Raw genomic sequence first — 228,755 nt, 5'->3', positions numbered from 1 at the left:
GAGTGACCCGGCCGGCCGGGAACTTTCGCCAGCGTTGGGAAAGGTTGCTGCGGGTGCGATGGCCCCGACAGACCTGCATGACGAGTTCAACGAGCGCGCCTGCGGTGTCACACGCGGTGAACCCCGGTTACAGGCGATGCAGCCGCGTCCACGGCAGGTCGAGTGGGCCGTGAACCAGCTCGTGCAGGGAACGCTGGACGAGGCGTACTACCCCGAGGGGCGTGGCGGATGGCGGACGCGTGTCGAGAAGTCGGACGTTGCTCCCGGTGTCCTGCTTGATCTGCCCCCGCTGGCCGGGCCGAAGACCGTCGCGGATATTCCGCCGCAAGTGATTCTCGGCATCGCAATGAGCGAGTCGAACATGCAGCAGGCTGCAAAATCGGTTGTACCAGGCGTGACGGGTAACCCCCTGATCGGAAATTATTGGGGCGTCAACGACGGCTGGGACATCGACTTCACCGAGGCGGACTGTGGATACGGTGTCATGCAAGTGACCGACGGCATGGTGGTCAACGGGCGCCCTTATGACGAGCAGAACGCGATCGCAGTGGATTACGTGTACAACATCCAAGCGGGTGTGCAGATCCTCGTGGAGAAGTGGAACCAGACGTATAATGCGGGGGCTCGGATTCACGATGGTGACGCGACGCGTGTGGAGGACTGGTTCTACGCTCTCTGGGCGTATAACAGCGGTTGGTATCCAGAGTCGGATGCTGACATCAACAATGGAGCCTGGGGGCTCGGTTGGCACAACAACCCGGCTAACCCGAAGTACCCGCCGTACCGCCTTCCATTTTTGAACAACAACAACTTCGACGACGGCAGGAGCCCCAACCTCTGGACATACCCCGAGAGGACGCTGGGTTTCGCAGCATGGTCGAGCGAACTCATCGATGGTGTAGGCAAGACCGCAATCGGTTTTCGGCCCGCCCGGTGGACTCTGAATGAGTACAGGGAGACCATCAAGCCTCCGATCGAGACCTTCTGCGATGAGACCAACCGTTGTGACAAGGACCGAGTGGGCGACGTGTACACCGGGCCTGACGGACCTGAGGTCCCAGGGCCGTGCTATAGCCAGTCCCAGACCCCGAGCTACGATTTCCGGTGCTGGTATCACGAGCCTGCCTCCTGGAAGGAGTACTGCTCGCCCGGAACTGGAACCCCATCGCCCACTTGTGGGGAGGGCTTCATCCGGTTTCCGGGTGAATGGGATGGTGACGAAGACCCCTACCAGGACGGTGTACAGCCGAACCCCCACAGCGATGCCTACGACGAGGAAGACAACCAGCGTTCCTATCCGCCGAATTGCTCGACCAACGCGACAGCCGGTACGAACAGTGCACCACCAGGCTCGTGGATCGTGGACGATGTTCCGGCGGGAACTGCTTCCGTAAGGACTTGTGGCAGATCGGCTAGCGACGGGACGTTCGCGTGGGCCATGCAACAAGCGGACGACGGAACATTCCCGCCGAAGAAAGACATCCACCAGATCGGAGCCGGCTGGCAGGGACACTTCTTCTTCAGCCACACCCGGACCGGAGGGGCCGGCGGCGTCGGTGCGATGCTCCGTGCGGAGGGGACCTGGACGCTCGACCGTTCGTACTCTGGATGGATGCGGATCGCCGTTCACCTACCGGATCATGGCGCGCACACTCAACAAGCGCGCTACGAGATTCACCTCGGTGATGGTCGTTATGAAACCCGCTATATCAATCAGCGGCGCATGGCTAATAACTGGGTATCGCTCGGCGCATACCGTGTCGACGGCATTCCGAGCGTCATGCTGAGTAATGTATCGGAGGATGGAGAGGGTACGCAGGACGTGGCTTGGGACGCTGTCGCTTTCCAGGCGCTGGACCAGGAGCCGGTCAAGGTAGCGGTGCTCGGTGACTCATTCAGTGCAGGTGAAGGAACGGGGTACTCTGCCTCGTCGGGCGCGGCAGGGTATTACCCTGAGACGAATGTCGGCGGCGACCTTCAAGGCACTGAAGACAGCGACTGGCAGAACTCATGTCGGCGGAGCCCCGACGCCTGGGCGCGTAAGATCACCGTTCCTGGAACCTCGGAGAATGTAGGCGCATTGACCGACGCCTGGAGCTCGGATGTCGAACTCGGTTTCGTCGCTTGCTCTGGTGCGCAGACCAAGGACCTGCTCGACGTGCCGTGGAACGACGGGGTTGGTTCGCAGTACGGAGAAGTGCGACAGGCTCGCGCTGGAATTCTCGGCGATGAGACAGATTTTGTCCTCCTCACAATCGGTGGAAACGATGGCGATCTGTTCACTGGTATAGTGGAGAATTGCATCCAGTTGCCTGCCTGTCAGACTCGCCCGCCGCTCGACACTGCTTACGATCAGGTGGACGACAATACCCTTCCGGCGATGGAGAGTGTTCTTGGTGTCATTCGAGAAAAGGCGCCGAATGCCAAGATCGTGATCGGCACGTATCCTGAGCTCTTCAGCTATGACCCGGACGTCATCGAGCTCTGTTGGGTCGAACCCGGCGAGGCTTCGCACATTCTGGCGCTTCAGGCATACTTCAGCAGTCGGCTCGAAGAACTGCTCACTCGGCTCTATTACGACGGATTCGATGTATCGATCGCCTACGCTGAACCCGAGTTCAGAGGACATGACACCTGTGTCCTTGATGCTGGTGGGGACAACTGGATCAATCCTCCGCTCCTCACGGCGACGCATCGGCAGGGCTCCGGAGACAGCGCAGGTACCGTGAGCCGGGCATCCATCCATCCCAACGATCGGGGCACAGACGCTTATGCACGAGCATTTGATCGAGCGCTACGGGAGGAATGGCCTCCGAACCCGCCTCTGGGGCGGCAGTGATCGGCGATCAAGAATCCGGGTCCTGTAGTGCAGCGTCGTCCAGCTGTAACTCTCGCGGTGGGCGTGTCTTGCCTGGTGGTGGGGTGGGTTGTCTGGTCGGCGTTCTCCGAAGATCTGGGGGACGCGCTCCGGGGATCATCCACAGATCCGGAAGAACTGCAAGCAACCACGTTGTCACGGTACGAGGCTGGCCTCGAAGCGGCTGGCGCCGACCGATCCTTCACGGAGCCCGAGGTGACTGCGAGCGTCGGCGAGTACTGGGGAGGTGACGTGGCGGCTGATGCAGTGACGATCGTCGTTCACATCCCTGGCTCCTCAACGTCAGCACAATGTTTTGAGCTCCGAGCGAGGGTCGTACCGGATGGCGTAGAAGTGACCAGCTCGCCGGTCGACGACGGTTGCATCGCTGACCTCCAGAAGCACTGATCTAGCACGAAACAACTGAAGGAGGGCTCAGGCTTAGCGCCCGGCCCTCCTTCAGTAGTTTGGTTGGTTGCAGCCTCAGCGCGCCCGGCGCTCCAGGCGGTCGAGGTCCAGCAGCACGACGGCGCGGCCCTCGCGGCGTACCCAGCCGCGGGTCGCGAAGTCGGCCAGGGCCTTGTTCACGGTCTCGCGGGAGGCGCCGACGAGCTGCGCCAGCTCCTCCTGCGTGAGGTCGTGCGCCACGCGGATGCCGTCGTCGTTGGGCTCGCCGAACCGGGTCGACAGGTCCAGCAGCGCCTTGGCCACGCGACCGGGGACGTCGGAGAACACGAGGTCCGCCAGCGTCTCGTTGGTGCGGCGCAGACGGCGCGCCAGCGCACCGAGAAGCTGCGTGGCGACTCCCGGGTGGTCGGCGATCCACTTCACGAGCGAGTCGTGACGCAGCTCGTAGACCACGGAGTCGGACACGGACGACGCCGAGGCCGTGCGGGGGCCCGGGTCGAACAGGGACAGCTCGCCGAACATCTCGCCCGGGCCCAGGATCGACAGCAGGTTCTCGCGGCCGTCGCTCGACCGGCGACCCAGCTTGATCTTGCCCTGCGCGATGACATAGAGCCGGTCGCCCGGTTCGCCCTCGCGGAAGAGCACGTCACCCCGGACCAGCTCCACGGGCACCATGGACTCGAAGAGTGCGTGCGTCTCCTCGCCTTCCATGTCCGCGAAGAGGGGGGCAGAGAGTACGACTTCGTCGTCCACCAGTGGTGTCCTCACGTGTCGGGGACTTTCGTCCATCAGTCTTTTCCACCTCTCAGTCTGCCTCAATGTCACGAGATTGCCGGATCATCGGCCCCTCTCGCGGCGTCCGCGTGGCGTGCAGCCCGACGCGATCGTCCGCCTCATGCGGGATGTCGGCTTTGCCCAGCACGAAGTAGGACGCCCGTCCATAAATCCTAGGGGTGGTACCTGGGAGTTCGGAACGGGCGTCCAGGGAACCCGTCAGGGAACCTCGCGCTGCTCCGGGCCCACGTACTCGCACACCGGCCGGATCAGCGAGTTGGCGGCCCGCTGCTCCATGATGTGCGCCGTCCACCCGGTGATCCGGGAGGCCACGAACAGCGGCGTGAAGATGTTCGTGTCGAACCCGATCAGGTGGTAGGCCGGCCCGGCGGGGTAGTCCAGGTTGGGCTTGATGTTCTTCCGGCTGCCCATGGCGTTCTCGAGGGTGTCGTACAGGTCGAGCACCTCGGTCTGGCCGTAGTGCTCGGCGAGGTCGCCGAGCACGGCACGCATGGTCGGTACGCGCGAGTCGCCGTTCTTGTAGACCCGGTGGCCGAACCCCATGATCTTCTTCTTCTGCGCGAGCGCGTCCTCGAGCCAGGCCTCGGCCCGGTCGGCCGAGCCGATCTCCTCGAACGTGGCCTGCACGGCCTCGTTCGCGCCGCCGTGCAGCGGGCCCTTGAGGGCGCCGATGGCGCCCGTGACGGCCGAGTGCAGGTCGGCGAGCGTCGAGGTGATGACGCGCGCGGTGAACGTGGACGCGTTGAACGAGTGCTCGGCGTACAGCACCATCGAGGCCTCGAACGCCTGAACGACGGCGGGCTCGGCCTCCTCCCCGAACGTCATCCACAGGAAGTTGGCGGAGTAGCCGAGGTCCTCGCGGGGGTGCACGATCTCCTGGCCCCGGCGACGGCGCTGGTCGAGCGCGACGACGGCGGGCAGGACCGCCCACAGCCGCAGCGCCTTGGCGAGCTCCGCCTCGGGCGAGGAGTCCTCGGCCTGCGGGTCGTGCGCGCCCAGGATCGACACCGCGGTGCGGCACACGTCCATCGGGTGGCAGTCGGTGGGCAGCTCGAGGATCGCGTCCCTGATGTTGTCCGGCAGCTCGCGGTGCACCCGCTCGGCCGCCGTCTGCTCGCCGAGCTGCGCGGGCGTGGGGAGCTCGCCGTGCCACAGCAGGTAGGCGACCTCCTCGAAGGACTTCTTCGCCGCCAGCTCCTGCACCGGGTAGCCCCGGTACAGCAGCGAGTTCGTGTCGGGGTTGACCTTCGAGATCGCCGACGTGTCGGCGACGACTCCGGCCAGACCCTTGCGGATCTCCGTGGTCTCGGTCATGCGCACTCCTTCGTGTCGAGACTAAGTCAGGGCTTGTAGGTGAAGACGTTCGAGTCGAAGTGGTTGTAGGCCGCGTAGTCGGTCAGCTCGTAGAGCCGGGCCCGGGTCTGCATCTGCGGCACCAGGCCCGCCTGCGTGCCCGACGCCGAGATCTGGTCCAGCGCCCGTTCGGCGGCGCCCATCGCGATGCGCAGCAGGGTGACGGGGTAGATCACGAGCCGCGCACCGGCGTCGTGCAGCTGCTCGGCGGTGAAGAGCTCGGACTTGCCGAACTCCGTCATGTTCGCAAGCACCGGCACGTCGAGGGCCGAGGCCACGGCCTCGAACTCGGCGAGGTCCTTCATCGCCTCGGGGAAGATGGCGTCCGCCCCGGCGTCGGCCAGGGCCTTGGCGCGATCGATCGCGAGCTTGAGCCCGCGCTCGCCCGGCTCCGTGCCGCGCACGTCGGTGCGCGCCATGATCAGGAAGTCGGGGTCGCGCCGGCCGTCGGCGGCGGCCCGGATGCGCCGGACGGCGTCGCCGAGCCCGACCACCTCCTTGCCGTCGAGGTGGCCGCACCGCTTGGGGTTGACCTGGTCCTCGATGTGGATGCCGGCCACGCCGGCGTCCTCCATGGTCTGGACCGTGCGGGCCACGTTCATGGGCTCGCCGAACCCGGTGTCGGCGTCCGCGAGGACGGGCAGGTCGGTGACCCGGGCGATCTGACCGGCCCGGCCGGCCACCTCGGTCAGCGTGGTCAGGCCGATGTCGGGCAGGCCGAGGTCGGCCGACAGCACGGCGCCCGAGACGTAGACGCCGTCGAACCCCTTGTCCTGGATGAGCTTGGCGCTCAGCGGGTTGAAGGCGCCCGGGAGCCGCAGGATGTCCGGCCCGGCGAGGGCCTCGCGGAAGGCCCGGCGCTTGGCCGCGGGGGTGAGGTGGGAGTAGAGCATCAGGCGCGCCCCAGCTCGAACAGCCCCGTCGGGGCGGGGACGGCGTCCAGCACCCCGGGCGCCGCGACGATCGTGAGCTCGCGGACCTCGGCGGGCGTGAGCTCGGGCAGGTGCTCGGCCAGGTCGAGGAACCGGTCGATCTCGGCGCCGGACAGGATGTCCGCGGCCAGCGTGCGGAACTTCGCGACGTAGTTCGCGCGGGCGAACGGGCGGGCACCCAGCGGGTGGGCGTCGGCCACGGCGATCTCCCGCGTGACGACCTCGCCGGAGGTGAGCGTGATCTCGACGCGGCCGCCGAACGCCTTCTCGGCCGGGTCGGTCGAGTGGTAGCGGCGCGTCCACCCCGCGTCCTCGGCGGTGGTCACCTTGCGCCACAGCTCGACCGTGTCGGGCCGCTGCGCGCGCTCGGGGGCGTAGGAGCCCACGTGGTGCCAGCCGCCGTCCTGCAGCGCCACCGTGAAGATGTAGGGCACCGAGTGGTCCAGGGTCTCGCGCGACGCCGTCGGGTCGTACTTCTGCGGGTCGTTCGCGCCGGAGCCGATGACGTAGTGCGTGTGGTGGCTGGTGTGCAACACGATCGACGCGACGTTCGCCGGGTCCCGCAGCTCCGGGCGCTCGTTGCCCAGCGCACGGGCCATGTCGATGATCGCCTGCGCCTGGTACTCCGCGGAGTGCTCCTTGGTGTACGTGTCGAGGATGCCGGTCCGGGCCTCGCCGGCCGCGGGCAGCACGACGTCGTAGGCGGCGTCGGGCCCGTCCAGGAGCCAGGCGACCACGCCGTCCTCGCCCTCGTAGATGGGCTCGGGGGAGGTCTGGCCGCGCATCGCGCGGTCCACGGCCTCGATCGCGAGCTTGCCCGCGAAGGCCGGCGCGTGCGCCTTCCAGGTCGAGATCTGGCCCTTGCGGCTCTGCCGCGTGGCGGTCGTGGTGTGCAGGGCCTGGCCGATCGCCTGGAACACCGTCTCGGTGTCCAGCCCGAGCAGCGTGCCGATGCCGGCCGCCGCCGACGGGCCGAGGTGCGCCACGTGGTCGATCTTGTGCTTGTGCAGGCTGATCGAGCGGACCAGGTCCACCTGGATCTCGTAGCCCGTCACGATGCCGCGCACCAGGTCCCGGCCCGAACGGCCGGCGTGCTGCGCCACGGCCAGGATCGGCGGGATGTTGTCGCCCGGGTGGGAGTACTCGGCCGCGAGGAAGGTGTCGTGGAAGTCGAGCTCGCGCACGGCGACGCCGTTGGCCCAGGCCGCCCACTCGGGGCTGCTCGTCGCGTCGGGCGCGAGGCCGAAGACCGTGGAGCCGGGCGAGTACGGGTGCGCCTGGGCCTGCGACCGGGCGGCGACGGCGGGGCTACGGGTCAGGCTGGCCGCCGCGACCGAGGCGTTGTCGATCACGCGGTTGATCACCATGTCGGTGACCTCGGCCGTGGGCTCGACGGTGTCGGTGGCGAGCTCCGCGAGCTTCCAGGCGAGCTGGTCGGTGCGCTTGAGCGGCTCGGCGGACGGGTAGACGCGCAGGTGGTGCGTGTACGGCATGGTGACTCTTCCTCGATTCACGTGGACCGTCGTGGGGTCCGGGGTGCTGCCCGGACCGTCGGGCGGGCATCGGGTCGCGACCGCTCGGCTGGTGGACGGCGGATGCGCCCTTGACCTTCTCATACTCCGCGTCCTAGGTACACGAGCCAACCCGGCGCCAGGTTCCCGTTCCCGGAGATCCGGTTCGGACGGCGTTCCCGGGCCGGATGTCGGTGGTGATCGTTAGTGTGGCGACGTGACCGTCAGCGAGCACGAGCCCGAGAGTCAGCCCAAGGACGCGCCGGAGAGCAGGCTGGCGCTCGTGCGCCGGGCGCGGCGCATCAACCGCCTGCTCGGCGAGACCTATCCGGACGCGCGGGCCGAGCTCGACTTCCGCACGCCCCTGGAGCTGCTGGTCGCGACCGTGCTCAGCGCGCAGACCACCGACGTCCGGGTCAACCAGACCACGCCTGAGCTGTTCGTGATGTACCCGGACGCGCAGGCGTACGCGGAGGCGAACCCCGAGGAGCTCGAGGAGATCCTGCGGCCCCTCGGGTTCTTCCGCGCCAAGTCCCGGGCCGTGATCGGCCTGGGCAAGGCCCTGGTCGAGCGGTTCGACGGCGAGGTCCCGGGGCGGCTGAAGGACCTGGTGACGCTGCCCGGCGTCGGCCGCAAGACGGCGAACGTGGTGCTCGGCAACGCGTTCGGCGTGCCGGGCATCACCGTGGACACGCACTTCGGGCGGCTGTCCCGGCGGCTGGGCCTGACCACCGAGGAGGACCCGGTCAAGGTCGAGGCCGAGGTCGGCGGGCTCTACCCGAAGAAGGAGTGGACGATGCTCAGCCACCACCTCGTGTGGCACGGGCGGCGCGTGTGCCTCGCGCGCACCCCGGCGTGCGGGGCGTGCAGCATCAAGCACCTGTGCCCGTCGTACGGGGCGGGCGAGACCGACCCGGAGAAGGCCGCGAAGCTGGTGCGGCCCGCGCCGGAGCGCTCCGCGCTGGCGGGCCTGCCGCTGGTCGCGCCGAAGCAGCCGACTGCGCCGAAGTAGCGGGCCGCGCCGAAGTAGTCAGGCCACGCGGGCGAGCCAGCCCAGCAGGATCTCGTTCACCCGGTCGGGCGCCTCCTCGGGGAGGAAGTGCCCGGCCCCGGGGATCAGCTCGTACCGCAGGTCCGAGGCGAGCCCGACGGCGTCGACGTCGGCCCGCTCGTAGCGCAGGAACCCGTCGCGGGCGCCCTGGAGCTGCAGCACCGGCACCTCCAGCGGACGGCGCAGCGCGGTGGCGAACCGCCGGCCGTCCATCCGGGGCGTCGACCGCACGAACCAGCGCAGCGCCTCGACGGCGGAGTGCGCGGCGAACGGGATGCGCATGACGGTCCGGTACAGGTCCACGACGTCGTCGGGCAACGGGGACGCGGTGCCGAGGTCCAGGGTGCGCCGTACCCGGTCACCCTGGGTCAGGGCGCGCTCCGGGAACGTCGGGACCTGCAGATAGGCCAGCTCACGCAGGGCCCCCGGCGTGAAGGCGGCCCCGCTCCGCAGCCGCACCCGGGCGGGGTGCGGGCTGGCCAGGACGGCCACGGCCGCCGTCGTGCCCGGGTGGAGGGCCGCGACCGCCCAGGCGAGCGTGCCGCCCGTGCCGTGCCCCACGACCACCGCGGTCTCCCGGCCCAGGGAACGCACGACCCCGGCGACGTCCGCCGCCCGGGCGGGCAGTGCGTAGCCCGACGGCGGCTTGTCCGAGCCGCCCACCCCGCGGACGTCCATGGCGGCGACGCGGTAGCCCGCGGCGGCCAGGGCCGGGATCTGCGCGCGCCACGCCCACCAGAACTGCGGGTACCCGTGCAGCAGGAGCACCAGGGGCGCGGAGCGGCTCTCCGGGCCCGCGACCGCCACGTGGAAGCGCGAACCGCCGGACGAGACGAACTCGTGCCGCCACGGCCCTTCGACGAGGGCTAACGTGTAGTCGCTGGTGGCTGCCGAGCGGACGGCCGGTCTGGCCGAGAGTGCGGTCACATAACCGAACCTACGCGCTCGGTGCGCGGTCTGCGCGTCGCCCGTTCTGGTCGTCGGTGGCCGGGGTGTCGGACGAGGCCGCCGGGGCCGAGGGGGCCGGAGGCTCCTCGACCGGGCGCTCCTTCGGCGGGTCGAACCGGTAGCCGACGTTGCGCACCGTGCCGATGAGCTGCTCGTGCTCCGGGCCGAGCTTGGCCCGCAGGCGCCGCACGTGGACGTCCACCGTGCGCGTGCCCCCGTAGTAGTCGTAGCCCCAGACCTCCTGCAGCAGCTGGGCGCGGGTGAACACGCGGCCCGGGTGCTGCACCAGGTACTTGAGGAGCTCGAACTCCTTGTAGGTCAGGTCGATGGGCCGGCCGCGGAGCCGGGCGGTGTACCCGCCGGCGTCGATCGCGAGCTCGCCGGCGGAGATCTCCTGCTGCGACTCCTCGGCCGGGCCGCGCGCCGAGCGCTCGACCACGAGCCGCAGCCGGGCCTCGACCTCGGCGGGCGAGGCGGACTCCAGCAGAAGGTCATCGGCACCCCACTCGTGGGTCACGACCGTCAGGCCGCCCTCGGTGAGGATCAGCACGAGCGGCACCGTCAGGCCGGTGGCGTGCAGCAGCCGGCAGGTGGTGCGGGCCGCGACGAGGTCGCGGCGGGCATCCAGCAGCACGACGTCCGCGTCGGGCGCGTCCACGAGCGCGGAGGGCTCCATCGGGAGCACCCGCACCCGGTGGGACAGCAGTCCCAGCGCGGGCAGTACCTCGGCCGACCCGCCGGTGGCGGGCGTGAGGATCAACAGCTCTGCCATTGACGCACCTCCTCTCGGAACCGGCGTGCTGCTACCGTCCCTGGCTCGGGTCTCGCTGACGCGAGACGTCCCGTCGCGTCCAACTGGCTCTGCGGAAGTCTGCCCTGTTGCTTGTTGCGTGCATGTTACACGCCCTTTTCCTGGACACCACCATGCTGGTCAGGGCCCGTGACGTTCGCATGACGCGGGTGTTGCTCGTCTCGTTCCGGCGCTGGAACAGGCCCGGGATCTGGCCGGTACGGGGTCTCGATGGGGGAACACGGGGCTGCGATTGAAGGAACTGCGGAACTCTCTGGAAAACTCTGAGCCGTGTCCGTCTCCACCCGCGCCGTGACGACCGCCGCGCTCGCGGCCCTCGTCGCCGCCGCGTCCTACGTCCAGCCCCGGCCCCTGCCCCTCGTGGCCGCGGTGGTGGTCCTGGTGGTCCTCGTCGCGCTGGGCTGGCCGTCGCTCCTGCGGCTGCCCGCCTCGGGCAGCACGCGGGTGGTCGTGGCGCTCTGCGGGCTCGGGGGAGCGGCCACCGTGTACTTCACCCAGGGCGAGCCCGTGCTCCGGAACCTGCCGATCGTGCTGGCCGGCGCCGTGGTGCTGGCGTTCATCGCGCAGATGCTGCGCCGGGACGGACGCCCGCAGCTCACGGAGTCCGTGTCGGGCACCGTGGCGGGCGTCGTCGTGGCCGTCGCCGCCTCCGGCTGGGTCGCCGCCGCACGGTCCGACGCCGGTGCCGCGCTCGTCGTCACGAGCGCGGTGGCGCTCGCCGTGGCCGCCGCCGTGTCGGCGCTGCCGGTACGTGGCTGGGTGGCGCTCGGGATCTCCGCCGTCGCCGCCGTGGTGGTGGGCGGTGGCGCCGCGACCCTGCTGCCGAACATCGACACGGTGAGCGGGCTGTGGTGCGGCCTGGTGGCGGGTGTGGTCGTGGGAGCCCTGCACCTGCTCCTGGAGCGGCTGCCCGCCCGCGGCGCACGTCTGGCCGGGCTCGCGGCCAGCGCGCTGCCCGTCGCGGTGGGCGGCATCTTCGTGTTCGTCGTGGGCCGGATGGTCATCCTCTGAGGTGACGCCGGCGGGGCCGTGCGGTCCCGTCAAGACTGGCGGATCATCTCGCCGGCGATCTCGATGCGGACCTTCTTGGCGACCAGCACGCCGCCCGCCTCCAGCGCGACGTTCCACAGCAGGCCCCAGTCCTCGCGCAGGATCTCGCAGCTGCCGTGGAAGCCGAAGATGTCCTGGCCGTAGGGGTCGTGCCCCACGCCGCCGAACTCGCACTCCAGCGTCACCGGACGGGTCACGCCGCGCACCGTCAGCTCGCCGTCCATCACGAACTTGGTGAACGAGCCGTCGGCCTGGGCGGGGTCGTGCGGTGCCCGTCCGGCGGTGCCCGCCTTGAGCCGGGCCCACGAGAAGATCGGGTCCACCTCGGTCCGCATCCGGAACCCGGTGCTGCGGAACTCGATGATGGGGTGGTTCTCCACGTCCAGGAAGTCCGCGCTGCGCAGGTGGGTGTCGCGCTCGTCCACGTGCGTGTCGACCGACGCCGCCTGGATGGTGCAGGTGACCTGCGAGGCGAGCGGGTCCTCCCCGACGGTGACCGTCGCCTCGCCCTCGGCGAACTCGCCTCGGACCGGGCTGACCATCATGTGCATGGCGAGGAAGCCGAGCCGCTTGTGATTCTGGTCGATCTGGTACACCCCGGCCGCCGGGATGGTCAGACCATTCCACGTACGAGTAGGCAAAACTTCCATCCTAGACAATTCTCCTATAGATGCGGATGCATGCACGCTACCACCGGGCCGTCCTTCGCCCGGGTGGGATTTCGGCACCAGAAATACTGTCCCGAGCGACGGTGCAGACCAGGGAATCATGCGGACCTGTGCCCGAGAAGATCAGGCCCCCCACTGTGACCGGCCTCATGGTCCATCCACATCGCGGATCAGGACTTGTCTGGACGAGCAAGGCACGGCAGGGTGGGCTAAATGTTGGGACAGGTGATCGCGCTCGTCGTGCTCGTGCTGGGCACCGCGGCGCTCGGCGTGTGGTGGTCGGCACGCCAGGGGGCCGTCCGCGCCCCCCGTGCGACGCCCGTCGGCATCGACTGGGCCTCCTCCGGGATCGCGCTCGCCGACCGGGTGACCTTCGTGCAGTTCTCCGCCGAGGTGTGTGCCGCCTGCCGGTCCACGTCCCGCGTGCTCGGGGGACTGACCGGGCAGGAGCCCGACGTCGCGCACCGCGAGGTGCTGGTGGACGACCACCTCGACCTCGTGCGCACCCTCGGCGTGCTCCGGACGCCCACGGTGCTCGTGGTCGACGGTGGCGGCCGCGAGGTGGCCCGGATGAGCGGCGTCGTGTCCGACACCCAGGCGCGGCAGGCGCTGAGCCGGGTTCCCGCAGCTGTGGCCGAACTGGACGGGGAAGGGCAGTCATGAGCGTGAGCAAGGGGATCGACCCGCGTGGGCCGCGCGTCGGAGCGAGCATCACGGCGGTGCTGCTGGCCGCCGTCGTGCTGCTGGGCGCGAGCACCGCGGGGCTGTGGCTGCTGACGTTCATCATGCTGAGCTTCCTGCTCGGCACGTTGCGCGGCGCCGAGGGCTCGTGGCAGGGGATGCTCTACAAGAGGTTCGTGCGGCCGCGGCTGAGCCCGCCCACGGAGATGGAGGACCGGCGCCCGCCGCGCTTCGCGCAGGGCGTGGGCCTGTTCGTCACCGGCGTGGGCGTGATCCTCGGCTTCTTCGGGGTGCTGCCCGCTGTGCCGATCGCGGCCGCGGCGGCGTTCGTCGCGGCGGCGCTCAACGCCGTCGTCGGGCTGTGCCTCGGGTGCGAGCTCTACCTGCTGCTGCGGAAGTCGGGCCTGGTCCGCGCCTGAGCGCGGCTCGGCCTGAGCGCCGGCCCGGACCCGCGCCTGAGCGCGGGTCCGGGCCGGCCCACGTCAGTAGACCAGCGCCTGGGCCCCGTCGCGCAGGATCTCCTCGGTGAACAGCGCCGAGCCGGCGATTCGCACGCCCGGCAGCACGTCCGCCTCGGTGATGTCGCGGCGTGCCGCGCACTGCGTGCAGACCGTGACCGTCCCCGCGCCCAGAATCACCTCGATGAGCTGGGGCAGGGGCGTCGCGTGCTCCAGCTCGAGCTCCGCGGCGCGGCCGGGCAGCGCGAGCCACGCCGACTCGCCCGTGAGCCAGAGGCTCACCTCCGCGCCGGACGCGACGGCGGCGGCCGCCACGGTGAAGGCCTGGTTGGTGGCCTCGGGCCGGTCCAGGCCGGAGGTGGTCTTGATCACGAGCTGGCGCATGGGCCGACTGTAGGCCGTGGACGTTAGGATCGGCACCATGTCGATCCACGCCCTTGAGCTCATCTTCACCGGCCTCATCGTCGCCGTCGCCGTCGCCGTGACCTGGTTCGCCGGCTACGTCGTCTACAAGCTGTACACCGGCCAGCGCTGATGACGTTCACGTTCCCGGACGGCCTCTCGCCCGAGATCTACCCGCTGGCCTGGCTGGTCGGCCGCTGGCGCGGCGAGGGCGTGATCGACTACCCCGGCGTCGGCAAGAAGACCTTCGTGCAGGACCTGGTCTTCGACCACGACGGCGGCCCGTACCTGCGGTTCGAGTCCACGCTGCGGGTCCTGGAGAGCGTCGTCCCCGACAAGCTGCCCGACGACGGCGAGTGGCCGGCCCCCGTGCCGGACCCGACCGACACCGAGGCCGAGGCCCCGGCCGCCGACGCGACGCCCGACGCCGCCGGCACCGTCTGGTCCACCGAGACCGGCTACTGGCGCGTCTCCACGGACCGCCCCGAGGGCCTCGAGGAGAACAAGCACGCGCTCGAGGTGCTCGTGGCCGACGCCTCCGGGCGCATCACCGTCTACATCGGCGCCGCGGGCAACGGGCGGATCGACCTGGCCTCGGACGCGATCGCGCGGACGTCGACGGCGTCCGAGGTGCGCGCGTCGAAGCGCCTGTACGGCCTGGTCCAAGGTCGCCTGCTGTGGGTGGAGGAGCTCGCCGCCTTCGGCGAGCCGCTGCGCTCGTACGCCTCGGCGGAACTCGACCGCCAGTAGTACCCGGACGGGAATGTCCCGCCCGTCCACGACGCTGCACCTGAGGTGAGCATGGATTACGAGAGCCCCCTGCTGAGCCGGCGCGGCGCGGTCGCCGCCGCCGGGCCCGACGCCGGGGTCGCCTGGCACTACGGCGACCCGACGGCCGAGCAGCGCGCGCTGTCGCGCGGCGGCGCCGTGGTGGACCAGTCCCACCTCGGGATCGTGCGCGTCGCGGGCCCCGACCGGCTGAGCTGGCTGCACTCGATCACCTCCCAGCAGCTCGAGGGCCTGCAGCCCCGGACCAGCACCGAGCTGCTCGTCCTGTCGCCGCAGGGCCACATCGAGCACGTCGCGGGCGTGGTCGACGACGGCGAGGCCACGTGGCTGATCACCGAGCGCGAGTCGGCACCGGCGCTGGCCGGCTGGCTCGACCGCATGAAGTTCACGCTGCGCGTCGAGATCACGGACGCCACCGACGAGTGGGCGGCCATCGGCGAGCCCGTGGCCACCGAGGGCGCGGAGGGCGAGCCGGTGACCTGGCACGACGCCTGGCCGCACGTCGTCGGCGGCGGGACGCGCTACGGCCCGCCCGAGGGCGAGCACCCCGGCGCGATGCGCCCGTGGCGGCTCGTGCTCGTGCCGCGCGCCGAGCTGGAGGCGCAGGTCGCTGCCCGCGAGGCCGCCGGCTGGCCGCTCGCCGGCACCTGGGCCACCGAGGCCCTGCGCGTCGAGGCCTGGCGCCCGCGCCAGGCGCGCGAGGTCGACGACCGCACCATCCCGCACGAGCTCGACCTGCTGCGCACCGCCGTGCACATCAACAAGGGCTGCTACCGCGGCCAGGAGACCGTCGCGCGCGTGCACAACCTCGGCCGGCCGCCGCGCCGGCTCGTCATGCTGCACCTCGACGGCTCGCAGCACCTGCTCCCGGAGGCGGGGGCCGAGGTGCGCCTGCCCGGGGCGGACGGCGCGCCCGGCAAGGTGGTCGGCACGCTGACCTCCATGGCACGCCACCACGAGCTGGGGCCGATCGGCCTGGCCGTGCTCAAGCGGAACGTCCCGGAGGACACCGAGCTGATGGTGTCCGGCGACGTCTCGGGCCAGGCCATCGAGGTGTCGGCGGCGCAGGAGATCATCGTGCCGGGTGACGGCATGTCGGTGGACCGGCCCGAGTCCCACGGCCCCCTGACCCGCGGCCTGCGCGGCCCGGCCAGCCTCATCTGACAGCTCCGTGAGGCCGGGTGGCAGGATGCCACCGTGACCTCACTGCCCGGCCCCGCCGACGAGATGTGGCGCAAGGCCAAGCGCACGCTCATGCTGCGCACCCGGCTGCGGCAGGGCTGGACGCGCGCGCGGGCGAGCCTGATCCCGATCGCCCAGGCCTCGCTCGCGGCCGGCGTCGCGTACCTGATCGCGCGGTACGTGCTGGGGCACGAGCAGCCCTTCTTCGCGCCGGTCGCGGCCTGGGTGCTGCTCGGGTTCACCGCGCAGCGGGACGTGCGCCGGGTCTCCGAGATGGCCGTGGGCGTGGCCGTCGGCGTCGCCATGGGCGACCTGATCGTGCACCTGATCGGCTCGGGCTGGTGGCAGCTCAGCCTGGTCCTGTTCATCTCCGCGATCGCCGCGCGGTTCATCGACCGCGGCGCGCTGCTGGTCACGCAGGCGGGCGTCCAGGCGATCATCGTGGTGGGCCTGCCGCAGGTCTCCGGCGGGCCGCTCGGCCGGTGGACCGATGCCCTGGTCGGCGGCGCCGTCGCGCTCACGGTCGCGCTGCTCACCCCCGGTGACACCCGGCGCCGGCCGCGGGCGCTCGCCGAGCAGGCCGTGACCGAGCTCGCCGAGACCCTGGAGACGCTCGCCCGCGGCCTGCGCTCGGACGACACCGACGACGTCCGCGCCGCCCTCGTGCGCGGCCGGGCCTCCGAACCTGTGCTCGCCGAGTGGCAGGAGGCCGCCCGCGACGCCCGCGAGCTGGCCCGGATCTCGGTGGGACGCATCCACCGCGGTGAGCTCGGCCGCCTGGAGGACCAGGCGGTGCTCGTCGACCGGGTCATGCGGTCCGTGCGGGTGCTCGCGCGCCGCGCGCTCCCTGTGGTCGAGGGGGAGCACGACGTCCAGCCCGTCGCGGGGCTGGTCGAGGGCTTCGCGTCCGGCGTCCGGCTCCTCGCGTCCGACGTCGGCTCCGGGGGCGACGCCGCGCGGGCGCGCGAGGTGCTGAGCACCGTCGCCGCCCAGCTCGACCCGCGGACCGTGGGCGAGGGCGACTGGCAGGTGCAGTCCCTGGTGCTGCTGCTGCGCTCGCCCGTGGTCGACGCGCTGGAGGCCACGGGGGCCACCCCGGGCGACGCGCGCGCGGCGCTGCCGGAGCTGTAGGCCCTGCCCGAGCTGTAGGCGCCTGTCCACAGGCTGTGCACAGAACTCGTTGTCGTCAGGTACTTGATCAGATACAGTAGTTGGCGTGATCCAGAAATCGAGCGGCCCGACGTCGGACGGCGGGGCTGATGCCTTCGCCGCCGACCTCCTGCGCGGCCACACCGACACGATCGTGCTCGGCGTGCTGCGCGCCCGGGACCGCTACGGCTTCGAGATCTACAAGGAGATCCGCGACGCGACCGGCGGCGACCACGAGATCAAGGAGGCCACGCTCTACGCGGCCTACCGGCGGCTCGTGAAGGACGGCCTGGTCGAGGCCTACTGGGGCGACGAGTCCCAGGGCGGACGCCGCAAGTACTACCGGATCACCGACGCGGGCCGCGCCGTCTACCGGCGCAACGTGGACGCGTGGGTGGCCACCCGGCGCACCATCGACTCCCTCCTCGACCTGAAAGGTTCCCGCTGATGAACACCTCGGTGCACCGCCTGCTCGACGAGGCCTTCGCGGGCCTCCCCGCGACCCACGACGTGCAGGACCTCAAGGAGGAGATCCGCGCGAACCTCCTGGACCGCGTGGCGGAGCTGACCGCGAGCGGCGTGGACGCCGACGACGCCGCCCGGCGGGCGCTGGGCGAGCTCGGCGACGTGCGGGCGCTGGTCGAGGATGCTGACGACGGGGTGCCCGTGGCGCCGAGCCCGGGTGTGGCGAGCGCGGCCGCCGCGGCCGCGGGACGGCCACCGGTTCCGCCGCGGCGCCGCGACGTCGCCGGGCTGGTGGTGGCCTCGGCCGTCGTGCTGCTGGCGCTCACGCCGCCCGTGCTGGTCGGCGGGTTCGTGGTCGACGCGTTCCAGACGGGGCGGGTCGCTCCTGACGGGCCCTCGCCGCTGCTGCTCGTCGCCCCGCTCCTGATTGGCCCCGTGGCCGGTCTGATTGTCGGCGCGTCGCTCGTGCGGGAGACGACCAAGCGATACGGCATGCCCCTCCGGCGGGCGGCCGCCTACGGGGTCGCCTCGGCGCTCCTCGTGCTCGGCCTGGTCGGCGGGATCGAGGCGGGCGTGCTGTTCGGGCAGGTTCGCGTGACGGTCCAGACGGGTGCGCCGCTGCTCGTCGCCGGCGGGGCCTGGCTCGCCTACCTGCTCGCCACCCAGACCAACCGCCACAAGCCGTGGGTGCTCGAACAGGCCAGGACGCACGACGGGTACCGGCCGTCCCGCCGGTTCGTCATCGGCGTCGTCATCGCCTCGGTAGTGGTGCTCTCGCCGTTCGTGGGAGTGCTGCTGACTGTGTCGGGGCAGATGTGGGGCATGATCCCGCTGCTCGTCGGTGCGCTCTTCGCCGGACCTGCCATCGGCTGGATCGTCGGGGCGTCGCTCCTCCAGGAGACCGACCGCAGGTACGCGATGCCGCGGCAGCGGGCGATCGCGTACGGCTTCGCCTGGGCGCTGATCGCGCTGTCTCTCTTCGTCGGGACGGCGGGCTACACGTCCTTCATGAGCCCGTTCTACCTGATGATCATGACGCCCGTGCTCCTCGCCGGCATCGCCTGGCTCGCCTATCTCTCGGCCACCCAGACCAACCGGCGCAAGGCGTGGGTCCTGGACGGGGCGCGCAAGGCGGACTGACCGGTCCGGACCAGGCGAGACGTCGCCCCGGTTGCCGTAGGCTCGTGCTGTGTTCGGAGCTCTCCAGACGTTCGTCTTCATCGTGCTGGGCGTCATCGTCTTCGCGGTCCAGGTCATCGCCCTGGTCGACGCGATCCGTCGTCCTGCCCACGCCTACAAGTCCGAGGGCAAGCTGTCGAAGCCGATCTGGCTCGGGATCCTCGGTGTCGCGGCCGTCTTCGGCCTGCTGGGCCTGCCGCCGAGCTACATCACGGCCGGCTCGTTCCTGAACGTGATCGCGGTGGTCCCGGCCATCGTGTACTGGGCCGACGTACGCCCCCGCCTGCAGCCGTACGGCACCGGCAACAAGCCGCGCGGACCGCAGGGCGGCTGGTGACCGCGCCCATGGGGGGCGGCCGCACGGTCTCGGCGTCGGGCGCGGTGCTCGACGACGCGGCGCCGCTCGCCGAGGTGGTCCGCGGTGACCTCGTGGAGTCGGTGCACCTGGGGCACCTCGTGGTGCTCGACCCGGCCGGCCGGCCCGTGGTCCAGGTGGGCAACCCGACCACGCCGATCTGGCCGCGGTCGTCCCTGAAGCCGCTCCAGCTCCTCGCGATGCTGCGGGCGGGCCTGGAGCTGCCGGACCGCCTGCTGGCCCTGGCCTCGGCCAGCCACAACGGCGAGCAGTTCCACCTGGAGGGCGTGCTGCAGATCCTGGCCTCCGTGGGCCTCGGCCCGGGCGCCCTGCAGAACACCCCCGACCTGCCGATCTACCCGCCGGCCGCGCTGGAGTGGCACGTGGCGCCGCACAGCGGCGGCCCGGGCCCGGCGTCCCTGGCGCAGAACTGCTCGGGCAAGCACGCGGCGATGCTCGCGACCTGCCTCACGCAGGGCTGGGACATCCAGACGTACCTGTCGCCCGAGCACCCGCTGCAGCGGGCCGTGCGCGGCACGATCCTCGAGATGACCGGCGACGCCGAGCTCGTCATGCACACCACGGTCGACGGCTGCGGCGCGCCCCTGTTCTCCACGACGCTGCTCGGCCTGGCGCGCGCGTTCTCGACGCTGGGCGCCGCGCCGACGGTCGACGTCCGCTCGCACGAGGCGCGCGCCGCCCGCGCGATCTCGGCGCACCCCGACATGGTCGGCGGCACCGGCCGGGACGTCACGCTCGCCATGCAGGCGGTGCCGGGCCTGGTCGCCAAGGACGGCGCCGAGGGCGTCTACGCCGCCGGTCTGCCCGACGGCTCCGCCATCGCGTTCAAGGTGCTCGACGGGTCCGCCCGGGCACGTCCCGCCATCCTCGCCGCCGCGCTGCGCGCCGCGGGTGCCGCCGGCCTGCCCGGCGTCTACCCGGGCGGCCTGGACGGGCTGGGCCGCGTGCCGGTGCTCGGCGGCGGCCGCCCGGTGGGCGAGGTCCGCGCCGTCTTCGCCGGCGCGTACGCGGAGGGCCGCCGGTGAGGGCGGTGCTCCAGCGCGTCACCCGCGCGTCCGTGGTGGTCGACGGCGAGGTCGTGGGCGCCATCGACAAGCCCGGCATCCTGGCGCTGGTCGGCGTCACGCACGACGACGGCCCGGCGCAGGTCGAGACCATCGCCCGCAAGATCGCGGACCTGCGCATCCTGCACGACGAGCAGTCGGTGGCCGACGTCGGCGCCCCGGTGCTCGTCGTCAGCCAGTTCACGCTCTACGGCGACGCCCGCAAGGGGCGCCGCCCCACGTGGAACCAGGCGGCGCCGGGGCCGGTCGCCGAGCCGCTCGTCGACGCCGTCGTGGCCGCGCTGCGCGAGCGCGGCCTGACGGTCGAGACCGGCCGGTTCGGCGCCGACATGCAGGTCGAGCTGGTCAACGACGGCCCGGTGACGATCCTCCTGGAGGCGTGACCTACGCGGTGACCTACCCGCGCAGGGCCAGCACCGCCAGCTCCGTGCGGGAGCGCACCCCGAGCTTGCGGAAGACCCGCCCCAGGTGCACCTCCACGGTCCGGACCGACACGTAGAGGTTCGCGGCGACCTGCCGGTTGGTCCGGCCCTGCACCACCAGCCGCGCGACGTCCAGCTCGCGCTCGGTGAGCAGGTCGCTCCACTGCCCGCACAGCTCCTCCCCGATGTCGATCACCGGACCGCCCGACGGCTCGGCCGGGGCCTCCGTCGGTACGGGCCTGGACGCCGGCTCCCGGCGGGGCCGTCCGGCGTCGGGCCGCGGGGGAGCCGAGCCGGCCCGGCCCGGGGCCTCGCCGGGCGCCGGGACCACCGGGCCCGGAGCCTCGCGGACGAACCCGGGCGTCGCCAGCGCCTGCTCGGCGATGTGCTCCCAGGCCTTGGCCCCGGACTCCTCGAACAGCTCGTGGGCGCCGAGCAGGTGCGCGGCGGCGTCGCCGGGCAGGCCGAGCCGTGCGAACGACCGCGCGGCGACGAGCTCCGTGAGGCCCCGCTCGAACGTCGACCCGACGCGGAGCGACGCCTCCACGGCGCGCTCCCGGGCCCGGTTCACGCCGGACGCGTCGGCGAGCGCGAGCTCGGCGCGCGCCAGGTCCAGCCGGCGACGCCGCATCGGGCCGCCGGAGAACCCGGCGCTCGACATGGTGGCCCCGGCCGGCGGGGTCCCGGGTCCGGCCCCGGCATGGCTCGTGTGCGTGGGCCCGCCCGAGTAGGGCCCCGTGGTCGTGTCCGAGCCGACCGACGGCAGCACGCGCAGCCGCAGGCGTTCGTGCGACCTGCGGGCCGCCCGGTCCTGGCCGGCGAGCACCAGCAGCTCCACCGGGTCGGGCGTGGGCAGCCAGAGGCGGCGCAGCTCGTCGCCGCCGCGCTCCGCCGCGAGCCCGAGCAGGGTCGCGGCCTCCACCCAGCGCCCGTCGAACACGGCCGTCTGGGCACGGTCGCCGAGCGTGGCGGCGCGGACGACCGGCGCGACCTGCCCGGGCACCGACGCCTCCAGGGCGGTGGTCGCCCGGCGCAGGTGCCCGTCCCGGACCAGGTCGAGGCGGCGCGCGAGGGCGATGCCCAGCCCGCCGAAGGCGAGGGCCACGGGAAGGCGCTCGACGGCGTCGTCAAGCACCGATGCCGCCTCGGAGATGTTGCCCAGGCGCAGCGCCAGGTACGACTGCGCGACCCGCAGGTGCGCCTCCGCGAGCGGCGTCATCGCCTCGTCCGGACCGTCGAACCACCAGCCCAGCGGGCGCGCGGGGGCCAGCTCGGCCACCTCGGACAGGATCGCCGAGGCCTCGCCGGGTGCGCCGTCGAGCAGGCGGATCGTCTTGCGGGCGGCGGCGATCGCCGCCCGGTCGGGTCCGGCCGCGTCCTCGGGGACGACGGCGTCGGGCCGGCCGTCCAGGAGGGCCAGCGCGATGCCGAGCGAACGGGCGGCGTCGGGCGCGCCGGCGGCGGGCGCGGTGCTGTCCGACGGGCTGGTCGCGCGGCGGAGGTACACGACGGCGTCGTGCACGTGCCCCGCCCAGAGCGCCGCCCGCCCGGCGACCGCGAAGGCGCGTGCCCGCACCCGGTCGGTGCCGTGGCTCGCCGCCTCGCGTGCCACCTCGTGCGCGCGGTGGACGTCGCCGCGCGCCAGGTGCTGCTCGGCGAGCTCGACCAGGCCGTCCGCGAGCAGCGGGTCGCCCGCGAGCGTGCTCAGGGCCGTGTGCCACATCGCGATGAGCGGCTCGTCGGCCTTCCGGTGCACCTCGGCCAGCGCGACGTGCGCGGCGGTGCGGGAGGCCAGGTCGGCGTCGTCGTGCACCACGGAGCGGATGCGCGGATGGTGGAAGCGGAACCGGCCGCCCACCAGGTGCAGGTGCCGGCCGGCGGGGCCGGCCATCAGGGTGTCGATGTCTGTGCCCGACGCGGCGAGCAACAGCTCGGTGCGGTCCACCACGGCGACTGCGGCGACGAGCAGCACACGGCGTGCCTCGTCGTCGAGGCCGAGCGGGCCTACGGCCTCTCGGACCGCACGCGCGGCAGGCAGCGGGTCCGGCATCAGCGCCGTACCCACCAGATGCTCTTCGTCGAGCATCCGTGCTGTCTGGTCCACACATCCCGGTTCGTCGCCCACCACCCGCGTGAGCTCGCACGCGACGTGAGGGGCCACGGTGCGGTCACCGAGGGGGAGCGGAAAAACGACTTGCTGGGGCAGCGCGGTCATCGTCGAGCCTCCCGGATTCGTTCACGGTGCTCGCAAGTATGACCTCCACACGTTTCACCCGCATCAAACTTCGCCTGCGACTTTTGCTGCGATCGGGCTCCAGGCCTGGCATCCTGCCCCTCCTCGACCCGGTCGGCTACCTGATACCGCGCGAAATTGTTCTTGTGGCGAAGGTTTCACACCGTAACAACCGCGTGCCGGCGGCCCAGGACCACTACGTAGTCCCACCGTGTGGAATCCCCTTATTTCCCGTTAACGCAGGTTTCCTTACTTTTAACGAAGCATGACCAGCGCGACCACCGTTACCGGAGCAGTGCCCGGACCAGAGAGGGAAGACGATGGACTCGACGTACCAAACGCCATCAGGCGCCAGTAAGACGACCAGACGAATACTCGCGGGGGTCGCCGCCCTCGCCGTCGCGGCATCCGCCGCCGTCGCGGGCGTGGGCCTGCGGGCCGCGAACGCCGCCGAGGCCGAGTCCGCGACGACGGCCGGCGCGAGCAGCTCCGCCATCAACGGCTTCCGGAGCGTCGGCTACTTCACGCAGTGGGGCGTGTACGGCCGCGGCTACCAGGTCAAGCAGATCGACACCTCCGGCGTCGCCGACGAGCTGACGCACATCAACTACGCCTTCGCGAACATCCACCACCAGAACCTCGAGTGCTTCGAGGCCAACAAGGCGCAGGGCGAGGGCCCCAACGGGTCCGACGGCGCGGGCGACGCCTGGGCCGACTACGGCATGGGCTACACGGCGGCCAACTCGGTCTCCGGCGCCGCCGACTCCTGGGACCAGCCGCTGGCCGGGTCCTTCAACCAGCTCAAGCAGCTCAAGGCCAAGCACCCCGACCTCAAGGTGCTGATGTCGATCGGCGGCTGGACCTGGTCCAAGAACTTCTCGCTGGCGGCCGCGACGGACGCCTCGCGCGAGAAGCTCGTGTCGAGCTGCGTGAACATGTTCATCAAGGGCAACCTGCCGGTGATCGACGGCCGCGGTGGCACCGGTGCCGCCGCCGGCGTCTTCGACGGGTTCGACATCGACTGGGAGTGGCCCGGCTCGCAGAACGGCAACGTCGGCAACCACGTCGACGAGGCGAACGACGCCCGCAACTTCAAGCTCCTGCTCGCCGAGTTCCGTGAGCAGCTCGACGCGCTCGGTGCGACGACCGGCAAGGACTACGAGCTCTCCGCGTTCCTGCCCGCCAACCCGGCGGACATCGAGGACGGCGGCTGGAACGACCCGGAGATCTTCGAGTCCCTCGACTTCGGCAACGTCCAGGGCTACGACCTGCACGGTGCCTGGGACCCGGCGCTCACCGGCCACCAGGGCAACCTCTACCACGACCCCGCCGACCCGCGGGAGGAGGCCCGGCAGTTCAGCGCGGACCTCGCGGTGAAGTCGTACACCGACGCCGGGATCGACCCCGCGCAGCTCGGCCTCGGCCTCGCGATGTACGGCCGCGGCTGGACCGGCGCCTCGTCGTCCGCGGCGTGGGGCACCGCGACCGGTGCCGCCCCCGGCCAGTGGGAGGCGGGCATCAACGACTACGACGTCATCAAGAACACCGGTACCGGCTACTACGACGCGGACCTCGGTGCCGCGTGGCGGCACGACGGCAACACCTGGTGGTCGTACGACAACGACCAGTCGGTCGCCAAGAAGGCGCAGTACATCCGGTCCGAGGGGCTCGGCGGCGCCATGTGGTGGGACCTCTCGGGCGACCGCTCGGGCGCGCTGACCGGCGCGCTGTGGAACGTGCTCGGCTCCGGGAACCCGGGCCCGATCGAGGGCGGCGGTCCGACGGACCCGACCGACCCGACCGACCCGCCGACCGACCCGCCCACGGACCCGCCGACCGACCCGCCGGGCGAGGTCTGCGCCTCGGACGCCTGGAGCTCGTCCTCGGTCTACGTGGGCGGCAACACCGTGTCGCACGGCGGCCACGAGTGGCGCGCCAAGTGGTGGACGCAGGGCGAGACGCCCGGCACCACCGGCGAGTGGGGCGTGTGGCAGGACCTGGGCGCCTGCTGACCTGAGGCACCTCTGACGGAGAACCCCGGCGGGACGTCCCGCCGGGGTTCTCCCGTGCCCGGGTACTTGTGGCGGCCGGGGGTGCAAGGAACCCGGCATCCACGACAGAGTGAGGTCGTGGACGACAGCCCCGGCTCGCAGGACGAGCCGCCGCACGACCGGCCGGCGCACGACGAGGCCTGGTTCGGCGCCCTCTTCGACGCGCACTCGCGCGCCCTCTACTCCTACTTCGTGCGCCGGCTGCCCGACGGCGGCCGCGCCTCCGACGCCGAGGACCTCGCCGCCGAGGTGCTCGCCACCGCGTGGCGCCGGCGCGACGACGTGCCCGACGGCGCCGAGCTGCCCTGGCTCTACCGCACCGCCGGCTACCTGCTGGCGAACCACCGGCGCAAGATGCGCGCGCTGCCGGTCGCCGTCGTGCCCGACGAGCCCGACGACGTGGACCCCGCGACGCTCGCCGTGGACGACGACGCCGTGCGGCAGGTCCTGTCCCGGCTCTCCTCGCGTGACCGGCGCATCCTGCTGCTCGTCGCCTGGGACGGCCTGTCGGGCGACGACCTCGCCCAGGTGCTGGGCGTCTCGCGCGGCGGGGCGGACGCCGCGCTGTCCCGCGCCAGGGCCCGCCTCCGCGACGCGTGGGACGCGCACGAGCAAGCGGTGGACGCATGAGCACATGTAGAGGGTGTGGACGGCGCGCAGCCGGGCCCGGCACGGAGGGACAGCGATGAACGAGCACCAGCGACCGGAGGACCAGGCGTTCGACCGCCTGGTGGCGGCGGACCCCGCGGAGCGTGCGCCCGACCCGGTCGACGCCGTGCTCCGGGCCAAGGTCGACGCGCTGCTCGGCGGGGCCGGGGGACTCGGCCGGGGGTCCGGCGCGTCCGGCGCGCCCGCTGCACCACCCGGGTCGAGCCGACCTGCCGGGACCGAGCCGGTGGACGAGCTCGCGGTGCGGCGCCACCGGCGTCGGACGCCGTGGCTCGTGGCCGCCGCCGTCGCCGGGGTCCTGGCCGTGGGGGGCGGGGGGTACCTGCTGGGGGAGTCGGGGGCCGGGGTCACGCCCGCGGCGCAGGACAGCGGTGCCGGTGCCGACGTCGCGTCCGAGGCCGCCCCGGAGGCCCGCGGTGAGGAACCGTCGGTCATGGGGGCGCCGGAGGGTGGGCCGGAGGCCGCGTCCGAGGGCGCGCGGCCGCTCGACGCGGGCGGCGACCTCGACGCGGCGACGCGCCTCGTCTTCCACGCGGGCGTCGGGCTCACCGACACGCCGCGGACGGCGGAGGTGCGCTCGGCCGACGGCGCGAGCCTGGGGGACTACCCGGTGATCAGCGAGGAGGACGCCGTCGAGCGGCTGGGCGACCCGAGGTTCGCGGGAGCGGTGCTGGGCCCCCGGCAGTCCGGGGCGGACGAGGGGACGTCGTCGGGGAGCGCCTCCGGGGGCGGGGTGCCCGAGCCCGGCGGCCCGATCGCGTGGCCCGTCGAGGACGTGACGATCGTGTCGGCGACCCTCACCGAGGTGCGCTACACCCTGCCCGGCGGCACGGTGCTGCTGGTGCCCGCCTACGACCTGGCGGACGCCGCGGGCAGCACCTGGACCGTGCTCGCCGTGGACGAGGAGCTGCTCGACTTCGCGCCGTGACGCGACTGCGCCGTCACGCGACCGTCCGGCAGGCGTCGTAGGGTCGGGCACGCAAGGGACCCGTCGAGGTCACATCGCGATCTTCAAGGAGTGCACCATGCCAGCACGTACCGCTCGCACCGCCTGGAACGGCACCTTCCAGGAGGGATCTGGGCAGGTCGAGCTCTCGTCGTCGGGCGTCGGCACGTACGACGTGTCCTTCCCGGCGCGCGCCGCCGAGGAGGCGAACGGCGTCACGAGCCCCGAGGAGCTCCTCGCGGCCTCGCACTCGTCGTGCTTCACGATGGCCTTCACGAACGAGCTGGGCGGGGCCGGCGCCACGCCGGAGCAGATCGAGGTCACCGCCGTGGTGACCCTCGGTCCGGACCCGGCCGGCGGCCTCCACATCAGCAAGAGCGCCCTGACCGTGCGCGGGTTCGCGTCCGGCATCGACGAGGCGGGCTTCAAGGCCGCCGCCGAGGCCGCCAAGGTGGGCTGCCCGATCTCGAAGGCGCTGACCGGCGTCGGCCAGATCACGCTGGACGTCACCTTCGAGGGCTGACGTCGACCGGGGGTTCACGGGCGCGAGCCGCGCCCGTGAACTCCTGACGCGATCCGCGGCCTCGTGGTGCGAGAATCGCGGAGTGCCACCGCAGACTCACGACGCCCGACCCCTGAACGGCATGAACGACAAGGGCCACACCGCTGACGCCGCCGAGGCCGCCCGCATCGCGCGGGAGAAGGCCGAGGCCCGCGCCGCCGAGGACGCGGAACGCCGTCGCGCCGAGATCGAGGAACGGCGCAAGGCCGCGGAGCGCGAGGCGGACCACGCCGTCGCCGCCGCGCGCGACGCCGTCGCCGACGCGCTGCGCACCGTCGTGGCCTGCGACGTCGACACCAGCACGCGCCGTCGTGCCGAGTACTCCACGGACGCGTCGAACTACCGCGTCGTCCCCGAGGGCGTGGTCTTCCCGGAGAGCACGGACGACGTCGTCGCGGTGCTCGGGGTGCTGCGTGAGCTGTCCGTCCCCGTCACGGCGCGCGGCGCCGGCACGTCGGTCGCGGGCAACTCGGTGGGTCCCGGCGTCGTGCTCGACCTGGGGCGCAACCTGAACCAGGTGCTCTCGGTCGACCCGGACCGGGGCACGGCCCGGGTCCAGCCGGGCACCGTCATGTCCACCCTCCAGGCCGCGGCCAAGCCGCACGGCCTGCGGTTCGGTCCCGACCCGAGCACCCAGAACCGGGCCACGCTCGGCGGCATGATCGGCAACAACGCCTGCGGCCCGCACGCCGTCGCCTACGGGCGGACGGCCGACAACGTGGTTTCGCTCGACGTGGTCGACGGCGCCGGGCGCCGGTTCATCGCGGGCTCGGGCGACCCGGAGTTCGCCGACGTGCCCGGCCTCAAGGAGCTCGTCCGGGAGAACCTCGCGCTGATCCGCACCGAGTTCGGCCGCTTCGGCCGCCAGGTGTCGGGCTACTCGCTGGAGCACCTCCTGCCCGAGAACGGCTCCAACCTCGCCCGCGCGCTCGTGGGCACGGAGGGCACGCTCGTCACGGTGCTGGAGGCGGAGCTCAACCTGGTCGAGGTGCCGGGCGCGCCGACGCTCGTCGTCCTCGGCTACCCCGACATGGCCACGGCCGCCGACGACGTGCCCCGGCTCCTGGACCACAAGCCGCTCGCGATCGAAGGGCTCGACGCCCGCCTGGTCGACGTCGTGCGCCGGGCGAAGGGCGCCGCGTCGGTGCCGCCCCTGCCCGGGGCGGACGACCCGCACGTCACCGGCTGGCTGATGATCGAGGTCGGTGGCTCGTCGCAGGCCGAGGCGCTCGGCCGCGCGGACGCGATCGTCGCGTCGTCGACGGCGCTCGACTCCGCGGTGCTGCCCGCCGGGGCGGACGCCACCAAGATGTGGCAGATCCGGGCCGACGGCGCCGGCCTGGCCGGCCGCACGCCCGCCGGGGAGCAGGCGTGGCCCGGCTGGGAGGACTCCGCGGTGCCGCCCGAGAAGCTGGGCCCGTACCTGCGCGACCTCCAGGCCCTCATGGACCGGTACGGCGTGGACGGCCTGCCCTACGGCCACTTCGGCGACGGCTGCGTGCACCTGCGGATCGACATCCCGCTGGAGACGTCGGGCTCGGTGCTGCGCACCTTCATGATGGAGGCCGCCGAGCTCGTGGCCCGCTATGGCGGGTCGCTGTCCGGCGAGCACGGCGACGGCCGGGCCCGGTCCGAGCTGCTGCCGCTCATCTACTCGCCCGAGGCGATCGCGCTGATGGAGCGGTTCAAGGCGCTGTTCGACCCGAAGGACCTGCTCAACCCGGGCGTCGTCGTGCGGCCGCGGGCCGTGGACGACGACCTGCGCCGGCCGGCCGCGACCCCCGTGCGCACCAAGCTGCCGCTGGTCGGCAAGGGCTCCGGGCACGGCGTGCGCCGCAAGGCGGGGTACGAGGGGTTCTCGTTCGCGCACGACCACAACGACCTGACCACGGCCGTGCACCGCTGCGTGGGCGTGGGCAAGTGCCGGGCCGACAACTCGGCGGCCGGCGGGTTCATGTGCCCCAGCTACCAGGCGACCAAGGACGAGAAGGACGTGACGCGCGGGCGCGCCCGCGTGCTGCAGGAGGCGGTGAACGGGACGCTCGTCGGCGGGCTGTCCGCGCCCGAGGTCCGGGAGTCGCTGGACCTGTGCCTGTCCTGCAAGGCGTGCTCCAGCGACTGCCCGGCGGGCGTCGACATGGCGCAGTACAAGTCGGAGGTGCTCTACCGCACCTACCGCGGCAAGCTGCGCCCCGTGGACCACTACGCCCTGGGCTGGCTGCCGCGCTGGGCCCGCCTGGCCGGCGCCGTCCCGGAGCTGGTCAACGCCCTGCTGGGCGTGAAGTGGATCGGCAAGGCCGTGCTGTGGGCGGGCGGCATGGACACGCGGCGCTCGATGCCCAAGTTCGCCGAGGTGCCGTTCCGGCAGTGGTGGGCGCGCGGCGGCGCGACGCACGGCGTGCCGGGGCTGGCGGTCACGGGCCTGCCCGGGCGCGAGGGCGCGACGGCGGCGCGGCTGGCCTCCAAGCCCAAGGTCGTGCTGTGGACCGACTCGTTCAGCGACGCGCTCTCGCCCACGGTCCCGCAGGCGGCGCTCAAGGTGCTGACCTCCGCGGGCTTCGACGTCATCGTGCCGGACGAGCAGGCGTGCTGCGGCCTGACCTGGATCTCCACGGGCCAGCTCGACGGTGCCCGCCGTCGGCTGCTCAAGCTGCTCGAGGTGCTGGGGCCGTACGCGGTGAACGGCATCCCGATCATGGGGCTGGAGCCGTCGTGCACCGCGGTGCTGCGCTCCGACCTGTTCGACCTGTTCCCGGACGACCCCCGCGCGCAGGCCGTGGCCCGCATGACGCGGACGCCGGCGGAGCTGCTGACCTCGGACGACACCCCGGACGGTTGGTCAGTCCCCGACCTGGGCGACGTCTCGGCCGTGGTGCAGCCGCACTGCCACCAGCACTCCGTCATGGGGTACGAGGCCGACCAGGCGCTGCTGGAGAAGGGCGGCGCGCAGATCGAGGTGCTGGCGGGCTGCTGCGGCCTGGCCGGCAACTTCGGCATGCAGAAGGGGCACTACGAGACGTCGGTCGCGGTCGCGGAGAACGCGCTGCTGCCCGCGCTCCGCGACGCCGCCCCCGGCACGACCTACCTGGCCGACGGCTTCTCGTGCCGCACCCAGGCGCTCGACCTGATGGGCGTCGAGGGCAAGTCGCTGCTGGAGGTCATCGCCGACCGGCTGTAGGGGCTACTCCAGCCACTCCGTCTCGAAGCGGTCGTTCGCGTGGATGTGGACCGCCTCGTAGAGGTCCGCGCCCAGGGTGCGGAACTTGTGCGGCACCATCGCCTCGACCACGAGGATCTGGCCGCCGACGGCCTCGAACTCCTTGCCGTCCACGGTGAACAGCGCCCGGCCCGACCGGATCACGAACGTCTCGGAGTAGGGGTGCCGGTGCAGGCGGGGGCCGGTGCCGTCCTCGGCCACCCGCTCGAAGATCACCGAGACCTCCGAGCCGTGGAGGTACCCCTCGAAGTTGCCGTGCGGCAGCGTCGCCTGCTCGATCGCCTGGAGAGTCATGCTCCTCAGGCTGGCGGGCGCGCCGCCGCGCGGCAACCAGATTCGTGGGTGGCCGAACGTAGGTCTGGTCGCACTCTGAGCGGCCATGGAGCGACCAGGTCTGCGTTCGCCGCGGTCGCCGTCGGCGGCGGCGGGGCCGGCGGGGGCAGAATGCGGCCATGGAGTTTCAGGACGTCGTCCGCACGCGCCGGATGCACCGCAAGTTCACCGCCGAGCCCGTCCCGCCGGCGGCCGTCGACCGGATCACCCGCAACGCCGTCCGCGCCCCGAGCGCCGGGTTCAGCCAGGGCTGGGCGTTCGTGGTGCTGGAGACGCCCGAGGACCGGGACCGGTTCTGGGCGGCGTCGACCCCGGACACCTCGGAGCGCGACATGTCGGCGTGGCTCGACGGTATGCGCACCGCGACCGTCGTCGTGCTGGCGCTCGCGTCCAAGGCCGCCTACCTGCGGCGCTACGCCGAGAAGGACAAGGGCTGGGAGGACCTCGACGAGTCCCGCTGGCCCGTCCCGTTCTGGCACGTCGACGTCGGCATGGCGTCGCTGCTGATGCTGCAGACCGCCGTCGACGAGGGGCTGGGCGCCTGCTTCTTCGGCGTGCCGCCGGCGCACGTGCCCGCCGTCAGGGCGGAGCTCGGCATCCCGGAGGAGTTCGAGATCACCGGTGTCGTCGCCGTCGGGCACCCGGCCGACGGCGGAGCCAAGGGCTCGCCCACCCGCCGCCGGCGCAAGCCCCTCGACGAGGTGGTGCACCGCGGCGGGTGGTGACCCGGCGTCAGGCGGCCGTCACACGGCGTCGAGCCGGGCCCGCACGTCGTCGTCGAGCACCAGGTCCACCGCGCCGAGGGCCTCGTCGAGCTGCGCGACGCTGCTCGCGCCGAACACCGGGACCACCGGCACCTCGCCGCCCAGCAGCCAGGCGAGCGCCACCTGGTTCGGCGTCGCGCCGATCTCGGCGGCGACGGCGCGCAGCGCCGCGACCCGCTCGCGCGAGCCGGCGTGGTCCGCGCCGTCGTAGAACGGCTTGTCGTCGCGGGTGAACACGCCCTGGTGCAGCGGTGAGTACGCCATGACCGTGAGCCCCGGGCGGCCGTCCGCGCCCGTGGAGCGGGCGTAGTCGAGCAGCTCGGGCGTGGCCCAGTTGGTCCGGACGGGCTGCGGGCGCGGGTACAGGTAGCTGTGGCACTGCTGCACCGCGCCGTACGGCGCCACGCCCAGCCGCGCGGCGGTCTCGCGCGCCTCGACGACCCGCCACAGCGCGACGTTCGAGATGCCCGGGATGCCGACGATCCCCTCGTCGACCAGCTTGCCGAACGCGCCGACCGTCTCCTCCAGCGGCGTCTCCCGGTCGTCCACGTGCCCGTACAGCAGGTCGATGTGGTCGAGGCCCAGGTGACGCAGGCTCTCGCGGGCCTCCCGGTCGACCGTCGCGGCGTCCAGGCCCTGGTAGTTGGTGGGCGGCGTCGTCGACAGCGGCAGGGCCGGGTCCTTCTTGGCCGCGCCCAGCTTGGTCGCGATCCGCAGGTCGTCGCGGTTGCCGCGCGCCGCGAGCCAGCGGCCGAGCACGTCCTCGGAGTCGCGGCCGTAGCCCTGGCCCCAGTCGTTGTAGTTGTTCGCCGTGTCGAGGAACGTGCCCCCGGCCTCGACGAACCGGTCCAGGATCGCGAACGACGTCTCCTCGTCCGTCCGGGTCCCCATCCACATCGTGCCCAGGCACAGGGTCGACACCTCGAACGACGTGTGCCCGTTGTCCAGCGTGTGGTACCGCATGGTCTGCTCCTTCATGGGTCTCGTCCCGGGGGTCTCCCACCCGGCACGCACCACGCTAGGCAGCAATCGGTCTGGTGCTACGGTCCAATGCCATGGCGCAGGACCAGACCAATTCCGCCGACGTGCTGATCGCCCTCGCCCCCGGTACCGGTGCGTTGCGGCACCGGCTGGAGGAGGCGATCCTCGGCGACATCGCCTCCGGTCGGCTGGCCCCCGGCACCGCGCTGCCACCCAGCCGCACCCTCGCCGACGCGCTCGGCCTCTCCCGCTGGGTGGTCACCGAGGCGTACGGGCACCTGGTGGGCAAGGGGGTGCTGGAGGCACGGACGGGTTCGGCGACGCGGGTGGCGGCGGTCGCGCCCGGTGGCGCGCTCGGCGTCGGGCCCGGGGAGTCGCTGGTCGAGCCTGTCGAGACCCGGTCCGCCGTTCGGGGCCCGGGGCTGGAACGTGCCCCCGACCGCGCGACCCACGACCTCGCCCCCGGCGTGCCCGACCTGCGGCACGTGCCCCGCGAGGCCTGGCTGCGGGCGGCGCGCGAGGCGCTCGCGGAGGCGAGCAACCAGGACCTGGGCACGCAGCCGCCCGCCGGGCACCCGGCGGCGCGGGCGGCGGTCGCGACGCACCTGCGGCGCTCGCGGATCGTCTCGGGGCCCGACGACGCCGTCGTGCTCACCCGCGGCGCGGCCGACGGCATGTCCCGCATCGCGGCGGCCCTCGCCGACGCCGGGCACACCCACCTGCTCGTCGAGGACCCGAGCTGGCCCGCGCTCCGCGACGTCGCCGAGGCCGCGGGCCTCACGCCGGTGCCCGTCCCCGTGGACGACGACGGGATCTCGCCCGCGCGGCTGCGCGCCGAGGCCGCCCGCACGGGGGCGCGCGCCGCGCTGCTGACCCCGGCGCACCAGTTCCCGCTCGGCGCCGCGCTGTCCGACGAGCGGCGCGCCGCCCTGCTCGACTGGGCCCGCGAGGTGGACGGGCTCCTGATCGAGGACGACTACGACGCCGAGTTCCGCTACGACCGCCGGCCCGTGCCCGCGCTCCAGGGGCTCGACCCGGACCGCGTGCTGCTGCTCGGCTCGACGAGCAAGACCCTGGCCCCGGCATTCGGGATCGGCTGGATGGTGGTGCCGCGGCGGTGGCGCGCGGCGGTGCTGGACGTGTCCGTCCGCCGCGGCCCGACGCCGGGCCCGGCCACGCTGGACCAGCTCACCCTCGCGCGGTTCGTGGGCGACGGCTCCTACGCGCGGCACCTGCGCTCGGCCCGCGCCCGCTACGCCCGACGCCGGACCGCGCTCCTGGACGCACTCGGGCGCGAGCTGCCCGGCGCGGTGATCGGCGGGATCGCGGCCGGGATGCACGTGACGGTGGACCTGGCGGGGCTGAAGGTGTCGGGGGTGCACGCGGGCGGGCCGGACCTAGCTGGGCTCGGTCCCGCGGGGCCCGGTCCGAGGGGGCTCGGTCCGGCCGGGCTCGACCTGACGGGGAGCGTCGCGCCGGACGCCGCCGCCGTCGTGCGCGAGGGGGCCGCCCGGGACGTCGCGCTGGTCGACCTGCGGCGGTACCAGGCGGTGCCGTCGGCCCGGTCGACCGTGCTCGTCGTCGGCTACGGGAACCTGGCCGACGCCCGCCTGCCGGCCGCGATCCGGAGCCTGCGCGCTGCGGTCGAGGCGGCGTCGTCGTCGGGCTAGGCCCGGGCGGGCCGGAACCCGCGTGCTCGGCGTCCCGCGCGGCCGGAACCTGCGCTTCCGGAACTCGCGTGGTCGGCGCCCGCGTGGCTGGAAGCTGCGCGGCCTACAGCAGCTCCGGGACCTCGTGACGCACCACGTCGCGCACCTCGGGAGGAAGCTGCGACCAGTCGTCGGCCGTGTCCAGGTCGACGGCGGTGCCGGGCCGGTCCACGACGGAGGCCGCCAGCCCCCGCGCGTCGGCCTCGGCCAGGTGCGCCGCCAGCGACCCGACGCCGAACCGGAACCGGAAGCCCACCTCCCCTTCGAGACCTAGGTTTCTCGCCTTTCCGCCCGTCGAGAGCGAAGAAACTTCGGTCTCGAAGGGGAGGAGCAACAGGTTGGTGCCCGATCTGTACCGGTCTGTCGCTATCACGACCGGGGCCTGCTCCGCGAGAAGGGCCGTCACGTCTGCCGGGGTCAGCGCGGGGAGGTCGGCGTGCGCGACCAGTAGGCGCGGGCCCGGCTGCCCGACGGCGTCCGCACAGAGCGGGTCCGGCCCTGAGGTGTCCGGCCCGACGGCGTCCGGCCCGGGCATGTCCGCCGCTCGCGTCCCGGCCGCTCCGGCGTCCGCCGCGTGAGTGCCCGCCCCGACGGCGTCCGCCGCCAGGACCTCGCGGGCGTGCTCCAGGGCGCCGTTCAACCCCTGCCGGTCCGCGGGCTGCTCCAGCACCTCGACCGCCAGCCCCGCCAGCGTCTCCCGGGTGAACACCGGGTCCGCCGTCACCACGACGACGCGGTCGATCCCGTCGGCGGCGAGCAGCGTCGTCACCACGTGCCGCGCCAGCACGCGGACCAGCCGGCGCCGCGAGGCGGCGTCGAGCACCGCGGCGAGCCGCGACTTGCCCGAGACGCCGTCGCGCAGCGGCACCACCGCCGTCGTCATGCCAGTGCCAGCAGCTCGCGGGCCAGGCGCTCGCGGCCGGGCGGGCCGCCCATGATCGTGTCGGTGACGTGCACCGTGAGGCCGAGGTCGGCCACGGGGCCGGCGAGGTGCGCGTCGCGGTCGTCGATCACCATGACGTCCACGAGGTCCGCGTAGATCCGGGCCACGCCCAGCGCCGACACCTCGTGCCCCAGGGACTCCAGGATCTGGGCGGCGGGACCCTTGATCGCCTGGCCGCCGACGATCGGGCTCACCGCGACGCGGCGGCCCGGCGCGGCCAGGAGTGCCTCGCGGACCCCGCCCACGGCCAGCAGCGGCTCGATCGACAGGAACGGGTTGGACGGCGCCAGCACCACCAGGTCGGCGGACAGCGCGTCGAGCACGCCGGGGGCCGGGCGGGCGGCGTCGGCCCCGTCGAAGTGCAGGCCGAGGACGGCGTCCGCGTGCTGCCGCCCCACGAAGTACTCCTGGAACCCGAGCCGCCCCGAGGGGGTGTCGACGAGGGTCGCGAGCGGGTCGTCCGTGGCGGGCAGGACGCGCGGGCGGACGCCCATCTCGCGGGCGAGGTGCGCGGTGACGGCGGACAGGGGGTCGCCCCGGCGCAGGCGGGCCGTCCGCACGATGTGCGTGGCGAGGTCCCGGTCCCCGAGCGTGAACCAGGTGTCCTCGCCGAGCTCCTTAAGCGCGGACAGGGTCGCGTAGGACTCGCCGCGCAGGCCCCAGCCACGCTCCTCGTCGTTCAGGCCGGCGAGGGTGTAGAGGACGGTGTCGATGTCGGGGGAGATCGCGAGCCCGTGGAGCTCGGTGTCGTCGCCGACGTTCACGACCACGGTGAGCGAGGGTGCGCCGAGCGCGAGATCGAGGCCGTGCGCGAGCCGCGCACCGCCGACCCCGCCCGCGAGAAGGGTGACGTTCACGCGTCGAGCCTACGTGCGCGCCGCGCCGGAAAGTACCTCCCGGACCCGCCCGGAGGGGGCAGGATGGGGGCATGGCTGTCTTCGCGTTCTCCGTCGCCCCCATGACCGCGGGCGAGTCCGTCGCCGACCAGGTCGCCGAGGCCGTCCGCATCGTCCGGGAGTCCGGCCTCCCGAACCGGACCACCTCGATGTTCACCGAGATCGAGGGAACCTGGGATGAAGTGATGCCGGTGATCCAGCGCGCGACCGACTCCGTCGCGCGGGGCGGGCACCGGGTGTCCCTCGTGATCAAGGCCGACATCCGCCCGGGCGCCGCCGCAGGTCAGATCGACAGCAAGATCGCCCGGGTCGAGGAGCGGCTCGCCGAGGACGAGTCGGAGACCGGCCACTCCTGAGCCCAGGACCCCGGGACAAGTCTCACTACACCTTCACCCCCGTGTTTCCGGACTCTTGCCAGGGGCCTTTAGGCTAAGGCGGACCGATGCCGCAGGACCCGGGGAGATCACGAGATGCCACTGTTCGAGGTCGATACCCAACGGCCACTCCTCGTGACGTCGGCCAACGGCCCGGACGGCTCCGAACCCGGCCTGAAGACCACGGCCAACCAGGTGGTGGACTCCCACATCGACGGGCTCCTCGGTGAAGAGGTCTTCCCGATCGCCCAGGGCTCCGGCCCGGACGAGCCGCACCTGCTCGCCCTCGACGCGTCGGGCTCGCCCGTGGTCGTGGAGCTCGTGGCGGACCTCGACCGGGAGAACCTGGCCAAGGCGCTCGACCACGCCGGCGCCGCCGGCCGGCTGACCCGCGCGGAGCTCGCGGCGCGCTACAGCGGCGGGGCCAACTCGTTCCAGCACGACGTCGCCGCGTTCTACGACAGCGTGCCGATCACGCGCACGCAGGCCGGCAAGAACGGCGGCGGGGGTGCGCGGCTCATCATCATCTGCCAGAACGCGCCCGACGAGATCCTCAACGCCGTCGACTTCCTGCGCCAGCCCTCGATGCCCGTCGAGGTGCTGAAGATGGGCGTGGTGAACTCGAACGACGGCCGCAAGTTCCTGGACGTGTCGCCGCTCGTCGTGCACCTGCCGCCCGGCCTGCCCGCGCCCAAGTCGGCGCCCATCGGCGGCGCCATCACGAGCTCGATGAAGCGCTCGGTCAGCACGTCCATGGACACCGGCGTGACCGGTGGGGTCACCGGCGGCTCGTCGGCGCCCAAGGACGCCTTCGAGGAGGGCGTCAAGGTCGGCTACGCGCTGACCGGCAAGATGCCCGTCGTCGCGCAGGCCCCGCAGGCCCGGCCCGAGCGCCCCGCGCAGCCCAAGCCCCCCGTGGCCGACGGCCCGCCCGCGCCCCCGAGCCCGACCAACGCGGCGACCGGCCTCCGGTCGGGCCTCCGCGGCGGAGCGCCCCGGAGCGCCCCGGAGCGCGTCGCGGGCACCCGCGCCGGCCGCCGGGCGCAGGCCGCCGCGGCCTCGTCCGAGGCGGCGCCGGTCCAGGGCGCCCCGAGCGCGCCGGCCGTCCCGGGCCCGCCGCCCGCCCCCGAGGCGGCCGTCCCGCCGAGCGCCCCGGTCTCCCGGGTCCGCCCGGGCGGGCAGCCCGGCCCGACGCCGAGCACCCCGCCGCGCCTCTCGTCGAGCCGGTCGTCGCTCGGCGGTGACAACGGCGCACCCTCGCGTCCCGAGACGCCCGCCGAGCCGACGCCGACGGTCCGCCGGCGCTCGCGCACGGACCGGTTCGCGGCGTCGAGCCAGCCGGACGGGCAGACCCCGGGCTACCCGGCGTCGGGCCCGGTGCCGTCCGCCGACGCGCCGTACTCCCCGCCGCCCGTGCCGCAGCCCGCCGAGGAGAACCTGTGGCAGCCCGCGCCGTACGACGAGGCGCCCGCCTACTCCGCGACGCCCGAGCCCGAGACGCCGGACTTCGAGATCACCCGGCCCCGCTACGAGCGTGAGCCCGCCTACCAGGCCGAGTCGTCGTCCTTCGCGCCGGCCGCGCCCGCGCCGCCCGCGTACGACTACTCCGCCGAGGCCTCCGGCTACGGCGACCAGGGCGGATACGGGTACGGCGAGCAGCAGGGCTACGAGTCCGCGCCCTACGGGGGCGGTTCGGCACCCGTCGTGGTGGAGCAGAGCCCCTGGGAGTCCGGCGGCTACCTGAACGGTCCGGACGACGGCTACGGGCAGACCTCGTTCGCCGCCGACCCGTACCCGTCGAGCTCTCCCGAGGCGCCGGCCCGTGCCGTGCCCCCGGCCGAGAGCATCCGCGCCAGCACCCCGATGCTGTTCGAGGAGGAGGACGACCCCGACCTGGAGGCGCTCGCCCGCAGCATCGGCATGCCCACCCGGATCGTGTGGTCGCGCCCGCGGCGCAACCAGCACTTCGAGGCGATGCTCCTGCCCGACGGCGCCATCGAGCTGGCCAACGGCGCCCGGTACCGGCACCCGGACTCGGCCGCCACGGCGGCGTCGGGCTCGTACACCGCCGACGGCTGGAGCGTGTGGCGTCTCGGCGACACCGGCCCCACGCTGGTCGAGGAGTTCTCCCGCCGGTTCGCCTGAGCCGACTCAGCCCGAGGCCCGCACCACGAGCTCGGGCACGAAGGTCTCCGACCCGCCGCCCGCCGCCTCGCCGTCGAGCTCGGCGAGCAGCAGGCGCGCCATCGCGTCGGCCATGTCCTCGACGGGCTGCCGCACGGTCGTGAGCGGTGGGTGCGCCTGGGCGGCGACGCTCGAGTCGTCGAACCCCACCACCGCGACGTCCTGGGGCACGTCCCGGCCGGCGGCGCGCAGGGCGGTCGAGACGCCGTCCGCCATGAGGTCGTTCGCGGCGAAGACGCCGTCGACGTCGGGCCGCGCGGCCAGCAGCGTGCGGGCCGCCGCCTCGCCGCCCGGGCGCGTGAAGTCCGCCGGGACCACCTCGGGCTCGCGCAGCCCCGCGGCGCGCACCCCGTCCAGGAAGCCGCGCAGCCGGTCGTGCCCGAACGGCGCGTCGGCGGGCCCGGCGACCACCGCGAGCCGGGTCCGGCCGGACCCGGCGAGGTGCTCGGCGGCCAGCCGCCCGCCAGCGGCCTGGTCCAGGTCGACCCAGGACACGTCGGGCACGGTGGTGCGGGTCGACAGCACCAGCGGCACCGCGAGACCGGCCAGCCGCGCGGGCAGCGGGTCGGCGGAGCTGGACGTGATGAGCAGGACGCCGTCGACGTGCCCCTGCCGCACGTACCGGACCACCTGGTCGTGGGCGGGCGGGTCGGCGGGGATGATCGCGAGGTGGATGTCGCGGGGCCGCAGCACCGCCTGCGCGCCCGCCGTCACGCGGCCCACGTACGGGTCGGTGAAGAGGCGCTCCAGGAACGGCAGCGGCGAGCGCTGCTCCGGCGGCTCGGAGACGACGAGCGCGACCGAGCCGGTACGCCGCGTCACCAGCGACCGGGCCGCGAGGTTCGGCACATAGCCGGTCTGCTCGATCGCCCGGCGCACGACCTCGACGATCTCGGGGTCGACGGTGGGCACCTCGTTGATCACGCGGGACACGGTCGCCCGCGACACCCCGGCCACGGAGGCGACGACCTCCAAGGTAGGACGCTGCACCCGCCCTTTATACCCCCCACCCCGCTTCGTTGAGTGCTGGGTTTTCGTCCTTTCTCGTGCCTCGAAAGGACGAAAACCCAGCACTCAACGACGGGTTACTGGTAGACGCGGACGTAGTCGACGAGCATGCGGGACGGGAACGGGGTGGTGGCGTCCGGCGGGCCCGGCCAGTCACCGCCCACCGCGAGGTTGAGGATCAGGTAGAACTCGTGGTCGTAGACCCACGGACCGCGGGTCGACTCGACGGTGTCCCGGTCGGCGTAGAAGACGTCGCGGCCGTCCAGCGAGAACTGGATGCCCTCGCTGTCCCACTCCGCGGCCCAGGTGTGGAAGCCGTCCGAGATCTTCGAGCCGTCGGGCAGCGTGTACCCGCCGCCGTAGCCGCCACCGCCGTTGTACGCCGGGGCGTGCAGGGTCGAGTGTGCCCGGGTCGGGTCCTGGCCGATGAACTCCATGATGTCGATCTCGCCGTTGTACGGCCACGGGCGGCCGTCGAGGAAGTCGGAGCCCATCATCCAGAAGGCGGGCCACAGGCCGCGGCCCTCGGGCACCTTCACGCGGGCCTCGAACCGGCCGTACTGCGCGTGGAACTTGTTGGACGTGTTCATCCGGTGCGACGTGTACTGCCGGCCGTCACGGTCCTCGCGGCGGGCCTCCAGCACGAAGTTGCCCTGGCCGTCCTGGAACCCGTTGCCGCTCGGGGTGTAGACCTGCTGCTCGTTGTTCTGCGGCAGGCCCGCGTCGATGGTCCACTTCGAGCCGTCTGCCCCTGTCCCGGCCGGGCCGTTGAACTCGTCGCTCCACACCAGGTCGAGGTCGTCGAAGTCGGGGTCGGCGGGCTCCGCCGGAGGAGCGGCCGGCGCTCCGCCCGTGCCGTAGACCTGGAACTCCCACAGCGAGTAGCCGTAGGGCCCGCTCCGGTCGCGCAGGTGCACGCGCACGTGCCGGCCGTCGGCGTCGAGCGGGATGGTCTGCTTGAAGCCGGTGCCGCCCGTGGTGGTGTGCACGGTGCGCCACGTGGTGCCGTTGTCGGACACCTCGATGTCGAAGGCCGTCGCGAACGCCGGGTCCCACTGCAGCACGACGCTGGTCACGTGCGCGGCGGCCCCGAGGTCGACGGCGATCCAGCCCTCGTCGACCCAGCCGGTGTCGGGGTTCACGGCCCAGCGGCTGGCCGGGTCGAGGTCGAACGCCTTGTCGGGGGAGCAGAGCCAGCAGTTGCCGTCGTTCTGCGAGCTGGAGGCGCTGCCCTGCTTGCCGTACGAGAGCAGCGAGGTGTCGGTGGGCGTGCCGCCTCCGGTGCCGAACACCTGCAGCTCCCACAGGGAGACGCCCCACTGGGTGGCGCGCTGGGTGACCCAGAGCCGCAGGTACCGGCCGGAGCCGTCGACGTCGAGGTTCTGGTCGCCGCCCGTGCCGGTCGTGGTCGAGTAGACGGTGGACCAGGCCGCGCCGTCGGCGGAGGTCTCGAGCCGGAAGCCGGACGCGTACGCCGCCTCCCAGTCGAGGACGACCCGGTCGATCGCCTGGACCGAGCCCAGGTCGACGCGGATCCACTGGTTGTCGGCGGCGGCGCTGGACCAGCGGGTGCCGGGGTCGCCGTCGACGGCGGCGGCCCCGGTGCTCCAGTCGAACTCGGTGCTGGAGGTGGTGACCGGCCGGCCCTGGGAGAGCGGTTCGGCGGCGGCCGATGCGGTGGTGACCTGGGTGATCGCACCCAGGCCGAGCAGGGCCGCGGCGGTGGTCGCCGCCGCGAGCAGGCGGAGGTGTCTGCGCATGTGACGTGCTCCTTCGAACGTCGGTCTGGCACAAGTGAGCGGCATGAGAGAGCGCTCTCTGACACTGTCGCGGACATTCCGGACCCGGGTCAAGACTTTCGGCGAACTTTGCTGACCGACCTGTAAGTGAGGTCGGCGGCCGGGATCAGGGCCGGACGACGACCTTGCCGAACTGGTCACCCTCGTTCAGCCGCGCCAGGCCCGCCGCGGCCTTCGCGAGCGGCACCTCGGCGTCGATCACCGGGCGCACGCCGGTGCGCGCGCAGAACCGGGCGAGCGCGGCCAGGTCCTCCCGCGAGCCCATGGTGACGCCCTGGACCCGGAGCTCCTGGAAGAAGATGCGGGTCAGCTCGGCCGGGGGAGCGTCGCCCGACGTCGCGCCGCACACCAGCACCGAGCCGCCCGGGCGTACCGAGCGGATCGAGTGGGCCCACGTCGCCTGGCCCACCGACTCCAGCACGGCGTCGACGCGCGCCGGCAGCCGCGCCCCGGTCTCGACGGCGCCCGCGGCGCCCAGCGCGACGGCGCGCTCCCGCTTCTCCGCGGAGCGCGACGTCACCCAGACCTCCAGGCCGGCCGCCGCGCCCAGCGTGACCGCCGCCGTCGCGAGCCCGCCGCCGGCGCCCTGCACCAGCACGCGGTCGCCCGGCGTCAGGCCGCCCTGCGTGAACAGCATCGTGTACGCGGTGAGCCACGCCGTCGGCAGGCACGCGGCCTCCTCGAACGACAGCTCCGCGGGCTTCGGCACCAGGTTCGCGGTCGGCACCGCCACGCGCTCGGCGAGGGTCCCGGGGTAGCGCTCCGAGAGCAGCGTGCGCGGCTCCTTCGGCCCGACGCCGTGGCCGTCGGCCCCGATGACGCCGTGCACGATCACCTCGGACCCGTCCGGCGCCACGCCCGCGGCGTCGGTGCCGAGGATCATCGGGAGCTGTTGCTCCTTGAGGCCGACGCCGCGCAGCGACCACAGGTCGTGGTGGTTCAGGCTCGCGGCCTTCACCTCCACGGTGGTCCAGTGCTCCGGCGTCTCCGGTTCGGGGCGCTCGCCCACCTCCAGGCCGTCGAGGGGGCTGTCCGGGGCGAAGTGGGTCACGTAGGCGGCGAGCATCCGTTCAACCTACCTGGCCCGCGGTGCCGGGCCAGGTAGGCGGTACGAACGGAGGATCACCTGCCGGACTGCTCCGTGCCGATGTCGAACATCCAGGAGATGCCGAACTTGTCGGTGAGCGCCCCGTAGTAGTCGCCCCAGGGCGCGAGCTCGAGCGCCTGGCCCGGGGTCGCGCCGTCGGACAGCTTCTCGTAGGCGCCCTTGATGTACTCGTGGTCGTCCGGGCCGCCGGTCAGGGAGACGGTGACGCCGCTGGTGGGCGCCACGTACTCCATGAACGACGGCGTGTCGGCCGCCATGATCGTGAGGCCGCCCGGTGCGTCGAGCTGCCCGTGCATGACGAGGTCCTTGTCCTCGTCGGGGGTCGGCATACCCTCCATGGGGTTCTCGCCGAAGGTGCTGACGGCGAGCTCGCCGCCGAGCACGGACCGGTAGAAGTCCAGGGCGTCCTTGGCCTCGGACTTGAAGCTGAGGTACGGGTTGAGCTTTGCCATACGGCCACGCTAAGCCTGAGGCGCGCGGTCCGCGCGACGGTTACCCGAGGAACTCGCTCACCATGGGGCCGATCTGGTCGGCCTCGACCAGGAACCCGTCGTGCCCCACGTCGCTCGTCACGATCCGCAGCGGCTCGGCCCCCGGGATCCAGCGCGCGAGCCGCGCGGACTGCGTGGGCGGGAAGAGCCGGTCACTGTCCACGGCCACCACCAGGGTGCGGGCCGTGATCTGGCTGAGCGCGCCCTCGACGCCGCCGCGGTCGCGGCCCAGGTCGTGCGACAGCATCGACTCGGTGAGCACCAGGTAGGAGTTCGCGTCGAACCGCCGGGCCAGCTTGTCGCCGTGGTGCTCCAGGTACGACTGCACGGCGAAGCGGCCGCCCGCGAACGGGTCCTCGCCGCCCTGCGGCAGCCGCCCGAAGCGCTGGTCGAGCTCGTAGCCCGTCCGGTACGTCGTGTGCGCGATCTGGCGGGCGATGCCCAGTCCGGTGTGCGGGCCGTCGTCGTCGGCCGCGTCGTAGTAGTCGCCGCCGCGGAAGCGCGGGTCCACGCGGATCGCCGCGAGCTGCGGGTGCGCCCACGCGATCTGGTCCCCGCCCGTCTGGGCCGTGGTGGCGATGGCGGCGAGGTTGCGCACCTCGACGCCGGCCTCGGGTCCGAGCAGCGCCCACTCCAGCACGCGCAGGCCACCCATGGACGCGCCGATGACGAGGTCCCACGAGCGGATGCCGAGCTCACGGGTCAGCGCGATCTCCACGGCCACCTGGTCGCGGGTCGTGACGTAGGGGAAGCGGCCGCCCCAGGGGAGCCCGTCGTCCGCCGTCGACGACGGCCCGGTGGTGCCCTGACAGCCCCCGAGGGCGTTGGGCGCCACCACGAAGTACCGGTCGGTGTCGATGGGCCGGCCCGGGCCCACCATCTGGCCCCACCAGCCGGGCGTCACGTGCCCCGGCCCGGCCTCGCCGGTGACGTGCGAGTCGCCCGTGAGGGCGTGCAGCACCAGGACGGCGTTCGAGCCGTCGGCGTTCAGCGTGCCCCAGGTCTCGTAGGCCACGCGGACGGCGGGCAGGCGGCCGCCGGCCTCCAGCTCGAACGCGCCGACGTCGGCGAACAGCCGGCGCCCGGGGTCGTCACCCTCCCGCCACGCGCCGCTCGGCGGTACCGGCGGCTTGCTCCGGGTCCGCGACGCCTCCACGGGGCCCGCCGGTCCGGGCGCGGCGACGTCGCCCCCGCCGTGCGTGTCGTCCGGCACGGAGAACGGGACGTTCACGCTGCGGACGCTCGGGTCGACGGCACCGTGAGCGGCCTTCGGGATGGTGACGGCCATGGCTCCTCCTGCGGCTCGGGATGGTAGGGCGGGCACCGGAGGGTGCTCCGGTGCCCGCCCTGGTGGGAACACGGGTGGGTCAGTCCTGCTCGCCGCCGAGGAGGTTCTTCGCGGCGGTGAAGCCGAGCTCCAGGTCGGCCAGGACGTCCTCCACGTTCTCCAGGCCCACGGCGAGGCGGACCAGGCCGGGCGTGACGCCCGACAGGGCCTGCTCGTCCGGCGTGAGCTGGGAGTGGGTGGTGGACGCGGGGTGGATCACGAGCGAGCGGACGTCGCCGATGTTCGCCACGTTGGAGTGCAGCCGCAGGGCCGAGACGAAGGCCTGCCCGGCCTCGCTGCCGCCGTCCAGCTCGAACGCGAGCACGGCGCCGGCGCCCTTCGGCGCGTACTTCTGGGCGTTGCCGTACCAGGGCGAGCTGGGCAGCCCGGCGTAGTGCACCCCGCGGACGTCGTCGCGCGCCTCCAGCCACTGCGCGACGTGCTGCGCGTTGACGACGTGCCGCTCGACCCGCAGCGACAGCGTCTCCAGGCCCTGCGCGAGCAGGAACGCGTTGAAGGGCGAGATCGCCGCGCCGAGGTCGCGCAGGAGCTGGACGCGCGCCTTGAGCACGAACGCCAGGTTGGCGCCCAGCGCGCCGCCGACGCCGAGGTCGCGGGCGAAGACGAGGCCGTTGTAGCTCGGGTCCGGCGTGTTGAAGCCGGGGAACCGCTCGGGGTCGGCCGCGAAGTCGAACCGGCCGCCGTCGACGATCACGCCGCCGATCGCGCTGCCGTGCCCGCCCAGGTACTTGGTCGCGGAGTGCACCACGATGTCGGCGCCGTGCTCGAACGGGCGGATGAGGTACGGCGTCGCGACCGTGTTGTCCACGATCAGCGGGACGCCGGTCTCGTGGGCCACGCCGGCGACGCCCTCGATGTCGAGCACGTCCGAGCGCGGGTTCGGGATGGTCTCGCCGAAGAACGCCTTGGTGTTGGGGCGGACAGCGGCGCGCCAGGCGTCGAGGTCGTGCGGGTCGTCCACGAACGTGGTCTCGATGCCGAACTTGGGGAGCGTGTGGTGCAGCAGGTTGTACGTGCCGCCGTAGAGGCTCGCGGACGCGACGATGTGGTCGCCCGCCTGCGCGAGGTTGAGGATCGCGAGGGACTCGGCCGCCTGGCCGGACGCGACCAGCAGGGCGCCGACACCGCCCTCCAGGCTGGCGATCCGGTCCTCGACCACCTGCTGCGTCGGGTTGCCGATGCGGGTGTAGATCGGGCCGAGGTCCTTCAGCGCGAACCGGTCCGCCGCGACACCGGCGTCGGGGAACACGAAGGACGTGGTCTGGTAGATCGGCAGCGCGCGGGCGCCGGTGGTGGGGTCGGGCTCCTGGCCGGCGTGGATCTGACGGGTCTCGAACGACCACTGGGGCTGAGTCATGGCTCTCCCTGCTTCCTGTGCGGGTGGCGTGCTTCTGGCTGAACTGACCGAGCGGTGCCGCGGCGTGCCCCGGAGGGCCTGCGCATCAGGGGATGGGTCCGCGGCGGGGTCGAGGGCGCGCACGCGGAGGTCGGCCGAAGCGGCCGAGGGCAGGCGAACGTGCGCTGGATCAGCAACAACACATTCGACGAGTCATGGTGTGACCGTAGACGCACCAAGGCCAGGTCGAAAGACATGTCTTGAATCGTGAGATGCAGAAATGAGACACCGCGGGTGACTCCGGGCGCGTGTCGTCCTATGCGGTGTTTTGCCTTCCGGATGCGTACTTCAGAGGCTCGGGGCACATTTGGACCGGTAACAACGAAGTGATTCACAGGATCTGCGCAAGGCGACACGCCGACGGGCCGCGGATCGAGAGGGGGATCATGCGACGCACTCACACCGTGCTGGGGCTCCGGGCCCTGGGGTCGGCGGTGCTCGCCCTCGGCCTGGTGCTCCCGTGGGGCCCGGGCGCGGAGGCGGACCCGCTCACCGACCCGCCGGGCGCGCCGTCCGCGCAGGACGTCCAGGACGCACGGGACGCGGTCGACGCCGGGACCCTCGACGTCCAGGAGGCCGAGGCCGCGCTCGTCGCGCTCCGCTCAGAGCTGGAGGCCGCGCAGGTGCGCGTCCAGGTCGCCGCGGCCGACTACGCCGAGGCGCAGCAGGCCGTGGAGGAGGCGAAGCGGGAGGTGGCCGCCGCCCGGTCCGCGGCCGCGAAGGCGCACGAGGGCGAGGTCACGGCCCGGGGGAGCCTGGCCGAGGTGTACCGGGCGTCGTCCCGCGACAGCGGCCTGGGCCCGCTCGGCGTCGCCCTGCAGGCCGACTCGGTGCCCGACATGGTGGGCCGCAGCGCGGCGGAGCGCGCCGTGCAGCGCAAGATCGGCGGGGCCCTGGCCGAGTACCAGGAGGCGCGGGCCTCCTCGGAGTCCGCCGACGCGCGCTGGACGGCCGCGAAGAAGGAGCTCGACGCGGCGGCCGAGCGGGCCGGGACCGCGTACGACGCCGCCCAGAGCGCCGCGGCGGACCTGGAGGCGCGGACCCGGGCGGCCGAGGCGGACCGGCAGGCGCTGGTCGAGCGGCTCGCGGAGCTGCGCCAGACCAGCGTGCGGGTCGAGCGGGAGCGGGAGGCCGCCCGGGCGGCCGCCGCGGAGGCGGAGCGCGAGGCCGCGGCACGGGCCGAGCTCGAACGGCAGCAGGCGGCCCGGGACGCGGCCCGCGCGGAGGCGCGTGCCGAAGAGGCCGCGCCCTCGCCTGGTGGTTCAGGCGGGTCGGGCGGTTCCAGCGGTTCCGGGTCCGGCTCCGGTTCCGGTGGGGGCGGCGGGGGCGGCACGACGTCGTCCGGCCCGCCCGCTCCGGCCGTCCCGCCGACGTCGGGGGTCACCGCCGGCTCGGCGGGCCGGGGGATCGGCGCGGTGTCCTGGGCCCGGACCAAGATCGGCTCGCCCTACCTGCTCGGCGCCGCGGGGCCGACGTCGTACGACTGCTCGGGCCTGACCATGATGTCGTGGGCGAGCCAGGGCGTGAACATCACGCGGACGTCGCGGTCGCAGTACCTCGCGGTCGGCAAGGTGGGTTACGCGGCGCTGCGCCCCGGCGACCTCATCTTCTACGGCTCGGACCCGGGCGACCCGTCGTCGATCTACCACGTCGCCATGTACACGGGCGGCGGCATGATGATCGAGGCGACGCTGCCGGGGCACCCGCTCTCGGAGAACCCGCTGCGGCTCTCGGGCGCGATGCCCTACGCGGGCCGCCCCTGAACGTGTCAGACGCACAGGTCCCTGGAGGGACCTGTGCGTCTGACACGTAGGGTGCGAGTCGCTCAGTGCTTGTCGTAGTAGCCCGTGTCCTTGGCCCGCTGGATCGAGCGGACGATCTCGGCCTCGGCGTCGGCGCGGCCCACCCAGTGGGCGCCCTCGACGGACTTGCCGGGCTCGAGGTCCTTGTAGACCTCGAAGAAGTGCTGGATCTCCAGGCGGTGGAAGTCCGAGACGTCGTCGATGTCCTGGCGCCACGCCGCGCGCTGGTCACCGGTCGGCACGCACAGCACCTTGTCGTCGCCGCCGGCCTCGTCGCGCATGCGGAACATGCCGAGGGCGCGGCACCGGATCAGGCAGCCCGGGAACGTGGGCTCCTCGAGCAGGACCAGGGCGTCCAGCGGGTCGCCGTCCTCGCCGAGGGTGTCCTCGATGAAGCCGTAGTCGTCCGGGTAGCGCGTCGAGGTGAAGAGCATGCGGTCGAGGCGGATGCGTCCGGTCTCGTGATCCACCTCGTACTTGTTCCGCTGACCCTTGGGGATCTCGATCGTGACGTCGAACTCCACGCCGATGTGCTCCAGTTCTCGATGTTGGTCGCCGAAGTGTCTTACCGCGGCGGCGGTCTTGCGCCTGTCCAGTGTGCCATGCGCGGTGTATCCCGACCCTTACCTGTGGTCAGAACCACTGTCCGTGTTCGGCATAATTCGCAGCGTGCGCGTCACGCGCGGGAGACGGCGGCACGAGTGGGTGAAATTTCCCGTGAATCGCCGTTGTCGTACCCGCCGCGTGGTTTGCCGCGACTAGAGTTGGCTATGGCTTTCACGTGACGATCGAGAGGATGCCCATGGAGTGGGGGTTGCGCTCCGGCGCTGCCGTCGCCGCGGTCGTCGCACTGTTCGGTGGGTACCTGGTGGCGGACGCGTACGACGTCGTCCCCGGCATGCTCACCACTGCCGCACCCTGGCCCGAGCCGAGCCCGTTCCCGTCCGCCCCCGGCGCCGTCGACGGGCCCGCGCCCGCCGCGCTCCTGGAGGATCTCCCGGACGACGCCCCGGTGCCGGACAGCGTCGAGATGCAGCGCCTGGTGAGCGACCTGGCGAAGGACAAGCGGCTCGGTTCCCGCATCGGCGTGGTGGTGGCCGACGGCGCGACGGGCCAGGTGCTCGGCTCGTCGAGCCCCGACAAGCTGATGACCCCCGCGTCCACGCAGAAGCTCTTCACCGGCGTCGCCGCGCTCTCGTCGTCGATCGCGGACAGCACCCTCGACACCAAGGCCGTCCTCGTGGGCGACAACACCGTCGTGCTGGTCGGCGGCGGCGACATGATGCTGTCCGAGGGCAAGGGCGACCCAAACGCGGTTAACGGCCGTGCCGGGCTGGCGGACCTCGCCCAGCAGGTCGCCGCCAAGATCAAGGTCACAGGCGCCACCGAGGTGCGGGTCGCGCTCGACGACACGCTCTTCACCGGCGACCAGATCGCCCCCACGGTCGCCAGCCCCAACATCGCGGCCGGCTACATCGCCCCCGTCTCCTCCGTGGGCGTCAACGTGGGCCTGCTGTCCGACGGCTACACCGACAACGGCCCCCGCGCGTCCGACCCGGGTAAGTACGCCGCCGAGGCGTTCTCCGCGGCCCTGGAGGACCAGGGGCTGACGACGGCCGGGGCCGTGATCGACGAGACCGCCCCGGACGACGCGCGCGTGCTGGGCGAGGTCAGCTCGGCGCCGCTCGCCGAGGTGGTCGGGTTCGCCATGCAGTACTCCGACAACACGATCACCGAGGTGCTCGGGCGGCTCGTCGCGGTGGACGCGGGGCTCCCCGGCTCCAACGACGGCGCCACTCAGGCCGTGATCGCCGCCGCGAAGCGCCTCGGCGTCGACATGACCGGCGCCCGCCTGCGGGACTGCTCCGGGCTCGGCGACGGCTCGTACCTGAGCGGGCAGCAGCTCACGGACCTGCTCGGCGTCATGGTCGACCCGGCCCAGCCCGAGCTGCGCAGCGAGGCCACCGGGATGCCGATCGCCGGGCTCTCCGGGACGCTCGACTCCACCCACGGCCGCTTCACGGGCCTCAACCCCGCCCGCGGGCTGGCGCGGGCCAAGACCGGCAGCCTGCCCAAGGTGCGCGCGCTCGCCGGGACGGTCGTCACGGCCGACGACCGGCTGCTCGTGTTCTCCGTGCTGGCCGACTCGATCCCGGCCAAGCAGACGGTGGGCGCCACGTCCATCTACGACGCCTTCGTGGGCGACCTCGCGGCGTACTCCGCGCAGGGCTGACGCGGTACCGCCCGCGGCCGTTACCGTGGTCCGGTGACCCAGGCCTCCGCAACCCCTCAGATCGTCGACTGGTCGGCGGCAGCACAGATCGCGGCACGTCTCGCCGCGCCCGGCCCCCGGGCGGAGCGCGACGAGCTCGACGCGCTCGTGGCGGGCCTGCGGTCGGCGGCGGGCGACGCCGTCGGGCACGTGCTCGAGACCACGCGCATGACGCCGGTCTCCCCGGGGCCGGACGGCGCCGGGCTGAGCCCGGTCGCGGTCGTGGACCGCGCGACCTGGGCCCGGGCGAACACGCAGTCGATGTCCGTCATGACGGACGGGATCGGCGAGGTCGTGGCCGAGATCTCCCGCAGCGCCACGTCGGCGGGCGCCCAGATGGCCGGCGCCGCCGAGATCGGGGCGGTGCTCGCCCTGCTCAGCGGCCGGGTGCTGGGCCAGTTCGACCCGTACTCCGGGTCCGGCCGCCTGCTGCTGGTCGCCCCCAACGTGCTGCAGGCGGAGCGCGCGCTGGAGGTCCCGGTGGCGGACTTCCGGCTGTGGGTCTGCCTGCACGAGCAGACGCACGCCCTCCAGTTCGCCGCGGCCCCGTGGCTCTCCGAGCACCTGAGCGGGCGCACGCGCGGCCTGGTCACGGGCATGGCCCGCACGTCGGCGGAGCTCGCGAAGGCGCGGTTCGACCGCAAGATCGCCACGATCGGGCGCAGCGTGCTCGACGCCCTGCGCGGCGAGGGCGGCACCATCATGGACGGCATGCTCACGCACGAGCAGAAGGCCGAGCTCGCCGACATCACCGCCGTCATGGCCCTCCTGGAGGGGCACGCCGACGTCATGATGGACGCCGTCGGGCCGCGGGTGGTGCCGTCCGTGCGGCGCATCCGGGCCAAGTTCGAGCGGCGGCGCGACGGCGAGGGCCGCAGCACCTTCGACGTCGTCGTGCAGAAGCTGCTCGGCATGGAGGCCAAGCTCGCGCAGTACCGCGACGGGGCCGCGTTCGTGCGCACCGTGGAGCGGGCCGTGGGCCGCGAGGGGCTCAACGCCGTGTGGGCCGGGCCCGAGAACCTGCCCAGCGCCCGCGAGATCGCCGACGCCCGCGCCTGGGTACGCCGGGTGCACGGCTGACCGTGGCACGGGTCGACCCCGCCGTCGCGGCGGCCCGCACCGCCGTCCGGACGGCGCTGGCCGGCCTGGGCCCCGGCGACCTCGTGCTCGTCGCCTGCTCCGGCGGGGCCGACAGCCTCGCCCTCGCCGCGGCCGTGGCCTTCGAGGCCCGCCGCGTCGGCAGGTCGGTGCGCTCCCGCGGGCACGCCGTCCGGGCGGGGGCGGTGGTCGTGGACCACGGGCTCCAGGAGGGCTCGGCCGACGTCGCCGCGCGGGCCGCCGAGCAGTGCCGCGCCCTGGGCCTGGACCCGGTGCTCGTCCGGCGGCCGGAGCGGCCCGCCCGGCCCGCCCTGTCCGAGGGGCAGGCCCGGCCGGAGCGGCCCGACGGCGCGGGCGCCGGAGGGCCCGAGGCCGCCGCCCGCGAGCTGCGCTACGGCGCGATCGAGGAGGCCGCGGCCCAGACCGGTGCCGTCCGCGTGCTGCTCGGCCACACCCTCGACGACCAGGCGGAGCAGGTGCTGCTCGGCCTCGCCCGGGGCGCCGGCGCCCGGTCGCTCGCCGGGATGCCCCGGGAGCGCGGCATCCTGCGCCGGCCCTTCCTCGGGCTGCGCCGGGCGCAGACCGAGGCCGTGTGCGCGGCGTCGGGCCTGGACTACTGGACGGACCCCACCAACCTGCTGCCCGACGCCGGGTCCGCCGATCGGTTCACGCCGCTGCGCTCGCGGGTGCGGGGGCGCGTGCTGCCGGTCCTGGAGGAGACGCTCGGGCCCGGCGTCGCCGAGGCGCTCGCACGCACGGCGGACCAGCTCCGGGACGACGCCGACCTGCTGGACACCCTCGCGGCCGACCTCCTGGCCGGCGCCCGGGCGGCGGCCGTGCCCGGGCCGGACTCCCAATCTGAGCCCGACTCCGGACCGGGGCTCGACTCCGAACCCGGGGAGGACGCGCTCGACGTCGAGGTGCTGGCGCGGGCCCACCCGGCGCTGCGGCGCCGGGCCCTGCGGCTCGCCGCGCTCGCGGCCGGCTGCCGGCCCACGGACACCACGACGCGGCACGTGGACGCGCTCGACGCGTTCGTCGTGTCCTGGAGCGGCCAGGGTCCCGCCGGGCTCCCGGGCGGCGCACGGGCACGTCGCGCGTGTGGCAGTCTTTTCCTGCGCGCCGCGCCGACCGGGATCTCGGACGGCTGGACCGGCGTCCGACCCCCCACAACGACACAGGAGTGACCCGTGGACAAGTCCGACGTCGGCCCCGACCTCGCAGAGGTTCTGCTCACCGAGGAGCAGCTCAGCAGCAAGCTCGACGAGATGGCCGCCCAGATCGACGCGGACTACGCGGGCAAGGACCTGCTCCTGGTCGGCGTGCTCAAGGGCGCGGTCATGGTGATGGCCGACCTGTCCCGCCGCCTGCACCACAAGGCGCAGATGGACTGGATGGCGGTCTCCTCCTACGGCTCGGGCACCAAGTCCTCCGGGGTGGTGCGCATCCTGATGGACCTGCGCTCGGACCTGACGGGCCGCAACGTGCTCATCGTCGAGGACGTCATCGACTCGGGCCTCACGCTGTCCTGGCTGGTCTCCAACCTGCGCTCACGCGGCCCCGAGTCCGTCGAGATCGCGTCGATGCTCCGCAAGCCGGACGCCGCGCAGGCCGACGTCGACGTGAAGTACCTCGGGTACGACATCCCGAACGAGTTCGTGGTCGGGTACGGCCTCGACTACGCCGAGAACTATCGCAACCTGCCGTTCGTTGCCACCCTGGCACCGCACGTCTACGGCGGCTGAGTCGGTGCCCGTCCCGGGCGGTTCGTCGCGTCCGGGCGAGTGTGGTCCAGGAGTCACATGCTCTGGGCGAACACTCGGGGCTCCTCTCAGGGAGACCATGTAGTTTCGACGGATACATCTTGCGCGAGCGGAGGGAAACGGGGCTCGGTCCCCGTCGCCGATGAACATCAAGAAGCTTCTGAGTGGGCCTGTCATCTGGATCCTGGTCGCCTTGGTCGTGGTGACGCTGGCCATCTCGGCACTGAACCAGCCCAATGTCTCGCGAATCGAGACGTCACAGGGGATCGAGCTGCTGAACGGCAGCACCGTCGAGCACGCCCTCATGGTGGACGGCGAGCAGCGCGTCGAGCTCGAGCTCTCGAAGGCGTACAAGTCGACCGAGGGTGAGGGCGACGCCGCCGAGGAGGTCGACCACGGCAAGACGGTCGAGTTCTTCTACACGCAGCCGCAGGGCGACCGCGTCGAGGACGCCATCGTCAAGTCCGACCCGTCCGGCGGGTTCGACTCGGAGGTGCCGCAGCCCAGCTTCTGGTCCTCCATGCTGTCGGTGCTGATCCCGTTCCTCCTGATCGGTGTCGTGTTCTGGTTCCTGCTGTCGCGGGCCCAGGGTGGCGGCAACCGGGTCATGGGCTTCGGCAAGTCCAAGGCCAAGCTCGTCAGCAAGGACACCCCGCAGGTGACCTTCGCCGACGTCGCCGGCGCGGACGAGGCCGTGGAGGAGCTCCAGGAGATCAAGGAGTTCCTGGCCGAGCCGGCCAAGTTCCAGGCCGTGGGCGCGAAGATCCCCAAGGGCGTGCTGCTGTACGGCCCGCCCGGTACCGGTAAGACGCTCATCGCGCGTGCCGTCGCCGGCGAGGCCGGCGTGCCGTTCTACTCGATCTCCGGCTCGGACTTCGTCGAGATGTTCGTCGGCGTCGGCGCCAGCCGCGTGCGCGACCTCTTCGAGCAGGCCAAGCAGAACTCGCCCGCGATCATCTTCGTCGACGAGATCGACGCCGTAGGCCGCCACCGCGGTGCCGGCATGGGTGGCGGGCACGACGAGCGCGAGCAGACGCTGAACCAGATGCTCGTCGAGATGGACGGCTTCGACGTCAAGACGAACGTCATCCTGATCGCCGCGACGAACCGCCCCGACATCCTCGACCCGGCGCTGCTGCGCCCGGGCCGCTTCGACCGCCAGGTCGCCGTGGAGGCCCCGGACCTCAAGGGCCGTGAGGCGATCCTCAACGTGCACGCGCAGGGCAAGCCGATGGTCCCGGAGGTGGACCTCGCGGCCGTCGCGCGGCGTACCCCCGGCTTCACGGGTGCCGACCTGGCGAACGTGCTCAACGAGGCCGCGCTGCTCACCGCGCGCAGCGGTGCCCAGCTCATCGACGACCGCGCCCTCGACGAGGCGATCGACCGCGTCGTGGCCGGACCGCAGAAGCGCACGCGCGTCATGCAGTCCAAGGAGCAGAAGATCACGGCCTACCACGAGGGCGGCCACGCCCTGGTGGCCGCGGCGATGCGCTACACGGACCCCGTCACCAAGGTGACGATCCTGCCGCGTGGCCGTGCCCTGGGCTACACGATGGTCATGCCGCTCGAGGACAAGTACTCGACCACGCGCAACGAGCTGCTCGACCAGCTCGCCTACGCGATGGGCGGGCGCGTCGCCGAGGAGATCGTGTTCCACGACCCCACCACGGGCGCCTCGAACGACATCGAGAAGGCCTCGGCCATCGCGCGCAAGATGGTGACCGAGTACGGCATGAGCGAGCGGGTCGGCGCCATCAAGCTCGGCACCAGCTCGGGCGAGCCGTTCCTGGGCCGTGACTACGGGCACGAGCGGGACTACTCCGAGGCCGTCGCCGGCACCATCGACAACGAGGTGCGCAAGCTCGTCGAGGCCGCGCACGACGAGGCGTGGGAGGTGCTGACCCAGTACCGCGACGTGCTCGACGACCTGGTGCTGCGCCTGCTCGAGAAGGAGACGCTGAACCAGAAGGAGCTCGCGGACGTCTTCGAGCCCGTCGAGAAGCGTGCCGCGCGCGACGTCTGGCTCTCCAGCGAGCAGCGCACCGTCCACACGCGGGGCCCGGTCCTGACGCCCAAGGAGGTGGCGGCCCAGAACGGCCACACCTCCGTGGTGCCGCAGGACGAGGCCGTCGTGGACGCGCCGACGCCGTCGGACGACGTCCACCCCGACCCGTCGAACTGACCGGAGCACCACGATGACCGACGGGTCGATCAGCCCCTTGTCGACGCCCGTGCGGCGTGCGGCGGACATCCCGCCGTACGACGCCGCACGGGCCGAGGCCGCGGTGCGCGAGCTCCTCCTCGCCGTCGGCGAGGACCCGGAGCGGGAGGGCCTGCGCGAGACGCCGGCCCGCGTCGCCCGGGCGTACCAGGAGATCTTCGCGGGCCTGCGGCAGGAGCCGGAGGACGTGCTGACCACCACGTTCGACCTCGGTCACGAGGAGATGGTGCTGGTCAAGGACATCGAGGTGTACTCCACCTGCGAGCACCACCTGGTGCCGTTCCACGGCGTCGCGCACGTGGGGTACATCCCGAACGTGGACGGCCGCATCACGGGGCTGAGCAAGCTCGCGCGCCTGGTCGAGGTGTACGCCCGCCGTCCGCAGGTCCAGGAGCGCATGACCACCCAGATCGCGGACTCCCTGGTGGAGCTGCTCGAGCCGCGCGGCGTGCTCGTCGTGGTGCAGTGCGAGCACCTGTGCATGTCCATGCGGGGCGTGCGCAAGCCCGGCTCCCGCACGATCACCTCCGCGGTGCGCGGCGTCATGCGGGACGGGGCGACGCGGGCCGAGGCGATGAGCCTCATTCTCGGGAAGTGACGGTGTCCGCCGCCGTCCGCTCTTCCACCCGGGACGCTCGGGTACACGGCCTGCCCCAGCTTTCCGGGGCAGGCCGCACCCTCGTGATGGGTGTGGTCAACGTCACCCCGGACTCGTTCTCGGACGGCGGGGAGTGGTTCGAGCCGTCCGCGGCCGTCGCGCACGGGCTGGAGCTGCTCGGCGAGGGCGCGGACATCCTGGACGTGGGCGGCGAGTCCACCCGGCCCGGGTCGGTGCGCGTACCGCAGGACCAGGAGCTGGCGCGGGTGCTGCCCGTGATCGAGCGGCTCGCCGCGCACGGCGCCGTCGTCAGCGTGGACACCACGCGCGCGGCCGTCGCGGAACGTGCGGTGGCCGCCGGCGCCCGCATCGTGAACGACGTCTCCGGCGGGCTCGCCGACCCGGAGATGGGCCGCGCGGTCGCCGAGACCGGCGCCGCCTACGTGGCGATGCACTGGCGCGGCCACGCGGACGTCATGGACGACCTCGAGGTGTACGACGACGTCGTGGCCGACGTCCGCGACGAGCTCGCGGCCCGCATGGCCGCGCTGCACGACGACGGGGTCCGGCCCGACCAGCTGATCCTCGACCCGGGGCTCGGCTTCGCCAAGGCCGGGGTGCTGAACTGGCCGCTGCTGGCCCACCTCGACGCGCTGCACCAGCTCGGCCGCCCGGTGCTCGTCGGCGCCTCGCGCAAGCGGTTCCTCGGCCACCTGCTCGCGGACCAGGCCGGACGCCCGGCACCGCCGCGGGCGCGCGACGACGCGACCGCCGCCATCTCGGCGCTGTCGGCGGCCGCGGGCGCCTGGTGCGTCCGCGTGCACACCGTCCGGGCGAGCGTCGACGCCGTCAAGGTCGCCGCCGCGTGGACCGCCGCCGACGGCGACGCCCGGGTAGGGTCGCCGGGGACTTCTTCCCGATCCGCACCGGAGGCATTGACTTCCACCGTGGCCTTGACCACAGAATCGTGGACGGCCGGGGGACAAGACATGCCAACCTGGCAGGATTCCGGTGCAGGCAACGACGATGGGGGAGGACCACGGTGACCACAGCGTTCGGAACGGGCGTCACAGGCCCGGACGGCCATCAGCTGGACCAGATCCAGCTGAGCGGCGTGAGCGCGCGGGGGTACCACGGTGTGCTGCCGTCGGAACGGCAGACCGGCCAGGAGTTCCGGGCCGACGTCGTGCTGTACATGGACGCGCGCCCCGCGGCCGCCGGCGACGACCTGGCCCGCACCGTGAGCTACGCGGACGTCGCGGCCGACGTCCACGACATCCTGAAGGGCGACCCCGCCGACCTCATCGAGACGGTCGCGGAGCGCATCGCCGCCGCGGTGCTGGCCCGCCCGCAGATCGAGGCCGTGGACGTGCGGGTGCACAAGCCGCACGCGCCCATCCCGGTGCCGTTCGCCGACGTCGAGGTGGCGATCCGCCGCGACCGCACCCGCGTGCCCGTCGTGGCCGCGCCGGCGGCGCTGCACGGGCTGGAGCCGGCCGCCGACGCCGTCCCGGCCGAGCTCGAGCCGCAGGACTTCGAGCCCGTCGCCCGGCCCGTGGCCGAGGAGCCGGAGCCGTTCCGGCCCGAGCCGTACGAGCCGTACCAGCCGGTCGAGCAGTCGGCCCCCGTCGCCCAGCCGGCCGTCGAGGAGCCCGAGCCGCTCCCCGTGCCCGAGCTCATCGCGCCCGAGCCGCTCGGGGTCATCCCCGCGGCGTGGGAGCTGCAGGCCGAGGCCCCGGCGCAGCCCGAGCAGCGCGAGAACCTCGCCAAGGAGCCGGTGTTCCAGCAGGGCGAGCAGTTCCAGCCCGAGGAGCAGTTCCAGCGGGGCGAGCCGTTCCAGCCGCAGGAGCAGTTCGAGCCCGAAGAGCAGTTCCAGCCGCAGGAGCAGTTCCAGCAGGGCGAGGCCTTCCAGCCGCAGGAGCAGTTCCAGCCCCAGGAGCAGTTCACCCCGCAGGAGCAGTTCACGCCCGAGACCGCGTTCGAGCCGGTCCAGCAGTACGAGTCCCTCCAGGGGCTCGACCAGCGGCCGGGGATCGACCAGCGGAACAGCTTCGACCAGCAGCTCCAGCAGTTCGAGCCGCAGCAGTACGACCAGGCGCAGTACGACCAGCCGCAGCAGGGCTTCGAGCAGCAGCCGTTCGAGCAGCAGCGCCGTGACGCGCAGCCGAACCAGTACGACCAGATGTTCGAGCAGCAGTACGACCAGGGCGACATGGAGACGACCCGGGTGTCGGCGGCGGTCCCCGACCCCGCCGTCGGGCAGCCGGAGCCGGCCTTCGCCCAGGAGCAGTTCGCCCAGGAGCAGTACCCGCAGGAGCAGCAGTACCAGGCGGAGCCCCGCGACCGGTTCGACGAGGTGCCCGCCGGGTACGTCGAGGTGGTCGTCGCCATCGGCGCCAACCTGGGTGACCCCCAGGCGACCATGCGGTCCGCGGTCGCCGAGCTGGACCGGGTGCCCGGGGTGCAGATCACCGACGTGTCGCCGCTGGCCCGCACGGCCGCCGTCGGCGGGCCGGAGGACCAGCCCGACTACCTGAACGCGGTGCTGCTGGCCCGTACGACGCTCTCGGCGCGCGCGCTGCTGCAGGCCTGCCTGGAGGTCGAGAACCTGCACGGCCGCACCCGCGAGGAGCGCTGGGGCGCCCGCACGCTCGACGTCGACCTGATCACGTACGGCACGCTGACCGACTCCGCCGAGGACATCGAGATCCCGCACCCGCGGGCCCACGAGCGCGCCTTCGTGCTGGAGCCCTGGTCGCAGATCGCGCCGGAAGCAGTGCTGCCCGGCCTGGGCGGCGGGCCCGTGGGCCAGCTCGCGGCGACCGCACCCGACCGGACCGGCATCCGCTGGCTCGCGCTCGACTGGCTGACCGACCCCGAGCCGGAGCAGGGCAGCGGTGGGCCCACCGTCTCGAACCAGCCCGCCGTGGCCGACGACGGTCAGGACGGGCGCTCCGCCGAGATGCCGCCGGCCCTGCCCCCGTCGCTCCCGCCGAGCGGGCGCCCGAAGGCCTCGCCCGGCGGCCCCGTGGTCGAGGTGCCCGGCGGCGGTCAGCCGCAGGCGCACCACAGCGGCCCCGTGGACCTGGACGGACCCCCGCAGCAGGACCCGTACGCGGGCGGCACCCACCCGCAGGCCTACTCCAGCGGACCCGTGCAGGGCCCCGGCGGCTCCGTGCCGATCCCGCACCAGGCGCAGGCCGCCCCCGTGGCGCCGCCGGCCGGCGTGCCGGGTACCGGCTCGCCCGTGCCGCCGCCCGAGGAGGCACTCGTCCCGGCCCCGCCGGCGCCGATCGCCCCCCGCGCGGTCCGGGACACGGCCCACGAGGAGCCGGCGCACGAGCCGCTGCCGCCGGGCTCCCCGGCGCCCGCCAAGCCCGTCTTCGCCCCGGTCAACCCGTCGCGCCAGCAGAGCGGCGTGTTCCCGCCGATGAACGGCGCCCCGCAGGAGCCCTCGTCACCGGTGTTCGCCCCGGTCGGCCCGCCCCCGAACGGCGCGTCCGACGCGGACCGGAACGGCCAGTCGAACGGCCACTCCGGCGGCCACTCGAACGGGCAGCTCAACGGGCTGCGGGACGCCTACGACAACGACCACACGGTGATCCGGGTCCCGGGCTACGCGACCGAGCAGTCGCTCCCGCCGTCGGACGGCCCGATCGACTCGGTGCCCTCGTGGGTGCCGGTGCGGGACGAGCGCGGGCGCGACGCCTGACATGCGCAGAACCCCGGTCCGGTCCTTGATCGCAGTCCTCGTGGCTGTCGCGGTGGTCGGTTGGCTCGTGCTGCGCGCCCTCGAGTCGCGCTCCGTGTACCTGCCCGTCGTGCCCTGGCTCGTCGACGTCGCGATCCTGGTGCTGGCCGGCGGCGTCTTCTGGTCGGGGTGGGCCGTGCGGGCCTACCAGAAGGGCAAGCGCCCCAGCCTCGACGGCATCCGGGCCGCCCGGACGCTCGTCCTGGCGAAGGCCGCGGCCCTGACCGGCTCCCTCCTGGGCGGCTGGTACCTGGCGCAGGTGCTGGTGGTGCTCGGCGACCTCGCGATCGAGCCGCGCCGCGACCGCGCGGTCGCGGCCGCCGTGGCCGTGCTGTGCTCGGTCGCGCTGGCCGTCGTCGGCCTGGTCGTGGAGAAGTTCTGCGAGCTGCCGCCGTCGGACAAGGACCGCAACGGGTCCGAGGAGGACGGGTCGCCGGCGCCTGCCTGACGCCTCGCTACCCACCGGAACGGGTCTGCGGAACAATGGGCAGCATGACCAGCCCATTCGAACCGCACGACGTGACCTGGAACCGCGTGTCCCCGCGGCTCGTGACGGCCCGGCTGGTCCCGGGCGCCATCAGCCTCGGCATACCCGCGGTCATCGGCGTCGCCCTCGCGGTGACCGTCAGCCCGTGGTTCTGGATCCTCGCGGGCGTGCCCGCCCTCTCCCTGCTGTGGTCGGTCCTGCTGGTCCCGCGGCAGGTCCGCGCGATCGGGTACGCCGAGCGCGACGACGACCTGCTCATCCGCAAGGGCGTCATGTTCCGGTCGATGGTCGTGGTGCCCTACGGCCGCATGCAGTACGTGGACGTCGAGGCCGGGCCGCTCGACCGCAAGCTCGGCCTGGCCAAGGTGCAGCTCCACACGGCGTCGGTCGGCACCGACGCCCAGATCCCCGGCCTGCCGCCGGACGAGGCGGCACGCCTGCGTGACCGCCTGGCGTCCCGCGGCGAGGCCCGGCTGGCGGGGCTGTGAGCGCGGAACCGCAGCCCGGCACGGACCCTGCCACGTCGGACCCTGCTCCGACGGACCCCGCCACGTCGGACCCCGTCACGACGGACTCCACCGAGAACCTCCAGTGGCGGCGCGTCCACCCGATCACCCCCCTGGTGCGGGGCTGGGCGGTGGTCGGCGCCGCGGTGGTCATCCTGGGGCAGCAGAGCATCGAGGGCGGGCCGCGCGGCGGCCTCATCGCCCTGGTGTCCGGCGAGTACTGGTGGACGCTGCTCGCGGCGCTGGCCGCCGTCGCGCTCGTGGGCTGGGGCTACTCGACGCTGGCCTGGCGCATGACGACGTTCGCCGTCGGCGAGGAGACCGTGCACCTGCGGCGCGGCATCCTGTTCCGGCAGCAGCGGCACGCTCGGCTGGACCGGCTCCAGTCGGTGGACATCCGGCAGCCCCTGGTGGCCCGGTTCTTCGGGCTGTGCGAGCTCACCCTGGAGACGGCGGGCGGCACCGACTCCGGCGTCGCCATCGGATTCCTCAAGGGGGCCGACGCCGACGAGCTGCGCGCCGAGCTCCTCGCCCGTGCGGCGGGCCTCAAGGTGGCGGACCGGCGTCAGGTGGCCCCGGCCGCGCCGGCGCCGTCCGACGCGGTGAGCGCGCCCGTCCCGGAGGGGACGGCGCCCCAGGACGCCGGCGCCCCCGTCCAGGACGCGCCGCCCCAGCCCGCGCCCGCGGGCAGCCTCGAGGCGCCCCAGGTGCCCGTGCTCAGCGTGCCCCTGGGCCGGCTGATCGCGTCCGTGGTGCGCTCCGGGGCGATGATCACGCTGCTCGTCTGGGCCCTCGGGGTCGTCGTCGTGATGATCGCGACGGGCGAGTTCGCCGTCATCTCCGCCTCCCTGCCCGCGGTGCTGGGCGCCGGCGGCTACCTGTTCAACCGGATCACCGGCGAGTTCGACTTCCGGGTGGCCATCTCGCCCGACGGCGTCCGCCTGCGGCACGGCATGCTGGAGACGCGCTCCCAGACCATCCCGCCCGGCCGCGTGCAGGCCGTCCGCCTGGTGCAGAGCGTGCTGTGGCGGGGCCGGGACTGGTGGCGCGTCCAGGTGAACGTGGCCGGCTACGGCGGCGAGAGCGAGGAGAAGAACAGCGTGCTGCTCCCGGTCGGCACCCGCGAGGAGGCGCTCACCGTGCTCTCCCTCGTGCTGCCCGACCTCGGCGTCGACGAGCCGCGCCGCGTTTTGGACGCGGGCCTGGACGGCGACTCCCGGACGGAGAGCGTCTACATCACCGCTCCGCGCCGGACGCGCATACTGGACCCGGTGGCATGGCGCCGCAACGGGTTCACCGTGACGGGCCGCGCGCTGCTGCTGCGCCGGGGGCGCATGGTCAAGATCCTGGACGTGGTGCCCCACGAGCGGACGCAGTCGCTGGCCCTGAGCCAGGGGCCGTGGCAGCGCCGGCTGGGCGTGGCCTCGTTCCAGGTGCACTCCACGGAGGGCCCGGTGCACCCGGAGGTGCCGCACCTCGAGGCCGCGGACGCGGCGCAGCTCATGACCGAGCAGGCCCGGCGGGCCCGCACCGCGCGTGCGGCCGCCGGTCCCGAACGCTGGATGGAACGACAGGGGGAGTGACCCGTGAGTGACCCCGACGAGGCGGGCCGCAGGCCTGGCCGGCTGGGTGTCGGATTGGTGGGCGGGGGACGCGTGGGCGCGGTGCTCGGCAACGCGCTGCGGGCCGCGGGCCACGCGGTGGTCGGCGCGAGCGGCATCTCGGAGGACTCCCGGGAGCGCATCGAGACGCTCCTGCCCGGCGTCCCCAACCTCGAGGTGCCCGACGTCGTGGAGCGGGCCGAGCTCGTGCTCCTCGCGGTGCCCGACGACGCCCTGGAGACCCTGGTCTCCGGCCTCGCCGAGACCGGGGCCTGGCAGCCCGGCCAGCTCGCGATCCACACGTCCGGGCGCTTCGGCACCGCCGTGCTGGAGCCCGCCCGGCTGGGCGGCGCGATCCCGCTCGCGATCCACCCCGCGATGACGTTCACCGGCACGTCGCTGGACCTCGCGCGCCTGGAGGGCTGCACGTTCGCCGTGACCGCCCCGGCGCCGGTGCTGCCCATCGGGCAGGCGCTCGTGGTCGAGATCGGCGGCGAGCCCGTGGTCGTGGACGAGCAGGCCCGCGGGCTGTACCACGCCGCGCTCGCGCACGGCGCGAACCACCTCGTGGTGCTCGTCGCGCAGGCCGCGCAGGCGCTGGAGGCGGCCGGTGTCGAGCTGCCCGGTCGGGTGCTCGCGCCCCTGCTCTCGGCGGCCCTGGAGCAGGCGACGCGGTCCGCGGACGCGCGCGACGGCGTCGGGCCGGGGGCCATCTCCGCACTGACGGGACCCGTGTCCCGGGGCGACGTCGGCACCGTGCGACGGCACCTGACCGAGCTCAGCGCGCTCGCCGCCGAGAGCGGCGCCACCGACGTGCCCGACAGCTACACCGAGCTCGCCCGCGGGGCCACGCGCCGCGCGCTGGCGAGCCACCGCATCGGCGACACCGCCGCACAGGCCCTGCTGGACGTGCTGGACGGCGCCAGCGGGGAGTCGCACGCCGGAAGGAACAGACCGTGAGCACCGAGACCACGACCCCCTCCGGTGCGGGACCCGCGCAGCGCACCCCGCTCGTGGTCCGCACCCGCCCCGAGCTCCAGGACGCGCAGATGCGCTGGGCCCTCAGCGGTCCCCTGGAGGGCGCCGGGCCCGACGCCGGGCCGGGACAGCGCGCCGTCGTCATGACCATGGGCGCGCTGCACGAGGGGCACCTGGAGCTGGTGCGCCGGGCGCGCGCCGAGGCCGGGCCCAACGGCCAGGTCGTCGTCACGATCTTCGTGAACCCGCTCCAGTTCGGCGCGGGCGAGGACCTGGACAAGTACCCGCGCGACCTGGAGGGCGACGTCGCGCGGCTCGCCGGGGTCGGGGCCGACGTCGTCTTCGCGCCCACGCCCGACGTCGTCTACCCGGACGGCGACCCCGTGGTGCGGGTGTCCGCCGGGCGGGTCGGCGAGGTGCTGGAGGGCGAGTTCCGCCCCGGGCACATGGACGGCGTGCTCACCGTGGTGCTCAAGCTGATGCACCTGGTGCGGCCCGACGTCGCGCTGTTCGGCGAGAAGGACGCCCAGCAGCTCCTGGCCGTGCGCCGCATGGTGCGCGACCTGGAGGTGCCCGTCGAGGTCGTGGGCGTGCCGACGGTGCGCGAGCCCGACGGCCTGGCCCTGTCCTCGCGCAACGCCTACCTGGCGCCCGACGAGCGCGAGCAGGCCCTGACGCTGTCGCGCGCGCTGCGGGCGGGGGCCGCCGCCGCGGACCGCGGGGCGGCGGGTGTGATCAACGACGCGCGCGAAGTGCTGGACGGGGCCGACGGCGTCGTGGTCGACTACCTGGCGCTCGTCGACCCGGTGACCGTGGACGCGGTCACCGACGACTTCTCCGGCCCCGCGCTGCTGCTCGTGGCCGCACGGGTGGGTTCCACCCGCCTGATCGACAACCAGGCCGTCGAGGTCTCGCCAGAGGTCCAGAGGTAACACCATGAGCACCACCGAGCACCGTCCGCCCGTCGGCCGTCCCGCCTCGCTGCAGCGGCCGATGATGATCTCCAAGATCCACCGCGCCACCGTGACGCAGGCGGACCTGCACTACGTCGGGTCCATCACCGTGGACGCCGACCTGCTCGACGCCGCCGACCTCGTCCCCGGCCAGCAGGTCGACGTGGTCGACGTGACCAACGGCGCCCGGCTGACCACCTACGTGATCCCGGGCGAGCCCGGCTCCGGGCAGATCTGCATCAACGGCGCGGCGGCCCACCTGGTCAGCCCGGGCGACGTGGTCATCCTGATCGGCTACGGCATGCTCTCCGACCACGACGCACGCACGTTCCTGCCGCACGTCGTGTTCGTCGACGGCGACAACCGCATCGTCGAGATCAACGACGAGCCCGGGCACGTGCCCGACGGGTACGGGCTGGAGGAGAGCGGCCTGCCGATCGAGCCGTTCCAGCACGCGGGCCTGGTGCGTACGGCGTCGGGCCGGGCGTGAGCAGCACTCCCGGACCGGGCCCGCGGCTGGCCCGGTCCCTCGCGGCGCCCGCGCCCGGCTGGACCGTCGAGGCCGACGCGATCGTCGTCGGCTCCGGGATCGCGGGCCTGACGGCGGCGCTGGAGCTGCGCACCCGCGTGCCGCGCGTGGTGCTGGTGACCAAGGGCGAGCTGTCCTCGGGCTCGACGGTGTGGGCGCAGGGCGGCATCGCCGCGGCGCTCGACCCGTCCGACTCGCCCGAGGCGCACCTGGCGGACACGCTCGCCGCCGGCGGCGGCCTGGCCGACCCGGAGGCCGTGCGGGTGCTGGTCACCGAGGGCCCGGAGCGGGTGCGCGAGCTCGTCGCGCGCGGCGCCGTCTTCGACAAGGCGGCCGACGGTGACATCGCGCTCACCCGCGAGGGCGGCCACCACGCCGACCGCATCGCCCACGCGGGCGGCGACGCCACGGGCGCGGAGATCTCCCGCGCGCTGGTCGCGCAGATCGAGGCCGTGCGGCACGACCCGGGCATCGAGGTGGTCGAGAACGCGCTCGTGCTGGACGTGCTGACCACGGTCGGCGGGCGGGCCTGCGGTGTGACCCTGCACGTCCGGGGCACGGGCTCGCGCGACGGCGTCGGCGCCGTGCTGGCGCCGGCCGTCGTGCTGGCGACCGGCGGGATCGGGCAGGTGTTCCGGTCGTCCACCAACCCGGCCGGCGCGACGGGCGACGGTATCGCCGCCGCGCTCCGGGCCGGGGCCGTGCTGGGCGACCTGGAGTTCGTCCAGTTCCACCCGACCGTGCTGTGGCTGGGCTCGGGCGCCAAGGGCCAGCTCCCGCTCATCTCCGAGGCGGTGCGCGGCGAGGGTGCCCTGCTGCTCGACGTCAACGGGCACCGGTTCATGCCGGGCGTGCACGAGATGGCCGAGCTGGCGCCGCGGGACGTCGTCGCGCACGCGATCGTGCGGCAGATGGCCGCCACCGGGGCCGACAACGTGCTGCTCGACGCCCGCCACCTGGGTCGGGAGTTCCTCCGGACGCGGTTCCCCACGATCAACGCGCGGCTGCTGGAGGCCGGCATCGACTGGTCCGAGGAGCCGGTGCCCGTGGCGCCCGCGCAGCACTACCACTCCGGCGGCGTGGTGACCGACCTCGACGGGCGGTCCTCGGTGGACGGGCTGTACGCGGTCGGCGAGGTCGCGTGCACCGGCGTGCACGGGGCCAACCGGCTCGCGTCGAACTCGCTGCTGGAGGGCATCGTGTTCGCCTCCCGCGCGGCCCGCGACATCGTGGACCGGTTCGAGACCGGCGACCTGAAGCCGGGGGAGCCGGTTGCCCGGCCGGGCGGGGCGGCGCTGGTCGCGGCCGCCGCGAGGTCGCGGATCCAGAAGGTCACGTCCGCCGGGGCTGGCGTGATCCGGTCGGCCCGGTCGCTGGCCGACGCCGACGAGCGGCTGGGCGCCGTCCGCGCGGACGCGCACCGCGCCGCCGACGTCGTGGCCGAGCCCCAGGCCGCCGAGTGGGAGACCACCAACGTGCACCTGGTCGCCCGCGCGCTGACCCGCGCGGCGTGGCTGCGCGAGGAGACCCGCGGCGGCCACTACCGCACGGACTTCCCGCGGCCCGACGACGCCTGGCGGCGGCGGGTGCTGGTCCGGCTGGACGACGACGGGGTGCTGACGACCCTGCCGTCGTAGCCTCCCGTCGGCCGCCGAGGACTGACTTTCGTTCAGCAGGCCGCAGCCGACCGTTTCCCACCGGGTGATGGTCGGCTGTGGCCTGCTGAACCGGAGTCAGCCCGAGGTGACCGGCTCAGGCGACCGTGATGTGGGCGATCGGGGTCGCCGGGGTGATCTGGGTGCCCTCCGCGGCCTCGTGGTGCAGCACGCCCGCGGTGTCGGCCACGAGCTGCGACTCCATCTTCATGGCCTCGACGACGGCGACGGGCTGGCCGTCCGCGACGGTCTCGCCGTCGGGCACGAGCCAGCGGACCAGGGTGCCGGGCATGGCCGCGAGCAGGGGCGAGGGGCCGTCGACCTCCGCCGTGCCCGACGACGGGTTGCCGGCGGTCCCGCCGCCGCCGTCCGCGCCCCGTCCCGGGAGTCCGAGCCCGATGACGCCCGGTGTCCGCACCCGGTGCCTGCGGCCGTCGATCTCGACCCAGGTGTCCACGACCCCCGGCTCGGTGACTGGTGCGGCGAGCGACTGCGGGTCGATCGACGCGAGCAGCTCGGTCTCTATCCACTGGGTGTGGACGGCGAAGCCGCGCTCCTCCGTCCCCGTGAACGCGGGGTCCGCCAGCACCGCCCGGTGGAACGGCAGCACCGTGGGCACGCCCTCCACCACGGTCTCCGCGGCGGCGCGCCGGGCCCGGGCGAGCGCCGCGTCCCGGGTGGGTCCCCAGACGACGACCTTGGCGAACAGCGAGTCGAACTCGCCGGGGATCACCGAGCCGGACTCGATACCGGCGTCGACCCGGACCCCCGGGCCGGCCGGCGGCACGAAGCGCTCGACGCGTCCGGGGCCCGGCAGGAACCCGCGCGCCGGGTCCTCGGCGTTGAGCCGCAGCTCGATCGCGTGCCCGGACGGCGCCGGGTCCTCGGTCACGGACAGGGGCAGGCCGCTCGCGACGCGGAGCTGCTCCACGACGAGGTCCAGGCCGGTGGTCTCCTCCGTCACGGGGTGCTCCACCTGGAGCCGGGTGTTCACCTCCAGGAACGAGAGCGTGCCGTCCGCCCCGAGCAGGAACTCGACGGTGCCCGCGCTCCGGTAGCCGGCCGCGGCGCACAGGGCGCGGGCCGACTCGTGCACCCGGGCGCGCACGGCGTCGTCCAGGAACGGCGCGGGCGCCTCCTCGACCAGCTTCTGGTTGCGCCGCTGCAGCGAGCAGTCGCGGGTGCCCGCGACCACCACGTGGCCGTGGCCGTCGGCGATGACCTGCGCCTCGACGTGCCGGGGTCGCTCCAGGAACCGTTCCACGAAGCACTCGCCCCGGCCGAACGCGGCCTCGGCCTCCCGGCGCGCGGCCTCGAAGAGCTCCGGCACCTCCTCCAGCGTCCGCGCGACCCGCATGCCGCGCCCGCCGCCGCCGTGCGCGGCCTTGATCGCCAGCGGGAGCCCGTGCTCCTCGGCGAAGGCCAGCGCGGCGGCGGCGTCGGGCACCGGCCCGTCGGAGCCCGGGACGAGGGGCGCGCCCACCTTCCGCGCCAGGTCGCGGGCCGCGATCTTGTCGCCGAGCAGCTCGATGGTCGCCGACGTCGGCCCCACCCACACCAGTCCCGCCTCCTCGGCCGCGCGGGCCGCGGCCGGGCTCTCCGAGAGGAAGCCGTAGCCGGGGTGCACGGCGTCCGCCCCGGCGCGGCGGGCGACGTCGAGCAGCTTGCCGACCGACAGGTACGTCTCCGCGGCGGTGCGCCCGTCCAGGGCCCAGGCCTCGTCGGCCAGGCGGACGTGCGGGGCGTCGGCGTCGCCGTCGGCGTAGACCGCGACGGACCGGAGGCCGAGGTCGGCGCAGGCCCGGACCACGCGGACCGCGATCTCGCCCCGGTTCGCGACGAGGACGGTACGGATCATGGCGTGCCTCCAGGGGTGTTGCGGATCGTGAGGCGGACGCGCGCGCCCGCCGGGAGCTGGCCGGCGAGCGGCACCTGGTCCGCGGCGACCGCCGCGATCACGGGATACCCGCCGGTGAGGGGATGGTCGGCCAGGAACAGCACCGGCAGGCCGTCCGGCGGCACCTGGATCGCGCCGGTGACGCAGCCCTCGCTCGGCAGCTCGGTGTCCCGACGCTCCGGGAGCCGGGTCAGCGCTTCGCCGTCCAGGCGGAGACCGATCCGGTTGGACCGCGGCGTCACGAGCCAGTCCTGGCCGGTCAGCAGGTCGATCGTGGCGGTGTCGAACCAGTCGTCGCGCGGCCCGAGCACGATGGTGAGCTCCGTGGTCTCGCCGGGGGCCGGGAGTTCGTCCGGGGTTGGGCCGGGTGCCGGTGCCGGTGCCGGCGGTGGCGGCGCGGCAGCGGGCAGGCCGCGGTCGGGCGCGCCCACCGGCAGCACGTCGCCGGAGCCGAGCGGGTCGGGGCCCAGCCCGGCGAGCACGTCGGTGGCCCGGCTGCCGAGCACCGGCGGCACGTCGATCCCGCCGCGTACGGCCACGTAGGCACGGACGCCGCGGGCGGGTGCGGCGAGCCGGAGCTCGTCGCCGTCGTCCAGGGCGAAGGGCTCACCGGGCCGGGGCCGGCGTACGCCGTGGGCACCGTTGCCGGGCCGGCGCGCTCCGGGGCCGTCAGTTCCGTCCCGGCGGGCCCCGGGGCCGTCGCCCCCGGGCCGCACCACCAGGTCGCCCGCAGCCCCCGTCACCGCGAGCACCTGCGGGCCCCGGGCGCGCAGCCGCAGCCCGCCCACCGACTCGATCACGGCGGCGTCCGTGGGGTTGCCGACGGCCCGGTTGGCCGCGCGCAGGCTCGGCCGGTCCAGCGCCCCGGACGCCGACACGCCGGCCCCTTCGGCCCCGCCGCGCCCCAGATCCTGCACGAGCGCCTGCGCCCCACCGCTCACGACCTCCAGCCCGAGCTGTTGACCACAGCGGTTGCTGCCAGGAACCGGGTCGTCGTGGCAGCAACTGCTGTGGTCAACACCGGCCGTCGGAGGCGGCGTCGGCGATGGCGGAGCAGGCGAGGTCGGCGGCACGGCCGCAGGCGGCGGCGCAGACACGGGCGCCCGCGACAGGGCCGCCGTCGACGTGAAGCGGACCGTGTCGCCGGGCAGCAGCAGGGCCGGGCGCTCGCGGGTCACGTCCCAGACCGGGGCGTCGGTGCGGCCCAGGAGCTGCCAGCCGCCCGGGCTCTCCCGCGGGTAGACCCCGCTGTACGGCCCGGCCAGGGCCACCGACCCGGCCGGCACCCGTGTGCGTGGACTCGACCGGCGGGGGACCACCAGCTCCGGGTCGTCGCTGGTCAGGTACGCGAAGCCCGGCGCGAAGCCGACGAAGCCCACGGTCCACGTCGCCCCGGTGTGCCGCCGGACCAGCTCGTCGGTGCTCCAGCCGAGCAGCGCGGCCACCTCGGTGAGGTCCGCGCCGTCGTACAGCACGGGGACCTCGACCGTGCGCGCCGTCGTCCGCGCGCCGCGCTCCAGCGGCCGCGCGCGGAGCTCGGCGGCCAGGTCCCGCGCGCTGACCGCCGACGGCCGGAACGGCACCAGCAGGGTCCGCGCGCCGGGCACGGGCGTCCCGACGCCGCGCACCGGGTCGGCCAGCAGGGACTCGTACAGCGCGACCGCCTGGTCCAGGTCGTCGAGCTCGACCAGGAGGGCGTCGTCGCGCGCGGTCAGGACCCGCATCACGCCGCGGGACCGCTGCCCCGCGCCGGGGCGAAGGCGGCGAGCTCGATGCCCTCCGCGTCGAACAGGTCGCGGATGCGCCGGGCCATGGCGACGGCGCCGGGGGAGTCGCCGTGCACGCACACCGAGTCGGCGCGCACCGCGACGTCGGAACCGTCGACGGCGGTGACCACGCCCTCGGTGACGAGGCGGAGCATCCGGCGCGCCACGTCGTCGGCGTCGTGCAGCACCGCGCCGGGCTCGCGCCGTGAGACCAGGCGGCCCTCCGGGGTGTACGCGCGGTCGGCGAAGGCCTCCGTGGCGGTGGCGAGCCCGGCCGCCTCGCCCGCCGCGAGGGCCACGCTCCCGGGCAGGCCCAGCAGCACCAGCCCGGGGTCGACGGCGGCGACGGCCGCGGCGACCGCCCGCGCGACGCGCTCGTCCACCGCAGCGGTGTTGTAGAGCGCGCCGTGCGGCTTCACGTAGGTGACGACGGCGCCCTCGGCGTCGGCCAGGCCGCGCAGCGCCCCGATCTGGTAGGCGACGTCGGCCTCGAGCTCGTCGTCGGGCACGTCCATGTTGCGCCGGCCGAAGCCGGCCAGGTCGCGGTAGCCCACGTGCGCGCCGACGGTGACGCCGTGCGCCACGGCGGACCGCAGCGTGCGGCGGATCGACGCCGGGTCCCCGGCGTGGAACCCGCACGCGACGTTGGCGCTGGAGACGATGCCGAGCATCTGCTCGTCGTCGCCGAGGGTCCAGCGGCCGAAGCCCTCGCCGAGGTCGCTGTTCAGGTCGACGGCGCTCATGGTGCGTTCCTCTCGTGGGGCTCAGACGGACAGCAGGTCGAAGATCGGGCCCACCGCGTTGACCGCCATGTACCAGGTGACCACGGTGGCCAGGGTGCCGACCACCAGGAGCCAGCGCGGGTAGCGGGCCTTGCCGAGCAGCGAGCCGCGGAACCAGCCGATGTACATGAACAGGGTCAGGCCGATCGGCAGGATGAGGCCGTTCACCCCGCCCACGAACACGAGCAGGGTGGCCGGCGCCGTGCCCACCGCCAGGTAGACCGCGAGCGAGACGACGATGAAGCCCACCGTCCACAGGTCGGCCGTGCGTCCCGCGATCTTCGCCGAGAACACCGGCAGGAACGAGACGGACGTGTAGGCGGACCCGATGATGCTGGTGATGGCCGCGATCCAGAACACGGCGCCGAAGATGCGCAGCCCGGTCTCGCCCGCGGCGGCCGAGAAGGCGTCGGCGGCGGGGTTGCCGGCGACGTCGAGCACCACGCCGGACGCGACGACGCCGAGGATCGCCAGGAACAGCACGTACCGCATGATCCCCGTCACGAGGATGCCGCTGATGGCGGCCCGGTTGACCTCGGCGATGTGCTCGGGGCCCGTGGTGCCCGAGTCGAGCAGCTTGTGGGCGCCGGCGTAGGTGATGTACCCGCCGACGGTGCCGCCCACGATGGTCGTGATCGTGGCGAAGTCGATGGTGTCCGGCAGCACGGTCTGCTTGAGCGCGTCGCCCACCGGAGGGTCGGAGAGGATCGCGACGATCACGGTGAGCACGATCATCACGAGCCCGGCGACGATCACCACGCGGTCGACGACGGCCCCCGCGCGCTTGGCCAGGAAGATCGCGATGGCGATGGCCGCGCTGATCGCGCCGCCGATCCGGGGGTCCAGGCCGAACAGGGCGTTCAGGCCCAGCCCGGCACCGGCCGTGTTGCCGATGTTGAAGATGAGCCCGCCGAACACGATGAGGACGGCCAGCAGGTAGCCGCTGCCCGGCAGCGCCTCGTTGGCCAGCACGCTCGCGCGCTTGCCCGTCAGAGTGATCATGCGCCACACGTTCATCTGGACGGCCAGGTCCAGGAGGATCGAGGCGAGGATGCCGAACGCGAACGCCGCGCCGAGCTGCTGCGTGAACGTGGCGGTCTGCGTGATGAAGCCCGGTCCGATGGCCGACGTCGCCATGAGGAACAGCGCGCCCAGCAGGGACCGGCGTCGGGCCGAGGTGAACCGCCGGACGCCCGCCGGGGTGTGGCTCGCCGGGGTGCTCTCGGTCGATGAGGCCGGGGGCTCGTGGCTCGTGTCGGACATGGCGTCCTCCTGGTTGTCGTGGTGAGCCGGATTGTTCAACAGTCAGGATGGTCTCGATCGGATGTTTCACCCGTATTGCGAGATCTGGTCGATCATGACACGGCTTCAAACCTGGGGACCAGTCGGGGACACGAGAACTTTACGGCCGAGGCCCTGTCGGATTGTTCAACGAACCTCTAGCGTCGGGGAGGACCGCTTCCGAGGGGAGAAGGGATCCACCATGCCGAGATCACGTACCAGGGTGCGAGCGGGCGCCGCCGCCCTCGCGCTCTGCGCCACCACCGCACTGGCCGGACCGGCCGTCGCACAGGAGGGCCCGGCCGCAGCGCAGCCGGGCCCCGCCGCAGCGCAGCCGGGCCCCGCCGTCGCGCAGCCCGGCCCGGCCGCAGCACAGCCGGCTGCCGGCTGCCTCGACCCGGGCATCCCGCTGTCGGCCGAGGAGAGCCGCCTCGTCGCCTACCTGCCCGACGCCGCCGACCCCACCGTCGCCGCGGGCGCGACCTACGCCCGCACGATCATCGAGGGCGGCGGGTTCGGCGGGTACACGGCGTCGCTCACCGAGGCCCTGTGCCGCACCCGCACGCTCGACGCCGCGACGCGGCTCGCCCAGCGCTCGGGCCAGGCCCTCTGGGACGCCGCCGTCCGCAGGGCCCAGGGCCACGGCGCCGTGCGCGGCGACCTGCCCGCGAGCGACGACCGCCCGCTGTACTGGACCCGCGTCGAGGGCATGGCCGCGCTCCGCCAGTGGGACCCCCGCGGCGGCCTCACCGACGAGGAGCGCTCCGGGCTCGTCGAGACGTTCGAGAAGGCCGCCCGCGGCATGGACGACATCGACCTCCCGCGCAGCCGGAACGCGGTGCGCGTGCTCGTCAGCGGGTTCGACGTCTACACGCTCGACGGCGGCACCACCGGGTCCGCGCCGGGCACGGTCGGCAACAACGTCCGGCACGGCAACCCGTCCGGCGCCACGGCGCTCGCCCTGGACGGCACCACCTACCGCACCGACGACGGCCGCACCGCCTACATCGAGGCCTACACGCTGCCCGTGAGCTACCCCGAGTTCGAGCGGGGCTACCTCGAGGACACCGTCGGCCCCTTCATGGAGCCCGGCCCCCGGCAGGTCGACGCGTCCCTCACCGTCAGCCAGGCCGGCGGCGCGCAGTTCAACCTGGAGCAGTGGAACAGCCGGTACCACGGCGTCTCGCTCGGCAACGACCGCACCGCGCCCTGCCCGACCGTCGGCGGCGTGCCGCAGCTCGCGGTCGACAACCCCGGCTGCAACATCCAGGTCGTCGACCGCTGGGGCGGCGGCGACGGGCTCACCGACCCGCCGCAGTGGACCACGGCGACCCTGCCGGTCGCCGAGATGATCGCGGCCGACACTGGTGCGGACGTGCCGCGGCCCCCGGGCGACACCTGGCCCGACGAGTCCGAGGCGTTCGGCGTCGTCTGGCACACCAACTACACGCAGTTCCCCGACTGCTCCTCGCCCGTGCGGGAGACCTTCAACAACCCGCCGCCCGTGACCTACCCGCCCACCACGCCGCCCGTGCCGCCGGCCGAGGGCTCGTGCTCCTACAGCGGGGGCGGCGGCAACTACCTCTCGAACGAGAGCGCCTACCGCAACACGCTGCTGCGCGACCGGGCCGGGCTCGACATCCCGGCCGGGCACATCCACACCCCGGACATGCAGCACTTCGAGACCGACTTCGCCGTCAGCGACCCGACGTTCGACGCCTGGCGCACCGCGATCGTCGCCCAGGGCGCCAACCTGGTGCACGCGGTCGCCGACACGGTCGACTGACCCATCGCCGGTCGAGCTTGTCGAGACCCAGGTCTCGACAAGCTCGACCAGCGGTGGCAGTCCGTAGGATGGCCGTGTGACAGCGGACCGCGCAGAGCGCAGCGCAGACGCCATCCGCGAGCTCATCGTCACCGGGCGGCTGGCACCCGGGCAGCGCCTCTCGGAGCAGTCGGTGAGCGAGTCCCTCGACGTCTCCCGCAACACCCTGCGCGAGGCCTTCCGCATCCTCGTCCACGAGGGCCTGCTGGTCCGGCGCCCCAACGCCGGCGTCGCCGTGGCACGCCCCACCCTGGCCGACATCGTCGACATCTACCGTGTGCGCCGCCTCATCGAGGTGCCGGCGCTCGCCGCGGGCCACCCGGCGCACCCCGGGGCCCGCGCCATGCGCGACGCCGTCGACGCCGCCCTCGCCGCCCGGCTCGGCGGCGACTGGCGGGACATCGCCGCCGCGAACATGCGCTTCCACTCGGGGATCGTGGCGCTCGCGGGGAGCCCGCGCCTGGACCGGCTGCACGCGAACCTCTCCGCGGAGCTGCGCCTGTCCTTCGGCCTGCTGGGCGACGACGGCGCGTTCTTCGACGGCTTCGTGGACCGCAACGCGGGCCTGCTGCGGCGGTTCCTGGGCGGTGACGCCGAGGGCGCGGCGGCCGACCTGGAGCGGTACCTCGTCGACTCGGAGCACGCGCTCCAGTCCGTCGTCGACGCCGACGCCGCCCGTCCCGCTCCGGATACCGTGACCCCGTGAGCACCCTCCCCGTCTTCGCCACCCCCTCCACGGTCGCCCCGGGCCTCGACCCCGCCTGGGTCGCCCGCACCGTGGAGACCGCCCTCGACGAGGACCTGGGCACGGCCCCGGGACGGGACGTGACCTCGCAGGCGACCATCCCGCCGTCGGCCACGGGCGTGGCCGACCTGGTGGCGCGCGAGGACGGCGTGGTCGCCGGCCTCGTGGTGGTGGCGGAGGTGCTGGGGCAGGTCGCGGGCCGGCTGGCGCTCCCGGCCCCGGAGGTCGTCTTCCACGCGCAGGACGGCGACGCCGTCACCGCGGGCCAGGTGCTGGCGAGCCTCGCGGGCCGCACCCAGGTGCTGCTGGTGGCCGAGCGCACCCTGCTCAACCTGGCCAGCCGCGCGTCGGGTGTCGCCACGGCGACCCGGGCCTTCGCGCGCGAGCTGGAGGGCACGGGCGCCCAGGTGCTCGACACCCGCAAGACCACGCCCGGCCTGCGTGCCCTGCAGAAGTACGCCGTGCGGGCGGGCGGCGGCACCAACAAGCGCATGGGCCTGTACGACGTCGCCATGGTCAAGGACAACCACGTGGTCGCCGCGGGCTCCGTCGCCGCGGCGATCCGCGCCGTCCGCGAGATGTTCCCCGACGTCCAGATCCAGGTCGAGGCCGACACGACCGACCAGGCGCTGGAGGCGCTGGCCTCGGGCGCGGACTTCCTGCTCCTGGACAACATGGAGCCCGTCCTGCTCGCCCGGACGGTCGCCGCCGTCCGCGAGCGGGAGGGGCACGACGGCGTCCCGGCGCACGTCGAGCTCGAGGCGACTGGCAACCTCACGCTGGAGAGGGCCCGCGAGGTCGCGGCCACGGGCGTGGACTTCCTGTCGGTGGGCGCGCTGACGCACAGCGCGCCGATCCTCGACCTGGCCCTGGACCTGCGCGCCTGATCCACGGGCCGGGTGTGTCCAACCGGGCGGATAAAGAGCACTCGGCGGGTGAGGCGCACCGATAGAATCGCCTCCGTGACGACCGAGAACCCCGCTGCCGAGAACGCCGCGACCCCGCCGACCGACGACCTGCCCGAGCAGCTGCGGATCCGGCGCGAGAAGCGTGAGCGCCTCCTGGCGCAGGGCACCGAGGCCTACCCGGTCAGCGTCCCGGTCACGCACACCCTCGCGGAGGTCCGCGAGGCGTACGGCCACCTCGAGGCCGGCCAGGAGACGGACGACGTCGTCGGCGTCGCCGGCCGCGTCGTGTTCGTCCGCATCGGCGGCAAGCTCTGCTTCGTCACGCTGCAGGACGGCGAGGGCAACCGCCTCCAGGGCCTGCTGAGCCTGGCCGCGCTCGGCGAGGAGGCGCTGGCCGCCTTCAAGACCGACGTCGACCTGGGCGACCACCTCTTCCTGCACGGCCGCGTGGGCGCGTCGAAGCGCGGCGAGCTGAGCGTCTTCGCCGACGAGTGGCGGATGGCCGCCAAGGCGCTGCGCCCGCTCCCGGTGCTGCACAAGGACCTGTCCGAGGAGGCGCGCGTCCGCCAGCGCTACGTGGACCTGATCGCGCGCCCCGCGGCCCGCGACATGGTGCGCCTGCGCTCCGGGGTGGTGCGTTCCCTGCGCGAGAACTTCTATCGCCGCAGCTTTCTCGAGGTCGAGACCCCGATGCTGCAGACCATTGCCTCCGGCGCGACCGCGCGGCCTTTCTCGACGCACATGAATGCGTACGACCTGGAGCTCTTCCTGCGCATCGCGCCCGAGATCTTCCTGAAGAAGGCGGTCGTCGGCGGCGTCGAGAGGGTCTTCGAGATCAACCGGAACTTCCGTAACGAGGGCGCGGACTCGTCGCACTCGCCGGAGTTCGCCATGCTCGAGGCGTACGAGGCCTACGGTGATTACAACACCATCGGCGCGCTCACCCAGGATCTGGTGCAGACCGCGGCGCAGGACGTTCTCGGTACCACGCTGGTGACCCTTCCCGACGGCTCCGAGTACGAGCTGGGCGGCGAATGGGCAAATCTGCGGATGTACGACTCGCTCTCCGAAAGCCTGGGCGAGGAGATCACCTCCGCCACGACGGTGGAGGAACTCGAGAAGATCGCCGAGCGCCTCGACGTCGAGGTCGGCAACAAGAAGATCCTGAATCACGGAAAGCTTGTCGAGACGCTCTGGGAGCACCGGGTGGGCGACCACCTGACGGCCCCGACGTTCGTGCGCGATTTCCCGGTCGAGACGTCGCCGCTCACGCGCGACCACCGTTCGGAAAAGGGCCAGGTCGAGAAGTGGGACCTGTACGTCCGCGGCTTCGAGCTGGCCACGGGCTATTCCGAGCTGGTCGACCCGGTGGTCCAGCGCCAGCGGTTCGAGGCCCAGGCCAGGATGGCCGCGGCCGGCGACGACGAGGCCATGCTGCTCGACGAGGATTTCCTGACGGCCATGGAATTCGCGATGCCCCCTTCGGGCGGAATGGGCATGGGGATCGACCGCCTGCTCATGGCTCTGACGGGCCAAGGTATCCGGGAGACCATCCTTTTCCCGCTGGTGAAGCCGCAGGCCTGAGATTTCGGCCGCGCAGACGAGTATGTGAGGATCTTGTGATGGATACGACGCTTGCGGTACTTGCCGGGCTCACGCCCTCGGTAGGGGTCGGCCTGTTGTTCTGGTTTGCGATGCGCAAGATCCTGCGGGCCGACAGGCATGAGCGCGAGGCCCTCGAGCGAATGGATCGCGAGGGCATGACGGTGACGTCGGAAAACCCCGGGAATTCCGCTTCGCACTGATCTGCGCGGGTGACGTTATCCGTACCTGCGTTCCCGGATCAAATCCGCGACTTCACAGACCCGGGTGAAGTTTTCGTGATCGGTGTCACATGCTCATTATTGACATGTCAATATTAGGTGCGGCATGCTCGCGAACTAACCCCGGAATTTGTGGCGCGGAAGGGAAGTACCCGTATGGTTCAGAAGGTTCAGCTTGTTCTCGAAGACGACATCGATGGCGGTGCCGCCGACGAGACCGTGAACTTCGGCCTCGACGGCGTCTCCTACGAGATCGACCTCAATGCCGAGCACGCGGCCCAGCTGCGTGATTCGCTCGCTTCGTGGGTCGGCCACGCACGCAAGGTGAAGTCCGCGGTCGCGCGTACTGCCACCACGCGGCGGTCCCGCTCCGGCAGCGACACCGCCGCGGTCCGTGAATGGGCCAAGGCGAACGGATACACGGTCAGCGACCGTGGGCGTATCGCGGCCGAGGTCCAGGACGCCTACGCGAAGGCGAATGGCTGACGCCGACGTACTCACGACGGCGAATTGCGCCCCGGCGCCCCTCGACGAGGGGCGGCCGGGGCGTCGTGCATTCCCGGCCGGAGCACAGGCCTGACGTCATTAGGCTGATCGCATGAGCAACCCCACCACCGCCCTGTGGATCGGCACGTATCCGAAGGCCGAGGTCGCACCGGGCACCGGTGAGGGAGTCTGGCGCGTCGACGTCGACGCGGACGGACGGTTCACGACGGGCTCGCTCGCCGCCCCGGTCGCCTCGCCGTCGTTCCTCGCGCTGGACCCGTCGGGCCGCACGCTCCTGGCCGTCACCGAGACCGAGCCCGGCGAGCTCACGTCGTTCCGCGTGACCGACGCCGGCACGCTCGCCCCCGCCGGCTCCGTCGCCTCGGGCGGTTCGAGCCCGTGCCACGTCGTGGCCGTCCCCGGCGCCGCCTGGGTCGCGAACTACGGCGACGGCGTCGCCGCCGTCGTGCCCCTGTCCGACGACGGCGCGCTCGGCGAGCCCCGCACCTTCCCGCACGCGGGCACGGGCCCGGTGACCGACCGGCAGGAGGGCCCGCACGCCCACTTCGTGCACGTCTGGGGCGACCGGGTGCTCGTGGCCGACCTCGGCACCGACGAGCTGCGCACCTACCCGCTGGACGGCGACGGTCCCGGCGAGATCGCCGCCGTCCTGCCGCCCGGCACGGGCCCCCGGCACCTGGTCGAGCTGCCCGACGGCACGATCCTGCTCGCCGGCGAGCTCGACTGCCGCCTGCACGTCCTGGTCCCCGCGGGCCCGGGCCGGCTGGAGCACGTCGGCTCGGTCGCGATCACCGCCCGCACCATGGCCGACGGCGCCGCCGGGTACCCCTCGCACATCACCGTCGCCGGCGACCTGGTGCACGTGGGCGTCCGGGGCCCGGACGTCCTGTCGGTGCTCCGGGTGCGCGCGGCGGACGACGCCGGGGCCTCGGCCGGCCAGCCGGTGGGCCGGCTCACGATCGAGAACGTCGACGACGTCGACCTCGGCGCCGGCGCCTGGCCGCGCCACCACGCGGTGCTGGCCGACGGCGCGCTCGTCGTCGTCGCGGCGCAGAACACCGACGCGCTGGTCGCGGTCCGCGTGGACCGCGCGTCGGGCAAGGGCGAGATCACCGACCGGCTGGAGCTGCCCGTGCCCGCGTGCGTCCTGGAGGCGTGATGCGTGACAGCCTGCCGCCAGGTCTCGTCGAGCCGGACGCACCCCGTCCGCTCCGGATCGCGATGGTCTCCGTGCACACGTCCCCGCTGGAGCAGCCCGGGACGGGCGACGCCGGCGGCATGAACGTGTACGTGCTGGAGCTGTCGAAGGCGCTGGCCCGCCGCGGCGCGCAGGTGGAGATCTACACGCGGGCGACGTCGTCGGCCCAGCCCAAGGTGACCGACGCCGAGCCCGGCATCCGCGTCATCCACGTCTCCGCGGGGCCGTACGAGGGGCTGGACAAGAACGACCTGCCGGGCCAGCTCTGCGCCTTTGCCGCGGGGGTGCTGCGCGCCGAGGCGCACCGCCCCGAGGGCTGGTACGACGTGCTGCACACGCACTACTGGCTCTCGGGCCAGGTGGGCTGGATCGCGGCGGAGCGCTGGGACGTGCCGCTGGTGCACACCATGCACACCATGGCGCGCGTGAAGAACGCCTCCCTCGCGCCCGGCGACGCCCCCGAGCCGCAGGGCCGGATCATCGGCGAGGAGCAGGTGGTCGCCGAGGCCGACGCGCTCGTCGCGAACACGGACCAGGAGGCTGCCGACCTCGTGCGCGACTACCAGGCCGACCCCGCCCTGGTCCGCGTGGTGCAGCCCGGCGTGGACCTCGGGGTGTTCGCGCCGCCGCACGGCGTGACCGGGCCGGACGAGTGCGCCCGGCAGCGGGCCGAGCTGCGGGAGCAGCTCGCGCTGCCGACCGACCGCAGGATCGTGCTGTTCGCGGGCCGCGTGCAGCTCCTCAAGGGGCCGGACGTGCTGGTCCGGGCGCTGGGGGAGCGGGTCTGGTCCGAGGGAGACGGGCAGCCGCCGCTGCTGGTCGTGCTGGGCGGCGCGTCCGGGCGGCCCACGGCCGTGCGCGAGCTGGAGGCGCTCGCCTACCAGGAGGGCGTGGCCGCGCACGTCCGCGTGCGGCCTCCGGTGCCGCAGCACGCGCTCGCCGACTACTTCCGCGCCGCCGACCTCGTGGCCGTGCCGTCGCACAGCGAGTCGTTCGGCCTGGTCGCGGCGGAGGCCCAGGCCTCGGGCACGCCCGTCGTGGCCGCGGCGGTAGGCGGCCTGTGCACCGTCGTCGAGGACGGCGTCTCCGGCGTCCTCGTGCCCGACCACGAGCCCGAGACGTGGGCCCTCGCCCTCAAGACCATCCTGGACGACGACGAGCTGCGGGCGCGGCTGGCCGCCGGCGCCCGGCGCTCGGCGACCCGGTTCGGCTGGGACCGCGCGGCCGACGAGATGCTGGACGTCTACGAGCGGGCCCGCAAGCACCACGTCGAGTCCCGGCGGGCCTGAGCCCCGACCCGTCCAGGGTCTGAGACCGATGCCTGCGGCTTCGTCGACGTCCGATCAAGTGCGGCAGGATGGGCCCATGACCTACACCCTCGTGCTGCTCCGCCACGGCGAGAGCGAGTGGAACGCCAAGAACCTGTTCACCGGCTGGGTGGATGTCGCCCTCTCCGAGAAGGGCGTCGAGGAGGCCAAGCGCGGTGGCGCGCTCCTCAAGGAGGCCGGGGTGAACCCGGACGTCCTGCACACGTCGCTGCTGCGCCGCGCGATCATGACGGCGAACCTGGCGCTCGACGTCGCGGACCGCCACTGGATCCCGGTCAAGCGGAGCTGGCGCCTCAACGAGCGCCACTACGGCGCCCTGCAGGGCAAGGACAAGAAGCAGACGCTCGAGGAGTTCGGCGAGGAGCAGTTCATGCTCTGGCGCCGCTCGTACGACGTGCCGCCGCCGGAGATCGAGCTGGGCTCGGAGTTCAGCCAGGACGCGGACCCGCGCTACGCGGACGCCCCCGTCGTCCTCACCGAGGCCCTCAAGCTCGTGCTCGACCGCGCCCTGCCGTACTGGGAGAGCGAGATCGTCCCCGACCTCAAGGCCGGCAAGACGGTGCTGGTCGCCGCGCACGGCAACTCGCTGCGGGCGCTGGTGAAGCACCTGGACGGCGTCTCGGACGAGGCCATCGCCGGGCTGAACATCCCCACGGGCATCCCGCTGGTCTACGAGCTGGACGAGGAGACCCTCGCGCCGGTCAAGCCGGGCGGCACGTACCTGGACCCGGAGGCGGCGAAGGACGCGATCGCCGCGGTAGCCAACCAGGGCCGCTGACCCTCCCCCCAAAACGCTGAGTGCTGGGTATTTGTCCTTCTGAACCTCTCAGAAGGACAAATACCCAGCACTCAGCGTTTGTGGCGGGGTGGGTGGGTCACTCCTCCGGGAAGTCGCCCGTGACCAGGAAGGTCACGCGGCGGGCCACGGACACGCCGTGGTCGCCGAACCGCTCGTAGTAGCGGCCCACCAGGGTCACGTCCACGGCCTCCTGCACGGTGCCCTGCCAGCCGGGCGCGAGGAGCGTGTTGAACGTCTCCTGGTGCAGCTCGTCGATGATGTCGTCGTCGCGCTCCAGCGCCTCGGCCACCGTGAGGTCGCGCGTGGCGAGCAGCTTGGTGGTGCGCTGGGCCACCCGGACGGCGGCGTCGTGCATCTTGGCGAAGGTGTCGCGGGCCTCGGGGACGATGGCCTGCGCGGGGTAGCGCCCGCGCGCGACCTGCGCGACGTGGCGGGCCAGGTCGCCCATCCGCTCCAGGGACGCGCTCATCCGCAGGGCGCTCACGACGACGCGCAGGTCGGTCGCGACCGGGGCCTGCTGCGCGAGCAGGTGCACGCACCGCTCGTCGAGGGAGTCCTCGATGGCGTCGATGGTCTTGTCGGAGGCGATCACCTCCTGCGCGAGCTGGAGGTCCGCCTCCAGCAGCGCCGTTCCGGCACGGGTGATGGCGGACTCGACGAGCCTGCTCATCTCGGTCAGGTCCTCACCGACCTGCTGGAGCTCGGCTTCGAAGATCTGTCGCATCGGTTTCCTCTCGCACTCGGGGCGCGCGGACGGCGTCGCGTCCGCTGTCGCGCCGCCGTGGGGCGGGCAGGGCCGACGCGCGGCCGGGCCGGCCGCCCGGACACGTCCCGGAACGGCGCACGGCACAGCTACCGCCCGCACCCGTCCAGGTTCGACGGCGCGATGTACTGGGAGGTTAACGCTGTTCCTCCCCGACATGAACAGTAGGCGACACGATCCTCCGACCGCCCACCGGCGTCCGTCACGGCTTGAAACGTCGACCTACCCTGGAGGCGTGGACGGAATCATCTCCGGGGTACCGGTGCTGGCCGCCGGAATTCTCGGCGTGATCGTCGGCGTGGTCGCAGCCCTGGCGTTCCGCGTCTCCGAACGGCATCAGCACGCCCTGCCCCCGACCGAACCCGACGAGCTCGACGCGGGCCTCGTACGCGTGCTCTCAGTGCTGCGCTCCGCCGCCGTCGTCCTGGACGGCGAGGACGAGGTGATCCGCGCGTCGCCGCCGGCCTACGCGCTCGGCGTGGTGCGCAACGACGCGCTCGTGCACGCCGCCATCACCGACCTGGTCGCCCTGGTGCGGCGCGACGGCGTGATCCGCGAGCAGGAGCTGGAGCTGCCCCGCGGTCCGGTGGGCCAGGGCACGGTGCTGCTGCAGGTGCGCGTGGCGCCGCTCGGCCTGGACCGGGTGCTGGTGCTCGCCGAGGACCGCACGGAGGCCCGCCGCGTCGAGGCCATCCGCCGCGACTTCGTGGTCAACGTCTCCCACGAGCTCAAGACGCCGGTCGGCGCGCTCGCGCTCCTCGCGGAGACCGTGGCCGACGCCGCGGACGACCCCGTCGCCGTCCGCCGGTTCACCGAGCGCATGCAGCGCGAGGCCGTGCGGCTGTCCGCACTGGTGCAGGAGATCATCGAGCTCTCGCGGCTGCAGGGTGCCGGCGCGATGCCCAAGCTGACGCCCGTCCCGATCCGCGAGGTCGTGGAGGAGGCGGTCGACCGGGCCCGCACCACGGCCCAGTCCAAGAACATCGCGATCACCATGGGCGGCGACCTGGACACCGAGGTCTACGGCGACCACAACCTCCTGGTCACCGCCGTCCGCAACCTGGTCGACAACGCCGTCGCCTACTCCGGGCCCGCCAGCCGGGTGGGAGTCGGGGTGAACGAGCGCGCGGGTCTCGTCGAGATCGCCGTCGTGGACCAGGGCGTCGGCATCGCCGAGGACGCGCAGGACCGGGTGTTCGAGCGGTTCTACCGCGTGGACCCGGCGCGCTCGCGCGACACCGGGGGGACCGGCCTCGGGCTCAGCATCGTCAAGCACGTCGCGGCCGACCACGGCGGCGACGTCCAGATGTGGTCGGAGCCCGGCCGGGGCTCGACCTTCACGCTGCGGATCCCGTCCGCGGACCGGCCGGAGGGCTCCGGCCGCACCGGCCGGGTCACCCCGCCGTCGCTGTCGGACGTCGTCCGCGACGGCGAGGACCAGCAGGACGTGGTCGACGAGCAGGATCAGAATGGCGAGCAGGACCAGCACGACGAGCAGGACCAGCAGGCCCAGCACAAGGCCGCGGACACCGCGGCCACGAAGAACGAGGAGGTAGGTGCGTGACGCGCATCCTGGTGGTCGAGGACGAGGAGTCGTACCGGGACCCGCTGACGTACCAGCTCACCCGCGAGGGGTTCGAGGTGGTCGAGGCCGCGGACGGCGTCTCGGCGCTCGCCGCGTACGACGCGGAGGGGGCGGACCTGGTGCTGCTCGACCTGATGCTGCCCGGGCTGTCGGGCACCGAGGTGTGCCGGGAGCTGCGGGCGCGCGGTGACGTGCCCGTCATCATGCTGACCGCGAAGGACTCCGAGATCGACAAGGTGGTGGGCCTGGAGCTCGGCGCCGACGACTACGTCACCAAGCCGTACTCGTACCGGGAGCTGCTGGCCCGCGTGCGGGCCGTGCTGCGCCGCCGCCAGCCCAACGAGTCGTCCGAGCACGACGAGGACGGCGTGCTGGAGGTGGGGCCGGTCCGGATGGACGTCGAGCGGCACACCGTCGCCGTCAGCGGGGAGAGCGTGGCGCTGCCGCTCAAGGAGTTCGACCTCCTGGAGCTGCTGATGCGGAACGCCGGCCGCGTGCTGACCCGTGGCCAGCTCATCGACCGCGTGTGGGGCGCCGACTACGTGGGCGACACCAAGACGCTCGACGTGCACGTCAAGCGCATCCGCTCCAAGATCGAGCCCGACCCGGGCACGCCGAAGTTCCTGCTCACGGTGCGTGGACTGGGCTACAAGCTGGCCGACGACGAGGGCTGAGCCGCGGTGAGGTGCGCCCCGACGTGGCGCACCTCACGGATGAAACGCGAACTTCGGCCACCTTCCGTTTACCTGGTGTTTGCCCGGGCGATGGCGCTCGTGAGTAGTTTCACGAACCGTGACCACCTCCCATTACACCCGTCTCGTCTCCGCCGCCACCGCCGGCGCCCTCGTCCTGCCGCTGGCGAGCTGCGCCGCCCTCGGGCTGACCGGCGACGAGTCGGCCTCCACGCCCAGCGCCCCGGCGAAGGTCGTCGTCACGGGCGAGTTCCGTGGCGCGGGCGCCTCGTCGCAGGAGTCGGCGATGGAGGCGTGGATCACCGGCTTCCAGGAGCTGCACCCCGAGGCCACCGTCAGCTACGACCCCATCGGGTCCGGTGACGGCCGCGAGCGGTTCCTCGCGGGCAAGTCGGCCTTCGGCGCCTCCGACGTCGCGCTGAGCGACGAGGAGATGGCGGCGTCCGGTCCGGCCTGCGACAGCGGCAACGCGATCGACCTGCCCGTCTACATCAGCCCGATCGCCGTGGCCTTCAACCTCAAGGGCATCGACCAGCTCAACCTCTCCTCGGACGTGATCGCGCGCATCTTCACGGGCCACGTCACGCAGTGGAACGACCCGGCGATCGTCGCCGCCAACCCCGGGGTCAAGCTGCCCGCGCTCGAGATCACCCCGGTGCACCGGTCCGACGACTCCGGCACCACCGAGAACTTCACGGACTACCTGGGCGCGACGGCGCCCAAGGCGTGGCCGTACCCCGCGGACGGCCTCTGGCCGCTGCCCACGGGCTTCGCGGCCGAGGGGACCGGCGGCGTGACCGACACGGTCCGCTCCACGCCGGGCGGCGTCACCTACGCCGACGCCTCGCGCACGGCCGACCTGGGCCGCGTCGCCATCAAGGTGGGCGACGAGTACGTGCCCTACAGCGCGGACGCCGCGGCCGCCGTCGTCGACCTCTCGCCCCGGATCGAGAACCGCTACGAGCACGACCTCGCCTTCGTGCTCGACCGGACGATCGACAAGCCGTTCGCCTACCCGATGGTGCTCGTCTCCTACCTCGTCGTGTGCTCGCGGTACGCGGACAAGGCGGAGGGCGCCTTCGTAAAGGAGTTCGTCGAGTACGTCGCGTCCGACGAGGGGCAGCGGCGGGCCGCCGACGCCGCGGGCAGCGCCGTCATCTCGCCGGACCTGCAGGACTGGATCGGTGAGGCCGGCGAGGCCATCTACCTGACCATGGACCGGCCGTCCGAGCAGCCCGCCGGCTGACCCAGGAGCCGCACGACGGGTGGAGTGCGCGCGGTCGTGCCATGGTGATCGTGTTGCGTATCACCCGCTCCCCGCGGGCTTGTTCACCCTCCGTTTACCTGGACCTGGTGAGCAGGTCACTCCACCTGCCTAGCGTCCCCACTGACGCCGCGGCGCTCGCCGCGCGTACGACTTGAACAGGATGGAAAGACACGTGAAGATCAGCCGATTCCCCCGCGTTGGCTCCGCTGTCATGGTGGGCGCGCTCGCGCTGAGCCTCGCAGCCTGCGGGTCCGACCCGACGACCGGTGCCGAGACCACCGAGACGGAGGGTGGCGAGGCCATCTCCGGCGACTTCGCCGGCGCCGGTGCGTCGTCGCAGGAGTCCGCCATGGAGGCCTGGGTCGCCGGCTTCCAGAGCGCGAACCCGGACGCCACGATCAACTACGACCCGGCCGGCTCCGGCGCGGGCCGTGAGCAGTTCCTCGCGGGCGGCGTGCAGTGGGCCGGCTCGGACTCCGCGCTCGACGACGAGGAGCTCACCGCCTCGGCCGAGGTGTGCGGCCCCGACGGCGCCATCGACCTGCCGATCTACGTGAGCCCGATCGCCGTGGCGTTCAACCTCCCCGAGATCGACTCGCTGAACCTCACGTCCGAGGTCATCGCCAACATCTTCAACGGCGAGATCAAGAACTGGAACGACGACGCGATCGCCGCCGACAACCCCGACGTCGAGCTCCCCGACCTGGCGATCACGCCGGTGCACCGCCTCGACGACTCGGGCACCACCGAGAACTTCACCGAGTACCTCTCGGCGACGGCGTCCGACGCCTGGACCGACGAGCCCGACGGTGTCTGGCCGCTCGAGGGTGGCGACTCCGCCGAGGGCACCTCCGGTGTCGTCGGCGTCGTGACCGACACCGAGGGCGCCGTCACCTACGCGGACGCCTCCAAGGTCGGCACGCTCGGCACCGCCGCGATCAAGGTCGGCGAGGACTTCGTGCCGTTCTCGGCCGAGGCCGCCGCCGCCACGGTCGACAAGTCCGACCGCATCGAGGGCCGCGCGGAGCACGACTTCGCCATCGAGGTCAACCGCACGCTGACCGACCCGACCACCTACCCGCTGGTGCTGGTCTCCTACGCCATCGCCTGCACCAACTACGCCGATGAGGCCCAGGGCAACTTCGTCAAGGCGTTCCTGACCTACCAGGCCTCGGAGGCCGGCCAGCAGGCCGCCGCCGACGCCGCGGGCAGCTCGCCGATCTCGGCGGCCACCGCCGAGCAGGTCAACGCCGCGATCGAGTCGATCACGGTCGGCTGACGCAGTACCTGATCACCGGCCGGTGGCCGGACCGAACGGCGCCGACGGCGTCGCAGGTCCGGTCACCGGCACAGCCATGTCAGTCACTGATCCCGATCCCCCCACTCCGAGCGACGAGCATCGAGGAGCTCTTGTGACCACCACCGACAGTCCGCCGGACGCCCAGCCCGGCCGGCTGAAGCCGCCCGTCCGGCGGCGCAACCACGGCGACACCGAACGCGGGTTCAGCCGCGTGTTCCGCTGGATCACCACCGGCGCCGGCGCCTTCCTGCTGCTGGTGCTGGCAGCCGTGGCGGTGTTCCTCATCGCGCGGGGCCTGCCGGCCCTGACCGCGTCGCCGGAGGAGCTCAAGGACAAGGGCGGCCTTCCCGCCGGCATGGACTCGCTGTGGGACCTGGTCGGCCCCCTCGTGTTCGGCACGCTCCTGGCCGCGGCCATGGCGCTGCTGATCGCGACGCCGGTCGCCATCGGCATCGCGCTGTTCATCTCGCACTACGCGCCGCGCCGTGCCGCCTCGGTGATCGGCTACGTGATCGACCTGCTCGCGGCGATCCCGTCCGTGGTGTTCGGCCTGTGGGGCGGGCGCACGCTGGCCCCGATCATCAGCGACGTGTGGGTGTGGATCGCCAACGTCCTGGACTTCCTGCCGTTCTGGACCGTGAACGTGACCAACACGGGCCGGTCGCTCGCGACGGCGTCCGTCGTGCTCGCGGTGATGGTCCTGCCGATCATCACCGCCGTCTCCCGCGAGGTCTTCCTGCAGACCCCGACGCTGCACGAGGAGGCCGCGCTCGCCCTGGGCGCCACGCGCTGGGAGATGATCCGCACGGCCGTGCTGCCCTTCGGCCGCTCCGGCGTCATCTCGGCCGCGATGCTCGGCCTGGGCCGCGCGCTCGGCGAGACGATGGCGGTGCTGATGATCCTGTCGCCCGGCATCCTCTACTCGTTCCAGATCTTCGACTCGGGCCAGCAGCAGACGATCGCCGCCTTCATCGCGTCGCGGTTCGCCGAGGCCAGCGGGCTCGCGGTGAACGTGCTCATCGCCACCGGCCTCGCGCTGTTCGTCATCACCATGGTGGTCAACATGGGCGCCCGCGCGATCGTCGCGCGGCGCAAGGAATTCTCGGGAGCCAACTGATGAGCGCCACGACCCCGACCACGGACGACGCCGGCGCCGTCGAGCGCACGCGTGCCCTGCTGACCGCGGCCGACTCCGGCCGCAGGCGCACCGACCTGGCCATGACGGTGCTGATCTACGGCGCCTTCGCGCTGGCCCTCATCCCGCTGCTGTCCCTGCTGTGGACAGTGATCGTGAACGGCGTCGAGCGGTTCGACGGCGACTTCCTCTTCACCTCCATGCGCGGCGTCTTCGGCGGCATGGACATGGGCGGCGCCTACCACGCCGCCATCGGCACGCTGATGATCACGCTGACCGCCACGGTCATCTCGGTGCCGATCGGCCTGCTCGTGGCCATCTACCTCGTCGAGTACGGCCGCGGCGCGCTGGCGCGGGCCACGACGTTCTTCGTGGACGTCATGACCGGCATCCCGTCGATCGTCGCGGGCCTGTTCGCGTTCGCGCTGTTCACGATCTTCCTCGGCCCGGGCGCCAAGCTCGGCATCATCGCGGCGGTCGCGCTGAGCGTCCTGATGATCCCGGTGGTCGTGCGCTCCTGCGAGGAGATGCTCAAGCTCGTCCCGAACGAGCTGCGCGAGGCGTCGTACGCGCTGGGCGTCCCCAAGTGGCTCACGATCGTCCGGGTCGTGCTGCGCACCTCCGTCGCCGGCATCACCACGGGCGTGCTGCTCGCCATCGCGCGCGTGATCGGCGAGACCGCGCCGATCCTCATCACCGCCGGCGTCTCGGACTCGATCAACTTCAACCCGTTCGACGGCCGCATGATGACGCTGCCCGTCTACATCTTCAGCCAGTACCGCCAGGGCCCTGTGCCCTGCCGCGAGGATGCGCTTGACTGCCTGGTGAACATCAACTTCGACCGGGCCTGGGCCGCCGCGCTCCTGCTGATCATCATCGTCATGCTCCTCAACCTCATCGGGCGCCTCGTCACCCGGTGGTTCTCCCCGAAGCTGCGCTGACGCGCAGACCAGCCTCAGCCGCAGCTCACACGAAGGAATGATCCGATGGCACAGCGCATCGACGTGAAAGACCTGAACATCTACTACAGCGACTTCCTCGCCGTGGAGGGTGTCTCCATGACGATCGACCCCAAGTCCGTCACGGCCTTCATCGGCCCGTCGGGCTGCGGCAAGTCGACGTTCCTGCGCACCCTGAACCGCATGCACGAGGTGATCCCCGGGGCCCGCGTCGACGGCTCGGTCGAGCTCGAGGGCGTCGACCTGTACGGCGACGACGTCGACCCCGTGGCCGTGCGCCGCACCGTCGGCATGGTGTTCCAGCGGCCCAACCCGTTCCCCACGATGTCCATCCGGGACAACGTGCTGGCGGGCGTGAAGCTGAACAACAAGCGGATCAGCAAGTCCGACGCCGACGACCTCGTCGAGTCCTCCCTGCGCGGCGCCAACCTCTGGAACGAGGTCAAGGACCGCCTGGAGAAGCCGGGCTCCGGCCTGTCGGGCGGTCAGCAGCAGCGCCTGTGCATCGCCCGCGCCATCGCGGTGAAGCCGCAGGTCGTCCTCATGGACGAGCCGTGCTCGGCCCTGGACCCGATCTCCACCCTGGCGATCGAGGACCTGATCCAGGAGCTCAAGAAGGACTACACGATCGTCATCGTGACGCACAACATGCAGCAGGCCGCGCGCGTGAGCGACCGGACGGCGTTCTTCAACATCGCGGGCACCGGCAAGCCGGGCCGGCTCATCGAGATGAACGACACCGCGACGATCTTCTCGTCGCCCGAGGTCAAGGCCACCGAGGACTACGTCTCGGGCCGCTTCGGGTGATCGTCCCGCCGAGATAGAACCGTGGCGAGATAGAACTCTGGCGAGGTACCACCCGCGGGTGGTACCTCGCCAGAGTTCTATCTCGCCACGGTTCTACCTCGGCGCGGTCACTCCGAGGGGGAGGGGGACGCCGACGGCTCGACGACCTCGATCGCCTCGACCGGCACGTAGTCCGCGTACTCCGGCAGGGTGCCGTCGAAGACGGGGAGCTGGAACTCCTTGGTGTCGCCACCCACGGCCAGGACGGCGTCCAGGTAGTCGCCGGGCGCGGCGCTGACGGTGTCGAGCAGCAGGGGCTCGCCCGCCTCGGCGTTCAGGTAGACGGTGTCCCCGGCCGGGACCTCGACGACGAGGGGCGCGGCGCCGGGCGACTGGAGCGTGAAGGTCGCGTCGTCGGCCGACTCGTTGGTCAGCGCGCCCAGCACGTTGCCGGGCTCGCCCTCGGCGGCGGCCACGACCAGCAGGTTGATGCCGCGCAGGTCCCTGTTCTCCTCGCCCAGGACGGACACGCCGACACCGTCGGACGGGTCGTAGTCGAGCGTCGTGGTGGTCGGGGCGCAGGCCGCCAGCAGGAGGGCCCCCGCAGCGGAGACCGCCGCGAGGGCGGTGGTGCGGGCGCCTCGGGCGGCGGTGGCGCGACGGGACACGGTGAACTCCCTGATGTTCGTCTGGTTCTGGCGGGGGCGGATCCCCGCAATATCCTAGTGGGCCCGCGGGTGTGCCCGCGCATCGCCGAACGTGACGAACTACCCGGTCAGGGGGTGGTGACGGTCACGGCTCCGGAACGATCCGACCGGGCTCCTGAGGGTGAAGACCACCCTGCTCCACCCGGCTCGTAACGCTCTGACCTGCGGAAACACGGTTCGATAACACTCCCGGACAATGCCAAGCGTGCAAGTTCTCCAGATCACGCCGTGGTAACCTGGTTTCAGGGAAAGGGGACATCTGCAGATGACGTTCACAGTAGGCGAGACGGTTGTCTACCCGCACCACGGCGCGGCGCTGATCGAAGAGATCAAGACCCGCAAGATTCGCGGCGAAGAAAAGATGTACCTCAAGCTCAAGGTCGCCCAGGGTGACCTCACCATCGAGGTCCCGGCGGAGAACGTCGACCTCGTCGGGGTACGCGACGTCGTCGGCCAGGAGGGTCTCGACCGCGTGTTCGAGGTGCTCCGTGCGCCGTACACCGAAGAGCCCACCAACTGGTCGCGCCGCTACAAGGCGAACCTCGAGAAGCTTGCGTCCGGCGATGTCATCAAGGTGGCCGAGGTCGTGCGCGACCTGTCCCGCCGTGACGCCGACCGGGGTCTTTCCGCAGGTGAGAAGCGCATGCTCGCGAAGGCACGGCAGATCCTCGTGTCCGAGCTCGCGCTGGCCGAGCACACCGAGGAGGAGAAGGCGGAAGCCATCCTCGACGAGGTCCTCGCCTCCTGACGTACCCACAGGGTCCCCAGCTCCACTGATGCACCGGTCTTGCGACCGGTGCATCGTGCCCCACGGGATCCTTCGCTTCAATCATGATCCTGTGGGGACCCGCGACGAGATGACGACCCTTGCAATCCTGACGGCCGCCGGCTCGGGCTCCCGACTGGGACGTGACCTGCCCAAGGCCCTCGTGGAGCTGGACGGCTTTCCGCTCGTGCTCCACGCCGCGCGGCGCCTGGCGGCCTCGGGGGTCGTGGACTCGATCGTGGTGACCGCGCCCGACGGGCTCGTAGCCGTGATGGCCGACCTCATGGCGGACGACCCGCACGTGCAGGTCCCCGTCGAGGTGACGGACGGCGGACCCACGCGACAGGCCTCCGTCAGCGCCGGCCTGGCGCTCGCCGGGCCGGGCGACGACGTCGTGCTGGTGCACGACGCGGCCCGCCCCCTCGTACCCCCGGACCTGGTCCGGCGCGTCGTGGGTGCCGTGCGGGGCGGCCACGGCGCCGTCGTGCCCGGCCTGCCGGTCACGGACACGGTGAAGCAGGTGCGCCCGGACGGCGACGCCGAGCTCGTCACCGGCACCCCGGACCGTTCGATGCTGCGCGCCGTGCAGACGCCGCAGGGCTTCGCGCGCGACCTGCTGGTGCGCGCGCACCGCACGGGCGCCGCCCGGGCCCAGGCCGAGCACCTGGCGGCGACCGACGACGCCGGGCTCGTCGAGGTGCTCGGCGAGCCGGTGCACATCGTGCCGGGCGACGCCGCGGCCTTCAAGATCACCACCGAACGCGACCTGTGGCTCGCGTCCCTCGTGCTGCAGGAGACGAACGCATGACCGACCCGTCGAGCACGCCGGACCTGGTGGTCCCGGCCCCGGGCGCCTACCCCCTGCCGCGCACGGGGATCGGCGTCGACGTGCACGCCTTCGCACCGGACGGCTCGGACCGCGAGATGTGGCTCGGGGGCCTGCACTGGCCGGGGGAGCGGGGCCTGGCCGGGCACTCCGACGCCGACGTCGCCGCCCACGCCGCGGCGGACGCGCTGTTCTCGGCGGCGGGCCTGGGCGACCTCGGGTCGCACTTCGGGACGGGCCGTCCCGAGTGGGCGGGCGCCTCGGGGACCACGCTTCTGGCCGAGGCCGCGAGGCGCGTTCGGGCTGCGGGGTACATGATCGGTAATGTGGCTGTTCAGGTGATCGGAAACCATCCTCGGGTCGGCACCCGGCGCGACGAGGCTCAGACGGCGCTGTCCGCCGCCGCGGGCGCGCCGGTGTCGCTGACCGCGACGACTACGGACGCGCTCGGGCTGACCGGGCGCGGCGAGGGCGTCGCGGCCATCGCGACCGCCCTCGTGGTGCCCGACGGCAGGGCGGCGGCATGAACAACAAGCGCAAGCCGCTCGACGAGCGGCGCGCCGAGATCGTCGAGGCCGGGCTGAGCGTCGCGATGCGCGAGGGCGTGGAGTCGGTGACCGTGCGCCGTGTGGCGCAGGAGGCCGGCATCTCGCTCGGCACCGTGCACTACTGCTTCGACGACAAGGACGCGATGCTGCGGGCCATGGGCCGCGCCATCGCCATGCGGGCGTCCGAGCCGATGATCTCGGCTCTGGAGGTCGGGCCGGACCACACGACCCTGGCCGACACGGCCGTGGACGCCCTCCTGACGGGGCTCAAGCAGCACCAGCACATGCGGTTGCTGACCTTCGAGTTCGCGGTCTCGGGCGCGCGGACGCCGGTGCTGCGTGAGGTGGCGCAGGCGCACCTCAAGCAGAGCATCGTGATGACGCGGGAGTACCTGCTGCGGCTCGCCGACGTCGCCGAGGCCAAGTACCGGACCGACATCGACGCGCTGGCGCGGACGGTGGCGATCCGCATCGACGGCATCGAGCTCGCGTGGATGGTCGACCAGGACGACGCCGCGGCGCGCTCCGCCTTCTCCGACCTGACGCACGACGTGTTCGACGACATGGAGCCCTGAGGCTCGTCCACCCGGGCCTGGCCCGGGCCTAGATGGCGAAGACCCGCTCGGTGTACGGGTTGGCGAAGACGCCCTGGGGGTCGGCCGCCTCGCGCGCCCGGCGGAAGTCCTCGAAGCGGCGGTACTGGCCGGCCAGGTAGTCGGCGTCGCGCGTGTGCATCTTGCCCCAGTGCGGGCGCCCGCCCGCCGCGGTGAAGATCTGCTCGGCGGCGTCGAAGTACCGCGCGTACGGCAGCCGCCAGTACTGGTGCACGGCGACGTAGGCGGTGTCGCGGCCGTACGCGGTCGAGAGCCACACGTCGTCGGCGGGCGCGAAGCGCACCTCGACCGGGAACGGCACGTTCTCGCCCGTGGCCCGCTGCCACGCGTCGAGCTGGTTGAGCACCCCCACGACGGCGGCCCGCGGCACCGCGTACTCCATCTCGCGGAACCGCACGCGGCGGTGGGTGCAGAACACGTGGTGCGACGGCGCCGTGTACCGGCGGGCGCTCAGCGCGCGGGCCGAGATCGCGTTCAGCGTGGGCGTCGCCGCGGGGACGAGGGTCGCGATCCGGTTGACCGTCCCGAAGAGCGCGTTCGACAGCACCTCCTCGTCGAGGAAGGAGCGGCACGCCCCGACGGCCTTCCGCATCCCGTGCGCGAGACCCGACCCGGCGCTCACCCCGGCGTCGACCCGCGTGTTGCGGAGCGTCAGGGCGCGGCGCGTGGCGGGGAACCAGTAGAACTCGAAGTGGTCGTTGCCCGCGACGAGGTCGTCGAGCTCCTCGAACACCCGGTCCAGGGGCCACGGCTCCTCGACGGCGTACAGGTCGAAGGCGGGGACGGCCTCGACGGTCACCGTGCTCAGCACGCCGGTGGCGCCCAGGCCCAGGCGGGAGGCCTCGAACAGGTCGTGCCGCTCGGTGGGAGCGGCGCGGACGACGTCGCCGTCGGGCCCCACGACCGTCAGGGCCCGCACGCGGGTGGCGAGGCCGCCGAACCGCGCGCCCGTGCCGTGCGTGCCGGTGGAGATGGCGCCCGCGACCGACTGCCGGTCGATGTCGCCGAGGTTCTGCATCGCGAGGCCGCGCTCGGCCAGGATGCGGTTGAGCTGGTGCAGCCGCATGCCCGCGCCCACCGTGACCAGGGCGTGCCCGGTGTCGGGGTCGCGCTCGACGCGGTGCAGGGCGTCCAGGTGGTCCAGGTTGAGCTGCACGCCGTCGGTGGCGGCCGCCGGCATGAACGAGTGGCCCGCGCCGACCGCGCGCACCGTGTGCCCGTCCTTCACCGCGCGCCGCACGGCGTCGGACAGCTCCTCCTCGGAGGCCGGCTGTTCCTGTCGCGCGGGCTCGGCGCTGACGTTGCGTGCCCAGTTCGTCCAGATCACGCGAGCACTATCCCACGCGTCCGCTCCGGGGGACAGAACCGGAGTAGCGTTCGGGCATGAGCTCCGCAGCAGACACCGCCGCGCGGCTTTCCGCCGCCACGTCCGGCCTGCCCGCCCCCGTCGCGGTCGTCGACCTGGACGTGTTCGACACCAACGCCCTCGACATCCTCAAGCGGGCCGACGGCGTCCCCGTGCGCGTGGCGTCGAAGTCCGTGCGGGTGCGCTCGCTCGTCGAGCGGGCCCTCGGGCACGGCTTCGCCGGCGTCATGGCGTACTCCCTGCGCGAGGCGCTGTGGCTGGTCGGCGAGGGTATGCGCGACGTGCTGGTCGGCTATCCGACGGTGGACCGGGAGGCGCTGGCGGAGCTTGTGGCCGACCCCGCGGCCCGGGCCCAGGTCACCCTGATGGTCGACGACGTGGCCCACCTCGGGCTGATCGCCGACGCGGTGGAGGCGGCAGGGGCGGCCGGAGCGGGTGGCACGCAAGGAGCCGGTGCCACCCCGGTCCAGGTCTGCCTGGACGTCGACTGCTCGCTGCGCGTCGGCGTCGGGCCGCTGACCGCGCACCTCGGCGTGCGCCGCTCGCCCCTGCGCGAGCCCGGCGAGGTCGCCGCCCTGGCGACCGTGGCCCAGGCGAAGGGCCTGGCGGTGCGCGGCCTGATGTTCTACGAGGCCCAGGTGGCCGGCCTGCCCGACACCAGCCCCGCCGTCCGGGTCGTCAAGCGGCTCACGATGCGCGAGGTCAACGACCGCCGGGTGCGCATCCTCGCGGCCGTGCGGGACGCCGTCGGGCACGACGTGGAGCTCGTCAACGCGGGCGGGACCGGCTCGATCGAGGTGAGCGGCAGCGCGCCCGGCGTCACCGAGGTGACCTCGGGCTCCGGGCTGTTCGCCCCGGGTCTCTTCGACGGCTACCGGTCCTTCGAGTCCCGCCCCGCGGCGTTCTTCGGGCTCGACGTGGTCCGGGAGCCCGCCCTCGGCTGGGTCACGGCGTTCTCGGGCGGGTACGCGGCGTCGGGCCAGGCGGGCAAGGCGCGGCTGCCGCGCATCTTCACGCCCGGCTACACGCTCAGCGGGACGGAGGGCGCGGGCGAGGTCCAGACACCGCTGCGCGCCAGGCGGCCCGACGGCGGCATGCTCCGCACCGGCGACCGCGTCTGGCTCCGGCACGCGAAGGCCGGCGAGATGATGGAGCGGTTCGACCAGGTCCACCTCGTGCGGGGCACCGAGGTCACGGAGACCGTGCCGACCTACCGGGGCGAGCACAAGAACTTCGGGTAGGCCGCCCGCCGGGCCATCGGGTAGAACAAGCCCATGCCCACACTGCACCACCGCAACCGGCCGATGACGGGGCGCGACCCGCACGAGCCGGCGCGCACGGCGACCCCGCTGGAGCTGCTGTTCGACCTCACGTTCGTGGTCGCGTTCGGGGTGGCCGGCGAGCAGGGCGCGCACCTGCTCTCCGAGGGGCACGCCATGTCGGGCATCGTCGGGTTCTCGTTCTCGATGTTCGCCATCTGCTGGGCCTGGATCAACTTCACCTGGTTCGCCTCCGCGTTCGACACCGACGACTGGTTCTACCGCGTCACCACGATGGTCCAGATGATCGGCGTCGTGATCCTGGCGCTCGGGCTGCCCGAGATGTTCCGGTCGCTCGACGAGGGCGCCCGCGTGCACAACGAGGTCATGGTCGCCGGGTACATCGTCATGCGGCTCGCCATGCTCGTGCAGTGGCTGCGCGCGGCCCGGCAGGCGCCCGAGTACCGCGCCACCTGCATGTCGTACGTGCGCACCCTGGTCATCACGCAGGTCGGCTGGGTGATCCTGGCCGTCGCGCCCGTGACCGTCCCCGTCTTCCTCGTGGGCGGCGTGCTGCTCGGCCTCGCGGAGATGGCAGGGCCGTACGTCGCCGAGCGGTTCCGCACGACCGGCCCCGGCCGCAGCAGCACCCCGTGGCACGCCCACCACATGGCCGAGCGCTACGGGCTGCTCGCCATCATCACCCTCGGCGAGGGCGTGATCGGTACCGTCGCGTCGCTGTCCGCCGTCGTCGAGCACTCGGGCTGGACGCTCGACGCCGCCCTCGTGGCGCTCGCGGGCACCGGCCTCACCTTCGGGCTCTGGTGGACCTACTACCAGACGCCCGACGCCGAGCTGCTGCACCGGTACCGGGAGCGGTCGTTCGGCTGGGGCTACGGCAACATCGTGGTCTTCGCCGCGCTCGCGGGCGTCGGAGCGGGGCTGCACGTCGCGGGCTATTACCTGGAGGGCCACTCCCACCTGGGTGCCGTCGCGACGGTGCTGGCGGTCGCCGTGCCGGTGCTCGTGTTCGTGGTGGCCGACCACACGCAGTTCTGGGTCCTGTCCCGGTCCTTCAGCCCGCTGCACCTGTTCCTGGTGCTGAGCACGGTGGCTCTGCTCGGCGTGGCCGTCGCCGCCGCGGCGGCGGGCGTCGCCATGGCGTGGGCCCTGCTCCTGGTGATGCTCGCGCCGGCGATCTCGGTGGTCGGGTACGAGCTGCGCGGGCACCGGCACGTGGCCCGCGTGCTGGCCGACGCCGCCTGAGCCGTTGGCTTGCACGGAGCCGTTAGCCTGCACGGATGCGAGCAGCAGTGACGGTGCACATGGACGCGACCCCCGAGCAGGTCTGGGACCTGCTCAGCGACGTCACACGGATCGGTGAGCTGAGTCCGGAGACGTTCGAGGCGGAGTGGACCGACGGCGCGACCGGCCCCGCCGTCGGCGCTCACTTCCGCGGGCACGTGCGCCGCAACGGCGTGGGGCCCGTGTACTGGTCGCAGTGCAAGGTGACCCACTGCGAGCCGGCCCGCGACTTCGGCTTCACGGTGTACCTGGGCGGCCGGCGCCTTAACAACTGGCGCTACCAGCTCGCCCCCGCCGACGGCGGCGGCACGGACGTGACCGAGTCGTTCGAGCTGGAGCAGCGCGGCGTCGCCCGCGCGTACTGGGCCCTGGCGGGCTGGCACCGGCGCCGGGTGAACGTCCGGGGCATGCGGCAGACCCTCGAGAGGGCGCGGACAATTGTCGAGGCGGGAACCTGAAGCGCCGGTACCCTTGACAGGTGACTATTCGCCTGTTTGACACCGCTGCGCGCGAGGTGCGCGACTTCACCCCCATCACCCCGGGCGAGGTCGGCATCTACCTGTGTGGCGCCACGGTCCAGGCACCCCCTCATGTAGGCCACCTGCGCCCGGTCGTCGCGTTCGACGTGCTGCGCCGGTGGCTCACCCGACGGGGCCTGAAGGTCACCCTGATCCGCAACGTCACGGACATCGACGACAAGGTGCTGGCCAAGTCGGCCGCAGCCGGCCGGGAGTGGTGGGCGCACGCCGCGCTGTACGAGCGCGTGTTCACCCAGGCGTACGACGCGCTCGGCGTCATCCCGCCCACCTACGAGCCGCGGGCCACGGGCAGCGTGCCCGAGATGGTCGGGCTCATGGAGCGCCTCGTCGAGCGGGGCCACGCCTACGCCACCGGCGAGGGCAACGTCTGGTTCGACGTGCACTCCTGGCCCGCCTACGGCGAGCTGACCCGGCAGAAGGTCGAGGACCTCAGCCCCGAGGAGGGCGCTGAGGCCACGGCGGGCACCGCCGGGGCGGCCAAGAAGAACCCGCACGACTTCGCGCTCTGGAAGGCTGCCAAGCCGGGCGAGCCGGAGTCGGCGTCGTGGGACACCCCGTTCGGCCGCGGCCGCCCGGGCTGGCACCTGGAGTGCTCCGCGATGGCCCGGCGCTACCTGGGCGAGACGTTCGACATCCACGGCGGCGGCCTCGACCTGCGGTTCCCGCACCACGAGAACGAGCAGGCACAGTCGCGGGCCGCGGGCTACGGGTTCGCGCAGCGCTGGATGCACGTCGCGTGGGTCACCCAGTCCGGCGTGAAGATGTCGAAGTCGCTGGGCAACGGGCTGCTCGTCAGCGAGCTGCTGGCCCAGGCGCCCGCGCCCGTGGTGCGGTACGCCCTGGCGGCCGTGCAGTACCGGTCCATGCTCGAGTGGGCGCCCGACACCCTGGAGGAGGCGCGCACCACCTGGGAGCGGCTGACGGGCTTCGTGACACGCGCCTCGGAGCGGGTCGGCGACGTGCCGGCCGAGGAGGTCGCCAAGGCGGAGGTCCCCGAGGCGTTCGCCGCCGCGATGGACGACGACCTGAACGTGCCGCAGGCGCTCGCCGTGGTGCACGAGCACCTGCGGGCGGGCAACACGGCCCTCGCCTCCGGGAGCGACGCCGCGGTCCGCGACGAGCTGGTGACGCTGCGTGCGATGCTCGACGTGCTGGGCCTGGACCCCGCCGACCCGCAGTGGTCGACGTCGGGCGACGACCGGTACGCGACGGCCCTCGACGGGCTCGTCGCGGCGGAGCTCAAGGCGCGCGCGGAGGCGCGGGCCGCGAAGGACTGGGCGGCGTCGGACGCTATCCGGGACCGCCTCGCGGCCGCCGGGATCGAGGTCCAGGACTCCGCGGACGGGGCCCGCTGGTCCCTCTCCTGAACTTTTTCTGGTGGTCCAGCTTGTCGGGACCGCCTCGACCGATACCTGCGGTGGTCACGACAAGCTCGACCACCGGCTGAGAGACGAGACAAACCATGGCAGGCAATTCGAAGCGCGCCGGAGCGGTGCGCAAGGCCGGCTCCAAGAAGGGCGCCCAGGTCGGCACCGGCGGCCACAGCCGCAAGGGGCTGCAGGGCAAGGGCCCGACGCCCAAGGCGGAGGACCGTACCTACCACCCCGCGCACGAGCGCAAGGTCGCCGCGGAGAAGCGGGCAGCCGTGGCCGGACGCCGTCCGGGCGGCCCGGGCGGGCGCGGCGCCGGGCGCAAGGGCGCCGGGGCGGCCGAGGTCGTCGCGGGCCGCAACGCCGTCCTGGAGGCGCTGCGCGCGGAGATGCCCACCGAGGGCATCTACCTGGCCTCGCGCCTGGAGTCGGACGACCGCACCCAGGAGATCCTGGAGATCGCGCACACGCGCAGCCTGCCCATGTTCGAGGCGTCGCGCCTCGACCTGGACCGGATGACGGACGGCGCCGTGCACCAGGGCGTCGCGATGAAGGTTCCGGCGTACGACTACAAGGACGCCGACGACCTGCTCGACGTCGCGGCCGAGGCCGGCGAGCCGGCGCTGATCGTGGCGCTGGACAGCATCACCGACCCCCGCAACCTCGGTGCCGTGCTGCGGTCCGCCGGGGCGTTCGGCGCGCACGGCGTGCTGGTGCCGGAGCGGCGCGCGGCGGGCGTGACGGCGTCGGCCTGGAAGGTGTCCGCGGGCGCCGCCGCGCGCGTCCCCGTGGCGCGCGCGACCAACCTGGCCCGCGAGCTCGCCGAGCTGAAGAAGTCCGGCTGCTTCGTGGTCGGGCTCGACGCCGGCGGCGACATGCCCGTGGGCGAGCTCGCGTATGCGACGGACCCGCTGGTGCTGGTCGTCGGGTCGGAGGGCAAGGGCCTGTCCCGCCTCGTGCGCGAGGCGTGCGACGCCGTGGTCTCCATCCCGATCGCGGCCACGACCGAGTCGCTGAACGCCGCCGTGGCGGCGGGCATCACGCTGTACGAGGTGGCGCGCCAGCGGTCCGAGGCGGCCGGCTAGGCCCTCCCGTCGTGCCCGCCGGCGGCTACGACTGCTGCTCGGCCTCGCCCGGCGCGAGGCCGAGCAGGGCGTCCTCGTCGGGCCGGTGCCGCAGCACGTTCTCCACGTAGGACTTCGCGGCCTCGGGCAGCGGGATGTCCCGCTGCGCCTGCTGCGAGATGAACCAGCGGTGGTCGAGGATCTCGTGGAAGAGCTGCGCGGGCTCCAGCTTGCGCCGCATCTCGCGGGGCACGGCGTCGATCGTGGGGCGGAAGACCTGGCGGACCCAGGCGTGCGCCACGATCTGCTCCTGGTCGTTCTGCCGGTCGGTCGCGGCCCGGAAGCTGTCGAGGTCGTTGAGCATGCGGCGCGCCTGGTTCTCCTGGACGTCCAGGCCCGTGAGGCGCAGCAGCCGGCGGGAGTGGTGCCCGGCGTCGACCACCTTGGGCTGGATGCGCACCTTGGTGCCGTCGATGTCGGTGGTGATCTCCAGCTCGCCCACGTCGAAGCCCAGGTCGTTGAGCCGCTCGATGCGCGCGGCGACCCGCCAGCGCTCCTCGGAGTCGAACGCCTCCGAGATCGTCAGGGCGGCCCACAGCTCCTGGTACCGCTCCACGAGGGCGTCGCCGATGGAGACCTCGTCGACGTCCTCGTCGAGCAGCTCGCCCGCGGCGAGGTCCATCAGCTCGCCGATGATGTTGGTGCGCGCCAGGTCGACGTCGTAGCTGCGCTGGCCCTTCGTCAGCGTGCGGTGCATGTCGCCGGTCTCGGCGTCGACCAGGTAGGCGGCGAAGGTCTCGGCGTCGCGCCGGAACAGCGTGTTCGACAGCGAGACGTCGCCCCAGTAGAAGCCCACGAGGTGCAGGCGCACCAGGAGCACCGCCAGGGCGTCGATGAGCCGCGTGGCGGTGTCGGGGCGCAGGTCCTGGCTGAACAGGGCGCGGTAGGGCAGCGAGAACGGCAGGTGCTCGGTGATCAGCACGGCCTCGAGCCGCTCGCCGTCGGGCGCGCTGCGGCCCGTGATGACGCCGACGGGCACGACCGAGGGCACCTCGATGCGGTGCAGCTGGCGCAGCAGCGCGTACTCGCGGTAGGCGACGGTCTCGCCGATCTCCTTGATCGCCAGCACGCGGCCGCCGTGGTTGACGAAGCGGACCACGTGCCGCGAGATGCCCTGGGGCAGGGCGGCGAGCACCTCGTCCGGCCACTCGGCCAGGGGGACGTGCCAGGGGAGGTCCAGCAGAGTGGGGTCGGGTGCGACCGCGGTGATCTGGAGGTTCTGCTGGGGCATGGGCACCATTCTGGACGACGGGAGCGCCGGGGCTGAATCACGGCGGGACAGAAGTGTGGCGAGACAGGGCGTCGGCTGGTGCCGGCGTCCTGTCTCGCCACACTTCTACTTCGCCATGGTCCTACCTCGGCGAGGGGCGCTCGGCTCAGCCGAGGCGTTCGCCCGAGGTCGCGGAGAACACGTGGGAGTGGCCGGCCTGGATGGCGACGGAGATGACGTCGCCCTTGTCCGGCACGCCGCGCGGGTCGATGCGCACGATGACCTGGTTGGTGTCGCCCGCGGAGAGGTCGACGTCGGCGGCGTCGCCCTTGAGCGAGCCGTAGACGAAGGCGTCGGAGCCGAGCTCCTCGACCAGGTTGACCTCGACGTCGAACGAGCCGGCGGTGCCGGACGGGACGACGTCCAGGGCCTCGGGACGGAAGCCCAGGGTGACCTTGCCGCCGTCGGCCTCGCTGAGGCTGCCGGCGATGGAACGCTCCAGGGGGACGCTGGCCGAGCCGACCTTGACGCCACCCTCCTTGACGTCGAACGTGCCGATGTTCATGGCCGGGGAGCCGATGAACCCGGCGACGAACACGTTGTTCGGCCGGTCGTACATCTCGCGCGGGGTGCCGACCTGCTGCAGGATGCCGCCGTTGAGGACCGCGATGCGGTCACCCATCGTCAGGGCCTCGGTCTGGTCGTGGGTCACGTAGACCGTGGTCACGCCCAGGCGACGCTGCAGCGACGCGATCTGGGTGCGGGTCTGGACACGGAGCTTGGCGTCCAGGTTGGACAGCGGCTCGTCCATGAGGAAGACCTGGGGCTGGCGCACGATGGCGCGGCCCATGGCGACACGCTGACGCTGTCCACCGGAGAGGGCCTTCGGCTTGCGGTCGAGGTACTCGGTCAGGTCGAGGATCTTGGCGGCTTCCTCGACGCGCTGGCGGATCTCCGCCTTCGGGGTGCCCGCGATCTTCAGGGCGAAGCCCATGTTGTCCGCCACCGACATGTGGGGGTAGAGCGCGTAGTTCTGGAAGACCATCGCGATGTCGCGGTCCTTGGGCTGCACGTCGGTGACGTCGCGGTCACCGATGAAGATGTGCCCACCGTTGACGTCCTCCAGACCCGCGAGCATCCGCAGGGACGTGGACTTACCGCAGCCGGACGGGCCGACGAGGACGAGGAACTCGCCGTCCTCGATCTCCAGGTTCAGCTGGTCGACGGCCGGGCGCTCAGTGCCCGGGTAGACGCGCGTCGCGTGATCGAAAGTGACCGTAGCCATGACTAGTACATCCCTCCACCGGCAGGTACGTGCCGGACGATCCGTTGTGGTCGGGTGCCGTTGCTTCCACTCACGTGTCGGCGGTGACACTGTTGCAGCGCGATCGTACCCCGGTTGGTCAAGGTCGCGGTACAGACCAGGTCACAGGCAGGTCACTCCTCGCCCAGCGTGCGGGCGAGGCCGGCCAGGACCGCGGCGAGCGCGTCCGGGTCGGGCACGCGGTGCGAGGCGAGGGTGTCGCCCGTGCCGACCTTGATCGTCAGGTCGCCCGACTCGAGGGCGCCGAACGCCGCCTCGTCGGTCGTGTCGTCGCCCGCGTAGAGCACGCGCACCTTCTCGACGCCCAGCTCGGCCGCCACGGTGCCGCGCAGCCTGCGCAGCGCCTCGCCCTTGCTCGTGGGCACCACGGACACCTCGACCACGTCCTTGCCGTGCATGGCGGGCAGCCCCTGGTTGGCCGCCACCTCGTCGGCGGCCACGGTGATGGCCGCGGCGTCGTCCACGCTCGCCAGGCGCGTGTGCACGACGGCGGCGGCGGGCTTGACCTGCACCCACGCCCCCTCCCGGCCGGAGACCGCGGACTCGAAGCCCGCGACCAGCGCGTCGAGCTGGCCTGACTGGGTGGTGGTGAGGTGGAAGGGCACCTGCTCGACGCCCGTGGCGGTGGCCCGGCCGGCCTCCGCGCCGTGGCTGCCCACCAGGAACGTGCCGTCGGGGGCGACCGTGCGCTCGGCGAGGTCGGACAGGTCGCGCCCGGAGACGAACGCCAGGCGCACCGGCGCCTCCTGCGCGAGGGTGTGGATCTGCTCGATCGCGGCGCGCGCGGAGCGGGTCATGGAGGACGACTTCGGGTCGTCCACGAGCGGCGCCAGCGTGCCGTCGAAGTCGGACGCGATGAGCCAGCCCGTGGTGGGCTTCTTGCGCCGCCCGTTCCCGCCGCTCATCCGGGCCAGGCCCTTCGGGGGCACGCCCTCGGGCAGGGTGGTGAACGCCGTCAGCGCGTCCCGCAGGTTGTGGTGCCGGGGCTCCGCGGCGCGCGGGTCCACGCTGAGCGGGCGCGGCGGCACCGCGGTGAGCACCCCGAGGAACGTCTCCGACCACTTGGCGACGTCGTCGGCCAGGACCTTGCGGCGCAGGCGGCGCATGCGCCGGCGCTGCTCCTTGGGGTCCATGGTCGCGGCGGCCACGATGATGTCCTTCATGCCGTCGATGTCGTGCGGGTTGACCAGCAGGGGGCCGGGGGAGAGCTCGTCGGCGGCACCGGTGAACTCGCTCAGCACCAGGGCGCCGCGCTCGTCGGATCGGGCCGCGATGTACTCCTTGGCGACCAGGTTCATGCCGTCGCGCAGCGACGTCACCAGCAGCACGTCCGCCGCGAGGTACAGCGCCGCCATCTCCTCGGGCGGGTAGGAGTGGTGCAGGTAGTGGATCGCGGAGTGGCCCAGCTCGCCGTACTCGCCGTTGATCCGGCCCACGAGGACCTCGACGTGCTCGCGGAGCTCCTGGTAGGCGCCCACGTTCTCGCGGCTCGGGCTCGCGACCTGGACGAGCGTCGCGTGCTCGACGTCGAGGCGGCCGTCGTCGAGCAGCTCGCCGTACGCCTTGATGCGGTGCCGGATGCCCTTGGTGTAGTCGAGGCGGTCCACGCCCAGCATCAGCGTGTCCGGGTTGCCCAGGTCCGCCTTGATCTCCTTGGCACGGGCCTGCACCTCGGGCGTGCGCGCGAGGGTGTCGAACCGGTGGGAGTCGATCGAGATGGGGAACGACGAGGCGCGCACGTGCCGGCCGGGCCGCCCGTCGGCGTCCGGGATCGTGATGACGGGGCCGCGCGTGGTGTACCCGGTCAGCCGGCGGGCCGAGCGGACGAAGTTCGCGGCGTCGCCGTTGCGCTGGAAGCCCACGAGGTCCGCGCCGAGCAGGCCGTCGATGATCTGCCGGCGCCACGGGAGCTGCGCGAACAGCTCGACCGGCGGGAACGGGATGTGGTCGAAGAAGCCGATGCGCAGGTCCGGCCGCAGGTCGCGGAGCATGCGGGGGACGAGCTGGAGCTGGTAGTCGTGCACCCAGACGACGGCGCCCTCGGCCGCCTGTGCCGCCGCGGCGTCGGCGAAGCGCTGGTTGACGCGGCGGTACGCGTCCCACCACTGCCGGTGGTAGGCGGGCGGGGCGATGACGTCGTGGTACAGGGGCCAGAGGGTGTCGTTGGAGAACCCCTCGTAGTAGCGCTCGATCTCGGTGGCGCTCAGTGTGACCGGCACCAGCATGACGCCGTCCGCCTCGAAGGGGTCGTGCGCGAGGTCAGGGGCGCCGGACCAGCCGACCCAGGCGCCGTCGGCACCCTGCATCACCGGTTCGAGCGCCGTGACCAGGCCTCCGGGCGACCGCTGCCAGGTCAGGTCGCCCTTGGGGCCGACCGAGAAGTCGACCGGGAGCCGGTTCGCGACGACGACCAGATCGTACCCGTCTTTACCCGGCAATGTACTGCTCCTTATGTGTGGATGATTCTCGCTCTGCTGCGTCAAGAGTAACGAGGTCTCTTCCCTGTTCAGAGTAACGATGTCCGGTTCCACTCGAACCTCGGGACGTCGCGGTGCTGGTCAGAGCGTGGTTGTTGGCGGGCATCCGTCGTCCGCGACGGCTACGGTGTGCCTCATGGAGGAGGTCGAGGCCCCGACGGCGCACCCGCACGGCACCGGCCCCGCTGCCGGTTCGAAGCTCGGCGGGTACACCGTCGTGCGTCAGATCGGCTCCGGCGCCATGGGCGCCGTGTACCGGGCCCAGGACGACGGCGGGAACGCCGTGGCCCTCAAGATCCTCCACCGCCACCTCGACGACCCCGCGGCCCGGGAACGGCTGCGCCGCGAGGCCAACGCGCTCCAGGGCCTCCGGCACCCCGCCGTGGCCCGCGTGCTCGACGCCGAGCTCGAAGGGCCCGAGGCCTTCATCGTCACCGAGCTCATCGAGGGCCCCACGCTCGAGGAGGAGATCGACGATCGCGGGCCGCTCGACCCCCGGGACCTCTTCGAGCTCGCCGACCAGCTCGCCGACGCCCTCGAGGCGGTCCACGGCACCGGCGTCGTGCACCGCGACCTCACCCCCTCGAACGTGCTCATCGCACGGACCGGCCCCGTCCTGATCGACTTCGGGCTCGCCCAGGGTCCCGGCGACGTCCGGGCGACCCGCACCGGGTTCGTCATGGGCACCCCCGGCTACCTCGCCCCCGAGCTGCTCGACGGCGCCGAGCCCGGCCCCGACACCGACTGGTGGTCCTGGGCCGCCGTGCTCGCTTTCGGCGGTACGGGACGCGCGCCGTTCGGCGTCCGCCCCACCGAGCTGGTGCTGCGCCGCTCGCGGCAGGGCCAGGCCGACCTCGACGGGCTCCAGCCGCGTGCCAGGCGAGCGCTCGACGCCGCGCTCCGGGCCGTGCCGGCCGAACGCTGGGGGCCGGACGAGGTGGCGCGCGCGCTCAAGTCCGAGTCGGACGCGTTCGTCGCCGCGACGTCGGGCGAGGGCGGACCGGAGACCACGGTCCTGGACTCCGACGGCACGTCGCCGGGCGGCACCGTCGCGGTGCCGGGCGGCGGCTCGACCCGGGTCATGCCGAAGGGTCTGCTGCCCCGCCGGCGACCGGTCTCGGAAGCGGCGGGTGGCGCGGGGATCGGCGCGGCGGCCGGGGCAGCAGCCGCGGCTCGTACCCGCAGGCCCGCGCCCGGCGGTGTGACCGACCTGGCCCAGGGTGCCGAGGCGCCCCGCGGCCGGTCGGTGACGGGGCGCGCGGTGGGCTCGCCCGGGCTGGCGTCGCCGTCGGCGGGTTCTCTGCTCGCGCCCGAGCCGGCGAGCCCCGCGCGGGTCACCGGTTACCGGGCCCTGTTCCTGACCACCGCGCTCGCGCTCGTGACGCTCGCGGCCACCCGGCCCGGCATCGCCGTCGGCGTGCTCGCGCTCCTGCTCGTCGTGACCCGCCTGGCGGGCATCGCCGTCGACGAGTACCGCAGCCGCCGCGCCCGGCGCGGGCCCAGCCGGTCCGACGCGCTCGTGGCGACGCTCGTGTCGCCCTGGCACCTGGTCCGCGCCGCGTTCGGCGTGCTGCCCGCCCTCGCGGTCGGCATCTGCGCCGGCGTGATCGTGGTGCTGCTGGGGCTGATGCTGTTCGCGCCCGGCAACGTCATCATCGCCCCCATCCCGACCGTCGAGGCGCGGTCCGTGGGCGGCATGAACCAGCCGATCGTCGACAGCCTGGTGCTCGCCGTGGCGATGGTGGTCACGGTGGTCGTGACGTGGTGGGGGCCGGCGTCGTACGGCACGCGGGTCGGGGCCGGGCCGCTGCTCCGGCGAATCGCCCCGTCGAAGGGTTCGAAGGCGTTGTTGACCCTGGTCGTCCTGGCGCTCGCGCTGCTCGCGTCGCTGCCGCTGTTCGGGAGCCCCGTAGACATCCTGTGGTGGCCGCTGGGCGACCGGCCCGCCGTGACCTGGTGACCCCGCCGTCGTGCCCCTGACCTGCTGACTTGTCGCAGGTAGTGCGCGTCCCCGGGTCCGGTGCCTGGATCGTAACGAAACGTCCAGCCGCTTCCCAGAGAGCGCTTGTAGTCTTGCGTCGGGCGTTTGGGACGCCCCGCCCCATTGGCCCGCATCTCGAAGGACCCCGATGTCGACGAATCAGACCAAGGCACAGCGCCGCGACGCGGCCCGTGCCGAGGCCCTTGCCCTCCAGAAGAAGCAGCAGTCGAGCGAGAAGCGCAACCGTGTGATCGTGCTGAGCGTGCTCGGGCTCGCCGTCATCGGTCTCGTGGTGGCGATCGTGCTGATCCTCACCGAGGGCCAGAAGACGCCGATGGAGAAGGTCGACAACATCCCGGCCGGCGTCGTCGAGAACTCCGGCATCCCGGTCGGCGCCGACGGCGCCGCGGGCACCACGAACGAGGGCGCGAAGACGCTCGACGTCTACGTCGACTACATGTGCCCCATCTGCGGCCAGTTCGAGCAGACCAACAGCGCGAGCATCGCCGAGATGCGTGAGGCCGGCGACATCACGCTCGTCGTGCACCCGGTCTCGATCCTCGACCGCGCGTCGCAGGGTACCGAGTACTCCACGCGTGCGGCCTCCGCCTCGGCCTGGGTGGCCGACCGGGCGCCCGAGCAGTTCTCCGCCTTCCACGACGCCCTGTTCGCGAGCCAGCCGGCCGAGAACACGGCGGGCCTCTCCGACGAGCAGATCGCCCAGGTCGCCGAGCAGGCAGGCGTGCCGGCCGACGTCGCCGCGGGCATCACCGACGGCGACGCCAAGGACACCTACGAGGAGTGGGTCGCCGCGTCGACCGACGCCGCGACGAGCAACGAGGACCTGTTCAACGCCCAGGGCGGGTTCGGCACGCCGACCGTGCTGATCGACGGCGAGCGGTTCGAGGGCTGGCAGCAGCCCGGCGCCCTGGCCGCGGCCGTCACCGGCGAGGACGCGAGCTCCGAGCCCTCCGCGTCGCCGTCCGAGTGACGTCTGGCTTGGCCTAGCAGCGAGCGGGTCGACGGCGGGGTCCCGGGCTACGGCCCGGGGCCCCGTCTGTCTGTCTGCTCGGAGGTTCCGGCGACGCGCGCGCCCGGACTCGGACAGCGGCGTCGGGAACCGTTAGGCTGTTCTCCGCCCGCCGCCTTAGCTCAGCTGGTAGAGCTCCCGCCTTGTAAGCGGAAGGTCGTCGGTTCGAACCCGACAGGCGGCTCCAGAGGCCCGGAATCCCTGGGATTCCGGGCCTGCTTGTTTCTGCCCCTGGGTGTGCAGGGGGCCGATCTCATCGAGTTCGGTCGGGTGTCTTCAGATCGGTCGGTCAGGTGACCGGTCTGAAGGCAAGGGACCGAAGTCAGGGGAGCACCTGGCTCTGGTCATGCCCCAGCAGGCTCTCTCGGGCCCCCTCAGGGCGCCGTGACCGCCCGGGCCAGGTGGTCCGCCACCGCGCGGCGCTGGGTCTCCGGCATGTTCCGGTAGGCCAGCGACTCGAACATCCACAGGCCGTCGGCGGCGAGCCGGGCCACCAGCCGGGCCATGGACGCGTCGTCGCCCCCGGCGTCGGTCGGCACGGGCGCCCACCGCTCCAGGACGTCGCTCCAGGGGGCGGCCCACTCGGGGTGCGTCGCGGCCTCCAGCATGAGCTGCAGCTCCGCCCGGGTGGCCGACTCCGCGCTCACGCGGATGTAGGCGGCGAGCCGCTCGCCGGCGGTGAGCTGGTCGGCGGGGCGGCCGGCGTCGGCCTCCAGCGTGCGCTCCCACCGGTCGGCCAGGTGCTGGTGGATCGCGGCGAGCAGGCCCTCCCGGGACGGGAAGTGGTACATGATCCCGCCGCGGGTCAGCTCGGCCTCGGCCGCCACGGAGTCGAAGGTCACGGCCGTGACGCCCTCGCGCTGCACCAGGCGCACGGCTGATTCGAGGATGCGGTCGCGGTTGCTCGGTCGCACGGGGTCTCCAGCGGGGGAGTCGCGGTCGGGACGGTTCAGTGACCCGAACCGTAGGCGGAGGACGCCGACCCGGGCCCGTAGGACCGGAGCAGCACTGTCGTGACGATAGCGCCGAGCGCCAGGACCCCGGCACAGACCACCATGACCACCGAGTAGCTGTTCCCGAAGGCCCGGAACGCGGCGTCGAGCACCTCGGGGCCGGTGCCCGGCGCCGTCAGGGCGTCCGTCATGGACCGGCCCGCCTCGACGGGGGCGCCGGCGGGGAGCTGGATCGTCAGGGTGTAGATCGTGGTCAGGAGCGAGCCCAGCAGGGCGACGGCGGCCAGGCTGCCGAACTCGTAGGAGACCTCCTCCACGGAGGACGCCATGCCGGCCCGCCGGGCGGGCACGTTGCCGATGATCGCGGTGGAGGCCACCGACATGGCCGCACCGAGCCCGAGGCCGGTGACGAGCAGGCCGGCGAGCAGCCACGGCATCCCCTGGTGGACGCCGTACAGCGTGCCGGCCACGCCGACGGCGCCCACGGCCAGGCCGCCGCCGATCAGCACGCGCAGGCCCACGACGTGGAGGAACGCGGCGCCCAGGAGCGAGGACGGCAGCGAGCCCAGGGCGATCGCGGCCACCAGCATCCCCGACTCCAGCGGCGTGAACCCCGCGACGAGCTGGAACCGCTGCGTCGTGGCGAGCTGCAGGCCGCCCATGGCGAACATCGCGATGGCGGCCGCCAGCACCCCCGAGGAGAACGCGGCGTTGCGGAAGATCGACAGGTCGAGCAGCGGGAACGGCAGCCGCTTCTGCCGCCGCACGAAGACCCACCAGCCCACGACGGTCACCAGGGCCGCGCCGAGGACGACGGGGCCCGAGCGGTCGAGCTTGGCGACCTCCTTGATCAGCACCACGAGCCCGACCAGCGTGACCAGGGACTGCACCGAGGAGATGAAGTCCCACCGGGTCCCGGGGTGCGGGTCGTCCTGGGGTGCGACGGCGATGCCGACGATGATCGCCAGCAGGACCACCGGCACGTTGATCAGGAAGATCGAGCCCCAGGCGAAGTGCGCCAGCAGCGCCCCGCCGACGATGGGCCCGAGGGCCCCGCCGACCACCGACAGGCTGCCCCACACGCCGATCGCGATGTTGCGCTCGCGCTCGTTGACGAAGGCCACCCGGATCAGGGCCAGCGTGGCCGGCATCATGGCCGCGGCCCCGACGGCGAGCAGCCCACGGGCGGCGATCAGCACCTCGGGGGTGGGCGCCGTCGCGGCCAGGAACGAGGCGAAGCCGAACACCACCAGGCCGGAGATGAACATGAGGCGGTGGCCGAACCGGTCGCCCAGGGTGCCCGAGCCGAGCAGCAGCCCGGTCATCACCAGGGGGTAGGCGTTGATGATCCACAGGCTCTCGCTCCAGCTCGCGTCGAGCTCGCGCGTGAGCGTGGGCAGCGCCGTGTAGAGGATCGAGTTGTCGAGGGTGATCAGCAGCAGCCCGGTGCCGACGGTGACCAGGAGGGTCCAGCGCCGCCCGGTGCCCATCTGGGACGTGCCCGCACTCAGCGGAGGGCTCATCGTCATGGTTGTAAATGTACCATCTAGAAGGTTAAGTTACGCGGCCAGGAAGGGGTGGCGGAGACGCCGGAGGCTCCCCGGTGCGGGCACCAGGGAGCCTCTGAGTTTCACCCTCCGAAGTGTAGGGCCGGGCGGCGGTCCTACGCGCGCGGCCAGGCCCCCGGCGTCGGCCACTTGGCGGAGCGGCCGTCACCGCTGGAGGTGCCCGTGAGGCGGCGCTTGACCCAGGGCCCCACGTGCTGGCGCATCCAGGCGGCGTTGGCGCGTGCGCTCTCCCGGAAGGCGGCGGGCGGGGCGGCGTCGAGCGGCACGTCCCAGGCGTCGTCGTCCGGTTCGAGGCCGAGCGCGACCAGGGCGGCGTTCGCCACCCGCTGGTGCCCCTCCGGGGTCAGGTGGATGCGGTCCGCGGACCACAGGCGCAGGTCGCCCAGCGACCGCATGCCCCACAGGTCCACGACGTGCGCGCCGTGGCGCCGGGCGATGGACCACACGTTCGCGTTGAAGATGCCCACGCGGCCGTTGGTCCAGCTCAGGCCGGCGCCCGCCTTGAAGCCGGTGCCCATCAGCACGTCGGCGCCCGTGGCGCGGAGCGTGGCGACGGCGTCCTCCAGCGCGGCCGAGATCGTGTCGACGTCGGCCGTGGCGCGCAGGATGTCGTTGCCGCCTCCGACCAGGGACACCAGGTCCGGCTTGGCCTCGAGCGTCGTGCCGAGCTGCTCGGCGACGATCGGGCGCAGCTTGCGGCCCCGGATCGCGAGGTTCGCGTACTCCAGCGGGTCCTCGCCCGCCGCGATGCGGCGTGCGGAGAGCGCGGCGGCGAGGTTGTCCGCCCAGCCGCGCTGCACGTCCGGGGCATCCGGGTAGGGGTCCCACAGACCCTCCGAGAAGGAGTCGCCCATGGCGATGTACCGCGTCCAGCGGACGGGTGCGGTCGCGGTGGGTGTGGTGGAGGGGCCTTCCGGTTCTGGGGTCGTCGCGCTCACGTTCCTCATTGTTGCGCCAACTCCGTGAAGAGTCGTCACAAGTGGGTGTGTCGGGCAGCACAGGGGGTCGCTGTCAGTGGGTCCCGGTAACCTCCTGAGCGTGGAGACCACCGTGAACCCGACACCCCCTGCCGACGCCGACGCTGCCGCTGGCCGGCCCCCGTTGTCGCAGGTCATCGCGCCGGACTGGGCCGAGGCGCTCGCCGACGTCGAGCCCCGCATCGATGCGATGGGCGACTTCCTGCGCACCGAGGTCGCAGAGGGCCGTACCTACGTCCCGGCCGGCGAGAACGTGCTCGCCGCCTTCAAGCGTCCGCTCGCGGACGTGCGCGTGCTGATCGTGGGCCAGGACCCCTACCCGACGCCGGGGCACGCCATGGGCCTGTCCTTCTCGGTGCAGCCGGACGTGCGGCCGGTCCCGCGGTCGCTGGTCAACATCTACAAGGAGCTGCAGGAGGACCTCGGCCTGCCGATCCCGTCGAACGGCGACCTGCGCCCGTGGGCCGACCAGGGGGTCATGCTGTTGAACAGGACGCTCACCTGCCGCCCCGGCTCCTCCGACTCGCACGCGGGCAAGGGGTGGGAAGAGGTCACGGAGGCCGCGATCCGCGCCCTGGTGGCCCGTGGTGGGCCCCTCGTGGCCATCCTGTGGGGCGCGAAGGCGCGCAACCTCAAGGCGTGGCTGGGTGACGTCCCCGTGGTCGAGAGCGCGCACCCGTCGCCGCTGTCGGCGCGCAGCGGCTTCTTCGGCTCGAAGCCGTTCTCGCGGGCCAACGCGCTGCTCGAGCAGCAGGGTGCGCAGCCCGTCGACTGGCGCCTGCCGTAAGGATCGCGGCGCCCTCCTCGGCGCCGGCGGACGGCCGGCGTGCAGACAACGTGAAAAGGACTCAGGTGAACGACAGGATGGTTCCTCCGACCTTCGGTGGGCAGGCGAGCGAGACGCTGGTCGCCCACGTCGAGGCCCCCGCGGTCGAGGGCAGGGAGAACGGGCTCTCCGACCGGGACCGCGAGATCCTCGCGTTCGAGCGCCAGTGGTGGAAGTACGCCGGCGCCAAGGAGGAGGCGGCACGGGAGCTGTTCGGCCTGACCGCCACCCGGTATTACCAGGTGTTGAACGTGCTGATCGACTCCCCGGCCGCCCTGGAGCACGACCCGATGCTGGTCAAGCGCTTGCGCAGGCTCCGCTCGACCCGCCAGCGGGCACGTACTACACGACGGTTGGCGGATGAGAACCACTGAGAACGCACCGATCCGTCACAACAACCCGCTACTCTCTCTGCCGTGACGAAGAGTGGCTACCCCTACCCGCCCGACGAGTTCGACGTCGCTGTCCCCGGGGGCGCACCGGTGGGTGTGCACCGTGCACCGCGCAGCGGTTGGAGCTCGGCCTGGCCGTTCCTGCTGGTCGCCGTGGTCTGCGCCGCCGTTGCCTGGGGCGGCATCACGCTGCTGTCCGGCGGCGGTGACGAGCCGGCCGACGCGTCCGGCACCCCGTCGAGCTCTGCCTCCGCCCCCGTGTCGCCGTCGCCGTCGGCATCGGGCGACGCCTCGGGTGAACCTTCGGGCGAGCCCAGCGGTGAGGCCTCGGAGCCCGCTGGTGAGGAGTCGTCGGTGACCGGGGACCCGGCTGCGGCCGACCTGACCGCTTCGGTCCAGGTGCTGAACGCGAGCGGCGTCGACGGTGCTGCCGGCACGGCCGCCGAGGCGGTCGCCGCCGCAGGGTTCACGGGGACGATCGATCCCGAGACGGACACGACCGGGCTCGGCGAGGGCTACACGGAGACCACCGTGCTGTACGGCACGGAGCCCGACCGCTCCGACACCGCCGCGGCTGTCGCCGCGGCCGTGGGCGCCACGGCCAGCATCGCTTCCGCGGACGTCACGGCGTCGCAGTACGCGGTCATCGTCATCGTCAAGTAGCGCTGGCTGATCTTGCCAATCGGTACCACCAGGCTGATATTCGCTTCCTTGGGCTTCATCGCAGCCCTCTGACCTGGGCGTTCGCCATGCGCTTAATGCCGCATACCGGGCATAGAGGGTTCCCTGGTGTGAGACGGACCACTAGGCTCGAACCACCACGGGTCGACCGCATGGCCCGTGCAGAGGTACAAGGAGAACTACGCATGGCCCAGGGCACCGTCAAGTGGTTCAACGCCGAGAAGGGGTATGGCTTCATCACCCCGACCGCCGGCGGCCAGGACCTTTTCGTTCACTACAGCGCGATCCAGAGCGACGGCTACCGGTCTCTCGACGAGGGTCAGGAAGTCGAGTACGAGGTGGGGCAGGGACAGAAGGGTCCGCAGGCAGAGCAGGTTCGTCCAGTCTGACTCGATGGGACGACGGGTGGGAACCGCCCACCCGTCGCCCGCCACCCCCCGAGGATGCTGGGACCCAGACCCCAGTGTCCGCATCGGCCGGTCGACGACGACCGGTCGCGCACACTGTCGGACGACGATGCCCGACGCCACCGAGCAGCCGCCCCGTACCGCGGCTGCTCGCCCTGGTTCCCGCCAGGCACCCCCTGCCTGCGCGAGCACCATGATTCGATGGGGGCGTGACGCTCCTCGACGCGGTGGTGGTGGGCTCCGGGCCGAACGGCCTGGCGGCCGCGGTGACGCTCGCCCGCGCGGGCCTGGGTGTCCGCGTGCTGGAGGCGCAGCCGACGATCGGCGGCGGCGCGCGCACGCTCCCCGTCCCCGAGCTCGACGACGACCTGCTCTTCGACCTCTGCTCGGCCGTGCACCCCATGGCCTGGGCCTCGCCGTTCTTCCGCGCCTTCGACCTGCGCGCGCACGGCGTCGAGCTGGTCGCGCCCGAGGTCGCCTACGCCCAGCCGCTCGGCGGCGACCGGGCCGGCCTCGCCTGGCGCGACCTCGGCCGGACCGCCGACGGGCTGGGGGCGGACGGCGACGCCTGGCGTGACCTGATCGGCCCGCTCGCCGAGGACTGGCGCCAGATGACCGCGCTCGCGCTGGGCGACAAGCGGACCGTCCGCGGCATGCTGGAGGGCGTACGCGGCCACGGCGGCTACGCGTCGGAGACGTGGGGCGCCGCCGCCTCCCTGGCCCGGCCCGGCCTGCGCTTCGGCACGGCGGTCCTGGAGCAGGGCGGCCCACGCTGGGACCGGCGGTTCCTCACCGAGGAGGCGAGGGCGCTCCTGACCGGGGTCGCAGCGCACGCGATCACCCCGCTGCCGTCGTACGCGGGGGCCGGCACCGCCCTGCTGCTCGCCGCCCTCGCGCACGCCGACGGCGGCTGGGCGGTCCCCGTCGGCGGCTCGCAGGCGATCACCGACGCCCTGGTCCGGGACCTGGAGGCGCACGGTGGCGTCGTCGAGACCGGCCGGCAGGTCGACGACTGGCGTGACCTGCCGTCCGCCCGCGCCGTCCTCCTCGACACCACGCCCCGCACCGCCCTCGAGATCCTGGGGGACCGGGTCAGCGCACCCCGCCGCGCCGCGCTGGGGAAGTTCCGGTACGGCAACGCGGCGGCCAAGGTCGACTTCGTCCTGTCGGGCCCGGTGCCCTGGGCGGCGGACGACGTCGGGCGCGCCTCGACCGTGCACGTCGGCGGCGCCCGGGCCGAGATGGTGATCGCGGAGGACGCCGTCGCGCACGGGACGCACCCCGACCGGCCCATGGTCCTGCTCAGCGACCCGGCCGTGGCCGATCCCGGCCGGGCGCGCGGCACCAGGCGGCCGCTGTGGACCTACGCCCACGTGCCGTCCGGCTCGACCCAGGACGTCACCGAGGCGGTCACCCGGCAGATCGAGCGCTTCGCGCCCGGCTTCCGGGACGTCGTGGTCGGCGCGCGGTGCATCCCCGCCGACCAGATGGAGCGGCACAACCAGAACTACCCGGGCGGCGACATCTCCGCCGGGGCGGCCACCATGTGGCAGATGGTCGCGCGGCCGAGCCTCGCGCCGGACCCCTACCAGCTCGCCGAGGGGGTCTACCTCTGCTCGGCGTCGACCCCGCCCGGCCCGGGGGTGCACGGCATGGGCGGCTGGCACGCCGCGCGGCGGGCGCTGCTCCGGGAGTTCGACGTCCGCCACGTGCCGGGACTGGCGCCGGACTAGGCGTGCGCCGCGTTCGCTCGCGGTGTACGCGCCTTGCACTCTCAAGGTCCGAGTGCCAATAATGTCTTAGCACTCTCCGTTGGAGAGTGACAGCAGGGTCGAATGGTGAGGCCTCCTGCCGCGGCGAGACGTGATCGCCACGGAGGTTGCCGTCCGTCGCGGGCACCGGCCGGCCTGGACAAGCCACCAGCGGAGGATTCATCCCCATGGCCAAGATCATCGCTTTCGACGAGGTTGCTCGTCGGAGCATGGAGCGCGGGCTCAACCAGCTCGCCGACACGGTGAAGGTCACGCTCGGCCCGAAGGGTCGCAACGTCGTTCTGGACAAGAAGTGGGGCGCCCCCACGATCACCAACGACGGTGTCTCCATCGCCAAGGAGATCGAGCTCGAGGACCCCTACGAGCGGATCGGCGCGGAGCTCGTCAAGGAGGTCGCCAAGAAGACGGACGACGTCGCGGGTGACGGCACCACCACCGCCACCGTGCTCGCCCAGGCGCTCGTGAAGGAGGGCCTGCGTGTCGTTGCCGCCGGTGCCAACCCGATCGCCGTCAAGCGCGGCATCGAGAAGGCCACCGAGGCCGTCACCGAGCAGCTGCTGAACGCTGCCAAGGAGATCGAGACCAAGGAAGAGATCGCCGCCACGGCCGCGATCTCGGCCGGTGACCCGGCGATCGGCGAGCTCATCGCCGAGGCCCTCGACAAGGTGGGCAAGGAAGGCGTCATCACCGTCGAGGAGTCGAACACCTTCGGCCTCGAGCTCGAGCTCACCGAGGGCATGCGCTTCGACAAGGGCTTCCTGGCCCGCTACTTCGAGACGGACCCCGAGCGCCAGGAGGCCGTGCTCGAGGACCCGTACGTCCTGATCGTCGAGTCGAAGATCTCGAACGTCAAGGACATGCTGCCGCTGCTCGACCAGGTCATGAAGTCGGGCAAGTCGCTCCTCATCATCGCCGAGGACGTCGAGGGCGAGGCCCTGGCGACCCTGGTGCTGAACAAGATCCGTGGCACCTTCAAGTCCGTCGCCGTCAAGGCCCCGGGCTTCGGCGACCGCCGCAAGGCCATGCTGCAGGACATCGCGATCCTGACCGGCGGCCAGGTCATCACCGAGACCGTCGGCCTCAAGCTGGAGAACGCCACGCTCGAGGAGCTCGGCCAGGCGCGCAAGGTCGTCGTCACCAAGGACGAGACCACGATCGTCGAGGGTGCCGGCGACGCCGACCTCATCGCCGGTCGCGTGAACCAGATCCGCAGCGAGATCGACAAGTCCGACTCGGACTACGACCGCGAGAAGCTCCAGGAGCGCCTCGCGAAGCTGGCCGGCGGCGTGGCCGTCATCAAGGCGGGCGCGGCCACCGAGGTGGAGCTCAAGGAGCGCAAGCACCGCATCGAGGACGCCGTGCGCAACGCCAAGGCTGCCGTCGAGGAGGGCATCGTCGCCGGTGGTGGCGTGGCCCTCATCCAGGCCGGTGCCGTCGCGTTCGCCAAGCTCGAGCTCGAGGGTGACGAGGCGACCGGTGCTGCGATCGTGCGTGCCGCGATCGACGCGCCGCTGAAGCAGATCGCCGTGAACGCCGGCCTCGAGGGCGGCGTCGTGGCGGAGAAGGTGCGCAACCTTCCCTCCGGCCACGGCCTGAACGCCGCGACCGGTGAGTACGAGGACCTGCTCGCCGCGGGCGTCAACGACCCGGTCAAGGTGACCCGCTCGGCGCTGCAGAACGCCGCGTCGATCGCCGCGCTGTTCCTCACCACCGAGGCCGTCGTCGCCGACAAGCCGGAGCCCGTGGGCGCCCCGGCCGGCGACCCGACCGGTGGCATGGGCGGCATGGACTTCTGAGTCCGGCCTGACCCGCTCGGGCCTCGGCCCGCGCACCCGTCCGACGCCGGTCGGTCAACCTCTCACGCGGAGGGTGACCGGCCGGCGTCGGCCTTTTTGTGCCCGCCGGTTTGTACCCCGCGGGGCGTCAGGAGAACATGCGCGTCGCCGCCGCCTCCGCCTCCGCGTAGGTGCGCGCCGCGGCGGCCAGCGCGGCCTGGATCGCGTCCAGCGCGCCCTCGACCTGCGCCTGGGCGCCCCGCCACTGCCCGACCGTGCCGCCGAACGCCGCGGCGGCCGGCCCCTGCCAGCTTGCCTGGAGGGCGTCGAGGTTGCGCATCAGCGCCCCCACCTCGGTGCGTACGGTCGCCACCGAGCCCGCCACCGCCGCGCTCGCCTGCTCCACCTGGTCGCTGTCGACCTCGAACCGCATGGCCATCGCCTCCTCGCACGCCGGCCCGTCCGACGTCGTCGACCGACCGTAGGCACGCAAGGGCCGACGGCGGGACGGCCGCGGGGCGGCCTGTGCACAGGCCTGTGGATGCCGGGGGTGTGGTCGCGCTCGGAGCGGCGCGGGGCCGTGCGGAGGGGCTGTCAGGCGGACCCGAGCTTCGCCTGCTCCTTGCGCAGCCGGTGCAGCTCCATGTCGAGGTTCTGCCGCGCGGGCTCCTCCCACGCGGCGCCCATGGGGCTCAGGAAGAGCGATCTGCGGGCGAGCAGCCGCTCGATCACCCGGATGCGGGCCCGGAGGTAGTCCTCGGCGGGGATGTGCGCGTACTCGGCACGGACCGCCGACTTGTAGTCCTTGTACCGCTGCGGCTCGGCGGCGAGCATCGCGAGGTCGGCGTCGTTCAGTACCGCGGCGTCGAAGTCCGTGGGGTCGGGCGCGTGCCGCACGATGGCGTTGACCAGGGCGGCGACCCGGGCCGCGGCGCGCGTGGGCACCCCGAGGCCGATGAGCTCCTCGTGCGCCAGCACCGCGGAGGCCGTCGTCTGCTCGCCGCCCTGCGAGGCGTCGGCGACCTTGCGCTCCGCGTTGAACACCGCGCCGTGGTACCAGGCGGCGAGGCGCACCAGGTCCGGCTCGTGCGTCTCCTCGGCCAGCTCGTCCACGCGGTGCAGCACGGAGGCCAGGTGGCGCAGGTTGTGGAAGTGCCGGTTCTCGTCGGCCCACCGCTCGAGGAGCGACTGGCCGATCGTCTCGATCGCGTCGGTGTCCGCCGTGGCTCCCGCGCCCACCGCACTCCGGACGAAGGATCTGAGGAACCACTGCGGCGCGTCAGACGTCAGCACGCCCATGTGAATTCTGCCTAACGGTCGAGGTCGGTCACTCCACGACCAGCCTATTACCGAAACGATCGGCGGCGGCTACCGCGGTCACGGAACCGTGGTCACGGTTCGGCGGCGACGACGTCGGCGTCCGACGTCGAGAGCGGCAGCGTGAGGCGGACCGTGAGGCCGCCGCCCGGCGTCTGCGCCACCTCGACGTGCCCGCCGTGCGTGCCGACGATCGCCGCGACGATCGCCATCCCCAGCCCCGAGCCGCCGCCCGACTCCCGCGTGCGCGACGAGTCCGCCCGGTAGAACCGCTCGAAGATCCGCCGGCCCTGCTCCTCGGTGAGGCCGGGGCCGTGGTCGCGAACCTCCAGCACGGCCGCGCCGTCCGAAGCCGGGTCGTCCGGCACACCCAGCGCGATCTCGGCGGGCGTGCCCGCCGGCGTGTGCCGCGCGACGTTGCCGATGAGGTTGGTGAGCACCTGCCGCAGGCGGTCGCCGTCGCCCTCCACGACGAGCTTCCCGGGGGCCTCGGCACCGCCGTCCCCGAGGGGCACGACGGTGACCTCGCGCGTCGGGTCCAGGGCGTGCAGGTCCTGGGCCGAGTCGCGCGCGAGGGCGGCCAGGTCCACGTCCTCCCGGGCGACGGGCCGGCCCTCGTCGAGCCGGGCCAGCACCAGCAGGTCGTTGACCAGGGTGCCCATGCGGCGGGCGGCGTCCTCGATGCGGAACATCGTGTCGTCGACCTTGTCCGTCGTGTCCAGCGCGCCCATCCGGTACAGCTCGCCGTACCCGCGGATGGTCGCGACGGGAGTGCGCAGCTCGTGGGACGCGTCCGAGACGAACTGCCGCATCCGCACCTCGGAAGCCTCCTGGGCGGCGAAGGCGCGCTCGATCTGCGTCAGCATCGCGTTGAGCGACGCCGCCAGGGAGCCCATCTCCGTGCCCGGGGGCGCCTCCGGGACACGCAGGGTCAGGTCGCCGGCCGCGATCTGCGCGGCGGTGTGCTCCACCGACCGCAGCGACCGCAGCGACCGCTCCACCAGCACCCAGGCGGTGAGGCCGCCGAGCAGCACGATGCCGAGGCCGGACATGATCAGGGTGCGGGTCAGGATCGAGACGGTCTTGTCCATGCCCACCAGCGGCAGCGCCACGTAGACGACGGCGCGCTCGCCGCTCGGGTAGGTCGCGGCCAGGGTGATGACGCGCCAGCTCTCGGTGCCCGTGTCAGGACCGGAGTCGGCATCCGAGTCGTCTGCGCCGGTGGCCGCGGCGGCGGTGAACGGCTCGCCGCCACTGTCCACGGCCTCGTCGTAGGTCACCGTCGGCAGCTCGGGCGTACCGAACCGGGTGATCGCCGAGTTGCCCAGCTGCGTCTGCTTCCCGCTCTCGTTCTCGATCAGCACGTAGTAGTCGCTCGGCAGCGCCTGGCCCGAGGTGGACTGGATGATGCCGATCGGGTCGAGCGCGGCGGTGTGCAGCTCGTCGTCCACCTGCTGGACCAGGAAGCTCGACACCACTGTCGTCGTGGCGATGCCGGCGATGCCGAGCCCCGCTGCCAGCAGGAGCGCGATGATCGCGACAAGACGTGCGCGCAGGGGGATGCCGGCGAGACGTTCCTTAAGCACGGACGGGCTGCGGGGCGCGCAGCAGGTACCCGACTCCGCGCTTCGTGTGGATCAGCGGGGGCAGGGTCTCGCCCTCGACCTCGAGCGTGTCGATCTTGCGCCGCAGGTACGAGATGTAGGACTCGACGATGTTCGCGTCGCCGCCCCAGTCGTACTGCCACACGTGGTCCAGGATCTGCGCCTTGGACAGGACACGGCCGGAGTTGAGCATGAGGTACCGCAGCAGCTTGAACTCCGTGGGGGACAGGTCCACCTCGACGCCCGCGCGGCGCACCTCGTGCGAGTCCTCGTCCATCTCGAGGTCGCCCACGTGCAGCACGGCCTCCTCCTCGGGGGCGGGCACACCCGTGCGGCGCAGCACGGCGCGGATGCGGGCCACGACCTCCTCCAGGCTGAACGGCTTGGTCACGTAGTCGTCGCCGCCGACGGTGAGGCCCTGCACCTTGTCCTGCGTGTCGTCCTTGGCGGTGAGGAAGACGACGGGGGTGTGGCGGCCGGTCGCCCGCATGCGGCGCGTGACGGTGAAGCCGTCCATGTCGGGGAGCATCACGTCGAGCACCACGAGGTCCGGCTCCACGTCGCGGACGAGCTGGAGAGCGCCGTTGCCGTCCGCGGCGGCATGGACCTCGAAGCCCGCGAAGCGCAGGGACGTGGACAGGAGCTCGCGGATGTTCGGTTCGTCGTCCACGACGACCAGACGCGCCTCGGGAGTAGCCATGTTTCCAGTGTGCGGCTGGTTCCTGAAGACTGCCTGAGTTTCGCCCGGGAAATCGCCCGGGCGCCTTCTCGGCCGGGCTCTGCCCGGTTCGCCCGCCCTGATCCGGGTTCGGCTCCGCGATTCAGCGCACACGGCCTAGGCTGTGACGCATGTCAGCACCGTCCCCGCAGGAGCCCGGGCAGATGCCCCGGCGCACGTATCTCATCGTCGACGGTGAGAACATCGACGCCACGCTCGGCATGAACGTGCTGAACCGCCGTCCGGCACCCGAGGAACGCCCCCGCTGGGACCGCATCTCCGCGTTCGCGGAGAAGGTCTGGTCGCAGGAGGTCGTGCCGCTGTTCTTCCTGAACGCGACCTCCGGCCAGATGCCGATGCCGTTCGTGCAGGCGCTGCTCGCCATGGGCTACAAGCCCATCCCGCTGGCCGCGCAGGGCTCGGAGAAGGTCGTCGACGTCGGTATCCAGCGCACCCTCGACGCGCTGATGGACCGGCCCGGCGACGTGCTCCTCGCGAGCCACGACGGCGACTTCCTGCCGCAGATCGAGGCCCTCCTGGCCGATGACGACCGCCGCGTCGGCCTGCTGGGCTTCCGCGAGTTCGTCAACGCCCGGTTCACCGAGCAGGAGCAGCGCGGTCTGGTCATGTACGACCTGGAGGCCGACGCCGACGCCTTCACGACCATGCTGCCGCGCGTCCGGATCATCCCGATCGAGGAGTTCGACCCGCTGCGCTACCTGTAGCCCGCAGCGGCGCCCCGGGCCGGTGGCCCGGGGCGCCCCGCGCTACCGGCTCAGGACTACCGGCTCAGCACTACCGGCTCAGCGCGAGCGTGCCCTCGTACGGGGTGCGGTCGCCCTGGGGCAGCGTCGGGCGGGCGTTGTGCCCGTGCGACGCCTCGTCGAGCACCGCGATCTGCTCGGCCGACAGCTCGACCGGCGTCGCGTAGACGACCCACTGGACGCCCTCGGTGCACGGCGGCGTCGTCAGGCTGCCCTCGTACGCCTCGTAGGTGGGGTCCGTCGGCAGCATCGCCGCGACGTCGAGCGACAGGTCGGCGGTGCCGGGTGACGCCGCGCCCTCGACGAACGGTTGCCAGGCCGCGTTCTCGGCGCCCTCCTCGGCGAGGACGCCGATCACGAGCGTGCGCCCGTCCTCAGTGCTGTGGACCAGGTGGAACTCGGCGTCCATCGCCTCGCCCTCGACGGTGTGCTCCGACGGCACGTGGAAGTGCGTCTGGGCGAGGGCGAACTCTGCACCGTCCCACTCGATCGTCGAGGCCCCGCTCTCGGGGACGAGCTGGACGGTGTGGCCGGTGTCGACCGACTCGCCGACCGTCGGGGACGACGTGATCGTCGGGTGGCCCGTCGCCTGCTGGTCGGCGTGGGCGGGCAGGTCGATGGGCGACTGCGCGTCACCGGTCGAGCACGCCTCGAAGTCGGCGGAGAGGTGTCCCCACTCCGCCGGCCCCTCCGCGCCCTCGTACGTCCAGTGCACCTCGCCGCCCACGCCGGGCGGAGGTCCGTCGGAGGCCGCGTCGTCCGCGGCGGTGCCCGTGCCGCAGGACGCGAGCAGCGGGAGGAGGAGCAGTGCGGTGGGCAGGGCGTGCTTCTTCAACGTGTACTCCGGAGGGTGATCCGCGTGAACGGCGAGAGGCCGGTTTGCCGGCAGCTCAAACTACCGTTTTCACGATATTTCGCCCACCCCTTCGCGGCGATTCGTGCGGGCCGGTCACCTCGCCGACGCCGGCCACCAGGCGCGGACCACGCCCAGCTTCCGGTGCGCCGCCGGGCGCCCGCCGCCGAACCCGCCGCCGCCGAACCCGCCCCCGATGCGCGCCGTGTGGGCGCGCTTGCGGGAGCGCACGAGGCTGGGGTCCAGCAGGATGCCGCCGAGCATCATGCCGCCCGTGATCGGCCCGTTCGCGTCGGCCCCGTCGGCGTCGTGCTCCGCCTCGGCGGCGGCCACCACGACGGCGTCCGCGTCCTGCCGGGCGAGCCGGGCGGCCTCGCGGACCAGCTCGCTCGCGTCCTGGGCCTCCCCGAGAGCCGAGGTCGGGTCGGTGGGGTGGAGCGTCCGTGCGACGTCGGCCAGCCGGACCGCCTCCGCGAGGCGGGTCCGGGCCGCCGCGCCGACCGCACCACGGCGGGTGGCAATGAAGACGTCGGTCTGGCGCAGCTGCGCGTCGACCCGGCGGAGCGTGTCGCGCAGCAGGGCGGACGCCCGCGCCTTGACCTCGGTGGCGTCGCGCGTGGACGCCAGGGCGGCGTCGAGGGCGGCCTCCGCGGCGGCGACGCGCTGCAGCCCGGCGAGCGGGTCGCCGCCCTCGCGCGTCACCTCGACGTTCTTCAGCGAGGCCTGGGCCGCGGCGCGCGCGAGGGTGACCCTGAGGTCGCCCTCGATCGCCTTGGCGGCCGCCACGTCCTGGGTCAGGGACGCGATCGACTTGTCGAGCCGGCCGACCGCCTCCCGCAGGTGCAGGGCGGTGGCGTCGACGGCGTCGAGCAGCGTGACGGCCTGTCCCAGCGCGTTCTGCGCGCCCCGCGCGTGCGCGACGGCGACGGTCTTCTGCCCGGCGGCCAGCGCGGACTGCCCGGCGGCCACGGCCTCCTTGGCGTTGGCGAGCAGCAGCTCCGCCTGCTCCGGGTTGCCCACCACGGTGGCCAGCGGGCCGGTCGGGTACCGCCGGGCGAGCTGCGTCAGCAGGCCGCGCGCGCCGGCGACCCGCCGGGACACCTCGGCCTCGCGCGCGACGACGTCGGCGAGCAGTTCCGGGGTGCGCTGCTGCAGGCGGCGCAGGTCGTCGAAGGCGCGGGTGCGGGCGTCGAGCGTGTCCGCCGCGGCCTCGCAGAGCGCGATGATCCTGGTCAGGCGGGCGCGCCGCACGGGCGCGCCGACCTCGTCGCCGTCGGCGTCGACGCCGTCGAGGTCGGTCTCCGCGGGCTCGGGCGCCTCGGCCCGGGGCTCGACGTCCACCGCCTGCCGGACCGCGAACGCCTCGCGGACGTCGGCGGCGGCGCCCGCGAGGATGAGCTCGAAGTCGCGGGTCGCGTCGGCGCCCAGCTCGGAGCGGGCGAAGCCGAGCTCCTGCTCGCAGGTCTTGAGCGCGTCGTCGATGCCGACCAGGGCCGCCGCGGCGCGCTCGTCGAGCTCGTCGAGGGTGAGGCCCGCGAACGCGTCCGCCGTCGGGCCGGGGGACGCCGGGGTGCGGTCCCGGAGCTGGGCGAGCAGCGGCCCGAGCCGGGGCACGGCGAACCGCCACAGCACGTACCCGAGGGCGACCAGGAGCAGGAGCGCCCCCACGGAGACGACCACCACGAGGACGGGGCTGGTGGTCCCGGCGAGCGCGCGCCGCACGTCGTCGGCGGCGTCGGAGGCCGCCGGCGCCCACCGCTCGTCCTCGACGGCGGACGCGACGGCACGGTCGATCTGCCGGAGCTGGCCGTCGGTGAGCGCCACGTTGCTGTCCGCGGACAGGCCGAACTCGTGGTCGGCGGTGGCGATCGCCAGCAGCAGGTCCTCGGCGCCGAGCCCCGACTGGTTCGCGCTCGCGTTGGCCCAGTCCACGGGGTCGATGCCGTCGAAGCTCTCGATGTACACGACGAACATGCGCAGGTCGGACTCGTCGGCGAGCCGGCCGATCGCGGCCAGCACGTCCTGGCGCTCGGCGTCGCTCAGCGCGCTCGCGCCGTCGGTCACGGGGTCCGTGAGGGTAAGCGCCGGCGAGGCGGGGAGGATGTCGGACATCAGCTCCGCCTGCTCGGCGGCCGTCAGGCGCGGCGACACGGACGGCATCGGCTCGGCCGGCCCCACGACCGTCGCGCTGGCGGCCTGCGAGGTGGCCGCCAGGACGACGCCGACCAGACCTGCGAAGGCCACGACGACCCAGCCCCCGGAAACCCGGGTGCCGGGATCGTGCGGATGCTCGGCTCTTGCTCGGGACGCGGTCACGTCCCTGATCGTCACCCCGGTCTCAATGACGCGCAATCGGAGCGGACAACGTTGCGTATATGCAACGAATCCCCAGGTGAATGCCCAGCCTGAAGGGCATTTTCACGCCCGGGTCAGTACGTCGGCAGGGCGCCGTCCGGGCGGCGTCAGGGCGCCGTGGTGCCGGCGGGCGAGCCGTCCAGGTCCTCGGCGTCCACGATGCGGTACGCGTAGCCCTGCTCGGCAAGGAACCGCTGTCGGTGGGCGGCGAAGTCCTGGTCCACGGTGTCCCGCGCGACCACGGCGTAGAAGTGCGCGGTGCGACCGTCGGCCTTGGGCCGCATGATGCGCCCGAGGCGCTGGGCCTCCTCCTGCCGCGACCCGAACGACCCCGACACCTGGATGGCGACCGAAGCCTCCGGCAGGTCCACCGAGTAGTTGGCGACCTTGCTCACCACGAGCCGGGAGATCTCGCCCTCGCGGAACGCCCCGAACAGCCGCTGCCGCTCCTTGTTGGTGGTCTGCCCGGTGATGATCGGCGCCTCGAGGTGCTCGGCCAGCTCCTCGAGCTGGTCGATGTACTGCCCGATGACCAGCACCTGGTCGTCGGGGTGGCGCGCCACGATCTGCTCCACCACCTTCTTCTTGCCCGACGCCGACGCGGCCAGCCGGTACTTGTCCTCCGTCTCGGCCGTCGCGTACGTCATCCGCTCGCTCTCCGGCAGCGTGAGGCGCACCTCGACGCAGTCGGCGGGCGCGATGTAGCCCTGGGACTCGATGTCCTTCCACGGCGCGTCGAACCGCTTGGGCCCGATCAGGCTGAACACCTCGTCCTCGCGGCCGTCCTCGCGCACCAGCGTGGCGGTCAGGCCGAGCCGACGGCGGGCCTGGAGGTCCGCCGTCATCCGGAAGACCGGCGCGGGCAGCAGGTGCACCTCGTCGTACAGGACGAGGCCCCAGTCGCGGGCGTCGAGCAGCTCGAGGTGCGTGTAGACGCCCTTCCGCTTGGTCGTGAGCACCTGGTACGTGGCGATCGTGACCGGCTTGATCTCCTTCTTCGTGCCGGAGTACTCGCCGATCTCGTCCTCGGTCAGCGTGGTGCGCCGCACCAGCTCGTCGCGCCACTGGCGCGCGCTGACGGTGTTCGTCACCAGGATGAGCGTCGTCGTGCCCGACTTGGCCATGGCGCCCGCGCCCACGATCGTCTTGCCGGCGCCGCAGGGCAGCACCACGACGCCCGAGCCGCCGTGCCAGAACCCGTCCACGGCCTGCGCCTGGTAGGGCCGCATCTCCCACGCGGAGGCTTTCTCGTGCGCCGTCTGCGGCTTGGTGACCGGGCTCAGCTCGATCGGGTGCTTCTCGCCGTCGACGTAGCCCGCGAGGTCCTCGGCCGGCCAGCCGAGCTTGACCAGGACCTGCTTGAGGTGGCCGCGCTCGGAGGGGTGCACCGTCACCGTGGCCTCGTCGATCCGCGCGCCGACGAGGCCCGCGGTCCGCTTCGACTTCAGCACCTCCGCGAGGACGGCCCGGTCGGTGCTGCGCAGCACGAGGCCGTGCGCCGGGTCCTGCGCGAGCTGGAGCCGCCCGTAGCGGGACATCGTCTCGGCGACGTCGACCAGCAGCGCGTGCGGCACGGGGTAGCGGCTGAACTCGATGAGCGTGTTCACGACCTGCTCCGCGTCGTGGCCGGCCGCGCGCGCGTTCCACAGGCCCAGCGCCGTCAGGCGGTAGGTGTGCACGTGCTCGGGCGCGCGCTCCAGCTCGGCGAACGGCGCGATGGAGCGTCGCGCCTGCTCGGCGCTCGGGTGGTCGACCTCGAGCAGGAGCGTCTTGTCACTCTGCACGATCAACGGGCCGTCGGGCATGTGGTCTCCCTCAGTCTCAGTTCTGGTTCGCCTCAGGGCGTGGTGACGTCGGCAGGACCGACGCGATGCGGTGGACGGCGATCGTCAGCTCGGCCTCGCGGTCCGGGTCGAGCGCACGAAGCCTGCCGCCGTCGAGGTTCAGGGGTTTGAGCTCGCGGCGCTCCAGCCGGCCGGTGTGCCCGGCCACCTCGATGATCACCGTGGAGCCGTCGCGGAGCGCGTCGCGCAGCAGTGCCAACCCGTCAGCGGGGTGCTGTGTTCCCGGGTCGTCGTCGTCCGGGTCGAGGCCCAGGTCACCGGCTTGCCCGACGACGGCCGGCGGCGCGGACGCCGACCCGTTCGCCGGCCGGGGCGGTACGGGCGCCTCGGGCGCCCCGGACGTCACCTCCTCCGCCGTGCCCGTGCCGGCGGGCCGGCCGGGGACCACGCGGTAGCCGCGCAGGGGTCCGCCGGACGGCGCGACGGAGTGCGCCACCTCGGCGGCGTCCGCCCGCGCCCGCGCACCGGACCGCGCCGCCGCCTCGACGGCGCGCAGGTCGGCGACCAGCGCCTCGGGGTCGGGTGCCCGGGTGGCGACGTCGGACGCGGAACCCATCCGGATCGCGGCCGCCGAGCGCGGGGCCGGCATGGCGCGGCCCGTGACGCCGCGCCGCGCGACGAGCACCCGGCCGTCCGGGCCCTCCAGGGCCGAGACCAGGCCGCGGCTGCGCAGCGCCTCGTGCAGGGCGGCCGCCGGGACCGACGCCGCCAGGACCGTGGGCGCGAGCCGCACCAGCCCCAGCCCGACGAGCGACGGGTCGTGCTCCAGACCGGCGAGGACGGTCGGGTCCGCGGCCCGCAGGTACGCCGACGCCGAGCCCACGCGCACCGCGCCGTGCCGTCGGGCCGTGTCCCGGACCAGGTACTCCAGCGGCTGGGGCACGGGGACGGGGGAGCGGTGCGACAGCTCGTCGAGCAGGCCCTCCGCCGTCTCCCCCTGGTCGAGCGCGCGCGTGACCGAGGCGGGGCTGAACCGCACCGTCGTGGCCGCGCCGCGCGACTCCACGTCCGTCGACCGCTCCAGGAGCCGCGCGAGCTCGCGCGACGGCCGGCCCGGGACGATGCCGGTCAGGTCGCCCTGGAGCAGGATCTCGTCCACCTCCTGCGGCAGCACCGCCCGCAGCGTCCCGGCGACGTCGTCCGGCCCGCTCGGCGCCTCGGGCGCGTCCGGCAGGAGCGCCCGGCCCGGCGCCGACAGGGCGCCCGCGCCCGTCACGCCCAGCCACGCGGCCTCGGCCAGCAGCCCCTCGACGGCGCTCGCGGGCGGCACCGAACGGGGCGTGTGCCACGTCAGCACCTCGACCACGGCGTCCGACGTCGGCGCGAGGACCGCGTCGTCGGCCCGGCCCGCCGCGAGCACCCCGAGCACGCTCTCGCGCAGGCGCGGCACCCAGGGCCGCTGCAGGTCCGGCGACAGCGGCGCGCGCAGCGCACCCTTGTCGTCGCGCGAGCCCACCAGCCACGGCGCCCGGCGGGAGGCCAGCCAGGCCTCGGCCAGGCGGGCCCAGCGGGCCGCGTCGTCCAGGTCGTCCCAGTCGGTCACCGTCGGCACGTACGACGGCGGCGCCTCGCCGTCGTCCCGCACCAGGCCCGCCAGCGCGGCGACCTCGACGACGAACGCCGCCGCGGGCTCGTCCGTCTCCAGCAGCACGGCGATCCGCCGCAGGTCCCGCACGCCCAGGCCGCCGGCGCGCAGCACCGACGGCGGGCTCTCGTCCCACGCCTGGCGCAGCACCCGCACGCGGCGGACGAGCTCGAGCGCGGCGCTCGCCGCCTCGGCGTCGGCGGTGTCCGGGTGCACGGCGCGGCCCCGGGGCTCGGGGGCCCGGGTGTGCGGCGCACGGTGGGTGTGCCCGCCGCGGAGCGCCAGCCCGACCAGCCGGGGCAGCACCACGTGCCGAGCGTCCGAGCGGACCAGGAGATGGGCGGTGACCAGCCAGTTCACCGCGTCGCGCGGGCGGGTGCCCGCGGCCGGCACGACGCCGACGGGCGGCCCCCAGGTGAGGGCGTCGAGGATCTGACGGGCCCCGCCGGGCGCCTCGGCGAGCAGGGCGTCGAGCGCGGCGTCCGTCCCGTCCGGGCCGGGGGCCAGCGCTCCGGCCACGGCGGCGGCCAGCCCGTCCGGGACGGGTTCGACGTGCGGGCCCAGGCCCGCGGGGTTCGGGCCGAGCAGCTCGTCCAGCCCGGGCGAGGTGCGCAGGTCCTGGCCCGACGCCGGGTCGTCGGGGCCGGCGTCGGGCCCGGCGTCCTGCCCCGGGGCCTGACCCGTGTCCCAGAGCAGGGCCTGCTCCACGGCCCGCTCGACGGCCGCCGCCACCAGGGGCCGGTCGTCCGCGGAACCGCCGACCGCCCAGGTGACCACGTCGGTGCTGAGGGGTCCGGGCAGCGGCGGCTCGGCGGTGCCCGGGCCCCCGGGGCCGGGCGGGGCGCGGAAGACGGGCTCCAGGGCGAGCACCGCCTCCAGGACCTGGAGCGTCAGGGCGTCGGAACGGGAGAGCGCACGCTCGAGCGAGGTGCGGCTCGACGCGCGGGCCGCGAGCGACCGGAGCGTGGAAGGAGAGGGAGCGGCGAGATCAGGACGGGCGCGCAGGAGCGCGGCGAGCGCGGTGTCCGAGCGCTGCCGGAGGTCGTCGGCGAAGTGCCGCGTGGCCGCCGCCGGCGCTGCGGGGAGCGAGGAGGCCATCCTGACGATGCTACGCGGGTTTCCTGCGGCCCCGTCGCGCGCGCGGCGCCCCGGGCCGCCGTCAGACCTGCGCGGTGCGGGCGCAGACCTCCTCCCACGGCGTCGGGGTGATGCCGAAGCGGGCGCGGGCGGCGGCGTCGTCCAGGACGTAAGGCCGCTCCCACTGGTAGATGATCTCCCGCATCTCGCGCATGAACGGGACGGCCAGGGCCGCCGCGGCGAGCCCGGCGCCGCGCAGGGACGTGATCCTCACCGGCGGCCTCCCCGCGCTCGCGAGCACGTCGGTGAGCGCCTGCGCCTGCGTGACCGGCGGGTTGCTCGGCACGTGCCAGACGCGACCGTGCGCGCCCGGGTCCTCCGCAGCGGCGACCAGCGTGCGGGCGGCGTCGGCGACGTCGGTGAAGGTGTGCGGTAGGTCGGTGCGGCCCATCATCAGGGCGCGCTTGCCCTGCAGCGCGCTCGGCACCAGGCGCGAGATGTGCCCGTTGCCGCCCACGCCGCGCCCCATGTAGTCGGAGCCGCGGATCTCGACGGCGCGGATGCGCCCGGCCTCGTGCGCCGCGCGGGCGTCGGCCCACATCCGGGCCCGCAGCACGCCCTTGTGGTCGGTCGCGGCGTCGGGCAGGTCCTCGGAGATCGGCACGCCGACGGGGCCGTAGGGGTACAGGGTGCCGGTGATGCCGTAGACGGCGCCGGAGCGCTCCGCGGCGGTGAGCAGGGAGGCGGCCAGCGGCGGCCACACCCGCTCCCACTGCGTGTAGTCGGCCGGGTTGGCGCAGTTGTAGAGGTAGTCGGTCCCCTCGGCCGCGCGGGACAGGGCGTCGGCGTCGGAGGCGTCGAGGGCGAGGTGCTCCACGCCGTCGATCCCGGTGGTCCTGCCCGATCGGCTCACGACCGTGACGCGGGACCCGCGCCCGGCGAGCAGGGCGGCGACGTGCTTGCCGATGGGGCCGGCGCCGACGACGAGGTGGCTGTCAGACATGATCGATGCTCCATTCCGAGAGCGGTGCTCTCTGTTGTGGCGCAAGCGTGGCACGGGCGGGTGCGCCTTGGCAAGAGCAGTGCTCTCAGTTGTGTGCAGTGATCTGACATGCGAACCTGGGCGGCATGAGTCCCGCCCGTACCGCCCGCGCCCTCGCCCGCGAGACGATCACCCGCGAGATCCTCGACGCGGCCCGCGCGCGGCTGTCCACCGACGGCGCCGCCGCGCTCTCGCTGCGCGCCGTCGCGCGCGACGTCGAGATGGTGTCGTCGGCCGTGTACCGGTACTTCCCGAGCCGCGACGCGCTGCTCACGGCGCTCTTGATCGAGTCGTACGACGAGCTCGGCGCCGCCGCGGAGGCCGCCGACGCCGCCGTCGCCGACCGCGCCGACACCGGCGCCCGGTGGCTGGCGACCTTCCGTGCCGTGCGGGCCTGGTGCGTGGCCCACCCGGGGGAGTTCGGGCTGCTGTACGGCACACCCGTGCCCGGTTACGCCGCGCCGCGGGACACTGTCGTGCCTGCCGTCCGCGTCGTCCGCGTGCTCGCCACGATCACCGGCGACGCCTATGCCGCGGGCGCGCGCCCCGCCGCCGTGCCGGCCCCCGTGGCCGCGGCCACCGCGGACGCGCCCGTGACCATCGCGCCCGGGCTCGCGTTCATCGCGGACCAGGGCCTCTGGGCAGGCGCCGACCTGGCCGACGACGACGTCCCGGAGGCCGTGCGCCGCACGATCATGGCGTGGACCACGCTCTTCGGCCTGATCTCGTTCGAGCTGTTCGGCCACCAGGTCGGCTCGGTCGCCGACCCGGCCCGGTGGCTCGACGAGGTGGCGCTCCGGCTCGGCGCCGACCTGGGCATCGGGGTCTGAGACCGGTCAGCGGGGCGCCTCGTGCGCGCCACGCGGGCGAAGAACGGTCAATGCATGCGACGCGGTAGGCATCTGCCCGGTAACCTTGTGCAACGGGTCCGGAGAGAGCGCGTCAGCCGCAGCACCTCGGACCGCCCTGAGCAGTTTCGCGAGCAGTACCGACAAGCACAGAAGAAGGTTGCAGTGCCCACCGGCAAGGTCAAGTGGTTCGACACCGACAAAGGCTTCGGTTTCATCGCCAACGAGGACGGAGGCGAGGTCTTTCTGCACGCCTCCGCCCTGCCCGAGGGCGTCGTGCCGAAGCCTGGCGCGCGCGTGGACTTCGGGGTGGCCGACGGCCGCCGCGGACCCCAGGCGCTCGCGGTCAAGGTGCTCGACGCCGCGCCGTCGGTCGCCAAGGCGCGGCGCAAGCCCGCCGACGACATGGCTGTCATCGTCGGCGACCTGACCCAGATGCTCGACCGGGTGGCAAATGACCTGCGCAAGGGGCGTTATCCGAAGAACCCGGAGACGCTAGCCAAGATGCTGCGCAAGGTCGCAGACGACTTCGACGCCTGAAACCCACGAGGTCCCGAGGAACATGGTGACGATCACCGCGCCCGCCACACGAACGCCTACCCGGCGGGTCGCCGCACGCTCCAGCCGTGACGCCGTGCTGAACGGCGCCGCGGATCTCGCGCGCGCCGCAGCGCAGGAGGTCGCCGAGCGGCCCGACGACGTCGGGGAGCACCTCGGCACCTTCTTCGAGGACGAGCGGGTGGTCTCGCACCGCTTCGCCGCGACCATGCGGGGGTACCGCGGCTGGCACTGGACGGTCACCGTCACGCGCGTGCCGCGTGGCCGGGCCGCCACGATCAGCGAGGTCGAGCTGCTGCCCGGCGACGAGGCGATCCTCGCGCCGGCCTGGCTCCCGTGGTCCGAGCGCCTGCGCCCGGGCGACGTCGGCCCCGGCGACGTGCTGCCGTTCCGCGCCGACGACCCGCGGCTCGAGCCCGGCTACACCGCCACCGGCGACCCCGAGGTCGACGAGGTGGCGATCGACGAGCTGGCGCTCGCCCGCACCCGCGTGCTGTCGCCGCAGGGCCGCGCCGAGGCCGCGGAGCGCTGGTACCGCGGTTCGCGCGGCCCCACGTCCGCGGGTTCCGTGGCGGCGGCCGCCGAGTGCACGGACTGCGCGTTCCTCATCCCGCTGTCCGGCCCGATGGGCCAGCTCTTCGGGGTGTGCGCCAACGAATGGTCGCCCGACGACGGCAAGGTGGTCTCGCTCGACCACGGCTGCGGCGCCCACTCGGAGACCGACGTCGAGGCGCACCCGACCGACTGGCCCGCGCCGGCCCCCCTGATCGACGAGAACGAGATCGAGCCCGTGGCCACCGCGGACGAGGCGCCGGAGGCCGCCGGGGGCGAACCCTCCGCGTGACCCACGACCCCTTCGGCACCGGCGCGCTGCGGCGCGCGGTGACCGAGGCGTGGCTCGCGTCGCCGACGCGGTTCCGCGAGGACGCGAACTCCGAGGAGGACCACGCGCGCGGCTGGTACCGCGACCGGGTGGTCGTGGAGCTGGCGCAGAACGCGGCCGACGCCGCCGCGCGCGCCGGGGTGCCGGGCCGGCTGATGCTGACGCTGGAGCCTCGGGGGTTCGCGGGCGACGACGGGTATGGCTCTGACGACCCGGGTGGCTCCGATGCCGGCTGGTGGCTGGTGGCCGCCAACACGGGCGCGGCGCTCGACGCCGGCGGGGTCGCCTCGCTGGCCTCGCTGCGGGCGTCCGCGAAGTCCGGGTCCGCGGGTTCCGGTTCCGGTTCCGACTCTGGCTCTGGTTCCGGTGCCGGCTCGGAGCCGGTGTCGGGGTCGCACGGCGTCGTGGGGCGGTTCGGGGTCGGGTTCGCCGCGGTCCGGTCCGTGTCGGACGAGATCCTGGTGCGCTCCCGCGACGGCGGCGTGCGCTTCTCGCTGGCGGCCACGCGCGAGGCCCTGGGACTGGCACCTGGGCTGGGGCACGGCGCTGACGGCAATGAGACCGGTCCCTTGCATCGAGACCGGTCCGACGTCGGACCGGTCTCAGCGCAGCCGACCGATCTCGCAGCCTCGGGCGGGGCCGGGGGAGAGGCTGCGGGCCGGCTCGTGGGCGAGGCGGAGCGGCGCGGCGGGGCGCTGCCCGTGCTGCGGCTGCCCTTCCCGGCGTCCGGGACCACTCCCGAGGAGCCCGACACCGTGGTCGAGCTCCGGCTGCGCGACGACGCGGCGGTCGCCGCCGTGCGCGCCCAGCTCGCGGCCGTCGACGACGGTCTGCTGCTCGCCCTGCCCGCCCTCGACGAGCTGGTGATCGAGGACGACTACGCAGGTCAGCCGGGTTCTGACCTCGGCGACGCGGTGCCGCACGCGACCCCGCGGGTGCTGCGTGACGTGGCGACCCGCTGGCGCGTGCACCGGTCCTCCGGGGCGCTGGAGCCGGACGGCTCGCTGCCGTCGGAGGCCCGGCGCCCGGACTGGTCGGTGCTCTGGGCGCTGCCCGTCCCGGGCCGCTCTGCTGCGGGAGGTTTCGCGGCAGCAGGCCTCGCGGCGGCAGGTCCGACGTCGAACGCACCGACGTGGACTGCGTCGACGCTGCACGCGCCGACCCCCACCGACGTCCGGCTCACCTTTCCGGCACTCCTGATCGCGTCGTTCCCGGTCGACCCGGGGCGGCGGGGCGTGCTCCCGGGGCCGACGTCGGACCGCGTGGCCGCCGAGGCCGGCCGCGCGTACGCCGCGTTCCTGGGCGAGCTCGCGGCCGGGTCCCCGGACGGCGACACGCTGACCGGCGGGCTGCCGACGAGCGACCCCACCGCCGGCGCGACCGGCGACCCCGGCCCAGCGCCCAGCGGAACCGCGGCGCCGGACCTCCTCGGCCTGGTCCCCGCCGGGCTCCCTGCGGGCGAGGTCGACGCCGCGATCCGCGCGTCCGCCGCCCAAGCCCTCCGCGACACCCCGCTGCTCCGCCCGAGCGAGGCCGATGCACCCGTCGCACCGCGGGACGCTGCCTTCGTCGCGGGTCCGCTCGGCGAGGAACCGGAGCTCGCCCGCGCGCTCGCGCCCGGCGCCCCCAGGTCTCTGGTCACGGTCCCCGTGCGGTACCAGGCCCTCGTGCGGTCGCTCGGGGCGGACGCCGTCGACCTCGCCGACCTGGTCGAGGCGCTGCCGCCCGAGCCCGACGCCGTGCACGCGGCGCTCGACGCCCTCGCGCCGCACGCCGGGGAGCCGACCGTGCTCGAGGCCGTCGCCGGCATGCCGCTGCCGCTCGCGGACGGCCGCGTGACCCGCGGCGCCCGCGGGACCGTGCTGCTCGACACCCCGTGGCTCGCCGGGATCGCCCGCGCGCTCGGCGTCCGGGTGGTCCACCCCGACGTCGTCCACCCCGTGCTGGAGCGGGTCGGCGCCGTACCCACCACGCCGCGTGGGCTGCTCGCGGACGCCGGGGTCCGGTCGGCGGCGCTCGGCGCTGCGGAGGACGTGCTGGACGACGGCGACGCCGAACACCTCGCCGCCGTCCTGTCCGCCCGGCCGTCGTCCGCGCCCGACGACGGCGGGCCCGACGGCGGCCCCGGTCCCGAGGCCGGCCCCGGTCCCGACGACGGCCCCGCCGCGACGGTGTCGGCGGTGCTGGAACTGGTGCGGCTCGCCGTCGCGGCGTCCGGTCCGGGCGACCTCCCGTTCTGGCTGGGCGAGCTGCCCGTCGTGGCGGACGGCGCCGTCGCGCCCCTGCGCGAGACCGCGCTGCCCGGCACCTGGGCGGCCCGGCACCTGGACCTGGCCCCCGTGCACGACGGCGTCGTCGAGCGCTGGGGCGGTGACACGCTCGAAGCCGCCGGCGCGCACGCCGGCCTGTGCGTCTACCGCGTGTCCGACGTCGTGACACCCGATGGGGACGACGACGCCGACTACGGACCCGACGACCCCGCCGGGTGGCTCGCCGACTGGGACGAGTACCTCGACCTCCTCGCGGACGAGCTCGGCGCGGGCGCGTGGGTCGGTGACGTGGCGGCGGTACTCGACCTCGACGCCCTGACGGACGTCGCGGGCACCGAGCCCGAGCAGAGCCGGCTCGCCGCGGGGCTCGCCCGGGTCGCCGCCGACCCCGACCTGCGCCGCGCCCTGCTGACGCCCGTGCGCTCGCCCGACGCCCCGGACCGGCAGGCCGTGTCGTACACGGCGTGGTTCCTCCGGCGCCGGCTCGGCGCGCCGTTCGCGCTCGGGGACGTCCCCCTCCTGCCGCCTGCCCCGCCCGAGACCGCGGGGCTGGACGCCGATCTGCTGGTCGCGCTCGGCGGCCTGCACAACCTGGCTGACCTGCCCGGACGCGACTGGCCGACGGTCCTGGAGGGGCTGCCCGACGCCGAGTCCGGCTCGGCCGGGCGGGTACGCGCCGACGTCGCGCGCGCCGTCTGGGCGGGACTCGCGGCGCTCGCCCGGGCCGACGGCCCGGGGATCGCCCCACCCCGGCTGCCCGCGCTCGGCCCGGCGGGCATCACGGTGGAGCGCACGGACGACCTCGCCGTCGCCGCGTCGCCCCGGTGGGCCCAGCTCGGCCCGGTGGTCCCGGCACCGGCCGACGTCGCCGGGGCCCTCGCCGACCTGCTCGACCTGCCGCTGGAGGGCGGCTCCGACGTCGGCCCGGACGAGCCGGGGGAGCCTGCGGAGCTCGACCCGCGGGTCCGCGCCGTCGTGCCGGGCGCGCCGGCGACCTGGCGCCGCCACACGACGCTGACCGTGGAGGGCAGAGGCGTCGCGTGGTGGGTGACCACGGTCGAAGGGGAAGGCGCTGTCGCGCACGCCGTCTCGCCCGAGGGCCTGGCGCGGGCGCTGGCCGAGCTCACCGGGGCGGACGCCCTGCTGCTGGAGGCGGTCCTGCGCGACCCCGGCCGCGCCGAGGCGCTCGACGCGGAGCGCGCCTGGGGCTGAGGCCCGGCCGCCCTAGCGGTGGCGGCGGGCCCAGAGCAGGCCGAGCCCGCCGAGCACGATGCCGGTGCCGCAGATCGCGACGGTCTCGACGCCGCCGCGTCCGGTCATGAGCAGGATCAGCGCCACGATCAGGCCGACCGCGAACATCCCGATACCCACGCCGAGCACGCGGAAGAGATCGGCGTGCGGGGCCGGTGGGCTGGGCCGACGCTCCTCGGGGTGGGCCAGCAGGGTACGGATCGTTGGCACGCCGCCAGTGTACGGCTCAGCCCGCGAACGGGGAGCGCCGGAGCGCGCCCGTCATCCCGTTCCGGACCGACGGCGGGACCGCCGCCGGCGGCACGATGCGCGCGATCCGGCGCGCGGGGGACGTCGTCACCTTCCGATGGACGTACGGGTACAGCGCGCGGAGCCGGTCGAGCTCGGCGCGGGTCACGTCGTCGTCGTGCTCGGGAAGGGCGTCGAGGGCGGCCCAGGTGTCGTCCGCCAGCGCGCGCAGCGGCCCCGGTACCGGCATGTCGTCCCAGGTGACCTCGACCCGGTGCAGCGTGTGGTCGATGAACGCGTCCACCCGTTCGACGGCGCCCTTGTCGCGCGGGTCGACCATCGGCAGGTCGAGCGCCGTGGCGGCGTCGAACACCGGGCCGTCCCAGTCGTGGATCAGGTCCCAGTAGCGCACGAAGGCCCGCGGTGTCGCCCGTGTGGCGAGCTCGGTGCCGAGCATGAGGTTGACCCACCCGGCCAGGCGCTCCACCACCTGGTCGCGGGTGTCGGAGACCAGGCTGCCGACCACCTCCGCGGGCGGGCGCAGCGTGGTGATGCACGACGGCACGGCGCCCGCGGCGGCCGCCGCCGCCTGCCAGTGCCCGAGGAACCAGAGCAGCCGCGGGTCCTTGATCACCAGGTCGCCGTGCTCGGCGGTCCGGGCGGCGATCCAGGCCGCGATCCCGGCCCGTGCCTCCGCCTCGGTGCCCGCGCGGTCGACGAGGTGCCAGGCGAGGGGGCGCGGGTCCGCCACCTGCACGTCGGCGGCCTGCAGCAGGGCGTCGTGCAGGTCGACCACCCAGCGGGACTCCGAGGGCCGGCGCGGGTTCGAGAGGTCCGGCTCGACCTCCGGCCGCGGCACCCGGAGCCCGAACTGGCGCAGCGCCCCGGTGAGCGTGCTCGTGCCGCTGCGGGCGGGGCCGGTGACGTAGACGACGCGGGGGCCGGCGGTCATCGGGCGTCCGCCGTCGGGCCGAGCCGGGAGGGGGCCCAGGGGGCCGCCCGGTCCAGCACGTCCAGGTCGTAGCCGTGGGCGCTGATGCGTTCCCCGAGGTGCTCGCCGAGGACGCTCCGGTAGCGGGGGAGCAGGGCGACGTCGGTGACGTCGCGGACCAGGTCGCCCCGGGGCGTGCCCCGCCGGGACCCGAGGTGCGCGAGGTGGTGCCGCACGCGGCCCCCGAGCTGGGCGCGGCCGCCGGTCTCCCAGAGCTCGGCGTACCGGCTGGTGCGGTCCCCGTCGGCGGTGCGGACGCGGCTCCCGCGGAGCTCCAGGTCCAGGAACTGCGCGAGGCGGTCGAGCTCGCGCGCCGGCTCGCGCATCAGGTGCTCGTACCGCAGCACGAGCAGGTTCTCGATGTGCAGCGCGTCCTGGGCGAAGACGTCGTGCGCGTGCACCCAGTGCTCGATCAGGCGGGGGAAGCCGTAGGTGAACCGGCCGCGCGTGCGGGTGGCCCACTTGCGCACGGCCAGCGCCTGGACCACGGGGTGCCGGGTGACGACCACGAAGCGCGCGCCCGGGAAGAGCTCCTGGAGGTAGCGCATCTTGGTCAGGTTCGGCGGGGACTTCTCGACGAGCACCGTGCGCTCCAGGTCCCAGTACGGGGACCAGCTCTCCCAGAGCCGGGCACCCGCGTCCGGAGTGCGTTGTGCGTCTTCTTCGGTCAGGTGCGCCTGCGGATGAAAGGACCATTGGGATGTATTACCCAGGCTCCCGACATATGCGTCCTGAATGTGTTGTCCCTCGTCCAGGGCGGCACCCGTTCCGGTGAGTCCGGAGGCGTCAGGGCTGGAGCTCAGAATGCGGGCGACAAGGGCGGTACCGCTGCGATGAAGACCACCCACGAAGGCGAGGCGGTGGCCGTTCCAGGGCGCACCGCTCGTGCTCGTTCCGGACATGTGGGAGAACCTCGGCTGCTCGACTGGGGAATTGGTCGCTGGTGCCTCGCAAAAATATGCGATGAATTCACCGAGTGCGACCTGAATCGTCCGATCACCACAATATGCGGATCTATGTTTTCTTCGGGTGGGTTACCGACCTGCGCCGGAGAGGGCGGTGTGTTCCGGAATATCACCCGGATGGATAAGACTTTTCAGGCGTTCCACATCATCGTGATTGCCGGTATTGTCCCGGCTTGTGTCCCCAGCACCCCGTCCGACGTCGTCCGTGGCTCAGCCCGGGCGCGCCCCGCGCAGGGCCCCCGCCCGCCGACTGCCGGGCGGTGGTGTGCCACGCGCCGGGGTGCTGGCCCGGGTGGCGCTGGCCGTCGGGGTGAGTGCCTCCCTGACGGCGTGCGCCGGGCTGCTGGACACCGGAGCCGAGCCGATGCCGGCGCCCGGGATCGCGCCGGGCGTGGTCAGCGTGGCGATGCCGGTCGAGCACGCGCCGTCCGCCGACCCCACCTCCGTGGGGGCCATCTCCGGGGAGCACGTCCAGGAGTCCGCGGCGGTGGACGTGCAGGCGGCGCCCAGCGAGTCGCCCTCGCCGGGCGGTGATGACGAGGCCGCCCAGGGTTCCGGAGGCGGCTCGGGTTCCGAGGGCGGGAACGGCGGCGGCTCGGGAACCGGGGCCGGCGGTGGCACGGGCGGCGGAGGTGGCGCGGGCGCGCCCGACCTGACGGACTCCGTGCAGTACGCCCAGGCGCTGGAGGAGGCCGTCAACGGCCACCGCACCGCGAACGGCCTGGCGGCCCTGGCCCACGACGACTGCGCGTACGACGTCGCGCTGGAGCGGGCGCAGGCGCTGATCGGGCAGGAGCTGGCGCACGCGCCGCTCGGGCCGATCTTCGACCTCTGCCCCACCTCCGCGGTCGCGGAGAACCTGGCCAAGGGCGGGTGGACGCCGGCCGAGGCCGCGCAGGGCTGGATGGATTCCGAGGGCCACCGCGCGAACATCCTGAACGGCGACCTGACGCGCGGCGCCATCGCCTGCGTGCCCGACGGCGGAGACCCCGCCGCGCCGGTGATGATCTGCGCGCACGTGTTCCTGGCCTGATCCGGCGTCCGCCCTGGTCCGAGAGTGCGACCGGGGCTTGTGAACGGCCCGCCGGTGGTGTCGAATCGGCGTCGTGCCCCATCACCCGATCCGCCTCGCCGTCACGCTCGTGACCGCCGGTGCGCTGCTCACGGCCTGCACGACGCTCCCCGGGCGGAACGGCACCCCGTTGCTGACGGCGACGCCCCAGGCGACCTGGACCGCCCCGGGCGACGTGGACCTCGCCGACCCGGCGGCGTACGCGGCGGCCCTGGAGGACGGCGTGAACGCGGCCCGCGTCCAGGTGGGCGTGGACGCGCTGGAGCACGAGGAGTGCCTCCGGCCCATCGCGGTCGAGCGGGCGCAGGCGCTGGTCGGTGCCGCCGAGCTCACCCACGCCCCGCTGCCGCCCGTGCGGGAGGCCTGCCCCGGCGGCCTCGTCGCCGAGAACCTGAGCCGCGGACCCGAGGCGCCGCAGGACGTGGTGCAGGCGTGGATCGACTCCCCGACGCACCTGGAGAACCTCGTCAGCGGGGAGCTGCGGCGCGGCGCGATCGGCTGTGTGCCCGACGGCGGTACCCCCACCTCGCCCGTGCTGGTCTGCGCCCACCTGTTCATCGACTGACGGACTCCCGGACACCGGCAGACAGTCTCCCCACACCCTCCCCGTCACCGGGGCAACCGGACCCGTCGTGCCCGTTATGGTGTGACGCGCGCACGAAGCCCCAGCCCGGAACGACCGCAGGAGAAAAATGGCGCAGGCGACTGCTACCGCCGTCGACCGACCATCCGGACCAGCCTCGGAGCCCCATGGAGGGGCAGGCCAGGCACCCGCCGCACCCGGCACCGGACACACGTTCCGCACCGACATCAACGGTCTGCGCGCGATCGCCGTGCTCGCCGTCGTCGTCTACCACGCGGGGATCGCGATCCCCGGGGGATTCACCGGCGTCGACGTCTTCTACGTGATCTCCGGCTACCTCATCAGCTCGCTGCTGCTGCGCGAGGTGGACCGCAGCGGGAGCGTGGACCTCGTCGAGTTCTGGACCCGCCGCATGCGCCGCCTCGTGCCGGCCCTCGCGCTGGTCGTGACGGTCACGCTGGTCGCGTGCCTGCTGATCCTGTCGCCCCTGGTCTGGGGGCGCCTCGCCTGGCACGGCGCGTCGGCCATGCTCTTCGTCTCCAACCTGCTGTTCCCGTACCAGGGGCAGGACTACTTCTCCGACTCCGTCACGCCGAGCCCGTACCTGCACACCTGGTCGCTCGGCATCGAGGAGCAGTTCTATATCTTCTGGCCGCTGCTGATCCTGCTGGCCGTCGCCGTGGCCCGGCGCACCCGCGTCCCGGCGCGCCGCATGCTGCAGCTCCTGTTCGCGGGCACCTTCGTGGTCTCGCTCGCGACGTCGGCCTGGCTCACGGCGACCGTGCCCGACTGGGCCTTCTACATCCTGCCCACCCGGGCCTGGGAGTTCGCGGGCGCCGCCCTCGTGGCGACCCTGCCGTGGGGCCGCCTCGCCGAACGCTCCCGCCTGCGGCCCACCCTGCTCCGGGCACTGCTCGGCACCGCTGGGTTCGTGCTGCTCGCGCTCTCGTTCGCGTTCGTGCACGAGACCGACCCGTTCCCCGGCACGGTCGCGCTGCTGCCCGTGGGCGGCGCGCTGCTGGTCCTCGCCGCGGGCAGCGTGTCGGCGCCCGGCACCTGGGTGGACCGCGTGCTCGACCTCCCGGTGCTGCAGCGGCTCGGCGACGTCTCCTACTCCTGGTACCTCTGGCACTGGCCGTTCGTCGTGCTCACCGCGGCCGCCGTGCAGGACGACGCGATCTGGATCAAGGTGCTCGCCTCGCTCGCCGCCCTCGGCGCCGCGTTCGCGACCTACCGCTGGGTCGAGAACCCGATCCGGTTCAGCGGCGCGATGCGGTCCTGGCGCCGCACCGCGGCGGTGACCCTGGTGATCGGGCTCGCCGTGGGCGGCATCACCCTGGGCACCAGGGCCGCGACCAGCGCGGTCCTGGAGCGTGAGCCCTATGCCACCGCGGTCGAGACCCGGGCCCAGCCCGCGTCCTACGGGTGCACCGACACCACCGAGACGACGACGGGCACCGAGGTCTGCCTTCTCGGCGACGTCACCTCGACCACCACCGTGCTGCTGCTCGGCGACTCCCACACCATGCACTGGATCCCCGCGTTCGACGCCGCCGCGACCGACGCCGGCCTGCGTCTCGCCGTCCGCTGGCGGCACGGCTGCCCCGCCGCCGAGGTCGACGTCGAGCAGCCCACCGACCGCGGTTCCTGCTCCGGCTTCCAGGCCGAGTCCCTGCGCGTCGTCGACGACCTGCGGCCCGACGTCGTCGTGATCAGCCAGGCCCACATCTACGGCGACCGCATGCTGCACGCCGACGGCAGCCTGATGTCCGAGGACGAGGCGAACAGCACCTGGGAGCAGGCCAACGACGCGTTGTTCGCCCACCTCACCGACGTGTCCTCCGCCGTGGTGGCCGTCAAGGACAACCCCCGGCTCGACGTCGACCCGCTCGAATGCCTCACCCGCCCCTGGCCCGGGCTCGGCGACTGCGGCATGGCGCGCGCCGACGCCGAGCGCTCCAACGGCGACCTGCCCGACATCAGTGCCGGCATCTGGGAGAAGCACGGCGTGACGACGTGGGACGGCCTCTGGTCGGAGACCTGCGACACACAGACCTGCCACGTCGGCGATGTCAGTCACCCCGTCTACCGTGACTTCCACCACCTCAGCGCCGAATACGTGCTGACCCAGGTGCGCGCCGTGGAGAAGATGCTCCAGACTGCGGTGCGCGGTACTTCACCGGGCAACACCAGGTAACGAAGGGGTACATCGGACCATGGCTCACGACCAGGCCCAGGCGCGTGGCGCCGTCGACCGGTTCTTCAAGATCAGCGAACGCGGGTCGACGGTGTGGACGGAGGTGCGCGGCGGCCTCGTCACCTTCTTCACGATGAGCTACATCGTGGTGCTCAACCCCCTCATCCTCGGCACCGTGCCCGACGGGACCGGGCAGTTCCTCGGCGGCGACTCCCAGGGCGGCGACCTGGCGGCGATCGCCGCCGCGACCGCCCTGGTCGCCGGCGTCATGTCGATCCTCATGGGACTCGTCGCGAACTTCCCGCTGGCGCTCGCGGCCGGGCTCGGCCTGAACGCCGTCGTCGCGTTCTCCGTCGCGGCCCTGCCCGGGATGACCTGGGCCGACGCCATGGGCATCGTGGTGCTGGAAGGCATCGTCATCCTGATCCTGGTGGTCACCGGCTTCCGGGAGGCCGTGTTCAAGGCCGTGCCCCGCGAGCTCAAGATCGCGATCAGCGTGGGCATCGGCCTGTTCATCACCTTCATCGGCGTGTACGACGCCGGGTTCGTGCGCATCCCCGCCTCCTTGGCGACGCCGACGGAGCTCGGCATGGGCGGCTCGCTCGGCGCCTGGCCGCTGTTCGTCTTCGCGTTCGGCGTGCTGCTGGCCGCCGTCCTGATGGTGCGCAAGGTGCGGGGCGCCATCCTCATCGCGATCATCTCGTCGACGGTGCTCGCCGTGGTCATCGAGGCCGTCGGAAGGATCGGCGGGCGCAGCGAGGACAACCCGGGCGGCTGGTCGCTCAACGTCCCCGCGCTGCCCGACTCCATCGTGGCGCTGCCCGACTTCTCGCTGATCGGCCAGTTCTCGCTCTTCGGGTCGATCGAGAAGATCGGCCTGCTCGCCGTGGTCCTGCTGGTGTTCACGCTGCTCATCGCCGACTTCTTCGACACGATGGGCACGATGGTCGCCATCGGCGGCGAGGCCGGCCTGCTCGACGAGAAGGGCAACCCGCCCCGCACCAAGCAGATCCTGATCGTCGACTCCATCGCCGCCTCCGCGGGTGGCATGGGCTCGGTGTCGTCCAACACGGCGTACGTCGAGTCGGCGTCCGGCGTCGGCGACGGCGCCCGGACCGGCCTCGCGGCCGTCACGACCGGCGTCGCCTTCCTGCTGACCACGTTCCTGTCGCCGCTCGTCGAGGTGGTGCCGCACGAGGCCGCCACCCCGGCGCTCGTGATCGTCGGTTTCCTCATGGTCGTCCAGGTGACGGGCATCGACTGGAAGAACCTCGAGGTCGCCATCCCGGCGTTCCTGACCATGGTGCTCATGCCGTTCGCGTACTCGATCACGGTCGGCATCGGCGCGGGCGTCATCTCGTTCGTGCTGCTCAAGCTCGCGGTCGGCAAGGTGCGCCAGGTCCACCCGCTGCTGTGGGTCGCGGCGGCGCTGTTCCTCGTCTACTTCCTGATGGGCCCGATCCGCACCGCGGTAGGCATCTGACCCCAGCGGTCGCGGGGCGGGGCCGGGCGCGCGGGGCTCCGCCGGGGTTCCGCCGGGGCTCCGCCGGGCGCGCGGCAAGGTGCGCTTCTACCCCGTCATTACGCCCGGAATCAGCGTGATTCCGGGCCCAATGACTGGGTAGAAGCGCACTTTTCAGTTGCCCGACGGCGAGAGCGACACCGGGGGTCAGGTCGATCGGGGCGCCCGCCGCCGCATACCGGGTCGGTTGCCAGCCGTGGCCGGCGAGCACCATCACGATCTTCGCGCCGACGCCGCCCGGCCGGTCGTCGGCCGTGATCCGAAGGTGCGCTTCTACCCCGTCATCACGCCCGGAATCAGCGTGATTCCGGGCGCAATGACGGGGTAGAAGCGCACTTCTCGTTGGGCTGGGGGCGACGACGGTACAGCGGCGGCTCCGACGAGCTTGGCGGGTCGATGAGTTCGGCGGGGCGGCGAGCTGGGCGGGGCGGCGAGCTGGGCGGGGCGCCGTGGGGACAGCGAACACGGCGAACTCAGCGAACGTCGCGGAGACTGCGGATACGGCGGAGACCGCGGAGCCATCGAACCCAGCGAACGCCGCGGAGAGTGCGGATACGGCGAAGACCGCGGAGCCAGCGAACACAGCGAACACAGCGAAGACCGCGCAGACAGCGGAGGCCGCGGAGACGGCGAAGGCCGCGGAGGCAGCGGTTGAGACCGCCTCGACGGCAATCACGGCGGGCGAGCGCGACCACAGGGGGCTGTTTTCGGTGGTTGTGCACAGGTGGGCCGGCGCACGACGGCCACGCGGGGTCCGGGCTGGTGAGGTGGGTCCATGCCCAAGACCTACGTGATCCCGCCGGCCGCCGGGCCGCTGCTGCGGCGGCAGGCCGGTCTCCTGTCGACCGTCCAGTGCGAGGAGCTCGGCATCGGCCGGGAGGTCCGACGGCGCATGGTCGGGCAGCGTCGCTGGACCAGCCCCGCACGCGGCGTGTACGACACCGACCCCGTGCCGCTGGACAGCAGGATCAGGGACGACTGGTTCGACCATGCCGCCCGCTGGCGCACCTGGTTCGCTCTGCTCGTGCACGGCGACGACGCCGTCGCCACCGGCTGCTGTGCGCTCGTGCTGCACGGGGTCTCGGGGCTGCCGCGTGACTTTCCGCTGGAGGTCGCGCGGGAGGACCGGTCACCGCGACGGACCCGGCACGACGTCGTCGTCGTGGACTACCCGCCCTTTCCCACGGAATCGATCGGCGACCGTACGGCCGCGCGGCTCGAACATGCGGCCGCGCAGGCGCTTCCCAGGCTGTCGCGACCGAGCGCCCTCGCCGTGCTCGACGATCTCGCGCGGCGGCACGGCTTCACGCCGACCCGTCTCGCCGAGCTGCACGACCTGGTCCGACGGCGGCACGGCGCCGCCCCGCTCCACGAGCTGTTCGGGCTGGTCGACGCCCGCTCGGAGTCACCGGCCGAGTCGGCCGCCCGGCTGTCGTGCCACGACAACGAGGTGCCACCGGACGACCTCCAGGCGCGGATCGTGGTCGACGGTGCCGTCGTCGCGCGCGTGGATCTCGTCTGGCGGCTGCCCGACGGGCGGTGGCTCGTCGTCGAGATCGACGGCGTCGGGCCGCACAGCACCGCGCAGGCCCTGGTCCGGGACGCCCCGCGCCAGAACCAGCTGCTGGCCTCGGGGCAGGTGATCATGCTCCGGTTCAAGCCGGCGGACAACGACCGGCCGGGCGGCGTCGGCGCGAAGATCGCGAAGGTGCTCGCCGGCCACGGCTGGCAGCCGGCCCGGTACGCGGCGTCGGGCGCCCTGATCGACCTGACCCCGGCGACGCTTGCTCGGTAGGGAAACGAAAAGTGCGGCGCGCGACCCGCGACCCGCGACCCGCGACCCGCGACCCGCGACCCGCGACGCGCGACCGGCCGCGACCAGCGGCCGGCGCGGCCGCGGCCTACGCCGCCAGCGCCTGCTTCTCCGGGGTCGGGTCCGCCAGGGGCGGGTAGTCGACCTGGAGGTACGGGCGCGGGATGCGGTGCGTCCGGGACAGCCGGGCGCGGACCCGCACGTGCCAGGTCCGGTACGCCCAGACGGTCGCGACCGCCGCGACCAGCAGCGTCGCCACGGCGCCGATGAGCACCGCGTACCGCGGGCCGAAGGTCTCGCCGATCCAGCCGACCACGGGCGAGCCCAGCGGCGTGGTGCCGAGCAGCACCATCATGTAGATCGACATGACGCGGCCGCGCATCTCGGGCGCCACCGACAGCTGGATCGCCGCGTTGGCCGACGTCAGCATGGTGAGCGACGCGAACCCGACGGGGATGCACACGATCAGGTAGCCCACGTAGGTCGGCATGACGGCCTGGATGCCCATGGCGATCGCGAACGCGAACGCCGCACCGAGCACGAGCCGCACGCGCGGCCGCTCCCGGCGGGCCGCGAGCAGGGCGCCCGCGAGCGAGCCGATCGCCAGGACCGACCCGAGGATGCCGTACTCACCGGCTCCCCGCCCGAACTCGACGCGCGCCATCATGGCTGACGTGAGCTGGAAGTTCAGGCCGAACGTGGACACCACGCCCATGACGACCATGATCACCACGATGTCGCTGCGCCCGCGGATGTAGGACAGGCCCTCGCGGATCTGCCCCTTGGCGCGCGACGCCGTGGGCTGCACCCGCAGGTCGCGCATCCGGGTCAGGGCCAGGATCACGGCCCCGAACGCGATGCCGTTGATGATGAACACCCAGCCGGTGCCGACGGCGGCGATGAGCAGGCCCGCCAGGCCGGGGCCGATGAGGCGCGCGGCGTTGAAGTTCGTCGAGTTGAGCCCGACGGCGTTCGCGAGCCGCTTGGTGGGCACGAGCTCGGCGACGAAGGTCTGGCGCACGGGCCCGTCGATCGCGCTCACGACACCGAGCAGGCCGGCGAAAACGTAGACGTGCCATAGCTCGGCCGCGCCGGACAGCACCAGCGCACCGAGCCCGAGGCCCAGTACGCCCATGCCGCCCTGCGTGAGCATCAGGAGCTTGCGACGGTCGACGCGGTCGGCCAGCAGGCCGGCCCACGCGGACAGGAAGAGGTGCGGGATGAACTGCAGCGCGGTGACGATGCCCACGGCGACGCCGGAGTTGTTGGTGAGGACGGTCAGTACGACCCAGTCCTGCGCCACGCGCTGCATCCAGGTGCCGATGTTGGCGACGAGAGCGCTGGCGAACCAGAGACGATAGTTACGATATTTAAGGCTGGCGAAGGTTGCGCTCATCGAGCGGCGATCCGGATCAGGAGCTCGCTGGCACCTGCAAGGATCTCTCTCTCCTCTACGGTCAGGGTGGACAGCTGTTTGGTGAGCCAGGCGTCGCGCCGACGCCGGGTCTCGGCGACCTCGCGCTCGCCGGCCGCGGTGAGGCGGACGACGACCTGGCGCTTGTCGGTCGCGTGCTCCACCTTCTCGACGAGGCCGAGCTCGGCCAGGGTGTTGACGGCCCGGGTCATCGACGGCGGACGCACGCGCTCGTGCTCGGCAAGGGAGCCGGGGGACATCTCGCCGTGCTTGTGCAGCACCGTCAGGATCCCGAACTGCCCCTCGGGGAGGTCGGCCTCGCCGCGCTCGGCGCGCAGGCGACGGGACACTCGGGTGAGGGCGACACGGAGGTCGCCCCCGACGGTCGCCGGGCTTCGGCTGGACCTGCGGGAGCTCGACGGCACCCGCAACAGTCTAGATCATTAGCCTTGCTAACGGTACGTGGGTGCGGTCACACCGGCCACCCTCTGACGGCGGTAAGACCGCAGGTGGGAATGCCGAAGCGCCCGCCCCCGGGGAAGGGGGACGGGCGCTCGGCCGTTCGGTGCGGCGGGGGTCAGCGCGCGCGGTGGGTCTGCGCGAACTGTGCGGCGCTCGGCTGCAGCTCCTGCTGCACGCTCTCGAACCGCTGTCCCTGCTCGCTGTGCGCCTTCAGCCGGTTCTCGAACTCGGCCTGGGTGCGGAGCTCGTCCTCGGTGGGCCACAGGCCGATCCCGAGGATGAGAAGGAAGGTCACGACGCTGACGGCCATCACGAGCGGCACGAGCAGCTGCATCGTGGAGGCGCCCGCCGGGACGACGTCGACCGGGTTGACCACGGAGACGCCGGCCATGCCGGTGTAGTGCATACCGGTCACCGCGATCCCCATGACCAGGGTCGCGACGATGGTCGCGAGCGTGCCGCGGATGTGGACCGTGCACCACAGCGCCGCGGTGGCGGCCACGATCGCGATGACGACCGAGGCGATGACGTAGACCGGGTTGTAGACGATCTGCGCGGACATCTCCATGGCTTCCATGCCCATGTAGTGCATGGCCGCGACGCCGGCCCCGGCCAGTGCGCCGCCGACGAGCATCGCCGGCAGCTTGCGCTTGCCCAGCTCGGTGATGAACAGGCCTGCGCCGACCACGACGATCGCGATGGCGGCGCTGAGGAGGGTTTCGGGGATGTTGTACCGAATGGTCACGCCGGAGGCGGAGAAGCCGAGCATGGCGACAAAATGCATCACCCAGATCCCGGTACCGCCGAGGGCGACGGCACCGAAGACGAGCCACGCCGCGCGTGCGCCGCCGGAGGCCGCTCGGGCCCGGGACGTGCACGCAAGACCCGTCGCTGCGCCGGTGCACGAGATCGCGAACGCCAGGATGGGCGTCACGATCCCGAAGGTGAAGTGGTCGATCAATGGCATCTTGTTGAACAGCCCCTCAGAATGGTTCCCTCTGTTGCGGAAACGTTACAGAGTTCCTGGTGTACCGGACAATAGGCAGAAGTCCCCGTCGAAGGGGTATTGCGGACGTGATCAGGCTGGTCAGAAGCGTTCGACGAGATAGTCGACGCACTCCGTGAGCGCCGCGACGTCGTCGGGCTCGACGGCGGGGAACATGCCGACGCGAAGCTGGTTGCGCCCGAGCTTCCGGTACGCGAACACGTCCTGCACGCCGTTGGCGCGTAGCTCGGAGAGTACCCGCCCGGCGTCGATCTCGTCGGCCAGGTCGATGGTTCCGACCACCGTGGACCGCTCCTCCGGGCGCCGCACGAACGGCGTCGCCCACGGGCGCGCGTCGGCCCAGGAGTAGAGGGTCTCCGCCGACGTCGCGCAGCGCTCGGCCGACCACTTCAGGCCGCCCTGCTCCAGGAGCCACTCCACCTGGTCGGCCAGCAGCAGCAGGGTCGCGACGGCGGGCGTGTTGAGCGTCTGGTCCAGCCGCGAGTTGGAGAGCGCCGTCGTGAGCGACAGGAACTCCGGCACCCAGCGGCCCGAGGCCTCGATCCGGGCGGCTCGCTCGACCGCCGCGGGGGACAGCACGGCGAGCCACAGGCCGCCGTCGGCCGCGAACGCCTTCTGCGGCGCGAAGTAATAGGCGTCGGTCTGGCTCAGGTCCACCGGCAGCGCGCCGGCGCCGGACGTCGCGTCGGTCAGGACGACGGCGCCCTCCGGGCCGGCCGGGCGCAGCACGGGCGCCATCGCCCCGGTGGAGGTCTCGTTGTGCGGGGTGGCGTAGGTGTCGACGTCGTCGGCCGGCTGGAGGTAGGCCACCGTGCCCGGCTCCGCCGTGATCGCCTGGGACGGCTCGAGGAAGGGCGCGCGCGACGTGGCCGTGGCGAACTTGCCGCCGAACTCGCCGAACGACGCGTGCTGCGCCTTGCGCTCCACGAGGCAGAGCGTGGCGACGTCCCAGAACGCGGTCGAGCCGCCGTTCCCGAGGGCCACCTCGTACCCGTCGGGCGCGCCGAGCAGCTCCGTGACACCCTCACGGATACGGCGCACCAGGTCTTTCACGGGTGCCTGCCGGTGTGAGGTACCGAGCACGTGGGCGTTCGCCACGAGATGATCGACCTGGCCCTGGCGCACCTTGGAGGGTCCTGAGCCGAAACGGCCGTCGGCGGGCAGCAGGTGTGTCGGGATTGTCAGTGGCACAGAACTAGACTAGAACCTGGGCCGACGCCCGGGGCGCCGAGCCCAGGGGCGACTGGACGGCTGCGCGCATGACGGGAGCTGACGTGACGGATCTGATCGACACCACCGAGATGTACCTCAAGACGATCTACGAGCTCGACGAGGAGGGCATCACCCCCCTGCGCGCGCGCATCGCGGAGCGCCTGGGGCACTCCGGGCCGACGGTGTCGCAGACCGTCGCGCGCATGGAGCGCGACGGACTCGTGATCGTGACCGGGGACCGCCACCTGGAGCTCACGGAGCTCGGGCACGAGAAGGCGATGCGCGTGATGCGCAAGCACCGCCTCGCGGAGCGCCTGCTGACCGACGTGATCAAGCTCGACTGGGAGCACGTGCACGTCGAGGCCTGCCGCTGGGAGCACGTCATGAGCGATCTCGTGGAGAAGCGTCTCGTGGGCCTGCTCGACCACCCGCACCACGACCCGTACGGCAACCCGATCCCCGGCCTGTCGGAGCTCGGCGAGGCCTACACGGACGTGCCGTTCCTGGCCGGCGTCATCTCGCTGCCCTCCGCCTTCGAGGCGGCGGCGAAGAAGGGCGTCAAGGGCGAGCCGCTCGCGGCGTCGCTCACCCGCATCGCGGAGCCGCTGCAGACGGACGTCGAGCTGCTGGCCCGGCTGTCCGACGCCGGCCTCGTGCCCGGCTCGCGGATCACGGCCGAGCTCAGCGACGGGACCTACACGGTCACGGTCGACGGCGCCGGGACCGCGCTCGAGCTGGGCGAGGACCTGGCGCGGCACCTGTTCGTCGCGACCGCCTGAGACATACGCCTGAAATGCCCGCCTGAGACCGGTTGCAGGTGCCCGAAACGGGCCAGTTTGTCGGAAAGGTCTAGCCGCACGTCCGACACGCCATGACATTCGTTGCCGGAACGTGACATCGGGGGTGACGTCGGGTACGTTCGGACCGCTCCCGCGGAGTTTATTCCGAGGGAGTCTCCGGACGGACGCCGAACTCTGTCACCGGCCGGGGCCCCAAGACGACCGCATGACAGAGGCGGGGGACCCACCATTGGGCGCCAGGGTGCGTCCTCGGGGTGAAGCCGGGCAATCCATTTTTGGTGGAGCGCACGGCCGGGTGATTTCTCCCACCCGAACCCGACAGCTGACCTCGAAGGCGTACAAGGAGAGGTACTACGTGACCGCACGTACCACCCGCGCACGCCATCGTGCTGCGCGCCGCCCCGTGACCCCGCTGACCGAGCTCGCCCAGAACGCCGCCGTGGGTCGCCGTACCGCGGTCGCCGCCGCGGGTGGCGCGCTCCTGGTCTCGACGTTCGGTGGCGCGATGGCAGCGCAGGCCGCTCCGATGGAGACCGGCCCCGCGAAGATGAACTCCGTGGACCTGAACGCGCTGACGTCGCAGGCCCGTGAGTCCCTGTCCAACGCCCCCGTCGTGACCGTCGCGCCCGACGCCGAGCTGAGCGTCGAGAAGTCCGCCGTCTCGGTGGTCTCCGCCGCCGACAACGAGGACTACCAGGCCGAGATCGCCGCCAAGGAGGCCGCTGAGGCAGCAGCCGCCGAGGCAGCCGAGGCCGCCGATGCTGCGGCCGCCACGGTCTCGACTGCTTCCGCGTCCGTCGACGTCCCGGCGTCCGCGATCGGCAACTCCGTGATCTCCATCGCCAGCCGGTACATCGGCGTCCCGTACGTCTCCGGTGGCGGCAGCCCGAGCGGTTTCGACTGCTCGGGCTTTACTTCGTACGTCTTCGGCCAGCTCGGCATCTCGCTGCCGCACTCGTCCTCGGCGCAGGCCGGCTACGGCACGCAGGTGTCGGCGTCGGAGGCCCAGCCGGGCGACCTCATGTGGACCCCGGGTCACGTCTCGATCTACGCCGGTGGCAACACCATGATCGACGCCTCGAAGCCGGGCACCGTGGTCGACTTCCGCACCATCTGGCAGTCGAACCCGACGTTCATCCGCCTTGGCTGACCGCAGCCACGTAGTACCTCGCAGAGCGCCCGCCCGGTCACGACCGGGCGGGCGCTCTGCTTTGCCGTCGTCCTGCATACTTTTTGCCTCCGGATACCCATGGGCACCGCGCCGCCGGTAGCGTTGGAGGGCAAAGATGCACTGCCGAGGAAAGGACTGGCGATGACACGATCCGAGGTCGTACTGGTCGGGGTGGACGGATCGGCCGCGAGTCTGCACGCGCTGGACTGGGCCACCGCCTACGCGCACCGCGTGGGCTGGGCGCTGCACATCGTGTGCAGCTACTCCCTCCCGTCGTTCACGGCCGCGTCGCTCGACGGCGGGTACGCCGCCCTCGACGACACCACCATCCAGGAGGGCGCCAAGGCGGTCCTGGTCGAGGCGGAGAACCGCGTGGCCGACGCCGGGGTGCGCGCCACGACGGAGGTCGCCACCGGTGACGCCGCGGGCGTGCTCGTGGAGCTGTCCGCCGACTACGGGCTCGCCGTCGTCGGAACCCGCGGCCGGGGCGGGTTCACGGAGCGGCTGCTGGGCACGGTGTCGTCGGCGCTGCCCGCGCACGCGAAGTGCCCGGTGGTCGTGGTGCCGCTGCGCGCCGAGACGAACCGCGGCGTCTCCTGGACCCCGCCCGACCTCAGCTCCGACGGGCCCGCCGAGGTCGTGGCCGCGGACACCGGTACGACCCCCGCGGTCGCGGAGATCCGGGAGGTGCGCCGCATCGTCGTCGGCGTGGACGGGTCGCCGCAGGCCGAGCGGGCGCTGCAGCACGCGATCGTGCAGGCCAACGCCTGGGGCGCGGAGCTGACCGCCGTCACCGGGGTGCCGGTGGGGAACGCCGGGATGCTCGCGTGGCTGCCGTCCTCGATCGACCGGGAGCAGGTGCTCGCCGACATCGGGGCCGGCATGGACGTGCTCGTCGACCGGTACGAGGCCGAGAACCCGGGGCTGCGCATCCGGCGGATCGTGCTCGACGGCACGGGCGCGGAGCTGCTGACGGAGTTCTCGACGGCGTCGGACCTCGTGGTCGTGGGCTCGCGCGGCCGCGGCGGGTTCCGCGGGCTGCTGCTCGGCTCGACGAGCCAGGCCGTGCTGCACCACGCGGCGTGCCCGGTGCTGGTGGTCAACAAGCACTGCCCGGACTGACCGCGCCCCGGCTCGGCCGTGCGCCCAGCCAGAACGTGTCAGACCCTCAGGTCACCGGGGTGACCTGAGGGTCTGACACGTTCATGGGTCTGACAGGTCAGGCCTGTGCGGCCTCCGCCGCCGCGAGCAGCACGCAGGTCGCGACACCGTCCATCGCCGTGCGGACCTCGTTCAGCGGCGGCATCGACGGCGCGAGGCGCACGTTCTTGTCCTCCGGGTCCTTGCCGTACGGGTGGGTGGCGCCGGCCGGCGTCAGGGCGATGCCGGCCTCCTTGGCGAGCTGCACCACGCGGGCCGCCGTGCCCGGCGCGACGTCGAGCGACACGAAGTAGCCGCCCTTGGGCTCGGTCCACGACGCGATGCCGTAACCGCCCAGGCGCTCGGTCAGGATCTCGACCACGGCCTCGAACTTGGGCGCCAGGATCGCGCGGTGCTTGCGCATGTGCTCGCGCACGCCGTCGGCGGAGCCGAAGAACATCGCGTGCCGCAGGTGGTTGAGCTTGTCGGGGCCGATGGAGGCGACCGACAGGTGCTTCTTGAACCAGGCGATGTTGGCCGGCGAGCTGCCCAGGAACGAGACGCCCGCGCCCGCGAACGTGATCTTCGACGTCGACGCGAACAGCAGCACGCGGTCCGGGTGGCCGGCCTCCGCGGCCAGCGCGACGGCGTTCGGGCTGGTCACCTCGTCGTCGGTCAGGTGGTGCACCGCGTACGCGTTGTCCCACAGGATGCGGAAGTCCGGGGCGGCCGCGGGCATCGAGACCAGCGCGCGGGCGACCTCGGCGCTGATGACCGCGCCGTCCGGGTTGGAGTACGTGGGCACGACCCACATGCCCTTGATGGTGGGGTCCGCGGCGACGAGCGCGGCCACTGCCTCGGCGTCCGGGCCGTCCGGCGTCATCGGAACCGGGACCATCTCGATGCCGAAGGCCTCGCAGATGGTGAAGTGGCGGTCGTAGCCCGGGACCGGGCAGATCCAGCGCACCTTGTCCTCGCGCGCCCACGGCTTCGGCGAGTCCGCGAAGCCGAACAGCTCGGCGAACGCGACGACGTCGTGCATGGTCGTGAGCGAGGCGTTGCCGCCCGCGAGGAGCTGCTCCACGGGCACGTCGAGGAGCTCGGCGAAGATGCGGCGGATCGTGATGCCGCCGTCCAGGCCGCCGTAGTTTCGCGCGTCCGTACCGTTCTCGTCCGTGTGCACACCGACGCCGGGCAGCGCCAGCATCGGCTCGGCGAGATCGAGCTGCTCGGCCGACGGCTTGCCGCGCGTGAGGTCCAGCTTGAGGCCCTTGGCCTGAAGCTCGGCGTAGGCCTGCTGGAGCTCCGCGAGTGCGGGGAGCATGGCGGTGTGGTGGGACGACGTCGTAGTGGTCACCCCCGGGAGAATACGCTCAGCCGGCGGTCGGTGACAGTTTGGGCCGACGCCGTTTGCGCGGCGGGGTCACCTTGGCGTCCGGGATGTCTGAGGTGTCCGCAGATGGGGTGCCCGCATCGGCCTCCTCGGGAGCCTCGGGTGTCTCGGCATCGGACGCCGGTGCCTCGGTCTTCGTCGTGTCGGCCGAAGCCGGCTCATCATCCTCCGCCTCCGCCGGCTCCTCGACCTCCGCCCGCGCCTCGCCGTCCGAGCCGCCGTCCTCGGAACCCTCACCCGGGCCGCCCTCGGAACCGCCGTCCCGGAGCGCCACGAGCGACTCCTCCAGGATGTCCAGCGCCATCTCCAGCTCGGGCTGCACGATCGACAGCGGCGGGGACAGGCGGATCGTCGACGCGTGCGTGTCCTTGGCGAGGACGCCGCGCTCCAGCAGCGCCTCGCACAGCTCGCGGCCGGTGCCGAGCGCCGGGTCGACGTCGATCCCCGCCCAGAGCCCCACGCAGCGCGACCCGGTGAGCAGGCCCTGCTCCACGAGCGCGTCGAGCCGTTCCTGGAGCACCTTGCCCGACGCCGCGGCGCGCGCCTGGTACTGCCCCGTCGAGAGCAGGTCGAGGGCCGCGACGCCGACCGCGCAGGCCAGCGGGTTGCCACCGAACGTCGAGCCGTGCGTGCCCGGCGTCAGGACGTTCAGGATCTCGGGCTTGCCGACCACCGCGGAGACCGCGACGATGCCGCCGCCCAGCGCCTTGCCCAGACAGACCAGGTCCGGCTGCACGTCCCAGAGCTCGCAGGCCAGCGTGGTGCCGGTGCGGCCCAGGCCCGACTGGACCTCGTCGGCCACGAGCGCGATGTTCTTCTCCGCGGTGAGGGCGCGCAGGCCCGGCCAGAAGTCGTCCGGCGGCACCACGACGCCTGCCTCGCCCTGCACGGGCTCCATCAGGACGGCGACCGTCGTGTCGTCCACGGCGTCGGCCACCGCGGCCAGGTCGCCGAAGGGCACCCGGACGAACCCGGGGGCGAACGGGCCGAACCCGTCGTGCGAGACGGGGTCGTCCGACAGGCCGACCAGCGTGGTGGTGCGGCCGTGGAAGTTGCCGCCGGCCACGATGATCGTCGCCTGGTCCGCGGGGACACCGCGCACGTCGTAGCCCCACTTGCGGACCGCCTTGATCGCGGTCTCCACGGCCTCCGCGCCGGTGTTCATCGGCACCACGAGGCTGTCCTCGCCGCCGGTGGTCAGCGGTCCCACGACCTCGACGAGCCGCTGGGCGAACTCCTCGAGCCGGTCGTGGTCGAACGCACGGGACGTGAGCGTCACCTGGCGCAGCTGCGTCATCGCCGCAGCCACCAGCCCTTGGTGCAGATGCCCGAAGTTCAGGGCCGAGTAACCCGACAGGAAGTCGAGGAACTCGTTGCCGTCCGTGTCCCATACGTGCGTACCGTGCGCCCGCGCGATCGTTATCGGCAGGGGATGGTACGTCGGCGCGAGGGCGCCGTGCGTCGTTTCCGCCATGAACGGCAGCCTAGGTCGGCTCCCGGAATCCTGCCGATCCGCTGGTTGATATGGGTCTTAAGGCACCCCGGAGGGGGTGCCGCGCGGCCCCCGGAGGGGCGGCGCGGCCTACTTCTGCTCGATGACGCGCGGGAACCGGTCCGGCGGGGGACCGAACGCGGCGCGGGACTGCGCGATCACGGTGTGGCCGAGCGCGCGTGCCCCGACCAGGCCGACGACGGCGCCGATGCCGAACGGCAGGATGCGGCCCAGCAGCAGGCTGCCCTGCTTGGCGATCTGCTTCTTGATGAACTGGTGCGTCAGCGCCTTGTTCACGCGCTGGAGCGTGCCGCGCGGCATGCTCGTGAGCAGCACCTTGCCCCACGCGACGCCCGAACCGCCGATGGCGTCCTCGACGTCCTTGGCACCCTTGTCGCCGAGCACCGTGGCGAGCAGGAGCGCGCGCCGGCGTGGGACGTCCTGCACATCGATGCCGTGCACGTCGGCGATGGCGAGCGAGAACGCCGCAGACGACGCGAAGAACGTCGCCACGTCGCTCGTCGACAGCGCGACGCTCGCCGCCGTGCCGACCGCCGGGATCGCGGCGGCCGCGCCGACCGCGCTGCCCGTGGTCTGGATGACCCGCAGGTACTCCTTCTCCAGCAGCTTGACGATCTCCGCCGGCGAGGCGTCGGGGTTCCGCGCGCGGATCTTGTCCACATGCTTGTGGATGGTCGCGGACGGGATGGTCACCGCCCGGTCGACCAGGTGGTCGAGCGGGCCGTCCGGCTTGTAGTTCAGCCAGTCCGCCTTGGTGACGTGCAGGGAGTCGTCCGGCTTCACGAGTGCGTCGCCGGGGGTCGCCCTGCCGTTGGACTCGGCCCTGGTCAGCTTCTTGTCGTCGGTCATGTCAGCCCTCCGGCTGGTTGAACTGCGCGTCCGGGATCTGGGCGCCCGCCTTGAGCGTGCGGCCCACGGTGCATGCCTTGTCGATCGATCGCTGGGCGATCGTCAGGAGCTTTGCCCGGTCCTCGTCGTCGAGGGAGGACAGGTCGATCTCGAACGTCTCCGTGAGGACCGGGTACCGGTCCTCCGCCATGTCCTTCGGGTCCTCGACCCGGATGGTGGTCCTGTAGTCGTCACCCAGACGGCGCGAGAAGGCGCGGTCGCTGCTCATCCCGGCGCAGGCGGCGAGCGCGATCTTCAGCAGCTCGCCCGGCGTGAACACCGCGCCGGCGCTCGCCGGCCCGATCTCGACGCTGGCGCCGCGGGCGGAGAAGCCCGTGTACGTCCGCGTGCCGTTGCGCTCCACCCACAGCGGGTCCGTGGGCGAGGGGGTCACGGCGTCCTCGTTGCTCGTGGCTCCCGGGGTGGTCGTCTGCTCCGTCATGAGGGTGATCCTTCCACTGGTCACCGACACGGTCACGTAGCTGGGCGCAGCGGGTCCCGGTCGGTCGGCCTAGTGGTCAACGCGGACGGCCTCCGCGACGTTCCCGTCGGCCGCCCTGTCCGGCCCTCGGACCGGCCCGTTCGCCGCGCCGATCCGCCCCTGCGCTGCGACGATTCTGCGATGGGGGAGAAGCTGAGCGGTGAGCAGGGGGCGGCCGGTACGACGTCGGGCAGCGGGAAGGTGCTGTGGACGCCTGACTGGCGCGACATCGTGAAGCGGCTGCTCGCCGTGGCCGGGGTGGTCCTGGCCGTCTGGCTGATCTATCTGTTCCTCGACGCGTTCCTCCCGCGCTGGTGGGCGCAGGTGATTGGCAACGCCGTGGACGGCTCGTTCGCCGCGGGCGCGTGGTGGGGGCTGATGGTCGGCGCCGTGTTCACGCTGGTCCCGGTGCTGTTCCTGGCGCAGGCGGTGCTCACCAGGAAGTCCCTCCAGGTGCGCAGCGCGTTCCTCGCCCTGGCGGTCGTGTTCGCGATCCCGAACCTGCTGACCCTGGGGATCGTGCTCGGCACGTCGGCCGCGGCGCACGCGGGCGAGCGCATCCTCGACGTGGACGGTCCCGCGTTCCGCGGCGGGTCGGCGTGGGGCGCCGTCGTCGGCGGCGTGGTGGCGCTCGTGATCGTGACCATGGGCGTGCTCTACCGGCGGCGTGGTGTGCGGCTCAGGGAGCTGCGCGCGCAGCAGGGGTGACGCGCGAGCACCCCTCCCGGGTCCTCGACGGGAGCAGACGTACGCTTGCCCCATGACCGAGATCGACACCCCGTACGAGGACCTGCTCCGCGACGTGCTCGCCACCGGGACCCGCAAGGGCGACCGCACCGGCACCGGCACCCGCAGCGTGTTCGGGCGGCAGATCCGGTACGACCTGGCCCAGGGCTTCCCGCTGGTCACCACCAAGCGCGTGCACCTCAAGTCGGTCGTGTACGAGCTGCTCTGGTTCCTGCGCGGCGACTCCAACGTGCGCTGGCTGCAGGAGCGCGGCGTGAAGATCTGGGACGACTGGGCCGACGAGTCCGGCGAGCTGGGCCCGGTCTACGGGGTCCAGTGGCGCTCCTGGCCCACGCCCGACGGCGGGCACGTGGACCAGATCGCCAAGGTGGTCGAGCAGATCCGCACCAACCCGGACTCGCGCCGGCACATCGTCACGGCGTGGAACCCGGCCGAGGTGGACGACATGGCGCTGCCGCCGTGCCATGCCCTGTTCCAGTTCTACGTGGCCGACGGCAAGCTGAGCTGCCAGCTCTACCAGCGCTCCGCCGACCTGTTCCTCGGGGTGCCGTTCAACATCGCCTCGTACGCGCTGCTCACGCACATGGTCGCGGCGCAGACCGGCCTCGAGGTCGGCGAGTTCGTGTGGACCGGCGGCGACGTGCACATCTACGACAACCACGTGGAGCAGGTCGAGACGCAGCTCGCGCGCGACCCGTACCCCTACCCGTCCCTGCGGCTCGCGCCGCGCGACTCGATCTTCGACTACGAGTTCGAGGACGTCGAGGTGCTGGGGTACGTCTCGCACCCCACCATCAAGGCCCCGATCGCCGTCTGATGATCGGGCTCATCTGGGGACAGGCGCGCGACGCCGCAGGCCGGCCCGTGATCGGCGCGGGCGGCGACATCCCGTGGCACGTGCCGGAGGACTTCGCGCACTTCAAGCGGACCACGTCGGGACACCCCGTGGTGATGGGCCGGCTCACCTGGGAGTCGCTGCCCAGGCGCCCGCTGCCGGGCCGCACCAACATCGTGGTCTCGTCGCGCGGCCCGTTCGGGGTCCCGGACGCCGGCGACAGCGTCGTCGCGACCGCGTCCCTCAGCGAGGCGCTCGGGCTCGCGGCCGAGGCCCCGGGCGGGGACGAGATCTGGGTGATCGGCGGGTCCCAGGTCTACAACGCGGCGCTGCCCGTGGCCGATGTGCTCGAGGTCAGCGAGATCAACACCGAGGTCGAGGGCGACGTCTACGCCCCGGAGATCGGTCCGGAGTGGGCGGTCGCCTCCGCGACGGACTGGACGACGTCGTCCTCCGGGCTGCGGTTCCGGCACCTGCGGTACACGCGCCCCGACTGACCGGGGCGCGCGTACGGGCAGGTCAGACCAGGTCGCTGACCGCCGCGTACTGCTCGCGGACCACGGGCTTCGGGTCGGCGGCCAGCGTGGCCGCGATCGTCGTCGACCAGGCGGGTGGGGCGACGTCGTCCGCGCCGCCCTCGGCGGAGGCCGCGGCGAGCGTCCAGGCCGCCTGGCGCGCGGCGCCGTCGGCCACGTACTCGCCCGGCTCGGGGATGCCGATGGGGAGCCCGAAGACCTGCGGGGCGATCTGCTGCACGGCCGGCGACTGCGCCGCCCCGCCGATCAGCATGACGCGCTCCACCGAGACGTCCTGCGCGCGCAGTGCGTCGAGGCCGTCGGCGAGCCCGCACAGCATGCCCTCGATGTAGGCCCGGGCCAGGTGGGCGCGGGTCGAGGTCGCCAGGCGGATGCCGTGCAGCGTGCCGGTGGCGTCGGGCCGGTTGGGGGTGCGCTCGCCCTCCAGGTACGGCACGAGCACCAGGCCGTCGGACCCGGGCGGGGCCTGCAGCGCGAGCTCGGCCAGCTCGTCGAAGTCGACGTTGAGCACCTCGCGCGCCGCGTCCACGACGCGCGCCGCGTTGAGCGTGACGGCGAGCATCAGGGCGTTGCCGGTCGCGTCGGCGAAGCCGTTGATCGCGCCGGAACCGTCCGCGGTGCGCTTCGGCGCGACGGCGGACACCACGCCCGACGTGCCGATCGAGATGGCGATGTCGCCCGGCGTCATGCCCAGGCCGAGGGACGCGCCCGCGTTGTCGCCCGCGCCGGGGCCGATCAGGGCCCCGCCGTCGACGTCGGCGCCCGCCACGCTCGGGTGCGCGACGGCGCCCGCCTCGGCGACGCCGACGACGCGCGGCAGCAGGACGTCGGTCCGGCCCAGGGCGCGTTCCAGCAGGTCGGGCCGGTACTCGCCGACGGAGGCGTCGTAGTACCCGGTGCCCGAGGCGTCCGAGCGGTCAGTGAACAGCTTGTCGAGCTGCGGGCCCAGGGGAGCGGTCGGGTCGCCTGCGGGCCCGTAGCCCGCGATGCGCCAGGACAGCCAGTCGTGGGGGAGCGCGACGGCGGCGACGCGCGCCGCGTTCTCCGGCTCGTTGTCGTGTAGCCAGCGCAGCTTGGTCACGGTGAGGGAGGCGACCAGCACGGAGCCGACGGCGTCGGCCCAGGCCTGCGCGCCCGCGGCGCGGTCGCCATCGCCGAGCTCGGTGATCAGGGCTTCGGCCGACGGCGCGGAGCGGGTGTCGTTCCAGAGCAGCGCCGGCCGGACGACGTTGCCGTCGACGTCGAGGGTGACCATGCCGTGCTGCTGGCCGCCCACGGAGAGCGCGGCGACGTCGGCGAGGCCGCCCGCCGCGGCCGCCGCCTCCTGGAAGGCGTCCCACCAGTGCCGCGGGTCCACCTCCGTGCCGTCCGGGTGCTTGGCGGAACCGGTGCGGACCAGCGCGCCGGTCTCGGCGTCGCGCACGACGATCTTGCAGGACTGCGTGGACGTGTCCACGCCGGCGACGAGGGGCATCGGTGCTCCAGGAGGTGGTTCGTAGGAAGAGGCGACTGACACGCTACCGCGCGGTGCGCGAGCGTCTGGTCGAGCCGAACGCACCGCTGGTCGAGCTTGTCGAGACCTGGTGAGGTCTCGACAAGCTCGACCAGCGGACGGGACTTCGACCAGAGAGGAGGTCAGCCGATCAGGTGGTTCAGCGCCAGCTGGTGCAGGCGGACCAGGCCGTAGTCCTTCTCGGCCAGGGCGTCGACGTCGGGGTCGGCCTCGGCGAGGAAGGAGTCGAACGTCTCGCCCTCGGCGAGCGTCGACTGGCCCAGCTCGAAGATCCCGGCCTGCTCGAAGGCGGCCTGGACCTCGGGGTCCTCGCGGTACTGCTTCGCCTTGGCGGCGAGCAGGTCGTACGTCTTCATGTTGGCCTTGGCCGACTCCCACACGCCGTCGAGGTACTCGGTGCGCGAGGGCTTGTAGTCGAAGTGCCGCGGGCCCTCGTAGCGGGGGCCGCCGTTCGGGAAGCCGTTCTCCAGCAGGTCGACCGTGAAGAACGCGGACAGCAGGTCGCCGTGGCCGAACACGAGGTCCTGGTCGAACTTCGGGCCGTGCTGGCCGTTCAGGTCGATGTGGAACAGCTTGCCGACGTGCAGGGCCAGGGCGATGCCGTGCGTGTAGTTCAGGTTGGCCATCTGCTCGTGGCCGACCTCGGGGTTGAGGCCCACGATGTCGGCGTTGTCGAGCGAGTCGATCAGCGCGATGGCGTGCCCGATGGTCGGCAGGAAGATGTCGCCGCGGGGCTCGTTGGGCTTGGGCTCCAGGGCGATGTTGAGCCCGTAGCCCTTCTCCTTGATGTACGAGGCGACGGTGTCGATGCCCTCGGCGTAGCGCGCGTGCGCCGCGTGGAGGTCCTTCGAGTTGTCGTACTCGGTGCCCTCGCGGCCACCCCACATGACGAACGTGGACGCGCCCATGTCGGCGGCGAGGTCCACGTTGCGCAGCACCTTGCGCAGGCCGAAGCGGCGCACCTCGCGGTTGTTGGAGGTGAACGCGCCGTCCTTGAAGACGGGGTGCGTGAACGTGTTGGTGGTGACCATCTCGCAGACCAGGCCGGTCTCGGCGGAGGCCTTCTTGACGGCGTCGATGTGCTTCTGGCGCTCGGCGTCGTCCGAGCCGAAGGGGTAGACGTCGTTGTCGTGGAACGTGAAGCCCCAGGCGCCGAGGTCGGCGAGCTTGCGGACCGACTCGGCCGGGTCGAGCTCGGGGCGGGTCGCCGTGCCGAACGGGTCGGCGGCAGGCCAGCCGACGGTCCACAGGCCGAACGAGTACTTGATGTCGCTCACGGGGTCTCCTCGTCGAGGGCGGCCCCGGCATGCGGCGCCGCATTAGTTGTACGACTGAACTATTACCCGGGCCTCGGCTACAGTCAAGGCGTGACCACCGCCGGGACCGCCCACGAGACCACCACGCGGACGGGCCCCGCCGCGGCCCGCCAGCACTCCCTGCGCGAGCACAACCTGGAGCTCGTGGCCCGTGCCGTGTTCGAGGTCCCGGAACCACTGTCACGCGCCGGCGTGGCCGCCGCGACCGGTCTGGCCCGCGCCACGGTGTCCACGCTGGTGGACCAGCTCGTCGCCGCCCGGCTGGTCCGCGAGCTGCCCGCCGTGACCGGTGGACGCGCCGGCCGGCCCGCCGTGCCCCTGGTCCCCGCGCCGCGGTCCGTCGTCGGCCTCGGGCTGGAGGTGAACGTCGACTACCTCGGCGTGCGCGTGCTCGACCTCACCGGCGACGTCGTGGTCGACCGCGTGGTCCCCGGCGCGCTGCACGACAGCGACCCCGCCTTGGTGCTGCACCGGCTCGGCGACCTCGCCCGGGAGGTGTGCGACGACGTCGCGGCCGCGGGCATGACCGTCGCCGGCGCGCGGCTCGCCCTGCCCGGCCTGGTCGACCCGCGCACCGGCCTGCTGGAGGTGGCCCCCAACCTGGGCTGGTCCACGCTCGACCCCGTGCCGCTGCTCGGCCTCGGCGACCTGCCCGTCCGCATCGCCAACGAGGCCAAGCTCGCCGCGCTCGCCGAGCTCGCCGGCGGGTCCGACGTCGCTGCCCCGGACTCGTTCGTCTTCGTCTCGGGCGACGTCGGCATCGGCGCCGCCATCGTCGTCGACCGCGCGCTCTTCCTGGGGGAGCGGGGCTGGAACGGCGAGATCGGGCACGTCGTCGTCGACCCTGCCGGGCCGCGGTGCTCGTGCGGCGCGTTCGGATGCCTGGAGCAGTACGCGGGCAAGGAGGCGATGATGCGCGCCGCCGGCCTGCCGCCCGACGCGCCGCTCGCCGCGCTCGTCGGCCTGCTCACCGAGCGGGACACCGCTCCGGGCGCCGACGGCGCGGCCCTGCCCGCCGGCCGCGCCCTGGGCTCGGCGCTCGCGGACTTCGTGAACCTGCTCGACGTGTCCACCATCGTGCTCGGTGGCGCCTACACCGAGCTGCTGCCGTGGCTCCGGGCCGACGTCGAGGCAGTGCTCGCCGACCGCGTCCTCGCGGCGCCGTTCGTCGACCTGGAGGTGCGGGCCGCCCAGGCCGGCCCGCAGGCGGCGCTCACGGGCGGGGCGCGCGAGGTGCTGCGGGCGGTCCTCGCGGACCCGGCGGCCTGGGTCTGACGGCGGCCGTTCGGGGAGCCGGGTCTCGACAGGCTCGACCAGCGGCGCGGCTCGACCCTTACATCTCGTCGGGGGCGTCGATCGGGCCGAGCGTGATCGCCGGCGCGTCGGCGGGCTCCTCCAGCGTCTCGACGGGCTCGTCCTCCTTGCCGAGCAGGCGGGCGACGGCACCGTCGAGCATCTCGGTGATGACCGTGACCAGGCCTTCCTCGTCCCGGGCCTCCAGTCGTTCGACGATCACCGCGTGCGCGTCGGCTGTGTCCTTGCGCACCACGTACTCGTCGCTCACGGAGAACGTGGCCATCCGCACCTCGACGATGAGCGTGGTCATCCAGCGCGTGAGCCAGGGGTTGCCGGTGGCCGCGACGAGCGCCCAGTGCAGGTTGAGGTCGGCGCCACCGAGGCGCCGTGCGTCGCCCGTGCGGTTCGCCTCGACGAGCTCGTCGTGCGCCCGGCGCACGCTCGCCAGAGCGGCGTCGTCCCCGGAGCGGACGAGCAGGCGGGCGGCGGTGATCTCCACGGACTTGCGCGCCTCGTAGAGCGCCGGAAGCCGCTCCTTGGAGATGGTCGCCACGCGCATGCCGCGACCGGGGGTCGCGACCAGCAGACCCTCCTGGACCAGGCGCTGGGCGGCCTCCCGCAGGGGGCCGCGGCTCACGCCGAGCTGGGTCGCGACCTCGACCTCCCGGATCGGCGAGCCGACGGCGAGCACACCGGCGTACACGGCGTTGCGCAGCTCGGTCTGGATCAGGTCGACGGTCGAGGGACGCGTCACGCGCGAGAAGGACGGCGCAGTCGCCAGGGTGGCCCGTGGCGGGTGGGACATCGGTGCTCCTTCCGTGAGCGCAACGTCGATGACGACCATCATCGCCGGTGCGCGGACATCAGTGTGGCCACGGCGGTAGCAGGGGTGGCGCCGGCCGGGTGAACTTGCAGATTGTAGACAATCCTAATGTCGAACGCTAGATTGTCTGAACGTCGCCAATTCGCTACGGTGGCGAGTCGTCCGTGAACTCCAGCCCATCCGGGCTTTACGAGACCTGCCCGGATGGCGTGAAGGGAACCATGTCTAGATCAAGCGTCCGCCCGCTCCGCCGAGCCGTCCTCGCCACAGGGTCCGTACTCACCCTGGTGGCGCTGGCCGCGTGCTCCCGCGTCGACACGAGCGGAGCAGAGGGCGGCGGCAGTGCCCTGGAGAACCTCCAGAGCAAGGGCACCGTCACCGTCGGCTTCGCCGGCGAGGAGCCCTACAGCTACGAGGACGCGAACGGCGAGCTCACCGGCGCGACCGTCGCGCTGCACCGGGAGGTCTTCTCCGAGCTGGGCATCGAGACCGTCGAGGGTGTGAACACCGAGTTCGGCTCGCTGATCCCCGGCCTCAACGCCAACCGCTTCGATGCCGTGAGCGCCGGTATGTCCATCCTCCCGGAGCGCTGTGAGGAAGCCTCGTTCAGCGAGCCCGAGTTCATGTACACCACGGCGTTCATGGTTCCTGCGGGCAACCCGGACAACCTGACGGACATGCAGTCCGCCAAGGACGCGGGGGTCAAGCTCGCCACGATGAGCGGTGCGATCGAGGGCGACTACGCCTCCTCGCTCGAGATCGACAACACCGAGGTCGGGACGCCCCAGGACGGCCTGGACGCGCTGACGGCAGGTCGGGTCGATGCGTTCGCACTGACGGCCATCTCGCTCAACGCGCTGGCCGCGAAGTCGGACGCCGACATCGAGGTCACGGAATCCTTCGTGGCCGAGATCGACGGCGTACCGCAGATCGGTGCCGGCGGCACGGTCTTCCGCACCAACGACACCGAGCTCCGCGACGCGTACAACGAGAAGCTCGCCGAGATCGTCGCGGACGAGGACCGCTACCTCGACATCGTCGGTGAGTATGGCTTCACCGCCGCCGAGCGTCCCGTCGAGGGGATGACGACCGAGAAGCTCTGCGAGGGTGACCTCGAGACGCTGGCAACCGAGCTCGCCCCGGAGCTCGGCCTGGACGGCTGACCGAGCCCGTGTCCGAGAATCTCGAATATCTCGTCAACGGGCTGCCCCGGCTCGGTGAGGGCGTCCTCGTCACGCTGGAGCTCACCGTCGGCGGCGCGGCCCTCGCCTTCCTGGTAGCCATGCTGCTCGGACTCGGGTCGCGCGGCCGGTGGTGGGTCCGGGTGCCCTCACGCGTCGTCGTGGAGTTCTTCCGCGGGACGTCGCTGGTCGTGCAGCTGTTCTGGCTGTTCTACGTGCTGCCCGTCTTCGGGTTCCAGCTCGAGTCGCTGGCCTGCGGCATCCTCGCGCTCGGCCTGAACTACGGTGCGTACGGCGCCGAGGTCGTGCGTGGCTCCATCAACGCGGTGCCGCAGGGGCAGTGGGAGGCCACGACGGCGCTCGACATGAGCCCTGGGCACCGGCTGCGACGCGTGATCCTGCCCCAGGCCTGGCCGCTGATGATCCCCATGTTCACGAACCTGCTCATCCAGCTCGTGAAGGGCTCGGCCCTCGCCACCTACATCCTGCTGCACGACCTCAACTACTTCATCGAGCAGATGCGCCGCGGGACGCAGGACACGGTGTTCTCGTACGTCGTCGGCCTCCTGCTTTACTTCGCCATCGCGTACCTGCTCACGCTGCTGATGAACGCCATCGAGGCGCGGGCCAAGAGTCGTGTCGGCATCGGCCCGTCGCCGCGTGAGGTGCTCCAGGTCGCGCCCGTACCCACCACCACGGGCGGAGGTGTCACCGCATGAGCTTCACCTGGAGCTGGGACCGCGTCGGGGAAGTGCTTCCGCTGCTGATCGACGGCCTCTGGATCACGCTGCTCGCGACCGTGGTCGGCATGGCCATCGCGTCGGTGCTGGGCCTTCTCGTCGCCCTTTTGCGCCGCTCGAAGCTGCGCATCGTGACGATGCCCGTCGGCCTGCTGACCGAGTTCATCCGCTCGACCCCGCTGCTCGTGCAGCTGGTCTTCGCCTACCTCGTGTTCAGCAGCACGCCACCCCTGGTGATCGGCTGCATCGTGCTCGGGATCCACTACGCGACGTACCTGTCCGAGGTGTACCGGGCCGGTATCGACGCGGTGCCGAAGGGACAGTGGGAAGCCGCCGTCGCCCTCGACCTGCCGCGTTCGCGCACCTGGGGCGCGGTCGTGCTGCCGCAGGCCATCCGCAACACGCTGCCGGGCCTCGGCAACTACGCGATCTCCATGTTCAAGGAGACGCCCTTCCTCTTCGCCATCACGGTCGTCGAGATGTTCAATGCCGCGCAGAAGTACGGCGCAGCGAACTTCGTATACATCGAGGCGCTGACGATGGTCGGCCTGCTCTTCCTCATCGTGAGCTACCCGACGTCGATGCTCGTGCGCCGATTGGAGAACCGCCTTGCCTAGTCCCGCTACCCAGGACGCCGTGGACACCCCGGCGATCGAGTTCCGTGGGGTCGTCAAGCAGTTCGGGGACAACACCGTGCTGGACGGCCTCGACTTCACGGTCGCCAAGGGCGACCGCGTCACGCTGATCGGGCCCTCGGGCTCCGGAAAGACCACCATCCTGCGTCTGCTGATGACGCTGGAGGAGTCGGACGGCGGCCTGATCTTCGTCGACGGTGAGCCGTACACGCACGAGATGCGTGGCGACAAGCGGGTCGCGCGCAGCGAGAAGCAGCGTGGGCTCGTCCGTCGCCGGGTGGGGATGGTGTTCCAGCAGTTCAACCTGTTCCCCAACATGACGGTGCTGGAGAACATCATCGAGGCCCCGATCCACGTGCTCGGCTGGCCCAAGGCGAAGGCGGTCGACAAGGCCGAGCACCTGCTGGAGCTCGTCGGCCTCTCCGACAAGCGGGACGCGCGCCCGACCCAGCTCTCCGGCGGGCAGCAGCAGCGCGTTGCCATCGCGCGGGCCTGCGCCATGGAGCCCGACATCATGCTGCTCGACGAGGTGACCTCCGCGCTCGACCCCGAGCTCGTGGCCGACGTGCTCGGTGTGCTCCGCAACATCGCCGAGACCACGGACATCACCATGCTGATCGTCACGCACGAGATGCAGTTCGCCCGGGAGGTCTCCAACCGGGTGCTGATGTTCGACGGCGGCAAGATCATCGAGGAGGCCGACCCGGAGACGATCTTCACGTCGCCGGAGAACGAGCGGACCCAGGAGTTCCTCCGCGCGGTCCTCTGATCTCACCGACCACCTGACTCGCCGCCGCCGGTGAGCCGAGTCAGGGGAGTGGTTCGACCGGGCGACTGACTCGGCGCATCGCGCGCCGCGAGTCAGTCGTTCGGTCGTTTTCCTACCCGGTCAGACCCCAGCGGACACCCCGCCGAGCGTGCCCACGAGCACGGCCAGCTCCGGCACCTGCTCCGCCTCCTGCAGCGCCTCGTGCAGCGCGCGGTCGTGCGTGGGGCGCGCCGCGAGCAGCAGCTTCTCGCCGGCCTGCGTGAGCTCGGTGTAGATGCCGCGCCGGTCGTCCTGGCACAGCACCCGCGTGAGCAGGGCGCGGTCCTCCAGGCGGTTGACCAGCCGCGTCGTCGCGCTCGGCGACAGCGCCGTGGCGCGGCCGAGCTGCTGCATGCGCATGTGCCAGCCGTCCTGCCGGGACAGCGCGTCCAGCACCGTGTACTCCACGACGGACAGGCCGTGCTCGGCCTGCAGCGCGCGCTCCAGCGCGGTGTCGATCAAGCCGTGCAGCGCGGCGAGCGTTCGCCAGCCCTGGGCACGGATCTCGACGGCGTCGTCGGCGATTCCCATGGGCGCCTCCTCGTCGGGCGTGATTCCGGTCTCCAACTATAGCGCTTGTGCAACTAGTGCGCGCGTGCAACTATCTAGGAGGCGTATGCAACTAAACGCGTCCGCCAGGTGTCCGCGTACGCACAGCGGCACCGCTCGGAGAACAGCAAGGAGCCCCCATGTCATCCCCCGTCGAGACCCCCACCACCGCAGGCACCGGCACGGCAGCCACGGCGATCCCCGCCGTCGCGCTCCCGAACGCCGCCCGCCCGGGCGCGACCATGCCGCAGGTCGGGTTCGGCGTCTTCCAGGTGCCCGACGCCGAGACCACCCGCGCCGTCGGCCACGCGCTGGAGGCCGGGTACCGCAGCGTCGACACCGCGGCCGTCTACGGCAACGAGGCCGGCGTGGGCCGCGCCCTCGCGGAGTCCGGTCTGGCCCGCGAGGACCTGTTCGTCACGAGCAAGCTGTGGACCGACTCGATGGCGCGCGGCGCCGTCCGGCCCGCGCTGGAGCGCAGCCTGGAGCTGCTCGGCCTCGACGCCCTCGACCTGTACCTGATCCACTGGCCCGCACCCGGCCGCGGGCAGCACGTCGCCGCCTGGGAGGGCCTGATCGAGGCCCGCGAGGCCGGCCTGGTCCGCGAGATCGGCGTCTCGAACTTCCAGCCCGCGCACCTCGACGCGATCATCGCGGCGACCGGGGTGCGCCCCGTCGTCAACCAGGTGGAGCTGCACCCCGCCCTGCAGCAGCGCGAGCTGGGCGCCCACCACGCGGGCCTGGGCATCGTCACCGAGGCGTGGAGCCCGCTCGCGCAGGGCGCCGTGCTCGACGCCGCCCCCGTGACCGACGCCGCCGGCGCGCACGGCGTCTCCGCCGCCCAGGTGGTGCTGCGCTGGCACCTGCAGCACGGGAACGTCGTGATCCCCAAGTCGGTCACGCCCGCGCGCATCGCGTCGAACCTCGACGTGCTCGGGTTCGAGCTCACCGCGCAGCAGGTCGCCGCGATCGACGCCCTGGACCGGGACGGCCGCACCGGCCCGCACCCGGACCGCTTCGACGGCTGACAGAAACCACCGCACCACCACCTCAAGGAGCACCGTCATGCCTGTCGCCCTGTGGGCCCTCGCCATCGGGGGCTTCGGGATCGGCCTCACCGAGTTCGTCATCATGGGCCTGCTGCCCGAGGTGTCCGCGGACTTCGGCGTCACCGAGACCGTCGCCGGATACCTCATCTCCGGCTACGCGCTGTCCGTCGCGGTCGGCGCCGTCGGCCTCACCGCCGCGCTGACCCGGGTGGACCGCAAGAAGGCCCTGCTCGGCCTGATGATCCTGTTCATCGCGGGCAACCTGGTGTCCGCCGTCGCGCCCACCTACGAGCTGATGATGCTCGGCCGGGTCGTCGCGGCGCTGTGCCACGGCGCGTTCTTCGGCATCGGCGCGGTCGTGGCGGCCGACCTGGTCGCCCGCGACCGGCGCGCCGCCGCCATCTCGATCATGTTCGCCGGGCTGACCGTCGCCAACGTGCTGGGCGTGCCGTTCGGCACCCTGCTCGGCCAGGCGGCGGGCTGGCGCTCCACCTTCTGGGCCATCACCGGCATCGGCGTGCTCGCGTTCATCGGCATCACGCTGCTGGTCCCGGCCCGGGTAGGGGTGCCCGACGACGCGGGGCCGAGCGGGCAGGCCGGTCCGGGCCTGCGCGGCGAGCTCGCGGCGTTTCGCGCACCGCAGGTGTGGCTGTCCATCGTCGTGACGGTGCTGGGCTTCGGCGGCATGTTCGGCGCGTTCACCTACATGGCGTTCACGCTCACCGAGGTCAGCGGGTTCGCGAGCTCGACGGTGCCGTGGCTGCTGATCCTGTTCGGGGCGGGCCTGTTCGCGGGCAACCTGGTGGGCGGCAAGGCCGCGGACAAGAACCTCGGGGCCACCCTGCTGACACTGCTGGTGCTGCTCACCGTGGTCCTGGCGGTCTTCGCGCTCACCGCGACCAGCCAGGTCGCGACCATGATCAGCCTGGTGCTGATGGGCGCCGTCGGCTTCGCGACCGTGCCGGGGCTGCAGATGCGGGTCATGCGGCACGCGTCGGCCGCGCCCACGCTCGCCTCCGGCGCGAACATCGCGGCCTTCAACCTGGGCAACGCGTTCGGCGCGTGGCTGGGCGGGCTGACGCTCGCCGCCGGGCTCGGGTACACGTCCCCGCTGTGGGCGGGCGCCGTCGTGACCCTGGCCGGACTGGTCGTCATGGTGGTGGCGACGCTGGCCCGAGGCGGGGAGCGGGCCGAGGCCCGGGCCGGGCGTCTGGACCCAGAGCAGCTGGCCGACGAAGTGCGCCCGGCGGTACCCGCCGGGCACCTCGTCGAGCAGTAGGTGCGCCTCTGTGACTCGCCGAACAGAGGCGGCCCCCTGGAGCATCAGCGGCACCCACCGAAGCGTGGGTGCCGCTGTCTTGAAAGGGGCCGTAGCTCTGGCTCAGAAGTCGCAGTTGTTCTCGGGGTTGTGGCAGTGGCGACCGACCTTGCACGTGTCGCAGTTGCAGTAACAGCGGAAGCGCGTCATACGGGTCCGGATGGTGCCGAGTCTGGTGAGCACGTTGACGAGTGTCATGGCAACTCCCTAGGTAAGTGGCTGGACGGTGACGGTGTAGCCGTTCTCCGAGCGGACAAGTCGCGCCGGGAGCTCATGGGTGGTGGGCGAACCGACCAGCCGCCAGTTGGTGATGAGGTCGTGCAGCCTGGTACCCACGGCCGAGTTGGCCGGACGGGTCACCAGGTGTGTGCCTGTGACGAAGGCAGCGTCCGGTTCGCCGCCAAGAGACCCGAGCCCGATGCCCGTTCCGAGTTCGGTGGTGGTGACCAGAAGCCCTTCGGGGTCGCGAGCGATGAGCCAGTTCTTGAGGTGCAGGTAGTCGTCCGGCTCGGTAGTCCACGTGGTGGCTCGGCCGACGCGCAGGGCGGCCAGGAGCTCGCGGGCGGCGTCCTCGGTGATCGTGGCGTTGGTCGCGAGGTCGAACCTGTCGTCGTCGTCCGCGGTCACGTAGGTGGCTGCCTGCGGCTTCTCGTCCCCGATGGTGGGCGTGTAGCCACCGGCGAGGACGAAGACGTCCGGCTCGCCGTCGGGTGTGTTGCGGATCTGGGCGACCGCATAGGCACCGGGTAGCGACGACAGCAGGCAGCCGGCGATGAGCTCACCGCCGGGGGCGAGCTGGTCGAGCCACGCGGCAGGGATCTGGGGTGGCGTGGTACCGACGAAAATGCGGTCGTAGGGTGCGCCCTCAGGCCAGCCGTACATGCCGTCACCGTGGATGGCTTGCACCTGGTGCCTGTGCTCGGCGAAGAGGCCCCGCGCTCGCTCGGAGAGGTCGGCAGAGATGTCGACCGTAACCACGACGCCGGTGGGGCCGACGAGGTGGGACAGGAGTGCGGCCGAGTAGCCCGAGCCGGTGCCGATTTCCAGGACGCGCATCTCTGGTCGTACGTCGAGCATCCGCAGGTGGCGCAGCGTGACGGGCGCCGGGGTGCACGGGCGCACCGCTTTGCCGTCCGCCCCGTGGTAGAGCTCTGCGGGGATGGCGCGGGCGGCCGCGTCCACGCTGTCGGTCGTGCTGGGACTCATGCGGGTTGGTTCCTTTCGTGGAGCCGATGGATCACAGGCGGATGGTCACGTGGAAGGGGTCATCGAACATGCCGGGCTCAGCCACTGGCTCGCCGTCGACTTCGATCCAGGCGTGTGACTCGCTCGGGTTGAAGCGGCAGCCGATGCACCAGCTGACGTGACGCCCTCGCCAGGCGGCGATCAGGAAAGCAGTGAGCGAGAGGTCGAGGCAGGTGGCCCGGCCTGGGTAGTGCGCGGCTGCCCAGTCCCTAGCGCGGATGACCTCGCGGGCGACATCCAGCGAAGCATGCCGCGGCGCGACTTGCTGGACGCTTCCAGCCAGTGCGAGGACGGCGCGCAGTGGTAGCAGTCGGAGCATGCCCACGGCGATAAGCAGGCTGGTGATGGCTATCACCGCATGGCCGGGTGCTGGGCGGGTCGGTGCGATCTGGGTCGCCATGGCGATGCTCATATCGCACGGTCCTTTCGTGAGCGATAGGGCGGCCGCAGCAGGCCGCGCCCGTGCAGGTCTCGGACGAGTGCATCGCCGTCACGCCGTGCTCGCTCCTGAGAGATCCCGTAGCGGGCGGCGATGTGGTCGGCGGTTGCGGTGACGCTCATGCCCGTGGCTAAGCACTGCCACCACGCTGCGGCTACCGGGCTCAGGGCGCGCCAGCGTCCTCGGCCGCGTAGGTCGAGGACCATGCCGCCCTGTCGGGTGATCGTGGCGCGCACGTAGCGCGGCGGCTTGAGGAACGTCAACGGCTCAGTGCGCATGTGCGGTCACCTCCCACTGCGGGACGCTGGTCTCGGCGCGGTACTGGCTGAGCCACAGTTCGGCCGTGATGACCGACTCCAGGGCCGCGAAGCGGGTCGGGATGCCAGCGGCGGCGAGCGCGAGGTCGTGCGCGACCGCATCGGCGTCGAGGAGGCCGGTAGCAACCAGCTCGGACGAATCGAGCAAGCACCGAATGACCTCGATGTTCCGGGCGACACCGACATAGCCAGCCGCGCCGTAGACGCCCTTGGTGCGGCGGTCGAGCAGGCTGCTCGGCACCAGACCGCGCAGGGCTTCGGCCATGAGCGGCTTCTGGCGGTGCGGATGGTTATGGAGGTAGGGCGGCAGCGCCACGCATGCCCGGACGACTTCGTTGTCCAGGAAGGGGGTGTGCAGCCGCAGGCCGAGCGAGGCTGCCTGCGCGTTGAGCTCGGCCTGGTAGGTGCCGAACTCGCGCACCTCGTCCCGCGCACGACGCCTGCTCATCGAGCCGTAGCCGCGCGGAGCGACAGTTGCCAGATCCGAGATGCTGGTCAGCAGGCCAATCCGAGCATTGGGGGTCAGCCAAGCGGCAACGCCACTTGGAACCAACCAGCGCAGTGGCCGACGCCCGTGTGCACGCTGACCACCCAGCCGGATGGCCGCTGCTAGTTGGCGGAGCGCATCAGGATAGGAGGTGTCTGCCAACTGGTAGGCATTCTGGGCGACGTCGTAGACGGGTCGGTGCCTGAGCCGGGCGCGCGCCCTGGCAGCGCGCCACAGCGTGAGGTGGTGGCCGCTTGCTGCAAGGTCTGCCAGGCAGGTCGCGGGTGCAGCAAGCAGCAGATCCCCGCCCGACCCGGTCAGGTGGAGCGTGCTGCCAGCCGCTACGGCGTGGCGCTGGTAGGACCATTTGCGAGCCCACCGCCCGGCATCCGAGTGCGGCTGATCGGTGATTGGGGCCTCGAGCAGATCGTTGAAGAATGTTGGCGGCGGTTCAGGGGCTACCAGCTCGTGCCGTAGGCGGGGCTCAGCGGTCGCGGCGAGGACGGCGTAGGAAACATCGTCGTTGGGGTTGAGCCGGTCAGCGAGCGTCACGCCCAGCACATCCCGCCCAGCCCGAGCCGTGAGAAGCGCGAGCGTGGTCGAATCCAGCCCGCCCGAGAAATCGGCGGTGATGGTCTCGGCGGGGCTAGTGGTGCGCGCCTCGATAGCGGTGGTTAGGGCATCCCGCAGCCGCACGGCGGACTCCGCGAACGTCGTCGGCTGTTGGTCCGGCTCGTAGGGATCGACGTGGCGCGATCGTGCGGTCAGCGTCAGGGCGTGGCCACCGGGTACGCGGTGGACGCCGGCGAACGTGGTGTGCGCACCGACCAGATCACCGAGCGTGGGGACCACCAGCCGATGCACCATCCCGGCCTGGTCGATGGCGGCCTTGGTGGCGTGCGCAAGCGGCTTGGCCTGTGTGGCCCAGAGGGCGACGTCATCCGAGCGTGCGTGGTAGACCGGGCGCTGCCCGCACAGGTCGGTCAGAACGACTGTGCTCCTACCCGTATCGGCGACCACCCAGTACGAGCCTGGCCAGCGCGTCAGCTCGTGCCAGTCGCTTCGCCGGACGTGCGCCAGACCGCGTGCCAGCTCACCGCCCGACAGCCAGACGTCACCGACGACGGCGAGGCGCTGTGTCCCGTCCTCCACCATGCGCACGACCGTCTCGGGCCGGTCCGGCTCGTCGACGACCCAGACGGGCCGCTCTCCGCCCCACAGCTGTCGTGCTTGTCCTGGCCCGGGAATCGCGGCCGATGCTCCAGCGAGCCAGACCATGACGGTGCCCCTCTCATCTGTGCAGGAGCGGGGGCGGCATGTTGGGACCGCCCCCGCTCGGGTGGATCACTCGAAGTAGCGGCCCTCGTCCTGCGAGTCCTCGGCGTACTTGCCGAGCGTGACCTCAGCGACCGAACCGAGGTCGGCCACCACGGGGGTGCTGTAGGTTTCCGTCTCCTGCATCTGCGTCCTCCTGGTCTGCCTCCGCAGGTACCTGCGGAAGGGATGGCAGAGTGCCGCCGGATGCCGACACCCAGAGCACGCGGCCAACTGATCCGCGGTGCTCCGGGACCATCGAATCCGGCCTACTTCGTCGCGAACAGGGCTCGTTTGGTGCAGGGTTGTAGCAAGGTTGTGGCACCAGGACGCTGACCTGGGCAAACGCGGGGCGGCTCAGGGGGAGCATTGGGAACCAGGCGAACATCAGCGCGGGGACGGCGCGACCTGCTCGTCGCGCGCCGGAATCTGGTCGGGCTGTCCCAGGAAGCCTTGGCAGCACAGCTCCAGATCGATCGGACGACCGTCGCACGCTGGGAGCGGGGCGAGGTCGCACCGGCCCTGTGGGTCCGCCCGATGCTGGCCGAGGCACTCCAGGTCACTCTGGCCGATTTGGCTGACCTCCTAGCCGTCGAGCCGGCGCCCAGCGGGAGTCTGGAGCACACCGCACGGGGCGTCGAGTCAGGCCCGCACCAGCCGAGCACAGTGGAACATCGCCCGATCTCGCCCGGGATGCATGCAGCCCTCAGATGGATCGACGACGCTGCCGGACTCGCTCCAGGGGAGGCGAAGCAAAGAGTCGAGGCGCTGTCGCAAGGTGGAGACCCCAGGCCGCAGGTCCTGCCGCAAGTCGTTCGTGCCGATGTCGGTCGGCGGGAGATCGTCGCTGCTCTGGCGAGCTACTACGAGTTTCGTGACGGCTGGCAGCCATACACGGCGCGCACAGAGCTCGGCACACTGTCCACGAGCATCCTGACCCGACCAGACTGGCTCGACCTGGCTCTACCGATCGGCGAGGAGGTAGACGGCCTCCGCCTCGACGCTGCACCGGTTGCCCGACCGACACTTGACGACGTCGGCCGTGACGCGGCGCTGCAACGAGCCGCGGAGGTCGAGCGTTTCGGAACAACGATGGTGAACCGGGATCTGTACCGTCTCATCGACCTCACGATCAGCCGAGCAGGGATGAAAGGCCGTCTCGCCCAGGCGGACTTCATCCATTACGCCCTCACGCTGGACCTGCTTGAGAACGAACTGGTGGATGCCATCGCCACCAACCCGCGGCCGCGGCCAGGCGACCTTCCGTTGCGTGACCGCTACCTACCCGACCTGTCAGCCGTCCTCGACGTCGGCACGCGGCTATGCGCCGGCGGTGCTCTCGCGCTAACTGCGATCGCTCGACCGAAGACCTGGCGCCACGATGGCGACTACCTGCTGCTGATCCAAGAACGTTCCAACCAGGTACTCAACGGCAGCCGACGGCTCTCCGTGATACCCAAGGGATTCCACGGCCCACTGGTCGACGTCGCCGATGATGCGCCGATCGGGGCAACGCTTGCGCGAGAGATGGAAGAAGAGCTCTTCGGGCGGGCTGACGTCGACTCCACGGTCTCCGAGTCCCGGCAGGCCGACCCGATGCACTTCAGCCGCCTTTCTGAACCGATGGCATGGCTGATGGAGCGTGCCGATGAGCGGACCTGGCGCATGGAGTGCACCGGATTCGGGTACAACCTCTTGACCGGTAACTATGAGTTCGCAAGCCTCGTCGTCATCGACGACGAGGAGTGGTGGGCCCGTTTCGGAGGCCAGATCGAAGCCAACTGGGAGTCCAACAACCTGCGCCGCTACTCCAGCCGAGACCGCTTCCTGCTGGATACACTCGCGCACGAACCGGCCTGGAGCACCGAGGGCCTGTTTGCTCTACTCCAAGGCTTCCGCCGCCTCACCGAGATCGGACCTGAGCGCGTCGATCTGCCGCGCGTTGAATGGGGAACGTGATGTCAGACACCTGGTACAGCGGCAACGCCACTGACGACGCGGACCAGCACCGCGGCTGGCTCCTGGGCAACTTCATCGCTCCCGAGACTCCCGGGGTGGCGGTACGGAACTCCGACGCACTCGAGGTGAAGTGGGGCGTCCACCCTGAGGGTCAGCAACGACCCGAGTGGACCACTGACGATCGGCGCACCACGATGCTTCTGCTCGTGAGCGGCCGCTTCCGGCTCGACCTGACCGTCGGCAGCACCGTACTTGAGCGGCAGGGCGACTATGTCGTCTGGGGTCCGGGCATCGACCACTCATGGCAGGCGGAAGCCGACTCGGTGGTCGTCACGGTTCGGTGGCCTTCCGCTTGACCAAGGGCTGATCCACTCCCGCCAAGGAACGGCATGGCTCAAGCCAGCCTGCACGGTGGCCTGAGCTCACGTCTACTCATCCCTCCAAAAGCAACTGAGCCCCACGTGCGTCCGAGGGAAGTTCAAGCAAATCGGGTCGTTCGTCGTAGAGCTTGCGGAGGAGCTCAACAGCAATCTCGATTGCCCGTTCACGCTGCGCCCACGCATCCTCAGGCTTAGGCTCCTTCGCTCCATGCACAAGGAGGCTCCGAGCAGAGTAGAGCTTTTTCAGTTCCGTCTGCAGTTTGGCTCGGTCATTGGCGCTCCCGGGTTCAAGCAATTTTGCTATGGATGCGGTGACACGAAAGGTCGTCTCCTGCTGCGTACCAAACGCGTTCTCCCAGACGACAACGGCGTCGATGAAGGCGTCAATTGCGTCCCACCGCTGAGACACCGAGCTTAGTAAGCGCTTCATGGCGATATTCAGAGACTCCGGATGCTTTGCCTGAATGAGGCCGTGCCAGCGCACCGCTTCTTTGCCAACCTCTTCAACTACTTCGTAGCTAGCAGGGCCGCGCGGGTCCATCTCCCAAGATGAGAACCCGCCGGACTGCGTTGGGTCACCGATAAAGCGCGATACCTGGCTTGTTGCAAGAAGCCGGTCTTTCGTGGGCGAAGCCAGGAGCAAGGCAAGGCGCACCCGGTCAACTCGGCGCTGAAGCGTGCGATGCGCCTCCTGGATACGCGGAGCATATTTCTGCAATTCCCTAAAAAAGCGGTCAGGGTCACTTGGGTCATGCTTGGAGATATTCAGAATCTGTACAGAAAATCGCGTCGCGTACACGCTCGTAACCCGGTCAGACTCGCTAAGAATGAGGTTATGTTCGATGGGAAGCATCGCGCGGAGCTCACCATCACCAAAAGAGAATTTTCTCTCGCCGTCCACCCGCACACCGCCAAACCCAATAATCGCGGAAACCTCGACAGCGCGTTTAGACGCAAGCGTGCGAAAAGTTGCGACCGACTTCTCCAGGCTAGCCATGATGCTGGCGTGTGTAAGGGGTGAACCATCCAGTTGGGCAACCACAGCGGCATTGAAGATGATGGCGTCCAGAACGGAAATGAGCTGACGAGTCCCGCCCTGTCCGCTACTCATAATCCACTCACCTTGAATGCCGAGCACTTCCTTCCCCATCGTCGTCACGTCTTCAATCGACTCAGCTTCAGGAAAGAGGAGGCTCAGCTTTGCATCTGCCATGAAAGTCTTAGCAGCGTCGAGCGCTCCAGGATGTGAAATTATGCCCGAAATGGCGCTCATCCAGAAAGCACGGGGCCCCTTGGCAGGTGGCCGCAGCAACAGGATGGGCCAAACGTCTTGAGTGACTGTGCGCAGAGCCTGGACGACCGGGTCCTTTCCCGCCGGAATGTCTCCTATCTCGCCGCCACAAAGACGTCGAATGTGGTGCGCGAGCGACCCGCCAAGTTCTGGCTGATAACGAGCAAAGCTGCCTGATGCGAACAGGGTGACATCGAGTTCACTGTCCCCGCTTGAAGGCGCTTGGTTTATTGCCGTTAGCAGAAAAATTGCGGGCTCGGGATTGGTCATTTTCGGGATGGATTCTAGAGCCGGCTTGTCTTCCGGTAGGGCCAAGACGTACTTGAGAAATGGCTCTCCGAGCGCAGCGACAAGACGCTGAGCGGTTTGTTCTGACACATCTCCCATGACTGCACCTCGTGGTGACATTTTGCGCAGAGTTTGCAAGCGATTGCGATTGTACACGGCAGCGTCGCCGAGAGGGCAGCTGGAAAGTAGGAGTGTTCGGATGGTGAAAAACCACTTCTAAGGGCGTCCCGACGCTGCGCGCTGGCCAGAGTGCAGGAATATCATGGCTACATGACTACCGAGCCCGAGTTCGTGCCGTTAACGTTTGTGGAGGCTGACCACCAAAAGTCAGCTCGATTCAGCGCGGAGATCCAGGTAACGCCATGGATCGACCGTAGGCCACCCGAGAGTTGGGTCTACTTCTTCGAGGACGAATGCCGAAAGATGGGCATTCACTGGCTCAGCGGTGGGTTTGCCATCTGTAGATCGGATGACGTAGACGCGATGCCGGGGGGTTTCACGAAGGCCGTCGAACGAGCGAATAACGTCTTCAAGGCCTATTTGGTCAGCCCAGCCCTTGATCAGCGAGGCGGCGAGCTGAGTGACATCAGTGAAAAGGCGGCGCAGAGTGAGCCCGGCGGGCTCTACCGAGTTGTCGTGAGTCATATAAATTAAACTTCATCGTCACCGTACTCCTACCGAAACTCGCGCAGAACTGCCGAAAATGTCATTTGTGCGCGGGGGGTTCGGCGTCAACCTGCGAAGATCCGGCGAGCATGTACCAGTGGTTCCACTCCTCGTTGAGCGAAAGAAGTTCGGCCACTTCATGACGGACATCGTCGATCGATAGGGTTGTCGAGCGACGTTCACCGGTCCGCTGGTCGATGCGGTGGCCAAAGAAGTAGCCGCCTGACTTGGGCTGCCAGAGATTGTGCACCAGGTCGTTCCGGAGTCGCAGCACAGAATCGGCCCTCGTAGCGAATTCGTCGAACTCTCTCCAGGCATCGCCAAGGCTGGGTGCACGCTTCCGGGCCATCGTCACGAGTGCGGATGCGCCTTGTCCAGCGTGTGATGTCTGGGGCTCATCTTCCATTGCTTGAATTAGCGCGCGCATCCTGTCTTCGAGCATCGAGGATAGTGTCCCCGCTCGTCCAACACCAGCATAGAACTCGTCCGTCAAGTCCCCGAATATGTGTAATGGAATCTCCGATTCCTTTGAGGTGGCTATGGGGCGATCGCTGGCAGTGGGCCGTGATTGAGACTGCTCACCGACGACTGAACCAGGTCGAATGCGAACGCTCCGTCCGTCTGGATCGCGTACGGTCATCGTGCCCGTTTCTCGATCGTACCCCTCCACGACAATATCTTTTCTCGCGGATGGTGGCGTCATCACATGCAGTGTTACTGCAACTGAGGATGCTTCACCGGGGCGGAGCTCACGCGCCGCTTGCCGTAGATGGAGCCACTCAGTGACAACCGCTTCATTGCCATGTATAGGAATTTCCCTTCCGAGCAACCTGGCATAGAAGGCAGTTGTTTCACGGAGGCTGTTTGTTAACGCAGTGACGACACCTGATTCCCCTGAGGGTGGAGAAAAATCCTTTACCTGATAGGAGGTGTCTGGAAAGCGCGTCACCAAGTTGATGTCTCGATCAGCGGGCTCTTGAGGAGTCGATCTGACTTCGCGGATATCTGACAGAACAGTCTGGCCATCTTCCAGACGTAGGCGGATTCGTTTGATGTCGACATCGGTCCGCATGTCAACGCCCGTCGCGTGGTAGCGCCGACCGTCAGGAAAGACACCCCGGCTCCCGACCCGGATCTCTGGTGCGTCCTGCCGCCACTGTTCACGGTGTCTCCTGAACTCGCTGCCGTCGCCTACGGGTGAGTCCCCCGCACTCCTATCCGGATACTCAACAAGAGCGGTGGCAATTGCGGTGATGTAGTCGGAGTCCTGAACGGCAGGTGCGAGTGCTCCCAGCCAGTCCTTGCCATGGACAGCGCCCAGGAGTGCACCGGTCATTGAAGCTAGTGTGTCGGTATCGCCCCTGCGGAGGAATGCGGCAGTAAGTAGTCCGTCCATGGGCCGTGCTGCAAAACGGCTTGCGAGGTACAACGCGCCGACCGCGCTGACGGTGCCCGCTCCATTGATTTTGGGATCGGTGCAGCCGAGGGATTCAAGCGTTGCCTCGGCGTTGCTCATCGCACCACGGCGAATTGATGCATCGGCAATCGTTAGGAGCTCTTCGGTCTCTTGGTTCGTTTGCTCCCAAGTGTCCGCAAACTGCTTCATTGCGAGCTCACCCAGCCACTGCGGGGGGATCGCGTCCAGGGCTGCATCAGGAGGGATGAGGCCGGCCCGTGCCGCATCAAGGAGCTCCCCGAACGAGAGCGGTCCCGACGCTTGGAAAGCGGCGCGGAGTGCGGAAGCGTAGACCAGGGCGCCCACGAGGGCTCGCGGGTGACCGTGTGTGGTTAGGCCGTCCTGGAGTACTCGGTGGAATAGCTCGCCGTCTGCGCGGGCTCGAATCGCGTGGGGCGCAATACGCATGGCGACGCCGTTGGCGCCGGCGCCTGCGTATCGGTCGGCTACCTTTGCGCGACGTGCGGAGTCATGTGTCCACGGCGGCACGGCATCAGCCCATGAGTTGGTTGCTGCCAGCACGGCACCGCCCCCACCCCGCTGATACAAGGGCCAGGTCGGGAGCTCAGCGGCGACTAGGTGTTCGTACCAATCGTGTCCTACTAAACAAGACCGAGCTACGGCTAGGAGCAGCTGGGTGTCGTCGCTGTATTCCCCAGCTTCAACACGGTCGGAGTAGCGTCGGGAGTAGTGACCGGCGCTCCGAGTCCATGCGACGAACTCGGGCTTGGGCTCACACCGGTCGCGTGCTTTCTGACCGCCGACGAGACCCCCGCGCACCTCCTGCGGCCAGCCCAGAGCGTCGCCAACCGCCGCACCGAGTAGCGAGCCCACGGCCCGCTCGACATCCACTTGTGTCAGGGCGCTCACCAAGAACCCCTCCCCTCGCCTACCCATGGCTGCTCAAGTATTCCGCGCGACATTCGGACGGCGTTGGTAACGCTGGCGGCGTCGAACAGGCCGGGAGAGACGATCCACTGAAGGTGGTTCGGGATAGCCACGGAGAGTTGCTCCAGTCGTACGAACTCGTTACTGGCGGCCTGTTCTGACGGGAACACGATGCCATAGGCAGACGTCAGAGGTATTGGTGCAGGAACGAGGATTTCGGCCTGGACGTCTGTCGGGCACCGCGGGTCATGATTTGTCCCACGGCTGTAGGTCTTGCCGTAGGAGCCAGAGACCGCTTCGGTGTAGCACGCGTCGAGGCCGGCGACGCCTGCCTCCTTGGACGCTCCGTAAGCGCCTGCGTTGCGTGGGCAAAACAGCGCGTCGGGAGTGGCTGCAACGTCACGGTCCAAGAGAATGCATACCCAGTCCGGGAAGTTGTGGGCGTCGGGCCTGTGCCTGACCTTGTTCAGGTAGAACACGTTCGGGTACTCCAAGGAGCAGCTGACCTTGTCGGGATGGTTGTCGAGGCGCTGCAGATCGTTCGCCGCGTAGATGGCGCGGGCGTCGTCGCCCATGTCCTTCACCGATCGGATCGCTTGGTCGATCAGGATGTTGGGCAAGTTTCGGGCGGGCGTGACGTGAGCGAGTCGGGTCACGCCGCGAACGGCAAGTGCATCAGCAACCCAGGCGTCAACGGTCATGACGTGGTCACCTCGTACAGGTCGTACAAATCTGGCGTCGCTGGAGGCAGCAGCGTCGTGAGAGCCCCGGTATGGGAGATGATCAGCTCGTCGCGTGCGCGGGTAACGCCAACATAGAGGAGGCGGCTCTCGCGGCTGGCAGCCTCGTCAGGCCCGAACGCAGCGATGGTATCGGCGTGGGGCCGTCGACCATCGCTGCAGTACGGCAGCACAACTACGTCGAACTCCAGGCCCTTGCCGGAGTGATAGGTGCCGGCGTAGACGCCGCTAGGCGCTTGCCAGGTCGCGATCGAGTTGTTCTCGTGCAGCATCGTCACCCGAGTAGTCCGACGCACCTCAGCGATCGCGGCGCGAGCCTCTGCTCGGGTCCGGGTCAGGATTCCCACGCGTGCGGTGCGACCGGCCGACTGGACGGCGTCCCGGACGACGAGAGCTTCGTCATCGCTGGACCCGCACGCGATGAGAGTCGGCTTGGCACCGGCGGCGCGGATCGGCGCACGCGGTTCGACCAAGTCCGCGGAGTCCTTGAAGTGCGGCATGTTCGCCAGGGCGATCGCGAGCCGTGCAATCTCTGGGGAGTTGCGGTAGTTGTCGATGAACGTCTCGACCTTGCCAACCGCGAGCCCACACGACCGCCACGACACGCGCTGGCCGTAGATCTGCTGGGCGTAGTCCGCGAACAGCGTGAGGCTTCCGTCAGGCGGAATCGCGGCTGCCAGCGACCGGATGGCCTCGGGTGTCAGATCCTGGGCTTCGTCGACGACGATGTGCTTGTAACGACGTTTCGACGAGTCCACATGGAGCTGCGCCTTGACGGCCGACGGCAGTGACGCCCAGTCGTAGTGCAGGCCCGCGGCCTTGCGGGCTGCCACATATGTCTCCCTGATTGCCCAGACCGCCTCGCGCTGGCGGCGCTGCAGCGGTTCCTGGCGACCAACTCGCTCCGCGTCGAAGTACTCGGCGTCGGTAGACAGCCCGTTGCCCTCGATCCACGCCAGCTCGTCAAGAAAGAAGTCGGTCGGGCGGGTGAAGAACCGGGCTCCTGGCCGGTAGCCGGCCGCGACATCCCTGACCGCGCCTTCGACGAGTGCTTCACGCTGGTCTGAGCCGGCAATCTGCCCGTAGCCCATCAGGCCCTGTGATGCCAGGTAGCCCCGTCCGAACCGGCCGTAGGTCTCGATCGTGACATCACCGGGGTGGTCCGATGCCAGGTGCTGGATGTAGGTGACCAGCGACTTGTTGTAGGTCAGCAGAAGGACCGGACCGGCGTTCTCAGTTCCAGGTTGCGCCAGATAGAAGGCGCGGTGCACGGCCATGACCGTCTTGCCTGTGCCTGCCGTACCGAGGATCACATGGTGGCCTCTTGGGGGCATGTACACGACGTAGTGCTGCCGCCCCTGGGGCGTGGGTAGTCCCATACCAATCACTCGCCCTGTAGATCACCGGCGGCCGGGAGTAGTGCACCGCCGAGAGGGCAGTAACTGTATGGGGCCACGGGGCGCATGACCAGACCGAGCAAAAAGATCACCCCTGGCAGTGCATCGTTCGTGGACTGTGGCTAGGGCATCCGCTCTTTCGTCGAGAAGCAGGGGTCGACCAGCACGCGTGAGGGAGTCTTTCGGTTGAGTTTTCGCAACTAAGCGGTGACGAAGACAACGCGAAGACCCCTCGGAGGACTGTGCGCTATCGAGGGTCTTCGACGGGACCTCGCCACCCTGTTGTAGAGAATGAAGGAAAGCGACTGATTCGGTGCGCCTGGGCAGACTCGAACTGCCGACACCCGCTTTAGGAGAGCGGTGCTCTATCCACTGAGCTACAGGCGCCCGCGTCTCTCCGGGAGGAGATCCGCGCGCGGCGGCCGGGTGAAGCCCGGACCGCGCCACACAGCCTACCGGCCGCCCGGCCCGGCGCGCTAAGCGCCCGGGTCGGGCGTAGGTGTCAATTGCGCAACATAGCTGACAAACCTTGACCAATCCCTCTCCGAACCACAACGATGCTCAGCAACCCGGCGCGACGAGGCGCCTGGTCCGCACGACGGCCGTGCGGGCGGAGAGGATCGATGATGTTCCTTCGACAGACCAGGTCCCGGGGCGTGCTGGCCCTGGCGGCGGCCACCGCGGCGGGCGCGCTGCTCGCCGGCTGCTCCGGCGGCGGTGGGAGCGCACCCACGACGTCCAACCCGTACGCCTCGGCGGAAGGCATGGACTCGGCCAACGAGCTCGTGGCCGAGTACCCGCGCGAGGAGACGCTCTTCACGAGCGGCACCCAGTGGGGCCCGCCCACGTCGTGGAACCCGATCCCCAGCTCCGGGCACGCCACGGGCGCGCGCGGCCTGGTGTACGAGCCGCTGTTCCAGTTCGACCCGATCACCCTCGAGCTGACGCCCTGGCTCGCCGAGGGCGGCGAGTGGACCGGCGACGACACGTACGAGCTCACGCTCCGCGAGGGTCTGACCTGGCAGGACGGCGAGACGCTCGACGCCGACGACGTCGTCTTCTCCACCGAGCTCGGCAAGGTCGACGCCGTGCCGTACAGCAACCTGTGGACCTGGCTCGACAAGGTCGAGGCGACCGACGCGACGACCGTCGAGTTCACGTTCTCCGACCCCCGCTACCAGGAGTGGGACAACTGGCTCTACAGCACCATGGTCGTGCCCGAGCACATCATGGGGGACTGGTCGGACGAGGAGCTCCTGTCCAACCCGAACGAGGACCCGGTCGGCTCCGGCGCGTTCAAGTTCTCCGCCGTCGGCCAGGACCGCATGGTCTGGGAGCGCAACGACGACTGGTGGGCCCGCAGCGAGCTGGGCCTCGAGATGCCGATGAAGTACATCGTCGACGTCGTGAACACCTCGAACGAGGTGGCGCTCGGCATGATGCTGTCCGGCGGCCTCGACCTGAGCAACAACTTCCTGCCCGGCGTCAACCAGCTCGCCGACTCCGGTCAGGTGAGCACCTACTACGACGGCGAGCCGTACATGCTGGCGGCGGCGTCGGCGAACCTGATCCCGAACCAGACGCGGCCCCCGATGGACGACGTCGACTTCCGGCAGGCGCTCGCGCGGTCGATCGACGTCGACAAGATCGTGACGAACGCGTACGGCGGCCTCGTGGCGAAGGCGCACCCGTCGGGCCTGGTCCCGGCGTTCGAGGAGTACTACGACGAGGACGTCGTCGCCGAGCACGGCTTCACCTTCGACGCGGACGAGGCCAAGTCGATCCTGGCCGACGCCGGCTACGAGGACTCGGACGGCGACGGGTTCGTCGAGTCGCCCGACGGCGAGGCGATCGACCTGAAGCTCATCGTCCCGGCGGGCTGGACCGACTGGATGGAGGCCGCGCGCGTGATCGCCGAGGACGCCTCCGCCGTCGGCATCAAGGTCACGGCCGACTTCCCCGACGCGGGCGCCGTCGACGACGCGCGGGCCACCGGCGACTTCGACCTGGTGATCAACGGCAACGCGGGCGTGAGCAACACCCCGTGGACCTACTACAACTACGCGTTCTACCAGCCGATCCAGGAGCAGATGCTGGCGGGCAACTTCGGGCGCTACGAGGACGACGAGGCCTGGGACCTCGTCGAGCAGCTCTCGCGCACCGAGAGCGGCACGCCGGAGTTCTCCGAGACGCTTTCGCAGGTCCAGGAGAAGTTCATGACCGACCTGCCGGCCATCCCGCTCTGGTACAACGGCGCGTGGGCGCAGTACAACGAGTCGCAGTGGACCAACTGGCCCAAGGAGGGCCGCGAGGACGCGTACTTCCCGATCATGTGGAACGGGTACGTGCAGATGGGTGGCATCAACACGCTGCTCGCCCTCGAGCCGGCCTCCTGACGTATGCGCGGCTATCTCGCTCGTAAGACCGTCATCTACGGGCTGACGTTCGTCGTCGCGGTCACGCTGAACTGGCTGATCCCCCGGCTCATGCCGGGGGACCCGGTCCAGCGGATGGTGGCGCGCGCCGCCGTCCAGCACCCCGAGACGATCGCGGCCATGACCGCGTACTACGAGCGGACGTTCGGGCTCGACCTGCCGCTCTGGCAGCAGTACCTGAACTACTGGGCCGCGCTGTTCCGCGGCGACCTGGGCACGAGCGTGTGGCTGTTCCCCGCGCCCGTGGCCCAGGTCGTGCTCGACGCCGTGCCGTACACGCTCGGCATCATGATCCCCGCGATCCTGCTGAGCTTCGTGATCGGCAACAGCGTGGGGGCCATGGCGGCGCGCAGCGGCTGGCTCGACAACGTGGCCCTGCCCGTCGGGTACCTGATCACGGCCATGCCGTACATGTGGCTCGCGATCCTGCTCGCGTGGGGTCTCGGCGTCGCGCTCGGCTGGTTCCCCGTGGCGGGCGGGTACGACTTCGGGATGGTGCCGCAGTGGTCGTGGGCGTTCGCCGGCGACCTGCTGCAGCACTGGGTGCTGCCGTTCCTGTCGCTGTTCCTCGTGTCGCTGGGCGGCTGGGCGATCGGCATGCGCAACCTGATCATCTACGAGCTCGAGTCCGACTACGCGAACTACCTGTCCGCGCTCGGCGCGCCCAGGCGGCTCGTGCGGAGGTACGCGTTCCGCAACGCGATGCTGCCGCAGATCACGGGCCTGGCGCTGCAGCTCGGCACCATCCTGGGCGGCGCCCTGGTGACCGAGATCGTGTTCGCGTACCCGGGCCTGGGCAAGCTCGTGCTGTCCGCCATCCAGAACCAGGACTTCTTCCTGCTGCAGGGCACCCTGCTCTTCGTGGTGATCGGCGTGCTCCTGGCCAACTTCGTGATCGACATCGTCTACGTGCTGGTGGACCCCCGCACGCGGACCGGACTGACGGGGGCCACCTCATGACGGCGACACAACCTGCCGCGGCACCGGGGACCGAGGCGGCCGAACCGCCCGGGGCGGCCCCGTCGTCGTCGGCCACCGCCCGGAAACCCGGGGGAGACGCGCGCGAGACGCTGTACTTCGCGCTGCGCAACCCCAAGGTGGTGATCGGCTCGGTGGTGGTGCTCGCGTTCCTGCTGCTGGGGCTGCTCGGGCCGCTGTTCCTGAAGTTCGCGCCGATGGACTACGCGGGGCCGCCCATGGCGCCGCCGTCGGCGGACTTCCCGTTCGGCACGACGACGTTCGGGCAGGACGTCTTCGCGCAGTTCGTCGCCGGCCTGCGGTCCACGTTCCTCGTGGGCCTGCTGGGCGGCGGCGTGGCCGCCGTCATCGGCATGACCATCGGGTTCGTCGCGGGGTACTGCGGCGGCCTGATCGACGAGCTGCTCAACATGCTCACCAACGTGGTGCTGGTCATCCCGGGCTTCGTGGTGCTCATCATCATCAACGCCTACCTGGGCGTGCGCAGCGTGCCCATGCAGGCGCTCTACATCGGCGTCTTCTCCTGGCCGTGGGTGGCGCGCGCGGTGCGCGCCCAGACACTGTCGCTGCGCTCGCGGGACTTCATCGACCTGGCGCGGCTGTCGGGCGCCGGGGTGGGCACGATCCTGCGGCGCGAGGTCGCGCCCAACATGTACTCCTACCTCTTCATGACGTTCGTGCTGCTGTTCGGCGGGTCCATCCTGACGGCGGCGTCGCTCGACTTCATCGGGCTGGGACCCACCAACGCGATGTCGCTCGGCCTGATGATGAACCAGGCCGTGCAGTGGAGCGCGCTCCATCTCGGGCTGTGGTGGTGGTTCGTCCCACCGGGGCTGGGGATCACGCTCATCGTGGGCTCGCTCTACATCATGAACGTGGGCCTCGACGAGGTCTTCAACCCCAAGCTGCGGGAGATGTGATGACCCTTTCCGTGACCGACCTGAGGGTCCACTACCGCACCCTGCGCGGCCCCGTGAAGGCGCTCGACGGCGTCAGCTTCGAGGTGGCCGACGGCGAGATCATGGGCATCGCCGGGGAGTCGGGCTGCGGCAAGACGACCCTCGGCAAGGCCCTGATCCGCCTCGACACCCGCATGGAGCACGTGGGCGGCACCGTCGCCCTCGACGGGGAGAAGCTCCCCATCGCCGACGACGGCGCCATGCGCCGCCACCGCTACCGCGAGGTGTCCCTCATCCCGCAGTACGCGATGTCTGCGATGAACCCGACCCGCAAGATCGGCCGGATGATCCGCGACCTGCTGGCCGCGCACAACGTGCGGTACACGGAGGTGCTGCCCGAGCTCGAACGGCGTCTGGACCTGGTCGGCCTCGACGCCGAGGTGCTGAAGCGCTACCCGATCGAGCTGTCCGGGGGCATGAAGCAGCGCGTCGTGCTGGTGCTCTCCACGCTGCTCAACCCGTCGCTGCTGATCGGCGACGAGGTGACGTCCGCGCTCGACGTGTCCTCGCAGAAGGCCGTGGCCCGCGCGCTCGTCGAGTTCCGCGACCACGGGTTCGTGCGCTCGATGATCGTCATCACGCACGACATCTCCGTGCTGTTCCAGGTGGCCGACACGATCCTGGTCATGTACGCCGGGCACCTCGCCGAGAAGGCGCCGGCCCGGACCATCATCGAGGAGCCCCTGCACCCCTACACGAAGATGCTCATCGGGGCGCTGCCCAAGGTGGGCGACCGGTACGAGGAGCAGCAGCTCGACGGCATCGAGGGGCGACCGCCGTCGCTGCTGAACCCGCCCGCGGGCTGCCGGTTCCGCGACCGCTGCCCCCTGTCCCACGACAAGTGTGCCGAGGCGCCGCCGTTCCGCGAGGTCGCCGAGGGTCACCAGGTCGCGTGCTGGGCGGTGAGCTGATGCTGACCCTCAGCGCCCTCGACAAGGTCTACAAGACGGGCACGTTCGGCACCTCCGACCTGCACGCCGTGCGACACGTCAGCCTCGACGTGCAGCGTGGCGAGGTGGTCTCCCTCATCGGGGAGTCCGGCAGCGGCAAGTCGACCATCGGCAAGATGGTGCTCCACCTGCTCGACTCCACGGGCGGCACCATCACGTTCGACGGGCAGGACGTGACGCGGCTGGGGTTCCGGGCCCGGCGGGACTACTACCGCAAGGTCCAGGGCGTGTTCCAGGACCCGTTCAGCTCGTTCAACCCCATCTTCAAGGTGGACCGGACGTTCGAGACGCTGCGGCGCACCTACTTCCCGCGGGTGTCCCAGTCCGACTGGCGTGGCCGGCTGGAGGAGGCGCTCGGGGCGGTCAGCCTCGAACCCGGCGACATCCTCGGCAAGTTCCCGCACCAGCTCTCCGGCGGGCAGCTCCAGCGCCTGCTCATCGCGCGCGCCCTGCTGCTCGACATCGAGCTGCTGGTCGCCGACGAGATCATCTCCATGCTCGACGCCTCCACCCGCATCGACGTGCTCAACCTGCTCGGCGAGCTCAAGTCGCGCGGCCTCGGCATCCTGTTCGTCACGCACGACCTCTCGCTCGGCAACTACGTCTCCGACCGCGTCGTCATCCTCTACAAGGGGCGCATCGTGGAACAGGGCGTCACCAGCGCCGTCTTCGACGACCCGCTGCACCCGTACACCCGCGACCTGCTCGCCTCCGTGCCGCACCTCGACCGCACCTGGGACGAGGTCGAGGCCGAGGAGTCGCAGCGGTCCGCGCGGCTCGCGGGGCGGTGCCTGTACCACGAGGCGCTCGCGGCCCAGGGGCGTGCGCTGGGCGAGGAGGCCGACGGCGGTCCGGCGGGCGGGGTGCCCGACGACGTCGGGCTGGTCGAACACGCGCCCGGCCACTTCGTGGGGTGCTTCCGCAAGGCGGCCGAGGAGGAGTGCCCGGCGGGGGCGTGACTCGGTCCCTGACCGGGGGCGCTTACTCCTTGATCAGGACCGGCACGCCCGGGTCGAGGCCGGTGAGGCGCTCGAAGTCGGACGGGGTCAGGCGGAGGCAGCCGTTGCTGACCGCCTGGCCCTGGCCCTCGCCGACGTGCAGCGCCGTCGCGGCGTAGTCCGTGCCGTAGAAGCCGTCGAGGGACTCGCTCTGCAACGACAGGAACACCGACATCCCGGTGTTCACCGCCTCCGTGACCGTGAAGACCTGGGTGACCCCGAGCGGCGTCGGCGTCTCGGGCGCGCCGATCGCGATCGGGAGCTCGTCCGTCGTGCCGTCGCCACGGGTGACGGTCACGGTGCGGTCCGAGAGGTCGATCACGAGCGAGCGCTTCTCGTCCTCGACCACGACCTGGTCGGCGGCCACCCAGCCGGACACCCCGTTGACCTTCGCGGGGTCGTCCGACGGCAGCGCCCCGCGGCCGTAGGGGATGAGCACCTCGACCCAGTCCTCGTTCTGCTCCAGCACCAGCCAGCGAGCGTCGGCGTCGTAGTAGTCGGACTCCAGGGCGAGCACGGGCGGCTTCGTCAGGTCGGGCTCCGCCCACACGGGGATGCGGCCCTTCGTCGGCTGCGCGGCCTTGCCGGGCAGACCGTCGAGCGTGTCGAGCTTGGTCAGGGGGAGCTCGCGGGGGAGCATCCCGTCGATGTCGGGCGTGGACAGGGCCGCGAGCGAGTACCCGGCGGCCTGCGGCTCGGCCTTGGCCGGCGTCGGGCTGGCGGACGGCGACGGGCTTGCCGACGGCGCCGCCTCGGCCGCATCGGGCCCGCCCCGCAGCCCGAACCACACCGCCGTACCGACGAGTGCGACCGCCACGACACCGGCAACCCAGATCCAGGCCCGAAGCCTCTGCGACATGCGTGTTCTCCCCCTGCGTCCACTGCCTGCCTGGTCCGACGGCGTTCCCATCGTGCCCCGCGCGCCGGTGACGCGCGCAGCCGAGCCACTGAAGATACCGGCTTGTCACAGTTGTCCGATATCTTCGTGCCCGCCCGTATGACGATCCGAACTGTTGTTCGGTTCCGGCGCGGGGCAGTTGACCGTCAGGCCCCCGACGAAGGAGAGATCACCGTGGCCCCCGCCGACCGGACGTTCCCCGTCACGACCGTCCCGACGCGCCGTTCCCGCAACCTGGTACTCACGGGCGCGATATCCGTCGCCCTCATCTCGACCGGGTCCGCGTACCTGGCGATGGTCCAGTTCGGCATCGACGTCCTCGCCATGAGCCAGGGCACCGCGTACGCGACCGCCGGCGTCTTCGAGCTGTCCCTGGTGACCGTCGCCCTGCTGGCCCGCGAGGCCGCGCGCGACAACCGGCCCGGCGGCACGCTGCTCGCCCTGACCTGGGCGCTCTCGTCGGCCTCCGGCGTGTTCGCCGCCTGGCACGAGGCGTACATCGGGCACCCCGTCGGCGCCGTGCTGTTCCGGTTCATCGTGCCGCTGCTCGCCGCGCTCATGTGGCACCTCGCCCTCATCGGCGACCGGCACCTCGCCACCGGCACGTCCTGGTCCGCGCTGCGGCAGTCCGCGCGCATGCACGCCCTGTTCCTCAGCACCGAGGACCTGTTCCGGGCGCAGAGCCTCAACGACGGGTCGCGGACCGCGCGCCGTCGGCTCACCCGCGCCGAGGCCGGCCGCCGTCGGGCCCGCTCCGTGGCCCTGCGCACCGTGCCACCCACCGAGATGCGTGCCCAGGTCGCGGCCTGGTGCGAGGCGCTCGCTGCGGTGGGCGACGGGACCGCCGACGTCGCCCGGCTGCACCTGGCCGACCGGCAGCGGCTCACCGGCATCCTGGTCGACGAGCCGATGGACGGCCGTAGTGGCGACTCGCGGACCGAGGTGGGGGCGCTCGACTACGAGCGCTGGGCCGCGGACGCGGTGGCCGCCGAGTTCGGGGACCGGTTCGACGGCAGGCCGGGTGACGGTGGGCGGTTCGTCGGCGCCGGCGTCGGGCCGGACGGTGCGGGTGCGCGGTTGGACGGCGTCGGGGCGGGGCTGGACGGCGGGGCGCAGCCCGTCGGCGTCGGCGCGCGTGGCGACGGCTCCGGCGAGCCGGACCCGGACCCGGAGCGCACCGCCGGGCGCCGGACCGCGGCCCTCGACATGGGCCGCCAGGGCGTGACCGAGCGCGCGCCGGAACCCGACACGATCCCGGACGAGGTCGTCGACCCGGTCCAGGCAGCGGACCGTGCCACGGCGAACGTCCGGGAGGCGATGCCCGCCCGCCGTCCGCCCCGCCGGAACATCGGGCTGGGCACGCGCGAGGCCGACCAGATGCTCGACCTGCGGGCCGAGGGCCGTCCGGTCCGGGAGATCGCGAAGGAGGTCGGCGTCAGCGAGTCGACCGTACGCAAGCGCCTGCGCGAGTACGAGGCGACGGGCCCGATCCCGATCGTCAAGGCGCGCTGACCCCCCGGCTGACGGCTGACGGCTGACGGCTGACGGCTGACGGCTGACGGCTCGGCGGCGCGCGCCGCGCGGCCCGCGACTCCGCCGGGCCCGCGACGCGAGCTCGGTCGACTGCCCGGGAAGCTCTCTCCTTTGAGACCTAAGTTTCTTCGCTTTGGACCAGTCCAAAGCGAAGAAACTTAGGTCTCAAAGGAGATCGACTTAGGTCCCTCAGGGGATCGGCGGACAGCGGACATCGGACGGCGGCGCGTTGTCGGCTGGTCCGTCGCGGCGCTGGTGGGTCCGTCGGCCGGACGGCGGCGGCTAGTCCGTCGCGCGGGCGTGGGCGATGTGGCCCAGGGAGCGCCAGACCAGCACCAGCGTGATGCCCGCACCGGCGCACGCGAACCACCACGGCGCCACGAGGCCCCAGTGCTCGGCGATCACACCGCCGATTCCCTGCCCGACGACGAGCCCGCCGAACACGCAGATCATGTTGATCGAAGCGACCCGGCCCTGGAACGCCTTGGGCACCGCGCGCTGCCGCACCGTCGTCGACAGGGTGCCCCAGACGAACGCGTAGACGCCGAACTCGAACATGATGAGGATCGCGACCCAGCCGGTCGTCGTCAGCGCGAACGCCGCGTGCGTGAGCACCTCGAGGGTGAGGCAGACGCGGATCAGCGTCGCCAGGTTCACGTGTCGTTCCAGCCACCCGTAGACCAGGATGCCGACGATGCCGCCCACCGCGCTCGCCGTGGTGAGCAGGCCGTAGCCGACCTCGCTCATGTGCAGGTGGTCCAGGGAGTACTTGACGAGCACGCCCCACGGCGCGGCCCAGGTCACGTTGAAGACCAGGATGACGATGCAGAGCGTGCGCACGGGCGGGTGGTGCCACACCCAGCGCAGGCCCTCGGCGATGTCCTTGCGGACGTGGGAGTCGGCGTCGCGCACGGTGACGAACGAGGTGCCGGGCGGGGCGGTGATGCGCGAGACGAGCACGATCGCCAGCGCCACGCAGACCACCTGGATCACGAACGGCCACACCATGCCGGCGGCGAAGAGGAACGCGCCGACCGGCGGGCCGACGAGCTGGTTCGCCGCGAGGAACCCGGCCTGCATGCGCTGGTTGCCGGCGCCGAGGTCGGCGGGGGCCACGAGCGTGGGCAGGAGGGTCTGCTGGGTGGTGTCGGCGAAGACCTCGGCGGTGCCGTAGAGGAACATCGCGGCGAGCACCATGGAGATGCTGACCGTGCCGGTCCCGATGAAGACGCACAGGACGGCGATGACCACGGCCCGGATCGCGTTGGCGACGATGACGACGAGGCGCCGGTCCAGCCGGTCGGCAAGCGCTCCGGCCCAGAGTCCGAACATCAGCCACGGCAGCCGCTGGAGCATCGCGGCGAGGGCGACGAGGAACGCGCTGTCGGTCTGCGACGCGACGAGCAGGGGGCCTGCGGCGAGCGCGATCCCGTCGCCGATGTTGCTCGTCCAGGACCCCGCGACGAGCCAGCGGAACGGCCGGCCGAGCCGGCGCGGGAAGACTGCCTCGACGAGTGCGCTCACAAACGTTCGAGTCTAGGAGCCGTCGTCCAGGCTTTTTTCCAGGACGGCGCGGGGGTACCCAGGAACGGCGGAATGTCGGGGTTCCGAGGGCCTCCGGCGAGGCGAAAACTTGCACCTCGACGACGTTCTTGTGACCTGTTTTCCGCGACCTGGACGACCGTCCGAGTTGGTGTTGACGTCCGCCTGGAACAGGTGCACACTCTCACAAGACGGTGCGCATCGCCCGCCCCCTGCGCGGTGCGCACCGTCATTTCCCCGGTGGACCTCGGTCCACCTGCTGAGCCCCTTCGGACCCCCTGCCGGAGGGGCTTTTGCATGCCGTGAGCCGTTTCGCGGGGCGTCCCGGGATCACCCCGCCCCACGTCCGAGGCGCGCCCGTCGGAGTCCTGATTCACCCGCTCCGGACTCCTTCCGGGCGCACATCACCCGGGTGACTTCCGATGCGCGCGCCCCGGACCTCGCCCGGGGTGCGGTGTGTCGCGCGGCGTGGCGTCCGGACCTTGTGGACACCGCGCGGTTAGTTTGCTGGGGTGAACGCTGCACGCCGCCAGACCGCAGCCGCTCCCGAGATCTCGGTCGACCTGTCCGAGGAGCTCTCGGCCGCGCTGAAGGACGAGAACGTGGACCCAGCCGCTGAGCTGGCCGCGTCGGAGGCCCCGGGGTCCACACCGGACGCCGTCCGGGACCCCATGGCCGAGTCGGTCGCGCAGTGGCGCGCCGGGCTGGTGCACCTCGCCGGGGGTTCCTCCCTGGCCGACGTCGGACTGCTCGGCGAGGCCGTGATCGATCTGTCCGCCGCCCACCCGTCGGGGGTCGCCCAGCTCTTCGCGGGCCGGCCCACCCGCTTGTCCAGCCTGGTGCGCGAGTCCGGCGCGCTGCCGACCGCCCGCCGTCGGGCACGGGCCGTCGCCGCGCGCTCCGCGGAGCACGCACAGCGTTACGGGGTGTCGCCCACCTACCTGGCGATCGGCGTCGCGACCTGGACCGAGCGGCCCGGCGGCCGCGCGGACAACGACTCGGACGACATGGAGGCGCTGACCCGCGTGCTCGGCCCGGCGTCGGTGCGCTACGCGCAGTCCGCCTCCGCGCAGTCCGCCCCCGAGACAGGCGGCGACTCCGTCGACAGCCCCGCCGACGCGCCCGCGCTGACCGGGTCCGTGCCGATCGTGACGCTGGCGATGCCCGCGGGCGGCGCCGCGGCGTCGGACGAGGACGACCAGGAGCCGCGCGTGGTGCGCGCGCCCGTGCTGCTGCGACCCGTCATGCTCACGCCCCGCAGCGACGGCGAGGGCGACTACGACATCACGCTCGACCCCACGGCCGAGCTCAACCCCGTGGTGGCGCGCACGCTGCGCGCCCACGGCGCGCTGCTCGACCCGGTCGCGCTGGCGAAGGCGACGTTCACGCTGGCGGGCTTCAACCCGGCGGACGTGCTGGACCGGGTCGCGAGCCTCGGGTCCGCCGTGCTGAGCGAGTTCCGGCTGGACCGGCGGATGCTGGTGGGCACGTTCGTGCACCCCGGCCAGGTGCTGGTCGACGACCTAGACGAGCTCGGCTCCGGCCTGCGGGACCACGAGGTGGTCGCCGCGCTCGGCGGCGTCGACGCGTCGGTGACGAAGCTCGGGCAGGTGGAGCTCCCCGAGCCGCGCGTGGGCGACGCCGACCCGGCGCACGAGCGCGGCGTCGGCGACCTCGACCCGCACCAGCGGCACGTCGTGGACGCGCTCGCGACGGGCAGCCACCTGTTCGTCGACGCCCCGGTCGGGTCCGACGTCGCGGGCACGCTCTCCGCCGTCGTCGCCGAGGCGAACGCCAGCGGCCGGTCCGTGCTGTACGTGCCGGGGCACCGCCGGGCCGCGGACGCGCTGGCCGCCCGGCTCGACACGCTCGGCCTGGGCGGGCTCCTGCTCGACATCGCGCCCGTGCCGACCTGGCGCACCTCGACGTCGCGCCGCCTGCTGGAGGCGATGGCCCCCGCGCAGGAGCGCATCGACGCCGACGAGGTCGCCCGGGTCCGGGACGCGCTCATCGGCTCGCGGGCGCAGCTCGCCGGCTACATCGGGGCGCTGCACCGGGTGCGCGAGCCGTGGCGGGTCTCCGCGTACGACGCGCTCCAGGCGCTGGCCCGGCTGACGTCGGAGCGGCCCGCGCCGGCCACGCGCGTGCGGCTCGGCTCGGACTCGGTGCTCGCCCTGCCCGCCGAGCGCCGGGCGGAGCTCGCGGCCGACCTCGAACGCGCGGCCGAGCTCGGGGCGTTCACGCTTAAGTCGTCGTCGAGCCCGTGGTTCGGCGCGCACATCCTCACGGACGACGACGCGCGCTCGGCCCTCGCCCGCGTGACCCGCCTGGGCGAGCACACGCTGCCGGAGCTGCGCAAGCAGATCGAATACGTATCGAAGGTGACGGGCCTGGTCGAGGCGTCGACGGCGCGGCAGTGGGGCGAGCAGCTCGCGATGCTCGGCGGCATGCGGGGCACGCTCGACGTGTTCCAGCCGATGGTCTTCGAGCGAACCGCGGCCGACATGGTCCAGGCCACGGCGTCGCGCAAGCAGCGCGCCGACCAGGGCACCGAGATGGGCTGGCTGGAGCGACGCCGGCTGAAGCGGCGCGCCCGCGAGATGGTGCGGCCCGGCGTCCGCGTGCCCGACATGCACGCGGCCCTGGTCGAGGTGCAGCGGCAGCGCGAGGTCTGGCAGGCGCAGTGCCCGCGCGGCGGCTGGCCCACGCTCCCCGAGGGCCTCGCGGGCGTGGAGGAGACGTACGAGGCGGTGCGCATCGACCTCGAGGCGCTCGAACCCGTGCTGCGCTCCTCGCAGGCGGGCGGCGACCTGCTCGATCTCGACCTGTTCGCGCTGGTCCAGCGGCTCGCCGCGCTGTCCGAGACGCAGGAGGCCCTGGTCCCGCTCCCCGAGCGGACGGCGGTGCTGCGGCGCCTGCGTGCGGCCGGGCTCGGCGAGCTGGTCGATGACCTCGGTGAGCGCCGGGTCGAGGTCGACCTCGTGGGCCCCGAGCTGGAGCTGTCATGGTGGTCGTCGGTGTTCGAGCAGATCCTGGCCGTCGAGCCGGACCTCGCCGGGCAGGACGGCGCCGGGCTGGACGCCCTCTCGGGCCGGTTCCGCGAGCTCGACCGGCGGCACGTCGGATCGCTGTCCGCGCCCGTCCGGGCGGCGGTGCGCGCGCACCTCGGCGCGGCCATGCGGGACGAGCGGGAGGACGCCGAGGCGCTCTACGCGACGCTGGTCGGCGGTGGCCTGACCTCGATGCGCGACCTGGTCAAGGGCCACGGCTCGACCGTGCGCCGGCTGCGGCCCACCTGGGTCTCCACGCCGACGATGGTGCCGCACCTGCTGCCCGCCGAGAAGAGCGCCGACCTGGTGATCCTCGACGCCGTGCAGCACGTGCCGGTCGAGGTGGTCGTGCCCGCGCTGGCGCGCGGCCGGCAGATCGTCGTGGTCGGCGACCCGCGGTCGGCGTCGGGCACCGCGGTGCGCGACCTCGCGCGGCTGCTGCCCCGCGTGACGCTCCAGCCCGAGCCCGCCCGGCGCGACCCGCGACTGACGGGCCTGCTGGCCGAGCACGGGTACGAGGGCATCATGCGCCCCGCGCCCCTGCCGCGCACCGAGGCCCTGGTGCACTTCTCGCTCGTGGACGGGACCGGCATGCCCGACCCGGTCTCCGGCACCGTCGAGTCGACGAGTGCCGAGGTGGAGCGGGTCGTGGACCTCGCGATCGAGCACGCGATGACCCGGCCCGAGGAGACCTTCGGCATCGTGACCGTCACGGCCGCGCACGCCGACCGCATCCGCGAGCGGCTGCTCGCCGAGGTTCGTGCGAACCCGGCGCTGGCGCCGTTCTTCGCGGGCTCACGCCCCGAGCCCGTGGTGGTCGCCGACGTGACCGGCGTGGCCGGCCTGGCGCGCGACACGATCGTGCTCACCCTCGGCTTCGGGCGGACGCCGCACGGCCGCGTGCTGCACCGGTTCGGCGTGCTCGGCGAGGGCGGCGGCGACGCGATGCTGCTCGGCTCGCTGGGGGCGGCGCGCAAGCGGCTGCACGTCGTGTCCTGCTTCCCGGCGTCCGACCTGGACCCCGAGAGGCTGCGCGGGCCCGGGCCGAAGATGCTGGCACGGGTGCTGTCCTTCGCGGAGGAGCGCTCGGGGCTCGCGGACCAGGTCGAGATCGGCAACGGCGTGGACGTGGCGCGGTCCGTGGACCGGCTCGTCGTGGACCTGGGGGAGCGGCTGTGGCGGTCGGGCCTCGTGGTCGAGACCGACTACGGGCTGCCCGGCGGCGACCGCATCCCGCTCGCGGTCGGGCACCCGGACCTGCCGGGGGAGCTGCTCGTGGGCGTGCTGACCGACGACGCCGCGTACGTGGCCGAGCCCTCCATCCGGGTGCGCGACCGGCAGCTCGCCGAGCGGCTCGAACGGCTCGGCTGGGTCGTGGCGCAGGTGTGGTCCGCGGCCGCGTTCCTGGACCCCGACGCCGAGGCGGAGCGCGTGCGCCGCGTGGTCCTGGCCGTGCGGGACGCCCGTGTCGGCCTGTCCGGGGGCGTCCCGCCGGCGGCGGACCTGATCGTCCCCCAGGTCCTGGACGACTGACCCGCCCCCCGCCCCACCCCTCGTTGAGTGCTGGATATTTGTCCTCTCGGAACGTTTCGAGAGGACAAATATCCAGCACTCAACGAGGGCGGTGGGCGGCCGGGCGACAATGGTGTCGTGAGTGAGTCCGAGAAACTTCCGGCCGATCCCGCGGCGTCAGGGTCGGCGGCCCGGCGGCGGGGTCCGCGGCGTGCCGTGCGACGGGGGACCGAGCGGGAGGCGGTGCTCGGAGTGAGCGCGGACGAGCGCCCGTCCGGCTGGGGCGAGGGCGCCGACGGCGGCCCGGGCAGCTCGGCGGACGGCGGTCACGGCTCCAACGACGAGCAGCTCCGCCGCGACGTCCCGCCCCACTGGGGCTGACGCCGGCGACGGGTGATCGGCGGCGCCAGGTGATCGGTAGTTCCGGGTGGTCGGTAGATGGTCAGGTGATCGGTAGTTCGAACTACCGATCACCTGACCATCTACCGACCACTCTGCTGCCTCAGAGAGCCGGTGGCTCAGTTGGGTCGTGCGTCCGACGCCGGGCTCGACTGCACGCCGGCCTGGACCCGGAGCAGGTCGCGGATCTCGGTGAGGAGAACGGTCTGCTCGTCGAGGGCCTCCTCGACGACCTCTTCCTCGACGGGCTTCTTGCGCAGCTCGCTCAGCTTCTTGACCGGGATGATCACGAAGAAGTAGATCGCCGACGCGATCAGCAGGAACATGATCAGGCCCTGGATGAACAGGCCGATCTGGAACTTGGTCTCCTCGCCCTGCCAGTTCGGGACGTAGAACGCGATCTCGGTGAAGTCGGGGGCGCCGAAGAGCCACCCGATGAACGGCATGATGAAGCCGTCGACGAGGCCGCTGATGACTCCGGAGAAAGCCGCGCCGATGACGACGGCGACCGCGAGGTCGAGCACGTTGCCGCGGGTGATGAATTCCTTGAAGCCGTTGAGCAGGTTACGCATTGATTCCCCTGGATCTCTCTCACGTTGGTGTGGGTCGGCGTGGGCCGGAACCTCGATGGGGATTGTGGTGGAAAATCCCGTTCAACGCACGCGCAGTCGGCCATTGACCGCTTCGATCACGGCACCAGCACCGCCGTCACCGAGCCCCAGCCAGACACCGCCGAGAGCTCCGGGGCGTCGTCGGGGCTCACCGCGACGAGCGTCACGGGCCCCTCGCCGTCCGGGGCCGCGCCGAGCAGCCCGCCGGCGTCCTTCGGCTCGCGCGCGGCGGGGACCGGCAGCACCAGCGCACCGCGGGCGAGGTAGCGGGTCTCGCCGACCGGCTCGCTGCTCGACGTCGTCCCGGCGAGCAGGTCCACCCGGTCGCCGGGTCGCAAGAGGTCGGCCACGGCGTCGTCGGACAGACGGACCGGGACCACCACCGTGCCGTGCGGGGCCGCGGCGGAGACGCCGTCGTCGGACACGAGCGTGGCGTGCAGCGGGGCGCCTGCCGGCAGCCCGACGACGGCGGCGCGGCCCAGCAGGTCACGCCAGGAGAGCAGCACGCCGGGCGGGGCGAGGTCGGCGTCGACGGCCCGTATCTCGATGTCTTCCCTGCTCAGCAGGGTTCCGGGCGCTATGGAGCGGGTTGTCACGGCGACGTCGACCGTCGGGGGCGGCGGCGGGCGCAGGAGGTGCACCGTCAGGGTGGCGGCCAGCCCGAACAGCAGCGCGGCGAGCGCGAACCGCCAGCGCCACAGGATGCGCCGCGCCCGCCGGAACGCCGGCGACGGCACCGACCGCGCCTCCCGGGTCCGCGGCATCCGCGACGGCATCCGCGAGCCGGAGCCGCGCGGCGCCTCGTGGCGTGCCGCTGGTGCGAACCCCGCGGCGGGCGCGGCCTGCGCGGGCGGTGCGGCGAGCGTGTCGAGAAGTCCCATGCCGCCGACGTTAGGCAGCCGGTGCGGGGTCGCGGGGCCGCCGTCGGGCAATCTGTGCACAGAGGCTCGAAAACGGCCCCTGTGGTCGCGCTCGAACCCCTGGAACGGCGTCAGGCGTGCCGGTCGAGGGACCCGATCAGGACGAGGCGGCCTTCGACGAACCCGACCCGCTGGACGACGACGAGGACGAGCCCGACGAAGACGAGGAGCCCGACGAGGACGAGGACGAACCGGAGTCGCTCGACGACGAGCCCGAGGACGAAGAGTCCGAGCCCGAGCCCGAAGACTCCGACTTGCCCGCCTTCACCGTGCTGCTGGTCGACGTGCTACGCGAGTCGGTGCGGTAGAAGCCGGAGCCCTTGAAGGTGACGCCCACGGAGCTGAACACCTTGCGCAACCTGCCCTGGCACTCGGGGCAGACGGTCAGCGACTCGTCCTTGAACTCCTGGTGGATGTCGAACGCGTGGCCGCAGTCGGCACACCGGTACGCGTAGGTGGGCACGTGCACTCCTCTGGGACGTCGCAGGCGGCCGGGGCGTCGCGCGCTCATAGGTCCGGGGCCTGGCACTCGGGGTTTCCGAGTGCCAATAGTAACGGTCGAGCGGCGGGGGATAGTCCCAGGATCTTTCGAGCCTGTTCACCCAAGCGCGTTCACCCAAGCCCTGGGGCGGACGGTAGTCTCCACTGCGTGTCCGCGACCACTCCCGCCGAGCCACTCGAGCCCGCCGAAACTGCTTCCTCCGCCGGTGCGCGACCCGCCAAGCGCCGTCGGACTCGCACCACACGAGTCCGTCAGTTCCTGGTCGGTACGACCATCGTCGTCGTACTGGCGCTGGTCGCCGTGACGACCTTCGGCTGGCTCACCGGGCGCCGTCCGCTCCCGGAGTACTCGGGGGAGGTGCAGGTCGAGGGGCTGAGCTCGGACGTCCGCGTGAGTCGCGACGCCCAGGGCGTGCCGCAGATCTACGCGGACAACGCCGAGGACCTGTTCCGCGCCCAGGGCTACGTGCACGCGCAGGACCGCTTCTTCGAGATGGACTACCGCCGTCACGTGACCGCGGGCCGGCTGGCCGAGCTCGTCGGCAACAACGAGGACGCGATCCAGGCCGACATGGTCACGCGCACCTTCGGCTGGCGGCACGTCGCGGAGGAGGAGTTCAACATCCTCGACGACACGACCCGCCAGTACCTCCAGGCCTACGCGGACGGCGTGAACGCCTACCTCGCGGACCGCAGCCCCGGCGAGACGGCCGTGGAGTACACGGTGCTCGACGTCAGCGTCGAGGTGAACGAGCCCGAGCCGTGGGACCCGATCGACTCGCTCGCCTGGCTCAAGGCCATGGCCTGGGACCTGCGCGGCAACTACGACGAGGAGCTCGACCGCGCCCTGGCGTACAGCACCCTCGGCGACGCGTCGCGCGTGGCGGAGCTGTTCCCGGCGTACTCCGGCACCGGCAACGCGCCGATCCTCGACCCCGCCGAGGCGGGCGCGCAGGCGAACGCCCCGGCCGGCGCCGGGACGGCGTCCGCCACCAAGGAGGTGTACCAGAGTGCCGGCCTGGCCGACGCCCTGGAGTCCGCGCAGAAGGCGCTCGACGCCGTGCCGGTGCAGATCGCGCGCGGTGAGGGCACCGGCTCGAACTCGTGGGTGGTGTCGGGGCAGTACACGGAGTCGGGCAAGCCGCTGCTGGCCAACGACCCGCACCTCGACCTCGCCGCCCCGGGCATCTGGGCGCAGGTCGGCCTGCACTGCAACCAGGTGGGCCCGGAGTGCCCGTTCGACGTGTCGGGCTTCTCCTTCTCCGGCTTCCCGGGCGTGATCATCGGCCACAACGCCGACATCTCCTGGGGCCTGACCAACATGGGCGCCGACGTCACCGACTTCTTCATCGAGCGCGTCCGCAACGACACGTACCTGCGTGGCGCGGACAAGTGGGTCCCGATGGAGAAGGAGACCGAGGTGATCCGGGTCGACGGCGGCAGCCCCATCGACCTGGAGGTCCGGCGCACCGTGCACGGTCCGATCGTGTCGACCGTCATGGACGAGGCGCAGATGGACGCCGTGGCCGGCTCGCCCACCGAGACCGGCACCGAGCTGGGCCAGTACGAGATCTCGCTGCAGTGGACGGCGCTCGAGCCGGGCCACACCGCCGACGCCGTGTTCGACATGAACAAGGCGAAGACCCCCGCGGACATGAAGGCGGCGGCCGCCAAGTTCGAGGTCCCGGCGCAGAACATCGTGTACGCGACGACGGACGGGCACATCGGCTACCAGGCGCCGGGCAAGATCCCGGTGCGCGCGGTCGTGCCCGGCGCCGTCGAGTCGGACGGCACCTGGCCGCGGCCCGGCTGGGACCCCCGGTACGACTGGACCGGCTACGTGGACCCGGCGCAGATGCCGGGCGTCGTGGACCCGAAGGAGGGCTTCATCGTCGCGGCGAACCAGGCCGTGCTGCCGGGCGACAACGGGCCGTTCATCAGCCGCGACTGGGACTACGGGTACCGCTCCGAGCGCATCCGCACCCTGATCTCGGACCGGATCGCGGAGGGCCGCAAGCTCACGGCCGCCGACATGTCCGAGTTCCAGATGGACCAGTGGAGCGTGTTCGCGGACACCCTGGTGCCCGTGCTGCTCGAGGTGGACCTCCCCGCCGGCTACGACTCGGACGGCCAGGCGCTCCTGGCCGACTGGGACAAGTCGATGGACGCCGACTCCGCCGCCGCGGCCTACTTCGCGGCCGTGTGGCGCAACCTGCTGCGCACCACGTTCAACGACGAGCTCCCGGAGTCCATGTGGCCCGACGGCGGCAGCCGCTGGCTCGCCGTCATCCAGGGCATGCTCGACGACCCGAACGACGCCTTCTGGGACGACCAGTCCACGGTGGCCGTCGTCGAGAGCCGTGACCAGGTCCTCACGCAGGCGCTGGTCAGCGCCCGCCAGGACCTCACGGTCGAGCTCGGCAAGGACACCAGCGACTGGCAGTGGGGCACGCTGCACCAGCTCCGGCTGCGGCACCTCGTGCTCGGCGGCCCCGGAATCCCGGCGCCGATCGCGACCTACATGAACCCGGCGCCGGTCAAGGTGGGCGGCGGCTCGTCGATCGTGAACGCCACCTCGTGGGACGCGGCCAGCGGCAGCTTCGAGGTGACCGCCGGCCCGTCGATGCGCATGGTCGTGGACCTCGCGGACCTGGACGCCTCCACCTGGGTGGTCGTGACCGGCGCGTCCGCGCACCCGGCGTCACCGCACTACGACGACCAGCTCAGCGCCTGGGCGGCAGGGGAGACCTTCCCGTGGCCGTTCAGCCCCGAGGCCGTCGAGGGCGCGTCGGAGGACGAGCAGACCCTGACGCCGTAGCGACGTCGGGCTCGTTCGCCGGTCGAGCGCCTTCGCCGGTCGAGCTTGTCGAGACCTCACCAGGTCTCGACAAGCTCGACCAGCGGTTTGGCTCGACCGGCGGTTTGGCTCGGCCGGCGGACCTGCTCGACCAGCCCGGCGTCAGCCCAGCCAGCGCCAGTCGGCCGGGGTCGCGACGGCGTGGACCGGGATGTCGTGGTCCTCGCGCGGCAGCGGGTGGTCCGCGGCGTCGTACACCTCTTCGGGGAAGACGACGGCGACGACCTTGGCGCCCGGCCGCAGGTGGGTCAGGGCGCGGTCGTACCAGCCGCCGCCCTGCCCGAGCCGCACCCCACGGGAGTCGACGGCGAGGGCGGGCGCGAGGACGACGTCGGCCAGCTTGACGGCGTCGGTGCCCAGCGCGGGGCCGCCCGGCTCGGGCGGCCGGCCCGGAGCGCGCTCCAGCAGGTCGTCGGGGCCGGTGTAGTCCGCCCAGTCGCGCGCGAGGCCGGCGCCGAGCACCGGGAGCAGCGCGCGGACGCCGCGGTCCGCCAGCCGGTCCAGGAGCGGCAGCATGTCGGGCTCCGCGCTGCGGGCCGCGTACGCCGCGACGCACCCGGCGTCGCGCACCTCGGGAATGGACTCGATGACGTCGGCGAGGGCCGAGGCCGCCTCTGCCCGCCGTCGGGCGGACCGCAGGCCACGCTGGGCGCGGATCGCGCGACGGAGCTCCTCCTTGGCGTCACCTGTCTCCATGCCGGGGTGGACGGGGTACGGCTGTGGCGTCGGAACAGAGATGCCGCTCATGACCGCTATTGTGCCAAGACTCCGAGACTGGATTGTTACGAACAGCGCAACAAGAAGGCGAGAACATGACCGAGCGGCTGCTCGACGGGTCCCAGGCCACCGAGCGTGGTAGACCCTCCTCCAGCGAGGGATACGTCATGGGACGTGGCAGGGGGCGAACGATGTTGCCGTCGAGTAAGTCGGACGTGCCGGAAGGCACCACGGGAAAGTTTGTGAAGGGGTGGACGGTGGCCAAGCCATGGCCGGTGACGCTGCGTGAGGACACACCGACGGGGACGGTCGTGCTGCGTCCGCTCCGGCGCCGGGACGCTACCGACTGGTCGCGGCTCCGGGCGGAGAACGCGGCCTGGCTGGAGCGCTGGGAGGCGACGTCGCCCGGTGCGAACCGCTACATCGCCTCGACGTTCGGCGAGTACGTGCGGTCCCTCTCGGCGCAGGCCCGTGCCGGCACGTCGCTCCCCTTCGGGGTGGAGCTCGACGGCGCGCTCGTGGGCCAGCTGACGGTCGCCTCGATCACCTGGGGCTCCATGTGCTCCGCGAGCATCGGCTACTGGGTCAGCCAGAGCGTCGCCGGGCGCGGCGTGATCCCGACCGGCGTCGCGATGGCCACGGACTACGCCTTCTTCCTGGGGCTGCACCGCATCGAGATCAACATCCGGCCCGAGAACAAGCCGAGCCTCCGCGTCGTCGAGAAGCTGGGCCTGCGGGACGAGGGCGTGCGCGAGCGGTTCCTGCACATCCAGGGCCAGTGGCGCGACCACCGCACCTTCGCGGTCACCCGCGAGGAGGTTCCCGAGGGGCTGCTCGCGCGCTGGCAGCGCCTGCGCGAGGCCCTGTAACGGTGGGACACGCCGTGCGTGCTGCGGCCGGGTGTGGCGATGCTCGCCTAACGTCGTGTCGTGGAATCGACCGCGGGACTCACAGCCGTAGCGCTGTTCGTCCTGTGGCTGGGCTACTGGATGCCGAGCATGGTGCGTCGACGGGCGGAGCTCGCCGACGCACGGGTGCCGGACCGGTTCTCAGGTGGACTGCGCATCGTCGCCATGAGCGGCTCGGCCAGGAGAGGAGGGGCGATGGTCAACGACGGCAACCGGCGAGGTAGCGGCCAGGGCGTGCCGCGCGTCGCCCACCCGACCCCGCGACAGGGCCTGCCCCTCCAGATCATGGTGCGCGGCCGCCCGCTGACCGCGGAGCGCATCCGCCGGGTCGAGCGCCGTGCGCGCCGGGCCGCCCGTGCGCGCCGTCGTTTCATCGTCTCGATCTTCCTGCTGGTGTCCAGTGTCGTCGCGTGGGCGCTCGTCGGCTTCGGTCAGCTGCACTGGGGCGCCGCCGTCGCGACGTCGGCGATGCTGCTGTTCGTGCTGTTCCTGGGCCGTCGCGCGGCCCGTGCGGCCCGCCGGGCGGACGCCCGATGGCAGGCCACGGTCCGGGCGGCGCGCCAGCGCGCGACGCAGGCCCGTGCCCTCGCCAACGGCGGCCCGTACGCGCCGCGCAACCGCGCGCAGGTCGTGGGCCTGGCGACGCGCGGCTCGGACACGCAGACGCAGGCGATCCCGCGGGTCGGCGGCAAGAACGTGCTCGACGAGATCCTCGACGGGCCGGAGAAGCCGCAGGTCATCGAGGTCTCGGCGGAGGTTGTCGAGGAGTCGCCTGCTGGTGGTGCGGGTGCTGCTGGTGTTGCTGGTGGCGCGCCGACGAAGGTCGCCGAGCCGCAGAGCGGGCGGGCCTGGGACCCGGTCCCGGTGCCGCTGCCCACGTACGTGACCAAGCCGAAGGCGCCCCAGCGGACGCCTGCGGCGCTGCCGGCTGCTCTGGGGCCTTCGTCGGCTTCGTCGGCCAAGGGGGCGTCTGCGGGCGGTTCTGGGCGCGCTGGGGGTTCTGGTTCGGCTTCCTCGGCTTCCGGTCCGACGACGGCGGCCGGCGCCGCTGGTGCCGCCACGTCCGGGGCTGCCGGGTCGGGGGCCGACGCCGTCGCCGAGGACGAGCTGCTGCGGGGCGAGCCGCCCCGCATGAAGTCGGAGACGCTGGGCCAGCCGCTCGAGGAGATCCTGGCCCGACGCCGCGCGGCGGGGTGACCTGCCGCACCCCGCCGCGCGGCGTCGTGGCTGGTCGGGTGTCGCGCGAGTCACGTGCTCGTGACCCGCGCGACACCGCATCAAGTTGCGGAGCACCGGCGGTGAAGTGCTAGTCTTCTGCAGTCCGAGGGGCTATGGCGCAGTTGGTAGCGCGTCTCGTTCGCAATGAGAAGGTCGGGGGTTCGAATCCCCCTAGCTCCACAGACGGAAACCCCGCTTGACCAGGGCAAACGCTCCGGTCAAGCGGGGTTTCTTCGTTGCCTAGGAGGCGTCCTCCTCGGATTGCGGCCCCCCGGCGGCCCCCGAGTCGTCAGAGACCCCTTCGTTGAGGCGATCCAGGCCCGCCTTGTCGGCTCCAGTACCGAGGTAGTGCAGGTATCGGTTCGTGGTCGCGATGGACTCGTGGCCGCACCAGGCCTGCACTGTTCCGGGGTCGATGCGCCGTGCCAGCCAGAGGCACGCGGCCGTGTGCCGCAGGTCGTGGAGGCGACGGCCCCGACCTGTCCCGACGTTGTTCCTGGCATCGTCGAGCCTCGTCCAGTCGAGCAGCCGCAGCGACGACGACCGCCACAGTTGCGCCCCGCCTGACGTCGTGAACAGCAGATCGTGCGGTGCCTTGTCGCGTGCCAGTTCGCGGACGATCGGCAGCACTCGGTTGCCCAGGGGCACGCGGCGCATGCTCCGGCCCTTGGTTGCCTTGATCGGGGAGCCCTCGGGCTGGCTACGGCGGACCATGAGCGCGGGCGTCGGGACCTCCATCACGGACGCGACCTGCATCGCGCGGGCCTCGCCCCAGCGGAGCCCGGTCCAGCCCAGCACGAGCAGGATGTCCGCGAGCCGCTCGTCCTTCATCTTCCAGACCAGGTACGCGGCTTCGAGCTCGTTCTCCGTGAACGGGTGCATCTCGTCCACCTCGTCGGAGCCCTTGGGGACCTTGACCCCGGCGACGGGGTTCCGCGCAAGCAACTTCTCACGGACGCACCAGGAGAAGAACACCGACAGGCTGGCGCGGTACCGCACTACCGACGACTCGGCCAGACCGGCGGCGAGCAACTTCTCGAAGGAGCGCGCGACCTCGCGCTCTGAGACCGCCGACAGGTGCACGTTCAGCATGCTCGTGGGGGTTAGCCGGCGCAGGTCCAGGTCCGCCGTGTAGGTCTTCTTCGCGACCGTCGTCCTGCGGATCGACAGCCAGCGGTCCAGGGCCGACTTCACCGGCTCCTTGCCCGCCCGGGGGTCCAGGCCGCCCGCGAGGGCGGCCCGTTCCCGGTCGAGCCACGCCTTGGCCTCACGCTTGGTGTCGAACGTCTTGGAGGCGATGTTCTGACGGCCGGACTTCAGGCGGGCGCGGAACCGGCCGTTCTCCTTGACGATGCTCATCAGGCGGCCACCTTGTCGAGCCAGACCATGACGTCGTCCCGGCGGTAGCGGGGGAGCGAGGGCGAGAGCCACACGACGCGCGGACCCTTGCCAGCGAGCCGCCAGCGGCACACCGTCGAGGGAGCGACCTTGAGCCACGCAGCTACTTCCTCGGTCGTCAGGAACGCGTCAGCGGGGATGGGTGTCGTCGCGATGGCGACGGTGGTCTCACGAGACATGGGTGCTCTCCTGGGCGTCGTCGGTGTGGTGGTTCGGTCGGCAGCGGGCGGTGTATCCGGGTCCAGTCAGGGACTCTCCGCAGTCGGGGCAGGTCCCGACCTGAGATGTCCCGGATTCGTTCCCCGCCTTCCCCGCTTCCCCGTTTCTGCTGGTCAGAGCGTCGGGGGTGGCGGGGATAGGCGGGTTAACGACTCTCAGGGCGGGGTATCGTTCCCCGCCGTTACCCCGCCTGCTCGGGTCGCTAACCCGCCCTTCCCCGCCGCTTCCCGTCGTGGGCAGGGCTGTGACCTGCGACGACGGGGAAGCGGGGATAAGCGGGGATGATTCCGAGACATCTCCGGGCGGGGTGAGCCGCCAGACGGTGACGCCGTTCTTGTTCGCGGCTCCGAGGTCCTCCACGCCCCATCCGGCGGAGCGCAGAGCGGGCGCGGTGCGCTTCAAGATCCCGGTCACGCCTCGGGCGCTCTTGGGCCAGGTGCGCGGCGGGTTGCCCTCCGGCTGGACCAGGTCGAGCAGCGCACCGGCCGTGCCCTGCCACGCCTCGGTCACGTGGACGGACAGCGCGGCCAGGAACGGGTCAGAGGTCACGGCGTCGAGCGCGAGCGTGCTCGCCTGGTCCCGGTACGCAGCCAGCCCGGCCGTCCCGTTCACCTGGTCCAGCGCCGCGAGCACGACGGCGAAGTCGGCCATGCGCGGCAGTGAGTCGAGCCGCACGCCGGGCACCTGGGCCTTGCACGCCTGGACCTGGGAGAGCAGCGCACCGAAGACGCGCGGCCATGCCGTCTCCCACGCCTGGACCAACTGCGACTCGGGGCGGCGGCGGTCCTCGGTGATCCGGTCCAGGTTGACCACGATGGATCGGTCCGCGAGGTCGGGAGCCATGGCGCCGACGTCGATGCCGTTCATGACGATGGCACGGCGGAAGGAGACCACGGCCAGGTCGTCATCGGTGTAGAGGCGGCGCACGACATCGCCGTCACCGGTCACGGCTCTGCACAGCGAGTCGGACAGCCAGCCGGGGATGACGGACATGTTGTCCAGCCCGACGACCCACGATCCGGCCGCAGCGGTGATCCAGCCTGTGGCGTCTCGGGGTGGCTTGCGCAGCGGGACGCCGGACGGGTCAACGAGCTGCACCAGGTTCTTGGTCGCTGATGACTTCCCGGTGCCCTGCTCACCCAGCAGTGCCAGCATCGGGTGCGGGATCTGTTCCCATCCCAGAGCGGCCACGAGCCAGCCGAGCACGAGCGGTCGGTCAGCCGGGGTGACGTTGAGGAGCGCCCACAGGTCATCGAGCGTCCCGCCCGGCTCTGGGGCGGGGAACGCGTCGGTCAGGGCGGTGCGGCGGAACAGGACGGGCACCTCGCCCGCCATGGTCCAGCCGCGCGAGTCGACCCGTACGACGCTCTCGGCGGCGTCGCCGAGGTCGATCCAGGTTGCGCCGGCGTGCTCCGCGACCCGCAGGTGCACCGCTCTCGGTTCCGACTGGCGGGCGGTGCCCTCGATCACGAGCAGCGCGTCAGCCAGGGCTTGCTGTCCGGCGATGAGGCCGGTCTGGCGCTGGTAGTTCTGGGCGAGTTCCGCGCGGAGCGATGAACGTCCGCCGCGCAGCATGCGCACGATGTTGCCGCCGGTCTTCGGTACGGCGAAAGGCTCGCCGTCCGTGGTGCAGCCGAACCCGTACCGGTCCTGGGCGAGTTCGACCAGGACGGCGGCGGCGGACTTGCGTTCCTTCGGACCGGAGGTGTCCGGGGCGGGCGCGGCGGGTGCCGCGTCGCCGTCTGTCCGGGCGGACATGTCCGGCGTGACGTGGCTGTCACCCGTGGTGTTCACTGGGTTTGGGCTGTTCATCGTGACCCTTCCTGGCGGTTGGATTCGTGTGCGGTCTGACTGGACTGGTCACCCCTGGCCGGGTGTCCTGTCCGCGTTTCCGGCCGGGCGGCATTCGTGCTGTCCGGCCGGATGACGTTCATGTCCGGACCGGTCCGCTGGTCCGGATGTCCGGGGCGCGTGTCCGGCGGTCCGGACCGGTCCGGTCGTCCGCGCCAGGCGGACCGGTCCGCGCGTGCTGGCGGACGGACAGGAGCCGGACGGCGAGAGCGGCCCGAGTAGAAGCCGGGCCGCGTCACGCGTTCGGTCCGACCGCACGGAGCCCAGCGCCAGCGTCGCGGCGACCGGTCTGCTTGGCGTACGTCTCGACGTCGCCGGGCATCTCCTCGCCCATCAGCGCGACGTAAGAGACGCCGGGCGCGGCGTCGTAGCCCCAGGCCGTCCGGCTCAGTTCGCCCATGGCGCTGTCCTCGGTCAGGTCCCGACCCGACAGGCCCAGCTCGTCGGCCACGGCCCATGCGTCCACACCGCTTGCGAGCGTGATGATCACGTCGTGAACGTGGACGTGCGCCTCCACGACGCGGTCACGGCCGATGCGGCCCACCAGCGCCGCGGTGTCGATCATGACGTCCACCAGGCTCCGCGGCTCCATCGCCCCGAGCGCTGTCTTCTCCGTCGTCGTCACAGACATGATGACCTCCGATGTTCGTTGTCCTGGCCGATGACCCTGTGTCATTGGCGAGTGGTTCCACAATGCACTTAGTGCACCTAGTGCGTCAAGCGTCACGAGTGAACTTCCGTGAACTCGCAGGTGGGGTGTGCTGTACTTAGTGCACGAAGGAGGCGGTGCCCTGATGAACACGAACCTCACGAGCGAACCCGCCGGTCGACGGCTGGCCGGAGAACTTCGACGCCGCATCGTCAGCGGTGACCTTCCCGAGGGCGCTCAACTGCCCTCCTCGTCGTCGCTCCAGGCGGAGCACGGCGTCTCCAGCACGGTCGTCCGTGACGCCATCAGCGCGCTTAAGGCGGAGGGCTACGTCGTCGGGCAGCAGGGCAAGGGAGTCTTCGTTGCCTCTGCTGACCAGCGGAGCGCGACGGGCGACGCTGAGAGCCTGGTCGAGCGCGTCGCCGCGCTCGAAGCGCGGGTCAAGGCCCTGGAAGAGGCTCGGGCGGAGTAGGTCGTTTCGCATGTGACCAGCGAATCGCTGTTCGGGCGGGCGATCGATGACGCCCCGGTGCAGTCCCGATGCAGTGCACGTGCAACCGATGCAGGGGGTGATTGCAGTGACTGTGATCGACGCGTGGAACGGCGAGCGAGCAGGGAGGCTCCAGGCCGCGCTACGCATGTCCAACGAAGAGTTCGCGGAGCATCTAGGGCTCGCACCACGCACAGTGGCGGGCTGGCACCAGAACCCGGGTACTCGACCGCGTCCCGACGTCCAGCGAATGCTCGACGCAGCCGTGCAGCGAGCCGACGACGGCGCCCGTCAGCGGTTCGCGCATGCGATGCGAGCTGCTGAACCAGAACGGGACGACAGCGGGCCTCAGCGGCTGATGGTCGCCCTGTCCGTGGTCCAGCGGGACGATTCCGTCCTCCTGGTTCAGCGCCGCGACGACGGCGCGCTCCGCTGGCAGTTCCCGGCTGGCATCGTGAAGCCCGGCGGCTCACCTGCCGATGCCGCCGTCCGTGAGACCTACGTCGAGACCGCCGTCCACTGCTCCGTCAGCGAGCAGATCGGAGCCCGTGTGCACCCGCACACGGGCGTGTACATCGAGTATTTCCACTGTGACTACCTCGCCGGTGAGGCGGAGAATCGCGACGTCGTGGAGAACGCCAGTGTCGCATGGGTCGCCGTGGCGGACCTGGGAAGGTTCATCCCGGAGAGCACTATCTACCCGCCCATTCTCGAAGTGCTGGGAGGCACGCATGTCTGAGGCAGTGACCGAAGAGAAGCCCGCCATCGCAGCGGCAATCATCGTCCAGGACGGGAAGCTGCTCCTGGTCCAGCGGCGCGTTTCCGAGGGCTCGCTCTCGTGGCAGTTCCCCGCCGGCGCAGTCGAGCCGGGGGAGACGTTCGAGCAGGCGGCGGTCCGTGAGACTGCCGAAGAGGCCGGGCTCACCGTCGAGGCTGTGAAGGTGCTGGGGGAGCGGGTGCACCCGAACACGGGTCGCCTGATGGGCTATGTCGCGTGCGACGTCATCAGCGGCGCGGCGTACGTCGCGGACGCCGAAGAACTCGCAGACATCGTGTGGGCGACACCGGACACGTTCACCGACTACGTGCCCTACGGCTTCGCGCCAGCGGTGCAGGACTACCTCACGACGACGCTGGCCTGACGCGGTAGCGGTAGCGGAGTCGCGGACTATCCGTCGAGTGCCAGAACCCGGGTTTCGGGCCAAATCAGGGGTCTAGCTCGAAGGCCGCTACTCCGCTACCTTCGGCGAGAATCGTTGAAATCTAGCGGCTCCCGGGGTGGCGGGTGCGGTAGCGCCCCCGCTACCGGTAGCGGGGGGCTCCGCTACCTGCGCTACCCCGCTCGTCGCGCTGAGCGGAGTCGGCTACGGTCCTGCTTGCTTGCCGTAGACAGCCCAGCTGTCCTCTCCTGGCCGCCGACCCGATCGACCTTCTGTTGCCCGGGTTCGTCGTCAAGGTCAACCACAGTGGCGTCGATCTTCCCGCCCCACCGGGCCTCTGCTCGTAACAGGAGTAAGGACATCTCATTGGCCGCAAATCCGTTTGTTGACCGCCTGATCAGGCAGGGCGCGACGTCGCAGAAGCTGCAATTCGCAGCGGCTTGCGCTGAGCGGTCTGCTGGCGTTCTATTTTGGGCGGCATCGCTTGATGACCGAATGGCGGATGCTGATCTATACGGCCAGATACTAGATAAACTCTGGTCGGGAGTCGCGAAAGAGGGCGAGTGGGATCGTCTTGTGGAGCGGATCGAGGGCACATCGGATCTGGTGGATGGGCACGAGCGCGGCGGCGCATATTCTTATGCGTTCAGCGCTGGCGCGCTGATGCACTCGTGCTTGAACTTTGCTCGATCGATGTTTCCTTCCGGGCTTCCAGGGATTGCTGAGGAGGCGACGAACAACGCGTCTCGGATAGGATTTAGAGTCGGTGTGAATCTTATCGATGAAGAACTGAGTGAGCAGATGAGAGACGCCAACGCCGTTCTCCTATCTGCAGCAATGCCGAGTGCTGTGGACCTTTTGCGCGAACGGGCACGTACTATCGGGCGAGGACGTCTCTCTGCATTGAAGAAGTGGGGGGACGAGAACGGCCTGTGAGCGGGCCTGTTCGACTGGGAGAGCACAGGTCGCATGAGGGATCCCGTGCCGCACTTGCACTTCGTCACCTACGGGATGAGCGAGCTGCGTGCGGCCCCCCGGCGGCCCCCGCCGCCGCACGGGGGCGGGCTGGACGCACCGCATGCACGCGGAATGACGCGGCAAATTCGCCGTACGGGGCCCCGGGCCGTCTTCGCAATGAGAAGGTCGGGGGTTCGAATCCCCCTAGCTCCACCGACAGAGGGCCGCTGAACTGGTATGACACCAGGTCAGCGGCTTTCTTGTTTCTCGCCGGACCGCCACGACGAAGGGCGGCCCATGAAAATGCCACGCATCGTGCCACGCATGAGGTGGCGACGTCTCCTCTGCATTGCAAGCATCGACGTGGAAGGGGCCGGTTCGCTTCGTGGTCAACGGGGGTCGGACCTCGGGATGCGAACGCCGGCGGCGCGGAGTCTGGACTCGAAGAGCGCGGACAGTCGTGCCATGGCCGGTGTCGGCTTGTCACCGTGGCGGGCGATCATCGCGTACCGGGGCGCGGTGTCGGTCCGTGCCTGCATGCTGGTGACGGTCTTGAGCAGCACGGGGTCGGCCAGGTAGTGGTCGGCCGCATCGGCGGCGAGACGGTCGATGCGGGGGTCGTCCGCCTCCCAGGTCGCGGCTTCGGCGATGCGCCTGGTCAGGGCGATGAGCCTGGTGTCTTGCAGGGCGTGCTCGAACTGGGCGAGGTAGTCGTCGAAGCCTTCGGGGACCAGGGCTCGCGCCAGCACCCAGCCCTCCCTGGTGGCCGCGACCTCGTCCTCTGAGTATCCGAGGCCGAGCATCCGCTCCAGCAGGGCCACGGCACGGTCGGGCAGCAGCGCCCGGTCGCCGTCGGCGAGGCGGTGCAGCATGGCGCGCCGCGCGGTCAGCTCCGCGATGTGTTCGTCGAGCTGTCGTTCGACCTGGACGAGCGCGGAGGCGAACAGCGCGGCGTCAGCGTCGAGCAGGGGTCCGATCTCGGCCAGCGGTACCCCGGCGGCGGCCAGGGTCCGGACTTGCACCAGCCTGAGCAGGTCGTCCGATCCGTACCGCCGGTATCCAGAGCCGTCGCGTCGGGGTTCGGTGACCAGGCCGAGCTTGTGGTAGTGCCGCACCGTCTTGATCGTGATGCCGACGAACGCGGCCGCCTGGCCGATCGTGACTCCGTTGTGCATCTGCTCATCCTGCCGAGTGTCCGGGGGCGCTGATCGCGTGTGCCGCTGCGGGGTGCGGGGACCGGCCGTGCCGGGCTCGGCGAGCTCGGCGCGGCGACGGTTCTCCTGGTCTACGCGGGCCCGCTGCCGAATACCTCGTTGAGGAGGCGCTGCTGGGCGCCCTGGAACGCCGCGGCAACGGTGAGGTTCGCGTCGTCCACGCAGTTCAGCGCGGCGGTCAAGGTCTTGGACCCGTCGGGGGTGGCGTACATGAGCGCCGCGTGGCCCACCGCGGCGCCGTTGTGAGAGATCACGGTGGCACCGTCGTCCGTGGTCAGCACGAACACCCCCAGCCCGTAGTCCATGTTCGGGATGCCCGTCGCACGCGGGGTGAACATCTCCTCGCGCAGCTCGTCCGGGAGGAGCTTGCCGCCGGTGAGCGCGGCGATGAACGTGTGAAGGTCCTCGGTGGTCGAGATCATGTCACCGCCCGCGGAGACCCAGGAGGGGTTCTGGCGGGTGATGTCGACCGTGCGCGGCCCGCCGTCCTCGTCGTACCGGTAGTAGGCGTGGGCGTGCGGCTCGGCGATCTCCGCGTCCTCCGGGACCACGGTGTGCGACATGCCGAGCGGGGTCAGGATCAGCCGCTGCATCTCCTCGGTAACGGTACGGCCGGTGACCTTCTCGATGAGCAGGCGAGCCAGGACGTAGTTGGTGTTGGAATAGCTCCAGCCCGCTCCGGGCTCGAACCGCGCAGGCTTGGACAACGCGAGCTCGACCAGCTCCTGTGGCCGGTAGGTCTTGAACCGGTTGTCCAGCCACTCCTTGCCGTTGGGGCCGTAAGGGATGGGGATGCCGAACACCATCGAGCCGTCCTCGTAGACCTCGCCGGTGAAGTTGAACAGGCCGCTGGTCTGCTGGAGCAGCATCCGCACCGTGATCCGCTGGTCGATCCCGAACTCGGGCAGGTGGTCCGCGACCGTGTCGTCCAGGCCGATCCTGTCCTCGGCCACGAGCTGAAGCATCAGGGTCGCGGTGAAGGTCTTGGTGTTGCTGCCGATCCGGATGTGACCGTCGGCAGGCGGCTTCACGTCCCCGCCGACCTCTGCCGCGCCGGCGGTGCCGACCCACTCGCCCTGCTCGTCGTTGACGCGGACCGACAGCCCGATGATGCCGGGGTCGACGATCGCCTCGATCGCCCGCTGGAGACGGTCGGCGGTCTGGTTGGAAACGGTGGTGGTCATGGTGGTTCGCTCCTTCGAAGCGCTCGATTCCCTTCGGCGCCCTGCCGATGCGAGAAACCGTCCACCTTGACCTCAGGTCAAGTTCAATCGTGACGTGCGTCACTCGATTTTCGGAGTCGCGCGGGTGGCGACTACGCGCGCGGCTGCGTGCAGCGGGTCGGCGTGCAGCGGACAGCGGCCCCGCGGACCGCCACGACGAAGGCCGTACACCTCATGCGCAAGCCGTGAGCGGTTCCGTCTGTACGAAATTCTTCAAGTGGGTAAATGTGCGAGTGGGCGCCTACACACCGAAGATCGGAGTGATGGGTCGCCCTCAAAAAACGGGGGCGGCTCATTGCTGGCTCGGGCTGTAGAGCCAACCCGGTCCATCCCGGTGCGAGACCTCGCCACCTGGCTGATGAGCTGGTTCACCGACTCGTCGAATCCTGCAGTCAGCGTCGACGACCAGGCTGATGCGTCCCGCATCGGCACGCCCTAGGGCTTGGCAGCAGGCTTCCACGAGGTGTTTGAAAGAAGCGCGCCTGCAGGCCCCGTTGTGACTACTGTGGAAGAGGTAGGGGGCATTCACACAGGAGGACGCTGTGGCGGAGCATGCCCGCGAGCGAGCCAAACTCCTGCTCGACGCCATGGCGAATCTCGGGCGCGGTCTAGATCTTGAAGCCGTCTTGAACCAGATCAGTGCGATCGCGGCTCAATTGGTCGGTGCGCGGTATGTAGCACTGGGCATTCTGGGCGACGACGGGCGCATCGACCGATTGCTGACGGTCGGGCTCTCAGCCGCGCAGGTGCGAGCCATCGGCTCCTACCCGACAGGGCGCGGGATCTTGGGCGAACTGATCCGGCGCCAGGTGCCGTTGCGGTTGCATGACCTCTCGGCGCACCCGGCATCCGTGGGGTTCCCGGCCAGACATCCACCGATGCGGTCCTTCCTCGGGGTGCCGCTACGTGTGCACGGCACGGCGTTCGGCAATCTCTATCTCACGCAGAAGAAGGGCGGTGGCGACTTCACCGATGAGGACGAGCGGCTGCTGGAAGCGCTGGCCGCTGGTGCGAGCGTCGCCATCGAGAATGCTCATCTTTATGAGGAGTCGCGCCTGCGGGAACAGTCGGCACGGGCGAACGACGAGATCTCCCGCCGGGTCCTTGCCGGTCACTCACAGGGGCAACTGCACGCTCTGATCGCGGATCGCGCCCTGCAGGTCGCCGACGCGGACCTGGCGGTCATCGCCCTGCCGGAGCCTGAGTCGAAGCGCCTGGTCGTGCGATCTGCGTCGGGGGCCGAGGCCAATCGACTGGTCGGCGTCATGCTCCCGCCAGGTAGCACTCTCTCGGGCAACGCGTTCGAGCCTGATGTCCTGCATTCCAGTCCTGACGCCACGGTGGACGAACGCGCACAGCTCTCCTTCGATCTGGGCCGTGAGATCGGCTCGCTCCTGGCGTTTCCACTGGGTGAGCCAAGCAGTACGCGTGGGGTGCTGGCCGTCGGGAGGTACGGCGGCGCGGTTCCGTTCGCGCCACTCGTCGTCGAGGCGTTACAGGGCTTCGCGGCTCAGGCGGCCGTTGCGCTCGAGCTGGCGGAACATCGCGCCGACGTCGAGCGGTTCGCCGTGCAGCGTGACCGGGGACGCATCGCGCGCGACCTGCACGACCTCGCCATCCAGCGCCTGTACGCGACCGGCTTGTCGCTGCTGGCTGCCGGCCGTGACCTCGACGAGGGTCACGCGCAGCGGATCGGCCGCGCGGTCGACGAGATCGACGAGACGATCGCGCTGATCCGCACGACAGTGCACCGCCTGGAACCTGAAGATGCGAGCTCGCGGCGAGTGGGACTGCGATCACGGGTCTACTCGGAGATCGATGCGGCCACCACCCGGTTGGGCTACCCGCCTCGGTTGCGGTTCGACGGGCCTGTTGACGCAGCTGTTCCACAAGACGTCGCGGAGCACATCATCGCTGTACTGCGAGAGGGGCTGTCGAACGTCGCCAGGCATGCGCACGCGCATGCGGTTTCGGTACACCTGGTGGTGTCGGACGGCGTCGTCCTGACCGTGGCCGACGACGGGGTCGGCATCCCGACCGGCGTTCCTCTCAGCGGGCTGCGTAATCTCGCCCGGCGGGCAGCAGATCTCGGTGGTGCGTTCAGCGTTCAGTCGGCTGGAGCGAGTGGCACCCGTCTGGAGTGGCGTGCTCCGCTGGCCCAGAGCTGACCAGCGCATCTACGTCGTGGCCACTGCGTTCTCTCGATCGGGTACCTGCCGACCAAGCACAACCGGCAACGCCGCCGTGCGGCATGTCGGGATCGAAAGTACAAGTGTCGGCGTAGCCTTCGCGAAGGGGGCCGGACGCAATGGGATGGAGTTCCGTGCCGTACCCGAGCCTCAGAGCAACGTACCTGGCGTATCTCGACGCGGTGAACGAGCGACGGTTCGGTGATCTGGCCGAGTTCGTCCATGACGAGATCACCTACAACGACACGACGGTGATTCGTCAGGAGTTCGCGGACCTGCTCGCGGCGGACGCCAAGGCTGTGCCAGACCTGCACTTCGAGGTGCAACTGCTCGTCAACAGTGAGGACGCCGTTGCTGTCCGGCTCTGGTGCGACTGCGCACCCGCAGAACCGATGTTCGGGTTGGCGCCTACCGGTCGCCGCGTCGAGTTCGCCGAGCATGGCTTCTATCGGTTCGATCACGGACGCATCGCGCACGTCTGGTCCTTGATCGACAACCAGTTGATCCAGGCACAGCTCGCCGGCTGAGCCGCGGATCGCCGTCGTGGGGCGACCGACGGGTCCGGTTAGCTTGCTGCGAGTCCGCTCTGCTTCCTGGCCCGCATCTCGTCCAGCTGCGCTGGCGAGGGTTTCGTGCCCCGTGTCACGGTCTCGGCGATCCAGTCTCTGGCGATTCGGTGTGCTTGCTCCTCGGTTCCGCATCGTGTCGCGGACTGGAGACCGTCCGGGCCACTGAGCTGCCACTCGTAGGAGGCATCCGGATCGACCCGATCGACCATCCGCAAGCTGTAGGGACAGATCTCCAGGACCGCGCCGCGGGTCCCCGAACTGTTCTGCACCTTCAGGAGGCTCGTCCGGTCGGGCGCTGCGGGGAATGCGACGTCATAGGCGAGCGCGAGCAGATCGTGCGCTGACAGCCGGTGCATGAGCCCCACCTCGGGTTTTGGTCCCCTGAGCATAGGACTGCTGACCCCGGATGCCGAGCCTGTACGTCCATCTTTCTTGATCGGGGTCGCGGTGGCCGAAGAGCTGGTCAGGAGGGCAAGTTCATCCGCGAGGGTCGGGTGCCGATCACAGCCCTCGGTTTTAGCATCCGAGTATGTCGGCTGATGTCATACTCACGATGCCTGGCGCCGTGCGTGGCTTGTCAGGTTCCACAGTGACCTACCTGCCCAAGGCGTGGGTTCGATCTGCGGCTGCGATCATTGCCGGTCATCTGGCGCTCTCCTCGGAAGTCGCACTGACCTTCGAGGGCCGGCCCGCTGCACGCGGCGGGATCGTCCTGGGACCTTCTTCGATGATGACCGGCCTGGTCGACAGGGCGGCGACACATCGCCGCGGAGCGTTCACCCGACGGCCTCTGGGCGGTTCTGGGTTCGACGTCGCCTATCCGCAACGGATCGCCGAGGCGGCCAGCCTGCCGATCATCGTGCCAGCGGCGGATGCCGTCCAGTACATGGCGGACTACGCGATCGCCGTGCGGAGCATGTCCTACGGCAGCCCGCTGAGCATCACCCTCAACTTCGGGCCGCTCGGCAGCGTGTTGTTGGCCGGCCTGGAAGTGCTGGTCGACCCGGGCGGCCTGCGTCAGGTCTTCCTCGCCGGGCACGAGATCGGTGCGGCCGGGCCCGATGCGGGAGGCGCACAACCCGACCAGGCCGCACCGGGGCTCGAACGGCAGCACCAGGAGGTGCTCTACCGCAGCGCCGGTGGTGCCACCGTCGCAGCGGCGGCCATCGCTCAGGCCCTCGGCGCCGCAGGACATCCACCCGAGCTCACCGGGCCGCTCGCAGATGAGCTCATCATGGCGCCCGACGTCGTGCCAGACGTACATGCGACGCTCGGATCGGGTGTCGAGGTGCACGCCGGTGGCGAGTACGGACCTGAGGACGACGTCTATCTCGCACGCCCCTGACGCCGCGCGTGCCGACAAATGGTCAGGCCGGTTCTTCATGCCAGAGAGGGACCGGTGACGGGAGCACTTCCTGCCGTCGCGGCGGCGATCATCGTCCAGGACAGGAAGCTGCTCCTGGTCCAGCGGCGCGTCCCCGAGGGCTCGCTCTCGTGGCAGTTCCCCGCCGGCGCAGTCGAGCCGGGGGAGACGTTCGAGCAGGCGGCGGTCCGTGAGACCGCCGAGGAGGCTGGGCTCACCGTGCAGGTCGTCAAGGTGCTAGGGGAGCGCGTGCAACCGAACACCGCCCGCCTGATGGGCTACGTTGCGTGCGACGTCATCAGCGGCGAGGCATACGTCGCCGACGCCGACGAGCTCGCAGACATCGTGTGGGCGACACCGGACAAGTTCGTCGACTACGTGCCCTACGGCTTCGCGCCAGCGGTGCAGGACTACCTCGCGGTGACGCTGGCCTAACAGGTAGCGGTAGCGCGCAGTCTGCGTCCATCAGCCGACCGCCAGAACCCGGGTTTCGGGCCAAAACAAGGGCCTCGCTCGAAGGCCGCTACTCCGCTACCCCTGGAGAGAATCGCTGCAATGTAGCGACTCCCGGGGGTAGCGGAGTTCGGTAGCGCCCCCGCTGCCAGTAGCGGGGCTCTCCGCTACGTGCGCAACCGAGCGTGCTGGTCGGGTAGGTGGCACGGGATGGCTGCCGCGCTACCCGTGGGCTGGAACGAATAGGTTCACCCGCCACTTGAGTGCGCCGCCCGGCGGTCGGTGGAACCCTCTGGGGGTGACTGGAAATTGGGCATGGGTGCACGACGCCTTTGAGATCATCGGTGCCCTTGGCGGTGCGGCGGCTGCGGTAATCGCGGTAGTGCTCGCGTCTCGCGAGCGAACTGACCGCAAGATCGCTGAGGCTGAGCGTGACACGGCTCAGGAGAAGCAGCGAACTGCAGAACAGGCGGAAGTTCGGCGGGAGCGCGAGCGACAGGCCCGGCAGGTCGCTGTTTGGGTCGACGACGATGAGCCGCTTGCTTGGGAGTCATGCGCGGAAGAAGGGCCGGAGGTTCCCGAATCGTTCCTCAACATTGCCAACTACAGCAGTCATCCGGTCTTTGATGTTGGCCCGGGCGACTACCTGGACCCTTCGCATCAGGGACCAAGTTCGATTGGTGTGATGCAGCGGATACTTCGACCGGGCGAGACTCGGAGATTCAATCTGGGCAGGATCTACTTCGGGAGCGACGACGGAGTAAACCCGCTGTGGTTCTTCCGCGACCTCGCTGGGAACTCGTGGACGATGGACCACGCGGGGATCCTGGACCTATTGGAGCCATCCACGAGGGACTAGCGCCAGTCGCATAGCGCGGCCCCCGGCGGCCGCCGCCGCACCCGGGCGGGCCGGACGCACCACATGCACACGGAATGAAGGAAGGGGATGCCCACATGCCCGCAAAGACCACTGGCGAGCCCGCCGGCCAGCGGCTCGCCAGAGCACTACGTCGCCGCATCGTTGACGAGTTGTCTGAGGGCGACCAGTTCCCGTCATCGGCCCAGCTGCAAGTCGAGTACGGGGTTTCGAGCGCAGTCGTCCGAGACGCGATCAAGATCCTCAAGGCGGAAGGATTCGTCGTCAGCCAGCAGGGCAAGGGCGAGTTCGTCGCCGCGATCGGCCTCTCCTGAGGAGAGCCTGCCGACGATCTGCCGCAGCGGATCGCGGGCCTGGAGGCACGTTGCGGTCTCGAAGGGGACTGGTCGTCGTAGTTCGTCTGCATGCGATAGGCCAACTTCGATCCCGACGGAGGATTGGTGAGCTTCCGGAGCAGTCGATTTCCGCGAAGTCGGCCGCCTGGGGCGCTCAGCCACCCAGCCTCGTTTGTTGTGCAACTTGAGAGTTGTACTTGGGAGATCGTGCGTTGCAACCTACCGCGGGTAGCCGGGGAGCGGCAGTCGCACCGACCGCGAGAAGCGAAGCAGTAGCCTCGGGACCATGAGCTTGGGTGTGCTGTACGTCGTTGTGACCGGTGCTGGCGCGACCCGACAAGTTCCGTCGCGGTTGCTGCCCTTGGCCGCAGAGCGGGGCTGGGACGTCTACGTTCTTGCGACCGTTCAAGCGATGAGCAGCTTCCCGGAGACAATGCTGCAGATCGAGGAAGCCCTGGGACGTCCGGTGCGGACGGACTTCCACACCACTGTCGGGTACTCCCTGCCCGACCCGGACGCCGTGATCGTCGCCCCGGCGACCTACAACACGCTTACCAAGTGGGCGCTGGGCATCGCCGACACCTACGTGCTGACCCGGCTAGCGGAACAGATCGGCCGTGACATCCCGATCACCGCCGGGCCGTATATCAACGTGAAGTTCGCGGACCACCCGACCTACCAGGGCAGCCTGGCAACGCTCAAGGAGTGGGGCGTGAACGTCGTGATCGGCCCGAGCGAGCCGCACGAGTCGGGCGTGGGCGCTGCGGATGACTTTCCTTGGGAGGAGATCCTGGACACGCTCGCGCCTGCGAACACTTAGCGGCCGCTCCTCCTGCCTCACGGGCGTCAGCCGCCCGCACCGATCCAGGCGTTGAAACGCGCCAGCGGCTTGTTCGCGTGCCGGTGCGCGCGTACGAGCATGCGCAGGACCTCGCGGGTCGTGGGGTGATGGCGAGTCTGCTGTGGGGCGAGCTCCCGGGCTCGCTGGAGGCTCGCCAGCGCCTGGTCATGGCGGCCCTGCCAGAGATAGGCCCGGGCAATGTCCATGAAGTGATGCCCGGTCCGAGTGGGCGGGAACCCGTCGGGTATCCGTAGATCACGAGCGAGCGTCAGAGCCCGAGGTCCGTCACCGAGCTCGATGGCCGTTGCCACGTCGTGGAACCCGGTGTTTGTGGGACCGAACGCGAGATTGCGCCAGAGGTGATCCGTCTCGACCCGAAGATGTTCGGCGATACCCCGAGCCTCGGAGATATGAGCGCTCGCGCCCGCGGCACTGCCGGCGCGTGCGGACAGGTCCGCGGACCGCAGATGTAGGGACCCGATCATCCGCAGCGTTGGGACGTCTCGTGTGGGCTCCGCGTCGAGCACGGTTCTGGCGCTGTCGATCAGCCGCAGTCCGACGTCGTAGGTCCCCTGGCGAAGCATCGACGACGTGCGGGTATGGGCGGCGAGACCGACTGCCAGAGGGCTGCCCCACTGGGCTGACGTCCAGGCGATGCGGTCGGCCACGATCGTGGCCAGGTCGTCGTATCCGGTGGCGTGCAGGATCGACATGGTCGGGTGCAGCACCGTGGCGACTGCGTCGAACAACCGCTCTTTCTCCGAGGCTGTTGCCGTCGCGTGGATCGCAGCGGTCATCTCCATGAGCAGAGCCGGCACCTGCGCGAGCGCCTGCACGTTGCGGTCTGCTTGGCGCAGATGGGCCACGGCACGGGCGTCCGCAAGGATCTCCGCTGCAGAGCGGGGCGGTGTCTCCAGGTCAGGGGGCACGTCCCAGTAGTTGAGTACGCGCCGGACCGACGGGATCAGTTCGTGGATCGCGTCGCGGTGCGGCCCGCTGAGGTCGTAGGGCTGCCCGGTCAACGTCGTCACGTCCACCGCAAGAGGTTTCGCCACAGCAGCGATTAGGACAGGGGTCGCTTCTCGCGACTCCTGTTCCACCTTGCGCAGCAGAGACAGGCTGATCGATGCCTGTTGCGCCAGGGCAACCTGCGTCATTCCGCGTGCCTTGCGGAAGTGCGCGATGCGCCGGCCGATCGCCTCGTGGTCGTTCATCGTTTGATCCCTGCTTCGGGAGCGTGACGTTCGCGAGCCTAGACCTCGGGACCGACCCAGCCGAGAGATGAGCACCGGGTGACACGCGAGTGTGTCACTTCCGGGTCTTCCAGCACGCCGACAGTAGATCCTGGGCGGCCCGTGATCCCTCGGGCCGATGACCGGCACTGCTGACCGCGGGTGCGTAGGGGGAGCAACGATGGGCCTTCAACTTCACCGTCAGGACGAGGCGTCAAGCGCTTTGGATCCGCTCATGTTGGCGATGGGCATCGCGGCCGACAGCCTTCGGTTGGTCGGGCCAGATCGCGTCGAGATCGTGACGCTGACTCGCGGCCGGATCTGTCTGCAGCCGGCAGAACTCAACCGAGGTGAGCAGCTCGCGCGGACTCTGGGATGCGAGTCCCCTCTGGACCACCGCATGTTCGTGCCCGGTCACACGCTGTGGACCGGTGAGCGCGACGGCCTGGAGGTCCAGGTCCGGTCAGCGCTGCGGCAGGTAGTCGCCCGATGAGCGCCGCGACCGTCACCTCGGCTCGTGTTCTCGTTGCCCTCGACATCGACGGCACGCTCATCGACGGCGATCGACGGGTTCCGGCCGGCACGGTCGAGGCCCTGGACCTGGTCCGAGCGGCAGGCCATGAGGTCGTGCTCGCCACAGGCCGATCGCTGGCCGGGCTGCTGCCGATCGCCACCAGGCTGGGCTCACGCGAGGCTGGGCTGTGTGCTCCAACGGCGCCCTGACAGTCCACCTGGATCGGAGCGCGCCGTCGGGCTACGACGTCGTCGAGGCACGCACCTTCGACCCCGCACCCGTCATCGGCCGAGCCCTGGACGTCGCACCGGGCGTGCGTGTCGCGGTTGAGGAAGTGGGATGGGGGTGGCGCACCAGCAGCGCATTCGAACCCGACGAGCTGAACGGCCAACAGAAGACGGTCCAGATGGCCGAGCTGAAGGCATGGCCCGCAAGCCGGCTCGCGCTCCACGCGCCTGAGATCCGCCGTTGCATGAGTGACCTGCGCGCGACAGGAGTCACCGTCGCCCCACAGCGGCGTGACTGGCTCGACATCACGGCACCGGGTGTCAACAAAGCCGTCGCGCTCGACGTCGTCCGGGCCCACCTGGGTATCCCGGCGGATCGCACGGTCGCGGTCGGGGACGGCATCAACGATCTCGACATGCTGGCCTGGGCCGCTCGCTCCGTCGCGATGGGGCAGGCGCCAGAGATCGTGCGGAGCACTGCGGATCAGACGACCGGCTCCATCGAGGAGGCCGGTGCCCTCTCCGTGTTGGCCTCGCTGGTCCCTGCGATCGACGGTGCGTTGTCGCCGCTTGCAGCGCAGATCGCGACCGCAGAGCGCACCGCGCGCGGTCCCGTGGCGCTGCGGGTGTGGCACGGCAGCGGCCCGGATCTGGCCCGATGTGAGGCCTGGGCCTTGCAGGGCGGTCGTTGGGTTCGGCATGCGCCGATCCCGTCCGGAGTCGGGACCACCATGCGCGCCATCGAGACCGCCGCGTTGGAGGCCGGGCTGCCCTATCCGCGCGGGGACGAGGGACGACGTCGGGCGCAGTGGCGCAGCGTCACCGGCGACGGGCCGGCCGGGTTCGAACTCCCGTTGAGCGCCCTCTGACCGAGACCACTTGATCTTGCGGCTGGGCGCACCCCTGTCCCGTCTCGCGCGGACTGTCCGCCGTAGGCCCGCCTCCCCGGGGCGGGTACCCCAACGCAGGCCGGGACCATCGCCCTGGTCTCGGCCTGCACCCCCAGGCACCACCGACATCACCTGGAGGAACAGATGACCGCAACGACCGAACCAACCACCGTCACCCGCGCGGCTGGCCTGGACTTCGTCTGGTTGGAGATCACCGGCAAGTGCCAGCTGGAGTGCATCCACTGCTACGCGGAGTCCGGGCCCACCGGAACCCACGGCGCCATGCAGCGCACCGACTGGCTCGGAGTGATCGACCAGTGCGCCGACCTCGGAGTGCGCATGGTGCAGTTCATCGGCGGTGAACCCACCCTGCACCCCGACCTGGCTGTCCTGGTCGAGTACGCCCTGGAGCGTGGCCTGGAGGTCGAGGTCTTCTCCAACCTCGTCCACGTCTCGACACGCACGTGGGACGCGTTCACCCGCCCCGGTGTGCGGCTGGCGTGCTCCTGGTACTCGACCGACCCGAAGCAGCACCTGCTGATCACGAAGCGGAACACGCACGCCCGCACGAAGGCGAACATCACCAAGGCCCTCGCCCATGGCGTCCCGCTGCGGGCCGGGATCATCGGCATGCTCGACGACCAGAACGTCGCCGCGGCGACCGCAGAGCTGGAGGCGCTAGGTGTGGCGGAGGTCGGTGTGGATCATCTTCGGCAGGTCGGTCGCGGAATCCGCGACCGGGACGCCACGGTCGCCGAACTGTGCGGCGGGTGCGGTGACGGCGTCGTCGCGGTCGGCCCCGACGGCGCGGTGTGGCCGTGTGTCTTCACCAGGTGGATGCCGGTCGGGAACGTCCAGGACGCACTCCTGACCGACATCCTCGACGGACAGGCGCACGCTGCCGCTACGGCAGAGCTGCGGGCTGAGTTCAACGCCCGTGCCGAGCCGCAGGGGTGGGGCGAGAAGTGCAACCCTGACTGCAACCCGACGTGTGGCCCGCACCGGTGTGAGCCGACGTGCGCGCCGTCGTGCGCACCCGCAAGCTGCAACCCGACGTGCTCACCCAAGTGCGGCCCGAGTTGTTCGCCCTGCGCGCCGGACGGTCGGTGCTGGCCCTACTTCCAGTGACCGGTTGGCACCGCCAGCTCAGTCGGCCCGGAGGCGGTGCACGAACCGGGCGGGGTCAGCCAGGAACGCGCGCATCGTGACCACCGGGAGTGTGTCGTCGTACTCCAGGCGCTCGAAGCCATGCTCGTCCAGTTGATGGATGACTGCGCCGGGGATGGCCAGCAGGATCGGTGAGTGCGTGGCGATGATGAACTGCGACCCGCCTTCGGACAGCTCCATCACCTGGGCCAGCAGCGCCATGCAACCAGTCACCGACAGTGCCGCCTCGGGCTCGTCCAGCACATAGAGCCCGTCGGTTCCGAACCGGTGCGTCACCAGGTCCAGGAACGACTCACCATGAGACCGCTCGTGGGGCGAGACGCCGCCGTAGGTGGGCAGAAGTGGTGGAGTGTCGGGCTCTTGGTCGAGGCGTTCGATTTCGGACGCGACATTGAAGTACGACTCTGCCCGCAGGAAGAACCCGTCCCGAGGCCGGCGGCCCGGATGCCGCACCAGACGGAGGTGCTCAGCAAGGGGCACCTCCGTCGTGCGGGTGCTGAACTGGAAGTTCCGCGACCCGCCCTCGACGTTCAAACCGGCAGCGGCGGCGATGGCCTCGACGAGGGTGGACTTGCCGCTTCCGTTGTCCCCGCACAGCAACGTGACCGGGTGGTCCAGGTCGAGCACATCACCGTCGGCCAGCGCTCGGACCGCGGGGATGGTGAACGGCCAGCCCTCCGACGGGAGGCGGTCCGCGCGGGCTTCACGCACGTACGGTCCGCCAGCGGTACGGGTGCGTGTCATGCCAACATCGTGCCGTACCGACCACGACCCCAGGATCGCGACACGTGATCACCATCCCAAGCATCAGAACCGGCGAACGGGGCCAGGATGCAGACCAGCAGCGACCCTGCCGCGCGATACCTGGCTGAGGCTGCCGCAAGGTTCGGCGTGACCGTCGAAGGGGCCGTCGTGACAGGGCACCACAACGGCACGGCCGGTGTCCGGGTCTCGGGTCCGGCGTGGCTGCGGGTAGCGGTCCTGAGTACCAGCTGGGCCAAGGACGACATGTGGAACGGCATCGCCACCGCGACCGGTGACCCGTTCGACGACGTCCCCATGCCTCGCGTGCTGCGGTCCGTCGAGTGGACCGACCGGGACCTGAACGTCCGCGCGGACCTGCTCACCTACATCTCGCAGCCCACGATCGGCACCGGGCTCGTCCTGGAGCACCAGCCCGAGCTGACCGACACCTGGTGGGCGAGCCTGCACGCTGGACTGAACCCGCTGCGGCGTATCGAGGTAACCAAGCGGATGGCCATCAACCCCCGCCGCTTCCAGGCCCAGCTCCTGGAGTGGTTCGGCGTCGAGATCGACCGGGACCGCGTCCAGTGGGAAGTCGTCCACGGCGATCTCCACTTCGGCAACCTGACCGCCCCTGACCTGCACATCCTGGACTGGGAGAACTGGGGCTGGGCCCCCGTCGGCTATGACGCCGCGCACCTCGCCTGTTCCGCAGTCCTGCAACCCGAGATCGAAGCCAAAGTCCGGGCTCAGTTCGCCGACGTGCTCAACACCTACTCCGGCGCCATCGCCCAGCTCATCGTCGCGACCAAGTACCTGCGCCTCGTCGAAGGCGGCGAACACCCCGAGATCGCCGCCCCCATCGGCCAGTACGCGGAGAGGCTGATCCGCGACCATCTCGCGCCCTGACCCCAGTGCGCCCAGTTCTCGTCCTTCACCCGCCGTCGCCGGGATACATCTGGCGACTAGTCGATCGCTGGTGCCGGCAGCTCCTGCACCTGTGGTGGCCACCCGAGGACTGGCAGCCACGATCCGACAGAAGCAATGAACCACATCTCTTGCTCGTGGCTGAGCAACAGGACGAGCGAGCCGCCGTCCGCGCCGGGACCGAACAGGCGGAGGCCGCCATCGTCCTGGAGGCCGGTGGCTCCGAAGATGGGTACGGCCTCAATGCCTGGCGCGACGGTGCGCGGCCGAGACCCGGCCAAGAGTTGTTCCCCGAGGAGGGCACCAAGCGACTCGAAGACGAAACCACGCGTCACGCTCCACATGTGGGGGAACAGAGCGTGGTCGTCTCCAAAAGGGCCGACGAGCAAGTCGACCAGCTTGTCCCGCGCCGATGAATTCGCCACCGGCTCGTTCAGAACGTCCAGGTTGGAGGAAATCCAGCGCTGGACGAACCAGCGCCGTAGCGTCATGTTCAACTCGTACCACGACTGCGAGTCGTCTGATTCGACCACGCGGTTAATCCAGATCAACGCCGTGGCGTGGGGGCTGTCAGCGCTCGTCGGCGCTTCCAGATCGACGTCCATGGCTGTGCAGCCTGGCACACATCGTCGACCGCATTGCCGGGTGGTACGGGTGATTTACCGCCCGGGCGAGATCTCGGCGGTTGCGTGTCCCGGTTCGATAACGGACGCCGGCCGCTGCAGCGCGTGATGTGACCCCGCGGACGCCATTCAGGGAGGATGCATCTCGTGGACGCCAGCAAGCCGCTTTCGGGTCTGTACTCCCCGATGCCGGAGCCAGGGACGAAGAAGTTCTGTGTGTTCTGCCGCGAGCCCGTAACCCTGGAGAGGGCCGAGTCGGGCTGGTTCTACTGGGCGGCGGTCGGCGACCCTGTGGACGGCGGGCGGTACTGCCTCGGTGGCGTCATGGGGAACGTCCACTCGCCGGCTCTGCGCACGCTGCACCTGCCGCAGCGGGAGTCCGATGACGAGCGGTGGGCCTGGCGGTACTCGCCGGAGGGCGAAGGCAGGCTGCAGTAGCGCTGGCCCGCGCCCGCAGGAGGGGTGAAGGTGCACCGCATGGCGCAACACCCCTTGACCACTACACCCTGCCCCGATAGTCCGTTATGTGCAGATAGGAGTCCAGCTACCAGCAAGGAGAGTCGTGAGCCGTGCCCCACGTACCACCCGAGTCCTGAACACCGCGCTGGGCCCTTTCGCCACGGGTTATCGCGACCCAGAAGCGTCCTGGGCGAAGGCGGTCGCGCAGGTCGAGAAGACCGCCGGTACCCAGGACCACGCGTTCG

At 71.8% G+C, this 228,755-nt stretch carries 210 protein-coding genes, 3 tRNA genes, 1 pseudogene and 1 riboswitch (2 of these 215 cut by a window edge); of the genes and pseudogenes, 131 read left to right on the top strand and 83 right to left on the bottom strand.

Annotated features, from left to right (window positions below):
- A protein-coding gene (locus FHX71_RS22145) for a golvesin C-terminal-like domain-containing protein (RefSeq protein ID WP_182619566.1) crosses the window boundary here: on the top strand, positions 1-2,839 show its 3' portion. 1,142 nt of this gene lie to the left of the window's left edge; the window shows 2,839 of its 3,981 coding nt (coding positions 1,143-3,981); its start codon lies off the left edge, out of view; the stop codon is at positions 2,837-2,839.
- Between the two features lie 75 nt (positions 2,840-2,914).
- Positions 2,915-3,265, top strand: a complete 351-nt coding sequence (locus FHX71_RS22140; RefSeq protein ID WP_182619565.1) for a hypothetical protein — start codon at positions 2,915-2,917, stop codon at positions 3,263-3,265.
- 75 nt (positions 3,266-3,340) lie between these two features.
- Here FHX71_RS22140 and FHX71_RS22135 read toward each other — a convergent pair whose 3' ends face one another.
- The 4 genes from FHX71_RS22135 to FHX71_RS22120 all read right to left on the bottom strand — a co-directional run bounded on the left by FHX71_RS22135 (position 3,341) and on the right by FHX71_RS22120 (position 7,838).
- Positions 3,341-4,018, bottom strand: coding sequence for a Crp/Fnr family transcriptional regulator (locus FHX71_RS22135; protein ID WP_026366137.1), 678 nt, complete (start codon positions 4,016-4,018; stop codon positions 3,341-3,343).
- 240 nt (positions 4,019-4,258) lie between these two features.
- Positions 4,259-5,374, bottom strand: a complete 1,116-nt coding sequence (locus tag FHX71_RS22130; RefSeq protein WP_182619563.1) for a bifunctional 2-methylcitrate synthase/citrate synthase — start codon at positions 5,372-5,374, stop codon at positions 4,259-4,261.
- Between the two features lie 26 nt (positions 5,375-5,400).
- Positions 5,401-6,306, bottom strand: a complete 906-nt coding sequence (prpB, locus tag FHX71_RS22125) for a methylisocitrate lyase (protein ID WP_182619562.1) — start codon at positions 6,304-6,306, stop codon at positions 5,401-5,403.
- Positions 6,306-7,838: an MmgE/PrpD family protein gene (locus FHX71_RS22120; RefSeq protein ID WP_182619561.1), complete on the bottom strand. Its 1,533-nt coding sequence runs from the start codon at positions 7,836-7,838 to the stop codon at positions 6,306-6,308. Before FHX71_RS22120 ends, prpB begins: the two co-directional genes overlap by 1 nt.
- A gap of 235 nt (positions 7,839-8,073) precedes the next feature.
- Here FHX71_RS22120 and nth point away from each other — a divergent pair, with 235 nt between their 5' ends.
- A complete protein-coding gene (nth, locus tag FHX71_RS22115) occupies positions 8,074-8,868 on the top strand; it encodes an endonuclease III (RefSeq protein ID WP_182619560.1) in 795 nt (264 codons plus the stop codon).
- Positions 8,869-8,886: 18 nt separating this feature from the next.
- On the opposite strand, the gene FHX71_RS22110 is transcribed toward nth, so the two are convergent.
- Positions 8,887-9,834, bottom strand: a complete 948-nt coding sequence (locus FHX71_RS22110) for an alpha/beta fold hydrolase (RefSeq protein ID WP_182619559.1) — start codon at positions 9,832-9,834, stop codon at positions 8,887-8,889.
- Between the two features lie 10 nt (positions 9,835-9,844).
- Positions 9,845-10,627: a winged helix-turn-helix transcriptional regulator gene (locus tag FHX71_RS22105; protein ID WP_246403372.1), complete on the bottom strand. Its 783-nt coding sequence runs from the start codon at positions 10,625-10,627 to the stop codon at positions 9,845-9,847.
- Positions 10,628-10,936: 309 nt separating this feature from the next.
- Here FHX71_RS22105 and FHX71_RS22100 point away from each other — a divergent pair, with 309 nt between their 5' ends.
- Positions 10,937-11,677 (top strand): hypothetical protein, encoded by a 741-nt coding sequence (locus FHX71_RS22100; protein ID WP_182619558.1) that lies wholly within the window; start codon positions 10,937-10,939, stop codon positions 11,675-11,677.
- Between the two features lie 29 nt (positions 11,678-11,706).
- Here the strand turns inward: FHX71_RS22100 and FHX71_RS22095 are convergent, their stop codons facing one another.
- Positions 11,707-12,366 (bottom strand): YceI family protein, encoded by a 660-nt coding sequence (locus tag FHX71_RS22095; protein ID WP_182619557.1) that lies wholly within the window; start codon positions 12,364-12,366, stop codon positions 11,707-11,709.
- Between the two features lie 231 nt (positions 12,367-12,597).
- On the opposite strand from FHX71_RS22095, the gene FHX71_RS22090 reads away from it, so the two are divergent.
- Together FHX71_RS22090 and FHX71_RS22085 are read left to right on the top strand one after the other, a co-directional pair.
- On the top strand, positions 12,598-13,047 hold the full coding sequence (locus FHX71_RS22090) for a thioredoxin family protein (protein WP_182619556.1): 450 nt from the start codon (positions 12,598-12,600) through the stop codon (positions 13,045-13,047).
- Positions 13,044-13,484, top strand: coding sequence for a DUF4395 domain-containing protein (locus FHX71_RS22085; RefSeq protein ID WP_182619555.1), 441 nt, complete (start codon positions 13,044-13,046; stop codon positions 13,482-13,484). The genes FHX71_RS22090 and FHX71_RS22085 overlap by 4 nt, the downstream gene beginning before the upstream one ends.
- Positions 13,485-13,547: 63 nt before the next feature.
- On the opposite strand, the gene FHX71_RS22080 is transcribed toward FHX71_RS22085, so the two are convergent.
- Positions 13,548-13,907: a DsrE family protein gene (locus tag FHX71_RS22080; RefSeq protein WP_182619554.1), complete on the bottom strand. Its 360-nt coding sequence runs from the start codon at positions 13,905-13,907 to the stop codon at positions 13,548-13,550.
- Between the two features lie 150 nt (positions 13,908-14,057).
- On the opposite strand from FHX71_RS22080, the gene FHX71_RS22075 reads away from it, so the two are divergent.
- From FHX71_RS22075 to dtd, 8 genes are all read left to right on the top strand, one after another.
- Positions 14,058-14,675, top strand: a complete 618-nt coding sequence (locus FHX71_RS22075) for a heme-binding beta-barrel domain-containing protein (RefSeq protein WP_182619553.1) — start codon at positions 14,058-14,060, stop codon at positions 14,673-14,675.
- A gap of 51 nt (positions 14,676-14,726) precedes the next feature.
- A complete protein-coding gene (gene ygfZ, locus FHX71_RS22070; RefSeq protein WP_182619552.1) occupies positions 14,727-15,878 on the top strand; it encodes a CAF17-like 4Fe-4S cluster assembly/insertion protein YgfZ in 1,152 nt (383 codons plus the stop codon).
- Positions 15,879-15,911: 33 nt separating this feature from the next.
- Positions 15,912-17,027, top strand: coding sequence for an FUSC family protein (locus FHX71_RS22065; protein ID WP_312877171.1), 1,116 nt, complete (start codon positions 15,912-15,914; stop codon positions 17,025-17,027).
- Between the two features lie 85 nt (positions 17,028-17,112).
- On the top strand, positions 17,113-17,493 hold the full coding sequence (locus tag FHX71_RS22060) for a PadR family transcriptional regulator (protein ID WP_182619551.1): 381 nt from the start codon (positions 17,113-17,115) through the stop codon (positions 17,491-17,493).
- Positions 17,493-18,650: a permease prefix domain 1-containing protein gene (locus FHX71_RS22055; RefSeq protein WP_182619550.1), complete on the top strand. Its 1,158-nt coding sequence runs from the start codon at positions 17,493-17,495 to the stop codon at positions 18,648-18,650. The genes FHX71_RS22060 and FHX71_RS22055 overlap by 1 nt, the downstream gene beginning before the upstream one ends.
- 49 nt (positions 18,651-18,699) lie before the next feature.
- Positions 18,700-19,026 (top strand): DUF2516 family protein, encoded by a 327-nt coding sequence (locus FHX71_RS22050; protein ID WP_121386457.1) that lies wholly within the window; start codon positions 18,700-18,702, stop codon positions 19,024-19,026.
- On the top strand, positions 19,020-20,090 hold the full coding sequence (locus FHX71_RS22045) for an asparaginase (protein WP_376770165.1): 1,071 nt from the start codon (positions 19,020-19,022) through the stop codon (positions 20,088-20,090). Before FHX71_RS22050 ends, FHX71_RS22045 begins: the two co-directional genes overlap by 7 nt.
- A complete protein-coding gene (gene dtd / locus FHX71_RS22040) occupies positions 20,087-20,512 on the top strand; it encodes a D-aminoacyl-tRNA deacylase (protein ID WP_182619549.1) in 426 nt (141 codons plus the stop codon). Before FHX71_RS22045 ends, dtd begins: the two co-directional genes overlap by 4 nt.
- 13 nt (positions 20,513-20,525) lie before the next feature.
- On the opposite strand, the gene FHX71_RS28875 is transcribed toward dtd, so the two are convergent.
- A complete protein-coding gene (locus FHX71_RS28875; protein WP_220490237.1) occupies positions 20,526-22,637 on the bottom strand; it encodes a helix-turn-helix transcriptional regulator in 2,112 nt (703 codons plus the stop codon).
- A gap of 467 nt (positions 22,638-23,104) precedes the next feature.
- Here FHX71_RS28875 and FHX71_RS22030 point away from each other — a divergent pair, with 467 nt between their 5' ends.
- The 5 genes from FHX71_RS22030 to FHX71_RS22010 all read left to right on the top strand — a co-directional run bounded on the left by FHX71_RS22030 (position 23,105) and on the right by FHX71_RS22010 (position 30,190).
- Positions 23,105-24,796, top strand: coding sequence for a glycosyl hydrolase family 18 protein (locus FHX71_RS22030; protein WP_246403370.1), 1,692 nt, complete (start codon positions 23,105-23,107; stop codon positions 24,794-24,796).
- A gap of 117 nt (positions 24,797-24,913) precedes the next feature.
- Positions 24,914-25,465 (top strand): RNA polymerase sigma factor, encoded by a 552-nt coding sequence (locus FHX71_RS22025; RefSeq protein WP_182619548.1) that lies wholly within the window; start codon positions 24,914-24,916, stop codon positions 25,463-25,465.
- A 55-nt stretch (positions 25,466-25,520) separates the two neighbouring features.
- Positions 25,521-26,432 carry a hypothetical protein gene (locus FHX71_RS22020; RefSeq protein WP_182619547.1) on the top strand — a complete coding sequence of 304 codons (912 nt, stop codon included), beginning with the start codon at positions 25,521-25,523 and terminating at the stop codon, positions 26,430-26,432.
- A gap of 97 nt (positions 26,433-26,529) precedes the next feature.
- Complete coding sequence (locus FHX71_RS22015) at positions 26,530-26,973, top strand: OsmC family peroxiredoxin (RefSeq protein ID WP_182619546.1); 444 nt, start codon at positions 26,530-26,532, stop codon at positions 26,971-26,973.
- Between the two features lie 121 nt (positions 26,974-27,094).
- Positions 27,095-30,190 carry an FAD-binding and (Fe-S)-binding domain-containing protein gene (locus FHX71_RS22010; protein WP_182620045.1) on the top strand — a complete coding sequence of 1,032 codons (3,096 nt, stop codon included), beginning with the start codon at positions 27,095-27,097 and terminating at the stop codon, positions 30,188-30,190.
- Between the two features lie 3 nt (positions 30,191-30,193).
- Here FHX71_RS22010 and FHX71_RS22005 read toward each other — a convergent pair whose 3' ends face one another.
- Positions 30,194-30,523: a cupin domain-containing protein gene (locus FHX71_RS22005; protein ID WP_051432755.1), complete on the bottom strand. Its 330-nt coding sequence runs from the start codon at positions 30,521-30,523 to the stop codon at positions 30,194-30,196.
- Between the two features lie 158 nt (positions 30,524-30,681).
- Here FHX71_RS22005 and FHX71_RS22000 point away from each other — a divergent pair, with 158 nt between their 5' ends.
- Positions 30,682-31,287 carry a nitroreductase family protein gene (locus FHX71_RS22000; RefSeq protein WP_182619545.1) on the top strand — a complete coding sequence of 202 codons (606 nt, stop codon included), beginning with the start codon at positions 30,682-30,684 and terminating at the stop codon, positions 31,285-31,287.
- Between the two features lie 18 nt (positions 31,288-31,305).
- Here the strand turns inward: FHX71_RS22000 and FHX71_RS21995 are convergent, their stop codons facing one another.
- On the bottom strand, positions 31,306-32,289 hold the full coding sequence (locus FHX71_RS21995; protein WP_182619544.1) for an aldo/keto reductase: 984 nt from the start codon (positions 32,287-32,289) through the stop codon (positions 31,306-31,308).
- A 92-nt stretch (positions 32,290-32,381) separates the two neighbouring features.
- Between FHX71_RS21995 and FHX71_RS21990 the strand changes: the two genes are divergently transcribed.
- On the top strand, positions 32,382-33,977 hold the full coding sequence (locus FHX71_RS21990) for an aminotransferase-like domain-containing protein (protein WP_182619543.1): 1,596 nt from the start codon (positions 32,382-32,384) through the stop codon (positions 33,975-33,977).
- Positions 33,978-34,080: 103 nt separating this feature from the next.
- On the opposite strand, the gene FHX71_RS21985 is transcribed toward FHX71_RS21990, so the two are convergent.
- Positions 34,081-34,899 carry a glycosyltransferase family protein gene (locus FHX71_RS21985; RefSeq protein WP_182619542.1) on the bottom strand — a complete coding sequence of 273 codons (819 nt, stop codon included), beginning with the start codon at positions 34,897-34,899 and terminating at the stop codon, positions 34,081-34,083.
- Positions 34,896-35,816 (bottom strand): 2-phospho-L-lactate transferase, encoded by a 921-nt coding sequence (gene cofD / locus FHX71_RS21980; protein ID WP_182619541.1) that lies wholly within the window; start codon positions 35,814-35,816, stop codon positions 34,896-34,898. The genes FHX71_RS21985 and cofD overlap by 4 nt, the downstream gene beginning before the upstream one ends.
- Positions 35,817-35,887: 71 nt before the next feature.
- Here cofD and FHX71_RS21975 point away from each other — a divergent pair, with 71 nt between their 5' ends.
- Entirely contained in the window at positions 35,888-36,211 is a 324-nt protein-coding gene (locus FHX71_RS21975; RefSeq protein WP_182619540.1) for a thiamine-binding protein, read from the top strand.
- Between the two features lie 114 nt (positions 36,212-36,325).
- Positions 36,326-38,374, top strand: a complete 2,049-nt coding sequence (locus tag FHX71_RS21970) for a restriction system modified-DNA reader domain-containing protein (RefSeq protein WP_182619539.1) — start codon at positions 36,326-36,328, stop codon at positions 38,372-38,374.
- A 6-nt stretch (positions 38,375-38,380) separates the two neighbouring features.
- Here FHX71_RS21970 and FHX71_RS21965 read toward each other — a convergent pair whose 3' ends face one another.
- The 6 genes from FHX71_RS21965 to FHX71_RS21940 form a co-directional block, all read right to left on the bottom strand.
- Complete coding sequence (locus tag FHX71_RS21965) at positions 38,381-39,403, bottom strand: LacI family DNA-binding transcriptional regulator (protein WP_312877170.1); 1,023 nt, start codon at positions 39,401-39,403, stop codon at positions 38,381-38,383.
- Positions 39,404-39,498: 95 nt separating this feature from the next.
- The gene (locus tag FHX71_RS21960; protein ID WP_182619538.1) at positions 39,499-41,181 is read right to left on the bottom strand and encodes a discoidin domain-containing protein; all 1,683 of its coding nucleotides are present in this window, start codon (positions 41,179-41,181) and stop codon (positions 39,499-39,501) included.
- A gap of 145 nt (positions 41,182-41,326) precedes the next feature.
- A complete protein-coding gene (locus tag FHX71_RS21955) occupies positions 41,327-42,286 on the bottom strand; it encodes a zinc-binding dehydrogenase (protein ID WP_182619537.1) in 960 nt (319 codons plus the stop codon).
- Between the two features lie 56 nt (positions 42,287-42,342).
- The gene (locus FHX71_RS21950) at positions 42,343-42,780 is read right to left on the bottom strand and encodes a VOC family protein (RefSeq protein ID WP_182619536.1); all 438 of its coding nucleotides are present in this window, start codon (positions 42,778-42,780) and stop codon (positions 42,343-42,345) included.
- Between the two features lie 40 nt (positions 42,781-42,820).
- On the bottom strand, positions 42,821-44,107 hold the full coding sequence (metX, locus tag FHX71_RS21945) for a homoserine O-acetyltransferase MetX (RefSeq protein WP_182619535.1): 1,287 nt from the start codon (positions 44,105-44,107) through the stop codon (positions 42,821-42,823).
- A 79-nt stretch (positions 44,108-44,186) separates the two neighbouring features.
- The gene (locus FHX71_RS21940; protein ID WP_182619534.1) at positions 44,187-45,524 is read right to left on the bottom strand and encodes a bifunctional o-acetylhomoserine/o-acetylserine sulfhydrylase; all 1,338 of its coding nucleotides are present in this window, start codon (positions 45,522-45,524) and stop codon (positions 44,187-44,189) included.
- A gap of 425 nt (positions 45,525-45,949) precedes the next feature.
- Here FHX71_RS21940 and FHX71_RS29835 point away from each other — a divergent pair, with 425 nt between their 5' ends.
- Positions 45,950-47,326 (top strand): C40 family peptidase, encoded by a 1,377-nt coding sequence (locus FHX71_RS29835; protein ID WP_182619533.1) that lies wholly within the window; start codon positions 45,950-45,952, stop codon positions 47,324-47,326.
- Between the two features lie 62 nt (positions 47,327-47,388).
- Here the strand turns inward: FHX71_RS29835 and FHX71_RS21930 are convergent, their stop codons facing one another.
- On the bottom strand, positions 47,389-47,889 hold the full coding sequence (locus FHX71_RS21930; protein ID WP_182619532.1) for an inorganic diphosphatase: 501 nt from the start codon (positions 47,887-47,889) through the stop codon (positions 47,389-47,391).
- A 257-nt stretch (positions 47,890-48,146) separates the two neighbouring features.
- On the opposite strand from FHX71_RS21930, the gene dacB reads away from it, so the two are divergent.
- The 15 genes from dacB to FHX71_RS21850 all read left to right on the top strand — a co-directional run bounded on the left by dacB (position 48,147) and on the right by FHX71_RS21850 (position 65,759).
- Entirely contained in the window at positions 48,147-49,598 is a 1,452-nt protein-coding gene (gene dacB, locus FHX71_RS21925; RefSeq protein WP_312877169.1) for a D-alanyl-D-alanine carboxypeptidase/D-alanyl-D-alanine endopeptidase, read from the top strand.
- 33 nt (positions 49,599-49,631) lie between these two features.
- Positions 49,632-50,717, top strand: coding sequence for an Rv3626c family coenzyme F420 biosynthesis-associated protein (locus FHX71_RS21920; protein ID WP_182619531.1), 1,086 nt, complete (start codon positions 49,632-49,634; stop codon positions 50,715-50,717).
- 2 nt (positions 50,718-50,719) lie between these two features.
- The gene (gene tilS, locus FHX71_RS21915) at positions 50,720-51,922 is read left to right on the top strand and encodes a tRNA lysidine(34) synthetase TilS (RefSeq protein ID WP_182619530.1); all 1,203 of its coding nucleotides are present in this window, start codon (positions 50,720-50,722) and stop codon (positions 51,920-51,922) included.
- A 3-nt stretch (positions 51,923-51,925) separates the two neighbouring features.
- Positions 51,926-52,480 (top strand): hypoxanthine phosphoribosyltransferase, encoded by a 555-nt coding sequence (gene hpt / locus FHX71_RS21910; RefSeq protein WP_182619529.1) that lies wholly within the window; start codon positions 51,926-51,928, stop codon positions 52,478-52,480.
- Positions 52,481-52,640: 160 nt separating this feature from the next.
- Positions 52,641-54,680 carry an ATP-dependent zinc metalloprotease FtsH gene (ftsH, locus tag FHX71_RS21905; RefSeq protein ID WP_182619528.1) on the top strand — a complete coding sequence of 680 codons (2,040 nt, stop codon included), beginning with the start codon at positions 52,641-52,643 and terminating at the stop codon, positions 54,678-54,680.
- A 13-nt stretch (positions 54,681-54,693) separates the two neighbouring features.
- Positions 54,694-55,317, top strand: a complete 624-nt coding sequence (gene folE / locus FHX71_RS21900; protein ID WP_246403368.1) for a GTP cyclohydrolase I FolE — start codon at positions 54,694-54,696, stop codon at positions 55,315-55,317.
- Between the two features lie 86 nt (positions 55,318-55,403).
- Entirely contained in the window at positions 55,404-56,363 is a 960-nt protein-coding gene (gene folP, locus FHX71_RS21895) for a dihydropteroate synthase (RefSeq protein ID WP_246403503.1), read from the top strand.
- Positions 56,360-59,029, top strand: a complete 2,670-nt coding sequence (folK, locus tag FHX71_RS29480) for a 2-amino-4-hydroxy-6-hydroxymethyldihydropteridine diphosphokinase (RefSeq protein ID WP_312877168.1) — start codon at positions 56,360-56,362, stop codon at positions 59,027-59,029. Before folP ends, folK begins: the two co-directional genes overlap by 4 nt.
- A 25-nt stretch (positions 59,030-59,054) precedes the next feature.
- A complete protein-coding gene (locus tag FHX71_RS21880; RefSeq protein ID WP_312877167.1) occupies positions 59,055-59,516 on the top strand; it encodes a DUF3180 domain-containing protein in 462 nt (153 codons plus the stop codon).
- 35 nt (positions 59,517-59,551) lie between these two features.
- Positions 59,552-60,043, top strand: a complete 492-nt coding sequence (locus FHX71_RS21875; RefSeq protein WP_182619525.1) for a PH domain-containing protein — start codon at positions 59,552-59,554, stop codon at positions 60,041-60,043.
- Positions 60,040-61,644: a PH domain-containing protein gene (locus FHX71_RS21870; RefSeq protein ID WP_312877166.1), complete on the top strand. Its 1,605-nt coding sequence runs from the start codon at positions 60,040-60,042 to the stop codon at positions 61,642-61,644. Before FHX71_RS21875 ends, FHX71_RS21870 begins: the two co-directional genes overlap by 4 nt.
- A gap of 3 nt (positions 61,645-61,647) precedes the next feature.
- Positions 61,648-62,622 (top strand): Rossmann-like and DUF2520 domain-containing protein, encoded by a 975-nt coding sequence (locus FHX71_RS30180; RefSeq protein ID WP_182619524.1) that lies wholly within the window; start codon positions 61,648-61,650, stop codon positions 62,620-62,622.
- A complete protein-coding gene (gene panC, locus FHX71_RS21860) occupies positions 62,619-63,572 on the top strand; it encodes a pantoate--beta-alanine ligase (protein ID WP_182619523.1) in 954 nt (317 codons plus the stop codon). Before FHX71_RS30180 ends, panC begins: the two co-directional genes overlap by 4 nt.
- Before the next feature lie 4 nt (positions 63,573-63,576).
- A complete protein-coding gene (gene panD, locus FHX71_RS21855) occupies positions 63,577-64,083 on the top strand; it encodes an aspartate 1-decarboxylase (protein WP_020017944.1) in 507 nt (168 codons plus the stop codon).
- Complete coding sequence (locus FHX71_RS21850) at positions 64,080-65,759, top strand: L-aspartate oxidase (protein WP_182619522.1); 1,680 nt, start codon at positions 64,080-64,082, stop codon at positions 65,757-65,759. The genes panD and FHX71_RS21850 overlap by 4 nt, the downstream gene beginning before the upstream one ends.
- Before the next feature lie 115 nt (positions 65,760-65,874).
- Here FHX71_RS21850 and FHX71_RS21845 read toward each other — a convergent pair whose 3' ends face one another.
- From FHX71_RS21845 to FHX71_RS21830, 4 genes are read right to left on the bottom strand one after another with little or no spacing between them, the layout of a single operon-like run.
- The gene (locus tag FHX71_RS21845) at positions 65,875-67,635 is read right to left on the bottom strand and encodes an acetyl/propionyl/methylcrotonyl-CoA carboxylase subunit alpha (RefSeq protein WP_220490236.1); all 1,761 of its coding nucleotides are present in this window, start codon (positions 67,633-67,635) and stop codon (positions 65,875-65,877) included.
- On the bottom strand, positions 67,632-69,398 hold the full coding sequence (locus FHX71_RS21840) for a 5-oxoprolinase subunit B/C family protein (RefSeq protein ID WP_182619521.1): 1,767 nt from the start codon (positions 69,396-69,398) through the stop codon (positions 67,632-67,634). The genes FHX71_RS21845 and FHX71_RS21840 overlap by 4 nt, the downstream gene beginning before the upstream one ends.
- The gene (locus tag FHX71_RS21835) at positions 69,398-70,183 is read right to left on the bottom strand and encodes a LamB/YcsF family protein (RefSeq protein ID WP_182619520.1); all 786 of its coding nucleotides are present in this window, start codon (positions 70,181-70,183) and stop codon (positions 69,398-69,400) included. The genes FHX71_RS21840 and FHX71_RS21835 overlap by 1 nt, the downstream gene beginning before the upstream one ends.
- Before the next feature lie 21 nt (positions 70,184-70,204).
- A complete protein-coding gene (locus FHX71_RS21830; protein WP_182619519.1) occupies positions 70,205-71,485 on the bottom strand; it encodes an NRAMP family divalent metal transporter in 1,281 nt (426 codons plus the stop codon).
- A gap of 220 nt (positions 71,486-71,705) precedes the next feature.
- On the opposite strand from FHX71_RS21830, the gene FHX71_RS21825 reads away from it, so the two are divergent.
- From FHX71_RS21825 to FHX71_RS21785, 9 genes are all read left to right on the top strand, one after another.
- On the top strand, positions 71,706-73,289 hold the full coding sequence (locus FHX71_RS21825; protein WP_220490235.1) for a PA0049 C-terminal domain-containing protein: 1,584 nt from the start codon (positions 71,706-71,708) through the stop codon (positions 73,287-73,289).
- A 76-nt stretch (positions 73,290-73,365) separates the two neighbouring features.
- Positions 73,366-74,034, top strand: coding sequence for a GntR family transcriptional regulator (locus FHX71_RS21820; protein WP_182619518.1), 669 nt, complete (start codon positions 73,366-73,368; stop codon positions 74,032-74,034).
- A complete protein-coding gene (gene nadC / locus FHX71_RS21815; RefSeq protein WP_182619517.1) occupies positions 74,031-74,960 on the top strand; it encodes a carboxylating nicotinate-nucleotide diphosphorylase in 930 nt (309 codons plus the stop codon). The genes FHX71_RS21820 and nadC overlap by 4 nt, the downstream gene beginning before the upstream one ends.
- A 75-nt stretch (positions 74,961-75,035) precedes the next feature.
- On the top strand, positions 75,036-76,565 hold the full coding sequence (lysS, locus tag FHX71_RS21810; protein WP_182619516.1) for a lysine--tRNA ligase: 1,530 nt from the start codon (positions 75,036-75,038) through the stop codon (positions 76,563-76,565).
- 38 nt (positions 76,566-76,603) lie between these two features.
- Positions 76,604-76,786 carry a hypothetical protein gene (locus tag FHX71_RS21805; RefSeq protein WP_182619515.1) on the top strand — a complete coding sequence of 61 codons (183 nt, stop codon included), beginning with the start codon at positions 76,604-76,606 and terminating at the stop codon, positions 76,784-76,786.
- Between the two features lie 174 nt (positions 76,787-76,960).
- On the top strand, positions 76,961-77,290 hold the full coding sequence (locus tag FHX71_RS21800) for a histone-like nucleoid-structuring protein Lsr2 (protein ID WP_182619514.1): 330 nt from the start codon (positions 76,961-76,963) through the stop codon (positions 77,288-77,290).
- A 112-nt stretch (positions 77,291-77,402) separates the two neighbouring features.
- Positions 77,403-78,470, top strand: coding sequence for a lactonase family protein (locus FHX71_RS21795; protein WP_182619513.1), 1,068 nt, complete (start codon positions 77,403-77,405; stop codon positions 78,468-78,470).
- On the top strand, positions 78,470-79,798 hold the full coding sequence (mshA, locus tag FHX71_RS21790; RefSeq protein ID WP_182619512.1) for a D-inositol-3-phosphate glycosyltransferase: 1,329 nt from the start codon (positions 78,470-78,472) through the stop codon (positions 79,796-79,798). The genes FHX71_RS21795 and mshA overlap by 1 nt, the downstream gene beginning before the upstream one ends.
- Before the next feature lie 76 nt (positions 79,799-79,874).
- Complete coding sequence (locus tag FHX71_RS21785) at positions 79,875-80,615, top strand: phosphoglyceromutase (RefSeq protein ID WP_182619511.1); 741 nt, start codon at positions 79,875-79,877, stop codon at positions 80,613-80,615.
- Between the two features lie 97 nt (positions 80,616-80,712).
- On the opposite strand, the gene phoU is transcribed toward FHX71_RS21785, so the two are convergent.
- The gene (gene phoU, locus FHX71_RS21780; protein WP_182619510.1) at positions 80,713-81,360 is read right to left on the bottom strand and encodes a phosphate signaling complex protein PhoU; all 648 of its coding nucleotides are present in this window, start codon (positions 81,358-81,360) and stop codon (positions 80,713-80,715) included.
- Positions 81,361-81,634: 274 nt separating this feature from the next.
- On the opposite strand from phoU, the gene FHX71_RS21775 reads away from it, so the two are divergent.
- The 7 genes from FHX71_RS21775 (at position 81,635) to pstB (ending at position 89,144) form a co-directional block, all read left to right on the top strand.
- Positions 81,635-82,963, top strand: a complete 1,329-nt coding sequence (locus tag FHX71_RS21775) for a sensor histidine kinase (RefSeq protein ID WP_182619509.1) — start codon at positions 81,635-81,637, stop codon at positions 82,961-82,963.
- The gene (locus tag FHX71_RS21770) at positions 82,960-83,658 is read left to right on the top strand and encodes a response regulator transcription factor (protein WP_182619508.1); all 699 of its coding nucleotides are present in this window, start codon (positions 82,960-82,962) and stop codon (positions 83,656-83,658) included. The genes FHX71_RS21775 and FHX71_RS21770 overlap by 4 nt, the downstream gene beginning before the upstream one ends.
- Before the next feature lie 118 nt (positions 83,659-83,776).
- Entirely contained in the window at positions 83,777-84,922 is a 1,146-nt protein-coding gene (gene pstS, locus FHX71_RS21765) for a phosphate ABC transporter substrate-binding protein PstS (RefSeq protein ID WP_182619507.1), read from the top strand.
- Positions 84,923-85,154: 232 nt separating this feature from the next.
- The gene (gene pstS, locus FHX71_RS21760; protein WP_182620038.1) at positions 85,155-86,222 is read left to right on the top strand and encodes a phosphate ABC transporter substrate-binding protein PstS; all 1,068 of its coding nucleotides are present in this window, start codon (positions 85,155-85,157) and stop codon (positions 86,220-86,222) included.
- 133 nt (positions 86,223-86,355) lie between these two features.
- Positions 86,356-87,360 (top strand): phosphate ABC transporter permease subunit PstC, encoded by a 1,005-nt coding sequence (pstC, locus tag FHX71_RS21755; protein WP_182619506.1) that lies wholly within the window; start codon positions 86,356-86,358, stop codon positions 87,358-87,360.
- Positions 87,360-88,319 carry a phosphate ABC transporter permease PstA gene (gene pstA / locus FHX71_RS21750; protein WP_182619505.1) on the top strand — a complete coding sequence of 320 codons (960 nt, stop codon included), beginning with the start codon at positions 87,360-87,362 and terminating at the stop codon, positions 88,317-88,319. Before pstC ends, pstA begins: the two co-directional genes overlap by 1 nt.
- 45 nt (positions 88,320-88,364) lie before the next feature.
- Positions 88,365-89,144, top strand: a complete 780-nt coding sequence (gene pstB / locus FHX71_RS21745; RefSeq protein WP_182619504.1) for a phosphate ABC transporter ATP-binding protein PstB — start codon at positions 88,365-88,367, stop codon at positions 89,142-89,144.
- A gap of 107 nt (positions 89,145-89,251) precedes the next feature.
- On the opposite strand, the gene FHX71_RS21740 is transcribed toward pstB, so the two are convergent.
- Positions 89,252-89,791 carry a hypothetical protein gene (locus tag FHX71_RS21740; protein WP_182619503.1) on the bottom strand — a complete coding sequence of 180 codons (540 nt, stop codon included), beginning with the start codon at positions 89,789-89,791 and terminating at the stop codon, positions 89,252-89,254.
- A gap of 304 nt (positions 89,792-90,095) precedes the next feature.
- Between FHX71_RS21740 and FHX71_RS21735 the strand changes: the two genes are divergently transcribed.
- The 4 genes from FHX71_RS21735 to FHX71_RS21720 all read left to right on the top strand — a co-directional run bounded on the left by FHX71_RS21735 (position 90,096) and on the right by FHX71_RS21720 (position 92,545).
- Positions 90,096-90,578 (top strand): CarD family transcriptional regulator, encoded by a 483-nt coding sequence (locus tag FHX71_RS21735; RefSeq protein ID WP_020017968.1) that lies wholly within the window; start codon positions 90,096-90,098, stop codon positions 90,576-90,578.
- A 109-nt stretch (positions 90,579-90,687) separates the two neighbouring features.
- On the top strand, positions 90,688-91,404 hold the full coding sequence (ispD, locus tag FHX71_RS21730) for a 2-C-methyl-D-erythritol 4-phosphate cytidylyltransferase (protein WP_182619502.1): 717 nt from the start codon (positions 90,688-90,690) through the stop codon (positions 91,402-91,404).
- Positions 91,401-91,949, top strand: a complete 549-nt coding sequence (gene ispF, locus FHX71_RS21725; protein ID WP_182619501.1) for a 2-C-methyl-D-erythritol 2,4-cyclodiphosphate synthase — start codon at positions 91,401-91,403, stop codon at positions 91,947-91,949. Before ispD ends, ispF begins: the two co-directional genes overlap by 4 nt.
- The gene (locus FHX71_RS21720) at positions 91,946-92,545 is read left to right on the top strand and encodes a TetR/AcrR family transcriptional regulator (RefSeq protein WP_182619500.1); all 600 of its coding nucleotides are present in this window, start codon (positions 91,946-91,948) and stop codon (positions 92,543-92,545) included. The genes ispF and FHX71_RS21720 overlap by 4 nt, the downstream gene beginning before the upstream one ends.
- A gap of 28 nt (positions 92,546-92,573) precedes the next feature.
- Here FHX71_RS21720 and FHX71_RS21715 read toward each other — a convergent pair whose 3' ends face one another.
- A complete protein-coding gene (locus tag FHX71_RS21715; RefSeq protein ID WP_182619499.1) occupies positions 92,574-93,911 on the bottom strand; it encodes a D-arabinono-1,4-lactone oxidase in 1,338 nt (445 codons plus the stop codon).
- A 56-nt stretch (positions 93,912-93,967) separates the two neighbouring features.
- Here FHX71_RS21715 and FHX71_RS21710 point away from each other — a divergent pair, with 56 nt between their 5' ends.
- From FHX71_RS21710 to rlmB, 5 genes are all read left to right on the top strand, one after another.
- A complete protein-coding gene (locus tag FHX71_RS21710; RefSeq protein WP_182619498.1) occupies positions 93,968-95,191 on the top strand; it encodes a type III PLP-dependent enzyme domain-containing protein in 1,224 nt (407 codons plus the stop codon).
- 33 nt (positions 95,192-95,224) lie between these two features.
- Entirely contained in the window at positions 95,225-96,475 is a 1,251-nt protein-coding gene (locus FHX71_RS21705) for a low temperature requirement protein A (RefSeq protein WP_182619497.1), read from the top strand.
- A 35-nt stretch (positions 96,476-96,510) separates the two neighbouring features.
- The gene (locus FHX71_RS21700) at positions 96,511-96,972 is read left to right on the top strand and encodes an SRPBCC family protein (protein WP_182619496.1); all 462 of its coding nucleotides are present in this window, start codon (positions 96,511-96,513) and stop codon (positions 96,970-96,972) included.
- Positions 96,973-96,992: 20 nt separating this feature from the next.
- A complete protein-coding gene (gene cysS, locus FHX71_RS21695) occupies positions 96,993-98,420 on the top strand; it encodes a cysteine--tRNA ligase (protein WP_182619495.1) in 1,428 nt (475 codons plus the stop codon).
- A 95-nt stretch (positions 98,421-98,515) separates the two neighbouring features.
- Entirely contained in the window at positions 98,516-99,508 is a 993-nt protein-coding gene (rlmB, locus tag FHX71_RS21690; protein ID WP_182619494.1) for a 23S rRNA (guanosine(2251)-2'-O)-methyltransferase RlmB, read from the top strand.
- Between the two features lie 25 nt (positions 99,509-99,533).
- Here rlmB and FHX71_RS21685 read toward each other — a convergent pair whose 3' ends face one another.
- The 3 genes from FHX71_RS21685 to otsB form a co-directional block, all read right to left on the bottom strand.
- The gene (locus tag FHX71_RS21685; protein WP_376770155.1) at positions 99,534-100,778 is read right to left on the bottom strand and encodes a DUF4032 domain-containing protein; all 1,245 of its coding nucleotides are present in this window, start codon (positions 100,776-100,778) and stop codon (positions 99,534-99,536) included.
- A 145-nt stretch (positions 100,779-100,923) separates the two neighbouring features.
- Positions 100,924-102,042, bottom strand: a complete 1,119-nt coding sequence (locus FHX71_RS21680; RefSeq protein ID WP_182619492.1) for an ABC transporter ATP-binding protein — start codon at positions 102,040-102,042, stop codon at positions 100,924-100,926.
- Between the two features lie 152 nt (positions 102,043-102,194).
- Complete coding sequence (gene otsB / locus FHX71_RS21675; RefSeq protein WP_220490234.1) at positions 102,195-104,519, bottom strand: trehalose-phosphatase; 2,325 nt, start codon at positions 104,517-104,519, stop codon at positions 102,195-102,197.
- Between the two features lie 175 nt (positions 104,520-104,694).
- Here otsB and FHX71_RS21670 point away from each other — a divergent pair, with 175 nt between their 5' ends.
- The 3 genes from FHX71_RS21670 (at position 104,695) to FHX71_RS21660 (ending at position 107,756) form a co-directional block, all read left to right on the top strand.
- A complete protein-coding gene (locus FHX71_RS21670; protein WP_182619491.1) occupies positions 104,695-106,518 on the top strand; it encodes a serine/threonine-protein kinase in 1,824 nt (607 codons plus the stop codon).
- A 169-nt stretch (positions 106,519-106,687) separates the two neighbouring features.
- Entirely contained in the window at positions 106,688-107,530 is an 843-nt protein-coding gene (locus tag FHX71_RS21665) for a DsbA family protein (RefSeq protein WP_182619490.1), read from the top strand.
- Positions 107,531-107,680: 150 nt separating this feature from the next.
- A tRNA-Thr gene (locus FHX71_RS21660) sits at positions 107,681-107,756 on the top strand.
- A gap of 187 nt (positions 107,757-107,943) precedes the next feature.
- On the opposite strand, the gene FHX71_RS21655 is transcribed toward FHX71_RS21660, so the two are convergent.
- The 3 genes from FHX71_RS21655 to FHX71_RS21645 form a co-directional block, all read right to left on the bottom strand.
- Positions 107,944-108,483, bottom strand: a complete 540-nt coding sequence (locus tag FHX71_RS21655) for a TetR/AcrR family transcriptional regulator (protein WP_182619489.1) — start codon at positions 108,481-108,483, stop codon at positions 107,944-107,946.
- A gap of 35 nt (positions 108,484-108,518) precedes the next feature.
- Positions 108,519-110,051 carry an MFS transporter gene (locus FHX71_RS21650; protein ID WP_220490233.1) on the bottom strand — a complete coding sequence of 511 codons (1,533 nt, stop codon included), beginning with the start codon at positions 110,049-110,051 and terminating at the stop codon, positions 108,519-108,521.
- Between the two features lie 134 nt (positions 110,052-110,185).
- Entirely contained in the window at positions 110,186-111,037 is an 852-nt protein-coding gene (locus FHX71_RS21645; RefSeq protein ID WP_376770154.1) for an SGNH/GDSL hydrolase family protein, read from the bottom strand.
- Between the two features lie 154 nt (positions 111,038-111,191).
- On the opposite strand from FHX71_RS21645, the gene FHX71_RS21640 reads away from it, so the two are divergent.
- The 6 genes from FHX71_RS21640 (at position 111,192) to groL (ending at position 116,941) form a co-directional block, all read left to right on the top strand.
- A complete protein-coding gene (locus FHX71_RS21640; RefSeq protein ID WP_182620034.1) occupies positions 111,192-111,854 on the top strand; it encodes a uracil-DNA glycosylase in 663 nt (220 codons plus the stop codon).
- 77 nt (positions 111,855-111,931) lie between these two features.
- On the top strand, positions 111,932-112,267 hold the full coding sequence (locus FHX71_RS21635; protein WP_182619488.1) for a DUF3263 domain-containing protein: 336 nt from the start codon (positions 111,932-111,934) through the stop codon (positions 112,265-112,267).
- 42 nt (positions 112,268-112,309) lie between these two features.
- Positions 112,310-112,948: a LytR C-terminal domain-containing protein gene (locus tag FHX71_RS30175; RefSeq protein WP_182619487.1), complete on the top strand. Its 639-nt coding sequence runs from the start codon at positions 112,310-112,312 to the stop codon at positions 112,946-112,948.
- Between the two features lie 203 nt (positions 112,949-113,151).
- The gene (locus FHX71_RS21625) at positions 113,152-113,355 is read left to right on the top strand and encodes a cold-shock protein (RefSeq protein WP_020017272.1); all 204 of its coding nucleotides are present in this window, start codon (positions 113,152-113,154) and stop codon (positions 113,353-113,355) included.
- A gap of 227 nt (positions 113,356-113,582) precedes the next feature.
- Positions 113,583-115,106, top strand: coding sequence for a phytoene desaturase family protein (locus FHX71_RS21620; protein ID WP_182619486.1), 1,524 nt, complete (start codon positions 113,583-113,585; stop codon positions 115,104-115,106).
- 206 nt (positions 115,107-115,312) lie between these two features.
- On the top strand, positions 115,313-116,941 hold the full coding sequence (gene groL / locus FHX71_RS21615; RefSeq protein WP_182619485.1) for a chaperonin GroEL: 1,629 nt from the start codon (positions 115,313-115,315) through the stop codon (positions 116,939-116,941).
- A 127-nt stretch (positions 116,942-117,068) separates the two neighbouring features.
- Here groL and FHX71_RS21610 read toward each other — a convergent pair whose 3' ends face one another.
- The 4 genes from FHX71_RS21610 to FHX71_RS21595 all read right to left on the bottom strand — a co-directional run bounded on the left by FHX71_RS21610 (position 117,069) and on the right by FHX71_RS21595 (position 120,541).
- Positions 117,069-117,413, bottom strand: a complete 345-nt coding sequence (locus FHX71_RS21610) for a WXG100 family type VII secretion target (protein ID WP_246403364.1) — start codon at positions 117,411-117,413, stop codon at positions 117,069-117,071.
- Positions 117,414-117,514: 101 nt separating this feature from the next.
- Entirely contained in the window at positions 117,515-118,219 is a 705-nt protein-coding gene (locus FHX71_RS21605; RefSeq protein WP_182619484.1) for an HD domain-containing protein, read from the bottom strand.
- A 92-nt stretch (positions 118,220-118,311) separates the two neighbouring features.
- On the bottom strand, positions 118,312-119,823 hold the full coding sequence (locus tag FHX71_RS21600) for a sensor histidine kinase (RefSeq protein ID WP_182619483.1): 1,512 nt from the start codon (positions 119,821-119,823) through the stop codon (positions 118,312-118,314).
- Positions 119,816-120,541: a response regulator transcription factor gene (locus tag FHX71_RS21595; protein ID WP_182619482.1), complete on the bottom strand. Its 726-nt coding sequence runs from the start codon at positions 120,539-120,541 to the stop codon at positions 119,816-119,818. Before FHX71_RS21595 ends, FHX71_RS21600 begins: the two co-directional genes overlap by 8 nt.
- Positions 120,542-120,690: 149 nt before the next feature.
- Between FHX71_RS21595 and FHX71_RS21590 the strand changes: the two genes are divergently transcribed.
- Positions 120,691-121,284 (top strand): NYN domain-containing protein, encoded by a 594-nt coding sequence (locus tag FHX71_RS21590; protein WP_182619481.1) that lies wholly within the window; start codon positions 120,691-120,693, stop codon positions 121,282-121,284.
- Positions 121,285-121,354: 70 nt separating this feature from the next.
- On the opposite strand, the gene FHX71_RS21585 is transcribed toward FHX71_RS21590, so the two are convergent.
- From FHX71_RS21585 to FHX71_RS21565, 5 genes are all read right to left on the bottom strand, one after another.
- Positions 121,355-122,158, bottom strand: coding sequence for a carbonic anhydrase (locus tag FHX71_RS21585; RefSeq protein WP_182619480.1), 804 nt, complete (start codon positions 122,156-122,158; stop codon positions 121,355-121,357).
- 114 nt (positions 122,159-122,272) lie between these two features.
- Complete coding sequence (locus FHX71_RS21580) at positions 122,273-124,492, bottom strand: TPM domain-containing protein (protein WP_182619479.1); 2,220 nt, start codon at positions 124,490-124,492, stop codon at positions 122,273-122,275.
- A gap of 146 nt (positions 124,493-124,638) precedes the next feature.
- The gene (locus tag FHX71_RS21575; protein ID WP_182619478.1) at positions 124,639-126,336 is read right to left on the bottom strand and encodes a DNA repair helicase XPB; all 1,698 of its coding nucleotides are present in this window, start codon (positions 126,334-126,336) and stop codon (positions 124,639-124,641) included.
- 16 nt (positions 126,337-126,352) lie between these two features.
- A complete protein-coding gene (locus FHX71_RS21570; protein WP_182619477.1) occupies positions 126,353-129,058 on the bottom strand; it encodes a helicase-associated domain-containing protein in 2,706 nt (901 codons plus the stop codon).
- A 61-nt stretch (positions 129,059-129,119) separates the two neighbouring features.
- Positions 129,120-130,040 carry an NAD-dependent epimerase/dehydratase family protein gene (locus FHX71_RS21565; protein ID WP_182619476.1) on the bottom strand — a complete coding sequence of 307 codons (921 nt, stop codon included), beginning with the start codon at positions 130,038-130,040 and terminating at the stop codon, positions 129,120-129,122.
- A 125-nt stretch (positions 130,041-130,165) separates the two neighbouring features.
- On the opposite strand from FHX71_RS21565, the gene FHX71_RS21560 reads away from it, so the two are divergent.
- From FHX71_RS21560 to FHX71_RS28870, 4 genes are all read left to right on the top strand, one after another.
- Entirely contained in the window at positions 130,166-130,909 is a 744-nt protein-coding gene (locus FHX71_RS21560; protein WP_182619475.1) for a TetR/AcrR family transcriptional regulator, read from the top strand.
- Positions 130,910-131,092: 183 nt separating this feature from the next.
- Positions 131,093-131,467 carry a cold-shock protein gene (locus FHX71_RS29815; protein ID WP_182619474.1) on the top strand — a complete coding sequence of 125 codons (375 nt, stop codon included), beginning with the start codon at positions 131,093-131,095 and terminating at the stop codon, positions 131,465-131,467.
- A 22-nt stretch (positions 131,468-131,489) separates the two neighbouring features.
- Positions 131,490-132,329, top strand: coding sequence for a DUF3027 domain-containing protein (locus tag FHX71_RS21550; protein WP_182619473.1), 840 nt, complete (start codon positions 131,490-131,492; stop codon positions 132,327-132,329).
- Positions 132,326-135,850 (top strand): ATP-binding protein, encoded by a 3,525-nt coding sequence (locus tag FHX71_RS28870; protein WP_220490232.1) that lies wholly within the window; start codon positions 132,326-132,328, stop codon positions 135,848-135,850. The genes FHX71_RS21550 and FHX71_RS28870 overlap by 4 nt, the downstream gene beginning before the upstream one ends.
- A gap of 12 nt (positions 135,851-135,862) precedes the next feature.
- On the opposite strand, the gene FHX71_RS21540 is transcribed toward FHX71_RS28870, so the two are convergent.
- The 3 genes from FHX71_RS21540 to FHX71_RS21530 are packed head-to-tail and all read right to left on the bottom strand — an operon-like array spanning position 135,863 to position 138,010.
- A complete protein-coding gene (locus tag FHX71_RS21540) occupies positions 135,863-136,099 on the bottom strand; it encodes a DUF2530 domain-containing protein (protein WP_312877165.1) in 237 nt (78 codons plus the stop codon).
- A gap of 16 nt (positions 136,100-136,115) precedes the next feature.
- A complete protein-coding gene (locus tag FHX71_RS21535) occupies positions 136,116-137,069 on the bottom strand; it encodes a sulfotransferase family protein (RefSeq protein ID WP_182619472.1) in 954 nt (317 codons plus the stop codon).
- Complete coding sequence (locus FHX71_RS21530; protein WP_182619471.1) at positions 137,066-138,010, bottom strand: sulfotransferase family protein; 945 nt, start codon at positions 138,008-138,010, stop codon at positions 137,066-137,068. Before FHX71_RS21530 ends, FHX71_RS21535 begins: the two co-directional genes overlap by 4 nt.
- Before the next feature lie 238 nt (positions 138,011-138,248).
- On the opposite strand from FHX71_RS21530, the gene FHX71_RS21525 reads away from it, so the two are divergent.
- The 6 genes from FHX71_RS21525 to FHX71_RS21505 all read left to right on the top strand — a co-directional run bounded on the left by FHX71_RS21525 (position 138,249) and on the right by FHX71_RS21505 (position 145,242).
- A complete protein-coding gene (locus tag FHX71_RS21525) occupies positions 138,249-139,106 on the top strand; it encodes a CAP domain-containing protein (protein WP_182619470.1) in 858 nt (285 codons plus the stop codon).
- A 73-nt stretch (positions 139,107-139,179) separates the two neighbouring features.
- Positions 139,180-139,710 (top strand): CAP domain-containing protein, encoded by a 531-nt coding sequence (locus tag FHX71_RS21520; RefSeq protein WP_182619469.1) that lies wholly within the window; start codon positions 139,180-139,182, stop codon positions 139,708-139,710.
- 127 nt (positions 139,711-139,837) lie between these two features.
- A complete protein-coding gene (locus FHX71_RS21515) occupies positions 139,838-141,925 on the top strand; it encodes an acyltransferase family protein (protein WP_182619468.1) in 2,088 nt (695 codons plus the stop codon).
- Positions 141,926-141,944: 19 nt separating this feature from the next.
- Positions 141,945-143,408 (top strand): NCS2 family permease, encoded by a 1,464-nt coding sequence (locus FHX71_RS21510; RefSeq protein WP_182619467.1) that lies wholly within the window; start codon positions 141,945-141,947, stop codon positions 143,406-143,408.
- Between the two features lie 235 nt (positions 143,409-143,643).
- On the top strand, positions 143,644-143,775 hold the full coding sequence (locus FHX71_RS29810) for a hypothetical protein (protein WP_281383866.1): 132 nt from the start codon (positions 143,644-143,646) through the stop codon (positions 143,773-143,775).
- A gap of 447 nt (positions 143,776-144,222) precedes the next feature.
- A complete protein-coding gene (locus FHX71_RS21505) occupies positions 144,223-145,242 on the top strand; it encodes a putative endonuclease domain-containing protein (protein ID WP_182619466.1) in 1,020 nt (339 codons plus the stop codon).
- A gap of 106 nt (positions 145,243-145,348) precedes the next feature.
- On the opposite strand, the gene FHX71_RS21500 is transcribed toward FHX71_RS21505, so the two are convergent.
- The 4 genes from FHX71_RS21500 to serC form a co-directional block, all read right to left on the bottom strand.
- A complete protein-coding gene (locus FHX71_RS21500; RefSeq protein ID WP_182619465.1) occupies positions 145,349-146,656 on the bottom strand; it encodes an MFS transporter in 1,308 nt (435 codons plus the stop codon).
- The gene (locus FHX71_RS21495) at positions 146,653-147,024 is read right to left on the bottom strand and encodes a MarR family winged helix-turn-helix transcriptional regulator (protein WP_312877164.1); all 372 of its coding nucleotides are present in this window, start codon (positions 147,022-147,024) and stop codon (positions 146,653-146,655) included. Before FHX71_RS21495 ends, FHX71_RS21500 begins: the two co-directional genes overlap by 4 nt.
- 227 nt (positions 147,025-147,251) lie before the next feature.
- Positions 147,252-148,103, bottom strand: coding sequence for an MHYT domain-containing protein (locus tag FHX71_RS21490; protein WP_246403363.1), 852 nt, complete (start codon positions 148,101-148,103; stop codon positions 147,252-147,254).
- A gap of 120 nt (positions 148,104-148,223) precedes the next feature.
- On the bottom strand, positions 148,224-149,327 hold the full coding sequence (gene serC, locus FHX71_RS21485; protein WP_220490398.1) for a phosphoserine transaminase: 1,104 nt from the start codon (positions 149,325-149,327) through the stop codon (positions 148,224-148,226).
- An 89-nt stretch (positions 149,328-149,416) separates the two neighbouring features.
- Between serC and FHX71_RS21480 the strand changes: the two genes are divergently transcribed.
- The 3 genes from FHX71_RS21480 (at position 149,417) to FHX71_RS21470 (ending at position 152,447) form a co-directional block, all read left to right on the top strand.
- Positions 149,417-150,133 carry an iron-dependent transcriptional repressor DtxR gene (locus FHX71_RS21480; protein WP_020017244.1) on the top strand — a complete coding sequence of 239 codons (717 nt, stop codon included), beginning with the start codon at positions 149,417-149,419 and terminating at the stop codon, positions 150,131-150,133.
- Positions 150,134-150,309: 176 nt separating this feature from the next.
- Positions 150,310-150,507, top strand: a riboswitch (cyclic di-AMP (ydaO/yuaA leader).
- A 2-nt stretch (positions 150,508-150,509) separates the two neighbouring features.
- The gene (locus FHX71_RS21475; protein WP_312877163.1) at positions 150,510-151,304 is read left to right on the top strand and encodes a C40 family peptidase; all 795 of its coding nucleotides are present in this window, start codon (positions 150,510-150,512) and stop codon (positions 151,302-151,304) included.
- A gap of 162 nt (positions 151,305-151,466) precedes the next feature.
- Positions 151,467-152,447 (top strand): universal stress protein, encoded by a 981-nt coding sequence (locus FHX71_RS21470; RefSeq protein WP_182619463.1) that lies wholly within the window; start codon positions 151,467-151,469, stop codon positions 152,445-152,447.
- Positions 152,448-152,544: 97 nt separating this feature from the next.
- Here FHX71_RS21470 and FHX71_RS21465 read toward each other — a convergent pair whose 3' ends face one another.
- The 4 genes from FHX71_RS21465 to FHX71_RS21450 all read right to left on the bottom strand — a co-directional run bounded on the left by FHX71_RS21465 (position 152,545) and on the right by FHX71_RS21450 (position 156,701).
- Positions 152,545-153,789, bottom strand: coding sequence for an aspartate aminotransferase type Ic (locus tag FHX71_RS21465; RefSeq protein WP_182620028.1), 1,245 nt, complete (start codon positions 153,787-153,789; stop codon positions 152,545-152,547).
- Positions 153,790-153,838: 49 nt separating this feature from the next.
- Complete coding sequence (rocD, locus tag FHX71_RS21460; RefSeq protein WP_182619462.1) at positions 153,839-155,332, bottom strand: ornithine--oxo-acid transaminase; 1,494 nt, start codon at positions 155,330-155,332, stop codon at positions 153,839-153,841.
- Positions 155,333-155,440: 108 nt separating this feature from the next.
- Positions 155,441-156,220 (bottom strand): HMG-box domain-containing protein, encoded by a 780-nt coding sequence (locus FHX71_RS21455; RefSeq protein ID WP_182619461.1) that lies wholly within the window; start codon positions 156,218-156,220, stop codon positions 155,441-155,443.
- Position 156,221: 1 nt separating this feature from the next.
- The gene (locus FHX71_RS21450; protein ID WP_182619460.1) at positions 156,222-156,701 is read right to left on the bottom strand and encodes an OsmC family protein; all 480 of its coding nucleotides are present in this window, start codon (positions 156,699-156,701) and stop codon (positions 156,222-156,224) included.
- Positions 156,702-156,881: 180 nt separating this feature from the next.
- On the opposite strand from FHX71_RS21450, the gene FHX71_RS21445 reads away from it, so the two are divergent.
- Genes FHX71_RS21445 through FHX71_RS21435 form a run of 3 tightly spaced genes read left to right on the top strand, consistent with a single transcriptional unit; the run spans position 156,882 to position 158,819 of the window.
- Entirely contained in the window at positions 156,882-157,448 is a 567-nt protein-coding gene (locus FHX71_RS21445; protein ID WP_182619459.1) for a hypothetical protein, read from the top strand.
- Between the two features lie 52 nt (positions 157,449-157,500).
- Positions 157,501-158,304, top strand: coding sequence for a thymidylate synthase (locus FHX71_RS21440; RefSeq protein ID WP_142040341.1), 804 nt, complete (start codon positions 157,501-157,503; stop codon positions 158,302-158,304).
- On the top strand, positions 158,304-158,819 hold the full coding sequence (locus FHX71_RS21435) for a dihydrofolate reductase (RefSeq protein ID WP_182619458.1): 516 nt from the start codon (positions 158,304-158,306) through the stop codon (positions 158,817-158,819). The genes FHX71_RS21440 and FHX71_RS21435 overlap by 1 nt, the downstream gene beginning before the upstream one ends.
- Positions 158,820-158,841: 22 nt before the next feature.
- On the opposite strand, the gene xylB is transcribed toward FHX71_RS21435, so the two are convergent.
- Both xylB and xylA read right to left on the bottom strand, forming a co-directional pair.
- Positions 158,842-160,332: a xylulokinase gene (gene xylB, locus FHX71_RS21430; protein ID WP_182619457.1), complete on the bottom strand. Its 1,491-nt coding sequence runs from the start codon at positions 160,330-160,332 to the stop codon at positions 158,842-158,844.
- 161 nt (positions 160,333-160,493) lie between these two features.
- Positions 160,494-161,648 (bottom strand): xylose isomerase, encoded by a 1,155-nt coding sequence (gene xylA / locus FHX71_RS21425; RefSeq protein WP_182619456.1) that lies wholly within the window; start codon positions 161,646-161,648, stop codon positions 160,494-160,496.
- Between the two features lie 90 nt (positions 161,649-161,738).
- Here xylA and FHX71_RS21420 point away from each other — a divergent pair, with 90 nt between their 5' ends.
- Complete coding sequence (locus FHX71_RS21420; protein ID WP_182619455.1) at positions 161,739-162,962, top strand: ROK family transcriptional regulator; 1,224 nt, start codon at positions 161,739-161,741, stop codon at positions 162,960-162,962.
- A 58-nt stretch (positions 162,963-163,020) separates the two neighbouring features.
- Here the strand turns inward: FHX71_RS21420 and FHX71_RS21415 are convergent, their stop codons facing one another.
- Complete coding sequence (locus FHX71_RS21415) at positions 163,021-163,788, bottom strand: GntR family transcriptional regulator (RefSeq protein ID WP_182619454.1); 768 nt, start codon at positions 163,786-163,788, stop codon at positions 163,021-163,023.
- Positions 163,789-164,027: 239 nt separating this feature from the next.
- Here FHX71_RS21415 and ehuB point away from each other — a divergent pair, with 239 nt between their 5' ends.
- Genes ehuB through ehuA form a run of 4 tightly spaced genes read left to right on the top strand, consistent with a single transcriptional unit; the run spans position 164,028 to position 167,131 of the window.
- Positions 164,028-164,969, top strand: coding sequence for an ectoine/hydroxyectoine ABC transporter substrate-binding protein EhuB (gene ehuB / locus FHX71_RS21410; protein ID WP_182619453.1), 942 nt, complete (start codon positions 164,028-164,030; stop codon positions 164,967-164,969).
- Positions 164,970-164,977: 8 nt separating this feature from the next.
- Positions 164,978-165,706, top strand: a complete 729-nt coding sequence (gene ehuC / locus FHX71_RS21405; RefSeq protein ID WP_182619452.1) for an ectoine/hydroxyectoine ABC transporter permease subunit EhuC — start codon at positions 164,978-164,980, stop codon at positions 165,704-165,706.
- Complete coding sequence (gene ehuD, locus FHX71_RS21400) at positions 165,703-166,344, top strand: ectoine/hydroxyectoine ABC transporter permease subunit EhuD (RefSeq protein ID WP_182619451.1); 642 nt, start codon at positions 165,703-165,705, stop codon at positions 166,342-166,344. The genes ehuC and ehuD overlap by 4 nt, the downstream gene beginning before the upstream one ends.
- Positions 166,337-167,131 carry an ectoine/hydroxyectoine ABC transporter ATP-binding protein EhuA gene (gene ehuA / locus FHX71_RS21395; protein WP_220490230.1) on the top strand — a complete coding sequence of 265 codons (795 nt, stop codon included), beginning with the start codon at positions 166,337-166,339 and terminating at the stop codon, positions 167,129-167,131. Before ehuD ends, ehuA begins: the two co-directional genes overlap by 8 nt.
- A 120-nt stretch (positions 167,132-167,251) precedes the next feature.
- Here ehuA and FHX71_RS21390 read toward each other — a convergent pair whose 3' ends face one another.
- A complete protein-coding gene (locus tag FHX71_RS21390; RefSeq protein WP_182619450.1) occupies positions 167,252-167,701 on the bottom strand; it encodes a MarR family winged helix-turn-helix transcriptional regulator in 450 nt (149 codons plus the stop codon).
- 158 nt (positions 167,702-167,859) lie between these two features.
- On the opposite strand from FHX71_RS21390, the gene FHX71_RS21385 reads away from it, so the two are divergent.
- Entirely contained in the window at positions 167,860-168,747 is an 888-nt protein-coding gene (locus FHX71_RS21385; protein WP_376770153.1) for an aldo/keto reductase, read from the top strand.
- A gap of 37 nt (positions 168,748-168,784) precedes the next feature.
- Positions 168,785-170,047 (top strand): MFS transporter, encoded by a 1,263-nt coding sequence (locus FHX71_RS21380; RefSeq protein WP_182619449.1) that lies wholly within the window; start codon positions 168,785-168,787, stop codon positions 170,045-170,047.
- Between the two features lie 246 nt (positions 170,048-170,293).
- On the opposite strand, the gene FHX71_RS21375 is transcribed toward FHX71_RS21380, so the two are convergent.
- The 5 genes from FHX71_RS21375 to FHX71_RS21355 form a co-directional block, all read right to left on the bottom strand.
- Positions 170,294-171,268, bottom strand: coding sequence for a protein-L-isoaspartate O-methyltransferase family protein (locus FHX71_RS21375; RefSeq protein ID WP_182619448.1), 975 nt, complete (start codon positions 171,266-171,268; stop codon positions 170,294-170,296).
- Between the two features lie 55 nt (positions 171,269-171,323).
- The gene (locus FHX71_RS21370) at positions 171,324-171,743 is read right to left on the bottom strand and encodes a lasso peptide biosynthesis B2 protein (RefSeq protein WP_182619447.1); all 420 of its coding nucleotides are present in this window, start codon (positions 171,741-171,743) and stop codon (positions 171,324-171,326) included.
- Entirely contained in the window at positions 171,740-172,048 is a 309-nt protein-coding gene (locus FHX71_RS21365) for a PqqD family protein (RefSeq protein WP_182619446.1), read from the bottom strand. Before FHX71_RS21365 ends, FHX71_RS21370 begins: the two co-directional genes overlap by 4 nt.
- Complete coding sequence (locus tag FHX71_RS21360) at positions 172,038-173,852, bottom strand: albusnodin/ikarugamycin family macrolactam cyclase (RefSeq protein ID WP_182619445.1); 1,815 nt, start codon at positions 173,850-173,852, stop codon at positions 172,038-172,040. Before FHX71_RS21360 ends, FHX71_RS21365 begins: the two co-directional genes overlap by 11 nt.
- Before the next feature lie 66 nt (positions 173,853-173,918).
- Entirely contained in the window at positions 173,919-174,035 is a 117-nt protein-coding gene (locus FHX71_RS21355; protein ID WP_182619444.1) for a lasso RiPP family leader peptide-containing protein, read from the bottom strand.
- Between the two features lie 222 nt (positions 174,036-174,257).
- Between FHX71_RS21355 and FHX71_RS21350 the strand changes: the two genes are divergently transcribed.
- Positions 174,258-175,847 carry a helix-turn-helix domain-containing protein gene (locus FHX71_RS21350; RefSeq protein ID WP_281383865.1) on the top strand — a complete coding sequence of 530 codons (1,590 nt, stop codon included), beginning with the start codon at positions 174,258-174,260 and terminating at the stop codon, positions 175,845-175,847.
- On the top strand, positions 175,847-176,203 hold the full coding sequence (locus tag FHX71_RS21345; RefSeq protein WP_182619443.1) for a signal peptidase I: 357 nt from the start codon (positions 175,847-175,849) through the stop codon (positions 176,201-176,203). Before FHX71_RS21350 ends, FHX71_RS21345 begins: the two co-directional genes overlap by 1 nt.
- 76 nt (positions 176,204-176,279) lie before the next feature.
- Here the strand turns inward: FHX71_RS21345 and FHX71_RS21340 are convergent, their stop codons facing one another.
- Positions 176,280-177,905, bottom strand: a complete 1,626-nt coding sequence (locus FHX71_RS21340; protein WP_182619442.1) for a HEPN domain-containing protein — start codon at positions 177,903-177,905, stop codon at positions 176,280-176,282.
- A gap of 171 nt (positions 177,906-178,076) precedes the next feature.
- On the opposite strand from FHX71_RS21340, the gene FHX71_RS21335 reads away from it, so the two are divergent.
- On the top strand, positions 178,077-178,460 hold the full coding sequence (locus FHX71_RS21335) for a hypothetical protein (protein ID WP_182619441.1): 384 nt from the start codon (positions 178,077-178,079) through the stop codon (positions 178,458-178,460).
- A 52-nt stretch (positions 178,461-178,512) separates the two neighbouring features.
- Here the strand turns inward: FHX71_RS21335 and FHX71_RS21330 are convergent, their stop codons facing one another.
- The 4 genes from FHX71_RS21330 to FHX71_RS21315 all read right to left on the bottom strand — a co-directional run bounded on the left by FHX71_RS21330 (position 178,513) and on the right by FHX71_RS21315 (position 183,340).
- Positions 178,513-180,825, bottom strand: a complete 2,313-nt coding sequence (locus FHX71_RS21330) for an ADP-ribosylglycohydrolase family protein (protein ID WP_246403362.1) — start codon at positions 180,823-180,825, stop codon at positions 178,513-178,515.
- Positions 180,795-181,517, bottom strand: a complete 723-nt coding sequence (locus FHX71_RS21325) for a DarT ssDNA thymidine ADP-ribosyltransferase family protein (RefSeq protein WP_182619439.1) — start codon at positions 181,515-181,517, stop codon at positions 180,795-180,797. The genes FHX71_RS21330 and FHX71_RS21325 overlap by 31 nt, the downstream gene beginning before the upstream one ends.
- Positions 181,514-182,869 carry a 3'-5' exonuclease gene (locus FHX71_RS21320; protein WP_182619438.1) on the bottom strand — a complete coding sequence of 452 codons (1,356 nt, stop codon included), beginning with the start codon at positions 182,867-182,869 and terminating at the stop codon, positions 181,514-181,516. Before FHX71_RS21320 ends, FHX71_RS21325 begins: the two co-directional genes overlap by 4 nt.
- A 398-nt stretch (positions 182,870-183,267) precedes the next feature.
- Positions 183,268-183,340: transfer RNA gene (locus tag FHX71_RS21315), tRNA-Arg, on the bottom strand.
- A gap of 239 nt (positions 183,341-183,579) precedes the next feature.
- Here FHX71_RS21315 and FHX71_RS21310 point away from each other — a divergent pair.
- The 5 genes from FHX71_RS21310 to FHX71_RS21290 are packed head-to-tail and all read left to right on the top strand — an operon-like array spanning position 183,580 to position 189,234.
- Positions 183,580-185,349, top strand: a complete 1,770-nt coding sequence (locus FHX71_RS21310; RefSeq protein ID WP_246403361.1) for an ABC transporter substrate-binding protein — start codon at positions 183,580-183,582, stop codon at positions 185,347-185,349.
- Positions 185,350-185,352: 3 nt separating this feature from the next.
- Entirely contained in the window at positions 185,353-186,348 is a 996-nt protein-coding gene (locus FHX71_RS21305) for an ABC transporter permease (RefSeq protein WP_182619437.1), read from the top strand.
- On the top strand, positions 186,345-187,286 hold the full coding sequence (locus FHX71_RS21300; protein ID WP_182619436.1) for an ABC transporter permease: 942 nt from the start codon (positions 186,345-186,347) through the stop codon (positions 187,284-187,286). The genes FHX71_RS21305 and FHX71_RS21300 overlap by 4 nt, the downstream gene beginning before the upstream one ends.
- Positions 187,286-188,236, top strand: a complete 951-nt coding sequence (locus FHX71_RS21295) for an ABC transporter ATP-binding protein (RefSeq protein WP_182619435.1) — start codon at positions 187,286-187,288, stop codon at positions 188,234-188,236. The genes FHX71_RS21300 and FHX71_RS21295 overlap by 1 nt, the downstream gene beginning before the upstream one ends.
- Positions 188,236-189,234, top strand: coding sequence for an ABC transporter ATP-binding protein (locus tag FHX71_RS21290; RefSeq protein WP_182619434.1), 999 nt, complete (start codon positions 188,236-188,238; stop codon positions 189,232-189,234). The genes FHX71_RS21295 and FHX71_RS21290 overlap by 1 nt, the downstream gene beginning before the upstream one ends.
- Before the next feature lie 22 nt (positions 189,235-189,256).
- Here FHX71_RS21290 and FHX71_RS21285 read toward each other — a convergent pair whose 3' ends face one another.
- Positions 189,257-190,132, bottom strand: coding sequence for a L,D-transpeptidase (locus tag FHX71_RS21285; protein WP_182619433.1), 876 nt, complete (start codon positions 190,130-190,132; stop codon positions 189,257-189,259).
- Positions 190,133-190,345: 213 nt separating this feature from the next.
- Here FHX71_RS21285 and FHX71_RS21280 point away from each other — a divergent pair, with 213 nt between their 5' ends.
- Positions 190,346-191,683, top strand: coding sequence for a helix-turn-helix domain-containing protein (locus tag FHX71_RS21280; RefSeq protein ID WP_182619432.1), 1,338 nt, complete (start codon positions 190,346-190,348; stop codon positions 191,681-191,683).
- A gap of 303 nt (positions 191,684-191,986) precedes the next feature.
- Here the strand turns inward: FHX71_RS21280 and FHX71_RS21275 are convergent, their stop codons facing one another.
- Positions 191,987-193,228 carry an MFS transporter gene (locus tag FHX71_RS21275; RefSeq protein ID WP_182619431.1) on the bottom strand — a complete coding sequence of 414 codons (1,242 nt, stop codon included), beginning with the start codon at positions 193,226-193,228 and terminating at the stop codon, positions 191,987-191,989.
- Between the two features lie 530 nt (positions 193,229-193,758).
- Between FHX71_RS21275 and FHX71_RS21270 the strand changes: the two genes are divergently transcribed.
- Together FHX71_RS21270 and FHX71_RS21265 are read left to right on the top strand one after the other, a co-directional pair.
- Positions 193,759-197,829: a PDDEXK-like endonuclease domain-containing protein gene (locus FHX71_RS21270; RefSeq protein ID WP_182619430.1), complete on the top strand. Its 4,071-nt coding sequence runs from the start codon at positions 193,759-193,761 to the stop codon at positions 197,827-197,829.
- Positions 197,830-197,946: 117 nt separating this feature from the next.
- A complete protein-coding gene (locus FHX71_RS21265) occupies positions 197,947-198,189 on the top strand; it encodes a hypothetical protein (protein ID WP_182620085.1) in 243 nt (80 codons plus the stop codon).
- A gap of 137 nt (positions 198,190-198,326) precedes the next feature.
- Here the strand turns inward: FHX71_RS21265 and mscL are convergent, their stop codons facing one another.
- Together mscL and FHX71_RS21255 are read right to left on the bottom strand one after the other, a co-directional pair.
- Positions 198,327-198,779 (bottom strand): large conductance mechanosensitive channel protein MscL, encoded by a 453-nt coding sequence (gene mscL / locus FHX71_RS21260; RefSeq protein WP_220490227.1) that lies wholly within the window; start codon positions 198,777-198,779, stop codon positions 198,327-198,329.
- A gap of 116 nt (positions 198,780-198,895) precedes the next feature.
- Positions 198,896-199,699 (bottom strand): RcpC/CpaB family pilus assembly protein, encoded by an 804-nt coding sequence (locus FHX71_RS21255; protein ID WP_246403360.1) that lies wholly within the window; start codon positions 199,697-199,699, stop codon positions 198,896-198,898.
- 116 nt (positions 199,700-199,815) lie between these two features.
- On the opposite strand from FHX71_RS21255, the gene FHX71_RS30325 reads away from it, so the two are divergent.
- A complete protein-coding gene (locus FHX71_RS30325) occupies positions 199,816-200,046 on the top strand; it encodes a hypothetical protein (RefSeq protein ID WP_376770166.1) in 231 nt (76 codons plus the stop codon).
- A 14-nt stretch (positions 200,047-200,060) separates the two neighbouring features.
- Here the strand turns inward: FHX71_RS30325 and FHX71_RS30320 are convergent.
- Positions 200,061-200,249 (bottom strand): annotated as a pseudogene (locus tag FHX71_RS30320) (FmdB family zinc ribbon protein); the annotation flags it as partial.
- Between the two features lie 249 nt (positions 200,250-200,498).
- On the opposite strand from FHX71_RS30320, the gene FHX71_RS21245 reads away from it, so the two are divergent.
- A complete protein-coding gene (locus FHX71_RS21245) occupies positions 200,499-203,057 on the top strand; it encodes a penicillin acylase family protein (protein WP_182620021.1) in 2,559 nt (852 codons plus the stop codon).
- Between the two features lie 141 nt (positions 203,058-203,198).
- Here FHX71_RS21245 and FHX71_RS21240 read toward each other — a convergent pair whose 3' ends face one another.
- Positions 203,199-203,843, bottom strand: coding sequence for a 5-formyltetrahydrofolate cyclo-ligase (locus tag FHX71_RS21240; protein WP_246403359.1), 645 nt, complete (start codon positions 203,841-203,843; stop codon positions 203,199-203,201).
- 227 nt (positions 203,844-204,070) lie between these two features.
- On the opposite strand from FHX71_RS21240, the gene FHX71_RS21235 reads away from it, so the two are divergent.
- The 3 genes from FHX71_RS21235 to FHX71_RS21225 all read left to right on the top strand — a co-directional run bounded on the left by FHX71_RS21235 (position 204,071) and on the right by FHX71_RS21225 (position 206,119).
- A complete protein-coding gene (locus FHX71_RS21235; protein ID WP_182619428.1) occupies positions 204,071-204,682 on the top strand; it encodes a GNAT family N-acetyltransferase in 612 nt (203 codons plus the stop codon).
- Positions 204,683-204,742: 60 nt separating this feature from the next.
- On the top strand, positions 204,743-205,918 hold the full coding sequence (locus tag FHX71_RS21230; protein ID WP_182619427.1) for a hypothetical protein: 1,176 nt from the start codon (positions 204,743-204,745) through the stop codon (positions 205,916-205,918).
- Positions 205,919-206,046: 128 nt separating this feature from the next.
- Positions 206,047-206,119: transfer RNA gene (locus tag FHX71_RS21225), tRNA-Ala, on the top strand.
- A 60-nt stretch (positions 206,120-206,179) separates the two neighbouring features.
- Here the strand turns inward: FHX71_RS21225 and FHX71_RS21220 are convergent.
- The 4 genes from FHX71_RS21220 to FHX71_RS21205 form a co-directional block, all read right to left on the bottom strand.
- Positions 206,180-207,298, bottom strand: a complete 1,119-nt coding sequence (locus FHX71_RS21220) for a tyrosine-type recombinase/integrase (RefSeq protein WP_182619426.1) — start codon at positions 207,296-207,298, stop codon at positions 206,180-206,182.
- A complete protein-coding gene (locus tag FHX71_RS21215; protein ID WP_182619425.1) occupies positions 207,298-207,516 on the bottom strand; it encodes a helix-turn-helix transcriptional regulator in 219 nt (72 codons plus the stop codon). Before FHX71_RS21215 ends, FHX71_RS21220 begins: the two co-directional genes overlap by 1 nt.
- Positions 207,506-209,368 carry an AICE element replication initiation protein gene (locus FHX71_RS21210; protein WP_182619424.1) on the bottom strand — a complete coding sequence of 621 codons (1,863 nt, stop codon included), beginning with the start codon at positions 209,366-209,368 and terminating at the stop codon, positions 207,506-207,508. The genes FHX71_RS21215 and FHX71_RS21210 overlap by 11 nt, the downstream gene beginning before the upstream one ends.
- 274 nt (positions 209,369-209,642) lie before the next feature.
- Positions 209,643-210,038, bottom strand: coding sequence for a hypothetical protein (locus FHX71_RS21205; RefSeq protein WP_182619423.1), 396 nt, complete (start codon positions 210,036-210,038; stop codon positions 209,643-209,645).
- 163 nt (positions 210,039-210,201) lie between these two features.
- Between FHX71_RS21205 and FHX71_RS21200 the strand changes: the two genes are divergently transcribed.
- From FHX71_RS21200 to FHX71_RS21185, 4 genes are all read left to right on the top strand, one after another.
- Positions 210,202-210,528, top strand: a complete 327-nt coding sequence (locus tag FHX71_RS21200) for a winged helix-turn-helix domain-containing protein (RefSeq protein ID WP_182619422.1) — start codon at positions 210,202-210,204, stop codon at positions 210,526-210,528.
- A gap of 106 nt (positions 210,529-210,634) precedes the next feature.
- Positions 210,635-211,285, top strand: a complete 651-nt coding sequence (locus tag FHX71_RS21195; RefSeq protein WP_182619421.1) for an NUDIX hydrolase — start codon at positions 210,635-210,637, stop codon at positions 211,283-211,285.
- Positions 211,278-211,688, top strand: a complete 411-nt coding sequence (locus FHX71_RS21190; protein ID WP_182619420.1) for an NUDIX hydrolase — start codon at positions 211,278-211,280, stop codon at positions 211,686-211,688. The genes FHX71_RS21195 and FHX71_RS21190 overlap by 8 nt, the downstream gene beginning before the upstream one ends.
- A gap of 324 nt (positions 211,689-212,012) precedes the next feature.
- On the top strand, positions 212,013-212,642 hold the full coding sequence (locus tag FHX71_RS21185; protein ID WP_182619419.1) for a hypothetical protein: 630 nt from the start codon (positions 212,013-212,015) through the stop codon (positions 212,640-212,642).
- Between the two features lie 410 nt (positions 212,643-213,052).
- On the opposite strand, the gene FHX71_RS21180 is transcribed toward FHX71_RS21185, so the two are convergent.
- On the bottom strand, positions 213,053-213,838 hold the full coding sequence (locus FHX71_RS21180; protein WP_182619418.1) for a MerR family transcriptional regulator: 786 nt from the start codon (positions 213,836-213,838) through the stop codon (positions 213,053-213,055).
- 110 nt (positions 213,839-213,948) lie between these two features.
- Complete coding sequence (locus FHX71_RS21175) at positions 213,949-215,061, bottom strand: serine hydrolase domain-containing protein (RefSeq protein WP_182619417.1); 1,113 nt, start codon at positions 215,059-215,061, stop codon at positions 213,949-213,951.
- 581 nt (positions 215,062-215,642) lie between these two features.
- On the opposite strand from FHX71_RS21175, the gene FHX71_RS21170 reads away from it, so the two are divergent.
- Both FHX71_RS21170 and FHX71_RS21165 read left to right on the top strand, forming a co-directional pair.
- Positions 215,643-217,268, top strand: a complete 1,626-nt coding sequence (locus tag FHX71_RS21170; RefSeq protein WP_312877162.1) for a sensor histidine kinase — start codon at positions 215,643-215,645, stop codon at positions 217,266-217,268.
- A 155-nt stretch (positions 217,269-217,423) separates the two neighbouring features.
- Positions 217,424-217,816: an ester cyclase gene (locus tag FHX71_RS21165; protein WP_220490225.1), complete on the top strand. Its 393-nt coding sequence runs from the start codon at positions 217,424-217,426 to the stop codon at positions 217,814-217,816.
- 38 nt (positions 217,817-217,854) lie between these two features.
- Here the strand turns inward: FHX71_RS21165 and FHX71_RS21160 are convergent, their stop codons facing one another.
- The gene (locus tag FHX71_RS21160) at positions 217,855-218,214 is read right to left on the bottom strand and encodes a hypothetical protein (protein WP_182619415.1); all 360 of its coding nucleotides are present in this window, start codon (positions 218,212-218,214) and stop codon (positions 217,855-217,857) included.
- A 233-nt stretch (positions 218,215-218,447) separates the two neighbouring features.
- On the opposite strand from FHX71_RS21160, the gene FHX71_RS21155 reads away from it, so the two are divergent.
- From FHX71_RS21155 to FHX71_RS21135, 5 genes are all read left to right on the top strand, one after another.
- Complete coding sequence (locus tag FHX71_RS21155; protein ID WP_182619414.1) at positions 218,448-219,203, top strand: hypothetical protein; 756 nt, start codon at positions 218,448-218,450, stop codon at positions 219,201-219,203.
- A gap of 54 nt (positions 219,204-219,257) precedes the next feature.
- Positions 219,258-219,656 carry an NUDIX hydrolase gene (locus FHX71_RS21150; RefSeq protein WP_312877161.1) on the top strand — a complete coding sequence of 133 codons (399 nt, stop codon included), beginning with the start codon at positions 219,258-219,260 and terminating at the stop codon, positions 219,654-219,656.
- A gap of 337 nt (positions 219,657-219,993) precedes the next feature.
- Entirely contained in the window at positions 219,994-220,533 is a 540-nt protein-coding gene (locus FHX71_RS21145; protein WP_182619412.1) for a hypothetical protein, read from the top strand.
- 95 nt (positions 220,534-220,628) lie between these two features.
- A complete protein-coding gene (locus FHX71_RS21140; protein WP_182619411.1) occupies positions 220,629-220,865 on the top strand; it encodes a winged helix-turn-helix domain-containing protein in 237 nt (78 codons plus the stop codon).
- Between the two features lie 307 nt (positions 220,866-221,172).
- Entirely contained in the window at positions 221,173-221,706 is a 534-nt protein-coding gene (locus FHX71_RS21135; protein WP_182619410.1) for a flavoprotein, read from the top strand.
- A 26-nt stretch (positions 221,707-221,732) separates the two neighbouring features.
- Here FHX71_RS21135 and FHX71_RS21130 read toward each other — a convergent pair whose 3' ends face one another.
- Entirely contained in the window at positions 221,733-222,941 is a 1,209-nt protein-coding gene (locus FHX71_RS21130) for a tetratricopeptide repeat protein (RefSeq protein WP_182619409.1), read from the bottom strand.
- 199 nt (positions 222,942-223,140) lie between these two features.
- On the opposite strand from FHX71_RS21130, the gene FHX71_RS21125 reads away from it, so the two are divergent.
- From FHX71_RS21125 to FHX71_RS21110, 4 genes are all read left to right on the top strand, one after another.
- Positions 223,141-223,452: a hypothetical protein gene (locus FHX71_RS21125; protein WP_182619408.1), complete on the top strand. Its 312-nt coding sequence runs from the start codon at positions 223,141-223,143 to the stop codon at positions 223,450-223,452.
- Entirely contained in the window at positions 223,449-223,682 is a 234-nt protein-coding gene (locus tag FHX71_RS21120; protein ID WP_182619407.1) for an HAD family hydrolase, read from the top strand. Before FHX71_RS21125 ends, FHX71_RS21120 begins: the two co-directional genes overlap by 4 nt.
- Entirely contained in the window at positions 223,661-224,569 is a 909-nt protein-coding gene (locus tag FHX71_RS21115; protein WP_182619406.1) for an HAD family hydrolase, read from the top strand. The genes FHX71_RS21120 and FHX71_RS21115 overlap by 22 nt, the downstream gene beginning before the upstream one ends.
- 165 nt (positions 224,570-224,734) lie before the next feature.
- Positions 224,735-225,718: a radical SAM protein gene (locus FHX71_RS21110; protein ID WP_182619405.1), complete on the top strand. Its 984-nt coding sequence runs from the start codon at positions 224,735-224,737 to the stop codon at positions 225,716-225,718.
- A gap of 18 nt (positions 225,719-225,736) precedes the next feature.
- Here FHX71_RS21110 and FHX71_RS21105 read toward each other — a convergent pair whose 3' ends face one another.
- Complete coding sequence (locus FHX71_RS21105; protein WP_182619404.1) at positions 225,737-226,501, bottom strand: AAA family ATPase; 765 nt, start codon at positions 226,499-226,501, stop codon at positions 225,737-225,739.
- 147 nt (positions 226,502-226,648) lie between these two features.
- On the opposite strand from FHX71_RS21105, the gene FHX71_RS29465 reads away from it, so the two are divergent.
- The gene (locus FHX71_RS29465; protein ID WP_182619403.1) at positions 226,649-227,410 is read left to right on the top strand and encodes a phosphotransferase family protein; all 762 of its coding nucleotides are present in this window, start codon (positions 226,649-226,651) and stop codon (positions 227,408-227,410) included.
- A gap of 56 nt (positions 227,411-227,466) precedes the next feature.
- On the opposite strand, the gene FHX71_RS21095 is transcribed toward FHX71_RS29465, so the two are convergent.
- Positions 227,467-228,033 carry a hypothetical protein gene (locus FHX71_RS21095; protein WP_182619402.1) on the bottom strand — a complete coding sequence of 189 codons (567 nt, stop codon included), beginning with the start codon at positions 228,031-228,033 and terminating at the stop codon, positions 227,467-227,469.
- Between the two features lie 165 nt (positions 228,034-228,198).
- Here FHX71_RS21095 and FHX71_RS21090 point away from each other — a divergent pair, with 165 nt between their 5' ends.
- Entirely contained in the window at positions 228,199-228,489 is a 291-nt protein-coding gene (locus tag FHX71_RS21090; protein WP_182619401.1) for a hypothetical protein, read from the top strand.
- 124 nt (positions 228,490-228,613) lie between these two features.
- Positions 228,614-228,755, top strand: the 5' portion of a protein-coding gene (locus tag FHX71_RS21085; RefSeq protein ID WP_182619400.1) for a sulfotransferase family protein. Its footprint extends 1,076 nt past the window's final position; 142 of the gene's 1,218 nt are visible here — the first part of the coding sequence; its start codon is at positions 228,614-228,616; the stop codon falls past the right edge of the window.

The organism is Promicromonospora sukumoe (assembly GCF_014137995.1).
GTDB classification, from domain to species: domain Bacteria; phylum Actinomycetota; class Actinomycetes; order Actinomycetales; family Cellulomonadaceae; genus Promicromonospora; species Promicromonospora sukumoe.
The sequence above is the reverse complement of the archived record's forward strand: the minus strand, read 5'-3'. Positions and strand labels throughout refer to the sequence as shown.

Bases quoted from the DNA above. Each gene is read 5' to 3' on its own strand.
- FHX71_RS22130 (WP_182619563.1), bottom strand. From the start codon at position 5,374: ATGACCGAGACCACGGAGATCCGCAAGGGTCTGGCCGGAGTCGTCGCC.
- prpB (WP_182619562.1), bottom strand. From the start codon at position 6,306: ATGCTCTACTCCCACCTCACCCCCGCGGCCAAGCGCCGGGCCTTCCGC.
- FHX71_RS22120 (WP_182619561.1), bottom strand. From the start codon at position 7,838: ATGCCGTACACGCACCACCTGCGCGTCTACCCGTCCGCCGAGCCGCTC.
- FHX71_RS22105 (WP_246403372.1), bottom strand. From the start codon at position 10,627: ATGGCAGAGCTGTTGATCCTCACGCCCGCCACCGGCGGGTCGGCCGAG.
- FHX71_RS22095 (WP_182619557.1), bottom strand. From the start codon at position 12,366: ATGGAAGTTTTGCCTACTCGTACGTGGAATGGTCTGACCATCCCGGCG.
- FHX71_RS22090 (WP_182619556.1), top strand. From the start codon at position 12,598: ATGTTGGGACAGGTGATCGCGCTCGTCGTGCTCGTGCTGGGCACCGCG.
- FHX71_RS22085 (WP_182619555.1), top strand. From the start codon at position 13,044: ATGAGCGTGAGCAAGGGGATCGACCCGCGTGGGCCGCGCGTCGGAGCG.
- FHX71_RS22080 (WP_182619554.1), bottom strand. From the start codon at position 13,907: ATGCGCCAGCTCGTGATCAAGACCACCTCCGGCCTGGACCGGCCCGAG.
- FHX71_RS22075 (WP_182619553.1), top strand. From the start codon at position 14,058: ATGACGTTCACGTTCCCGGACGGCCTCTCGCCCGAGATCTACCCGCTG.
- ygfZ (WP_182619552.1), top strand. From the start codon at position 14,727: ATGGATTACGAGAGCCCCCTGCTGAGCCGGCGCGGCGCGGTCGCCGCC.
- FHX71_RS22055 (WP_182619550.1), top strand. From the start codon at position 17,493: ATGAACACCTCGGTGCACCGCCTGCTCGACGAGGCCTTCGCGGGCCTC.
- FHX71_RS28875 (WP_220490237.1), bottom strand. From the start codon at position 22,637: ATGCTCGACGAAGAGCATCTGGTGGGTACGGCGCTGATGCCGGACCCG.
- FHX71_RS22030 (WP_246403370.1), top strand. From the start codon at position 23,105: ATGGACTCGACGTACCAAACGCCATCAGGCGCCAGTAAGACGACCAGA.
- FHX71_RS22020 (WP_182619547.1), top strand. From the start codon at position 25,521: ATGAACGAGCACCAGCGACCGGAGGACCAGGCGTTCGACCGCCTGGTG.
- FHX71_RS22015 (WP_182619546.1), top strand. From the start codon at position 26,530: ATGCCAGCACGTACCGCTCGCACCGCCTGGAACGGCACCTTCCAGGAG.
- FHX71_RS22010 (WP_182620045.1), top strand. From the start codon at position 27,095: ATGAACGACAAGGGCCACACCGCTGACGCCGCCGAGGCCGCCCGCATC.
- FHX71_RS22005 (WP_051432755.1), bottom strand. From the start codon at position 30,523: ATGACTCTCCAGGCGATCGAGCAGGCGACGCTGCCGCACGGCAACTTC.
- FHX71_RS22000 (WP_182619545.1), top strand. From the start codon at position 30,682: ATGGAGTTTCAGGACGTCGTCCGCACGCGCCGGATGCACCGCAAGTTC.
- FHX71_RS21995 (WP_182619544.1), bottom strand. From the start codon at position 32,289: ATGCGGTACCACACGCTGGACAACGGGCACACGTCGTTCGAGGTGTCG.
- FHX71_RS21990 (WP_182619543.1), top strand. From the start codon at position 32,382: ATGGCGCAGGACCAGACCAATTCCGCCGACGTGCTGATCGCCCTCGCC.
- FHX71_RS21985 (WP_182619542.1), bottom strand. From the start codon at position 34,899: ATGACGACGGCGGTGGTGCCGCTGCGCGACGGCGTCTCGGGCAAGTCG.
- FHX71_RS21975 (WP_182619540.1), top strand. From the start codon at position 35,888: ATGGCTGTCTTCGCGTTCTCCGTCGCCCCCATGACCGCGGGCGAGTCC.
- FHX71_RS21970 (WP_182619539.1), top strand. From the start codon at position 36,326: ATGCCACTGTTCGAGGTCGATACCCAACGGCCACTCCTCGTGACGTCG.
- FHX71_RS21960 (WP_182619538.1), bottom strand. From the start codon at position 41,181: ATGCGCAGACACCTCCGCCTGCTCGCGGCGGCGACCACCGCCGCGGCC.
- FHX71_RS21955 (WP_182619537.1), bottom strand. From the start codon at position 42,286: ATGCTCGCCGCCTACGTGACCCACTTCGCCCCGGACAGCCCCCTCGAC.
- FHX71_RS21950 (WP_182619536.1), bottom strand. From the start codon at position 42,780: ATGGCAAAGCTCAACCCGTACCTCAGCTTCAAGTCCGAGGCCAAGGAC.
- metX (WP_182619535.1), bottom strand. From the start codon at position 44,107: ATGGCCGTCACCATCCCGAAGGCCGCTCACGGTGCCGTCGACCCGAGC.
- FHX71_RS21940 (WP_182619534.1), bottom strand. From the start codon at position 45,524: ATGACTCAGCCCCAGTGGTCGTTCGAGACCCGTCAGATCCACGCCGGC.
- FHX71_RS29835 (WP_182619533.1), top strand. From the start codon at position 45,950: ATGCGACGCACTCACACCGTGCTGGGGCTCCGGGCCCTGGGGTCGGCG.
- ftsH (WP_182619528.1), top strand. From the start codon at position 52,641: ATGAACATCAAGAAGCTTCTGAGTGGGCCTGTCATCTGGATCCTGGTC.
- folE (WP_246403368.1), top strand. From the start codon at position 54,694: ATGACCGACGGGTCGATCAGCCCCTTGTCGACGCCCGTGCGGCGTGCG.
- folP (WP_246403503.1), top strand. From the start codon at position 55,404: ATGGGTGTGGTCAACGTCACCCCGGACTCGTTCTCGGACGGCGGGGAG.
- FHX71_RS21875 (WP_182619525.1), top strand. From the start codon at position 59,552: ATGGGCAGCATGACCAGCCCATTCGAACCGCACGACGTGACCTGGAAC.
- panD (WP_020017944.1), top strand. From the start codon at position 63,577: ATGAGCACCACCGAGCACCGTCCGCCCGTCGGCCGTCCCGCCTCGCTG.
- FHX71_RS21845 (WP_220490236.1), bottom strand. From the start codon at position 67,635: ATGATCCGTACCGTCCTCGTCGCGAACCGGGGCGAGATCGCGGTCCGC.
- FHX71_RS21840 (WP_182619521.1), bottom strand. From the start codon at position 69,398: ATGCGGGTCCTGACCGCGCGCGACGACGCCCTCCTGGTCGAGCTCGAC.
- FHX71_RS21835 (WP_182619520.1), bottom strand. From the start codon at position 70,183: ATGAGCGCCGTCGACCTGAACAGCGACCTCGGCGAGGGCTTCGGCCGC.
- FHX71_RS21830 (WP_182619519.1), bottom strand. From the start codon at position 71,485: ATGTCCGACACGAGCCACGAGCCCCCGGCCTCATCGACCGAGAGCACC.
- FHX71_RS21825 (WP_220490235.1), top strand. From the start codon at position 71,706: ATGCCGAGATCACGTACCAGGGTGCGAGCGGGCGCCGCCGCCCTCGCG.
- FHX71_RS21805 (WP_182619515.1), top strand. From the start codon at position 76,604: ATGGATACGACGCTTGCGGTACTTGCCGGGCTCACGCCCTCGGTAGGG.
- FHX71_RS21800 (WP_182619514.1), top strand. From the start codon at position 76,961: ATGGTTCAGAAGGTTCAGCTTGTTCTCGAAGACGACATCGATGGCGGT.
- FHX71_RS21795 (WP_182619513.1), top strand. From the start codon at position 77,403: ATGAGCAACCCCACCACCGCCCTGTGGATCGGCACGTATCCGAAGGCC.
- mshA (WP_182619512.1), top strand. From the start codon at position 78,470: ATGCGTGACAGCCTGCCGCCAGGTCTCGTCGAGCCGGACGCACCCCGT.
- FHX71_RS21785 (WP_182619511.1), top strand. From the start codon at position 79,875: ATGACCTACACCCTCGTGCTGCTCCGCCACGGCGAGAGCGAGTGGAAC.
- phoU (WP_182619510.1), bottom strand. From the start codon at position 81,360: ATGCGACAGATCTTCGAAGCCGAGCTCCAGCAGGTCGGTGAGGACCTG.
- pstS (WP_182620038.1), top strand. From the start codon at position 85,155: ATGGTGGGCGCGCTCGCGCTGAGCCTCGCAGCCTGCGGGTCCGACCCG.
- pstA (WP_182619505.1), top strand. From the start codon at position 87,360: ATGAGCGCCACGACCCCGACCACGGACGACGCCGGCGCCGTCGAGCGC.
- pstB (WP_182619504.1), top strand. From the start codon at position 88,365: ATGGCACAGCGCATCGACGTGAAAGACCTGAACATCTACTACAGCGAC.
- FHX71_RS21735 (WP_020017968.1), top strand. From the start codon at position 90,096: ATGACGTTCACAGTAGGCGAGACGGTTGTCTACCCGCACCACGGCGCG.
- ispD (WP_182619502.1), top strand. From the start codon at position 90,688: ATGACGACCCTTGCAATCCTGACGGCCGCCGGCTCGGGCTCCCGACTG.
- ispF (WP_182619501.1), top strand. From the start codon at position 91,401: ATGACCGACCCGTCGAGCACGCCGGACCTGGTGGTCCCGGCCCCGGGC.
- FHX71_RS21720 (WP_182619500.1), top strand. From the start codon at position 91,946: ATGAACAACAAGCGCAAGCCGCTCGACGAGCGGCGCGCCGAGATCGTC.
- FHX71_RS21710 (WP_182619498.1), top strand. From the start codon at position 93,968: ATGAGCTCCGCAGCAGACACCGCCGCGCGGCTTTCCGCCGCCACGTCC.
- FHX71_RS21705 (WP_182619497.1), top strand. From the start codon at position 95,225: ATGCCCACACTGCACCACCGCAACCGGCCGATGACGGGGCGCGACCCG.
- FHX71_RS21700 (WP_182619496.1), top strand. From the start codon at position 96,511: ATGCGAGCAGCAGTGACGGTGCACATGGACGCGACCCCCGAGCAGGTC.
- rlmB (WP_182619494.1), top strand. From the start codon at position 98,516: ATGGCAGGCAATTCGAAGCGCGCCGGAGCGGTGCGCAAGGCCGGCTCC.
- FHX71_RS21685 (WP_376770155.1), bottom strand. From the start codon at position 100,778: ATGCCCCAGCAGAACCTCCAGATCACCGCGGTCGCACCCGACCCCACT.
- FHX71_RS21680 (WP_182619492.1), bottom strand. From the start codon at position 102,042: ATGGCTACGGTCACTTTCGATCACGCGACGCGCGTCTACCCGGGCACT.
- FHX71_RS21670 (WP_182619491.1), top strand. From the start codon at position 104,695: ATGGAGGAGGTCGAGGCCCCGACGGCGCACCCGCACGGCACCGGCCCC.
- FHX71_RS21665 (WP_182619490.1), top strand. From the start codon at position 106,688: ATGTCGACGAATCAGACCAAGGCACAGCGCCGCGACGCGGCCCGTGCC.
- FHX71_RS21650 (WP_220490233.1), bottom strand. From the start codon at position 110,051: ATGACGATGAGCCCTCCGCTGAGTGCGGGCACGTCCCAGATGGGCACC.
- FHX71_RS21645 (WP_376770154.1), bottom strand. From the start codon at position 111,037: ATGAGGAACGTGAGCGCGACGACCCCAGAACCGGAAGGCCCCTCCACC.
- FHX71_RS21635 (WP_182619488.1), top strand. From the start codon at position 111,932: ATGGTTCCTCCGACCTTCGGTGGGCAGGCGAGCGAGACGCTGGTCGCC.
- FHX71_RS21625 (WP_020017272.1), top strand. From the start codon at position 113,152: ATGGCCCAGGGCACCGTCAAGTGGTTCAACGCCGAGAAGGGGTATGGC.
- groL (WP_182619485.1), top strand. From the start codon at position 115,313: ATGGCCAAGATCATCGCTTTCGACGAGGTTGCTCGTCGGAGCATGGAG.
- FHX71_RS21605 (WP_182619484.1), bottom strand. From the start codon at position 118,219: ATGGGCGTGCTGACGTCTGACGCGCCGCAGTGGTTCCTCAGATCCTTC.
- FHX71_RS21595 (WP_182619482.1), bottom strand. From the start codon at position 120,541: ATGGCTACTCCCGAGGCGCGTCTGGTCGTCGTGGACGACGAACCGAAC.
- FHX71_RS21590 (WP_182619481.1), top strand. From the start codon at position 120,691: ATGTCAGCACCGTCCCCGCAGGAGCCCGGGCAGATGCCCCGGCGCACG.
- FHX71_RS21575 (WP_182619478.1), bottom strand. From the start codon at position 126,336: ATGCCCGACGGCCCGTTGATCGTGCAGAGTGACAAGACGCTCCTGCTC.
- FHX71_RS21570 (WP_182619477.1), bottom strand. From the start codon at position 129,058: ATGGCCTCCTCGCTCCCCGCAGCGCCGGCGGCGGCCACGCGGCACTTC.
- FHX71_RS21565 (WP_182619476.1), bottom strand. From the start codon at position 130,040: ATGTCTGACAGCCACCTCGTCGTCGGCGCCGGCCCCATCGGCAAGCAC.
- FHX71_RS21560 (WP_182619475.1), top strand. From the start codon at position 130,166: ATGAGTCCCGCCCGTACCGCCCGCGCCCTCGCCCGCGAGACGATCACC.
- FHX71_RS21550 (WP_182619473.1), top strand. From the start codon at position 131,490: ATGGTGACGATCACCGCGCCCGCCACACGAACGCCTACCCGGCGGGTC.
- FHX71_RS21535 (WP_182619472.1), bottom strand. From the start codon at position 137,069: ATGACCGCCGGCCCCCGCGTCGTCTACGTCACCGGCCCCGCCCGCAGC.
- FHX71_RS21530 (WP_182619471.1), bottom strand. From the start codon at position 138,010: ATGTCCGGAACGAGCACGAGCGGTGCGCCCTGGAACGGCCACCGCCTC.
- FHX71_RS21515 (WP_182619468.1), top strand. From the start codon at position 139,838: ATGGCGCAGGCGACTGCTACCGCCGTCGACCGACCATCCGGACCAGCC.
- FHX71_RS21510 (WP_182619467.1), top strand. From the start codon at position 141,945: ATGGCTCACGACCAGGCCCAGGCGCGTGGCGCCGTCGACCGGTTCTTC.
- FHX71_RS21505 (WP_182619466.1), top strand. From the start codon at position 144,223: ATGCCCAAGACCTACGTGATCCCGCCGGCCGCCGGGCCGCTGCTGCGG.
- FHX71_RS21500 (WP_182619465.1), bottom strand. From the start codon at position 146,656: ATGAGCGCAACCTTCGCCAGCCTTAAATATCGTAACTATCGTCTCTGG.
- FHX71_RS21490 (WP_246403363.1), bottom strand. From the start codon at position 148,103: ATGCCATTGATCGACCACTTCACCTTCGGGATCGTGACGCCCATCCTG.
- FHX71_RS21470 (WP_182619463.1), top strand. From the start codon at position 151,467: ATGACACGATCCGAGGTCGTACTGGTCGGGGTGGACGGATCGGCCGCG.
- FHX71_RS21465 (WP_182620028.1), bottom strand. From the start codon at position 153,789: ATGCTCCCCGCACTCGCGGAGCTCCAGCAGGCCTACGCCGAGCTTCAG.
- rocD (WP_182619462.1), bottom strand. From the start codon at position 155,332: ATGGCGGAAACGACGCACGGCGCCCTCGCGCCGACGTACCATCCCCTG.
- FHX71_RS21455 (WP_182619461.1), bottom strand. From the start codon at position 156,220: ATGACCGACGACAAGAAGCTGACCAGGGCCGAGTCCAACGGCAGGGCG.
- FHX71_RS21450 (WP_182619460.1), bottom strand. From the start codon at position 156,701: ATGACGGAGCAGACGACCACCCCGGGAGCCACGAGCAACGAGGACGCC.
- FHX71_RS21445 (WP_182619459.1), top strand. From the start codon at position 156,882: ATGGGGGAGAAGCTGAGCGGTGAGCAGGGGGCGGCCGGTACGACGTCG.
- FHX71_RS21440 (WP_142040341.1), top strand. From the start codon at position 157,501: ATGACCGAGATCGACACCCCGTACGAGGACCTGCTCCGCGACGTGCTC.
- FHX71_RS21435 (WP_182619458.1), top strand. From the start codon at position 158,304: ATGATCGGGCTCATCTGGGGACAGGCGCGCGACGCCGCAGGCCGGCCC.
- xylB (WP_182619457.1), bottom strand. From the start codon at position 160,332: ATGCCCCTCGTCGCCGGCGTGGACACGTCCACGCAGTCCTGCAAGATC.
- FHX71_RS21415 (WP_182619454.1), bottom strand. From the start codon at position 163,788: ATGTCCCACCCGCCACGGGCCACCCTGGCGACTGCGCCGTCCTTCTCG.
- ehuB (WP_182619453.1), top strand. From the start codon at position 164,028: ATGTCTAGATCAAGCGTCCGCCCGCTCCGCCGAGCCGTCCTCGCCACA.
- ehuD (WP_182619451.1), top strand. From the start codon at position 165,703: ATGAGCTTCACCTGGAGCTGGGACCGCGTCGGGGAAGTGCTTCCGCTG.
- FHX71_RS21390 (WP_182619450.1), bottom strand. From the start codon at position 167,701: ATGGGAATCGCCGACGACGCCGTCGAGATCCGTGCCCAGGGCTGGCGA.
- FHX71_RS21385 (WP_376770153.1), top strand. From the start codon at position 167,860: ATGTCATCCCCCGTCGAGACCCCCACCACCGCAGGCACCGGCACGGCA.
- FHX71_RS21380 (WP_182619449.1), top strand. From the start codon at position 168,785: ATGCCTGTCGCCCTGTGGGCCCTCGCCATCGGGGGCTTCGGGATCGGC.
- FHX71_RS21370 (WP_182619447.1), bottom strand. From the start codon at position 171,743: ATGAGCATCGCCATGGCGACCCAGATCGCACCGACCCGCCCAGCACCC.
- FHX71_RS21365 (WP_182619446.1), bottom strand. From the start codon at position 172,048: ATGCGCACTGAGCCGTTGACGTTCCTCAAGCCGCCGCGCTACGTGCGC.
- FHX71_RS21360 (WP_182619445.1), bottom strand. From the start codon at position 173,852: ATGGTCTGGCTCGCTGGAGCATCGGCCGCGATTCCCGGGCCAGGACAA.
- FHX71_RS21355 (WP_182619444.1), bottom strand. From the start codon at position 174,035: ATGCAGGAGACGGAAACCTACAGCACCCCCGTGGTGGCCGACCTCGGT.
- FHX71_RS21345 (WP_182619443.1), top strand. From the start codon at position 175,847: ATGTCAGACACCTGGTACAGCGGCAACGCCACTGACGACGCGGACCAG.
- FHX71_RS21340 (WP_182619442.1), bottom strand. From the start codon at position 177,905: ATGGGAGATGTGTCAGAACAAACCGCTCAGCGTCTTGTCGCTGCGCTC.
- FHX71_RS21335 (WP_182619441.1), top strand. From the start codon at position 178,077: ATGACTACCGAGCCCGAGTTCGTGCCGTTAACGTTTGTGGAGGCTGAC.
- FHX71_RS21330 (WP_246403362.1), bottom strand. From the start codon at position 180,825: ATGGGTAGGCGAGGGGAGGGGTTCTTGGTGAGCGCCCTGACACAAGTG.
- FHX71_RS21325 (WP_182619439.1), bottom strand. From the start codon at position 181,517: ATGACCGTTGACGCCTGGGTTGCTGATGCACTTGCCGTTCGCGGCGTG.
- FHX71_RS21310 (WP_246403361.1), top strand. From the start codon at position 183,580: ATGTTCCTTCGACAGACCAGGTCCCGGGGCGTGCTGGCCCTGGCGGCG.
- FHX71_RS21305 (WP_182619437.1), top strand. From the start codon at position 185,353: ATGCGCGGCTATCTCGCTCGTAAGACCGTCATCTACGGGCTGACGTTC.
- FHX71_RS21300 (WP_182619436.1), top strand. From the start codon at position 186,345: ATGACGGCGACACAACCTGCCGCGGCACCGGGGACCGAGGCGGCCGAA.
- FHX71_RS21295 (WP_182619435.1), top strand. From the start codon at position 187,286: ATGACCCTTTCCGTGACCGACCTGAGGGTCCACTACCGCACCCTGCGC.
- FHX71_RS21290 (WP_182619434.1), top strand. From the start codon at position 188,236: ATGCTGACCCTCAGCGCCCTCGACAAGGTCTACAAGACGGGCACGTTC.
- FHX71_RS21285 (WP_182619433.1), bottom strand. From the start codon at position 190,132: ATGTCGCAGAGGCTTCGGGCCTGGATCTGGGTTGCCGGTGTCGTGGCG.
- mscL (WP_220490227.1), bottom strand. From the start codon at position 198,779: ATGCGTAACCTGCTCAACGGCTTCAAGGAATTCATCACCCGCGGCAAC.
- FHX71_RS21255 (WP_246403360.1), bottom strand. From the start codon at position 199,699: ATGGGACTTCTCGACACGCTCGCCGCACCGCCCGCGCAGGCCGCGCCC.
- FHX71_RS21240 (WP_246403359.1), bottom strand. From the start codon at position 203,843: ATGAGCGGCATCTCTGTTCCGACGCCACAGCCGTACCCCGTCCACCCC.
- FHX71_RS21220 (WP_182619426.1), bottom strand. From the start codon at position 207,298: ATGAGCATCGTCAAGGAGAACGGCCGGTTCCGCGCCCGCCTGAAGTCC.
- FHX71_RS21215 (WP_182619425.1), bottom strand. From the start codon at position 207,516: ATGTCTCGTGAGACCACCGTCGCCATCGCGACGACACCCATCCCCGCT.
- FHX71_RS21210 (WP_182619424.1), bottom strand. From the start codon at position 209,368: ATGAACAGCCCAAACCCAGTGAACACCACGGGTGACAGCCACGTCACG.
- FHX71_RS21205 (WP_182619423.1), bottom strand. From the start codon at position 210,038: ATGTCTGTGACGACGACGGAGAAGACAGCGCTCGGGGCGATGGAGCCG.
- FHX71_RS21200 (WP_182619422.1), top strand. From the start codon at position 210,202: ATGAACACGAACCTCACGAGCGAACCCGCCGGTCGACGGCTGGCCGGA.
- FHX71_RS21190 (WP_182619420.1), top strand. From the start codon at position 211,278: ATGTCTGAGGCAGTGACCGAAGAGAAGCCCGCCATCGCAGCGGCAATC.
- FHX71_RS21180 (WP_182619418.1), bottom strand. From the start codon at position 213,838: ATGCACAACGGAGTCACGATCGGCCAGGCGGCCGCGTTCGTCGGCATC.
- FHX71_RS21175 (WP_182619417.1), bottom strand. From the start codon at position 215,061: ATGACCACCACCGTTTCCAACCAGACCGCCGACCGTCTCCAGCGGGCG.
- FHX71_RS21160 (WP_182619415.1), bottom strand. From the start codon at position 218,214: ATGCACCGGCTGTCAGCGCACGATCTGCTCGCGCTCGCCTATGACGTC.
- FHX71_RS21140 (WP_182619411.1), top strand. From the start codon at position 220,629: ATGCCCGCAAAGACCACTGGCGAGCCCGCCGGCCAGCGGCTCGCCAGA.
- FHX71_RS21135 (WP_182619410.1), top strand. From the start codon at position 221,173: ATGAGCTTGGGTGTGCTGTACGTCGTTGTGACCGGTGCTGGCGCGACC.
- FHX71_RS21130 (WP_182619409.1), bottom strand. From the start codon at position 222,941: ATGAACGACCACGAGGCGATCGGCCGGCGCATCGCGCACTTCCGCAAG.
- FHX71_RS21125 (WP_182619408.1), top strand. From the start codon at position 223,141: ATGGGCCTTCAACTTCACCGTCAGGACGAGGCGTCAAGCGCTTTGGAT.
- FHX71_RS21120 (WP_182619407.1), top strand. From the start codon at position 223,449: ATGAGCGCCGCGACCGTCACCTCGGCTCGTGTTCTCGTTGCCCTCGAC.
- FHX71_RS21110 (WP_182619405.1), top strand. From the start codon at position 224,735: ATGACCGCAACGACCGAACCAACCACCGTCACCCGCGCGGCTGGCCTG.
- FHX71_RS21105 (WP_182619404.1), bottom strand. From the start codon at position 226,501: ATGACACGCACCCGTACCGCTGGCGGACCGTACGTGCGTGAAGCCCGC.
- FHX71_RS21095 (WP_182619402.1), bottom strand. From the start codon at position 228,033: ATGGACGTCGATCTGGAAGCGCCGACGAGCGCTGACAGCCCCCACGCC.